The sequence below is a fragment of the Pseudomonas sp. P1_A1 genome (genome assembly GCF_056406935.1).
This window is the reverse complement of the sequence record NZ_JBFTZE010000004.1, coordinates 1-223,663: the sequence shown is the minus strand read 5'-3', so window position 1 is coordinate 223,663 and position 223,663 is coordinate 1. Positions and strand designations below refer to the sequence as shown.

The 223,663-nt window shown below is 58.6% G+C and carries 208 protein-coding genes, 2 tRNA genes, 2 pseudogenes and 1 riboswitch (1 of these 213 cut by a window edge); of the genes and pseudogenes, 117 read left to right on the top strand and 95 right to left on the bottom strand.

Translation table 11 applies throughout. The features are described from left to right. A protein-coding gene (locus tag AC1D2Q_RS07935; protein ID WP_477812844.1) for a branched-chain amino acid ABC transporter substrate-binding protein crosses the window boundary here: on the bottom strand, nt 1–24 show its beginning. 1,104 nt of this gene lie to the left of the window's left edge; 24 of the gene's 1,128 nt are visible here — the first part of the coding sequence; its start codon is at nt 22–24; the stop codon falls past the left edge of the window. A 350-nt stretch (nt 25–374) separates the two neighbouring features. Here AC1D2Q_RS07935 and AC1D2Q_RS07930 point away from each other — a divergent pair, with 350 nt between their 5' ends. Beyond that, a complete protein-coding gene (locus tag AC1D2Q_RS07930; protein ID WP_477812960.1) occupies nt 375–680 on the top strand; it encodes a DUF2288 domain-containing protein in 306 nt (101 codons plus the stop codon). A 273-nt stretch (nt 681–953) separates the two neighbouring features. Here the strand turns inward: AC1D2Q_RS07930 and AC1D2Q_RS07925 are convergent, their stop codons facing one another. Beyond that, nucleotides 954–3,152 (bottom strand): hypothetical protein, encoded by a 2,199-nt coding sequence (locus AC1D2Q_RS07925; protein WP_477812843.1) that lies wholly within the window; start codon nt 3,150–3,152, stop codon nt 954–956. A 197-nt stretch (nt 3,153–3,349) separates the two neighbouring features. Here AC1D2Q_RS07925 and AC1D2Q_RS07920 point away from each other — a divergent pair, with 197 nt between their 5' ends. Further along, nucleotides 3,350–4,246: an NAD(P)-dependent oxidoreductase gene (locus tag AC1D2Q_RS07920; protein ID WP_477812842.1), complete on the top strand. Its 897-nt coding sequence runs from the start codon at nt 3,350–3,352 to the stop codon at nt 4,244–4,246. On the opposite strand, the gene AC1D2Q_RS07915 is transcribed toward AC1D2Q_RS07920, so the two are convergent. Together AC1D2Q_RS07915 and AC1D2Q_RS07910 are read right to left on the bottom strand one after the other, a co-directional pair. Next, a complete protein-coding gene (locus AC1D2Q_RS07915; protein ID WP_477812841.1) occupies nt 4,137–6,413 on the bottom strand; it encodes a putative bifunctional diguanylate cyclase/phosphodiesterase in 2,277 nt (758 codons plus the stop codon). The two genes, AC1D2Q_RS07920 and AC1D2Q_RS07915, sit on opposite strands and share 110 nt — an antisense overlap. Before the next feature lie 148 nt (nt 6,414–6,561). Then, nucleotides 6,562–6,927 (bottom strand): YkgJ family cysteine cluster protein, encoded by a 366-nt coding sequence (locus AC1D2Q_RS07910; RefSeq protein ID WP_018926887.1) that lies wholly within the window; start codon nt 6,925–6,927, stop codon nt 6,562–6,564. Between the two features lie 281 nt (nt 6,928–7,208). Here AC1D2Q_RS07910 and AC1D2Q_RS07905 point away from each other — a divergent pair, with 281 nt between their 5' ends. Beyond that, on the top strand, nt 7,209–8,558 hold the full coding sequence (locus AC1D2Q_RS07905; RefSeq protein ID WP_477812840.1) for a spinster family MFS transporter: 1,350 nt from the start codon (nt 7,209–7,211) through the stop codon (nt 8,556–8,558). Between the two features lie 194 nt (nt 8,559–8,752). On the opposite strand, the gene rapA is transcribed toward AC1D2Q_RS07905, so the two are convergent. Beyond that, nucleotides 8,753–11,599 carry an RNA polymerase-associated protein RapA gene (gene rapA / locus AC1D2Q_RS07900; RefSeq protein WP_477812839.1) on the bottom strand — a complete coding sequence of 949 codons (2,847 nt, stop codon included), beginning with the start codon at nt 11,597–11,599 and terminating at the stop codon, nt 8,753–8,755. Between the two features lie 230 nt (nt 11,600–11,829). On the opposite strand from rapA, the gene AC1D2Q_RS07895 reads away from it, so the two are divergent. The 3 genes from AC1D2Q_RS07895 (at nt 11,830) to ccoM (ending at nt 12,698) form a co-directional block, all read left to right on the top strand. Beyond that, nucleotides 11,830–12,171 (top strand): hypothetical protein, encoded by a 342-nt coding sequence (locus tag AC1D2Q_RS07895; RefSeq protein ID WP_019580919.1) that lies wholly within the window; start codon nt 11,830–11,832, stop codon nt 12,169–12,171. Nucleotides 12,172–12,275: 104 nt separating this feature from the next. Beyond that, nucleotides 12,276–12,437 carry a hypothetical protein gene (locus AC1D2Q_RS07890; protein ID WP_477812838.1) on the top strand — a complete coding sequence of 54 codons (162 nt, stop codon included), beginning with the start codon at nt 12,276–12,278 and terminating at the stop codon, nt 12,435–12,437. A 144-nt stretch (nt 12,438–12,581) separates the two neighbouring features. After that, nucleotides 12,582–12,698, top strand: a complete 117-nt coding sequence (ccoM, locus tag AC1D2Q_RS07885; protein ID WP_018926882.1) for a cytochrome c oxidase subunit CcoM — start codon at nt 12,582–12,584, stop codon at nt 12,696–12,698. A 164-nt stretch (nt 12,699–12,862) separates the two neighbouring features. On the opposite strand, the gene AC1D2Q_RS07880 is transcribed toward ccoM, so the two are convergent. Both AC1D2Q_RS07880 and AC1D2Q_RS07875 read right to left on the bottom strand, forming a co-directional pair. Beyond that, nucleotides 12,863–14,338 carry an inorganic phosphate transporter gene (locus tag AC1D2Q_RS07880; protein WP_018926881.1) on the bottom strand — a complete coding sequence of 492 codons (1,476 nt, stop codon included), beginning with the start codon at nt 14,336–14,338 and terminating at the stop codon, nt 12,863–12,865. A 377-nt stretch (nt 14,339–14,715) separates the two neighbouring features. Beyond that, entirely contained in the window at nt 14,716–14,916 is a 201-nt protein-coding gene (locus AC1D2Q_RS07875) for a hypothetical protein (protein WP_007935837.1), read from the bottom strand. Nucleotides 14,917–15,126: 210 nt separating this feature from the next. Between AC1D2Q_RS07875 and AC1D2Q_RS07870 the strand changes: the two genes are divergently transcribed. The 12 genes from AC1D2Q_RS07870 (at nt 15,127) to pcaC (ending at nt 26,628) form a co-directional block, all read left to right on the top strand. Then, entirely contained in the window at nt 15,127–15,312 is a 186-nt protein-coding gene (locus AC1D2Q_RS07870) for a hypothetical protein (protein ID WP_138866217.1), read from the top strand. Nucleotides 15,313–15,577: 265 nt separating this feature from the next. Then, nucleotides 15,578–16,420: a pca regulon transcriptional regulator PcaR gene (gene pcaR / locus AC1D2Q_RS07865; protein ID WP_007935836.1), complete on the top strand. Its 843-nt coding sequence runs from the start codon at nt 15,578–15,580 to the stop codon at nt 16,418–16,420. Between the two features lie 288 nt (nt 16,421–16,708). Beyond that, a complete protein-coding gene (gene pcaK, locus AC1D2Q_RS07860; RefSeq protein ID WP_477812837.1) occupies nt 16,709–18,055 on the top strand; it encodes a 4-hydroxybenzoate transporter PcaK in 1,347 nt (448 codons plus the stop codon). 286 nt (nt 18,056–18,341) lie between these two features. Further along, nucleotides 18,342–19,199 carry a CoA transferase subunit A gene (locus AC1D2Q_RS07855; protein WP_018926877.1) on the top strand — a complete coding sequence of 286 codons (858 nt, stop codon included), beginning with the start codon at nt 18,342–18,344 and terminating at the stop codon, nt 19,197–19,199. Next, on the top strand, nt 19,199–19,978 hold the full coding sequence (locus tag AC1D2Q_RS07850) for a CoA-transferase subunit beta (RefSeq protein ID WP_111455065.1): 780 nt from the start codon (nt 19,199–19,201) through the stop codon (nt 19,976–19,978). The genes AC1D2Q_RS07855 and AC1D2Q_RS07850 overlap by 1 nt, the downstream gene beginning before the upstream one ends. After that, a complete protein-coding gene (gene pcaF / locus AC1D2Q_RS07845) occupies nt 19,975–21,180 on the top strand; it encodes a 3-oxoadipyl-CoA thiolase (RefSeq protein ID WP_477812959.1) in 1,206 nt (401 codons plus the stop codon). Before AC1D2Q_RS07850 ends, pcaF begins: the two co-directional genes overlap by 4 nt. 53 nt (nt 21,181–21,233) lie before the next feature. Further along, nucleotides 21,234–21,938, top strand: coding sequence for a protocatechuate 3,4-dioxygenase subunit beta (pcaH, locus tag AC1D2Q_RS07840; protein WP_477812836.1), 705 nt, complete (start codon nt 21,234–21,236; stop codon nt 21,936–21,938). A 1-nt stretch (nt 21,939) separates the two neighbouring features. Next, entirely contained in the window at nt 21,940–22,506 is a 567-nt protein-coding gene (gene pcaG / locus AC1D2Q_RS07835) for a protocatechuate 3,4-dioxygenase subunit alpha (RefSeq protein ID WP_477812835.1), read from the top strand. A 195-nt stretch (nt 22,507–22,701) separates the two neighbouring features. After that, nucleotides 22,702–23,997 (top strand): MFS family transporter, encoded by a 1,296-nt coding sequence (locus tag AC1D2Q_RS07830; RefSeq protein WP_477812834.1) that lies wholly within the window; start codon nt 22,702–22,704, stop codon nt 23,995–23,997. Between the two features lie 45 nt (nt 23,998–24,042). Further along, nucleotides 24,043–25,407 (top strand): 3-carboxy-cis,cis-muconate cycloisomerase, encoded by a 1,365-nt coding sequence (locus tag AC1D2Q_RS07825; RefSeq protein WP_477812833.1) that lies wholly within the window; start codon nt 24,043–24,045, stop codon nt 25,405–25,407. An 11-nt stretch (nt 25,408–25,418) separates the two neighbouring features. Next, nucleotides 25,419–26,225, top strand: a complete 807-nt coding sequence (gene pcaD / locus AC1D2Q_RS07820) for a 3-oxoadipate enol-lactonase (RefSeq protein WP_477812832.1) — start codon at nt 25,419–25,421, stop codon at nt 26,223–26,225. Between the two features lie 10 nt (nt 26,226–26,235). After that, entirely contained in the window at nt 26,236–26,628 is a 393-nt protein-coding gene (gene pcaC / locus AC1D2Q_RS07815) for a 4-carboxymuconolactone decarboxylase (protein WP_477812831.1), read from the top strand. A gap of 113 nt (nt 26,629–26,741) precedes the next feature. Here pcaC and AC1D2Q_RS07810 read toward each other — a convergent pair whose 3' ends face one another. Beyond that, on the bottom strand, nt 26,742–28,001 hold the full coding sequence (locus AC1D2Q_RS07810) for an OprD family porin (protein ID WP_477812830.1): 1,260 nt from the start codon (nt 27,999–28,001) through the stop codon (nt 26,742–26,744). Between the two features lie 614 nt (nt 28,002–28,615). Between AC1D2Q_RS07810 and AC1D2Q_RS07805 the strand changes: the two genes are divergently transcribed. The 4 genes from AC1D2Q_RS07805 (at nt 28,616) to AC1D2Q_RS07790 (ending at nt 32,630) form a co-directional block, all read left to right on the top strand. Further along, nucleotides 28,616–28,879: an Os1348 family RiPP precursor gene (locus tag AC1D2Q_RS07805; RefSeq protein ID WP_477812829.1), complete on the top strand. Its 264-nt coding sequence runs from the start codon at nt 28,616–28,618 to the stop codon at nt 28,877–28,879. 112 nt (nt 28,880–28,991) lie between these two features. Continuing rightward, nucleotides 28,992–29,468 carry a GNAT family N-acetyltransferase gene (locus AC1D2Q_RS07800; RefSeq protein WP_111455069.1) on the top strand — a complete coding sequence of 159 codons (477 nt, stop codon included), beginning with the start codon at nt 28,992–28,994 and terminating at the stop codon, nt 29,466–29,468. 14 nt (nt 29,469–29,482) lie between these two features. Then, complete coding sequence (locus AC1D2Q_RS07795; protein ID WP_477812828.1) at nt 29,483–30,643, top strand: aKG-HExxH-type peptide beta-hydroxylase; 1,161 nt, start codon at nt 29,483–29,485, stop codon at nt 30,641–30,643. Nucleotides 30,644–30,659: 16 nt separating this feature from the next. Beyond that, on the top strand, nt 30,660–32,630 hold the full coding sequence (locus AC1D2Q_RS07790) for a multinuclear nonheme iron-dependent oxidase (protein WP_477812827.1): 1,971 nt from the start codon (nt 30,660–30,662) through the stop codon (nt 32,628–32,630). Nucleotides 32,631–32,702: 72 nt separating this feature from the next. Here the strand turns inward: AC1D2Q_RS07790 and emhC are convergent, their stop codons facing one another. Genes emhC through emhA form a run of 3 tightly spaced genes read right to left on the bottom strand, consistent with a single transcriptional unit; the run spans nt 32,703 to nt 38,485 of the window. After that, nucleotides 32,703–34,163, bottom strand: coding sequence for an efflux RND transporter outer membrane subunit EmhC (gene emhC / locus AC1D2Q_RS07785; RefSeq protein WP_477812826.1), 1,461 nt, complete (start codon nt 34,161–34,163; stop codon nt 32,703–32,705). Beyond that, a complete protein-coding gene (emhB, locus tag AC1D2Q_RS07780; protein ID WP_477812825.1) occupies nt 34,163–37,324 on the bottom strand; it encodes an efflux RND transporter permease subunit EmhB in 3,162 nt (1,053 codons plus the stop codon). The genes emhC and emhB overlap by 1 nt, the downstream gene beginning before the upstream one ends. A 3-nt stretch (nt 37,325–37,327) precedes the next feature. Continuing rightward, complete coding sequence (gene emhA, locus AC1D2Q_RS07775) at nt 37,328–38,485, bottom strand: efflux RND transporter periplasmic adaptor subunit EmhA (protein ID WP_019580903.1); 1,158 nt, start codon at nt 38,483–38,485, stop codon at nt 37,328–37,330. Nucleotides 38,486–38,749: 264 nt separating this feature from the next. Here emhA and emhR point away from each other — a divergent pair, with 264 nt between their 5' ends. Continuing rightward, nucleotides 38,750–39,382, top strand: a complete 633-nt coding sequence (gene emhR, locus AC1D2Q_RS07770) for an efflux system transcriptional repressor EmhR (protein WP_477812824.1) — start codon at nt 38,750–38,752, stop codon at nt 39,380–39,382. A 301-nt stretch (nt 39,383–39,683) separates the two neighbouring features. Here emhR and AC1D2Q_RS07765 read toward each other — a convergent pair whose 3' ends face one another. The 3 genes from AC1D2Q_RS07765 to AC1D2Q_RS07755 are packed head-to-tail and all read right to left on the bottom strand — an operon-like array spanning nt 39,684 to nt 42,267. Next, nucleotides 39,684–40,733: an alkene reductase gene (locus tag AC1D2Q_RS07765; protein ID WP_477812823.1), complete on the bottom strand. Its 1,050-nt coding sequence runs from the start codon at nt 40,731–40,733 to the stop codon at nt 39,684–39,686. Between the two features lie 30 nt (nt 40,734–40,763). Further along, nucleotides 40,764–41,930 carry an MFS transporter gene (locus tag AC1D2Q_RS07760; protein WP_477812822.1) on the bottom strand — a complete coding sequence of 389 codons (1,167 nt, stop codon included), beginning with the start codon at nt 41,928–41,930 and terminating at the stop codon, nt 40,764–40,766. Nucleotides 41,931–41,964: 34 nt separating this feature from the next. Further along, complete coding sequence (locus AC1D2Q_RS07755; RefSeq protein ID WP_105348352.1) at nt 41,965–42,267, bottom strand: ArsR/SmtB family transcription factor; 303 nt, start codon at nt 42,265–42,267, stop codon at nt 41,965–41,967. 155 nt (nt 42,268–42,422) lie between these two features. Between AC1D2Q_RS07755 and AC1D2Q_RS07750 the strand changes: the two genes are divergently transcribed. After that, complete coding sequence (locus AC1D2Q_RS07750) at nt 42,423–42,995, top strand: acyl carrier protein phosphodiesterase (RefSeq protein ID WP_477812821.1); 573 nt, start codon at nt 42,423–42,425, stop codon at nt 42,993–42,995. A gap of 81 nt (nt 42,996–43,076) precedes the next feature. Here AC1D2Q_RS07750 and AC1D2Q_RS07745 read toward each other — a convergent pair whose 3' ends face one another. Beyond that, nucleotides 43,077–43,871, bottom strand: a complete 795-nt coding sequence (locus AC1D2Q_RS07745) for a lysophospholipid acyltransferase family protein (RefSeq protein ID WP_477812820.1) — start codon at nt 43,869–43,871, stop codon at nt 43,077–43,079. After that, nucleotides 43,871–44,626 (bottom strand): L-ornithine N(alpha)-acyltransferase, encoded by a 756-nt coding sequence (gene olsB / locus AC1D2Q_RS07740; protein ID WP_305411414.1) that lies wholly within the window; start codon nt 44,624–44,626, stop codon nt 43,871–43,873. Before olsB ends, AC1D2Q_RS07745 begins: the two co-directional genes overlap by 1 nt. A 154-nt stretch (nt 44,627–44,780) precedes the next feature. On the opposite strand from olsB, the gene AC1D2Q_RS07735 reads away from it, so the two are divergent. The 5 genes from AC1D2Q_RS07735 to AC1D2Q_RS07715 all read left to right on the top strand — a co-directional run bounded on the left by AC1D2Q_RS07735 (nt 44,781) and on the right by AC1D2Q_RS07715 (nt 48,945). Further along, nucleotides 44,781–45,632, top strand: coding sequence for an acyl-CoA dehydrogenase (locus AC1D2Q_RS07735; protein WP_477812819.1), 852 nt, complete (start codon nt 44,781–44,783; stop codon nt 45,630–45,632). Nucleotides 45,633–45,697: 65 nt separating this feature from the next. Beyond that, nucleotides 45,698–46,792: a serine hydrolase domain-containing protein gene (locus tag AC1D2Q_RS07730; RefSeq protein ID WP_477812818.1), complete on the top strand. Its 1,095-nt coding sequence runs from the start codon at nt 45,698–45,700 to the stop codon at nt 46,790–46,792. Then, nucleotides 46,789–47,118, top strand: coding sequence for an amidase (locus AC1D2Q_RS07725; RefSeq protein WP_477812817.1), 330 nt, complete (start codon nt 46,789–46,791; stop codon nt 47,116–47,118). The genes AC1D2Q_RS07730 and AC1D2Q_RS07725 overlap by 4 nt, the downstream gene beginning before the upstream one ends. 77 nt (nt 47,119–47,195) lie before the next feature. Then, entirely contained in the window at nt 47,196–47,786 is a 591-nt protein-coding gene (locus AC1D2Q_RS07720) for a YceI family protein (RefSeq protein ID WP_477812816.1), read from the top strand. A gap of 1 nt (nt 47,787) precedes the next feature. Then, entirely contained in the window at nt 47,788–48,945 is a 1,158-nt protein-coding gene (locus AC1D2Q_RS07715) for a phospholipase D-like domain-containing protein (RefSeq protein WP_477812815.1), read from the top strand. A gap of 105 nt (nt 48,946–49,050) precedes the next feature. Here the strand turns inward: AC1D2Q_RS07715 and bglX are convergent, their stop codons facing one another. Then, nucleotides 49,051–51,342: a beta-glucosidase BglX gene (gene bglX, locus AC1D2Q_RS07710; protein WP_477812814.1), complete on the bottom strand. Its 2,292-nt coding sequence runs from the start codon at nt 51,340–51,342 to the stop codon at nt 49,051–49,053. 247 nt (nt 51,343–51,589) lie between these two features. Between bglX and AC1D2Q_RS07705 the strand changes: the two genes are divergently transcribed. The 4 genes from AC1D2Q_RS07705 to AC1D2Q_RS07690 all read left to right on the top strand — a co-directional run bounded on the left by AC1D2Q_RS07705 (nt 51,590) and on the right by AC1D2Q_RS07690 (nt 55,070). Beyond that, complete coding sequence (locus tag AC1D2Q_RS07705) at nt 51,590–52,201, top strand: LemA family protein (protein WP_477812813.1); 612 nt, start codon at nt 51,590–51,592, stop codon at nt 52,199–52,201. A gap of 43 nt (nt 52,202–52,244) precedes the next feature. Then, the gene (locus tag AC1D2Q_RS07700) at nt 52,245–53,003 is read left to right on the top strand and encodes a TPM domain-containing protein (protein WP_477812812.1); all 759 of its coding nucleotides are present in this window, start codon (nt 52,245–52,247) and stop codon (nt 53,001–53,003) included. Between the two features lie 48 nt (nt 53,004–53,051). Continuing rightward, nucleotides 53,052–53,669 (top strand): TPM domain-containing protein, encoded by a 618-nt coding sequence (locus AC1D2Q_RS07695; protein WP_477812811.1) that lies wholly within the window; start codon nt 53,052–53,054, stop codon nt 53,667–53,669. Between the two features lie 174 nt (nt 53,670–53,843). Then, complete coding sequence (locus AC1D2Q_RS07690) at nt 53,844–55,070, top strand: class I SAM-dependent methyltransferase (protein WP_477812810.1); 1,227 nt, start codon at nt 53,844–53,846, stop codon at nt 55,068–55,070. Here AC1D2Q_RS07690 and AC1D2Q_RS07685 read toward each other — a convergent pair. Next, nucleotides 55,060–55,974 carry a DMT family transporter gene (locus AC1D2Q_RS07685; RefSeq protein ID WP_086944807.1) on the bottom strand — a complete coding sequence of 305 codons (915 nt, stop codon included), beginning with the start codon at nt 55,972–55,974 and terminating at the stop codon, nt 55,060–55,062. The genes AC1D2Q_RS07690 and AC1D2Q_RS07685 overlap by 11 nt on opposite strands. A 224-nt stretch (nt 55,975–56,198) precedes the next feature. Between AC1D2Q_RS07685 and AC1D2Q_RS07680 the strand changes: the two genes are divergently transcribed. From AC1D2Q_RS07680 to AC1D2Q_RS07670, 3 genes are all read left to right on the top strand, one after another. Next, nucleotides 56,199–56,780, top strand: a complete 582-nt coding sequence (locus AC1D2Q_RS07680) for a DJ-1/PfpI family protein (protein ID WP_018926842.1) — start codon at nt 56,199–56,201, stop codon at nt 56,778–56,780. A gap of 14 nt (nt 56,781–56,794) precedes the next feature. Beyond that, nucleotides 56,795–57,100 (top strand): ribbon-helix-helix domain-containing protein, encoded by a 306-nt coding sequence (locus AC1D2Q_RS07675; protein WP_018926841.1) that lies wholly within the window; start codon nt 56,795–56,797, stop codon nt 57,098–57,100. Between the two features lie 91 nt (nt 57,101–57,191). Further along, complete coding sequence (locus AC1D2Q_RS07670) at nt 57,192–57,536, top strand: YegP family protein (protein WP_064619834.1); 345 nt, start codon at nt 57,192–57,194, stop codon at nt 57,534–57,536. Between the two features lie 72 nt (nt 57,537–57,608). Here AC1D2Q_RS07670 and AC1D2Q_RS07665 read toward each other — a convergent pair whose 3' ends face one another. Together AC1D2Q_RS07665 and AC1D2Q_RS07660 are read right to left on the bottom strand one after the other, a co-directional pair. Then, on the bottom strand, nt 57,609–58,496 hold the full coding sequence (locus AC1D2Q_RS07665; protein ID WP_477812809.1) for a dihydrodipicolinate synthase family protein: 888 nt from the start codon (nt 58,494–58,496) through the stop codon (nt 57,609–57,611). A 29-nt stretch (nt 58,497–58,525) separates the two neighbouring features. Continuing rightward, nucleotides 58,526–59,308: an aldolase gene (locus tag AC1D2Q_RS07660; RefSeq protein WP_477812808.1), complete on the bottom strand. Its 783-nt coding sequence runs from the start codon at nt 59,306–59,308 to the stop codon at nt 58,526–58,528. A gap of 109 nt (nt 59,309–59,417) precedes the next feature. Between AC1D2Q_RS07660 and AC1D2Q_RS07655 the strand changes: the two genes are divergently transcribed. Further along, the gene (locus tag AC1D2Q_RS07655) at nt 59,418–59,960 is read left to right on the top strand and encodes a helix-turn-helix domain-containing protein (RefSeq protein WP_477812807.1); all 543 of its coding nucleotides are present in this window, start codon (nt 59,418–59,420) and stop codon (nt 59,958–59,960) included. 46 nt (nt 59,961–60,006) lie between these two features. On the opposite strand, the gene AC1D2Q_RS07650 is transcribed toward AC1D2Q_RS07655, so the two are convergent. Next, on the bottom strand, nt 60,007–61,026 hold the full coding sequence (locus AC1D2Q_RS07650) for a DUF4917 family protein (RefSeq protein ID WP_477812806.1): 1,020 nt from the start codon (nt 61,024–61,026) through the stop codon (nt 60,007–60,009). Between the two features lie 156 nt (nt 61,027–61,182). Here AC1D2Q_RS07650 and yiaY point away from each other — a divergent pair, with 156 nt between their 5' ends. Continuing rightward, a complete protein-coding gene (gene yiaY / locus AC1D2Q_RS07645; protein WP_305411427.1) occupies nt 61,183–62,331 on the top strand; it encodes an L-threonine dehydrogenase in 1,149 nt (382 codons plus the stop codon). Here the strand turns inward: yiaY and AC1D2Q_RS07640 are convergent. Continuing rightward, nucleotides 62,328–63,494 carry an MFS transporter gene (locus AC1D2Q_RS07640; protein ID WP_477812805.1) on the bottom strand — a complete coding sequence of 389 codons (1,167 nt, stop codon included), beginning with the start codon at nt 63,492–63,494 and terminating at the stop codon, nt 62,328–62,330. The two genes, yiaY and AC1D2Q_RS07640, sit on opposite strands and share 4 nt — an antisense overlap. 17 nt (nt 63,495–63,511) lie before the next feature. Continuing rightward, nucleotides 63,512–64,747 carry an aminotransferase class I/II-fold pyridoxal phosphate-dependent enzyme gene (locus AC1D2Q_RS07635; protein WP_477812958.1) on the bottom strand — a complete coding sequence of 412 codons (1,236 nt, stop codon included), beginning with the start codon at nt 64,745–64,747 and terminating at the stop codon, nt 63,512–63,514. A 386-nt stretch (nt 64,748–65,133) separates the two neighbouring features. On the opposite strand from AC1D2Q_RS07635, the gene fos reads away from it, so the two are divergent. The 5 genes and pseudogenes from fos (at nt 65,134) to AC1D2Q_RS07610 (ending at nt 68,129) form a co-directional block, all read left to right on the top strand. Next, nucleotides 65,134–65,550, top strand: coding sequence for a fosfomycin resistance glutathione transferase (gene fos, locus AC1D2Q_RS07630; RefSeq protein WP_477812804.1), 417 nt, complete (start codon nt 65,134–65,136; stop codon nt 65,548–65,550). Nucleotides 65,551–65,586: 36 nt separating this feature from the next. Further along, a pseudogene (locus tag AC1D2Q_RS07625) lies at nt 65,587–65,826 on the top strand (LysE family translocator); the annotation flags it as partial. A 103-nt stretch (nt 65,827–65,929) separates the two neighbouring features. Further along, nucleotides 65,930–67,279, top strand: a complete 1,350-nt coding sequence (locus AC1D2Q_RS07620; protein ID WP_477812803.1) for a sensor domain-containing protein — start codon at nt 65,930–65,932, stop codon at nt 67,277–67,279. A gap of 116 nt (nt 67,280–67,395) precedes the next feature. Then, nucleotides 67,396–67,551, top strand: a complete 156-nt coding sequence (locus AC1D2Q_RS07615) for a stress protein (RefSeq protein ID WP_477812802.1) — start codon at nt 67,396–67,398, stop codon at nt 67,549–67,551. A gap of 74 nt (nt 67,552–67,625) precedes the next feature. Further along, on the top strand, nt 67,626–68,129 hold the full coding sequence (locus tag AC1D2Q_RS07610) for a DUF4142 domain-containing protein (protein ID WP_477812801.1): 504 nt from the start codon (nt 67,626–67,628) through the stop codon (nt 68,127–68,129). 42 nt (nt 68,130–68,171) lie between these two features. On the opposite strand, the gene AC1D2Q_RS07605 is transcribed toward AC1D2Q_RS07610, so the two are convergent. Then, a complete protein-coding gene (locus AC1D2Q_RS07605) occupies nt 68,172–68,579 on the bottom strand; it encodes a low affinity iron permease family protein (RefSeq protein ID WP_477812800.1) in 408 nt (135 codons plus the stop codon). Between the two features lie 227 nt (nt 68,580–68,806). Here AC1D2Q_RS07605 and AC1D2Q_RS07600 point away from each other — a divergent pair, with 227 nt between their 5' ends. Beyond that, nucleotides 68,807–69,892 (top strand): type I restriction endonuclease, encoded by a 1,086-nt coding sequence (locus AC1D2Q_RS07600; protein ID WP_477812799.1) that lies wholly within the window; start codon nt 68,807–68,809, stop codon nt 69,890–69,892. 192 nt (nt 69,893–70,084) lie between these two features. On the opposite strand, the gene AC1D2Q_RS07595 is transcribed toward AC1D2Q_RS07600, so the two are convergent. Further along, the gene (locus AC1D2Q_RS07595; protein ID WP_477812798.1) at nt 70,085–70,615 is read right to left on the bottom strand and encodes a DUF2867 domain-containing protein; all 531 of its coding nucleotides are present in this window, start codon (nt 70,613–70,615) and stop codon (nt 70,085–70,087) included. 23 nt (nt 70,616–70,638) lie between these two features. Continuing rightward, a complete protein-coding gene (locus AC1D2Q_RS07590; RefSeq protein ID WP_477812797.1) occupies nt 70,639–71,307 on the bottom strand; it encodes a DJ-1/PfpI family protein in 669 nt (222 codons plus the stop codon). A 126-nt stretch (nt 71,308–71,433) separates the two neighbouring features. On the opposite strand from AC1D2Q_RS07590, the gene AC1D2Q_RS07585 reads away from it, so the two are divergent. Next, nucleotides 71,434–71,988, top strand: coding sequence for a TetR/AcrR family transcriptional regulator (locus AC1D2Q_RS07585; RefSeq protein ID WP_477812796.1), 555 nt, complete (start codon nt 71,434–71,436; stop codon nt 71,986–71,988). A 206-nt stretch (nt 71,989–72,194) separates the two neighbouring features. On the opposite strand, the gene AC1D2Q_RS07580 is transcribed toward AC1D2Q_RS07585, so the two are convergent. After that, nucleotides 72,195–73,583, bottom strand: coding sequence for an amino acid permease (locus AC1D2Q_RS07580; protein WP_477812795.1), 1,389 nt, complete (start codon nt 73,581–73,583; stop codon nt 72,195–72,197). A gap of 268 nt (nt 73,584–73,851) precedes the next feature. On the opposite strand from AC1D2Q_RS07580, the gene AC1D2Q_RS07575 reads away from it, so the two are divergent. Beyond that, nucleotides 73,852–74,310 (top strand): Lrp/AsnC family transcriptional regulator, encoded by a 459-nt coding sequence (locus tag AC1D2Q_RS07575; RefSeq protein WP_477812794.1) that lies wholly within the window; start codon nt 73,852–73,854, stop codon nt 74,308–74,310. A gap of 84 nt (nt 74,311–74,394) precedes the next feature. Here the strand turns inward: AC1D2Q_RS07575 and AC1D2Q_RS07570 are convergent, their stop codons facing one another. Next, nucleotides 74,395–74,934 (bottom strand): AidA/PixA family protein, encoded by a 540-nt coding sequence (locus AC1D2Q_RS07570; RefSeq protein ID WP_477812793.1) that lies wholly within the window; start codon nt 74,932–74,934, stop codon nt 74,395–74,397. Nucleotides 74,935–75,061: 127 nt separating this feature from the next. Further along, on the bottom strand, nt 75,062–75,565 hold the full coding sequence (locus AC1D2Q_RS07565) for an inclusion body family protein (protein WP_086944821.1): 504 nt from the start codon (nt 75,563–75,565) through the stop codon (nt 75,062–75,064). Between the two features lie 441 nt (nt 75,566–76,006). On the opposite strand from AC1D2Q_RS07565, the gene AC1D2Q_RS07560 reads away from it, so the two are divergent. Together AC1D2Q_RS07560 and tam are read left to right on the top strand one after the other, a co-directional pair. Continuing rightward, nucleotides 76,007–76,336, top strand: a complete 330-nt coding sequence (locus AC1D2Q_RS07560) for a YXWGXW repeat-containing protein (protein ID WP_476214931.1) — start codon at nt 76,007–76,009, stop codon at nt 76,334–76,336. A 71-nt stretch (nt 76,337–76,407) separates the two neighbouring features. Further along, entirely contained in the window at nt 76,408–77,178 is a 771-nt protein-coding gene (tam, locus tag AC1D2Q_RS07555) for a trans-aconitate 2-methyltransferase (RefSeq protein ID WP_477812792.1), read from the top strand. A gap of 51 nt (nt 77,179–77,229) precedes the next feature. Here tam and AC1D2Q_RS07550 read toward each other — a convergent pair whose 3' ends face one another. From AC1D2Q_RS07550 to AC1D2Q_RS07540, 3 genes are all read right to left on the bottom strand, one after another. Further along, nucleotides 77,230–77,637, bottom strand: a complete 408-nt coding sequence (locus AC1D2Q_RS07550) for a type II toxin-antitoxin system HicB family antitoxin (RefSeq protein WP_477812791.1) — start codon at nt 77,635–77,637, stop codon at nt 77,230–77,232. 36 nt (nt 77,638–77,673) lie between these two features. Continuing rightward, entirely contained in the window at nt 77,674–77,853 is a 180-nt protein-coding gene (locus AC1D2Q_RS07545; protein ID WP_007984690.1) for a type II toxin-antitoxin system HicA family toxin, read from the bottom strand. A gap of 266 nt (nt 77,854–78,119) precedes the next feature. Then, on the bottom strand, nt 78,120–78,467 hold the full coding sequence (locus tag AC1D2Q_RS07540; protein ID WP_111454828.1) for a hypothetical protein: 348 nt from the start codon (nt 78,465–78,467) through the stop codon (nt 78,120–78,122). A gap of 318 nt (nt 78,468–78,785) precedes the next feature. Here AC1D2Q_RS07540 and AC1D2Q_RS07535 point away from each other — a divergent pair, with 318 nt between their 5' ends. Genes AC1D2Q_RS07535 through AC1D2Q_RS07515 form a run of 5 tightly spaced genes read left to right on the top strand, consistent with a single transcriptional unit; the run spans nt 78,786 to nt 83,822 of the window. Then, a complete protein-coding gene (locus AC1D2Q_RS07535) occupies nt 78,786–80,258 on the top strand; it encodes a c-type cytochrome (protein WP_477812957.1) in 1,473 nt (490 codons plus the stop codon). A gap of 48 nt (nt 80,259–80,306) precedes the next feature. After that, a complete protein-coding gene (gene ctaD / locus AC1D2Q_RS07530) occupies nt 80,307–82,082 on the top strand; it encodes a cytochrome c oxidase subunit I (RefSeq protein WP_477812956.1) in 1,776 nt (591 codons plus the stop codon). Continuing rightward, nucleotides 82,079–82,771: a cytochrome c oxidase subunit 3 gene (locus AC1D2Q_RS07525; protein WP_477812790.1), complete on the top strand. Its 693-nt coding sequence runs from the start codon at nt 82,079–82,081 to the stop codon at nt 82,769–82,771. The genes ctaD and AC1D2Q_RS07525 overlap by 4 nt, the downstream gene beginning before the upstream one ends. A gap of 6 nt (nt 82,772–82,777) precedes the next feature. After that, nucleotides 82,778–83,491, top strand: a complete 714-nt coding sequence (locus tag AC1D2Q_RS07520) for a heme-copper oxidase subunit III family protein (protein ID WP_428632878.1) — start codon at nt 82,778–82,780, stop codon at nt 83,489–83,491. Nucleotides 83,492–83,504: 13 nt separating this feature from the next. Continuing rightward, nucleotides 83,505–83,822, top strand: a complete 318-nt coding sequence (locus AC1D2Q_RS07515) for a cytochrome C oxidase subunit IV family protein (RefSeq protein WP_007935708.1) — start codon at nt 83,505–83,507, stop codon at nt 83,820–83,822. A 51-nt stretch (nt 83,823–83,873) separates the two neighbouring features. Here the strand turns inward: AC1D2Q_RS07515 and AC1D2Q_RS07510 are convergent, their stop codons facing one another. The 13 genes from AC1D2Q_RS07510 to AC1D2Q_RS07450 all read right to left on the bottom strand — a co-directional run bounded on the left by AC1D2Q_RS07510 (nt 83,874) and on the right by AC1D2Q_RS07450 (nt 98,908). Continuing rightward, on the bottom strand, nt 83,874–84,428 hold the full coding sequence (locus tag AC1D2Q_RS07510; protein WP_477812789.1) for a magnesium transporter: 555 nt from the start codon (nt 84,426–84,428) through the stop codon (nt 83,874–83,876). A gap of 265 nt (nt 84,429–84,693) precedes the next feature. Then, the gene (locus AC1D2Q_RS07505) at nt 84,694–86,217 is read right to left on the bottom strand and encodes a Fic family protein (protein ID WP_477812788.1); all 1,524 of its coding nucleotides are present in this window, start codon (nt 86,215–86,217) and stop codon (nt 84,694–84,696) included. Nucleotides 86,218–86,546: 329 nt separating this feature from the next. Next, nucleotides 86,547–86,620: transfer RNA gene (locus AC1D2Q_RS07500), tRNA-Gly, on the bottom strand. 183 nt (nt 86,621–86,803) lie between these two features. Continuing rightward, nucleotides 86,804–87,688 (bottom strand): alpha/beta fold hydrolase, encoded by an 885-nt coding sequence (locus AC1D2Q_RS07495; RefSeq protein ID WP_477812787.1) that lies wholly within the window; start codon nt 87,686–87,688, stop codon nt 86,804–86,806. A 316-nt stretch (nt 87,689–88,004) separates the two neighbouring features. Beyond that, entirely contained in the window at nt 88,005–88,697 is a 693-nt protein-coding gene (locus AC1D2Q_RS07490) for a pseudouridine synthase (RefSeq protein WP_477812786.1), read from the bottom strand. Between the two features lie 33 nt (nt 88,698–88,730). Continuing rightward, nucleotides 88,731–88,949, bottom strand: coding sequence for a cysteine-rich CWC family protein (locus AC1D2Q_RS07485; RefSeq protein WP_019580865.1), 219 nt, complete (start codon nt 88,947–88,949; stop codon nt 88,731–88,733). 123 nt (nt 88,950–89,072) lie between these two features. After that, nucleotides 89,073–90,851, bottom strand: coding sequence for an allophanate hydrolase (gene atzF, locus AC1D2Q_RS07480; RefSeq protein WP_477812785.1), 1,779 nt, complete (start codon nt 90,849–90,851; stop codon nt 89,073–89,075). 25 nt (nt 90,852–90,876) lie between these two features. Continuing rightward, nucleotides 90,877–94,593: an urea carboxylase gene (uca, locus tag AC1D2Q_RS07475; protein WP_477812784.1), complete on the bottom strand. Its 3,717-nt coding sequence runs from the start codon at nt 94,591–94,593 to the stop codon at nt 90,877–90,879. Nucleotides 94,594–94,808: 215 nt separating this feature from the next. Then, nucleotides 94,809–95,450, bottom strand: coding sequence for an urea amidolyase associated protein UAAP2 (locus AC1D2Q_RS07470; protein WP_105348135.1), 642 nt, complete (start codon nt 95,448–95,450; stop codon nt 94,809–94,811). Between the two features lie 11 nt (nt 95,451–95,461). Beyond that, complete coding sequence (locus tag AC1D2Q_RS07465; protein ID WP_477812783.1) at nt 95,462–96,187, bottom strand: urea amidolyase associated protein UAAP1; 726 nt, start codon at nt 96,185–96,187, stop codon at nt 95,462–95,464. A 12-nt stretch (nt 96,188–96,199) separates the two neighbouring features. Beyond that, nucleotides 96,200–96,988 (bottom strand): ABC transporter ATP-binding protein, encoded by a 789-nt coding sequence (locus AC1D2Q_RS07460; RefSeq protein WP_477812782.1) that lies wholly within the window; start codon nt 96,986–96,988, stop codon nt 96,200–96,202. Between the two features lie 19 nt (nt 96,989–97,007). Then, nucleotides 97,008–97,823 carry an ABC transporter permease gene (locus AC1D2Q_RS07455; protein WP_105348143.1) on the bottom strand — a complete coding sequence of 272 codons (816 nt, stop codon included), beginning with the start codon at nt 97,821–97,823 and terminating at the stop codon, nt 97,008–97,010. Nucleotides 97,824–97,840: 17 nt separating this feature from the next. Next, complete coding sequence (locus AC1D2Q_RS07450; RefSeq protein ID WP_477812781.1) at nt 97,841–98,908, bottom strand: putative urea ABC transporter substrate-binding protein; 1,068 nt, start codon at nt 98,906–98,908, stop codon at nt 97,841–97,843. 62 nt (nt 98,909–98,970) lie between these two features. Further along, nucleotides 98,971–99,071, bottom strand: a riboswitch (guanidine-I (ykkC/yxkD leader). 280 nt (nt 99,072–99,351) lie between these two features. Between AC1D2Q_RS07450 and AC1D2Q_RS07445 the strand changes: the two genes are divergently transcribed. Together AC1D2Q_RS07445 and AC1D2Q_RS07440 are read left to right on the top strand one after the other, a co-directional pair. Beyond that, entirely contained in the window at nt 99,352–99,588 is a 237-nt protein-coding gene (locus tag AC1D2Q_RS07445; protein WP_477812780.1) for a hypothetical protein, read from the top strand. A gap of 212 nt (nt 99,589–99,800) precedes the next feature. Next, complete coding sequence (locus AC1D2Q_RS07440; protein ID WP_477812779.1) at nt 99,801–100,244, top strand: hypothetical protein; 444 nt, start codon at nt 99,801–99,803, stop codon at nt 100,242–100,244. Nucleotides 100,245–100,294: 50 nt separating this feature from the next. Here the strand turns inward: AC1D2Q_RS07440 and AC1D2Q_RS07435 are convergent, their stop codons facing one another. Further along, nucleotides 100,295–101,407, bottom strand: coding sequence for an enoyl-CoA hydratase/isomerase family protein (locus tag AC1D2Q_RS07435; RefSeq protein ID WP_477812778.1), 1,113 nt, complete (start codon nt 101,405–101,407; stop codon nt 100,295–100,297). A 132-nt stretch (nt 101,408–101,539) separates the two neighbouring features. On the opposite strand from AC1D2Q_RS07435, the gene ung reads away from it, so the two are divergent. Next, nucleotides 101,540–102,232 (top strand): uracil-DNA glycosylase, encoded by a 693-nt coding sequence (gene ung / locus AC1D2Q_RS07430; protein WP_477812777.1) that lies wholly within the window; start codon nt 101,540–101,542, stop codon nt 102,230–102,232. Between the two features lie 23 nt (nt 102,233–102,255). On the opposite strand, the gene AC1D2Q_RS07425 is transcribed toward ung, so the two are convergent. The 5 genes from AC1D2Q_RS07425 to AC1D2Q_RS07405 are packed head-to-tail and all read right to left on the bottom strand — an operon-like array spanning nt 102,256 to nt 107,631. After that, a complete protein-coding gene (locus tag AC1D2Q_RS07425; RefSeq protein ID WP_477812776.1) occupies nt 102,256–103,296 on the bottom strand; it encodes an AbrB family transcriptional regulator in 1,041 nt (346 codons plus the stop codon). Further along, the gene (locus tag AC1D2Q_RS07420) at nt 103,289–104,803 is read right to left on the bottom strand and encodes a tripartite tricarboxylate transporter permease (protein ID WP_477812775.1); all 1,515 of its coding nucleotides are present in this window, start codon (nt 104,801–104,803) and stop codon (nt 103,289–103,291) included. The genes AC1D2Q_RS07425 and AC1D2Q_RS07420 overlap by 8 nt, the downstream gene beginning before the upstream one ends. Nucleotide 104,804: 1 nt before the next feature. Next, the gene (locus tag AC1D2Q_RS07415) at nt 104,805–105,263 is read right to left on the bottom strand and encodes a tripartite tricarboxylate transporter TctB family protein (RefSeq protein WP_477812774.1); all 459 of its coding nucleotides are present in this window, start codon (nt 105,261–105,263) and stop codon (nt 104,805–104,807) included. A 58-nt stretch (nt 105,264–105,321) separates the two neighbouring features. Next, entirely contained in the window at nt 105,322–106,299 is a 978-nt protein-coding gene (locus AC1D2Q_RS07410; protein WP_477812773.1) for a Bug family tripartite tricarboxylate transporter substrate binding protein, read from the bottom strand. A gap of 39 nt (nt 106,300–106,338) precedes the next feature. Continuing rightward, nucleotides 106,339–107,631 carry an OprD family porin gene (locus AC1D2Q_RS07405; RefSeq protein ID WP_477812772.1) on the bottom strand — a complete coding sequence of 431 codons (1,293 nt, stop codon included), beginning with the start codon at nt 107,629–107,631 and terminating at the stop codon, nt 106,339–106,341. A gap of 235 nt (nt 107,632–107,866) precedes the next feature. Between AC1D2Q_RS07405 and AC1D2Q_RS07400 the strand changes: the two genes are divergently transcribed. Both AC1D2Q_RS07400 and AC1D2Q_RS07395 read left to right on the top strand, forming a co-directional pair. Next, complete coding sequence (locus AC1D2Q_RS07400) at nt 107,867–108,538, top strand: response regulator (protein WP_007941432.1); 672 nt, start codon at nt 107,867–107,869, stop codon at nt 108,536–108,538. After that, nucleotides 108,531–109,919 carry a sensor histidine kinase gene (locus AC1D2Q_RS07395; RefSeq protein ID WP_428633182.1) on the top strand — a complete coding sequence of 463 codons (1,389 nt, stop codon included), beginning with the start codon at nt 108,531–108,533 and terminating at the stop codon, nt 109,917–109,919. Before AC1D2Q_RS07400 ends, AC1D2Q_RS07395 begins: the two co-directional genes overlap by 8 nt. A 44-nt stretch (nt 109,920–109,963) precedes the next feature. Here the strand turns inward: AC1D2Q_RS07395 and AC1D2Q_RS07390 are convergent, their stop codons facing one another. Both AC1D2Q_RS07390 and ygfZ read right to left on the bottom strand, forming a co-directional pair. Further along, nucleotides 109,964–110,785 (bottom strand): HDOD domain-containing protein, encoded by an 822-nt coding sequence (locus AC1D2Q_RS07390; RefSeq protein WP_477812771.1) that lies wholly within the window; start codon nt 110,783–110,785, stop codon nt 109,964–109,966. 34 nt (nt 110,786–110,819) lie between these two features. Further along, nucleotides 110,820–111,761, bottom strand: coding sequence for a CAF17-like 4Fe-4S cluster assembly/insertion protein YgfZ (ygfZ, locus tag AC1D2Q_RS07385; RefSeq protein WP_477812770.1), 942 nt, complete (start codon nt 111,759–111,761; stop codon nt 110,820–110,822). Nucleotides 111,762–111,909: 148 nt separating this feature from the next. Between ygfZ and AC1D2Q_RS07380 the strand changes: the two genes are divergently transcribed. Together AC1D2Q_RS07380 and AC1D2Q_RS07375 are read left to right on the top strand one after the other, a co-directional pair. Beyond that, complete coding sequence (locus AC1D2Q_RS07380) at nt 111,910–112,164, top strand: FAD assembly factor SdhE (protein WP_007898624.1); 255 nt, start codon at nt 111,910–111,912, stop codon at nt 112,162–112,164. Continuing rightward, a complete protein-coding gene (locus tag AC1D2Q_RS07375) occupies nt 112,148–112,600 on the top strand; it encodes a protein YgfX (RefSeq protein ID WP_477812769.1) in 453 nt (150 codons plus the stop codon). The genes AC1D2Q_RS07380 and AC1D2Q_RS07375 overlap by 17 nt, the downstream gene beginning before the upstream one ends. Here the strand turns inward: AC1D2Q_RS07375 and nadB are convergent. After that, entirely contained in the window at nt 112,569–114,185 is a 1,617-nt protein-coding gene (gene nadB / locus AC1D2Q_RS07370) for an L-aspartate oxidase (protein ID WP_019580843.1), read from the bottom strand. The two genes, AC1D2Q_RS07375 and nadB, sit on opposite strands and share 32 nt — an antisense overlap. 557 nt (nt 114,186–114,742) lie before the next feature. On the opposite strand from nadB, the gene rpoE reads away from it, so the two are divergent. The 4 genes from rpoE to AC1D2Q_RS07350 all read left to right on the top strand — a co-directional run bounded on the left by rpoE (nt 114,743) and on the right by AC1D2Q_RS07350 (nt 118,591). Beyond that, on the top strand, nt 114,743–115,324 hold the full coding sequence (rpoE, locus tag AC1D2Q_RS07365; RefSeq protein ID WP_003172477.1) for an RNA polymerase sigma factor RpoE/AlgU: 582 nt from the start codon (nt 114,743–114,745) through the stop codon (nt 115,322–115,324). A 30-nt stretch (nt 115,325–115,354) separates the two neighbouring features. Further along, nucleotides 115,355–115,942, top strand: a complete 588-nt coding sequence (locus tag AC1D2Q_RS07360; RefSeq protein WP_105348177.1) for a sigma-E factor negative regulatory protein — start codon at nt 115,355–115,357, stop codon at nt 115,940–115,942. An 8-nt stretch (nt 115,943–115,950) separates the two neighbouring features. After that, entirely contained in the window at nt 115,951–116,913 is a 963-nt protein-coding gene (locus tag AC1D2Q_RS07355) for a MucB/RseB C-terminal domain-containing protein (protein WP_007941442.1), read from the top strand. Nucleotides 116,914–117,160: 247 nt separating this feature from the next. After that, complete coding sequence (locus tag AC1D2Q_RS07350) at nt 117,161–118,591, top strand: DegQ family serine endoprotease (protein ID WP_477812768.1); 1,431 nt, start codon at nt 117,161–117,163, stop codon at nt 118,589–118,591. A 74-nt stretch (nt 118,592–118,665) separates the two neighbouring features. On the opposite strand, the gene AC1D2Q_RS07345 is transcribed toward AC1D2Q_RS07350, so the two are convergent. Continuing rightward, nucleotides 118,666–120,099 carry a M48 family metalloprotease gene (locus AC1D2Q_RS07345; protein WP_019580839.1) on the bottom strand — a complete coding sequence of 478 codons (1,434 nt, stop codon included), beginning with the start codon at nt 120,097–120,099 and terminating at the stop codon, nt 118,666–118,668. Between the two features lie 98 nt (nt 120,100–120,197). Between AC1D2Q_RS07345 and AC1D2Q_RS07340 the strand changes: the two genes are divergently transcribed. After that, nucleotides 120,198–120,437, top strand: coding sequence for a sulfurtransferase TusA family protein (locus tag AC1D2Q_RS07340; protein WP_007941445.1), 240 nt, complete (start codon nt 120,198–120,200; stop codon nt 120,435–120,437). A gap of 31 nt (nt 120,438–120,468) precedes the next feature. After that, the gene (locus tag AC1D2Q_RS07335) at nt 120,469–121,539 is read left to right on the top strand and encodes an AI-2E family transporter (RefSeq protein ID WP_105348189.1); all 1,071 of its coding nucleotides are present in this window, start codon (nt 120,469–120,471) and stop codon (nt 121,537–121,539) included. 108 nt (nt 121,540–121,647) lie between these two features. Here AC1D2Q_RS07335 and AC1D2Q_RS07330 read toward each other — a convergent pair whose 3' ends face one another. Together AC1D2Q_RS07330 and AC1D2Q_RS07325 are read right to left on the bottom strand one after the other, a co-directional pair. Next, on the bottom strand, nt 121,648–122,121 hold the full coding sequence (locus AC1D2Q_RS07330; protein WP_018926778.1) for a peroxiredoxin: 474 nt from the start codon (nt 122,119–122,121) through the stop codon (nt 121,648–121,650). 10 nt (nt 122,122–122,131) lie between these two features. Then, nucleotides 122,132–122,692: a glycine cleavage system transcriptional repressor gene (locus AC1D2Q_RS07325; RefSeq protein ID WP_007898662.1), complete on the bottom strand. Its 561-nt coding sequence runs from the start codon at nt 122,690–122,692 to the stop codon at nt 122,132–122,134. Nucleotides 122,693–123,020: 328 nt separating this feature from the next. Between AC1D2Q_RS07325 and dapA the strand changes: the two genes are divergently transcribed. The 5 genes from dapA (at nt 123,021) to AC1D2Q_RS07300 (ending at nt 126,711) form a co-directional block, all read left to right on the top strand. Then, on the top strand, nt 123,021–123,899 hold the full coding sequence (dapA, locus tag AC1D2Q_RS07320; RefSeq protein ID WP_007941448.1) for a 4-hydroxy-tetrahydrodipicolinate synthase: 879 nt from the start codon (nt 123,021–123,023) through the stop codon (nt 123,897–123,899). A gap of 17 nt (nt 123,900–123,916) precedes the next feature. Beyond that, nucleotides 123,917–125,032 (top strand): outer membrane protein assembly factor BamC, encoded by a 1,116-nt coding sequence (gene bamC, locus AC1D2Q_RS07315; protein ID WP_477812767.1) that lies wholly within the window; start codon nt 123,917–123,919, stop codon nt 125,030–125,032. Nucleotides 125,033–125,036: 4 nt separating this feature from the next. After that, nucleotides 125,037–125,795: an MBL fold metallo-hydrolase gene (locus AC1D2Q_RS07310; RefSeq protein ID WP_007941451.1), complete on the top strand. Its 759-nt coding sequence runs from the start codon at nt 125,037–125,039 to the stop codon at nt 125,793–125,795. A gap of 28 nt (nt 125,796–125,823) precedes the next feature. Beyond that, nucleotides 125,824–126,537 (top strand): phosphoribosylaminoimidazolesuccinocarboxamide synthase, encoded by a 714-nt coding sequence (purC, locus tag AC1D2Q_RS07305; protein WP_018926775.1) that lies wholly within the window; start codon nt 125,824–125,826, stop codon nt 126,535–126,537. Between the two features lie 84 nt (nt 126,538–126,621). Beyond that, nucleotides 126,622–126,711: transfer RNA gene (locus AC1D2Q_RS07300), tRNA-Ser, on the top strand. A gap of 88 nt (nt 126,712–126,799) precedes the next feature. On the opposite strand, the gene AC1D2Q_RS07295 is transcribed toward AC1D2Q_RS07300, so the two are convergent. After that, nucleotides 126,800–126,991 carry a DUF1508 domain-containing protein gene (locus tag AC1D2Q_RS07295; RefSeq protein ID WP_097139784.1) on the bottom strand — a complete coding sequence of 64 codons (192 nt, stop codon included), beginning with the start codon at nt 126,989–126,991 and terminating at the stop codon, nt 126,800–126,802. Nucleotides 126,992–127,198: 207 nt separating this feature from the next. On the opposite strand from AC1D2Q_RS07295, the gene AC1D2Q_RS07290 reads away from it, so the two are divergent. Continuing rightward, nucleotides 127,199–127,552: an NUDIX hydrolase gene (locus AC1D2Q_RS07290; RefSeq protein WP_442099101.1), complete on the top strand. Its 354-nt coding sequence runs from the start codon at nt 127,199–127,201 to the stop codon at nt 127,550–127,552. A 129-nt stretch (nt 127,553–127,681) separates the two neighbouring features. On the opposite strand, the gene AC1D2Q_RS07285 is transcribed toward AC1D2Q_RS07290, so the two are convergent. The 3 genes from AC1D2Q_RS07285 to AC1D2Q_RS07275 all read right to left on the bottom strand — a co-directional run bounded on the left by AC1D2Q_RS07285 (nt 127,682) and on the right by AC1D2Q_RS07275 (nt 129,472). Next, nucleotides 127,682–127,900, bottom strand: a complete 219-nt coding sequence (locus tag AC1D2Q_RS07285; protein WP_442099103.1) for a hypothetical protein — start codon at nt 127,898–127,900, stop codon at nt 127,682–127,684. 246 nt (nt 127,901–128,146) lie between these two features. Beyond that, entirely contained in the window at nt 128,147–128,854 is a 708-nt protein-coding gene (locus AC1D2Q_RS07280) for a recombinase family protein (RefSeq protein ID WP_442099104.1), read from the bottom strand. A gap of 399 nt (nt 128,855–129,253) precedes the next feature. After that, nucleotides 129,254–129,472 (bottom strand): helix-turn-helix domain-containing protein, encoded by a 219-nt coding sequence (locus AC1D2Q_RS07275; protein WP_442099105.1) that lies wholly within the window; start codon nt 129,470–129,472, stop codon nt 129,254–129,256. Between the two features lie 103 nt (nt 129,473–129,575). Here AC1D2Q_RS07275 and AC1D2Q_RS07270 point away from each other — a divergent pair, with 103 nt between their 5' ends. Together AC1D2Q_RS07270 and AC1D2Q_RS07265 are read left to right on the top strand one after the other, a co-directional pair. After that, nucleotides 129,576–129,779 (top strand): hypothetical protein, encoded by a 204-nt coding sequence (locus AC1D2Q_RS07270; RefSeq protein WP_097139791.1) that lies wholly within the window; start codon nt 129,576–129,578, stop codon nt 129,777–129,779. Nucleotides 129,780–129,801: 22 nt separating this feature from the next. Continuing rightward, nucleotides 129,802–130,761 carry a hypothetical protein gene (locus AC1D2Q_RS07265; protein WP_442099107.1) on the top strand — a complete coding sequence of 320 codons (960 nt, stop codon included), beginning with the start codon at nt 129,802–129,804 and terminating at the stop codon, nt 130,759–130,761. 333 nt (nt 130,762–131,094) lie between these two features. Here AC1D2Q_RS07265 and AC1D2Q_RS07260 read toward each other — a convergent pair whose 3' ends face one another. From AC1D2Q_RS07260 to AC1D2Q_RS07245, 4 genes are all read right to left on the bottom strand, one after another. Then, nucleotides 131,095–131,367, bottom strand: a complete 273-nt coding sequence (locus AC1D2Q_RS07260; protein WP_442099108.1) for a hypothetical protein — start codon at nt 131,365–131,367, stop codon at nt 131,095–131,097. Nucleotides 131,368–131,541: 174 nt separating this feature from the next. Next, nucleotides 131,542–132,042 (bottom strand): hypothetical protein, encoded by a 501-nt coding sequence (locus AC1D2Q_RS07255; protein ID WP_442099109.1) that lies wholly within the window; start codon nt 132,040–132,042, stop codon nt 131,542–131,544. Between the two features lie 314 nt (nt 132,043–132,356). Beyond that, nucleotides 132,357–133,616 (bottom strand): primase-helicase family protein, encoded by a 1,260-nt coding sequence (locus tag AC1D2Q_RS07250; RefSeq protein ID WP_442099110.1) that lies wholly within the window; start codon nt 133,614–133,616, stop codon nt 132,357–132,359. A gap of 1,914 nt (nt 133,617–135,530) precedes the next feature. Continuing rightward, nucleotides 135,531–137,075, bottom strand: coding sequence for a tyrosine-type recombinase/integrase (locus AC1D2Q_RS07245; RefSeq protein WP_477812766.1), 1,545 nt, complete (start codon nt 137,073–137,075; stop codon nt 135,531–135,533). 463 nt (nt 137,076–137,538) lie between these two features. Here AC1D2Q_RS07245 and AC1D2Q_RS07240 point away from each other — a divergent pair, with 463 nt between their 5' ends. The 3 genes from AC1D2Q_RS07240 (at nt 137,539) to AC1D2Q_RS07230 (ending at nt 139,246) form a co-directional block, all read left to right on the top strand. Then, complete coding sequence (locus tag AC1D2Q_RS07240; RefSeq protein ID WP_074874292.1) at nt 137,539–137,730, top strand: YegP family protein; 192 nt, start codon at nt 137,539–137,541, stop codon at nt 137,728–137,730. Nucleotides 137,731–137,899: 169 nt separating this feature from the next. Beyond that, nucleotides 137,900–138,826: a LysR substrate-binding domain-containing protein gene (locus AC1D2Q_RS07235; protein WP_033064228.1), complete on the top strand. Its 927-nt coding sequence runs from the start codon at nt 137,900–137,902 to the stop codon at nt 138,824–138,826. Between the two features lie 57 nt (nt 138,827–138,883). After that, complete coding sequence (locus AC1D2Q_RS07230) at nt 138,884–139,246, top strand: 5-carboxymethyl-2-hydroxymuconate Delta-isomerase (RefSeq protein ID WP_019647992.1); 363 nt, start codon at nt 138,884–138,886, stop codon at nt 139,244–139,246. 3 nt (nt 139,247–139,249) lie between these two features. On the opposite strand, the gene AC1D2Q_RS07225 is transcribed toward AC1D2Q_RS07230, so the two are convergent. Both AC1D2Q_RS07225 and AC1D2Q_RS07220 read right to left on the bottom strand, forming a co-directional pair. Continuing rightward, the gene (locus tag AC1D2Q_RS07225; protein WP_477812765.1) at nt 139,250–140,164 is read right to left on the bottom strand and encodes a LysR family transcriptional regulator; all 915 of its coding nucleotides are present in this window, start codon (nt 140,162–140,164) and stop codon (nt 139,250–139,252) included. A 324-nt stretch (nt 140,165–140,488) separates the two neighbouring features. After that, complete coding sequence (locus AC1D2Q_RS07220; protein ID WP_477812955.1) at nt 140,489–141,424, bottom strand: LysR family transcriptional regulator; 936 nt, start codon at nt 141,422–141,424, stop codon at nt 140,489–140,491. Nucleotides 141,425–141,599: 175 nt separating this feature from the next. Here AC1D2Q_RS07220 and AC1D2Q_RS07215 point away from each other — a divergent pair, with 175 nt between their 5' ends. The 6 genes from AC1D2Q_RS07215 to AC1D2Q_RS07190 are packed head-to-tail and all read left to right on the top strand — an operon-like array spanning nt 141,600 to nt 148,501. After that, nucleotides 141,600–142,217: a thermostable hemolysin gene (locus AC1D2Q_RS07215; RefSeq protein ID WP_477812764.1), complete on the top strand. Its 618-nt coding sequence runs from the start codon at nt 141,600–141,602 to the stop codon at nt 142,215–142,217. Continuing rightward, nucleotides 142,214–143,776: an AMP-binding protein gene (locus tag AC1D2Q_RS07210; protein WP_477812763.1), complete on the top strand. Its 1,563-nt coding sequence runs from the start codon at nt 142,214–142,216 to the stop codon at nt 143,774–143,776. The genes AC1D2Q_RS07215 and AC1D2Q_RS07210 overlap by 4 nt, the downstream gene beginning before the upstream one ends. Then, complete coding sequence (locus tag AC1D2Q_RS07205; protein ID WP_477812762.1) at nt 143,751–144,632, top strand: TauD/TfdA family dioxygenase; 882 nt, start codon at nt 143,751–143,753, stop codon at nt 144,630–144,632. Before AC1D2Q_RS07210 ends, AC1D2Q_RS07205 begins: the two co-directional genes overlap by 26 nt. Nucleotides 144,633–144,640: 8 nt before the next feature. Continuing rightward, nucleotides 144,641–145,768: an aminotransferase class III-fold pyridoxal phosphate-dependent enzyme gene (locus tag AC1D2Q_RS07200; RefSeq protein WP_477812761.1), complete on the top strand. Its 1,128-nt coding sequence runs from the start codon at nt 144,641–144,643 to the stop codon at nt 145,766–145,768. After that, a complete protein-coding gene (locus AC1D2Q_RS07195; protein ID WP_477812760.1) occupies nt 145,746–147,086 on the top strand; it encodes an aspartate aminotransferase family protein in 1,341 nt (446 codons plus the stop codon). The genes AC1D2Q_RS07200 and AC1D2Q_RS07195 overlap by 23 nt, the downstream gene beginning before the upstream one ends. Before the next feature lie 2 nt (nt 147,087–147,088). Further along, nucleotides 147,089–148,501, top strand: a complete 1,413-nt coding sequence (locus AC1D2Q_RS07190; RefSeq protein ID WP_477812759.1) for an amidase — start codon at nt 147,089–147,091, stop codon at nt 148,499–148,501. 6 nt (nt 148,502–148,507) lie between these two features. On the opposite strand, the gene AC1D2Q_RS07185 is transcribed toward AC1D2Q_RS07190, so the two are convergent. Both AC1D2Q_RS07185 and AC1D2Q_RS07180 read right to left on the bottom strand, forming a co-directional pair. Next, a complete protein-coding gene (locus AC1D2Q_RS07185) occupies nt 148,508–149,419 on the bottom strand; it encodes a DMT family transporter (RefSeq protein WP_477812758.1) in 912 nt (303 codons plus the stop codon). A 124-nt stretch (nt 149,420–149,543) separates the two neighbouring features. Next, nucleotides 149,544–150,731 carry a cyanate transporter gene (locus AC1D2Q_RS07180; RefSeq protein WP_477812757.1) on the bottom strand — a complete coding sequence of 396 codons (1,188 nt, stop codon included), beginning with the start codon at nt 150,729–150,731 and terminating at the stop codon, nt 149,544–149,546. Nucleotides 150,732–151,252: 521 nt separating this feature from the next. On the opposite strand from AC1D2Q_RS07180, the gene AC1D2Q_RS07175 reads away from it, so the two are divergent. The 6 genes from AC1D2Q_RS07175 to AC1D2Q_RS07150 all read left to right on the top strand — a co-directional run bounded on the left by AC1D2Q_RS07175 (nt 151,253) and on the right by AC1D2Q_RS07150 (nt 157,779). Beyond that, nucleotides 151,253–152,635 carry a glutamine synthetase family protein gene (locus AC1D2Q_RS07175; RefSeq protein ID WP_477812756.1) on the top strand — a complete coding sequence of 461 codons (1,383 nt, stop codon included), beginning with the start codon at nt 151,253–151,255 and terminating at the stop codon, nt 152,633–152,635. Between the two features lie 166 nt (nt 152,636–152,801). After that, nucleotides 152,802–154,451, top strand: coding sequence for a phosphoethanolamine transferase (locus tag AC1D2Q_RS07170; protein WP_477812755.1), 1,650 nt, complete (start codon nt 152,802–152,804; stop codon nt 154,449–154,451). 72 nt (nt 154,452–154,523) lie between these two features. Continuing rightward, the gene (locus AC1D2Q_RS07165; RefSeq protein WP_428636189.1) at nt 154,524–155,186 is read left to right on the top strand and encodes a class I SAM-dependent methyltransferase; all 663 of its coding nucleotides are present in this window, start codon (nt 154,524–154,526) and stop codon (nt 155,184–155,186) included. Nucleotides 155,187–155,303: 117 nt separating this feature from the next. Next, entirely contained in the window at nt 155,304–156,437 is a 1,134-nt protein-coding gene (rnd, locus tag AC1D2Q_RS07160; protein WP_477812754.1) for a ribonuclease D, read from the top strand. Continuing rightward, nucleotides 156,434–156,727 (top strand): YcgL domain-containing protein, encoded by a 294-nt coding sequence (locus AC1D2Q_RS07155; protein ID WP_477812753.1) that lies wholly within the window; start codon nt 156,434–156,436, stop codon nt 156,725–156,727. Before rnd ends, AC1D2Q_RS07155 begins: the two co-directional genes overlap by 4 nt. Before the next feature lie 119 nt (nt 156,728–156,846). Beyond that, nucleotides 156,847–157,779: a D-2-hydroxyacid dehydrogenase gene (locus tag AC1D2Q_RS07150; protein WP_477812752.1), complete on the top strand. Its 933-nt coding sequence runs from the start codon at nt 156,847–156,849 to the stop codon at nt 157,777–157,779. Nucleotides 157,780–157,869: 90 nt separating this feature from the next. Here the strand turns inward: AC1D2Q_RS07150 and AC1D2Q_RS07145 are convergent, their stop codons facing one another. After that, nucleotides 157,870–158,463: a nitroreductase family protein gene (locus AC1D2Q_RS07145; RefSeq protein WP_007942200.1), complete on the bottom strand. Its 594-nt coding sequence runs from the start codon at nt 158,461–158,463 to the stop codon at nt 157,870–157,872. Between the two features lie 275 nt (nt 158,464–158,738). Here AC1D2Q_RS07145 and AC1D2Q_RS07140 point away from each other — a divergent pair, with 275 nt between their 5' ends. Together AC1D2Q_RS07140 and AC1D2Q_RS07135 are read left to right on the top strand one after the other, a co-directional pair. After that, nucleotides 158,739–159,188, top strand: coding sequence for a YcgN family cysteine cluster protein (locus tag AC1D2Q_RS07140; RefSeq protein WP_007942199.1), 450 nt, complete (start codon nt 158,739–158,741; stop codon nt 159,186–159,188). Nucleotides 159,189–159,224: 36 nt separating this feature from the next. Then, a complete protein-coding gene (locus AC1D2Q_RS07135; protein WP_477812751.1) occupies nt 159,225–160,454 on the top strand; it encodes a hypothetical protein in 1,230 nt (409 codons plus the stop codon). Between the two features lie 96 nt (nt 160,455–160,550). Here AC1D2Q_RS07135 and AC1D2Q_RS07130 read toward each other — a convergent pair whose 3' ends face one another. The 4 genes from AC1D2Q_RS07130 to AC1D2Q_RS07115 all read right to left on the bottom strand — a co-directional run bounded on the left by AC1D2Q_RS07130 (nt 160,551) and on the right by AC1D2Q_RS07115 (nt 162,772). Next, nucleotides 160,551–160,928: a YgaP family membrane protein gene (locus tag AC1D2Q_RS07130; protein WP_477812750.1), complete on the bottom strand. Its 378-nt coding sequence runs from the start codon at nt 160,926–160,928 to the stop codon at nt 160,551–160,553. Nucleotides 160,929–161,008: 80 nt separating this feature from the next. After that, on the bottom strand, nt 161,009–161,479 hold the full coding sequence (locus AC1D2Q_RS07125; protein ID WP_477812749.1) for an RNA methyltransferase: 471 nt from the start codon (nt 161,477–161,479) through the stop codon (nt 161,009–161,011). Between the two features lie 182 nt (nt 161,480–161,661). Then, nucleotides 161,662–162,036 carry a YajD family HNH nuclease gene (locus tag AC1D2Q_RS07120; protein WP_105348241.1) on the bottom strand — a complete coding sequence of 125 codons (375 nt, stop codon included), beginning with the start codon at nt 162,034–162,036 and terminating at the stop codon, nt 161,662–161,664. Between the two features lie 49 nt (nt 162,037–162,085). Beyond that, on the bottom strand, nt 162,086–162,772 hold the full coding sequence (locus AC1D2Q_RS07115; protein ID WP_019648003.1) for a spermidine synthase: 687 nt from the start codon (nt 162,770–162,772) through the stop codon (nt 162,086–162,088). A 95-nt stretch (nt 162,773–162,867) separates the two neighbouring features. Here AC1D2Q_RS07115 and AC1D2Q_RS07110 point away from each other — a divergent pair, with 95 nt between their 5' ends. Next, on the top strand, nt 162,868–163,152 hold the full coding sequence (locus AC1D2Q_RS07110; protein WP_477812748.1) for a hypothetical protein: 285 nt from the start codon (nt 162,868–162,870) through the stop codon (nt 163,150–163,152). Between the two features lie 3 nt (nt 163,153–163,155). On the opposite strand, the gene AC1D2Q_RS07105 is transcribed toward AC1D2Q_RS07110, so the two are convergent. Further along, complete coding sequence (locus tag AC1D2Q_RS07105; protein WP_019648005.1) at nt 163,156–163,629, bottom strand: cyclic nucleotide-binding domain-containing protein; 474 nt, start codon at nt 163,627–163,629, stop codon at nt 163,156–163,158. An 86-nt stretch (nt 163,630–163,715) separates the two neighbouring features. Continuing rightward, a complete protein-coding gene (locus AC1D2Q_RS07100; RefSeq protein WP_477812747.1) occupies nt 163,716–165,770 on the bottom strand; it encodes a S9 family peptidase in 2,055 nt (684 codons plus the stop codon). A 102-nt stretch (nt 165,771–165,872) separates the two neighbouring features. Between AC1D2Q_RS07100 and AC1D2Q_RS07095 the strand changes: the two genes are divergently transcribed. Genes AC1D2Q_RS07095 through AC1D2Q_RS07085 form a run of 3 tightly spaced genes read left to right on the top strand, consistent with a single transcriptional unit; the run spans nt 165,873 to nt 167,736 of the window. Next, nucleotides 165,873–166,370, top strand: coding sequence for an MFS transporter (locus tag AC1D2Q_RS07095; RefSeq protein ID WP_477812746.1), 498 nt, complete (start codon nt 165,873–165,875; stop codon nt 166,368–166,370). 32 nt (nt 166,371–166,402) lie between these two features. Further along, the gene (locus AC1D2Q_RS07090) at nt 166,403–167,179 is read left to right on the top strand and encodes a class II glutamine amidotransferase (RefSeq protein ID WP_477812745.1); all 777 of its coding nucleotides are present in this window, start codon (nt 166,403–166,405) and stop codon (nt 167,177–167,179) included. A gap of 14 nt (nt 167,180–167,193) precedes the next feature. Continuing rightward, a complete protein-coding gene (locus AC1D2Q_RS07085) occupies nt 167,194–167,736 on the top strand; it encodes a DUF2937 family protein (protein ID WP_477812744.1) in 543 nt (180 codons plus the stop codon). Nucleotides 167,737–167,799: 63 nt separating this feature from the next. Here AC1D2Q_RS07085 and AC1D2Q_RS07080 read toward each other — a convergent pair whose 3' ends face one another. The 4 genes from AC1D2Q_RS07080 to AC1D2Q_RS07065 all read right to left on the bottom strand — a co-directional run bounded on the left by AC1D2Q_RS07080 (nt 167,800) and on the right by AC1D2Q_RS07065 (nt 174,087). Then, on the bottom strand, nt 167,800–169,911 hold the full coding sequence (locus tag AC1D2Q_RS07080) for a TonB-dependent receptor (RefSeq protein ID WP_477812743.1): 2,112 nt from the start codon (nt 169,909–169,911) through the stop codon (nt 167,800–167,802). Nucleotides 169,912–169,924: 13 nt separating this feature from the next. Next, complete coding sequence (locus AC1D2Q_RS07075; RefSeq protein ID WP_477812742.1) at nt 169,925–171,136, bottom strand: MFS transporter; 1,212 nt, start codon at nt 171,134–171,136, stop codon at nt 169,925–169,927. After that, nucleotides 171,126–173,048 carry an IucA/IucC family protein gene (locus tag AC1D2Q_RS07070; protein ID WP_477812741.1) on the bottom strand — a complete coding sequence of 641 codons (1,923 nt, stop codon included), beginning with the start codon at nt 173,046–173,048 and terminating at the stop codon, nt 171,126–171,128. Before AC1D2Q_RS07070 ends, AC1D2Q_RS07075 begins: the two co-directional genes overlap by 11 nt. A gap of 109 nt (nt 173,049–173,157) precedes the next feature. Next, the gene (locus tag AC1D2Q_RS07065) at nt 173,158–174,087 is read right to left on the bottom strand and encodes a LysR family transcriptional regulator (protein ID WP_477812740.1); all 930 of its coding nucleotides are present in this window, start codon (nt 174,085–174,087) and stop codon (nt 173,158–173,160) included. 160 nt (nt 174,088–174,247) lie between these two features. Between AC1D2Q_RS07065 and AC1D2Q_RS07060 the strand changes: the two genes are divergently transcribed. From AC1D2Q_RS07060 to AC1D2Q_RS07045, 4 genes are all read left to right on the top strand, one after another. After that, nucleotides 174,248–175,534, top strand: a complete 1,287-nt coding sequence (locus tag AC1D2Q_RS07060; RefSeq protein WP_477812739.1) for an MFS transporter — start codon at nt 174,248–174,250, stop codon at nt 175,532–175,534. Between the two features lie 78 nt (nt 175,535–175,612). Continuing rightward, entirely contained in the window at nt 175,613–176,365 is a 753-nt protein-coding gene (locus AC1D2Q_RS07055; protein WP_477812738.1) for a 5-oxoprolinase subunit PxpA, read from the top strand. After that, a complete protein-coding gene (pxpB, locus tag AC1D2Q_RS07050; protein ID WP_477812737.1) occupies nt 176,362–177,066 on the top strand; it encodes a 5-oxoprolinase subunit PxpB in 705 nt (234 codons plus the stop codon). The genes AC1D2Q_RS07055 and pxpB overlap by 4 nt, the downstream gene beginning before the upstream one ends. After that, the gene (locus AC1D2Q_RS07045) at nt 177,063–177,989 is read left to right on the top strand and encodes a 5-oxoprolinase subunit C family protein (protein ID WP_477812736.1); all 927 of its coding nucleotides are present in this window, start codon (nt 177,063–177,065) and stop codon (nt 177,987–177,989) included. Before pxpB ends, AC1D2Q_RS07045 begins: the two co-directional genes overlap by 4 nt. A 126-nt stretch (nt 177,990–178,115) precedes the next feature. On the opposite strand, the gene AC1D2Q_RS07040 is transcribed toward AC1D2Q_RS07045, so the two are convergent. Both AC1D2Q_RS07040 and AC1D2Q_RS07035 read right to left on the bottom strand, forming a co-directional pair. Further along, complete coding sequence (locus AC1D2Q_RS07040) at nt 178,116–179,294, bottom strand: vWA domain-containing protein (protein WP_477812735.1); 1,179 nt, start codon at nt 179,292–179,294, stop codon at nt 178,116–178,118. A 21-nt stretch (nt 179,295–179,315) separates the two neighbouring features. Continuing rightward, nucleotides 179,316–180,161 carry an AAA family ATPase gene (locus tag AC1D2Q_RS07035; RefSeq protein ID WP_018926745.1) on the bottom strand — a complete coding sequence of 282 codons (846 nt, stop codon included), beginning with the start codon at nt 180,159–180,161 and terminating at the stop codon, nt 179,316–179,318. A 202-nt stretch (nt 180,162–180,363) separates the two neighbouring features. On the opposite strand from AC1D2Q_RS07035, the gene AC1D2Q_RS07030 reads away from it, so the two are divergent. Together AC1D2Q_RS07030 and AC1D2Q_RS07025 are read left to right on the top strand one after the other, a co-directional pair. Continuing rightward, on the top strand, nt 180,364–180,594 hold the full coding sequence (locus AC1D2Q_RS07030) for a DUF4160 domain-containing protein (RefSeq protein WP_258670752.1): 231 nt from the start codon (nt 180,364–180,366) through the stop codon (nt 180,592–180,594). Further along, nucleotides 180,582–181,085 (top strand): DUF2442 domain-containing protein, encoded by a 504-nt coding sequence (locus AC1D2Q_RS07025; protein WP_477812734.1) that lies wholly within the window; start codon nt 180,582–180,584, stop codon nt 181,083–181,085. Before AC1D2Q_RS07030 ends, AC1D2Q_RS07025 begins: the two co-directional genes overlap by 13 nt. Here AC1D2Q_RS07025 and AC1D2Q_RS07020 read toward each other — a convergent pair. Next, a complete protein-coding gene (locus AC1D2Q_RS07020; protein WP_477812733.1) occupies nt 181,082–182,158 on the bottom strand; it encodes a DUF748 domain-containing protein in 1,077 nt (358 codons plus the stop codon). The genes AC1D2Q_RS07025 and AC1D2Q_RS07020 overlap by 4 nt on opposite strands. Before the next feature lie 126 nt (nt 182,159–182,284). On the opposite strand from AC1D2Q_RS07020, the gene cysK reads away from it, so the two are divergent. Both cysK and AC1D2Q_RS07010 read left to right on the top strand, forming a co-directional pair. After that, nucleotides 182,285–183,259, top strand: a complete 975-nt coding sequence (cysK, locus tag AC1D2Q_RS07015; protein ID WP_018926743.1) for a cysteine synthase A — start codon at nt 182,285–182,287, stop codon at nt 183,257–183,259. Between the two features lie 211 nt (nt 183,260–183,470). After that, on the top strand, nt 183,471–184,409 hold the full coding sequence (locus AC1D2Q_RS07010; RefSeq protein WP_477812732.1) for an aspartyl/asparaginyl beta-hydroxylase domain-containing protein: 939 nt from the start codon (nt 183,471–183,473) through the stop codon (nt 184,407–184,409). Between the two features lie 107 nt (nt 184,410–184,516). On the opposite strand, the gene AC1D2Q_RS07005 is transcribed toward AC1D2Q_RS07010, so the two are convergent. Beyond that, nucleotides 184,517–185,425 (bottom strand): DMT family transporter, encoded by a 909-nt coding sequence (locus AC1D2Q_RS07005; RefSeq protein ID WP_477812731.1) that lies wholly within the window; start codon nt 185,423–185,425, stop codon nt 184,517–184,519. Nucleotides 185,426–185,553: 128 nt separating this feature from the next. On the opposite strand from AC1D2Q_RS07005, the gene aceK reads away from it, so the two are divergent. The 5 genes from aceK (at nt 185,554) to AC1D2Q_RS06980 (ending at nt 193,621) form a co-directional block, all read left to right on the top strand. After that, a complete protein-coding gene (aceK, locus tag AC1D2Q_RS07000; protein ID WP_477812730.1) occupies nt 185,554–187,275 on the top strand; it encodes a bifunctional isocitrate dehydrogenase kinase/phosphatase in 1,722 nt (573 codons plus the stop codon). A gap of 87 nt (nt 187,276–187,362) precedes the next feature. Beyond that, nucleotides 187,363–191,274, top strand: coding sequence for an ATP-dependent RNA helicase HrpA (hrpA, locus tag AC1D2Q_RS06995; RefSeq protein ID WP_477812729.1), 3,912 nt, complete (start codon nt 187,363–187,365; stop codon nt 191,272–191,274). 228 nt (nt 191,275–191,502) lie between these two features. Then, entirely contained in the window at nt 191,503–192,624 is a 1,122-nt protein-coding gene (locus AC1D2Q_RS06990; RefSeq protein WP_477812728.1) for a beta-ketoacyl-ACP synthase III, read from the top strand. Between the two features lie 155 nt (nt 192,625–192,779). Beyond that, entirely contained in the window at nt 192,780–193,391 is a 612-nt protein-coding gene (locus tag AC1D2Q_RS06985; protein WP_477812727.1) for an RNA polymerase sigma factor, read from the top strand. Beyond that, nucleotides 193,385–193,621, top strand: coding sequence for an anti-sigma factor family protein (locus tag AC1D2Q_RS06980; protein ID WP_007934080.1), 237 nt, complete (start codon nt 193,385–193,387; stop codon nt 193,619–193,621). Before AC1D2Q_RS06985 ends, AC1D2Q_RS06980 begins: the two co-directional genes overlap by 7 nt. A 131-nt stretch (nt 193,622–193,752) precedes the next feature. Here the strand turns inward: AC1D2Q_RS06980 and AC1D2Q_RS06975 are convergent, their stop codons facing one another. Further along, nucleotides 193,753–195,075: a putative porin gene (locus AC1D2Q_RS06975; RefSeq protein WP_305411492.1), complete on the bottom strand. Its 1,323-nt coding sequence runs from the start codon at nt 195,073–195,075 to the stop codon at nt 193,753–193,755. A 278-nt stretch (nt 195,076–195,353) separates the two neighbouring features. Between AC1D2Q_RS06975 and AC1D2Q_RS06970 the strand changes: the two genes are divergently transcribed. Beyond that, on the top strand, nt 195,354–196,478 hold the full coding sequence (locus tag AC1D2Q_RS06970; protein WP_477812726.1) for a GNAT family N-acetyltransferase: 1,125 nt from the start codon (nt 195,354–195,356) through the stop codon (nt 196,476–196,478). A gap of 34 nt (nt 196,479–196,512) precedes the next feature. Here AC1D2Q_RS06970 and aqpZ read toward each other — a convergent pair whose 3' ends face one another. The 5 genes from aqpZ to AC1D2Q_RS06945 form a co-directional block, all read right to left on the bottom strand. Continuing rightward, a complete protein-coding gene (gene aqpZ / locus AC1D2Q_RS06965; RefSeq protein WP_477812725.1) occupies nt 196,513–197,211 on the bottom strand; it encodes an aquaporin Z in 699 nt (232 codons plus the stop codon). Between the two features lie 198 nt (nt 197,212–197,409). Further along, the gene (locus AC1D2Q_RS06960; protein ID WP_086944852.1) at nt 197,410–199,242 is read right to left on the bottom strand and encodes an ABC transporter ATP-binding protein; all 1,833 of its coding nucleotides are present in this window, start codon (nt 199,240–199,242) and stop codon (nt 197,410–197,412) included. Nucleotides 199,243–199,330: 88 nt separating this feature from the next. Further along, nucleotides 199,331–199,894 (bottom strand): peptidylprolyl isomerase A, encoded by a 564-nt coding sequence (locus tag AC1D2Q_RS06955; protein ID WP_007934039.1) that lies wholly within the window; start codon nt 199,892–199,894, stop codon nt 199,331–199,333. A gap of 3 nt (nt 199,895–199,897) precedes the next feature. Then, a complete protein-coding gene (locus tag AC1D2Q_RS06950; protein ID WP_430954077.1) occupies nt 199,898–200,701 on the bottom strand; it encodes an alpha/beta fold hydrolase in 804 nt (267 codons plus the stop codon). Between the two features lie 14 nt (nt 200,702–200,715). Next, a complete protein-coding gene (locus AC1D2Q_RS06945) occupies nt 200,716–201,639 on the bottom strand; it encodes a PA3225 family LysR-type transcriptional regulator (RefSeq protein ID WP_019648027.1) in 924 nt (307 codons plus the stop codon). 49 nt (nt 201,640–201,688) lie between these two features. Here AC1D2Q_RS06945 and AC1D2Q_RS06940 point away from each other — a divergent pair, with 49 nt between their 5' ends. The 3 genes from AC1D2Q_RS06940 to AC1D2Q_RS06930 all read left to right on the top strand — a co-directional run bounded on the left by AC1D2Q_RS06940 (nt 201,689) and on the right by AC1D2Q_RS06930 (nt 203,895). After that, nucleotides 201,689–202,018 carry a 3-phosphoglycerate kinase gene (locus tag AC1D2Q_RS06940; RefSeq protein WP_430954076.1) on the top strand — a complete coding sequence of 110 codons (330 nt, stop codon included), beginning with the start codon at nt 201,689–201,691 and terminating at the stop codon, nt 202,016–202,018. A 150-nt stretch (nt 202,019–202,168) separates the two neighbouring features. After that, nucleotides 202,169–202,768 carry an FMN-dependent NADH-azoreductase gene (locus AC1D2Q_RS06935; protein WP_019580787.1) on the top strand — a complete coding sequence of 200 codons (600 nt, stop codon included), beginning with the start codon at nt 202,169–202,171 and terminating at the stop codon, nt 202,766–202,768. A 260-nt stretch (nt 202,769–203,028) separates the two neighbouring features. Further along, a complete protein-coding gene (locus tag AC1D2Q_RS06930) occupies nt 203,029–203,895 on the top strand; it encodes a carboxylate/amino acid/amine transporter (protein WP_007934051.1) in 867 nt (288 codons plus the stop codon). 6 nt (nt 203,896–203,901) lie between these two features. Here the strand turns inward: AC1D2Q_RS06930 and AC1D2Q_RS06925 are convergent, their stop codons facing one another. Then, nucleotides 203,902–204,789 (bottom strand): LysR family transcriptional regulator, encoded by an 888-nt coding sequence (locus AC1D2Q_RS06925; RefSeq protein WP_026331831.1) that lies wholly within the window; start codon nt 204,787–204,789, stop codon nt 203,902–203,904. Between the two features lie 157 nt (nt 204,790–204,946). On the opposite strand from AC1D2Q_RS06925, the gene AC1D2Q_RS06920 reads away from it, so the two are divergent. Then, a complete protein-coding gene (locus tag AC1D2Q_RS06920; RefSeq protein ID WP_007934054.1) occupies nt 204,947–205,591 on the top strand; it encodes a hydrolase in 645 nt (214 codons plus the stop codon). A gap of 128 nt (nt 205,592–205,719) precedes the next feature. Here AC1D2Q_RS06920 and AC1D2Q_RS06915 read toward each other — a convergent pair whose 3' ends face one another. Next, the gene (locus AC1D2Q_RS06915) at nt 205,720–207,018 is read right to left on the bottom strand and encodes a mechanosensitive ion channel family protein (protein ID WP_477812724.1); all 1,299 of its coding nucleotides are present in this window, start codon (nt 207,016–207,018) and stop codon (nt 205,720–205,722) included. 193 nt (nt 207,019–207,211) lie between these two features. Between AC1D2Q_RS06915 and AC1D2Q_RS06910 the strand changes: the two genes are divergently transcribed. Beyond that, nucleotides 207,212–208,558, top strand: coding sequence for a DEAD/DEAH box helicase (locus AC1D2Q_RS06910; RefSeq protein ID WP_477812723.1), 1,347 nt, complete (start codon nt 207,212–207,214; stop codon nt 208,556–208,558). A 68-nt stretch (nt 208,559–208,626) separates the two neighbouring features. Here AC1D2Q_RS06910 and AC1D2Q_RS06905 read toward each other — a convergent pair whose 3' ends face one another. Next, complete coding sequence (locus AC1D2Q_RS06905) at nt 208,627–208,902, bottom strand: hypothetical protein (protein WP_019580782.1); 276 nt, start codon at nt 208,900–208,902, stop codon at nt 208,627–208,629. Nucleotides 208,903–209,149: 247 nt separating this feature from the next. Between AC1D2Q_RS06905 and AC1D2Q_RS06900 the strand changes: the two genes are divergently transcribed. From AC1D2Q_RS06900 to AC1D2Q_RS06890, 3 genes are read left to right on the top strand one after another with little or no spacing between them, the layout of a single operon-like run. Continuing rightward, a complete protein-coding gene (locus AC1D2Q_RS06900) occupies nt 209,150–210,856 on the top strand; it encodes a ShlB/FhaC/HecB family hemolysin secretion/activation protein (protein ID WP_477812722.1) in 1,707 nt (568 codons plus the stop codon). Nucleotides 210,857–210,880: 24 nt separating this feature from the next. Then, nucleotides 210,881–222,058 carry a two-partner secretion domain-containing protein gene (locus tag AC1D2Q_RS06895; protein WP_477812721.1) on the top strand — a complete coding sequence of 3,726 codons (11,178 nt, stop codon included), beginning with the start codon at nt 210,881–210,883 and terminating at the stop codon, nt 222,056–222,058. Continuing rightward, complete coding sequence (locus tag AC1D2Q_RS06890) at nt 222,055–222,330, top strand: colicin immunity domain-containing protein (protein ID WP_477812720.1); 276 nt, start codon at nt 222,055–222,057, stop codon at nt 222,328–222,330. The genes AC1D2Q_RS06895 and AC1D2Q_RS06890 overlap by 4 nt, the downstream gene beginning before the upstream one ends. A 78-nt stretch (nt 222,331–222,408) precedes the next feature. Here the strand turns inward: AC1D2Q_RS06890 and AC1D2Q_RS06885 are convergent, their stop codons facing one another. Next, entirely contained in the window at nt 222,409–222,681 is a 273-nt protein-coding gene (locus tag AC1D2Q_RS06885) for a hypothetical protein (protein WP_477812719.1), read from the bottom strand. Between the two features lie 597 nt (nt 222,682–223,278). After that, nucleotides 223,279–223,614: pseudogene (locus AC1D2Q_RS06880) on the bottom strand (IS4 family transposase); the annotation flags it as partial. Between the last annotated feature and the right edge of the window lie 49 nt (nt 223,615–223,663).

Here is a 223,663-nt window from a genome sequence, read left to right as displayed (position 1 = left end):
AATCTGCTTAGTAGCCTTAGTCATAGTGCTCCACTCTTACTGTTGTAGTTTTTATAGTCCTGGCGCCGTAGCAGCAGAACCGGGTCAGATATCGTCGATATCCTCCGGAAAATGCCCCCGGCAACTGTACCGGTACAGTGTAGAGCGCCGATTGTTAGCCTGGGAAGCTGGCGCCAGGGGGCAAAACCTGAGGGTGTCGCTTTGTTGAAAGAAAAAGACAGAATCGCGGCAGGATGTTAGCTGGCTAATACTTGAAGCAACAGCATTCCCTGGCTTTCCCGGGTTTTTCAATCGGTGACGCAATTGCATCCGGGTTTTTCTGGCGCAACACCGACGTTATCATTCACATCGATTTCTTTTGCGGACAGCAACCCATGACTCAAGAACCTAGCACCCTCTATGCCAAGCTGCTTGGTGAAACCGCATCTATTACCTGGAAAGAGCTGGAGCCGTTCTTTGCCAGGGGTGCCCTATTGTGGGTCGATCCTGGTCTGGATTTGATCGCCGCGGCCGAAGCAGTGGCGACCGATGAAGGCGAGAAAGTCGCTGCCTGGCTGGCCGCCGACAAGGTCGCCAAGCTGTCTGAAACGCGGGCGCTGGATCTTTTCGAGCGTGATCCGCAGCTGTGGGCCGTGGTTGTTTCGCCGTGGATTATGATCCAGGAAAGGGCGAAGGCTTGAAGGCTTGCACTGATTTGGTGCTTGGTTTTGTCGGGCAAAAGTGTGTAGCCGAGTAGCGTGATGGCACGTTGCCGTGGAGAAAGGCCACAGAAAGGCCGGTATAACGGTGACGTAAACGTAACGGGAACAGTTTATTGAGCATCCGATGGGCTGCTTAATTGTTTCTGGATCTTGGAAAAAAGATCAAAGAATCAGATCAAAAGATCGCAGCCTGCGGCAGCTCCTACAGAGGCATTGCATACACCCGTAGGAGCTGCCGAAGGTTGCGATCCCTCAATAAGCCGTCTTGCCCGTATGGTTATTCAGCGAAATAACCTTGGTCTTGCCAATCCGGTGACGGTAGATCTCGCGCAGGTACTTGATCGCCTTCTTCACGCAATCGCGTGACAAGCGAATGTCATTGATCGAGACGAACTTGTCCTTGTCGTTGATCAGCTCACGGTACTTCTTCTCGTACATCGGTTTGATCGCGTACCAGTTGGTATCGAGGATCTTCGCCGGGTTTTCGAATTCGTTGAGCAGTTCGTCGATCCGCTCTTCGTCGAAGTCTTCATGGATGATGAAGTCCAGGAGCGAATTGTCCAGGGTCTCGTCAAAGCGGTACGGATTTTTCGCAAAGCAACGCTTGATGAACGCCACGATCAGCGTCAGGAAGTCGTCCGACAGGCACGGGCTCTTGGCGATCAAAGTGGTCAGCGACAGGTTGGCCGAGGCGCCGATCACCAGTGCATAACGCTTGAGCGTGGTGTTGGGGAACAGGCTGTTGAGGTGGGTCTTCAAGCGGTTCAGGTCCATGTAGGACAGCTTGTAGTCTTTCGGCAAGGACACAATCGACACCACCGACGAGCAATTCTTGAAGAAGTGCAGGTCGTGCAGTGCGGCCGCGTCATAGCCCGAATTCTTGTACTGCTCGAGCGAGGCGCGGTAGCGCTTGGACTCGATTGGCAACAGGCTGATGCCTTCAATCGCCTGGGTGACTTTGTTGAAGTGCGGCAGGTCGATGGAACGGAAGAACAGATCGTCGATGTTCAGGCGCTGCGGCTCTTTGTCGAACACTTTGAATTTGTCGCTGCTCGGCGGCGGGGTTTCCGGCACCACGGACTCGGCGTAGGCAATTGCCACCGGGCCGGCCAGGCTCATGAACAGATCGTTGGCGTCCAGGCGAATGGTTTCGCCGATGTCGATGCCAGCGCGACGGAAATAGTTCTGGTCGTAGTCGGTGGTGACCGCCTGCGCCGTCAGAATGTTGAATATCTGCTGTGAGATGTACTGGTTGGCGTGCTTTTCCATCGCGTTGACATCGATGTTCTGGATGTTGCCGTCATCGCTTTCTTCGGCATAACGCATGATGTCGTTGGAGATCAGCATCATCGCGTTCCAGGGGCGGATACGGCCCATGACGCTGGCTTCGCTGCTGTCTTCGTTGGCGAAGTTGTAGGAGAAGTCCCACTCTTCCGACAGGTATTTGCACAGCAGGCGACCGGCGTTGATGTGCAGCGCTTCGGACATTTCGCTGCGGTGATCGGAAATGTTCGGCAGTACGCAGATGCCGCTGGTGAAGATCGGCTCGAAGACGAAGGAATGGCCGCTCTTGCCGTCGTGTTCGTCCATCGGCTTGGTGTCGAACGTCTTGTTCATGTACGAGTGCTGCTGGGCCAGGCCGAATTCCGAGGCCATGCCCGAACCGGTACCGCCGCCAGCACTGAAGATCGAGAAATACAGGCGCGACTGGTTGGCCTTGATCCCGCAGCTGTCGATCAGGTACGAGTGAATCATCTTCCAGTCGGGGCTGGAGAAGCGCTGGGTGTCCTTGTTCAGGATGATCTTGGCCAGGTACTGGCCGAGGATCGGCGCGTTACCGGCGCCACCGGCGTGGACTTCCGACAAGTCCATGATTTTCATTTTGCTGTAGTCGCGCAAAAAGCCGCTTTTTTCGCCCTTGCGCGAGAAACGGATGCGACCGGCGATGTCCTTGTCCAGGTCACCGAGCATCACCAGCGGTTCCACCAGGAATACCGGTTTGGTGGCCTTGTTCGGCCCCAGGCGCAGGTTGTTGCGAATCCACTGCGCCGGGCTGTAGCCCTTTTCGGCGTAGCGTTTATCCGGCGACAGACGGTCTTCGTTGTTGAATTCGTTGAGGTAGAACTTGCGGGCGTTGTACACCAGCTCCGCCACATCCAGCGCTATGTTCGAACCGCAGCGGCCCAGGCCGATCAGGCACACCGAGGGGAATTCCTGGTCGTTGTGCTGTTCGTTGTCGCCTTCCAGATGGGGCGGGCGCGGGAACACCAGGTCGCGCAGGCCGTCGAGGTTGTCGAGGATGCGGTCGGTATTGGTTTCGGTGAAGTACAGGTATTGCTGAGTCGACAGCGGACGCGACGGGGTCAATGGCTTCGACGATGAGGGGCTGTTCGCCGCGGGGCTCAGGGTCAGGTCGGATACCGCGGTGGCCGGATTGTTTTTAGAAGTCATTGTGCGCCATATACCTGGACTGGTCGGCTCGGCGACAAGTGTCATCGAGTCATCACGGAATGGGATCTCGCGTCTTTTTTTAGCGCGAATGTGGCCCAAGCGTCAGGGCCTTGGCCTGAACATCGCTCGGGGGAATCCTTTCCTTAACCATGATGAGTCGGCCAATATTCGATGATCTTTAATCAAAGGGAGGCTAAATGATGGCAACGTTGTCTGCGCTGGGGTTCGCCGGAATCGGCCTGATGGGTTTGCCGATGTGTCGACGCCTGTTGGCGGCCGGTTATCCGCTGACGGTGTGGAACCGCAACCCGGCCAAGTGTGCAGCACTGATCGAGGCCGGCGCGCGGCAAGTGGCGACACCGGCCGAGCTGTGTCAGCACGCCGACGTGGTGATGTTGTGCCTGGCCGATACCGCAGTAGTACGTGAGGTGGTGTTTGGCGCGGCAGGCGTTGCCGAGGGGGCGAAAAGCGGCCAGTTGCTGGTGGATTTTTCCAGCCTGGAGCCCACCGCAACGCGGGAAATGGCCACAGCACTGGCCAATAAAACCGGGATGGGTTGGCTCGATGCGCCAGTGTCCGGCGGGGTGGTCGGCGCCGAGGCCGGCAGCCTGGCGATCATGGTCGGTGGCGAGGCGGTAGATCTTGCGCGCGTGCGGCCGATGTTGCTGACCCTTGGCCAGCGCGTGACCCACATGGGCGCGATCGGCGCGGGGCAGGTGACCAAGGCCTGCAATCAGATGATCGTCGCCTGCAATGCCTTGGTCATTGCTGAAGTGGTGGCCCTGGCCGAGCGCTCCGGGGTCGATGCCAGCCTGATTGCCGAGGCGCTGGCCGGTGGTTTCGCCGATTCAAAACCGTTGCAGATTCTCGTGCCGCAAATGGCCGAAAGCCGTTTCGAGCCCGTGAAATGGCACGTACGCACGTTGCTCAAGGATCTCGACACCGCCGTGAAATTTTCCCGCGAACAGGGTTCGGCCACGCCGATCAGCGGATTGGCCGCACAACTGATGCGCCTCCATGGAGGGCAGGGGTTCCTGGAAAAGGATCCCTCGACGTTGGTGCAGTTGTACCGTGAGCCAGACTCAATGGATTGACGGCATGCGTGTGCTGGTTGATTTCGGCCAGTACCGGCCGCAACTCAGCCAGCGGCACCGGATGGCTAAGCAGGTAGCCCTGGACGAAATCGCAGCCGTGGCGTTGGAGAAAGTCATATTGCTCGAGGGTCTCGACACCTTCGGTGACGACCTGCAAATGCAGGGTATGGGCCATGACGATAATGGCCTGGACGATTTCCATGTCCTGGGTGGCCATGGGAATGTCCTGAATGAACGAGCGGTCGATCTTCAGCGTGTTTAATGGCAGGCGCCTGAGGTAGGCCAGGGAGGAATAGCCGGTGCCGAAGTCGTCGATTGACAACGAAACACCAAGGGCGCGAATCTGCCGCAGCAACACCAGGGTGTTGGAAATATTGCCCATCAGCGCATTTTCGGTCACCTCCAACTCCAATCGCTGGGGCGTCACCCCGTAGATGCGCAGGGCGTGTTCGATTTCATCGGCCAGTTCTTCTCGCGCCAGGTTCAGGGGCGAGCAATTCACTGCGATCTTGAGGTCTTCGCAATCGTGGCGGGACAGTTCGCCCAGGTCTTCGCAGGCTTTGCGCAATACCCAATTGTCCAGTTCGGCGATCAGGCCGTTAGCCTCGGCGATGGCGATGAACCGGTCCGGCGTCAGCAATCCGTGAACCGGGTGTTGCCAGCGGACCAGCGCTTCAAGTTTGCTGACTCGGCCGATTCTCAGGTCATAGATCGGCTGGTAATACAGCATCAACCCGGAGTCTTCGCGCAGGGCGTGACGCAGTTCTTCTTCGAGTTGCAACTCCAGGGTGGCGCGGGCTTTCAGGTTGGAACTGAAAAAGTGCAACCCGTTACGACCGCTGTCCTTGGACTGATACAGCGCCAGGTCGGCGTTCTTCAGCAGTTCTTCGCAGGTCTTGCCGTCTTCCGGAAACAGGCTGATGCCGATGCTGGTGGTCATGACCATGCGCCGTCCGGACAACTCGATGGGGTCCTTCATTTTCAGCATGATGCGCTGGGCCATATGCCGCGCTTCTTCACGGTCGTACAAGTTGATGAGGAGGCAGAATTCGTCGCCTCCGAAACGCGCCACCACGTCTTCGTGGCTGCGCACCGAGGCCTTGATATGGCTGGCGAGGACTTTGAGCAGTTCGTCGCCAGCGTCATGGCCAAGGCTGTCGTTGATTCGCTTGAAGTGGTCGATGTCGAGGAATATCACCGCGAGCATGCCGCCTTCGTTGGTTTTTTCGATGAGTTTCTCGGCGAAGAGCTGGTTGAAGCCCCGGCGGTTGAGCAGGTTGGTCAAGGGGTCGTAGTGCGCCACCTGTTGCAGCGACATGCGTGCCTGATCCAGTTGACCGAGCAGGGCGTTGACCCGCTGCAGGTCGGACTCCTTGTGTTGCAGCTTCTTGTCCGCCAGTGCGGCACTGATGCTGCTGCCGATGATCAACAGCGCCATCACTGCCACTGTCAGCCCCAGTTGCAGGTGATTGTTGTCGCCGGGCAGCGGTTGAAGGCTGTCATCGGGCAGCACCAGGTTGAGCGATGCCATGCCGGTGAAATGCATGCTGACAATGCCGGCCCCGAGCACCAGGCTGGCGGTGTATTTGAGCAGTAGATGATACGCACCGGTGTCATCGCGCAAGTGACTGGAAATCAACAGGGCAGCCAGGCTGGCGCCGATGGCGATCACGATGGAGAGCACGAACAAGGCGGGTTGGTAATAGACCAGCGCATTCGATCGCAGTGCGGCCATGCCCACGTAGTGCATGGTCGCAATGCCCAGGCCGATCCACACCGCGGCCCGCAGGTATTGCCAGAAATTCAGCTGGGGGTGGCTGAGGGTGTACATGGCCAGCCACGAGGCGGTCAGGGCGAACAACAGCGAGATCAGGGTGGTGGGCAGGTGGTAATGGATTTCGATCGGCACCTGGAACGCCAGCATGCTGATGAAGTGCATGGACCAGATACCGCCCGCCAGACACCCGGCGCCGACCCAGCACCAGAGTCGTTGAGAGGCGGATTTTTCCACATGACCCACCCGCTCGGTCATGTCCAGCGTGGCGAAACCGGCCGTGCAGGCGACCAGATAGGCCAGCAACACCAGAAACGGGTTATGGGTGCAATTGAGTATGACCTGCCCGCTTTCCGGCAGCCCGGTCATGAAATGCAAACCAAGCCACTCCATAGCATGTCCCGTCTGTGAGTCATCTTGGCCTGCGTCATGCGCGCTGGCGAATGCTGGCAGTATAGAGGGCTTACACGGAGCGCAAGGAATGATAGCGCAATGATGTCAAATATTTTTCGAATGGCTTGATTGCGGTCGCTGCCAAGCCTTAGGCGATCTGCTCAAAAGGCGTTTCGAATTCAGGTTGCAGGGCGGGCAGCCCGAACGCGGCCCGTGCCGCATCGCAATCCACGTTCGCCTCGCCATTGGCCCAGGAGGCGTCGAACTCCCGACAAGTGCTGGAACGCTGATCGTAAATCGAGCACTGCACGGTGCTGCCCACTTCGCCCACCAGACCGACACAGCGAACGGGTTTGCAGTCTGTGCCCAGCATGGCCACCCGGCTGGGGCTGATGGACGTGACCAGTTCGTCAGGCACCGTGCCCCCGGCCGAGGTGCATTCACCCCAGAAAAAAGACACGCGGAAATGAGAACAGCAGGCACCGCAATTCAGACACGGACTGGCTTCGGACATGGGCAATGATCAAAGGAGGAATGGGAACGGGGTGGGCAGACAAGGCCGCTATTCTAGGCTTCGCCATGCCGTTGGGAAGGGGGGCGCAGAGGTATTTTTCCAGCTTGCGACTGATGGTGAAAAACCTGGCTTCCTGACAGCACTGATCCCACCGGTTATGCGTGGCGCCATGGGCTGATATCAGCCTTGCGAATAATGACAGACAGCCCTGACGGGCCTGACTAGATTGGAGGTTCCGGGGACAGTGACGGCCCCAACAACAATAAAAAGAGACGGACCCCATGCAGAACTCGACCCAAGCGGCGAATGCCTGGCGCATTCTGTTCCTGTTGTTCCTGGCCAACCTGTTCAACTTCTTCGATCGCACCATTCCGGCGATCATCATCGAGCCGATCCGCATGGAATGGCACCTCAACGACTTTCAGCTGGGGATCATCGGGACCGCATTCACCATCGTTTACGCCATTGCCGGCCTGCCTCTGGGGCGATTGGCCGATACCGGCTCGCGCAGCAAACTGATGGGCTGGGGCCTGGCGGTGTGGAGCGGGCTGACAGCGATCAACGGGTTGGTGGGCAGTTTCTGGAGTTTCCTGATCGTGCGCATGGGCATCGGCATCGGTGAAGCCAGTTACGCGCCGGCCGCCAATTCGCTGATCGGCGACTTGTTCCCGGCGCATCGTCGGGCGCGGGCCATGGGTATTTTCATGCTCGGCTTGCCACTGGGCCTGCTGCTGGCGTTCTTCACCATTGGTGCGATGGTCAAGGCATTCGACAGCTGGCGTGCGCCGTTCTTCATCGCGGCGGTGCCGGGGTTGATCCTGGCGGTCTTCATGTTCTTCATCAAAGAGCCGAAACGTGGCGCGGCGGAAAGCGTGCAGGTTTCACAGGAGCGCGTGGACCGGCCGATCCGTCGAGTGCTGGCGGTGCCGACTTTCCTGTGGTTGGTGATGGCGGGGCTGTGCTTCAACTTCGCCACGTATGCCYGCAACTCGTTTCTGGTGCCGATGCTGCAGCGCTATTTTCTGATGTCGTTGCAGGACGCGGCGGTGGCGACCGGGGTGATCGTCGGAGTGACCGGGTTGTTCGGCCTGACACTAGGCGGATGGATTGCCGACAAGATTCACCAGCGGGTGGCCAACGGGCGACTGTTGTTCGCCGCATTCAGCCTGGTCATTTCGACGTTGTGCACGGCTTGGGCGCTGCATGCCGGGCGGATTGAGATCGGGGTATTTGTCGCGGTGTTCAGCCTGGGGTGGTTGTTCGCTTACAACTTCTACACCTGCGTGTACACGGCGATTCAGGACGTGGTCGAACCACGCCTGCGGGCGACGGCGATGGCGTTGTTCTTTGCCGGGTTGTATCTGTTGGGCGGTGGTTTGGGGCCGGTAGTGGTGGGCGGTCTGTCCGATCACTTCGCCCATACCGCGATGCTCTCGGCGGGTGCCGAGCAGATGACCGAGGCCTTCAAGGCTGTCGGCCTGCATGACGCGATGTACCTGATCCCGGTGGCGCTGTTTTTCACCATGGTGTTTCTGTTTTTGGCATCGCGGTGTTTTGTGCGGGATGCGAAGCGGATGAAGGAAGGGCTGGTGGCAGTGGTTGAGCCAAAGGGCGCTGCGGTCACGGCCTGAGGATTGATCGTTCCCACGCTCTGCGTGGGAATGCCTCAAGGGACGCTCCGCGTTCCTGCTCCGGAAAGGGACGCGGAGCGTCCCGGGCTGCATTCCCACGCGGAGCGTGGGAACGATCGGCGGGCGGGACAAGGCAAACAAAAAGGCCCGCATCGCTGCGGGCCTTTTCATTTTTGGCGATGGAGCAGGGCGGTTTAGCCCGCTACCAACACCCGAATCGCTTCCAGTCGCAATGCCGCTTTGTCGAGCATGGCCAGGCCTTGCTCGCGTTGCTTGCGCAGGGCAACCAGTTCGCTGTCGCGCACGGTCGGGTTGACCGCTTGCAAGGCGGTCAGGCGCGCCAGTTCTTCGTCGGTATCGGCCGCCAGGCGACGTTGTGCCTCGGCCACGCGCTCGGCGTGACGCGGGGTGATCTTCTCTTCGCCGGCATTGATCCGTGGCGTCAGCTGGTCGCGCTGGGCCTGGATGAACTTGTTGGCGCTGGCGCGGGGCACGCTTTCCAGTTGATCGTTCAGGGTTTCGAACGACACCCGGGCCGACAGGTCATTGCCATTGGCGTCGAGCAGGCAGCGCAGGGCGGCCGGCGGCAAGTAACGGCCCAGTTGCAACGAACGCGGGGCAACCACTTCGCTGACGTAGAGCAGTTCCAGCAACACGGTGCCCGGCTTCAGCGCCTTGTTCTTGATCAGCGCCACGGCGGTGTTGCCCATCGAGCCGGACAACACCAGGTCCATGCCACCCTGAACCATCGGGTGTTCCCAGGTGATGAACTGCATGTCTTCACGAGACAGCGCCTGGTTGCGGTCGTAGGTGATGGTCACGCCTTCGTCGTCGCCCAGTGGGAAGCTGGCGTCGAGCATTTTTTCGCTGGGCTTGAGGATCAGCGCGTTTTCCGAATGGTCTTCGCTGTCGATGCCGAAGGCGTCGAACAGGGTTTCCATGTAGATCGGCAGGGCGAACTGATCGTCCTGTTCGAGAATCGCTTCGACCAGCGCATCACCTTCACCCGCGCCGCCGGAGTTGAGTTCCAGCAAGCGGTCGCGACCGGTGTGCAGTTCGTCTTCCAGACGCTCACGCTCGGCGCGGGCCTCGTCGATCAGCGCTTTCCACTCGCCATCGTCGGTCTCTTCCAGCAGCGGTAGCAGGCGCGGGCCGAACTGATGCTGCAAGGCGTTGCCGGTCGGGCAGGTGTTGAGGAATGCGTTCAGCGCTTCGTGGTACCACTGGAACAGCCGCTCTTGCGGGCTGGTTTCCAGGTACGGCACGTGCAGTTCGATGACGTGCTTCTGGCCGATCCGGTCGAGACGACCGATACGTTGCTCCAGCAGATCCGGGTGCGACGGCAGGTCGAACAGCACCAGGTGGTGCGAGAACTGGAAGTTACGACCTTCACTGCCGATTTCCGAGCAGATCAGCACCTGGGCGCCGAATTCTTCGTCGGCAAAGTAGGCGGCGGCGCGGTCACGCTCAAGGATGTTCATGCCTTCGTGGAACACCGTGGCCGGAATGCCGGAACGCACGCGCAGGGCGTCTTCCAGGTCCATGGCGGTTTCGGCGTGAGCACAGATCACCAGCACTTTGGTGCGCTTGAGCATTTTCAGGGTGTCGATCAGCCACTCGACGCGCGGGTCGAATTTCCACCAGCGTTCTTCTTCGTTGGCGTCCGGCTGGGACTGGAAGCTGACTTCCGGGTACAGCTCGATGTGATCGCCCAACGGCAGTTCGAGGTATTCGGCCGGGCACGGCAGCGGGTACGGGTGCAGTTTGCGCTCCGGGAAACCCTGCACGGCGGCGCGGGTGTTACGGAACAGCACGCGGCCAGTGCCATGGCGGTCCAGCAGTTCGCGGACCAGACGGGCGCTGGCTTCGGTATCGCCATCGTTGACGGCGGCCAGCAGGGCTTCGCCTTCGTTACCGAGGAAGCCGTGAATGGTCTTGTGCGCTTCAGGCGACAGGCGCCCTTTGTCCAGCAACTCCTGAACGGCTTCGGCCACCGGGCGATAGTTTTCGCTCTCGGCGCGGAAGGCATGCAGGTCATGGAAACGGTTCGGGTCGAGCAGGCGCAGACGGGCGAAGTGGCTGTCCTGGCCCAGTTGTTCCGGGGTTGCGGTCAGCAGCAATACGCCCGGGATCGTTTCAGCAAGCTGCTCCACCAGGGAGTACTCAGGGCTGACCTGGTCTTCGTGCCACACCAGGTGGTGCGCTTCGTCGACCACCAGCAAATCCCAGCCGGCGGCGAACAGCGCGTCCTGGGCTTTCTCGTCTTCCACCAGCCATTCGAGCGCCACCAGGGCGAGCTGGGTGTCTTCGAACGGGTTGGAGGCATCGCTTTCGATGAAGCGTTCTTCATCGAACAGCGCAACTTGCAGATTGAAGCGGCGGCGCATCTCCACCAGCCACTGGTGCTGGAGGTTTTCCGGCACCAGGATCAGCACGCGGTTCGCGCGGCCCGAAAGCAGTTGGCGATGGATCACCAGACCGGCTTCGATGGTCTTGCCCAGGCCCACTTCGTCGGCCAGCAGAACCCGCGGTGCAATACGGTCGGCGACTTCACGGGCGATGTGCAGCTGGTGCGCGATCGGTTGCGCCCGCACGCCGCCCAGGCCCCAGAGCGATGACTGCAACTGGCGGCTGGTGTGTTCCAGGGTGTGATAACGCAGGGAGAACCAGGCCAGCGGGTCGATCTGGCCGGCGAACAGACGGTCGCTCGCCAGTCGGAACTGAATGAAGTTCGACAGCTGGGTTTCCGGCAGGGTGACCACTTCGTTCTGCCCATTGAGGCCGTGGTAGACCAGCAGGCCGTCGATGTCGTCGACTTCCTGTACGGTCAGTTTCCAGCCTTCGAAGTGAGTAATCGAGTCACCCGGCGAAAACCGCACGCGGGTGAGGGGCGCATTCCGTAGCGCGTACTGGCGAGTGTCGCCAGTGGCCGGGTAGAGCACGGTCAACAAGCGGCCGTCCTGTGCCAGAACGGTGCCTAAACCCAGCTCGGCTTCGCTGTCACTGATCCAGCGTTGCCCCGGTTGATACTGCTGCGCCATGCTGCCTGACTCCCACCTTGAAAAAGCGGGCTATCTTAACGGAATCAGCCCCCAGACCAAAGGTTTACGTGCGCAGGAGCTGCCGAAGGCTGCGAACTTTTCAGGACTTGAAGATCAAAGGATCGCAGGCTGCTCCAGCTCCTGCGGTGCCAAGCGGATCACAAGTTTGCGACCAATGGCTCAAGTCGCCACCCCCGCAGCCGACAGCCTTCTGACAGGAGACCAATAATATGCTGCCACCGATGCTCCCCTTGAGCGCCGTGCCAATCACTTCACAGCAGGATCCGATCCGCCAGCGCCCGGATATTCCGCCCGTGGTGCCGGTGCAGGAAAGCTCCAATGAAAGCACCATCGACCTGCAAAAGCGCGACCCGGAAGAAGCGGGTCTGCAGCTGCGCGAGGAACAGCGTCGGCAACAGGAACGGGAGCGGCGCCGTCGCGAGGCCGATGAGGATCCCGAAGAGCATCTGGCGATCCCCGGTAATGAGCTCAATGCCGACAATACCGTGCCGGTGGTGCCGTTGATGGAGAATCAGCCACGTCAGGGGTTGTGGGTCGATATCGAGATCTGAAGTGTCGGAGACTGGTCAGCGCCCGCGCCAGACCGCATTATTGGCGCAATCCTGTCGCCTTTAGCCGGCAGCTGAATTCATTTCCAAGCGATGCACTGAACGCCATGAGCCAAGATGACAAGCTGATCGACCTCAATTCTGAACGCGCCAAACGGATTCATGACCTTAATGAAAAGCGCCTGAACGAAGTGCGCCAGGCATTTGAGCAGGCCATGCCGTTGGGTAAAGCGAAGAAAAAGCCAAAGAACAAACCGAAAAAGCGTTGAAACACCCTGCATCTGTTGATGCAGGTCAGTTATTTCCCTTCCTTTACGCCCAGTCTCGGGCGGCATTGATCCCGGTCAATTTTCTCTCCTGCCCGATTGGTTAACTTAGCCCCATCGCAACAGGGCATGTGCAGGAGGCCAGTCATGTTTTTCGATAACGTGGTGATCGCCGGAGTGCTGACAGTTGGCCTCATGGTTCTGTTTTTTGCAGGGTTTGGTTTTTTTATCTGGAAGGATTCGCATAAGCGGAGAAAACCGTAGTTCTTTCTGGAGCAATGAGCACGCAAGGCATTTTGGGCGACTTCGGTCGCCTTTTTTTTTGTGCGATCGTTCCCGCGCTCTGCGTGGTAACGATCTAATACCGAAATGCGGGCAATAAAAAAGGCGCGAACCTTACGGAACGCGCCTTTTTCAGTAGCGGTGTATCAGCTACCCAGTGCCTTGGAGGCCAGCCAGAACAGGCCGGCCGACAGGGCTACGGTGGCTGGCAGGGTCAGGACCCAGGCCAGCAGGATGGTTCTGACAGTACCGCCTTGCAGGCCGCTTTTGTTCGCGACCATGGTGCCGGCCACGCCTGAGGACAGGACGTGGGTAGTGGAGACGGGCAGGCTGAAGATGTTGGCCAGGCCGATCATGCTCGCGGTGGTGATCTGCGCCGACATGCCTTGGGCATAGGTCATGCCTTGCTTGCCGATTTTCTCGCCGATGGTCAATACCACGCGTTTCCAGCCGACCATGGTACCCAGGCCGAGGGCCAGAGCGACCGCCAGAATCACCCAGAACGGGGCGTATTCAGTGGTGGTGGTCAGGTCCTTGCGCAGTTTGTCCAGGTCAGCCTTTTCACGGGCTGCGAGGCCAGGCAACTTGCTGACTTTCTTCGCCGTGTCGTCCAGGCAAAGCAGGTAACGACGCACTTCGATGCGGCTTTCCGCTGGCAGCGAGTGGTAGTCGGCTACACCCTTGAGGGTGTCGAGCAGGGCGGCGATGGTCGGTTCGGTCTGTTGCGGGTTGCAACGGAATTTCTCCGGCAGATCACCTTCCACGCTTTTGCCCAGGGCCAGGAATTCACCCAGCGTATCGGCATTGCGCTTGTAGAACTGGCTCAGGTGCAGGGTTGCATCGCGCGTCCGTTCGATCTGGTAGGTGGTGCTGCCCAGGTCGAGTACGAACTGCGCCGGGACGATACCGATCAGTACCAGCATGATCAGGCCGATGCCTTTCTGGCCATCGTTCGAGCCGTGCACGAAGCTGACCGCCATCGCCGAAATCACCAGGACCAGACGGTTCCAGAACGGCGGGTGCTTCTTGTCGTCGATCTTGCGGCGCTGTTCCGGTGTCTTGTGCATCTTGGACAGCGGACGCCACCATTTAAGGCCGATCAGCACCAGGGCGGCAACAAGGAAGCCGGCCATCGGCGAGAACACCAGGGACGCACCGATGTCGATCGCTTTCTGCCAGTTCACGCCGTCGGCCAACGGAATGTCGTTGATCAGGGCGTTGGCCAGGCCGACACCGAGGATCGAACCGATAAGCGTATGGGAGCTGGAGGCCGGGATACCGAAGTACCAGGTGCCCAGGTTCCAGGTGATGGCGGCGGCGAGTAACGAGAACACCATGGCCAGCCCGTGACCGGTGTTCACATTGATCAGCAGTTCTACCGGCAGCAGATGGACGATGGCATACGCCACCCCCACACCGCCCAGCAGCACGCCGAGGAAGTTGAACACACCGGAAAAGAACACCGCCAGATGAGGCGGCATGGCTTTGGTGTAGATGACAGTGGCCACCGCGTTTGCGGTGTCATGAAAGCCGTTGATGAACTCGAAGGCGAGGACAAAGGCCAGGGCGAGCAAGAGGCTCACAAGCACCCAAGCATCCAGTCCGCTGAATAAATCGATCATGAAGGTTTTCTGACCCGTTCGTAAGGGGGCGCGATTATGCCAGAAAAGACTGATAATCGATGCACTTGCTGCTCATCGGTTACATTCTTCAATGAATCAGTGGGTGGCAATCCCCTGAATCCCGGGTTTTTTCAGGGGCCTACAAGTCATTGAATTCGCTTGGAAAGGCAGCTGCCACAAGGGTTTCTCTCGTTGGGACGAGAGGCTTGAACGCTTGTGTGAAATATCTGAGAAGAAGGTCAGGCAAGAGCCGTTTGCCTCATCGAATGGATGAGGAAGCCGCTGCCCGCTTGTAGCGGGCGCGAAAAGYACCATCGATACAACCCGCTTTTAACGGGTGCAGACGCAGGCTCTTGAAAGGATTCAAGTCGAGGCGGTCATGGCTCTTCGGCTTTGAGTTCCTTTTCCATCTTCTGCAATTCCTGGGTGAAGGCCTGATCCTGAACGGTGGCGCGTTTACGCCAGGGTTTGCGTTCGGGTTCGGGTTGAGCGGCGTAGGTGGTGACTTCCCCGCCGTAAACTTCCTTGTAACGTTGTTCCTGGCGCTCAAGTTCTGCGCGCAGTTCGTCTTTCGTCACAGTGCTACCTGATTGAGTTGAGATTAATTCTGGTGAAACGCGCTGCATCGATCCATTGACCATGCTCGTCGAAAGGACAATGCCTGATACGACATCGTTCCCACGGCGCAATCAATACTTCAATGTTGCAGGCGGCCACGGCACCAGAGCAAAACAGCTGACGCAGCATCAGTCTCCTGTTTCAGCGAGCGCGTTGGCGGAACATATTAAATGAGCGTCAAGCGCTTGCTGCGGACAGCGGCGATGGATATCGCGCTGCCGGCGGGCGGAATCGGTACAAAAAAACCGGTCGCCTCTGAAATGCATTATAGCGGTCGATTCGAAGAACACTATCTCTTGGCAGTTAAAAGTAGTTCCTCATGTGTGATTGTTTTGTTGCTCGCAACTTGCCGGTAACTACGGTGGACTGATGCCAGTTGCAGTGGTGACTTTCTGGCGCCATTAGGCCGGACAAATTATTACATCGTTCTCCTTTAAACCAGTGACCGAAAATAACAACCGTATTGTGGGGTGAGTGAAAGCAGGATGGCTGAATGTACGCACCACGATTGCGATTATCGGCCTGTGGTTCGATAATCGCCCAATCCTGGCAGTCGCTGGCTTGTGTGTCAGACCGGGGCCGCTTGTAATAGTCGCTGATCCGTGTGGGGAACAACCTGATATGAACGATCAAATGCGCAATTCCTTCGCTTCAGTGGCGCCGCCGATCGTCGCCTCGCCCGCCAAGCGAATCCAGGCCCTGACCGGTGACCCGGATTTCATGACTTCCCTGGCCCGTGGCCTGGCGGTGGTGCAAGCGTTCCAGGAGCGCAAGCGGCACCTGACCATTGCACAGATCAGCCACCGCACGGAAATTCCCCGCGCCGCTGTGCGACGTTGCCTGCATACGCTGATCAAGCTCGGCTACGCCACCACCGACGGGCGCACCTATTCGCTGCTGCCCAAAGTCTTGACCCTGGGCCATGCCTATTTGTCGTCGACCCCGCTGGCGGTGTCTGCCCAGCCGTACCTGGACCGCATGAGCGAGCAACTGCACGAGGCTTGCAACATGGCCACGCTAGAGGGCGATGACATTTTGTACATCGCGCGCTCGGCGACCACCCAACGGCTGATTTCCGTCGACCTCTCGGTGGGTGGGCGCTTGCCGGCCTATTGCACCTCCATGGGCCGGATTCTGCTCGCCGCGCTGGACGACACGTCGCTGCGCGAATACCTCGACCATGCAGACTTGCAAGCCAAGACCAGTCGCACCCTGCATACCCCCGAGGCATTGCTCGAATGCTTGCAAGAAGTACGGCGACAAGGCTGGTGCATCGTTGATCAGGAACTGGAGCAGGGCCTGCGCTCGATTGCCGTTCCTGTGTACGACGCTTCCGGTCAAGTGGTGGCGGCCCTGAATGTCAGCACCCACGCCGGCCGGGTCAGCCGCAGCGAGCTGGAGCAACGTTTCTTGCCTGGTCTGCTAAGCGCCAGTCGAGACCTGAGCGCGCAACTGTTCGCCTAAGCTGTTCGATAAACGCACAGAGTCGCGTTTATCGAATTGACGCTCTTTCCCTCGGATCATTAATGTCGCGGCAGCGTCATCCGGCGCTGCTGGCCCTCAGCCGGTTGCCGGACGACGACCCAATAATAATGAGAAGAGGCATCGTCATGTGCACGTTTCCCCGCTGTCGCTGTTCCCACCGATTTCGCTGCCGAAACCGGATCGCCTGATCCCGACCTCCTTTTCTTGTGACAGCGTCAGCCTTGGCTGGCAGCTGTTCGACTGCGTTCTTTGCGTGGAATAAAAATAATGAACCAGCCTCAGTCTGCTGTAGGAAACTGCCTCGACGTGCAGTCCTTCATCAACGCTCAACCCATTTCGCGCTACCAATGGCGGGTGGTGATCCTGTGTTTCCTGATTGTCTTCCTCGATGGCCTCGACACCGCGGCCATGGGGTTTATCGCGCCGGCATTGTCCCAGGACTGGGGCATCGATCGCGCCAGCCTCGGCCCGGTGATGAGTGCGGCGTTGATCGGCATGGTCTTCGGCGCCTTGGGTTCCGGGCCGTTGGCTGACCGCTTCGGGCGAAAAGTCGTACTGGTGGGCGCGGTGTTATTGTTCGGTGCCTTCAGCCTGGCATCGGCTTACAGCACCAATGTCGATCAACTGCTGGTGCTGCGTTTTCTCACCGGCCTGGGACTGGGCGCCGGCATGCCGAACGCCACCACGCTGCTCTCCGAATACACCCCGGAACGCAAGAAATCCCTCCTGGTGACCAGCATGTTCTGTGGCTTCAACCTCGGCATGGCCGGGGGCGGGTTCATCTCGGCCAAACTGATCCCGGCCTTCGGCTGGCACAGCCTGTTGATGATCGGCGGGATTCTGCCGCTGATGCTCGCCGTCGTATTGCTGTTCTGGTTGCCAGAATCGGCGCGCTATCTGGTGGTGCGCAATCGCGGTACCGACAAAGTGCGCAAGGCCCTGGCACCGATCGACCCAGCGCTGGTGGCCCAGGCTTCGAGCTTCAGCGTGCCGGAACAGAAAACCGTGAAGGCACGCAATGTGTTCGCGGTGATCTTCTCCGGCACGTACAGCACCGGCACGTTGTTGCTGTGGCTGACGTACTTCATGGGGCTGGTGATTGTTTATCTGCTGACCAGTTGGTTGCCGACGCTGATGCGTGACAGCGGCGCGAGTATGGAGCAGGCGGCATTCATTGGTGCGCTGTTCCAGCTTGGTGGGGTGTTGAGCGCAGTGGGCGTGGGTTGGGCGATGGACCGATTCAATCCGCACAAGGTCATCGGTACTTTCTATCTATTGGCCGGGGTGTTTGCCTACGCGGTAGGGCAGAGCCTGGGCAACATCGCCGTGCTGGCGACCCTGGTGCTGGTGGCCGGGATGTGTGTCAACGGTGCGCAATCGGCAATGCCGTCGCTGGCGGCGCGTTTTTACCCGACTCAAGGGCGGGCGACCGGTGTGTCGTGGATGCTCGGGATTGGCCGCTTCGGCGCGATCCTCGGGGCATGGATGGGCGCGACGTTGCTGGGCCTGGGCTGGAACTTCGAGCAGGTGCTGACGGCGCTGGTGATTCCGGCCGCGTTGGCGACCACGGCGGTGGTGATCAAGGGCATGGTCAGCCATGCGGATGCGACCTGATCCGGATTGAGAGTGATCGTTCCCACGCTCGGCGTGGGAATGCCTCAATGGACGCTTTGCGTCCGCTTTTGGGACGCGGAGCGTCCCGGGCTGCATTCCCACGCTGAGCGTGGGAACGATCTGAGAGAGAACGATAGCGAGGTAACAATCTGTTCGATAAACGAACACTCAGTCGATTATCGGATTGTTTGGGTTTTTCCAGGGGCTTAATCTTCAGTCATTCCGGCGCTGAACCTCGCGCCTTTTTCTACCACTGTCGGTTCATAACAAAACGGGAGCCTGCCCCATGGCTGAAATCCTTTCGCTGCATGACGCGGTGAAGCAGTTCGTCAACGACGGCGATACCGTCGCGCTCGAAGGCTTCACTCACCTGATTCCTACGGCGGCTGGTCACGAAATCATTCGCCAGGGCAAGAAAGACCTGACCCTGGTGCGGATGACGCCTGACTTGATCTACGACCAGTTGATCGGTGCCGGTTGTGCTCGCAAACTGATTTTCTCCTGGGGCGGCAACCCCGGCGTCGGCTCGCTGCACCGTTTGCGTGACGCAGTCGAGCGGCAGTGGCCGCATGCGCTGGAAATCGAAGAGCACAGCCACGCCGACCTGGCCAATGCCTACGTCGCGGGCGCTTCGGGCTTACCGTTCGCGGTGCTGCGTGCCTACGCCGGTTCCGACCTGCCGAAGGTCAACCCGCTGATCAAAACCGTCACTTGCCCGTTCACCGGCGAAGTGCTGGCGGCGGTGCCGTCGGTGCGTCCGGACATTACCGTGATTCACGCGCAGAAAGCCGACCGCCAAGGCAACGTGCTGCTCTGGGGCATTCTCGGTGTGCAGAAAGAAGCGGCGCTGGCGGCCAAGCGTTGCATCGTCACCGTCGAAGAAATCGTCGATGACCTCAATGCACCGATGAACGCCTGCGTGCTGCCGACCTGGGCTCTGAGCGCGGTCTGCCACGTACCGGGCGGCGCGCATCCGTCCTACGCCCACGGTTACACCGAGCGTGACAACCGCTTCTACCAGGCCTGGGACCCGATTGCCCGCGACCGTGAAACCTTCACCGCGTGGATCAACGAGTACATCCACGGCTGCGCTGACTTCAGCGAGTTCCAGGCCAAGCTGGCCGCTGCCTCGGAGGCCAAGTAATGACTTACACCACCAATGAAATGATGACCGTCGCTGCCGCCCGCCGTCTGAAAAACGGTTCGGTGTGCTTCGTTGGTATCGGCCTGCCGTCGAAAGCCGCCAACCTGGCGCGACTGACGTCCTCGCCAGATGTCGTCCTGATCTACGAATCGGGTCCGATCGGTGCCAAGCCGAGCGTACTGCCATTGTCGATCGGTGACGGCGAGCTGGCGGAAACCGCCGACACCGTCGTCCCGACCGGCGAGATTTTTCGCTACTGGCTGCAGGGCGGGCGCATCGACGTTGGCTTCCTCGGCGCCGCGCAAGTCGATCGCTTCGGCAACATCAACACCACGGTGGTCGGCGACTACCATCAGCCGAAAGTTCGCCTGCCGGGTGCAGGTGGCGCGCCGGAGATCGCCGGTTCCGCCAAGAGCGTGCTGATCATCCTCAAGCAGTCGGCGCGTTCGTTCGTCGACAAGCTCGACTTCATTACCTCGGTTGGCCATGGCGAGGGCGGTGATTCGCGCAAGCGCCTCGGCCTGCCGGGCGCCGGTCCTGTCGGCATCATTACCGACCTGTGCATCATGGAACCGGAAGCCGGCACCCATGAATTCGTGGTCACCGCGCTGCATCCAGGGGTGACCCGCGAGCAAGTGATCGCGGCCACCGGTTGGGCGATTCGTTTTGCCGACACCGTTGAAAACACTGCCGAGCCAACCGAAGTCGAGTTGACCGCGCTGCGTGATCTGGAAGCCCGCACTGCGGCGGCCCACGGCCAAGCACCCGGAGAAGCCTGATGCGTGACGTTTATATCTGTGACGCGATTCGTACCCCCATCGGCCGTTTTGGCGGTGGCCTGTCGGCGGTTCGCGCCGATGACCTGGCCGCCGTGCCGATCAAGGCGCTGATGACACGCAACCCGTCGGTGGACTGGAACGCGGTGGACGAGGTGTTCCTCGGTTGCGCCAACCAGGCCGGCGAAGACAACCGCAACGTGGCTCGCATGGCGTTGCTGCTGGCGGGGCTGCCGGAAACCATTCCTGGCGTTACCCTCAATCGCCTCTGCGCTTCGGGCATGGACGCTATCGGCACTGCGTTTCGGGCCATTGCCAGCGGTGAGATGGAGCTGGCGATTGCTGGCGGCGTCGAATCGATGTCCCGCGCGCCTTTCGTGATGGGCAAGGCTGACGCGGCGTTTTCGCGCAACATGAAGCTGGAAGACACCACCATCGGCTGGCGTTTCATCAACCCGTTGATGAAAGCCCAGTACGGCGTCGATGCCATGCCGCAAACCGCCGATAACGTGGCCGACGATTACGAAGTTTCCCGCGAGGATCAGGACGCTTTCGCACTGCGCAGTCAGCAACGGACAGCCGCCGCGCAAGCCGCAGGATTTTTCGCCGAAGAAATCGTTGAAGTGCGCATTGCCCACAAGAAGGGTGAAACAGTGGTCAGCCAGGACGAACATCCTCGCGCCGACACTACACTCGAAACCCTGGCCAAACTCAAACCGGTCAACGGCCCCGACAAAACCGTCACCGCCGGCAATGCCTCCGGTGTGAACGACGGTGCTGCAGCGCTGATTCTGGCTTCGGCCGAAGCCGTGAAGAAACACGGCCTGACCGCCCGCGCCAAAGTGCTCGGCATGGCCAGCGCCGGTGTCGCACCACGGGTGATGGGCATCGGCCCGGTGCCGGCGGTGCGCAAATTGACTGAGCGCCTGGGCCTGGCGGTCAGCGATTTCGACGTGATCGAACTCAACGAAGCCTTCGCCAGCCAGGGTCTGGCAGTGCTGCGTGAACTGGGACTGGCGGATGACGCGGCCCAGGTCAACCCGAACGGTGGCGCCATTGCCTTGGGCCATCCGCTGGGCATGAGCGGTGCGCGTCTGGTGCTGACCGCACTGCATCAACTGGAAAAAACGGGCGGCAAGAAAGGCTTGGCGACCATGTGCGTCGGTGTCGGTCAGGGCCTGGCCCTGGCGATCGAACGGGTTTGACACACTTGGCTGTGAATAAGCAGTGTCGACTAATAAGAATTGAGGAACGCGCAATGACTGACAAACCTGGTTACCGTCGCCCGCAGGCGGGCACTCAGCCGGAATACCTGCACCCTCCTTATCAATCCACCAACCTTCGCTCGCCGTCCAAGCCGTTGGTGTTTTTGCCTCATTCGCTGTCGGAAATCACCGGCCCGACCATCGGCGCCGAGCGCATCCAGGAGCGGGATAACGACCTGACTGCCCAGCACTCGGGCGAGCCATTGGGTGAACGAATCATCATCCACGGCCGTGTGCTGGATGAAGACGGTCTGCCGGTGCCGGGCATTCTGGTGGAGATCTGGCAGGCCAACGCCGCCGGTCGTTACAACCATGCCCGCGACCTGCACGACGCGCCGCTGGACCCGAACTTCACCGGCACCGGGCGCACCGTGACCGACGCCGATGGCTGGTACCAGTTCCAGACCATCAAGCCCGGCGCCTACCCGTGGGGTAACCACCACAACGCCTGGCGCCCGGCGCACATCCATTTCTCCCTGTTCGGGCCGAGCATTCTGACGCGCCTGGTGACCCAGATGTATTTCCCGGGTGACCCGTTGCTGGCTTATGACCCGATCTACAACTGTGTGCCCGATACCAGCGCCAAAGAGCGCCTGATCGCCCGTTTCGATCTGGAAAAAACCATCCCTTCCTATGCCCTCGCTTATCGTTGGGACATCGTTTTGCGCGGCCGCGACGCCACGCCGATGGAGAAATAAGATGACGCTGAACGCGACCACGTCCCACACCGTCGGACCGTACTACCACATCGGCCTGACCTGGCTGAACCGTGAAGACCTGACCGTTGAACAGACCCTCGGCGAGCGTGTGGCGATCACCGGGCAAGTCGTCGATGGCAATGGCGACTTCGTCAACGACGCCATGCTCGAAGTCTGGCAAGCCAACGCCGCCGGCAAGTACGACCACCCTGAAGACGATCAGGACAAACCCCTGGACCCGAACTTCGAAGGGTTTGGCCGGGTGCCGGTGGATGCGCAAGGGCGTTTTCGCTTTACCACGATCAAGCCGGGCACCGTGGAAGGCCTGAGGGGCACAACCCAGGCGCCGCACCTGGTGGTGCTGGTGTTTGCTCGCGGGTTGGTGAAGCACTTGCTGACGCGGATTTACTTTGATGGTGAGCCGGCTAACGTGGCGGACCCGCTACTCGAATGCGTGCCCGCCGAACGTCGTGGCACCTTGTTGGCAAAGCAGGATGCTTCGGGTGTTTATCAGTGGAATGTGATTCTGCAGGGGACGGATGCGGAGACGGTGTTCTTCGATTACTGACTCCAACCTGATCGCCTGATCGTTCCCACGCTCTGCGTGGGAATGCCGCCATGGACGCTGAGTGTCACCGGATGCATTCCCACGGGGACCGTGGGAACGATCGGAACAGGGGATCTGTGTCGCCAATGCATCTGCGGAACGGGATTGTTGCAAAGCATGTCTAGACTCTCACGGTCCCCACAGAGTGAAAAAACAATGACAACCTCCACAGCTGTCTACACCGGTGAAGAACGCAACAAAAGGATCTTCGCGATTGTCGGCGCCTCGTCCGGCAACCTGGTCGAGTGGTTCGATTTTTACGTCTATGCCTTCTGTGCGATCTATTTCGCCCCGGCCTTTTTCCCGTCCGATAACCCCACGGTGCAGTTGGTCAATACCGCGGGCGTGTTTGCCGCCGGGTTTCTGATGCGCCCCATTGGCGGCTGGATCTTCGGTCGGCTGGCGGACAAGCACGGGCGCAAGAATTCGATGCTGATCTCGATTCTGATGATGTGCTTCGGTTCGTTGCTCATCGCTTGCCTGCCGACCTACAACAGTATCGGTGTCTGGGCGCCGATACTGCTGCTGTTCGCGCGCTTGCTGCAGGGCTTGTCGGTGGGCGGCGAATACGGCACCACCGCGACTTACATGAGCGAAGTCGCCCTCAAGGGCCAGCGCGGGTTCTTCGCGTCGTTCCAGTACGTGACGCTGATTGGCGGACAGTTGCTGGCGGTGTCGCTGGTGGTGATCCTGCAGCAGTTCCTCAACGAGGATGAATTGCGTGCCTACGGCTGGCGAATTCCGTTCGTGGTCGGTGCGGCGGCGGCGTTGATTTCGCTGTTCCTGCGTCGTGCGCTCAAGGAAACCAGCAGCAAGGAAATGCGCGAAAGCAAGGATGCCGGCAGCATTGGTGCGCTGTTCCGCGATCACAAGGCAGCCTTCATCACCGTGCTGGGTTACACCGCCGGCGGTTCGCTGATTTTCTACACCTTCACCACGTACATGCAGAAATACCTGGTGAACACCGCTGGCATGCACGCCAAGACCGCCAGCTACATCATGACCGGTGCACTGTTCCTTTATATGTGCATGCAGCCGCTGTTCGGCATGCTCGCCGACAAGATCGGCCGGCGCAATTCGATGCTCTGGTTCGGCGCCCTTGGGACGTTGTTCACCGTACCGATCCTGTTGAGCCTGAAAAGTGTCAGCAGTCCATTCCTGGCGTTTGTGCTGATTACCGTGGCGCTGGCGATCGTCAGTTTCTACACCTCGATCAGCGGTCTGGTGAAAGCCGAAATGTTCCCGCCAGAGGTGCGCGCCTTGGGCGTCGGCCTGGCGTATGCGGTGGCCAATGCGATCTTCGGCGGTTCGGCGGAATATGTAGCGCTGAGCCTTAAAGCCGCAGGCATGGAAAACTCGTTCTACTGGTACGTGACGGTGATGATGGCGGTGGCGTTCCTGTTCAGCCTGCGACTGCCGAAACAGCCGAAGTATTTGGAAAACGACCTTTGATCTTTCCGCGGGGGCCGCCCTGGCCCTCGCCTGCAAGGACTGTTTATGAATCAGCGACCGGGCAATCAATTGTTCGATGCCTACTTCACGGCACGCAACATGCGTGAGGTGTTCTGCGATCAGGGCCGGGTTCAGGCCATGCTTGATTTCGAAGCCGCGCTGGCCCGGGCCGAAGCGCGGGTTGGCCTGATTCCTCAAGCGGCTGTCGTGTCTATCGAAGCGGCCTGCCGGGCTGAGCATTACGACTTCGCCGCTCTCGGCGAGGCGATTGCCACGGCGGGCAATTCGGCGATCCCTTTGGTCAAGGCGCTGGGCAAGCAGATCGCCAACAGCGATGCCGAAGCCGAGCGCTACGTGCATCTGGGCGCGACCAGCCAGGACGTGATGGACACCGGCCTGGTGTTGCAATTGCGCCGTGCGCTGCAACTGATCGAAGCTGATCTGGCGCAGCTGGGGGCAGCCCTCGCGACCCAGGCCAAGCGATACGTCGCCACGCCGCTGGCCGGGCGCACCTGGTTGCAACACGCGACACCGGTCACCCTCGGCATGAAGATCGCCGGTTGGCTGGGCGCGGTGACTCGTAGCCGCCAGCGTTTGCTGGAACTCAAGCCGCGCTTGCTGGTGCTGCAATTCGGCGGCGCCTCCGGCACCCTCGCGGCCCTCGGCGATCAGGCGATGCCGATTGCCGAAGTCTTGGCCGCGGAACTGCAACTGACCTTGCCGGAACAACCCTGGCACACCCAACGTGATCGTCTGGTGGAGTTCGGCGCGGTGCTTGGCTTGATCGCCGGCAGCCTCGGCAAACTCGGCCGCGACATCAGCCTGTTGATGCAGACCGAAGCCGGCGAAGTGTTCGAACCGTCGGCGCCGGGCAAGGGCGGTTCCTCGACCATGCCGCACAAACGCAACCCGGTGGGCGCGGCGGTGCTGATCGGTGCGGCGACCCGGGTGCCGGGTTTGCTTTCGACTTTGTTCAGCGCCATGCCTCAGGAACAAGAGCGCAGCCTGGGCCTGTGGCATGCCGAATGGGAAACCTTGCCGGAGATCTGCTGTTTGGTGTCGGGCAGCCTGCAGCAAGCGCTGTTGGTGGTCGACGGACTGGAAGTGGACGCGACGCGCATGACCCGCAACCTCGACCTGACTCAGGGCCTGGTGCTCGCCGAAGCCGTGAGCATCGTCCTGGCGCAACGGGTCGGTCGCGACACCGCGCATCATCTGCTGGAGCAATGCTGCAAGCGCGCCGTGGCCGAGCAACGCCATCTGCGCGCGGTACTCGGAGACGAGCCGCAAGTGACCGCCGAGTTGTCGGACGCTGAACTCGATCATCTGCTGGACCCCGCCCATTACCTCGGTCAGGCCCATACCTGGGTCGAGCGAGCGGTGGCTGAACATTTTGCGTTGACTGCCTGAAGGAGACTGCTGTGGCATTCGTACAACTCGCCGAGGGCGAACTGCACTACCAAATTCAAGGGCCGCAACTCGATGGACCGGCGGATGCGCCGGTACTGGTGCTGTCCAACTCACTGGGCACCGACCTGCACATGTGGGACGCGCAGATCCCGGCGTTCACCGAGCATTTCCGGGTGCTGCGTTTTGACACCCGTGGTCATGGCAAGTCATTGGTGACGCCAGGGCCGTACAGCATCGAGCAACTGGGCCGCGACGTGCTCGCGCTGCTGGATGCCTTGCACATCGAGCGCGCGCATTTCTGTGGTCTGTCCATGGGCGGGTTGATCGGTCAATGGCTGGGGATCAATGCCGGTCAGCGTTTGAACAAACTGATCGTGTGCAACACCGCGGCGAAAATCGGCGATCCGTCGATGTGGAACCCACGAATCGAAACCGTGTTGCGCGACGGCGCGGCGGCGATGGTCGCCCTGCGCGATGCGTCGATTGCGCGTTGGTTTACCCCGGATTTTTCCGCTGCCAATCCGGCAGTGGCGAAGCAGATCACCGACATGCTCGCGGCTACCTCGCCTGAAGGTTACGCGGCCAATTGCGCGGCGGTGCGTGATGCCGATTTTCGCGATCAGTTGTCCTCGATCAAGGCGCCGCTGCTGGTGATCGCCGGCACCGAAGATGCGGTCACACCGCCGTCTGGCGGGCATTTCATTCAGGAACATGTGCAGGGCGCCGAGTACGCCGAGTTCTACGCCGCGCACCTGTCCAACGTCCAGGCCGGCGCTGCGTTCAGCGAGCGGGTGCTGGCGTTTCTTTCAGGTCATTGAGGATTTTTTTGTGGACGAGAAACAACGTTACGACGAGGGCATGAAAGTCCGCCGCGCAGTGCTCGGTGACGCCCACGTCGACTGCAGCCTGAACGCGCTGACCGAGTTCAACTCGGAGTTCCAGGAGATGATCACCCGCCACGCCTGGGGCGACATCTGGACCCGCCCGGGCCTGCCGCGCCATACCCGCAGCCTGATCACCATCGCGATGCTGATCGGCATGAACCGCAACGAAGAACTCAAACTGCACCTGCGCGCCGCCGCCAACAACGGCGTCACCCGCGGCGAGATCAAGGAAGTGATCATGCAGAGCGCGATCTATTGCGGTATTCCGGCGGCCAATGCGACGTTCCACCTGGCCGAGTCGGTGTGGGATGAGTTAGGGGTCGAGTCGCGGGAATAGGGTTACGGCTAAAAAAAGATCGCAGCCTACGGCAGCTCCTACAGAGGAATGGTGAACCCCTGTAGGAGCTGCCGAAGGCTCGGGCCGCGTTCGGACGATCTTTTGATTTATGTTTACAACAAACTGATCGGATAGCTGACGATCAAGCGGTTCTCGTCGAACTCGTTGTTGCTGAAGTCGCGGCGGATGGTGGAGTTGCGCCATTTGAGGTTGAGGTTTTTGAGTGCGCCGCTTTGCACGGTGTAACCCAGTTCGCTTTCGCGGCCCCATTCCTTGCCGTCGCTGGTGGTGGCGGTGTGGACGTTGTCGCCGCTGATGTAGCGGTTCATCAGGGTCAGGCCCGGCACGCCCAGAGCGGCGAAGTTGTAGTCGTGGCGCACTTGCCAGGATTTTTCCCTGGCGTTGTCATAGCTGGAGTTGTAGCTGTCGTTGGCCAGGGTGCCGCCGCTGGTGCCGTTGACCCGCATCCAGGCGTTGTCGCCGGTGAGTTTTTGCAGGCCGACGTAAAAGGTGTTGCCACCGTATTTGGCCGAGAACAGACCCGACCAGGTCTTGTTGTCCAGCTCGCCCGCCCGGGCGCTGCCGTCATCCTTGCCGTAGAAGAACCCGAGATTGGCGCCCAGCGTCCAGTCGCCCAGCGGTTGGGTGTGGATCAGGTTGACGTATTGCTGGCTGTAGATGTCTTTGAGTTCAGCATTCCACAGGCCGATCTGAGTACGCTTGTCGTTGAAGACGTATTCACCGCCCTGGAAGTTGAAGCGGTCTGAGGTGAACGCCGCTTTGCCGGTCATCGACATGTCATTCATGCTGCTGTCGTCGCGCGGGCTGTTGGCGCGGAACTGGCCGCCGTAGAGCGTCAGGCCGTCGATTTCCTTCGAGGTGATCTGGCCGCCACGGAAGGTTTGCGGCAGCGAGCGACCGTCGTCCGAACGCAAGATCGGCAGCACCGGCATCCATTCGCCGACCTTCACTTCGGTCTGGGACAACTTCGCCTTGAACGCTACGTTGGTGCGACCGAAGTTGTCCGCCGGGCGGCCATCGTGATCCAGCGGCAGCAACTGCGTCCCACCGGTGCCTTTACCGCCGTCGAGCTTGACCGAATACAACCCCAGCACGTCCATGCCGAACCCGACGGTGCCCTGGGTGAACCCGGATTTGGCGTCGAGGATAAAGCTTTGCGTCCACTCTTCAGCCTTGCCCTGAGCCTTGGTCGGGTTGGTGAAGTTACGGTTGATGTAGAAGTTTCGCAGGTTCAGGTTGACCTTGGCGCCTTCAACAAAGCCCGCTTCCTCGGCCAAGGCGGGCAGGGCCGCGCCGGCCAGTGCGATGGCGATCAGACTGGGGAACAAATACTGCGGGGTGGAGGAAGTCATGGGCTCGGGTCTCTCTAATTGTCAGGGATGAAGCAGTACACAGCCGCAACCAAGAGGTCGCAGACACAGAATCGAATTCGTATAAGGGATCGGGGTCAGCCGGAGCGGGGAGGGCGCGTAGTCATGGTGTCGGACCTTGTTGTTATTGATTTTGCAGGTGCGGGCAATGGTGCGAGGGATGGGCGGGGGGATTCAATTGGGTGGATGGGGTTTTGGGCGATTATCGAACGCTAATCGATGCCAGCCGGGACGCGGACGGTAGGAGGCATTCTTAATCAAATCCCATAGTTATTCAGGTTGATAAGGAGCATCCAGAGGTGTGTTCTATTAATGACGCCTTGTTGTTTTGTTGATATTAGATGGAAGTGTTTATTGCTTTAGTTGTAAGACGTTTCCTACAGTGCTGGCTGTCATTAAAGGTAGATCAATAATCGCCGGTTAAACTTAAGAATTGGTGTTGTCGGTTATCGTAAAAAGATTTAAAGGGGGCCATGGGCTTGGCTGGAAAAGAAAAGAGGCCTTGCTATATTCAAATTCCTCAAGCGGGCAAAAGACACTCTCATGCTTCGTCAGGGGATATTTTTCGTCATGCCGAAATAACAAGGAGAAGTACCATGGGTAATAAAGTCAATCAGGAACGTTTGGCCTCGGTTCTGGGACGGGCCGTGCTGGACGAAAAATTTGCCAGCGCCTTACACAGTGATCCGGCAGGGGCGGCTAGAAATATTGGCGTGCACTTAAGTACTGACGAGATCGCAGCGGTTAAAGGTATAGATGCTGCAAAACTGACGGCAGCTTCCTCCAGCATTCGGAACAACCTGGGAATACGCGCGGTATTTGATACACAGAACCAGCAGCAACAAGCGCGCATGGATTAACGGTGGGTGATGCCATTTGGCGTGCCACGAAAAGGTGGGCTTTTACGGTGGTACGCCGAATGGCCTTATCAGACTCATGACCGGAAGCGCTCGGGCACGGAGTGAATGACGCATGTCTGTCACCTTGGCTCCAATGAATGACGCGGACTTTGTTACGTTCGCCGACAGAGCCCTTGCTGAATATGGCGACGGGATGGTCGCTGCCGGCGAGTGGGGCCAGGAGGAGGCGTCGCAAAGGGCACGCAGCGTCTTCGAGCAATTGTTGCCGCAAGGGCGATTGACTGAAAAGAATCAACTCTGGGTAATCCAGGATCAAGCGCGGCGCATCGGTGAATTATGGGTTGCCGAACGACACGCTGGCGCCGGTCGGATCGCCTTCATTCTGGATATTTACATTGACCCCGGCGAGCGCCGCCAGGGTTATGCAAAACAATCGCTGCTGGCCCTGGAGTCATGGGCGAGCCAGGCGGGATGCAAGGAAGTGCGGTTGCATGTCTTTGGTCGCAACGATGCGGCGCGTCGTCTTTATGAACAACTGGGTTATGGCATTGCCAGTCTGACAATGGCGAAGCCGTTGCCGCCAACCTAAGGGAAGGTTGAGAAATGGACATCGGTAACAGTGGTCAACGTGAGCTCTCGGTCGAGGATTTATTTCAGGACACGACCTTCCTTGCGGATTCGGAGCCTTCGCGATTTGAAGTCTTGCTGGAGCGTGTCAGTCGAAATCGATACACCAGCTTTGTTGCGCTGTACACCGAACTTTTTCAGTTGTTTCCCAACGCTCCACATTTGGCAGAGTTTTTTGAGCAGGCGTTTAATCTTATCGTTCCTCCGACCCGCGAACAGCGCTTGATTATTAATGATCCGGTGTTTCAAGTGTGGAATGTGCTGACGGCTCACTATGCCAATCTGGTCATCACGAAAAAGACCGAGGACAGGAGTGAACTGGAAAAAATGCTGTTTGAATTTCCAGAGATGTTAGTGCGTGTCAAAGCATCCGACAGTTCCCGCGTGAATCATTATTGCCCCCCTGTGCATCGGTTTGATGTCGATCCGCTGGTAGCGATAGTGATGCCGCCCAGTTATGAATTTCCGGAGGATGAAGCCGTCCGCAAACAGTTGGAGCGTAGCGGTTACTCCGTACGGTTTTTTTGCGACGTGGTGAATATTGCCCTGTTGCGCATAGAGCACACTTGGCCCGCCTGCCGCGAGCAAATCAAAAAACTGGTCAAGTCGATTTTTTATTTACCCGATGGTTCATTTCGAAGCTGTTCGGCGTCCCGTTTCACCGGAATCATCCTGCTGTCGAGCCGGGATGATTCGATACTCGATCTGGAAGAGTCCCTGGTGCATGAGGCCACTCATCAGTTGCTCTATCACATAGTCGAGGCGTGCCCGGTCGTTAAGGAAGAGACTTCGCGCGAGCCGTTGTACACCTTGCCGTGGTCGGGACAGAAGCGTGACTTTTATGGCTACTTCCACGCGTTTTACGTGTACATCGCGTTGGTCAAATACCTGGGGCGGGTTCGTTCGCGTTCGACCGATGAACTGCAACGGGCGCAAAACCGTCTGTTGTACATTCTGCGAGGCTTGATCAAGGCATTGCCGGACTTTGAGGCCAGCACTGAATTCACCCCACAAGGACGTCAACTTCTGGAAAACCTCGCCAAAGAGGTCAGAGCACAGGAAAACCAATATGCCGGGCTGTTGGCGATATCGGGGACTGATACTGAGCAACAGCGCTTGCTGGGTCTGACTGCCTGAAGCCGGGGAGGCTCACATGGGGATGTTTGATGCCTCGTCCTATCCCGAGGCCGGAGTAGGGCTGGAATACCATTTGCCACGGCACGGTCTTGAGGATAAATGGTCGGAGAATGGACTCGACCCGACCGTCGAGCGAATTCTCGCTGAGGGCTTGCCGCATTTCGATTACGTCGAGTTTCAGCCGACCCACTGCATCCTGCAGCCTCGTTTACTTGACGTCAGCGCTCAAGTACCGAGCCTGCTGCACTCGTCCAGTTTGTCCCTGGGCAGCGTGGGCATCGCGATGGATCGCGAGTTTCTGCACATGACGCGGCGACTGTGCGACAAAACCCGCTCGCCGTGGCTGGCCGAGCATATTTCCTGGTCGCGTTTCCACGGTGGCGACACGCAGCACTTCATTTTGCCGACCCTGGCCCAAGAGGTGGCGGACACGGTGGTGGCCAATGCCATCGAATTGCGCGAGCTCACGGCAACGCAGCTGGTGCTGGAAAACGCACCGCGGTTGTTTTCATTGCCGGGAGAACAAGAGCAGTCTGAAGGCGAGTTCATTTCCAGTGTGGTGGAGCGCAGCGGCTCGGGATTTTTGCTGGATCTCGACAGCGCGATGGCAACCGCCAGAACCCAGGGGTATGACCTGAACGACTATTTACGTTCGTTGCCACTGGACCGGTTGATTGAAATTCACACCAGCCATCCACGGCGGGATTGGGACATTTTGCGTGAACTGTTTAGATCATCCCCGGTGAAAGCGATCACCCTGGAGTGGGATATTTCGCGCAAAACCGATGACGCGGAACTGTTGACCTTGATCAAGGCCATCAAGTCCTTGAGGCCCAAGGCCCTGTTTTGGCAGGGGCTGGATCAACAGGGCGATCAACATACACCGTCGGAGGGCGCGCAGACCCTGCTGAAACTCAGGGAAAGCACCTGGCTCAGCGTTGGCTCGGCGTCGTTTTTTATCCGGGATCGGCAGCAGGACCTGAGCCTGGAGTTTGACGTGACGTTGCTGCCGTTACTGCGCCACTTCCTGAGCCCGCAGACACTGGAGAGTGCCTTGTTGCTGCCGGGGATTTTGCAGAGTCCGGCGCAGGACGACAACCTGGCATTCCTGAGGACGCTGGTCAGCCACGGTGTTTTGCTGCCCGTCGCCAATCAATCGGACAGCGCCCCATCTGATGAGGATAAACATCCGCTCAACCTTTGGACCCGCTGGGATGCGGCGCTGGAGTTTTACCTGAGTACCCGGACCGGCTCGCACACGCCCTACATCAGCGTTGCCGAGCTGGAAACGGAGCTGGAGCAAAAGGCCTCGGCGCAACCTCAGCCGTCGGCGTTCAAGGACTACTGGTCCCATCCGTTCATTGCCCTGGAAAACCCGCTGCTGCCTGCCTGTGCGATCGCTCAGCCGACGCTGCTGGACTCGCTGTGCAATCGCCGCACGTCGCGAACCTTCAGTGATCAGCCGTTGAGTTCGGAACAACTGTCTTTGTTGCTCTACTACACCTGGGGCGCGACCGTCGTGCAGCACAACCGCATGGGCGACTACTTCCTGAAGAAAACCTCTCCGGCGGGCGGTTCGTTGCAGGGCACCGAGGTGTATGCGGTGCTGATGAATGTGCAAGGTTTCGAGCGGGGTCTTTACCATTATTCGGTGCGTCGTCACGGGCTGGAGCTGCTTTCCCTGGAAGACCCACGGGCCTGGATCAGTGAGGCCTGTGGTGGTCAGACATGGATCGAGGATGCGGCTGCGGTGTTCGTTTCCACGGCTCGAGTCGAGCGGATGGCCTGGAAATACGAATTCAGCCGCGCATTGCGGGTGGCGCTGATGGATGCCGGGCATCTGAGTCAGACCTTTTCCCTGCTGGCCACCGCGCTGGGCCTGGGCAGTTTCACGACCGCAGCGTTACGCGACGAAATGTTCGAAAACCGCTTGGGGCTCGATTATCTGGAAGAGCCGGTGTTTCTGGTCAATGGAGTCGGAGGGTGAAGCGAGCAGGCTGGTTTTTTTCACGACCAACAAAAAGCCCACCAAACGGTGGGCTTCGTGTTTACGGCGCTATCAGAACAACTTCATCTTCGGCGCTTCTTCTTTCAACGGCTCGTTCTTCGCCGTCTGTTCATTCCAGCCACCGCCCAACGCCTTGTACAGGTTGACCGCGCTGGTCAGCTGCGCCAGGCGGTCGGTGATCAGCGCCTGTTGGGCACTGAACAGCTGGCGCTGGGCGTCGAGGAAGGTCAGGTTGCTGTCGACCCCGATGCGATAACGACGCTCGGCCAGGCGGTAGTAGTCCTGGTTGGCGCTGACGAAATCACGCTGAGCCTGCAACTGCTCGGTGTAGGTCTGGCGTGCGGCCAGGCCATCGGCGACTTCCTGGAAGGCCGTTTGAATGGACTTCTCGTAGTTCGCCACGCTGATGTCTTTCTGGATCTTGGAGTAATCCAGGCTGGCGCGCAGGCTGCCGGCGTTGAAGATCGGCAGGTTGATTTGCGGCTGGAACAACCAGGTGCCCGAACCACCCTTGAACAGACCGGACAGGTCCGGGCTCAGGGAGCCGGCATTGGCGGTCAGGCTGATGCTCGGGAAGAACGCCGCCCGCGCCGCGCCGATGTTGGCGTTGGCGGCCTTGAGGTTGTATTCGGCCTGGAGGATGTCCGGGCGACGTTGCAGCAAGTCCGACGGCAGGCCGGCCGGCACGTCGCTCAGCAGGTCATCCGACAGTGGCTTGGCCACTTGCAGATTGGCCGGGATACCGGTGCCGAGCAGCAGCACCAAGCTGTTTTCATCCTGGGCGACCTGACGGGTGTACTTGGCCTGTTGCGCACGGGCGTTTTCCACCGTGGTACGCGACTGGGCCAGATCCAGCGCCGAGGCTACACCCACTTCGTTGCTGCGCGAGGTGAGCTTGTAACTCTCCTCGTAGGCCCCGAGGGTTTCCTGGGTGAGTTTCAGCAGCTCCTTGTCGGCCTGCCAGGTCAGGTAGGCATTGGCCACGCTGGCCACCAGACTGATCTGTGTGCTGCGCCGTGCTTCTTCAGTGGCGAAGTATTTCTGCAGGGCCTCTTCGCTCAGGCTGCGCACCCGACCGAACAGGTCGAGTTCATAGGCGCTGATGCCGACGGTGGCCGAGTAGGAACTGCTGATGTTTGCTTCGCCGGTTTGCGAGGCCCGTGCCGGAACCCGCTGGCGGCTGCCGCTGCCGGTGGCCGAAACCGCCGGGAACAGATCGGCGCGCTGGATGCGGTATTGAGCCGCATAAGCGTCGATGTTCAGCGCCGCGACACGCAGGTCACGGTTGTTCTCCAGCGCGGTCTGAATCACCTGTTGCAGCGCCGGGTCGTGGAAAAACTGCTTCCAGCCCTGTTCGGCGGCGGCCTGGTTGGGCGCCTGGGCCGACGAGTACGCCGGGCCTTGCGGGTATTGGCCCGCCACCGGAGCTTCAGGCCGCTGATAATCGGGTATCAGCGAGCAGCCACTCAGCACGAAAGCGGTGACTGCCAGGGAGAGTAGCGACTTGCTCATTAGCCAGCCTCTTGAGGAGTTTCAGTGGCGTCATCCTGGTCGGCGACTTTGCGCTGGCCCATGGACGACACGGTGACGAAGAACAACGGAACCCAGAAGATCGCCAGGATCGTGGCCGTGAGCATACCGCCAATCACCCCGGTACCGATCGCATGTTGGCTACCCGAACCTGCGCCCGTGGAAATGGCCAGCGGTACCACGCCGAGCACGAATGCGAGCGAGGTCATGATGATCGGTCGCAGACGCATCCGGCAGGCTTCGATCGCGGCATCGCGCAGGCTACGCCCTTGCTCATGCAGTTCCTTGGCGAACTCGACGATCAGAATGGCGTTTTTCGCCGCCAGACCGATAGTGGTCAACAGCCCCACCTGGAAATACACGTCGTTGGACAGGCCGCGCAGGCTGGTCGCCATCAGCGCACCGATGATCCCCAGCGGCACGACCAGCATGACCGCGATCGGGATCGACCAGCTTTCATACAACGCCGCCAGACACAGGAACACCATCAGCAGCGACAAGGCGTACAGCGCTGGCGCTTGCGAGCCGGACAGACGCTCTTCGTACGACAGACCGGTCCAGGAAATACCGACACCTGCCGGCAGTTTCTTGGCCAGGGCTTCGACTTCGGCCATGGCTTCACCGGTGGAATAGCCGGGCGCCGGGGCACCGAGGATTTCCATCGCTTCCACGCCGTTGTAACGGGCCAGTTTCGGCGAACCGTAGATCCATTCACCCCTGGCGAACGCCGAGAACGGAACCATGGTGCCGGCGCTGTTACGCACGTACCACTTCTTCAGGTCTTCAGGGCTCATGCGAGCGCCAGGCAGGCCTTGCACGTAAACCTTCTTCACACGACCGCGGTCGATGAAGTCGTTCACATAGCTACTGCCCAGGGCAATCGACAGGGTGTTGTTGATGTCGGTGAGGGTCACGCCCAGGGCGCTGGCTTTCTCATCGTCGATTTCCAGCTGGTACTGCGGCTCGTCGTTCAGGCCGTTCGGACGGACTTGCGACAGGACCTTGCTTTGCGCCGCCATGCCGAGGAACTGGTTACGGGCTTCCATCAGCTTGTTGTGACCGATACCGGCGCGGTCCTGAAGGAATACGTCGAAACCGGTGGCGTTACCCAGTTCCAGTACCGCTGGTGGCGCAAAGGCAAACACCATGGCATCGCGGAAGGTAAAGAAGTGCTGTTGGGCACGGGCTGCCAGGTTAAACACGCTGTTGTCGGCGTTACGTTCGTCCCACGGTTTGAGCATGATGAACGCCATGCCCGAACTCTGGCCACGGCCGGCGAAGTTGAAGCCGGTCACGGTAAACACCGAGGCCACCGCATCGCCTTCGCCGCCATCCTTGCTCGGCCGCAGCAGGAACTCGCGCATTTCATCCACGACCACTTGTGTGCGCTGGGAGCTGGAACCGGCCGGGGTTTGCACCTGGGCAAACAGTACACCCTGATCTTCTTCCGGCAGGAACGCCGTTGGAATGCGGGTGAACAGCCAGATCATGCCGACCACGATAATCAGGTACGCCAGCAGGTACGGAGCCTTGTACGCGAGCATGTTGCCGACGCCGCGCTCGTAGCTTTTGACGCCACGGTCGAAGTTGCGGTTGAACCAGCCGAAGAAGCCGCGTTTCGGCGTGCCGTGCTCGCCTTTCGGAATCGCCTTGAGCATGGTGGCGCAAAGCGCCGGGGTGAAGATCAATGCAACCATCACCGACAAGGCCATGGCCGAAACGATGGTGATCGAGAACTGCTTGTAGATCACACCGGTGGAACCACTGAAGAACGCCATCGGCAGCAGTACCGCCGACAACACCAGGGCAATACCGACCAGCGCACCCTGGATCTGCCCCATGGATTTCTTGGTGGCCTCCTTGGGTGAAAGGCCTTCTTCGCTCATGACCCGTTCGACGTTTTCCACCACGACGATGGCATCGTCCACCAACAAGCCGATGGCCAGCACCATGCCGAACATGGTCAGGGTGTTGATGCTGAAGCCGAATGCCGCGAGGATCCCGAACGTACCCAGCAATACCACTGGCACGGTCATCGTGGTGATGACGGTGGCGCGGAAGTTTTGCAGGAACAGGAACATCACCAGGAACACCAGCACGATCGCTTCGACCAGGGTTTCAACCACACCCTTGATCGACTCGGTCACCACCGGGGTGGTGTCGTACGGGAACACCACTTCCATCCCTTCCGGGAAGAACGGTTTCAGGTCATCGATGGTTTTGCGCAGGGCCTTGGCGGTGTCGAGGGCGTTGGCACCGTTGGCCAGTTTCACCGCCAGACCGGAAGCCGGGCTGCCGTTGAACTGGGCGCTGACGCTGTAGTTCTCGCCACCCAGGCCTACTTCGGCGACGTCTTTGAGACGAACCTGCGAGCCGTCCTTGTTGACCTTGAGCAGGATTTCCTTGAACTGCTCGGCGGTCTGCAGGCGGGTCTTGCCGATGATCGTAGCGTTCAGTTGTTGGCCGGGCAGGGCAGGCAGGCCGCCGAGTTGACCGGACGAGATCTGGACGTTCTGCGCCGCGATGGCGGTTTTCACATCCACCGGGGTCAGGTTGAAGTTGTTCAACTTGGCCGGGTCGAGCCAGATCCGCATCGCGTACTGGGCGCCGAAGACCTGGAAGTCACCGACGCCGGCGGTCCGCGAGATCGGGTCCTGCATGTTCGACACGATGTAGTTGGACAGGTCGTCCTTGGTCATGCTGCCGTCACGCGACACCACACCAATGACCATCAGGAAGTTTTTCACCGACTTGGTCACGCGGATACCCTGCTGCTGCACTTCTTGCGGCAGCAGTGGGGTGGCCAGGTTCAGTTTGTTCTGGACCTGAACCTGCGCGGTATCGGAGCTGGTGCCCTGCTCGAAGGTCGCGGTAATGGTCATGCTGCCGTCGGAGTTACTTTCCGACGAGACATAACGCAGGTTGTCGATACCGTTGAGCTGTTGCTCGATCACCTGCACCACAGTGTCCTGCACGGTTTGTGCAGACGCGCCCGGGTAGGTCACGGAGATCGCAATGGCCGGAGGCGCAATGCTCGGGTATTGGTTGATCGGCAGTTTGAGGATCGATAAAGCTCCGACCAGCATGATCACCAGGGCAATTACCCAGGCGAAAATCGGACGGTCGATAAAAAATTTCGACATGGTTTACTCCCCTTTGCCGCCGACAGCGACTTTGGCTGCCTGTGCGGGGACCGGGCTCTTGGCGTTGACGTTGGTGGCTTCAGTGGCCTTGACTTCAACACCAGGTCTGACAAATTGCAGCCCTTCGGTGATCAGGCGATCGCCTGCCTTCAAGCCGTCTTCAATCAACCATTGGTTGCCGACAGTACGGCTGGCCTTGAGCTGACGCAGTTCGACCTTGTTGTCGGGACCCACGACCAGTGCGGTCGGGGTGCCTTTGAGGTCGCGGGTCACGCCTTGTTGCGGCGCCAGAATCGCCGCGCTGTTCACGCCGGATTGCAACTGAGCGTGAACGAACATGCCTGGCAGCAGGGTGTGATCAGGGTTCGGGAACACCGCGCGCAGGGTCACGGAACCAGTGGTCTGGTCTACCGAGACTTCAGAGAACTCGAGCTTGCCGTCCACGGCGTACTGGCTGCCGTCTTCCAGGGTCAGCTTGACCGCGGCGGCGTTGTCGCCCGCCTTTTGCAGACGACCGCTTTCCAGTTCACGGCGCAGCTCAAGCAGCTCCACCGAGGACTGGGTCACGTCGACGTAGATCGGGTCCAGTTGCTGGATGACGGCCATGGCGTCGCTCTGGCCGCTACTGACCAGCGCGCCTTCAGTCACCGACGAACGGCCGATGCGACCGGAGATCGGTGCGTAGACCTTGGTGTAGCGCACGTTGATCTGGGCGGTCTGCAGGGAGGCTTCCGATTGCAGGCGGTTGGCCAGTGCCGTGTCGTATTCCTGGCGGCTGACGGCCTGTTCGTCGACCAGTTGCTTGTAGCGATCGGAGATCGACTTGGTCGAACGCAGGTTGGCTTCGGCGCTTTTCAGGGTCGCGTCATAGACCGACGGGTCGATCTGATACAGCTGCTGACCGGCCTTGACGTCGCCGCCTTCCTTGAAGAGTCGTTTGAGAATGATGCCGTTGACCTGCGGGCGAACTTCGGCAATGCGGAACGCACTGGTGCGCCCCGGAAGTTCGGACGTCAGGGTGAAGGCTTGTGGTTGCAGGGTTACGACGCCGACCTGAGGGGTGGGTGCGGCAGGTGCCGCCTCTTCCTTTTTACATCCGCTGAGCAGCGATGCCAGGGCGACGGCAGTAACCAGAGCGGTAACAGCTGGCTTGAATTGCATGAAGATCCTCGGGTCAGGCGCGCAAGTCGCGCACAAGAAAGGTGGAAGGTTAAAAAATTTTACCGGGTGGATAAGTAGCTTGCTAATGAATATACTTACGTTCATGGTTGTTTGTAAAGGCCTTGGCGGCGTATCCACTTGGTTACAAAAGCCGTTCAAAGGTTTGAATTGTAGGCCTGAGGCGAAGCCCGAGAGCGCTCGTCCCACTTTTATTCAGCGGATATTCAGACATCGCTGAGGCACCCTGATTGAGGTTGTACTGCCATGGTTCGCCGTACCAAAGAGGAAGCTCAAGAAACCCGAAGCCAGATACTCGAAGCGGCAGAGAAGGCCTTTTTCGAGCGGGGCGTGGCGCGCACCACGCTGGCGGATATCGCAACCCTGGCCGGGGTGACCCGCGGGGCTATTTACTGGCATTTCAGTAACAAGGCGGATCTGCTGCAGGCGATGCTCGATACCCTGCATGAACCACTGGACGAAATGGCCAAGGCCAGTGAAAGCGAAGATGAACTCGATCCGCTGGGCTGCATGCGCAAGCTGCTGATTCATTTGTTTCAGCAAGTTGCAATGGACCCGAAAACCCGACGCATCAACGAGATTCTGTTTCATAAGTGCGAATTCACCGATGAAATGTGCGACCTGCGCCAGCAGCGCCGAACGGTCAATCTCGATTGCAATGTGCGAATCGCGCTGGCCCTGAGTAATGCAGTGAATCGGGGGCAGTTGCCGGAAAACCTCGACGCTGCCCGCGCGGCCATCAGTCTGCATGCCTACATCGATGGCATCCTGTATCAGTGGCTGTTGGCGCCCGAGAGTTTTCAACTGCACGCCGAAGCCGAGCGTTGGGTCGATACAGGGTTGGATATGCTGCGCTTGAGTCCTAGCCTGCGCAAATGAAACAAAATGCGTAATCGGGTTCTTTTGTGTCGAGACATGAAGCGGGGGAATATCCCTGCTTCGCTCAACGTTGTGTAATGGGGTGCTTTTATATACGTACGTTCATCAGGTTGATAGATAGCGAGCTACGTATTTTGTAGGGATTTTGTGTCGAGTATGTGAATGAGTGTGAGCGCCCTGGGTACAAGGGCGCCGAATAGCCGACCAAAGGCATCGCATTTGCCTCAGTGGCCTTTGAGCTTCCATATGCAAAAGCCCCGGCTCTTTCGAGTCGGGGCTTTTGCATTTCAACGGTTGATACTTACAACGCCGGGTAGTCGATATAACCGACCGGGCCCTTGCCGTAGAACAGTTCCGGACGTGCCTCGTTCAACGGCGCATCGGCTTTCAAGCGCGCCGGCAGATCAGGGTTGGCGATAAACGGTACGCCGAACGCCACCGCGTCAGCCTTGCCGCTGGCCAGCCACTCGTTGGCGCTGTCCTTGGTGAAACGCTCGTTGGCGATGTATGGGCCGCCGAAGGCTTCTTTCAATTGTGGGCCAAGGCTGTCGGCGCCTTCTTTTTCGCGCGAGCAGATGAACGCGATGCCGCGTTTGCCCAGTTCGCGAGCGACGTAGGTGAAGGTCTCGGACAGGTTGTCGTCGCCCATGTCATGGGAATCGGCGCGCGGTGACAGGTGCACGCCGACGCGGCCAGCACCCCAGACTTCGATCGCAGCGTCAGTCACTTCCAGCAACAGGCGCGCACGGTTTTCCAGGGAGCCGCCATAGTTGTCAGTGCGCTGGTTGGTGCTGCTTTGCAGGAACTGGTCGAGCAGGTAACCGTTGGCGCCGTGGATTTCCACGCCGTCGAAACCGGCGGCCTTGGCATTCTCGGCCCCCACGCGGTAAGCGTCGACGATGTCGGCGATTTCAGCGGTTTCCAGAGCGCGCGGGGTCGGGTATTCGGCCAATGGACGAACCAGGCTGACATGGCCTTTAGGCTGGATGGCACTCGGTGCGACCGGTGCTTCGCCGTTCAGGTACGAAGGGTGGGAAACCCGACCCACGTGCCACAGTTGCAGGAAGATTTTGCCACCCGCGCCGTGGATCGCTTTGGTCACGTTGCTCCAGCCGCGCACCTGGTCGTTGGACCAGATGCCAGGAGTGTCCGGGTAACCGACGCCCATCGGCGTGACCGACGTGGCTTCGCTGAGGATCAGGCCGGCAGAGGCGCGCTGCACGTAATACTCGGCCATCAGCGCGTTCGGCACACGGCCTTCGTCGGCGCGGCAGCGGGTCAGCGGTGCCATGATGATGCGGTTGGCCAACTCGAGGTCGCCCAGTTTGATCGGATCGAAAATAGTCGTCATGAAATACAACCCTCGTGAGTGATTAGTTAATCAGTTAGTAGCGGGGGCCAGCTCGGCATCGCCGCTCTGACGGAAAGTAATCAGGGTCACCAGCAGGGCGAGCACCGCCAGTGCGGCTGCCGCGAGCGGCACGCGGGTCAGGCCGAAGCCATGGGCGATGACGCTGCCGCCGACCCAGGCACCGAGTGCGTTGCCGACGTTGAAGGCGCCGATGTTCAGGGTCGACACCAGGTTCGGTGCAGCCTTGCCGAAGGTCACCACGTTGACTTGCAGTGCCGGCACGGCGGCGAAGCACGCAGTGGCCCAGAGGAACAGGGTGATTTCGGTCGGGATCAGGGCCACGCTGGTCCAGGTCAGCACGGTGGAGACCACCGCCATGGTGATGAACACGCCGATCAGCGTCGCTGCCATGCCTTTGTCAGCCAGCTTGCCGCCGATGATGTTGCCGACTGTCAGGCCCAGGCCGATGAGCACCAGGGTCCAGGTCACGCCGCGTGGCGAGACACCGGTGACCTCGCCCAACAGCGGCGCGACATAGGTGAACAAGGTGAAGACCGACGCGGCGAACAAGGCGGTCATGCTCAACGACAGCCAGATACCGGCCCCCTTGAGGGCGCGCAGTTCGGCGCGCATGTCGAGTTTCTCTTCATCGCGCTTGGCTGGCAGAAAGCGGATCAGGCCGATCAGCGCAATCACACCAATCACGGTCACCGCCCAGAAGGTCGAACGCCAGCCGGCTTCCTGACCGAGCGCAGTGCCCAGCGGCACGCCGAGGACGTTGGCCAGGGTCAGGCCGGTGAACATCAGGGCCACGGCCGACGCGCGTTTGTTGGCCGGCACCAGACCTGCCGCCACCACCGAACCGATGCCGAAGAAAGCGCCGTGGCACAGGGCCGTGACCACTCGGGCAAACATCAGGACGTTGTAGTCACTGGCCAGGGCGCAGAGCAGATTGCCGACGATGAAAATCCCCATCAACGCTATCAGCGCGGCCTTGCGCGGCAGCCTGGCGGTGGCCAGTGCCATGAACGGCGCACCGATGGCCACGCCCAGGGCGTAACCGGTCACCAGCCAGCCGGCGCCGGGGATCGACACGCCGAGGTCCGCCGCCACATCGGGCAGCAAGCCCATGATGACGAACTCGGTGGTGCCGATGGCGAAGGCGCTCAAGGCCAGAATGAGTAGCGAGAGGGGCATGGTTGATTCCTTATCGGCGTACTGACGTAAAGGGTCAGAGCTCTTTGCTGAAGGTGCGGAGGAATTCCTGGATGGTTTCCTCGTTGCGTTTGAAAAAATGCCACTGGCCGACTTTGCGGCTGCTGATCAGGCCGGCGCGTTGCAGGGTCGCCAGGTGTGCGGACACCGTGGACTGCGACAAACCGCAACGTTGATCGATCTGCCCGGCGCAGACGCCGTGCTCGTTGCTGTGGGTCTGATCGGGGAATTCGACGGTCGGGTCTTTGAGCCAGTGCAGGATTTCTCGCCGTACCGGGTGTGCCAGGGCTTTTATTATTTCGTCGAGGTCGAGGTTCATGATTTGGGGCTCGTGATGAGTAAAACGCTATATCGCGATGGGGCGAACTTTAAATCGGTATTTCGCGATATACCAATATGGTTTTGATCTGATAACTGCATAAATCGGTATATCGAGTTATAACGATATGGATGGCGCAGTGCTAAGCTGCGCCCATGAACTATCTCGCACATCTGCACCTTGGTGGTCAGCGCCCCGGTCAAATGCTCGGCAGTCTGTATGGCGATTTCGTCAAAGGGCAGCTGCAAGGGCAGTTCGATCCGGAGATCGAGGCGGCCATCCAGCTGCACCGCAGCATCGATGTCTTCACCGACCGTCATCCGTTGGTGGATGTCTCGTTGTCACGGTTTTCCATCACGCGCCGGCGTTACGCGGGGATCGTGCTCGACGTGTTTTTCGACCACTGCCTGGCGCGGGACTGGGCGCTGTACGCGGACCAGCCGCTTACGCAATTCACCTCGGATGTTTACCGGGTGCTGCTGGCCGAGCCGCAGTTGCCGGAGCGCCTGGCGAAGATTGCGCCGCACATGGTGGCCAATGACTGGTTGGGGGCTTATCAGGAATTCGAAGTGCTTGAGCAGGTACTGCGGGGGATTTCGCGCAGGTTGACCCGGCCCGAGGAACTGGCTGCGGCGATGCAGGAGTTGCGGCGGTTGTATGAACCGTTGAGCGAGGATTTTCGGTTGTTCTATCCGCAGCTTCAGGATTTTGTGGCGCGTCGAGTGTAGAAAAGATCGCAGCCTTCGGCAGCTCCTACAGAGGTACGCCATTCCAATGTAGGAGCTGCCGAAGGCTGCGATCTTTTTCTATCAGGCAGCGATCAGCTCGCCGGCACGCCGTGGCTCGGCAGGTTTCGCGACTTCACCAAACAACGCCTTCTGCACCGCCTGCTGCGCCTCGAACGCCAGCGCCGCGCGTTCCCGGTCCTGGCACTCGATCGGCTTGAGCAGATGAATCTCCACCTCACCCCGATCATTGGCGAACAAGCGCATCAGGTGCGACAGCAAATCATCATCGCCAATGAACGGTGCCAGGGTATCCAGCTCGCCGTTGCGCAGATAACGAATCGCCACCGGTTGCAGCGCCACTTCGGAGTCGATCGCCGCTGACAGCAAACGACCATGAAACGTGCGCAGCGAACGCCCATCGGTGGTGGTGCCTTCCGGGAACATCAGCAGCGGGTGTTCCTGTTCCAGATGGCGAGTCATCTGTTTGCGGATCAACTGGCTGTCGCCTGAACCGCGGCGAATGAACAGGCTGCCAGCCTTGGCCGCCAACCAGCCCGCCACCGGCCAGGTGCGCACTTCAGCCTTGGACAGGAACGACAGCGGCGTGAGCATGCCCAGCAGCGGAATGTCGGTCCAGGACACATGGTTGCTGACCCAGAGCATCGGCGCCTTCGGCAATTGACCATGGACGGTGACGTGAAAGGGCAGGGCGTTGCTCAGCCGCGCCATGAAAAAGCGCGACCAGCGCTGGCGACGGACCATTGAATGGGCAATCCCCAGTCGTTCGAACACACCGAACACACTGGCCATGCTCAAGCCCAGCGCCACCACCATCAGCACTCGCGCAATTCGCGCGTACACCCGCAAGCGGCTCATTACACAGCCGCCTTGAAGTGCTTGGCGTAACGCGGGCAGAGCTCGTCGCGCTTGAGCAGGATGAACACGTCGGCCACCTGGAAGTCTTCATCCCAGCACGGCTCGCCGCAGATTTTTGCGCCCAGGCGCATGTAGGCCTTGAGCAGCGGCGGCATTTCGGCGATGACGTTCGATGGAATAGCCAGCGTCGGCAACGGCTTCTTCGGTTCGGCCCGCAGGTGCTCGGTGCACAGGTAACGTTCGCGCAGGCGTTGCATGATCGCGTGGGCCTGGATGCCGCCGTCCTGCATTGGAATGCTCGCGCACCCCATCAAATAGCTGTAGCCGCCCTGGTTCAGCACTTCGGCCAGTTCACCCCAGAGCACGGCGATGGTGCCGCCGTTGCGGTAGGCCGGGTCGACGCAGGTGCGACCGATTTCCAGGATCGGGCCTTTCAGATGGACCAGGCCATGCAGGCTGAATTCTTCTTCGCTGTAGAACTTGCCCAGGCTGCTGGCGGCCGTATGGTCGAGCAAACGAGTGGTCGCTACCAGGCGCCCGGTGTTCAAGTCACGCACGCCGATGTGGGCGCAGTGAACATCATAGTCATCCATGTCCAGACCCAATTCCGCGCCTTTCAGCCTGGCGTTGAATTCGCCGCTGAACACGTTGAAGCGCAAGGCCTGGGCTTCCTGCAGCGCCTCGGCGCCCACCAGGCGTTCGGCTTGCAGGCGGCGTTCATTGCCGGTGTCGCTGATGCGGGCGATCTGAGTCATTGCGAATCTCCGTACGGGCTGGCCACCCGTCTTGGGTTGCAGCCGATCGACTTTCTTTATGCAGCCGTGTTGTGCAAAGTCAGGCTATGTAGCCCCGGTGTCATCGCCATGAAGCTTTGGTGATGTTTATATGACAGCCCACAAGGAGCCTCTTATGCCCTGGCAAACCCTGTTGAACCGCAGCGATCGCCTGCCCGCCGACCCCGACCTTGGCGAAGGCTTTGCGACCTTGTTGCACCGCTTGGGCACGGTCACGCCGTTCGAACTGGCGGTGGCCGGCGGACGGCTGATGGCGACACCGGGGTTGGCGTTTCTGGTGGGGTATCAAGCGGCGCTGCGGATGCTCTGGCCGAGCGCGCCGCTGAGCCTCGGTGCGTTGTGCGCGACCGAGCAGCGCAGCTTGCGGGTGGCAGACATGCAGACCCGGCTGCGGGATCTGCGTCTGAGCGGACGCAAGGATTTCGTCACCGCCGGCGATGCCGCCGACTGGCTGCTGGTCGCCGCTCGCAGCGAAGAGCCAGGCAGCGACCCGCGCCTGAGTCTGGAGAAACTCGCGCCGTTGCCGTTGATGCCCGAGATCAGCCACGGTCGGTTGTTTCTCGACAACGCACTGTGCGAATTGCTGGCGGGGGACGGCTGGGACGCTTACGTCAAACCGTTCCGTACCCTGGAAGACATTTATGTGCTGAGCGCGATGACTGCGTGGCTGTTCGGCATTGGTCAGGACAACGACTGGCCGCACACCTTGCAACTGCGTTTACTGGCGCTGCTGGCCGGGTGCGCGGAAGTCAGCCGCCAGGCGCCGAACAATCCGGCCGGGCATGTGTTGCTGGGCGGATTGTTTGCACAGTTCGATGGGCTCAAGGCTGAAGTGAATCAGGCCATGACCGATGGCCCGCCGCAATGGGCGGCGATGTGGCAGCGCGATCAGGCCGTGATGGATCTGGCGGCAGGGGCGCGGGGCAAGCGGTTGGCCAAGGCGTTGGCGGGATCTTCGTTAGTGTGACGGGCCTCCCAAAACTGTCATCAAGCTCGACTAGGCTCAGCAGGTTCATCCTCCGAGCGCCCTCCATGTTCAAAGGCTTGTCGCTGATTTCCATCCTGCTGTTCAGCTTCACGGCCCAGGCCGAAAACTGGCCGGACGAGCAGTGGCCAACCGGCCCGACAGTCGCCGGCCCGGCCCTTCAAGCCCTGGAGAACTACGCTTTCCCACCCCGCAACGACAACACCCGCGAGGGCATCCGCACCGATGCCTTGCTGGTGATTCATAACGGCCAACTCGTCTACGAGCGTTACGCCGCCCCGACCCGCGCCGACACCCCGCACCTGACCTGGTCGATCAGCAAAAGCCTGATGGCCACGGTGCTCGGCGTGGCCTATGGCGAAGGTCTGTTCAAATTGCAGGACCCGGTGGCGCAGTTCTATCCAGCGCTGGAAAAACACCCCGCCATGACCATGGCCGACTTGCTGCATTGGGCCTCGGGCCTGGATTGGCAAGAAGACTATGAGTACGCACCGTTGAAGTCCTCGGTGGTGGCGATGCTCTACACCCGAGGTCATCGCGACATGGCTGCGTTTACTGCCGACCACGACGCGTATGCCAGGCCCGGTCAGGCCTTCCGCTACTCCAGCGGCGACAGCAATCTGCTTTCCGCCGCGTTGAAGGCCATTGTTGGCCCGGCCCGATATCCGGATTATCCGTGGACCGCGTTGTTCGAACCCTTGGGCATTCGCGGCGCGGTTTGGGAAGCGGATGCCACGGGGACATTTGTCGCTTCGTCCTATGCCTACCTCACCGCCCGGGACCTGGCACGGGTCGGTCTGTTGATGGCGCGCGACGGTCGCTGGCGCGAGCGGCAGCTGCTGCCCAAGGAGTGGGTCGACTTCAGCCGTGAGCCTTTCGACCACTACCGAGCCAACCAGGATGAAGCGGTGCCCGGCGGGCATTGGTGGCTCAATCGCGCGGTGGCCGGTGCAGCACAACCCTGGCCCGATGCGCCCGTCGACACCTTCGCCGCGCTGGGCCATTGGGGCCAGGCGATGTACGTGATTCCCAGCGAAAAGCTGGTGATCGTGCGCTACGGCGATGATCGCGATGGAAGTTACCGGCACAACGAACTGCTCAAACTCGCGCTCAAGGCGTTTGCCATGAAGGTGCAACCATGAGTCGTCGCAGTTTTGTTCGCCGTCGGCCGTTCAGCACATTGTTGCTGGTGCTGCTGATCGCTTTGCTCGGCTGGGGCTGGCAGGAACGCGTGGCGCTGTGGGCTTTTCCCGACATCATCAGCGCTTACACCGCCAAGGAATACTGCTCGTGCCGGTATGTGATGAACAATCCGGCGGCGTATTGCCAGGGTTATGTGAAGCAGTATTTACCCACCAGCAGTTTCGTCGATGATGCCGCGAGCAAGCGGGTGACGGTCGGCGGATTGGGGCGCAGCAACAGCGCACAGTGGATCGGCGAGCGCCAGGGCTGCCGCCTGCAACCCTGAACTTTCCTGTGCAGCAGGTTTGCAACTGACTCGCGGACAGTTAAGGTTCGCTCAGGTTTATCTGCCCATGAGTCTCTATGTTCAACCGCTTTGTCTGCAAAACCCTCGCTTCCCTGCTGCTGGCCGGTGTCACCGTGTCGGCCCAGGCCAATTGGTATCTGGACGGCGAGTCCTCGCGACTGTCGTTCATCAGCACCAAAAACGCCAACATCTCCGAAGTGCAGCGCTTTCTGGTGCTGCATGGCAAGGTCGACCCCAAGGGGCTGGCCGAGGTGGAAGTCGAGCTGGAGTCGGTTAATAGCGGCATTCCGCTGCGTGACGAACGCATGCGCAAGGAACTGTTCCAGATCCAGACGTTTCCCGAAGCGCTGATCACCACGCAGATCGATTTGCGGCCAATCAACGACCTGGCGCCCGGTGCGCAACTGGAATTGCGCTTGCCGGTGACCGTCAACCTGCATGGCAAGCAACACCAATACAACGCCGAACTGCTGGCGACCCGTCTCGATGACCGGCGCTTTCAAGTGGTGACCCTCGAGCCTTTGGTGATCAGCGCCGAAGATTTCGACCTGGCCCCAGGCCTGGAAAGCTTGCGCAAGCTCGCCGGTTTGTCGGCCATCAGTCTGTCGGTACCGGTGGGTGCGGTGCTGATTTTCACGGCGCGCTGACATGCGTGGTGCAATTTTTCCGTGGCGCGAAGGCAATCGCTTCGAACTGCTGATCGACGGCCCGCAGTTTTTCCCGCGCATGCTGGTGGCGATTGCCCGCGCCGAAGAACAAGTCGAACTGGAGCTGTACCTGGTGGAGGCGGGGGCCTGCGCCGAGGCGATGGTTCAGGCGCTGGTTCAGGCGGCCGAGCGCGGCGTGCGGGTGCGCTGCCTGTTCGATGACTATGGCAGCCTGGCCTTCACCCTGACCTTGCGTCAGCGCCTGATGGCCGCCGGTGTCGAGTTGCGCTTCTACAATCGCCTGAGCTGGCGACGCTGGGTGGGCAACTTCTATCGCGATCACCGCAAGTTGCTGCTGGTGGATCAATCCCTGGCGGTCGTCGGTGGCACCGGGGTCACCGATGAGTTCTGGTCACCGGGCGAAGACACCTGCGAATGGCACGAAGTGATGGTGGAAATCACCGGTCCCCTGGTCATCGACTGGCAATTGTTGTTCGACCGCCAATGGATCGCCAACCGCTATCGGCGCGCCTGGAAACCCGTTTCGCACTTCGGTTTACCGCGCCTGCCGCGAGTGCCGGTGATGGGCGAAGGCATGGGCCGGGTCGCTTATGCCGACGCCCGCCAACATCGGGACATTCTGCAATCGCTGATTCGCGCGCTGAACAGCGGCAAGCAGCGAATCTGGCTGGCCACGCCCTATTTCCTGCCAACCTGGAAAGTCCGCCGCTCGCTGCGCCGGGCGGCGAATCGTGGCGTCGATGTGCGTCTGCTGCTAACCGGGCCGCGTACCGATCACCCGTCGGTGCGCTACGCCGGGCATCGCTACTACCCGCGACTGCTCAGGGCCGGGGTGAAGATCTTCGAATACCAGCCGTGTTTCCTGCACCTGAAAATGGTGTTGATCGACGATTGGGTGAGCATCGGCTCATGTAATTTCGATCACTGGAATCTGCGTTTCAATCTGGAGGCCAACCTCGAAGCCCTGGACCCAGGGCTGACCCGAGCGGTGGCGGCGAGTTTCGAGAATGACTTTGCCTTGAGCCAGGAAGTCAGTCTCGAGGCGTGGAAGCGCCGACCGTTGTGGCGGCGGGTCAAGCAAAGGGTTTGGGGATGGGTGGATCGGCTGGTGGTGAATCTGCTGGATCGGCGGGGGTAGGTTCTTCAGGATCAAAAGATCGCAGCCTTCGGCAGCTCCTACACAGGTTTTGTGTACACCCTGTAGGAGCTGCCGAAGGCTGCGATCTTTTGCTTTCAGGCGGGGTTACAGCAACTCAAAGCTCTGCTGCGTCACGTCCTGTGAGTCCAGGCCGATCTCCACGTTGAACTTGCCCGGCTCCGCGGCGTACTTGAGCTGGGCGTTGTAGAACTTCAGGTCATCCTCGGTGATGGTGAAGTGCACGACTTTCTGTTCGCCGGCCTTGAGCAGCACTTTCTGGAAGTTCTTCAGTTCCTTGACCGGGCGGATCATCGAGCCGGTCACGTCCTGGATGTACAACTGCACCACGGTTTCGCCGTCACGCTTGCCGGTGTTCTTCACCACGACGCTGGCGTCGAGCTTGCCGGTCTTGTTCAGCGTGGTCGACGACAGCGCCATGTCGGTCAGGCTGAACTGGGTGTAGCTCAGGCCGAAGCCGAACGGGAACAGTGGCCCGGTGGTGTCTTCAAAATACTGCGAGGTGTAGTTGCCCGGTTTGCCGGGAGTGAACGGCCGGCCAATGCTCAGGTGGTTGTAGTAGGTCGGAATCTGACCCACCGAACGCGGAACGGTGATCGGCAGCTTGCCCGACGGGTTGTAGTCGCCGAACAGCACGTCAGCGATAGCGTTACCGCCTTCGGTGCCGCTGAACCAGGTTTCCAGAATCGCGTCAGCCTGCTCTTTCTCTTCGAGAATCGACAGCGGACGACCGTTCATCAACACCAGCACCAGCGGTTTGCCGGTGGCTTTCAACGCCCTGATCAGCTCGCGCTGGTTGCCCGGGATGTTCAGGTCGGTGCGGCTCGACGATTCGTGGGACATGCCACGGGATTCGCCCACTGCAGCCACTACCACATCAGCATCCCTGGCGGCTTTTACCGCTTCGTCGATCAACACGTTGGCCGGGCGCGGATCGTCCACCACTTCTGGCGCATCGAAGTTGAGGAAGTTGAGGTAATCGAGGATTTTCTTGTCGCTGGTGATGTTCGCGCCACGGGCGTAGATCAGCGTCGACTGCGCGCCGAGGGCATTTGTCATGCCGTCGAACAGGGTCACCGATTGCGCCGGACGGCCAGCGGCGGCCCAACTGCCCATCATGTCGATCGGCGCCTTGGCCAGTGGGCCGACCAGGGCGATTTTCGCGGTTTTCTTCAGGGGCAGGGTATCGCCCTGGTTCTTCAGCAACACCAGGCTGCGGCGCGCGACATCACGGGCCTCGGCGCGGTGCAGGCGGCTTTCGGCGTAGGTGTCGGCCGGGTCATCCTCGGCCTTGCCGATGCGCAGGTACGGGTCCTTGAACAGGCCCATGTCGTACTTGGCGGCGAGCACTTCGCGCACGGCGTTGTCGATGTCTTTCTGTTCGATTTCACCAGCCTTGAGCAGCCCCGGCAGCTCTTTGCCGTAGAGCGTGTCGTTCATGCTCATGTCGATGCCGGCCTTGATCGCCAGCTTCGCCGCTTCACGACCGTCGCGGGCGACGCCGTGTTTGATCAGCTCGAAAATCGCCCCGTGGTCGCTGACTGCCAGGCCCTTGAAGCCCCATTCCTTGCGCAGCAGGTCGTTCATCAGCCAGGTGTTGGCGGTGGCCGGTACGCCGTTGATCGAGTTCAGCGCAACCATCACCCCGCCGGCACCGGCGTCGATGGCGGCGCGGTACGGCGGCAGGTAATCCTGGTACATCTTGACCGGGCTCATGTCGACGACGTTGTAGTCGCGACCGCCCTCGACCGCGCCGTACAAGGCAAAATGCTTGACGCTGGCCATGATGCTGTCGGCTGCGTTCGCACCGCTGCCCTGCAAGGCCTTGACCATCACGCCGGCGATTCGCGAAACCAGGTAGGTGTCTTCGCCGAAGCCTTCGGAGGTGCGGCCCCAGCGTGGGTCGCGGGAGATGTCGACCATCGGCGCGAAAGTGATGTCGAGGCTGTCAGCCGCGGCTTCCTGGGCGGCGATGCGCCCGGACCGGCCAATGGCGTCCATGTCCCAGCTCGAGGCCAGGGCCAGGGGAATCGGGAAAATGGTGCGGTGGCCGTGGATCACGTCATAGGCGAAGAACATCGGGATCTTCAACCGGCTGCGCATGGCCGCGTCCTGCATCGGACGGTTTTCGGCGCGGGTGATCGAGTTGAATGTGCCACCGATATTACCGGCCGCGATTTCCTTGCGGATCAGCTCCCGAGGCATTTCCGGGCCGATGCTGATCAGGCGTAACTGACCGATTTTTTCGTCGAGGGTCATTTGTTTCATCAGGTGGCTGATGAAGACGTCCTTGTTCTCTATCGGTGCGGGCGTCGTGGCGGCCAATACGGTATGACTGGCCAGGCTGACGAACAGGCCCAGCAAACACAGCTTCTTCATGAATGTTCTTCTCAAAAGGCCCAAGCGGCAGTGAATACGCGCCGGTCAGCCAAAATTTTGGGAGCGACTATTGTTGTTTGGGTGTTGCTCAGAAAAATGCAGCACACTTCTTACTGTTTTTTTGCTGGGCATCTTTTAGCCCATTGGCTCGATGCAATCCAGTAGCGGCGCAGATTATGCCCCAAGAGCCGGGGTCAAAGTTCGCCGGTTGTTTTATCAACGCAATGTGCAAGGGAGCATCAACCAGATGAATGTACGACACCCCTATCGGTCGAGCCTGCAGGTTGCAGCCTTGATGTTGCTGACCACTCTGCTGGCCGGTTGCGGCATCAACACTATCCCGACCCTCGACGAACAGGCCAAGGCTGCCTGGGGCCAGGTGCAGAACCAGTACCAGCGCCGCGCCGACCTGATCCCCAACCTGGTGGAAACCGTCAAGGGCTACGCCAAACACGAGGAAGAAACCCTGACCGCAGTGGTTGAAGCCCGGGCCAAGGCGACGTCGATTCAGGTGGATGCCAGCACGCTGGACAATCCGGAAAAACTCAAACAGTTCCAGCAGGCGCAGGATCAGCTGACCGGCGCGTTGAGTCGGTTGATGGTGGTGTCCGAGCGTTATCCGGACCTCAAGGCCAACCAGAACTTCCTGGCGCTGCAATCGCAACTTGAAGGCACCGAGAACCGCATCGCCGTGGCGCGTCGCGACTTCATCCTCGCGGTGCAGAAGTACAATACCGAGCTTCGCACCTTCCCCGGTCGCTTGTGGCACACCGTGATGTACAGCGACTTGCCGATCCGCGAAACTTTCGAGGCCACCAGCCCCGGTGCCGAAAAAGCGCCTGAAGTGAAGTTCCAGTAGGCGCTGGACCGGGTTTGAAGTGCCACCAAGGATGAGGTTGCCAATGCGCGTGATGAAAGTGGGCCTGGTGCTGTTGCTCTGGGTGTTTGCCCTGACGGCCCAGGCCGGGTTGAAGTTCCCGGAATTGACCGGACGGGTGGTGGACAACGCCCAAATGATCGAGCCAGCGGTGCGCGAGCAGCTTGTTCAGCAGCTTAATGCCCACGAAAAGACCACCGGCGAGCAGTTGGTGGTGGTCACGTTGCCGGACTTGCAGGGCACCGACATTGCGGATTTTGGTTACCAGTTGGGACGCTATTGGGGCATCGGCCAGAAGGACAAGAACAACGGCGCGTTGCTGATTGTCGCGCGTGCCGAGCGAAAATTGCGGATCGAAGTCGGTTATGGCCTGGAAGATCGCCTGACCGATGCGCAGAGTTCGGTGATCATCAATCAGGTGATCACACCGGCGTTCAAGGCCGGCAATTTCAGCAAGGGCATCAGCGATGGCGTTTCGGCGATGCTGGTGGTGCTGGGGGGCAATCCGCTGAACGAGCCGTCGACGGTGTATGAGTCGCAGGGCAATCAGGAGAGCGATTTCGTTGCGCGGCATCCGGGGATATTCGTGTTCCTGGTGCTGCTGTTTATCCTGACGATCTTCGTCGGCCAGATGTTCGGTATTGTGCCAAGTGGAGGGGGGAGAGGCCGGGGCGGCTCGGGAGGCGGTTTCGGTGGCGGAGGTTTTGGTGGCGGTGGCGGTGGCGGTGGCTTCAGTGGCGGCGGGGGCAGTTTCGGCGGCGGTGGTTCGTCGGGCGGCTGGTGATCACACTGCAGGAAACACAACAACAATAGCGAGCAGGCATTCATAAACATGGCATTACTGACTGAACACGAACAACGCAAAGTCGCCGAGGCGATTGCCCGGGTCGAGCGCGACACCGACGCCGAACTGGTGACAGTGCTCGCGGCCCGCGCCGACGACTATGCGTATATCCCGCTGCTCTGGGCCAGCCTGCTGGCGCTGGTGGTGCCGGGTATCGTGCATTACCTGACCGGTTGGCTGACCATGCACAGCCTGTTGCTGGTGCAATGGGTCAGCTTCATCGTGTTGTGCCTGGTATTCCGCATTCCGAAAGTCACCACGCGCCTGATCCCGCGCTCGGTCCGTCACTGGCGTGCGTCGAACCTGGCGCGTCGGCAGTTCCTGGAGCAGAACCTGCACCACACCGTGGGCGGCACCGGCATGCTGATTTTTGTCTCCGAGGCCGAGCGCTATGTGGAAATTCTGGTGGATGAAGGGATTTCCAAGCGGCTGGACAACAAGAATTGGGACGCGATTGTCGCGGTGTTTACGCAGCAGGTGAAGCAGGGGCAGACGTTGCAGGGGTTTGTGACGTGCATCGAGGCGTGCGGCGAGTTGCTCAAGGTGCACGTGCCGGTGACCCAAGTGCGCAATGAATTGCCGAATCGGTTGGTGGTGTTGAGCTAAAAAGATTGCAGCCTTCGGCAGCTCCTGCAGGGAACCGCGATCGGCGTAGGAGCTGCCGAAGGCTGCGATCTTTTGATTCTGCACCGTTCGGGAAATTACCCGTGCCCTTGCACCCCCATCCCCCCTAAAATACCCGCCATTCCCCGATTCGCACCGCCCGAGGCCGTTTTTTCCATGTCTGTCACCGCCACCCCCGCCAGCCTCGCGCCGGATCACCACGCCCAGTTCATCGACCTGCTGCAAACCAGCCTCGATCAGAATGCCTTCATCAAACTGGTGCTGGCCAAGTACGTCGGTGGCGAAGCGGACTTGCAGCGGTTGATCATCAAGCAGCTGACGGTCAAGGATCAGCCGTGCCTGTCCTTCGTCTACCGCTACAAGACCCGCGACATCACCAAGAACCTGCCGATTGCCGAAGGTGTGGCGACCATTGCCGAGCTGTTACCGGCATCGTTCAAAAATGCGCATTTACTGTCATTGACCGATGAAGCCCAGCTTGAATACAGCAAAAAGGGCAAATCTTCGCTGTTCAAGAGCAAGCCTCAGCAATTGCGCGAAGTGCCGTCCGCCGAACACAACCGCGAGAAGAACCGCTTCCTCGACCTGAGCCGGCCGTTCCTCAAAGACCTCGGTGTGACCAACGCCCAGCATGAGCTGATCCCGGCGATGTCGCGCAAGTGGAAGCAGATCAACAAGTTCATCGAAGTCTTCAGCCATGCGCTGACCTCCTCGCCGCTGGCGCTGGACAAACCGGTGCGGGTGGCGGATTTCGGCTCGGGCAAGGGTTACCTGACGTTCGCGATCCATGACTACCTGCGCAACACCCTGAAAGCCGAGGGCGAGGTGACCGGCGTCGAGCTGCGCGAAGACATGGTCAAGCTGTGCAACAGCGCGGCGGCGAAGCTGGAACATCCGGGGCTGGTGTTCAAGTGCGGTGACGTGCGCAGCGTGGCGCCGAGCGAGCTGGACGTGATGATCGCGTTGCATGCCTGCGACATCGCCACCGACTATGCGATTCACACCGGCATTCGTTCCGGCGCTGCGATCATCATGTGCTCGCCGTGCTGCCACAAGCAGATCCGCCTGCAGATCCAGAGCCCGGCGCTGCTCAAGCCGATGCTGCAATACGGCCTGCACCTGGGCCAGCAGGCGGAAATGGTCACCGACAGTTTGCGTGCGTTGTTCCTGGAAGCCTGCGGCTACGAGACCAAGGTGTTCGAGTTCATCTCACTGGACCACACCAACAAGAACAAGATGATTCTGGCGGTCAAACGCGCCGAGCCGGTGGACCCGGCTCAGCTGTTGGTGAAGATTCAGGAGCTGAAGGATTTCTACCACATCAGCGAACATTGCCTGGAAACCCTGCTGCGGGATGACGGGTTCCTGGTCGCTAAGGCTTGAGCTGAACCCCCGCCGGTAACGTGCCCGGTTGCGCCGGGCGCACTGCTGTCTTGCGCCCGAGCATCACCGTCACGATCACCCCGGCCGCAAACAGCCAGGTAATCGGCTCGACGTGCTCACCGAAGAACAACGCTGAAAACGCGATGGTGAAAAAGATCTGCAGCAACTGGATCTGACTGACCCGGGCAATGCCGCCCATGGCCAGCCCGGCGTACCAGGCAAAGAAGCCGATGAACTGCGAAAACAGCGAGACATAACCGAAGGCCCACCAGGTCCTGGCCGAAATCTCGCCCTGATGTTGCAGCGCCAGGTACAACACCGGCCCGATCAGCAATGGCGTCGACAGCACCAGCGCCCAGCAGATCACCTGCCAGCCGCCCATCTCCCTGGCCAACCGGCCGCCTTCGGCATAACCCAACCCGCCCACGGCAATCGCCCCGAGCATCAGCAAGTCCCCGGCTTGAATACTGCCGGCTCCGCTGATCAGCGCGTAACCGAGCACCAGCGCACTGCCCAGCGCGGCGCAGGCCCAGAAGGCTTTCGACGGACGCTCATGGGACAGCCACGCGGCATACAGCGCCACGCACAGCGGTTGCAAGCCGTTGACCAGTGCGCCGTGGGAGGCGGGCAGCGTCTGCATGGCCCAGGCCGACAGCACCGGGAAGCCGAGGATGACCCCGGCGATCACCAGTGTCAGGCCTTTGACCTGTTTCCAGGTGGGCCATTTTTCCCGGCGCCACAGCAATAACAGAGCTGCCGGAATCGCCGCGAACAGCGCCCGGCCGAGGCCGTTGAGCAGCGGATGGAGTTCCTGCACGACGATCCGTGTGAAGGGCAGGGTCAGGCTGAAGATAACGACGCCGAGCAGGCCGAGGGCCATGCCGGTGTTTTCGCGCGAGGACATGATGGCAACCAGAATCGAGGGTGGCGGGAAGAGCCTTCATCTAGCCATAAACCGGGGGCGTTGCTCTGTTACAGCTAGGCGCAGAGTTATCCGTACAGTTGGGGGGAATGCCCTCGCCACAAAAACCATTGCGTCCGTAGTAACTGGTTATTACCCGACCCGCCGGATAAGGACTACCTTGAATACTCCTGCAGGCCCACGCATTTTCCAGAGGAGTCCTCCCCATGGCTGCTAAAAAAATCCTGATGCTGGTTGGCGATTACGTCGAAGACTACGAAGTGATGGTGCCCTTCCAGGCGCTGCTGATGGTCGGTCACACGGTGCATGCCGTTTGCCCGGACAAAACCGCCGGCCAGACCGTGCGCACGGCGATCCATGACTTCGAAGGCGACCAGACCTACAGCGAAAAACCCGGTCATCTGTTTGCCCTGAACTTCGATTTCACCAAGGTCGATGCGGCGGACTACGACGCGCTGCTGATCCCGGGCGGTCGTGCGCCGGAGTACCTGCGCCTGAACGAAAAAGTCCTGGCGCTGGTGCAAGCGTTCGACAAGGCTGGCAAACCGATCGCCGCCGTGTGTCACGGCGCGCAATTGCTGGCCGCCGCCGGGATTCTTGAAGGTCGCGAGTGCAGCGCCTACCCGGCCTGTGCCCCGGAAGTGCGCCTGGCTGGCGGCACGTACATCGATATCCCGGTGACGGAAGGCCACGTTCAAGGCAATCTGGCCACAGCCCCGGCCTGGCCGGCGCACCCGAGCTGGCTGGCCGGTTTCCTCGGGTTGCTGGGCACCAAAATCACGCTGTAACGAGGGACCTGTCCATGTGCGAGCTCTACGTCAAGGCCGATCCGATTCTCTACGAATCGCGCTCCCGCTCGCTGCGCATCTGCGGGGTGGTGACCACCCTGCGGCTGGAGAATCAGTTCTGGGACATTCTCAGTGAAATCGCCGAGGTCGACGGCATGACCACCAATCAGTTGATCGCCAAATTGTATGAAGAGGTGATGGACTACCGCGGCGAGGTGGTGAATTTCGCCTCGTTCTTGCGGGTCAGTTGCATGCGTTATTTGAGCCAGCGCCGGGTGCAGGCACCTGAGTTGTCGGTGGTGCGGACGGGGGTGAAGTAGGGCTGTTTTGTTTGGACCTTACCGGCGACAGAAAGCCGGGCTTGGTCTTTACTCTGAAGCGCGAACCCCCTCAATCGCCAGGAGAACAAGCATGTCTGGATGGTACGAAGTGAGCAAAACCAGCAATGGTCAGTTCAAGTTTGTGTTGAAAGCGGCCAACGCCGAAACCATTCTGGTCAGTGAGCTGTACACCACGCGCGGTGCGGTCGATAGCGGAATCGCCTCGGTTCAGGCCAATAGCCCGCTGGACGAACGCTACGAGAAAAAAAACACCAAGGACGGCCATCCTTACTTCAATCTGAAGGCCGGTAACCACGAGATCATTGGCAGCAGCGAGTCTTATTCATCCGATGCCGCGAGGGAAAAAGGCATCGCCAGCGTCAAGGCCAACGGTCCGACCACGGTGATCAAGGACAAGACCTTGCCGGTGTTCTAAATACACCGCATACCCACTGCGGGAGCGAGCCTGCAGGCTCGCTCTCACAGTGGTTTTGTGTGTTCCCGACGATCAGCGCAACGCGTTCAACAAACCCTGCAACTGACTGCGGCCAGTCTCGCCGAGTGCAAACACCGGCAACCGCGGGTCGCCCGCTTCCAGCCCGACCAGGCGCAAACCGGCCTTGATGGTCGCCGGCAGACCGCCCTTGAGGATGAAGTCCAATAACGGCAACTGGCGATAGAACAGGTCGCGAGCCTTGCTCAGATCATTGGCCAATACCGCTTCGTACAAGTCGAGATTGAGCTGCGGGATCAGGTTCGGCGCCGCTGTGCACCAGCCTTTGGCACCGGCCGCAAACGCTTCCAGCGCCAACGGATTGCAGCCGTTATAGAACGGCACCCGGCCTTCGCCCAGCAGTTGCAGTTTGTGCATGCGCTGAATGTCGCCGGTGCTTTCCTTGACCATGGTGACGTTGTCGACCGCGTTGAAAATCCGCAGGATCAACTCCACCGACATGTCGGTGCCGCTGGTGGCCGGGTTGTTGTAGAGCATGATCGGCACGCCGATGCTCTCGCCGATGGCGCGATAGTGGGCGAGGATTTCCGCCTCGCTGAGTTTCCAGTACGACGCCGGCAGCACCATCACCACGTCGGCGCCGTGGGCCTCGGCAAAACGCGCACGGCGCACGGCTTTGGCGGTGGTCAGGTCGGACACGCTGACGATGGTCGGGACGCGTTTGGCGACGTGGCGGAGGCTGAATTCGCTGACTTGATCCCATTCCACGTCGCTCAGGTAAGCGCCTTCGCCGGTGCTGCCCAATGGGGCGATGGCGTGGACACCGCTGTCGATCAGGCGGTCGATGGAACGCCCGAGCGCGTCGAGATCAACGCCTTCGCCCTGGGCGGTGAACGGGGTGATGGTGTAGCCGATGATGCCGTGAATGTTTACGGTCGACATGGCGTCTCTCCTTTCAAGAATGAGTGGGGTCAGTGCAGGCAATCGGCGTGTTGGCGCAGGTTCTGCCGGGCGTAGTAGTTGAATGCGGCAGCGTGGCGCTTGGGCTTGGATATCCAGTCATGGGCTTCACGGCCCAGCTCGGGAAGAATCGGTTTGATCGAACCCGCGGCCATGGCTAGCAATTGCAACTTCGCTGCGCGTTCGATCAATTGCGCAATGACACAGGCCTCTTCGATGGTCGCGCCGGTGGACAACTGGCCATGGTGGGAAAGCAGGATCGCCCGCTTGTCGCCCAGGGCCCCGGCAATCAGTTCGCCTTCTTCATTGCCCACCGGTACTCCCGGCCAGGCTTCGAGAAACGCGCAATCGTCGTAGAGCGGGCAGAAGTCCATGTGGGAAATCTGCAGCGGTACTTCCAGCATCGAAAGCGCCGCGACGTGAGTCGGGTGCGTGTGAATGATGCAGTTCACGTCCGGCCGGGCGCGGTACACCCAGCTATGGAAGCGGTTGGCCGGGTTGGGCATGCCATGGCCCTCAAGCACTTCCAGGTCTTCGTTGACCAACAGCAGATTGCCTGCCGTGATCTCGTCGAAACCCAGGCCCAGTTGCTGGGTGTAATAGGTGCCCGGTTGCGGGCCGCGAGCGGTGATTTGCCCGGCAAGGCCGGAGTCGTGGCCGTTTTCGAACAGAATGCGGCAGGTCAGGGCCAGCTTTTGCCGGTCGGTCCACGTATTATCCGCCAGGGTGTTTTGCATCTGTGTCAGCGCTTGCTTGACCAGTTGCTCTTTGGGTAGTGCTAATGTCTTGGCCATATCGGTGTCCTTTGGGTGGGGCATGCAAATGACATAAAAGAGGCTATATGACACTTTGTGTCATTGGCAAGGACAAATCGTTGCCTCCTTGATGGATTAATCGCTCCGCATGTCTATCCGTTTGAAATTATTGAGAAAAAAACTTGGCGTGACGCTGGAGGCCCTGGCCGAAAAATCCGGCATGACCAAGAGCTATCTGTCGAAAGTCGAGCGCGGGTTGAATACCCCCTCGATCGCCGCTGCGCTGAAACTGGCCCGGGCGCTGAACGTGAAGGTCGAGGAATTGTTTTCCGAAGACAACGTCAGCCTCGACAGCTATAGCCTGGTGCGCAGCGACGAACGCCAGTCCCTGGCCGCCAACGACCAGGGCCCGGGTTATGCGGTGTTGGCCCATCAGGTCAGTGAGCGCAGCCTGCTGCCGTTCATCATTTACCCGCCGAGCGAGTTCACTGACAAAACCTTCAAGGAACATCTGGGGGAAGAGTTTCTGTTCGTCCATGAAGGGCAGGTGGAAGTGGACTTCATGAACGAGCGCGTGCTGCTCAACCGTGGGGATGCGCTGCACTTCAACGCGCAGAAACCCCATCGCATCAGGTCAGTGGGCGAGGTGCAGGCGCAGTTGTTGGTGGTGGTGCATAGCAACGAGGAATGAGGTTATCGGGTCTTTGTGGCGAGGGGGCTTGCCCCCTCGCCACAGGTCAGACCTCGACCGGCACGGTCAGCTTAGGGTGACCGAGCGCATGCGTCTTCGAATCAAAAAACCGCAACGCCACACCCGTCCCCTCGAACACCTTCGCGTAATGCCGCTTCTGATGCTGGATGAACGCCTTGCTGCGCGGGTAAATCGAGATCGCTACGACTTTCGGCTTGGCCTGGCGCAACGCATGAGCGATGTGACTGTCCTGCTCGCCAAGGGCATGCCCGAAGATGCACAACCCGTCACCATGGCCGAGTAACTGGTCGTAGCAGAACGACAGGTAATCCGAACTGCGAATTGTCTTGAGCTTGTCCTGCGCCGGGCCTTCGTTGACGAACAGCGGCACGTCGTCGAGGGTCTTGATCGTATTGTTGATCGCGAAATTGCCGAGCAACGTCCCTTCGGTCGACATCAGTTTGCGTGCCGTGCCGTCCTGATTGCGCACCAGATGCAGGCCGCCGTGCAGGTACAGCAAACGCGGTTTGTCGGTGGCGCTGGCGCTCAGATCGAAGCCGGGCTCGGCACCCTGGAACAGGTCGGTCACGACGTCCGGCCGATGCTGGATCGCCCAATAGCTGAGCAAGTCGTAGTTGGTGGTGAACACCGTCCGATAGCTGCCCAGTTCCTGATTGATCGTCGCCAGCGTCGAAGGCTTCACCAGCCGCCACGGGATGTGTACCGCGTGCACGGTGTTGATCAGCGCTTCCTTGATTGCGTAGTAGCGATTGCGCGGTGCTGCGGAACTGACGGCCAGGGCCTTGTTGACCCGGCTGGTGGTTTTCAACGCCCCAAGCACTTGTTCAAAACTGCGCGTCTGCATCGCGTCGAACACGCTCAGCTCGGACTGGCTCAGCGGTTTTTCTTCGACGGTGCGGGCATTTTCGAACAGCGAGTCGTAGCCGAAGTCGTCCCACACGGCGCGGCTGGCGCCGTTACCCACCAGCAAGCCGCCGAACGAGGCGGTGGTGCGCAAGGCGTTCCAGTCTTCAAGTTGGGCATCGACATCCTGGAAATCGGTCATTGCGTTTGTCGTCTCGAAGCAAAAGGTCTGATGGACGGCGACTTTATCACGCCCGGGCGTTGAGCCAGATCAACATACCGCGTGACTGATCGGTCGACCCTGTGCGCACCCGCCGAATCGGCATTGCCGATTCGGTTTCAGCCAGGAGACTCGCGCATGAGCAGTACGTTTTTCATCCCCGCCGTGAACATCATGGGTAGCGGTTGCCTCGACGAAGCCATGGACGCCATCGGCAAGTATGGTTTTCGCAAGGCACTGATCGTCACCGACGCCGGGCTGGCCAAGGCTGGCGTGGCGACGATAATTGCCGAGAAACTGGCGATCCAGGACATCGACTCGGTGATTTTCGACGGCGCCAAGCCGAATCCGAGCATCGCCAACGTCGAGCGCGGCCTGGGCCTGCTCAAGGAAAGTCGCTGTGATTTCGTGGTGTCTCTGGGCGGCGGTTCGCCTCACGACTGCGCCAAGGGCATCGCCTTGTGCGCCACCAACGGTGGGACGATCCGTGACTACGAAGGTGTCGATCGGTCGGCCAAACCCCAGCTACCGTTGATCGCGATCAACACCACTGCCGGCACTGCCAGCGAGATGACCCGTTTTTGCATCATCACGGACGAGTCGCGCCACGTAAAAATGGCCATCGTCGACCGCAACGTTACGCCGCTGCTGTCAGTCAACGACCCGGAGCTGATGGTCGCCATGCCCAAGGGCCTGACCGCCGCCACCGGCATGGACGCATTGACCCATGCCGTCGAAGCCTACGTCTCCACGGCAGCCAATCCGATCACCGATGCCTGTGCGCTGAAAGCCATCACGTTGATCAGCGACAATCTGCGCCAGGCCGTGCAGGACGGCAGTGACATGATCGCGCGGGAAAACATGGCCTACGCGCAATTTATGGCGGGCATGGCGTTCAACAATGCGTCCCTTGGTTATGTTCATGCGATGGCCCATCAGTTAGGCGGGTTCTACGACCTGCCCCATGGCGTGTGCAATGCTGTGCTGCTGCCTCATGTGCAAAGCTTCAACGCGCTGGTGTGCGCCCCTCGGCTGACCGATATTGCCCACGCGATGGGGGCCGACATCCGCGGGTTCAGCCCGGAAGAGGGCGCGCAGGCGGCGATCGAGGCAATCCGCAGCCTGGCCAGGGATGTGGACATTCCCGCCGGTTTGCGTGAGCTGGGTGCCAGGCTCAATGACATCCCGCTCCTTGCCAGCAATGCCCTGAAAGACGCCTGCGGACTGACCAACCCACGGGCAGCGGATCAGCGGCAGATCGAGGAGATTTTCCGCAGCGCGTTCTAAGCGTTTCGACGGCCGGGCGCGAGCACTACGCAAAGTAGCGCGCCCAAGGCCAGCAAGGTGCATAACAGCGACAAAGGCCATGCCTGCTGGCTGGCTATCAGGCTGGCGATTGCGCCGATAACGGCGGCCATCAGTTGATGAATGAAACCGCTCAACGCCATCGCATAAGCACCGCCGACCGGCGAACCGTGGTTGGCCAGGGACAGGCTGATCGGGTAAATCAGCGATTGGCCGAATACTGCAAAACAATAGGGCAACCAGAACAGCAGCGCGATAGACGTGCCTGCGAGGCTACCCAGCAACATGACTGCGCTGCCGGCCAGTATCAGCCCGACGCCCGCCGTCATCAGCCATCGCTGACCGGTATGCAGTACGAAGCGATTGACCGCCACGGCCCCGAGAAAGTACGCCGCGCTGATCGGCCAGCCCAACAAGCCGTATTCCACTGCCGACCACTTGAAGGCGCCTTGCAGAATCAGCGGCGCAGCGGTGTTGAACGCGACAATCACCCCATACCCCAAGCCACCGGCAAGGGCCGGTAACAGAAAGGCCCGATGACGCAGAATGTGCACGTAGCTCGTCCAGGCGGATGATGGTGTGTTCTCTTCTGCCAGCATCGGGAACGTGACCCGCGCCACCACCAGCGCCATCAACAGGCTTGCACCACCCAATAAGTAGAATATCGCTGACCAGCCCAGTGTCACCTGGATGATCGACCCCAGGTATTGGCCGATGCCCAGCGCCACCACAAAGGAAATCGATATCCACGACAACGCCTTGGCCAGCAGATCGCCGCGAAAACTGTCGCGGATCAGCACCCGGGCCATGACTGAAATCCCGCTGGCGCCAATCCCCTGAATCAGGCGAAAAACCAGGAACGATTCAAGCGTCTGGCCCAGGGGCAGGGCCAGGTTGCCCAGCCCATAGAGGCCGAGCGCCGCGAGCAACACCGGCTTGCGGCCAATGCGCTGGCCCAGGCTGCCCCAGAACAGCATCGGCAGCGCCATGCCGATCAGATACACCGCCAACCCCCATGAAACCTGTGAGGCATCTGCGGACAGATCCCGGGCAATATCCGGCAGCGCCGACAGATAAATGCTCATGCCCAATTGGGCGAGAAAAACCGTACAGCAGGTGATCAGGAGGGTGGTGCTGCTCTTCATTTAATCTTCCCTGTTTTTCAGCCGCCGATGTCCCGGCCGTGAGCACGTAAAAGCTCGGTGATGAGTCCACAGAAATGGCGGATCAGCGTCGTCCCCATGTCGGCGCGCAGGGTGATTCTGATGGCTGCCTTGCCTTGTGCAACCACCGGGAAAAAGACTGCCGAGGTGAAGAATCCGTGATTGGCCAGTTCAATGGCGATGTGGTTGGCCAGCGATGCCTCACCGCAATTGACCAGTCGAATCGCCATGTTGCTGTTGTGTTGTGCGGTTCGGATGAGGCTGTCAAAGAGGCGGATATTAACCTGAAGCTTTTCCTGCAGCGCGGCGAATTCCAGGGTGTGGTGTAGCTGGATGGATGCCCGGCCCGCGCCAATGGCTGCACTGTTCAGGCTTTGCGACCAGTTGCTGGGGCCGCCGTAACGCGCAATGAGCTTCTTCTGCCGCTCACTGCCCAGCATCACCAGGCCGCCGCTGGCGCCGAACGACTTGGCCAGCGAGGCGACGATGAGGCAGTCATCATCCAGGGTATGCAGCCTGGGACGCACAAGACCGGCACCGAATGTTCCTACAGAGGAAAGCGCGTGGGAATCGTCCAGATAGAGAAACAGCCCATAGCGGTCCTTCAGATACAAAAGGCTGTCCATGTCCGCAACCCCGCCCATGCTGTAGGCGCCGTCGGCGACATACGCGACCCTGCTGTGCTGTTGACACAGCGTCTCGAGGAAGTCCATGTCGTTATGCGGGCACGTCACGACCTTCGTTTCATCGGCACAGGCGGCTTTGAGGTGATTCATCGAGTAATGCGCCAACCGGTCGAAAGCCATTACCGGAGGGCGATTTTCCGTGAATACGCCGCTGGCCAGCAGTGGCAGGATCCCGGCACTTGCCGCGCTGCACGATAGAGTGCTCAGGCAACTGGCGCCGAACAACTCGGACAGTTCGGTTTCGTATTGGTCCAGAATCGCCAGCTTGCAGCGGTTCTTGGAAGTGGCGATGCGAAGTGTGCCGGTTTCCCACAGCGTGGTCATGGCCCCGTCGAGAATATCGGGATGGTGATCCAGACCCAGGTATGACGTCGTACAGAAATGATGAAACGCTCTCCCGTACTGATCGAGCATGCGGTTGGCACTTTTTATCTCAACGTTGAGCCCCGCGACTTTTCCGGTTTCGGCGGCTTCCCAATCATGGTCAGCCAATGAAACGAGTTTGCGGTAGTTGGTGAAGGTGTGCGCCGTGTACGGTATCTGGCTCATGTGTGAGTGACATTCCTTGAGTGAATCTATCCGTGGGTTTGTTGCAGTTTGTGTGTGTTGCCAGACTTTACAGAGAGTCCCGATGGGCTTTGAATCGGCTGTTTCCGGTAGTACTGAGAGTTGTAAGAGTATTAGTTGTAGGGCGATGCCCTGGGGTGCTGTGGGTAATTGGATGGCGGGCACGAATCGAATCCGGGCTATCCTGCCGACTCAGTCGAACCGAAATCATTGAGCCCTGCCATGCTGCAAAAAAAAGTTACTGTGGGAGCGGACTTGCCCGCGAAGACTGACAGCCAACAAAGCCCTGGTGGCTCTACGCTCAAAGGGCGTTTCAGTTGTACTCTCCGTTCGCACCCCACCCAGAGCAACTCAAGGTTACTGGATCGATGCTGACCGGCCTCAACCACCTGACCCTCGCCGTCACTGACCTGAACCGCAGCGTGACGTTCTATCGCGATCTGCTGCAACTTCAGCTTTCAGCCACTTGGGACACCGGCGCCTATCTCTCGCTACCCRGTCTGTGGCTTTGCCTTTCTCTCGATCCACTGCGCGACTGCGCGCCGGTCGCCGACTACACCCATTACGCCTTCAGCCTCGAAGCTGAGGACTTCCTGCCGTTCGTCGAGCGCCTGCGATCCGCCAACGTGCGGGAATGGCGGGATAACCGCAGCGAAGGTGCGTCGTTCTATTTTCTCGACCCGGACGGGCACAAGCTCGAGGCGCATGTCGGGTCTCTGGCGTCGCGGCTGGCGGCTTGTCGGCAGCGACCCTATGCGGGGATGAAGTTCTTCGACGATCAGTAAGTCGATGTTCGGGGTCCTGAGATAGAATTGCGCCCCTTGTCCAGCCGTGCAGAGTTGCTGCATTGGTCCATGTTGCCCTGGTTGATCATCTTGAGCTTCATTGGTGGCCTTTTGGCCTACGCTATTCTCATTGGCATCGTCGGTGCGCGTCAGGTGCGCACGTTGTATCAGCGTCATGAACTGGCGATCACCCGCTTATGCGGGGTCATGTTCATCGGTTTCGCCATCAATGCCCTGATGCATGCGCTGCCGGGGCTGGTGACGAACAAGGCTTGAGGCTGAACGCAGGGAAGCGTCGGCTGCACAGTCATCGCTTGGGCGTATGACCGGTCAGGGAGGGTTGTTCAATGTTGCATTGTCCGGACACGCTCTCGGCATCATGGAAACCAGAAATTCCGCGCCACTGGCGAGCTACATCGACCTCTTGCTGGACGCCGTCTGTGCGGTGGACAAACAAGGTCGCTTCGTATTCGTCAGCGCGGCCTGCGAGCGCATTTTCGGTTACACCCCCAACGAGCTGATCGGCCAGTCGATGATCGACCTTGTTCATCCCGCCGACCGACAGCGTACCCTCGACGCCGCGCGAGAGATCATGGGCGGCGAACCCAAGCTCAACTTTGAAAATCGTTACCTGCGCAAGGACGGCCGGGTGGTGCACATTCTCTGGTCGGCACGTTGGTCTGAGGTCGATCAGTTGCGTATCGCCGTGGCGCGCGACATCACCGAGCGCAAACAGGCCGAGTCCCGACAAGCGGCGCTGTATGCGATCTCCGAAGCGGCCCACGCGGCGGAAGATTTGCTGGCGCTGTTCAAACGCATCCATTTGATCATCGGCGAATGGCTGCCGGCGTTGAATTTCTCCGTGGCGCTGTATGACGAGCACTGCGCGCAGCTGAATTTCCCCTATCACGTCGACGACCATGAGCTGCAACCCGAGGATCCCGGGACTGTTACCGGGCGTTTGTGCGCCGAAGTGATTCGCAGTGGCTTGCCGATCCTGCTGACCCCGGATCAGGACAATCTGCCGGAAGGGTTTGCGGCATTGGTCAAGGGCCAGGAGTCACCCTGCTGGCTGGGCGTGCCATTGAGTTCGCAAAACGGCACCATTGGCGCTCTGATCGTCAAAAGCGTACCGGGCGGCGAACGCTACACCGAGCAAGACAAGGAGTTGCTGCAGTATGTTTGCGCCCAGGTCGCGACCGCGATCGAACGCAAGCAATTGCACGCCCGGCTCCAGCGCATGGCCCAGTACGATCAACTGACTCAGCTGCCCAATCGCGAATTGCTGCGCGAACGCCTGAAAGCCTCGCTGGCACTGGCCCGGGCAGACTCCGGACGAATGGCGTTGCTCTACGTCGACCTTGACCGCTTCAAGCAAGTCAACGACACCCTCGGTCATGCGGTCGGCGACATGCTGCTGCAAGCGGTCGCCAATCGGCTCAAGGGCTGCGTGCGTGAAACCGACACGGTGGCGCGCATTGGCGGTGATGAATTTGTCGTACTGCTGCACAGCATCCACGCCGCGGAAGACGCCGAGAATGTGGCGGGAAAAATCCGCCAGGTGTTGGTTCAACCCCTGCGCCTGGACGGGCACAACCTGACGATCCAGCCGAGCATCGGTATCGCGCGATACCCCGAACATGGCACTGAAGAAAAGCAGCTGTTCAGGCATGCCGATGAGGCGATGTACGCCGCCAAGCGCCAACACCATTCGCGTCTCGAGGTCTGAAAAACCGTCACCGTTCGTCGCGGCGCTCCCAGGTTTTCTAAACCTTTTTGGGTATGGAAATTCATATCCTATGCGGGCGACTGCTCGCTGTGATCATCACCAAGAGGATGAGAACCATGCCTACTTCAAAAAATCCGACCCCGGGCAGCGCCATCGATCGAACGAAGGCGTCTGAAGCCGGTCGCAAAGGTGGGAAAACTACCACGACGACTGTTGATAAAGACCCTGCCAAAGGCGGCATGGGCCGCAAAGGCGGTCAGAAAACTCCGTAATAGGTGAAGGTAGTTTTGTTTAATGGACGGGGGCGCAAGCTCCCGTTTGAATTTTCAGGAAGGAGGGCGCGACCATGAGCCGGATGGCCACCCGTTTACGCAATGCCGGTTTGGCGACGTTGCTGGGCCTGTGCGCCAGCAGTGCCTTTGCCCAGTCTCCCGCTGAATTCGTCAATGAGGCGTCGGCCCAAGGCATGGCCGACATCGAAGCCAGCCGCCTGGCGCACCAGAAAACCGCATCCAAAGAGGTCAAGGATTACACCATCGTGGTGATCAACGATCGCACCACCGCCAACCAGCATTTGGCGAAAATTGCCAAGCAACTCGATTTACCGGTCGCGCCACGCGAAGAGGTGGTCGACAAGGCCAAAGCCTTGATACCGGAGATTAAGGACGATACCTCTTTCGATCAGGCGTACGTCGACAGTCAGGTAAAAACCACCCAGGAAGCCATCGAGCAACTTCAACAACAAGCACAGACCACGAACGTGCCGCAAATCAAAGCGTTCGCCGAAGAAACTCTGCCCAAGCTGCAAAACCATCTGCAAATGGCCAGGGCGCTGCAAGCCAGTCGCTAGTCAGCATGTTGCGCGGGTGACGTCGGTCAYCCGCTGCCGGGGTCAATCCTGATTCGAATCCTTCTTGGTTTCCTCGACGACCGTGCCGTCCAGGGAAATCGTTTCCCCCTCGCCGAGGGTGCGATATTTCTTTCTCAACGCTTCCAGCTGTTTGAGGTCCAGGGACTCGAGCCCCAGCATCGCGTTCTGCGCTTCCTTGGTCACCCGCAATAACTCGTCAACCTTCAAGTGCAAAATGTCCGTGTCACGGTTCTGGGTGTTCTGGATCAGGAACACCATCAGGAAGGTGATGATCGTGGTCGAGGTGTTGATGATCAGTTGCCAGGTATCGTTGAAATCAAAAATCGGCCCACTCAGGCCCCAAAGGCCAATCAGGATGATCGCCCCCATAAACGTCCGGGGGGTGCCGGCCCACAGGGCGAGTTTCTGTGCGACTGTCGCGAATTTCATTGCCGTGCTCCTTATAGGGATGCGCCTGATTTTCAGACCGCACGGGCATGATGAAAATTCTGCTGGAAAATCTCATGTTCGATGAAAAACCGATGCTCTGAAGGGCGTTTGCTGCGTTTGGAATCTTTGATTGGAATCTTTCTTTGTGCCGGTTTGTGTCTAGTATCAATGCAAGTCAATTTGCCAGCACGCAAACACACGGATCGACACCAAGTAAGAGGTCACTCATGGAATTCTTTGAGAAGTTAGCAAGTCTAGCCGCCAAGGTTCGTTTGCAAAGCGCTGCAATTCAGACGGAGGAGGCCACCAAGAATGCTTTCGTCATGCCCTTTATTAGTACGGTGCTGGGCTACGACGTCTTTGATCCAAGTGAGGTGACTCCGGAATTCGTTTGCGATATCGGAACGAAAAAAGGAGAAAAAATTGACTATGCGATCATGAAAGAAGGAGAGGTGCAGATCCTCATCGAGTGCAAAAAAATAGGCGAGCCGCTGCACATCAATCATGCTTCCCAGCTGTTTCGCTATTTCCATGTCACCAGCGCTCGAATCTCCATCCTCACCAATGGCCAGGTCTACAAATTCTTCACCGATCTGGATGCGCCCAACAAGATGGATGAGAAGCCGTTTCTTGAACTCGACCTTCTGGATATCGACGAATACTCCGTCCCCGAATTGATTAAGCTCACCAAGTCTGCATTCGACGTGGATTCGATCATCAACGCCGCGGGTGAGTTGAAATACGTCAGTCAGATCAAGAAGGTCATTGCTTCGCAGGTCCTCAAACCTGATGACGACTTTGTAAAAGTCTTTGCCTCTCGGGTGTACGACGGGGTCATCACCCAGAAAGTCCGTGAGCAGTTTCAAGAGCTGACGAGAAAAGCGGTCGTGCAGTTTCTCAATGATCAGATTAATGATCGACTCAAATCAGCTATGAGTGGTGCCATTCAGCCTGCGCTGGCATCGATACCGGCACCTGCTGGCGGCGGTGATCAGACAGGTCCGCGTGATGAATCAGAGGATAAAGTGCTGACGACTCTGGAGGAGTTGGAGGGGTATCACATTGTCCGGGCAGTGGTTCGTTCGGTTGTGGATGCTAAACGGATAGTGCAGCGCGATACGCAAAGCTATTTTGGCATTTTGCTGGATGACAACAATCGCAAACCGATTTGTCGCCTTCACTTCAACCGTTCACAAAAGTACATTGGGATTTTTGACGAAGAAAAAAATGAGACGCGGCATCCGATTGGATCGGTTGATGAGATTTACGATTATTCGGATCACTTGAAGAAGACTGTTGGATATTACGACTAGCACTGTTGAATACGTACCATAAAAAGAACCGGCCCTTGAGGCGCCCTTGAGGCCGGTTTTTTGTGGTGCGCCGTAGAGGTATTGAACGAATCTTAGAGGCCTGACGTTTGACATGAGAGACTTGGCCAGGCTTGCCAGAACAGCCTTTCGATGGATGGGTTAGACCTCAGGGGGCATACAGCGCTCTCAGCCTTAGGGACAGGTAGCCAGAGGCCAACCGATGCGCGCAGCACGGAGGAGGCTGGCCTTGACAACCAATCGGTGAAATGGRGCAATAACGAAGATGTAGGCCCGGCCTAGACGGTTGTGGCACTGGACCACGGTTGAAAAAACGAGTTGGCGAGTGCCTTCTGGCTCTGCCTCTCCAGAACATAGGATCGATATCCGGAAGTCGAGGTGCTTGTCGTCCTCTCCCAACACTATTTCAGTCTGGTTCGTGCTGTAGACCTTGAAGATTCCAATCCGATTAGCAAGTGATGCCAGATGTTTGGTGGTCTTGAGACCAAAACAGGCAACGATAGTGTCTCGGACTTTCATGAGCCATCCGATCCAGGATGGCTGGTGGGAAAGGATGAATCGAGCTAGCAAATCTGGATTGCTGGATGTGCCCGCAGGGAGCCGAATCGCAAAAGCGTCCGCCAGGTTCATTGACTTGTAAAGGTGGGTGATGCCGGACCTCGAGGGGACTGGCACGGACATAATGAGCTCAAATTCTCGGGGCATCGGGGATCTCTCCTGAGTTCTAACTACCAATTAGACGACATGCCATGTCGCGTTTCTTGTTGCGATGGTTTGTCGTATAACGCTCCTTGTCGCCCTGTAAATGCTTGTCGGATACTGAACCCGATCAAGGCATCATAGAGCTCTTGCTGCCCGGCTGGCAGAACAGGGAGCAACGTCGCGCGGCGCTTGTCGACATCGAACCAGGATTCAACCAACCATCCCACCAGATAGAGCGCCGAAAGGCATCCGCCAGCGGTTGCAACGTTCCCCTGGCATACAAGAGGCTGGTCCATGGGCTCAAGTCCCAGAGCTTGCAAGCTCGATCGTGCATCCGGGTGTGTAGTTGCTTGGCCGCTGAGCAGCCCAAGCCGTTCGAGAATGAAAGCTCCGGCGCATATGGAGCCGATTCGCTGGCGTCTGGAGTCAAGTTCAAACGACGGCAGGAAATCTGGGGCGGCAAGTGCAGCGGGTATCCCTTCCTTGCCGCTGACGAACAATACCGCGTCGGCACTATTGGCCTCGGAAAGCGGACCGTGCACCGAAACAGGCAGGCCGTGCGCCGATCGCACGATAGAGCTGGAACCCAATATTCGGACGTGCCAGTCCTCGGTGTTGCGGCCTAAGATGTCCCACATCAGGAATAGGTCGATATCCGTGAATTGGTCGAAAGCAACCAGAACGATTTTCTTCAAGGCGAGCTCCATGAAAAGTGCTGGCGTGCAAAACGCAACGGCCATCTTTGCTGGTGTTCGCAGCGTATCAATCGGTTGCGCACCATACACAGTCTGTATGGCGCTAAACATGGAGCGAAATAACGGGTGAGAAAACTAACTCGTAACCATTGGATTGCGGCTGGTTTTGAGGCTCTCGACCAAATAGGGCACATTGGCGTTTCGGCCGAGAGTCTATCGCGCCGATTGAATGTGACCCGCGGATCGTTCTATCACCATTTCCGCAATCGCGAAGACTTTGTCCGCACCTTACTGGCCGCTTGGGAAGAAGACTACACGGAGCGCATGCTCACTTATGCGGCGCAGGGCCGTAGCGCGGGCGAAACCTTGAAACGCTACTTGAGTATTGCCGCTGAGAAACAACCTGGGCGGGAAGTTTCCATCCGAGCCTGGTCGCTGCACGATCCGTTGGTAGGCGAGTTCCAGCAGCGTGTTGACAAAAGGCGACTGGACTTCGCGATACGGACGTGCCGCCGCTTGGTCCCTATGCCAGGCCAAGCAGAAGTGATTGGTCAGGTGGCCCATCTGTGCCTGATTGGTGGTCAGCAGGCAGGGTTGCGACGTGATGCCGCTCGCTTCAACAGTTTCCTGCATCGAGCTTTTTCACTTTTCGAAGGGGCTCTTCCACCGTGGCGGGCCTAAGTCATGAGCTAAATGGGGTAACTGAATAAATAGAGTTCGCGTGCCACTGCAAATGCGCGCCACTGGTCTCGTAGGGCTAAAAACAGGACAAATGAGGTGAGGATTGACAGGCGAATGCAATCAGGTGCGCAACTGGAATGCAGTTTCGCACCTGAAAACTATTGGAGGTTGATTGACACTCCAAAGAGACCTGACGAAATGCTGGATTAATGCAATAACGAGCGGCGCCTCGCATAGGCGAAGTAGATCACCAGGCCAATGGCCAACCACGCCCCAAATGCAAACCAGGTCGTCTGCTTGAGGAAGGTCATCAAGGTTACGCAGAACGCGATGGCGAGCAATGGAACGATGGGCACGCCCGGGCATCTGAATGCGCGAGGGAGATCGGGTCGGGTCTTGCGCAAGACGATCACTGCCACCGAGATCAGACTGAATGCGGCCAACGTACCGATGTTGATCAGCTCGGCGAGGACGTTCAGTGGAATCAGTGCCGAGATCAGCCCGAAGACTATTCCGACCATCCAGGTGGCGAAAAATGGGGTGCCGAATCGTGTATGAACCCTGGAAAGGCGCTGGGGAAGCAGTCCGTCGCGCGACATCGCGTAGATGATCCTGGTTTGACCGTAAGCCATCACCAGAATGACAGTCGTCATGCCAACGATTGCGCCTAAATCAACGAACCCGGCAACCCAGCTTTCACCGGCATGTTGCAACGCCAATGAGACCGGATGATCAACGCCAAGGAATTGGGCATAGGGCACGATGCCGGTCATGATCATTGAAACGGCAACGTATAACACCGCACAAACGGCCAAGGAACCGATAATACCGATGGGGAGGTCACGCGCCGGCTTTTTCACTTCTTCGGCGGCAGAGGAAACCGCATCGAAACCAATAAAAGCAAAAAAAACCAAGGCCGAAGCACTCAAAATTCCATGGCCACCGAAGGGCGCGAAAGGTTGCCAGTTAGCCGGCTGAACATGTCGCACACCAACGGCGATGAAGAGCAGCACCACGGCGATTTTGATGATCACCATCACGTTGTTTACGCGCGCGGATTCCTTGATGCCGATGGAAAGCATCCAGGTAATTGCCAGCATAATCACCAGCGCGGGTAGGTTGAACCAGGTTTCCACACCGGGCAAAGAGCCTGGCGCCGCCGTAAGCACGACCGGAAGATTCAGCCCAAATCCGCTCAGCAGGGACTGGAAGTAACCCGACCACCCAACAGACACAGCCGAACTGGCCAGTCCGTATTCGAGCATCAGATCCCAGCCGATCATCCAGGCCACCAACTCTCCCAGCGTCGCGTAGCTGTAAGTGTAAATCGAGCCTGCTACCGGTACAGATGAGGCGAACTCGGCATAACAGAGCGCTGCAAATGCACAGGCCAACGCCGCTATCAGGAATGAAACCATGAGGGCCGGTCCCGCAGTCAATGCGCCGGTTCCGGTCAATACAAAGATGCCCGTCCCCACGATTGCACCGATACCAATCAGGACCAAATCCATCGGCCCCAGCACTTTTTTCAACCCTGCAGGAGCTCGGGCAGCAGCAATCATTGCGTCCAGGTCTTTTGTTCTGAAAATGCTCAATATTGCCTCCGTTGTTACTTATTTTTATTGTCAGAGCCAGTGGCTTGGGTGTCGGAAACGACAAGAAATTGTATTTCAGTGCCTCGAAAATTAGTTTTCGAAACGGGTCCGTATTTAGTTATTTTTCAGTCGTTAATTATCCAAAATGTGTTCTTTATGTAATTTTCTTTCTAGTATTTGTAGTTTCTAGAAATGGATGCTTGATCAAGGACCTGCGGGATGGGGCCAATCGCCCTACCGCGTACGCATTGTTAAAGGGAGAGAACACATGGCGGAAATGGATAAGGTTGATCGTTCAATTCTGGAAATTCTGCAAATGAATGGTCGCCTGACGAACGCCGAGATCGCCGCTCGTGTTTGCCTGTCAGCGCCAGCCTGCTGGAAGCGCCTGAAGCGCCTGGAAGAGGAGGTGATTGTCGGGTATCACGCGCACTTGAACCCAAAGTCCATGGGGCTGGGACTTTTTGCTTTCATCAGCGTCACCCTCGATAGTCACTCCGAGCAAGCCATGGAACATTTCGAAGCGGGCGTCCTGGCGCTGCCCAACATTATTGCCTGTCACAAAGTGTCGGGGAAATACGACTACCTCCTGCAGGTAGTCGTCAAGGACATGGAGGCATTCCATGAACTCGCCATGCATCGCATACGTACGCTCGGCAATATCAAGGAAATGTACACCGGTTTTTCGCTCAAGGAGATCAAGCACTGCAATACCTTGCCACTGTAAGTGCCTGGACGTGCTCGTTTCCGTACGTACGGTGGTGTGAGAGGACGGCGGCTGAAAAGCCGCCTCCTACTCGATAATCTCTATTCACGCCGACAGCGTCACCTCAGTCTTCCAGCTGAAATACCCGAGCGCTTCGCAGCGCTGGTTGATCAGCATGAAGCTCAGTTCGCAGGTGGTCACGCCCGTGCTCAGTTGCGAGCACTCCCAATAATGATCATCGGCCTTGTGGCTGCCCGGCTGGTTCGGGTTGGCGGGGTCGGGCGCGGGGACGGTCTGGTCGCCGTGGACGATCAGTTTGGGCGGCGAAAGGATCCCGGCATCGTCCACTGTGATGTTGTGGAATACCACGGTGTGTTCGGCCAGCAAACTGACGGTCCTGCCGCGAATATGAAAGACTTTTCCGTTGTTGGTGGTTAGCGTGATTTTATTGTCATTTTTAACACTTTCTGTTGCCGTCGTAGCACTAATGGCGAAGATGAAGCCATCTTCAATCACCGTCGGCTTTTGCGGTTCAAGGCTGGGTTGCGGATAGCGCGAAAGCAGCGATTCGGCATCGACGATCAGCAGTACACTATTGGCTGACATGGTGCTCGCCGAAGGGGAAGTAATCGGTTCGGAAGTCATCATGGATTCCTTTCATGATGTTGACGCAAAACGGTAGCCGCTTCGGTTTCAAGCAAGACATCCTGTTCCAGCCGAGGCGGCAACGGACTGGAGGTGACCCCTCGTTGCCAAGGGGTCGATTCCATCATCAGTTATGGATGGAAATGAACGGGTCCCACGAGCAGCAGCCGACAATCTGACAGTTGCGGTCGACGATCAGGAAGTTGAAATGGTAGGTCACGCGACCACACGCCAGGGTCTCCGAGGACCAGTAGTGGTTGGCAACTTTCTGACAGCTAGGCACCGAGGGATTGCTGGGGTTGGGTACCGCAACGCTAGCGGTAGCCGTGCGTGGCGAAGGCGGGGAGATCAGATCGTTGCCTTGGTTGCCGATGAATTTGTAGAAGATCACGGCCTGTTCGAAGCTCTGGGACAGGCTGGTTTCACGCCAGCGAATCAGATCGCCAACCTGGGCCTTGAGGTCCAGCTCGCCACCGGCCTGGCCACTGATCACGTTATCCTGGTTGGTGACCATGTAGACGTGCTTCCAGTCGATCAGCGTCGGTGAAGCAGGGTTTTTGCTGATGTTCGGGTAGTTTTTCAGAATGGTTTCAGTGTCGATGGAAACAAGTACATCCGTGACTCGAGACATAGTGAAGCTCCTTTTAACATAGTGATTGTCTGGCTACTGACCAGACACGACAACGCTTGTTTGCCTTGTGGCCGTTGCGAACACACTACTGGGGAACCCACTCGATCACGGGTACGAGCTGGCCTTGCTCCTTGCCTTGAAATGACGGGTTGGGTTCCTTCCAACAGGCCGCGATAGGACTATAGATGCCATTTTTATACTGTCAAAACTGCTTTGCTGGTCGGTCGACGAACGGTCATTTTGGTTATGGCTTCCTACGATTTGGCGATAAAAAAGGCTCATCCAGATCCCCTGTGTTTTCCGATCGTCAAGTGATCCGGGTTCAGGCAATAGACAGACAAGACCTGTTAAAAAAGCAGTGAGCCAGGCAGGAGCATGGTGGAAAAGGGGGCGTTTTTTTGCTGGTTTACTCAACTTGGCTTTCAAGCCAGAGGAGGCGGCATGTTGTTACGTTACATGGTGTTGCTGGCAGTGGTGGTTACCGCAGCGGGTTGTGTGCAGGAACGGGTCGTTCATGACCGGCGTCCGGTGCAGCGTGAATATGTTGAGGTCATCGCACCGCAGCCGCCGCCGGAACGCGTTATCGAGGTAGAGCCCGCCGGGCGACCGGGTTACCTCTGGTCCAGGGGGTACTGGCGTTGGGAAGGCGGGCGTTATGTCGCGGTTCATGGCCATTGGGTCCCGGAGCGACCGGGGTATCGTTATGTGCATCCGCACTGGGAGCAACGTAACGATGGCTGGCATTGGCGGGTGGGGGCGTGGGTTAACTGACGCGGACGATGTATCGTAGCCAACCGGTTGTCTGCCCCTGGCTACAACAATGCACCCGACAGGAGAGCGATATGAGTTGGTCCGCCAAACAATACGTAGCTTTCGAAGATGAGCGCACGCGCCCGGCGCGTGACTTGCTGACCGCCATCCCTGCGGCGAACGTCCGTTCGGCCATCGACATCGGTTGCGGCCCCGGCAATTCGACCGAATTGCTGGTGCAGCGCTTTCCCGATGCCGCGGTGCGTGGGTTGGACAGTTCGAGCGATATGATCGAGGCCGCCCGCAAGCGCCTGCCTCAGGTACGTTTTGACACCGCTGACATTGATAGCTGGAACGAGACCGGCCCGTTCGATGTGATTTTCGCCAATGCGGTGCTGCAGTGGGTGCCGGATCACGCCAGGCTGCTGCCGTCGCTGGTAAACAGGCTCACGCCCGGCGGCAGCCTGGCGATCCAGATGCCCGATAACCTCAACGAACCGTCGCACCGGTTGATGCGCGAGGTCGCAGCGAACGGCCCGTGGGCTGACAAGCTGGCAAGGGCTGCTGGCCAGCGAACGGAAATGGAGGGTGCAAGCGGCTACTACTCAATGCTGCGTGGCCACTGCACTCGCGTCGATGTATGGCGCACCACTTACTATCATCCGCTCGCGGACGGCGCATCGGGCGTGGTCGAGTGGTTCAAGGGCTCCGGTTTGCGGCCTTTTCTCGAACCATTGGATGACGTGGAACGTGCGCATTATCTCAAGCAGTATCAGGTGGCAATCGAGCAGGCCTATCCGGCGCTGAGTGATGGTTCGGTGCTGCTGCCGTTTCCACGGTTGTTCATGGTGGCAACGCGCTGACGAATCAAAGGGGACACATTAGTCCCCTTGATTGGCCCGATTTTCAGGCTATCAACTTTGCTGCAAGACCTTGAGCGCCGCCGAGGCTAGAAACCCTGAGCGACTTTTCTCTTCCGGATGGTGCAATACGTACTCATCGATGCGGTTGAGCAGATAGCCAGGCAGGGTGATGTTGAGTTTCTGCGCCTTGCCCAGGTATTTGGTGACGTCGATATCCACCACGGCCCATGTGCACCCTGCGTACCGTGGATTGGCCGCATGCAGGGTCACTTTGTTGGCGGGCGGAATCGGTGATCCGTCTTCGGCCAGAATCTCGAAATGACCTTCGATGGCTTCGCGAGCCATGGCCATGGCGTCATCCAGATCTTCACCGGCGGAGAAGCAACCCGGAATATCCGGAACTTCTACGCCCCAGGCGTGTTCGTCATCACCCATGGAAATCGCGATGGGGTAAAGCATGTTCGTTATCCTCCGAGGGCGCAGTCCATCGGTTCGTCAGAGCAGCGCCTGTTGCAAAATACTAATGGCCGTTTTCTTGAGCAGGTCCTTTTTCGGGTGAGGAACCGTCACCAGTCCAGGCTTGGTCGGATGCTTGAAGTGGTGATGACTCCCCCTGATTCGTACCAGATACCAGCCGTCCGCGACGATTTGGCTTATCAAAAACCGGCTATTCACATCACCTCCCTGTGGTGTGCCTGTGGTTACTATACCTACTGAAAATCACTAATCAACACTATAACCACCAACGTACCCTGGATACGGATGGAAGAGCGGCCTGAAACGAGTCCAGGAGGGCATGTCGCGATGGTTTGGGTAGAACCCGTTTTCTGTATTGCAGGGTTTTGCCGCAGCGCTGAAGCGCCAGGAATACTCAAATTTCAGGCATAAAAAACCGGCCGCTGCGGACCGGTTTTTGCGTTCCCGCGCATCATGCGGCGTTTCTAAAGCAACTGATCAATCATAACCGCGTTGGTATAGATCACGCTGCCATCGCTCGCTCGATGCCCGACCAAATGGAACTGACCTCGCTCGTAATCGTGCTCTTTATGTATATAGACGCGCATTTGGCAATCGGACAAGGGGCCGCATCCCTCTGGCAAGACCAAATCCATTGTGCTCATGTCGACGTCGACCATGGCTTCACGCTCATGGGTCTTCTGCAGGCGTTCTTCAGCTTCCTCCAGACGCAGATGGAGGGGGCCGTCGACGTAAAAATGGATCTCACCGACCGGGATGGACTTCTGGTCGGGACTGGGCTTGCACCAGCCTTCGAGCGTCAGGGCACTCATGACAAAACCTCCATCGTGGACTGCTGGACTCGGCGGCGCTTGTCTCTTTTTAACTCAACGCCATCACTGATCTGACTGCTACGCATAGGCAGGGTTCGTTTTTTTGGGCCGCTGCTGGCCGATCTCTGCCGTCCGTAATCTGAAATTGAGTATAGCTGGCAACCGGACCTCGCTTGCCCACCTCACGGTCCAGCCCGATGGCTCTATACTTCTTACTGACTTTGCCACCGGGATGGGTGGCAGTTGTCTGCCCTGCTTGGACGTCAGCGGCGATGCTTTGGCATAACCAATGAGCAACAGGAACAGGATGAAGAGAACATGGCAATAGCAATTGTCTTGATACTAATCGTTATTGCATCAGTACTCTTCAATATACTCGCGCCTTGGCATGCAACACCGGCAGCTTCCAACTGGGGATCCATAGACACCACCCTGTTCATCACCCTGATCATTAGCGGAATATTTTTCATCGCCATCACGGTATTCATGGCGGTAGCCGTGATGCGTTATCGTCACAAGGAGGGGGCCAGGGCGCACTACCAGCCAGAAAGTAAAAAGTTGGAGTTGTGGTTAATCATCATTACCTCGGTAGGTATTATCGCCATGCTGGCGCCAGGCCTGGTTGTTTACAATGATTTTATCCGGGTGCCGAAAAATGCCTATGAACTTGAAGTGATCGCCCAGCAGTGGCAGTGGGCCTTTCGCTTCCCTGGTACAGACGGGAAGTTGGGTAAGTCGGATATCAAGTTTGTTGATTCCACTAACCCCCTCGGCCTTGATCCCAATGACCCTGCCGGACAGGACGATGTACTGATAAAAAGCAATGAAGTTCGTCTTCCGCTGGATAAGCCGGTGAAAGTTTTACTGCGATCCAAAGATGTACTGCACGATTTCTATGTACCGCAAATGCGCAGCAAGATGGACATGGTGCCGGGGATGGTGTCGTATTTTTGGTTTACGCCGACCAAATCCGGGAACTATGAAATCCTGTGCGCTGAATATTGTGGCGTAGGTCATTACAACATGCGCGGCCATATGATCGTGGAAGAACAGGACGTCTTCGATCAATGGCTGAACAGCCAACCGACGTTTGCGCAGACATTAGCGACAGCTGCCAAGCCCAGCCAGGACAGCGTGCTGGAAAAAGGCCGCCTGTTGGTCGAAAAATACGGTTGCGGGGCCTGCCATAGCCAGGATGGCAGTGCCAGTCTCGGGCCGGGATGGAAGGGCTTGTACGGCCGCACTGAACAGCTTGCCGATGGCACCAGTGTGCAGGTTGATGAGGCTTACCTGAAAGAGTCGATCCTCGATCCGAAGGCCCGTCTGGTACAAGGCTACCCGCCGGTCATGGTGACCTATACTCTCAATGACGATGAACTGGGTGCACTCATTGCCCTGATCAAATCACTGGGTGCTGCGCGACAAGGCGACGAATCTGCTGCCGGCCAAGCGCCGGGCCCAGGTGAAGACTTGGCGGCGCAGGGACAGCAGTTGGCCGAATCGCTCGGTTGCCTGGCCTGTCACAGTGTCGATGGCAGCAAGGGCATCGGTCCCAGCTGGCAGGGCCTGTACGGCAAGACAGAAACCCTTGCCGACGGTACGAGCATCAAGGTCGATGAGGGCTATATAAAAGACTCGGTTCTTAATCCCGCTGCCAAAATCGTCAAGGGTTATGCACCCGTCATGCCGGTCTTTGCTCCCAGCGATAAGGAGTTGAATGCACTGATCGCTTTTATCAAATCCAAAGCGAATGCCGACGCTGATACGAGCAAGGCGCAGCCAGGGAAATAGCCGTAAGCAGCCAGCAGTACACCGAAACTTCGACAGGAGGATGACGTGATGGCCTATGCGGAGCAAGCCGAGACAGAAGCACTTCACGAGCCCAAAAGTTTCCTGACCAAATACATCTGGAGTCAGGACCACAAGGTCATCGCCATTCAATATTCGTTGACGGCTTTGTTCGTGGGCATTATTGCCGTGGTGTTGTCCGGCTTGATGCGCATACAGATAGGCTTCCCCGGCAGTTTGGCGTTCATGGATGCCAATACTTACTATCAGGCGATGACCATGCACGGCATGATCATGGTCATTTATTTGCTGACGGCCCTGTTTCTGGGTGGCTTCGGTAACTATCTGATCCCACTGATGGTGGGCGCCCGCGACATGGTCTTCCCCTACGTCAACATGCTGAGCTACTGGTTCTACCTGGTGGCGGTACTGGTATTGCTCGCCGGTTTCTTTGTTCCAGGCGGTCCCACCGGTTCGGGCTGGACGCTTTATCCGCCGCAGTCCATCACCAAGGGGACACCCGGGGTCGAATGGGGCATTGTCCTGATGCTCGTCTCTCTGGCGATTTTTATTGTCGCCGCCACCATGGGCGGGCTGAACTACGTCACCACGGTGTTGCAGGCGCGCACGCACGGCATGACATTGTTTCGCATGCCGCTCTCCGTATGGGGAATCTTCATGGCCTCGATCATGGCCTTGCTGGCCTTCCCGGCGTTGTTCGTCAGTGCGGTCATGATGCTGTTCGACAAGCTGTTGGGCACCAGCTTCTTTATGCCGGCGATGATCTCGCTGGGGCAGCAGCTCGATCATCAGGGCGGTAGCCCGATCTTGTTCCAGCACTTGTTCTGGTTCTTCGGCCACCCGGAGGTCTACATCGTTGCTCTCCCAGCGTTTGGCCTGGTCTCCGACTTGATCAGCACCCATGCGCGTAAAAATATCTTTGGTTACCGGATGATGGTGTGGGCGATTATTGCGATTGGCGTGCTCAGCTTTGTGGTCTGGGCGCACCATATGTATGTCAGCGGGATGAACCCGTACTTTGGCTTTTTCTTCGCCGTCACCACCTTGGTCATCGCGGTGCCGACTGCACTGAAAGTCTATAATTGGGTGTTGACCCTGTGGCGGGGCGACATTCATCTGACTGTGCCGATGCTGTTTGCCCTGGCCTTTATCGTTACCTTCCTGGTGGGTGGTCTGACCGGGTTGTTTCTCGGCAATGTGATCGTGGACATTCCGCTCTCGGACACCTATTTCGTCGTCGCCCATTTCCATATGGTCATGGGGGTCGCACCGGTACTGGTGGTGTTCGGCGGCATCTATCACTGGTTCCCGAAAGTCACCGGGCGCATGTTTAACGACACCCTGGGCAAGCTGCATTTCTGGATTACCTTTCTGGGTACCTACGCCATTTTCTTCCCCATGCACTACTTGGGTTTCCAGGGTATGCCGCGCCGTTACTACGCCTATGAAAACTACGCGTTCATCCCGCAGTCGGCGCAAGAGTTGAATGCCTTCATTACGGTGGTCGCATTGACCGTCGGCGTTTCCCAGTTGCTGTTCGTGTTCAACCTGGCCTGGAGTGTATTTAAAGGCAAACCCGCGGGCAGTAACCCTTGGGGGGCGGCCAGCCTGGAATGGCAAACGCCTAACACCCCACCGATACACGGTAACTGGGGAGCGAAACTGCCGGTGGTGCATCGCTGGGCCTATGACTACAGCGTGCCGGGGATAGAGCAGGATTTCGTGCCGCAAACGGTCTCCGCCGAGGAGCTGGAGCAAATGCGGCAACTCAGTGCCGGCACCAAGATAGCGGACGTTAAAACATGAACAGACTGCTATTGAGAAACGCCGACGACGCTGACCCCGGTGGCAGTTGGGGGCGCGATCCTGAGGGAGCTCACGCCACCGAGGGTGCCGATAGAAGCCAAATCGCAAGAACAGGCCTGCGCTTGTTTCTCGCTGTGGTGAGCTCGTTATTCTTTCTCTTCCTGCTTGCCTTCATCGCCCGCTCACAAATGGCTGACTGGCTACCCCTGACAGACCCTTTGGCGCCGTTAGCCAATCCATGGCCGTTGTGGGTGAATTCGGCTTTTCTGGTGCTGAGTTGCATCGCACTGCAGTGGTCGCGCATGGCCGCCCGACAGGCTCGACTGGACGCAACGGTCATGGGTTTTGTAGTGGGCGGTGTATTTGCAATTGCCTTTCTGACGGGACAAGTCTGGGTCTGGCAGCAGTTTGTCGCCTGGGGCTACTTTGTCGCCAGCAATCCGGCCAACAGTTTCTTCTACCTGTTGACCGGTGTGCATGGCCTTCACCTGTTGGGCGGGTTGATTGCCTGGGGCATAACCGTCGCCAAATTCCTGCGTCACGTGCCGTTGCGGCAACTCAGCACCAGCGTAGAGCTCTGTACCATCTATTGGCACTACTTATTGGGTCTTTGGTTCGTGCTATTCGCGCTGCTGACCAGCACGCCGCAAACCTATGAAGCCATCGCCAGATTTTGCGGCCTGAGGTGAAAATCCATGGCATCGCATCCACAAGCCCCAAGCGAGTCAAGTTCATCCAATCCACCAGGTTCGCCACCTGCACCCGGATGGCAGGGCATCGCCAGCGACTGGGCCTCGGATAGGGAGGCTTTCAGGCAGGTCCCCTGGGGCAAGGCGATGATGTGGATATTCCTGCTCAGCGATACGTTTATATTCACCTGTTTTTTAACCGGCTACATGTCGGTCCGCATGACCATCACCGCCCCTTGGCCGAACCCCAGTGAAGTGTTCGCATTGACGATCGGCGGTAGAGAAATCCCGCTTATTCTGATCGCCATCATGACCTTTGTGCTGATCAGCAGCAGCGGCACCATGGCCATGGCCGTTAACTTCGCCTATCGCCGTGATCGTGCGAAAACCACGGCCCTGATGCTGGCGACCGCGGCCTTGGGCGTGACCTTTGTCAGCATGCAGGCATTTGAATGGAGTAAGCTCATCGCGGAAGGCGTGCGTCCTTGGGGGAACCCCATGGGCGCGGCACAATTTGGGGCCAGCTTCTTCATGATTACCGGTTTCCACGGGCTGCATGTGTCAATCGGCGCCATCTACCTCAGCATTGTGGCGATGAAAGTCATGCGAGGAGATTATGAGCGCTCCGGAAACTATCAGAACGTCGAAATAGCCGGGCTTTACTGGCACTTCGTGGATTTGGTGTGGGTGTTTATTTTTGCTTTCTTCTATTTATGGTAGAGGAGCACGGGTGATGGCGCATGCTCAGGGTCAACAACATCCGATTAGTTTGTACCTCAAAATCTGGGGGCTGTTATTCGTCCTCAGTACGATGTCGTATCTGGTCGACTATTTTCACTTCCATGGCTACCTTCGGTGGGCCCTGATTATCACTTTCATGTTGTTGAAGGCAGGCTTAATTGTCTCCATCTTCATGCACATGGCCTGGGAACGGTTGGCCATGGTCTACGCCATATTGGTGCCACCGTTGTGTTTGCTGGTGCTCGTCGGGCTGATGGCCACCGAGGCGGATTATGTTTTCCTCAGCCGGGTCATTTTCTTCGGTCAATAAGCAGCTAACGGAGGGCCTCGAGCCTCCGGGGTCAACCCGCAGTAAATGGCGTTATATCGTTCGCTTGAACTGATGCCATTTGTGCAGCCAGGCGACTGTCCAGTGAGGGGATGCCGTACCGGTGCCGGCGATCTTCAGTTTTGGATGATGTTCAATGACCCGATCCAATACCGGCTCCTGATTCGGTTCAACATCCACGAAGAAGATATGTTTGCCGTCTTCCACCATCTGTTTAAAGTTGCGGAAGTGCGCGTTAGGTACCTGAATACCAAAAAAGCCGCCTTCCCAGATGCAGAAGCCAAATATAACAATGGCAAGGAAGATAAAAGGCACCCAGCCTGCAGCGGTTTCGGTCCAGCCCATCCAATAGGCACCGCCAAGCACCAGCGCCGCGAGTGGCACACCAACCACCGCACCTATCTCGCCAGAGTGAACAACATCCTGCTTCATCAACGAGTTGACCTCGTGGAGATGATGTTCTTCAACATCAGCCACTTGTTCGCTGAGCACATGAATTTGTTCGGTATTGATGCCGTTGGCTTCCAGTTCATTTTCAACGGATTCGAGATCGTCGAGATTGTCACTGATGTAATAGTGTCGGTTCATGCCACACCTCCCATCTCGTGTTGGCCGTAGGCCTCCTCTGTCCCGCAGCCGTAAACTGAGATTTGCAGTCGGTATCTGCGCCCGTGGGGAACGTTGCACACTTCATGCAATCCGTAGGAAGTATAGCATTCGCTAGTATGCGGGGCCGGAGGCGTCAGGGTCTGGAAGGAAGCATTGGGGCTTGGTGCGCGCCGATGAATTCTCCATAGCAACGTAACCGGTTCGCCCCAACGAGGGCGGAAACAGGAGCAGATGCTCATCCCATCTATCGATCCTCAAACGCAGAACGCACGGCCTCCACAACGCGTTCCGCCATGCGCTCATCTTCAAGCTGCGGGTACCCTTTCTTTAGCTTGCCGGACACTACCCAGCCGTTCTCCTTGATGGAGCGGATGATGCGGTTCGCATCCAGGTCTGGCATCTCCAGTACCTCTTTCAGCTGCTCCTGAGCTCGCTGAAAGATCACCAGTACTCTGGCTTCATCCGGCATTTCCTTTCGAATCGTGTGCTCGACGACGCGTGCGGTGTACAGAACGTGTTCGGTCAGATCGGGATAGCGCCAGGCGAAACACGCGTCCTCGTATTCATCGAAGATGAAGTTGCTGCGAGTCCCGTCCTCGTAGGTCACGAGTTCGCCGAACCGATAGGCCGCTGCGTAACGTCGCATGAACGGGCGTGAGAACACTTCGAGCGTACGGTCGTAGCCGGCCCTGAAGTCGATCGAGCTGGTGATTGTGGCTGACACTGGCAGTATTACGCCGTCGGGCACTGCCTTATCCCGAATCAGGGTGTCGTTGATCAGGAAGCGATGAATCCGGCCATTACCATCGCGCATGGGATGGATGTACACGAAGCCAAAGGCCAACACAGCGGCACGTGCCAATGATTCCGCACCACGCGTTGCAACTTCAAACTCCTTGAGTCCTGCCAATAGCTGAGCGAGATCCGCGAAATGCGGGGCAATGTAATGCACGATGTCCTCGCGCATCGTGGCTTGTCCCACAAACACCGGAGAGCCTCGCAGGCCCAGTCCAATGGCATCACGCCCCAGAATGCCGGCTTGCAGGGAGTGCAGGCTGTCGTTGCTCAACGGGTCTTTGATATGCCCGCAGTACTGGGCGATGACATGGGCAAACCGCTGGATGCGATCGGCCTGGTCGGCTTCCTTTTCGATGAGAAAGCTCGCGCGCGATTCCTTGAACGTCAGCCAACTGGCGGTACGCATCAGAATATCGGAGCCAAAGGCCTGATCCAATTCAGCCAATGCCTGGCGTAGATCGAATTGCAGGGCCTCCTGCACTGGCACCGTACGACGAACCAAGGGGCAGAACTCAGCCGTCCCCGGCAAGTTGTTATTGACTCGCCAGCGCCGCGTTCGCAGTGCCTCGCGACGAGTCAGGTAATCTTTTGGCGAGAGTACATCAACATAGCCGCCATTGGTCACGTCTGGCACATCCAGACGTAGCCCTGTCAGCCATTCGTAGAGGAATCCCGTGCGACGGGCATACTGGCCGAATGGTTCCCGTCGACACCAGTCTTCGACGGGCTGCGGACCTATGGCCGCAAACAGGCGGGCGAAGAACTCGAGATGGATCTCTTCGTACTTGAGGCCAAATTCGAAATGTCCTGCGAAATCGTCTGCGGGCCGATAGCTTGCCGGATACCGGTTCTCCACATTGCCGTCACTTTCGCGACTGACACGTACAGTGCCGATCATCGAGTCGACTCGTAGGGGCTGTGCCAGTGCGATGTCGTAACGGTTCGCGAGGGTCTTGAAACCGACTTGCATTGACGAAATCCTTTACTGGGGCAAGAAAAACGCTAACAGAACATCGATCATATGCGAAAACGCTAATTTCCGTAGATATCAAAATATTAACGCTTGATGAAATTTGATAATAAATCCGTGTTTTTCGAAAAAAACGCTAACAGAGTTCAGGGTAGTCGCTAACGCCCCGAGAGCACTTACTCATCGATCAGCGGGCAACGGACGAACATGGGGAGATGCCTCAGAGCCCGATTCCACCAAACCCCAGACACAAAAAAACCGGCCATCAAGGCCGGTTTTTTCTTTACCTGCATCCCCCGTCAAAAAACGACGTGAGACTGAAATCTGATTGGAGCGGGTGAAGGGAATCGAACCCTCGTTATCAGCTTGGGAAGCTGGAGTAATGCCATTATACGACACCCGCTCAGAGCGGCTGACTTTGTACCAGATGTGAGCGCGGATTTGAAGTTTTTCTTTGTGCGCGATGGCTTTAGCGCCGGGTGAAACACGAACAGGGACCGCTTGGCGGTCATTCGCGGGCAAGCCTCGCGCCTACAGGCGTGCGTTCAACACAGTAGGGGCGGGGCTTGCTCGCGATGACTCTGTTTCAGATTGCAAATGCATGGTGGTCCTGGACGTACTGGTAACGCGGTCGGCTTTCGAGTTGCGTCGGCTTCAGGAAGCCCAGCAGTGCGTTACGGCTGTCTTGGCAAGCGGTTTTGTGTTCCATGTCGAGAAAGTGGCCGGTGGCCTGAAGGGTGCTGAAGGTGCTGTGCTCCACGTGGCCGGCGAACAGCCTGGCATCGGCGGGTGCGGTGTACTCGTCCCATTCGCCGTTCATGAACAGCACTGGCACATTGATTTTCTTCGCCGCGTTCAGGTAGCAGTTGCGGTCGCTGTTGAGCACGTCGTTGATGTGAAAATGCATTTGCCCGTATTCATGTTCGGCCAAGGTGCTGACGTGACGGTGGTTGAAGCGCTTGAACAGCGAGGGCAGGTGTTTGCCGATGGTGCTGTTCACCAGGTGGCCGACCCGGTTACCGTCGCGGCTGCCGAGGTAATCGACACCGCGCTGAAGGTAGTCGAGCATGTGCTCGTTGACCACTGGCGAGAACGAGCTGATCACAGCCTTTTCGATGCGCCGTGGCCGGTGGGCGAGGGCGACGAGCGTGGCGGCGCCACCAAAGGAAAACGACAGCACGTGTTCGGCGGCGAAGTGGTCGATCAGCTCCAGGAGGATCTGCCCTTCGATTTCCTTGGTCAGCATTTTCTCATGCAGGTTGTGAGCCTTGGACTTGCCCGCGTAGGGCTGGTCGTAGCACACCACATTGAACTGCGGATAAAGGTTTTTCACGGTTTGGGCAAACGACGCAGTCGTGGACATCGAGCCGTTGACCAGAATGATGGTCTTTTCTGCGGCGTCTGCGCGATAGAACTCCGTGTAAACCCGATACTGACCCTGTATATCCAGCACAGCGATTTCTGGCCTCATGACATAAGACTCCTGGCAAGCGGGTATGCGCGCAAATCAGATTGCACGAGCTTTGTGACAGGTAGGCATACGCCTGGAATTTTTGAAGGCCCATGTCGATCCATTGCAGGCCGGTCGACGGGTATTGTTATAAGCGGGCAGTTTGCCGGGGGAAGGCGGAACCTGAGGGTTCTCTGCCGGCAAAAAGTTTCTTAGAGTAGTTTTGGTGACTCGTCGGTCACATTTCGCGCCGACGTCCTGATTCAAGCAGGGGTCACGTCATCGCGCAAGTATCTTTCGAAAAATGTTCGACAACTTCTGCTGAGCGGTCGTCGGCTTAGATCAATCGGATCTCTTCGCTGCTCAACGGCCGGTATTCGCCGGGCTTCAGCGCGTCGTCGAGCAGCAGCGGCCCCATGCGTTCGCGGTGCAGGCGCAACACCTTGTTGTCGAAGTGGCCGAACATCCGTTTTACTTGATGATAACGGCCCTCGACGATGCTCAGGCGCGCCGATTTTGCCCCGAGCAAGACCAGTTCGGCAGGTTGGGTTGTGAGGTCTTCGAAGGCGAAGTACAGGCCTTTGGCGAACGTGATCGCGTAGTCAGCAGTGATTTCCTGCTCCGTCTCGACGTAGTACACCTTGGGCAGTTTGGTCTGCGGCTGGGTCAGGCGTCGCGACCAGGTGCCGTCGTTGGTGATCAGCATCAGGCCGGTGGTGTTGAAGTCCAGGCGACCGGCGATGTGCAGGTCATCCTTGTCCGCTTCATGGATCAGGTCGAGCACCGTCGGGTGTTGCGGGTCGCGGGTGGCGCTGACGCAGCCGGGCGGTTTGTGCAGCATGAAGTAGCGGGCCGGCTTGCCGGCTTGCAGCACTTCGTCGTCGACCTCCACGCGGCTGAACTCAAGCACCTCGGTGTGAGGGTCGCTGACAACATTTCCGTCGACCCTCACGCGTTTTTCCACCAGCAACAGGCGTACCTGCTTACGGTTGAAGCGGGGCAGGTTGCTGAGGAAACGGTCAACGCGCATGGCCAGGGATCGGTGGGGAAAGGGCTGCGTATGTTACGTGATCGGCCAGGCGGCTGCCTGCAACTGCGCCTCGACCCGGGCGCAGGCCGGGCACAGGCAGGACTTGTCGCGCAGCTCGGCCGGCAGCGTTTCGAACACCGCCGGGTCAATGCTGACGCCGTAGCACCAGCAGGCACGATCGACGGTTCGTGGGTCGGCCAGGCTGCAGTCGTTGGAAGCGCCGCAGGCCGGGCAGAGGTCTGGCTTATTCATGAAAGGGGCATTCGGTAATGGCCGGTTTGCTTGGCCCGAGCTGCGCATGATCGTCCCGCAGGCCGCCATGTGCAAGCTAACGCCCGCACATTCCTGAGAGGTGTCTTGCCGGCGATCAGGCGATCAACCCAGGCTTTTCAGATACGCCCGCCAGCCACCCAAATGACTGATATCCAGCGCGCCTTCCAACCCATACGGTTCGCAGATAAACCCGCTCTCCCAACGCCCATCCGCCAGTTGCACCTTGCCCAACCCCAGCGGCGCAGGAATCCCGGTCAGGAATGAACCCAATTCACTGCTCGGCAACTCCCATACTTCCAGCGCGATGGCCACGCCGCCCTCTTTAACGCGAACCATGCCGGGGCGATACGGCGGGCCGCCGTCCAGGGCATACAGCTGATAGTCGGGCGAACTCCGAGTGGTTTCGACCAGCCGCGCTCCACGCTGTTTGAGTTGCCAGTTCAGCGCCAGCCCCTCCAGGTGCGCGCCGCAGACCACCAGCCGTGCCCGGTCATTGCGCGCGATGGCCGCCGGTACAGGGGAAGCCAGGCCCTGCTGACGTTGCAGGGCATCCGCCACACTCAACAGATACTGATCGGTAAACGCACGACCAAACAAGGTCACGCCCCATGGCAAACCGTTGCCCATGACTCCGCTGGGCACGGCGACGGCGGCGTAGTCGAGCAGGTTCATGAAGTTGGTGTAGTAGCCCAGTTCCGAGTTGCGCAGTACCGGTTCGGCCGCCAGTTCCGCCAGCGTCACCGGACGGCCGATGGTGGGCGTGACCACGCAATCAAGGTCCTCCAATGCTCTGTCGCACAGCGCCTTCAAGGCTTGCAGCCGGTAGTGGGCGCGGAAAGTTTGCACGCCAGTCACCGCCGGGGCCTTGGCCAACACGGTACGAATCACCGGCAGCACCGCTTGAGGATGTTGCTCCATCAACTCGCCGGCCACGCTGTAACGCTCGGCCACCCACGGCCCTTCGTAGAGCAACCGCGCCGCTTCAAGGAAGGGCGACAAATCCAGTTCGACCGCTTCACCGCCCAGGGCTTTAAGCTGGTCGATGGCGTCGCCAAACAACAACGGGCCTTCAGGGCAGCCGAAGAACGCCAGGTCCTGTGCACGGGGCACACCGAAACGAAACACGCGCGGCGTGCCGAAGGCCGAGCCGTCATTCCACAGCGGATTGCGGCGGCTGTATTCATCCCGTGGGTCGAGATGAGCGGTCAGTGCCAACAACTGACTGGCTTCCCGAGCCGTGGCCGTAAAGGTCGTGACGCAATCGAGCGTGCGACAGGCCGGAACCACCCCGGCCGTGGAGATCAGCCCTTTGGTGGCTTTCAAACCGACCAGATTGTTCAGCGCCGCCGGTACGCGCCCGGAGCCTGCGGTGTCCGTGCCCAGGGCAAAACTCGCCACGCCGAGCGCCACCGCCAGTGAAGACCCGGCACTGGAACCGCCTGACGGATACTCCGGCAACACGCTGTTCGGACAAGCGCCATACGGCGAGCGGCTGCCGTTGAGGCCGGTGGCGAACTGGTCGAGATTGGTCTTGCCCAGCGGGATCGCGCCCAGCGCCAGCAGTTGCTCGACGATGGTCGCCGAACGCTCCGGCACGTAGGTAAACGCCGGGCACGCCGCGGTGGTCGGAATGCCCGCCAGATCGATATTGTCCTTGATCGCAAACGGCACGCCGTACAGCGGCAGGCTGCCTGGGTCACGACCATCGAGGGCGGCGAGGTACGGTTCCAGTTCCTCGGTGCTGAGTAAATGGATGAACAAGTGATAGTCCGGGTTCAGCGCCGCGGCTTTTTCCCGCAGGCTCGGCAGCAGTTGCCGAGGCGTGATGTGGCCATCACGGTAAGCGTTGCGCAGGGCGTCGAGTTGCAGATTGATGTTCATGGTTCAGATCCTTGTTGAAATGGCTTCAGTCGAGTTCCAGCACCACGACGCGCTGTCCGGCGCGCACTGCCGAGCCCGGTTGCACGCGAATCTCCCGCACCACACCGGCCATGGGCGCGAGCAGCGGGATTTCCATCTTCATCGACTCCAGAATCACCAGCACATCACCCGCGACCACTTGGCTGCCGACCTCCACCTGAACCTGCCAGAGGTTGCCGGCGATGTGGCTGTCGATGCTCTGCTGACCGTCGGCCAACAGCGCCTCTTCGGCCACTTGCGGCGCCGGTTCTTCACTGTCGAAATGCGCCTGGCCGCTGGCGATCCAGCGTTCACGTTCGGCGTTGAACGCGCCTTTTTGCTGATCGCGGAACGCCGCAATGCTGTTGGCTTCTTTCGCCAGAAACGCCTGGTAATCCGCCAGGTTCAACTGACTGTGCTCGATGTTCAGGGCGAAGCGCCCGAGCGGAAAATCCCGTCGAATGCGCAGCAGTTCATCGGCGCTTACCGGGTAGAACCGGATCTGGTCGAAGAACCGCAGCAGCCACGGCTTGCCGTCGAACGCAGCGACCTCGCGATGGCGGTTCCACATCTGCAAAGTCCGGCCGACGAATTGATAACCACCGGGGCCTTCCATGCCGTACACGCACATGTAAGCGCCACCGATGCCCACCGAGTTTTCCGCGGTCCAGGTGCGGGCCGGGTTATATTTGGTGGTGACCAGGCGATGCCGAGGGTCGAGCGGGGTGGCGACCGGAGCGCCGAGGTAGACATCACCCAGCCCCATCACCAGATAGCTGGCGTCGAACACCGTGCGCTGCACTTCGTCGAGGTTCGGCAGGTCGTTGATGCGCCGGATGAACTCCAGATTGCTCGGGCACCATGGGGCGTCCTTGCGCACGGTGGTCATGTATTTCTCGATGGCCAACTGGCAGGCCGGGTCATCCCAGGACAGCGGCAGGTGGACGATACGCGAGGGGACCTGCAAGTCTTGGGCGGCGCACACGGCGTCCCACTCACCGGCGACAATGCCCAGCAGATCGGCGAGCGGCAGTTGCTCCGGTTGGTAATGCACTTGCAGCGAACGGATGCCCGGCGTCAGGTCGATCACACCCTGCAGGTGTTTGCTTTCCAATGCCTGCATCAGCGCGTGGGCGCGGAAGCGCAGGACCAGGTCCAGTTCCGGTGCGCCGATTTCCAGCAGCAAATGTGTGTCGCCCGAAAGGCGTGCAACCAGCCGCGTATCGTCCTGCCCGATATCCAGCACCACAGGCGACACAACCCCCTGTGGGAACACATTACCTGTGGCGAGGGGGCTTGCCCCCGTTGGGTCGCGAAGCGCCCCCAATACCTGCAATCGCGCGGCATCAGATGTATCGAGTTGACTGATTGGCGACTGCTTCGCAGTCGAACGGGGCGATGCGGCGTTCCGACAAGCCCCCTCGCCACAATGGTTCTGCATTGCCAGAGAGCGAGCGGTTTTCAGATCGACCGGCAAAAACTGCACCTTGTCGCCAGCCTTCAGTTGCCCGAGCTGCCAAAGATCCGCTTCGATCACCGTCACCGGGCAGACAAACCCACCGAGGCTCGGGCCATCGGGGCCGAGGATCACCGGCATATCGCCGGTGAAATCCACCGCGCCAATGGCGTACGGATTGTCGTGAATATTCGACGGATGCAACCCGGCTTCACCCCCATCGGCCCGCACCCATTCCGGCTTCGGCCCGATCAGCCGCACACCGGTGCGGCTGGAGTTGAAATGCACTTCCCACTGGGTCGCGAAGAACGTGCCGATGTAGTGTTCGGTGAAGTATTCCGGTGCGCCGTGGGGGCCGTAGATCACCCGGATTTGCCGCACGGCCGGTAATTCGGTGACCCGTTCTTCAGGCAATTGAACGCCCGCGCTACGGTTGATCAAGGCTGGCACATGCAACACGTCACCGGCACGCAATGCACGGCCGCCGTGCCCACCGAACTGCCCCAGTGTGAAGGTACTTTTGCTGCCCAGATAATCCGGCACTTGCAGGCCGCCGCGCAGGCACAGATAGCTGCGAGCGCCTGCACCGGCGATCGTGCCGAGATGCAATGTGGCACCGGCCGGAACCAACAACGCGGTGTTCATCGGCGCCGCTTCACCGTTCAGCGTCAATGGAATCTGCGCACCGGTCACCGCCACCACCGCATCACAATTGAAGCGCAACATCGGCCCGGTCATGGTGATTTCCAGCGCCGCTGCACCTTCGTCGTTACCCAGTAAAAGATTACCCAAGCGCAATGTGCGACTGTCCATCGGCCCCGACGGCGGCACGCCGACCGCCCAGTACCCGAGACGCCCCGGATAATCCTGAACGCTGGTCTGGGTACCGGCGCTGAGCACTTCAAAGGTGTTGGCTTGATAGACCAGGCCTTCCAGGCAACGGGTCCACGGCTGGCCGCTGGCAAAGGGCGTATCGAGCAGAATCTGTCGCAGGTAATCGCGGTTGGTTTCCACCCCGTACAGCAGGCTGTCGCCTAGAGCCTGATGCAGATCGACGCGGGCTTCTTCGCGAGTCGGCGCCCAGCGAATGAGCTTGGCGATCATCGGGTCGAAGTACGGAGGGATCTCGCAACCGGCCTCGACCCAAGTGTCGATACGCAGGTGTTTGCCATCGGCGACGGGGAAATTTACCGCCGTCAGCAGACCGGGACTCGGTTGAAAATCCCGCCCCGGATCTTCGGCATAGAGCCTTGCCTGAATTGCATGGCCGTCGGCTTTCAAGCCTTGGCTCAATGCGTTCAATGGCGGTAAATCTCCGGCCGCCAGTTCCACCATCCAGCGCACCAGGTCCACGCCCCACACTTGCTCGGTGACGCCGTGTTCTACCTGCAAGCGGGTGTTCACTTCCAGAAAATAGAAACGCTGGGCGTCACTGTCGAAGACGAATTCCACGGTACCGGCACTGCGGTAATTCACTGCCTTGGCGAGTTTGATCGCAGCAAGGCAGAGCGCTTCGGCCATGCCGTCGGGCAGGTTGGGGGCCGGGGTTTCTTCGAGGACTTTCTGGTTGCGCCGCTGCACCGAGCAGTCGCGCACGCCAAGGGCAATCACCTCGCCCTGGCCGTCGCCGAACACCTGCACTTCCAGATGTCGCGCGCGCTGGATGTACTTTTCGATGAACACACCGGCGTCGCTGAAGTTGTTCTGCCCGAGGCGTTTGACCGCTTCGAAGGATTCGCCCAATTCGGCGGCGCTGCGGCATACGCGCATGCCGATGCCTCCACCGCCGGCGGTGCTTTTGAGCATCACCGGGTAGCCGACCTGTTCGCCGGCGATCAATGCTGCGTCGAGGCTGTCGAGCAGCTCGGTGCCTTCGAGCATAGGCACGCCGTGTTGTTTGGCCAGGGCGCGGGCGGTGTGTTTGAGGCCAAACACGCGCAGTTGCTCGGGTGTCGGGCCGATGAAGGCGATGTCGGCCGCTTCGCAGGCCTCGGCGAACGCGGCGTTTTCCGAGAGGAATCCGTAGCCGGGATGGATCGCCGTGGCACCGGTGGCTTTGGCGATGGCGAGGATTTTGTCCACGGCCAGGTAAGTACCGGCTGCTGCGCCTTCGCCCAGGCTGTGGGCTTCATCGGCGTGCAGGATATGCAGGCTGGCGGCGTCGGCTTCGGAGTAAACCGCGACGCCCTTGACCTGCAACTCTCGCAGGGTACGCAGGATGCGGCAGGCAATGGCGCCACGGTTGGCGATGAGGACTTTTTCGAACATGGCATAACCCCTGGAGGCGATAGCGCATCAGCCTCGACCTGGGATGCGGGCCGTCCCGCAGTTTTTCGATGAGCGCCGGGGTCGTCCCCGACGGCAGAATCACTAAATTTGAAACCGCCGCTCCCACAGGGTTTATTGGTGTTTTAACTTTTTGAGGCACTGACCGGAGCGGGCCTGACACAAGGCAAACAACCACCGACGCAAACGCGCGAGTTTCAGTTCCATACCAATAGCTCCGCAGGCGTTGGGTTGTAGGCGTTGCACGGGTTGTTCAGTTGCGGGCAGTTGGAGATCAGCACGATCACGTCCATCTCGGCGCGCAGGTCGACGTATTTGCCCGGTGCTGAAATCCCGTCTTCGAACGTCAGCCCGCCGTCGGCCGTCACCGGCACATTCATGAAGAAATTGATGTTCGGCCCGATGTCACCCTTGCCCAGTCGACCGTCGTGGGCACAAGCGCGCAGGTAGTTGTCGCGACAGCTGTGCATGTAGCGTTTCTCCAGCGCGTAACGCACGGTGTTGCTCTCTTGCGCGCAGGCACCGCCGAGGGTGTCGTGACGCCCGCAGGTGTCTTCGACGATGGTCAGCATTGGCTTGCCAAGGTTGGAATAGAGCACGCTGCCGGTGCTCAGGTAGACGCTGTTCTGCCGACGCAACGTGCGCTGCACGTCATAGCGCTCCTTGGGATTGGCCAGGCTGTAGAACAGCGTGTCGACCGCCTGATTGCCTTCCAGGTCGAGGATGCGCAAGGTCTGGCCGGCCTTGACCTCCATCAGCCAGGGTTCACCGGCGGGGATGGTGGCGCGGTAGACCGCGGCTTCTGGTTGCTTGTGAACAGTAGCGATAGCGAGTGACATGGCAGCGATCCTCAGGCGAACAGACGGTCGGTGTTGATGAAGCCGCGCTCGTTTTCCGGGCGCGAGGTGCGGCAGTGTTTGGTGACACCGGCGTTGGCGTTCATCCAGCTGAGCTTCAGCGGTTTCGGTGCGTATTCCGGCGATGGATCCATCGGGTGTTGCAGCGCGGTGAGCACCACCAGAGTGTTCATTGGTGCGTACAACTCGATGTAGTCACCGGCCTTGGAGTTGCCTTCGACGAAGTGGAAACGACCAGCCTCATCGACGTTCACACGGCTGAACAGATTGAGCGTCATCAGCAGATCGGACAGGCCCAGCCCCCACTTGCCCAGTTCCACCAGCAAGTTGTCGGTGCCGTTGCGGAAGAAGCCGTTGCGCAGTTCCTGATAGCGGCCCTGGCCATATTTTTGTGCGACTTCTTCAGCGCACAGCACGCCACCGAGGCTGTCGCTCCAACCGCAGGTATCGGCAGTAATCGCCGCCAGCACCCGGCCCATGTCCGAGTACAGGCAATGGCCGCTGGTGAGCTTGGCGGTGTGTTGGCATTTGAGGCTGTCGGGCAGGTTCAGGCGCTCGGTTTTTTCATCGGCGTTGAGCAGCGTCAGGCTGACGTTGGCCCCGCCGCGCAGGTCGGTCAGGCGCAGCAGTTGGCTGCGTTTCAGGACGAATGAACGATGGCCGCCGCCGGGGAGCAGTTCTTCGGCGAAGGGCGGAAACAGTTGGGTCGAATCAGTCATGTGTAAATGCCTCTAAGCGATACGTAGCGACCCTGCCAACTGAGCCGGCAGGGTGTCGACGGCGGCACGGTTGGCGCGGCGGTCGCTGTTCAAAGGGATGTCGTAGGTGATGCGTGCGCCATAGGCGCTGGGGGCGTGCGGATCGACGCGGACCTTGTCGAACACCAGCAATCGGGTGCCGAGGCTGAAACCTTCGGACAAATCATGGGTGACCATGAACACTGTCAGTTGCGTCTCGCGCCACAGCTCCAGCAGCAGGCCGTGCATGTCCTTGCGGATGCCCGGATCGAGGGCGCCGAAGGGTTCGTCGAGCAGCAACACCCGGGGTTTCATGATCAGCGCCTGGGCAATTGCCAATCGTTGCTGCATGCCACCTGAGAGCTGCGCCGGGTACTTGTCCAGCGAATGGCCGAGACCGACTTTGTGCAGCAACACCGACGCCTGTTCCCGAGCGTCTTTTTTTGCATGGCCAAACAACCGCCCGAGCAGGGGCGAACGCGGCAGTTCGAGGCCGAGGGCGACGTTGTCCAGCACGCTCAGGTGCGGGAACACCGAGTAGCGCTGGAACACCACACCACGGCTCGAATCCGGTTCGCCAGCCAGTGCCTGACCGTCCAACAGAATCTCGCCGCGACTGGCGCGCTCCTGGCCGAGCAATAGCCGCAGGAAGGTCGATTTGCCGCAACCCGAGGCGCCGACCAGAGTGCAGAATTCGCCCTCGTTGACGTTCAGGTTCAGCCCTTCGAGCACCACTTGGTCGGCGTATTGCTGCCAGACGTTTTTCACTGTGATGAAGCTCATGCCCGCGCCCCTTCATAACTCATTTGGAGGCACCTTGGTGCCAGGGAAAGGCCCGTTGGGTCAGGCGCTTGAGGCCCCAGTCCATCAGCCAGGCGAGCAGGGTGATCCACACCACGTAGGGCAGAATCACGTCCATCGCCAGGTAGCGGCGCACGAGGAAGATCCGGTAACCCAAACCGTCGGTGGAGGCGATGGCTTCGGCGGCGATCAAAAACAACCATGCCGAGCCGAGCATCAACCGTAACGAGATCAGCAGGCGTGGCAGCAATTGCGGCAGCACCACACGCAGCATCAAGGTCCAGGTCGAGGCGCCAAGCGTCTGCGCCTTGATCAGCAGTTCGACCGGAATTTCCCGGGCGCGCTGTTCCAGATCACGGGCCAGGCACGGGGTGATGCCGATCACGATCAGCATCACTTTCGACAACTCCCCCAACCCGAACACGATGAACAGAATCGGCAGGATCGCCAGCGGCGGCACCATCGACAGCACCGTGAGCACCGGCGACAACGGTGTGCCGAACAGCGGCAGGATCCCGGCGGCGATGCCCAGGCACAACCCGGCCAAGGCACTGATGCCGAGGCCGATGGCCAACCGTCGCAGGCTGGCGGCACTGTCTTGCCAGAGCAGGTAATCACCGGTGCGGGTGTCGGCGGTGAATGCCAGGCGTTTCACCGCGTCGGTCATCTGCACGGCACTGGGCAGCAGTTTGTCGTTGGGGTTATCCATCAGCCGTTCGGCCGAGCCCATGAAGTAGGCGAACAGCACCAGGGCGAATGGCAGGATCACCAACAGCAGGCGACTGGGGCGATCCGGGTGGCGATTGATCAGGCGCATGGCCTAGTCCTCCGTTGTTACAACGTGGAGTCGGCTGCCATCTGTACGAAGCTCGGATCGAAGCGCAGCTTGAGGTTGGCCTTGTCGCCGCTGGTCACACCATTGGCGAACGCCATGCCGACCGCGCTGGTGTCTTTGGCGACTTCACCCAGCAAGCCGTGCTGGAAGGAAAACTCGGCCACCTTGCGCATCGTTTCCGGCAGCTGCTTGCTGGTGGAGAACGCCAGGGCTTCTTTGGGCGTGGCGAACAGTTTGGTGGTGTCCAGTTGCGCCTGGAAACCGGCCAGGTTGGTGCCCGAGGCTTTGGCCATGTGTTCGAGCGCGACTTGGCTGGCGGCGTTTTTCGCATTCATCAACTCGACCACTTCGAACCAGGCGCCGGTCAGGGCTTTACCCAGGGCCGGGTTGTCTTTGAGGGTGGCGCTGTTGACCACCATCATGTCCATGATTTCGCCGGGGATCTGGCTGGAGTTGAACACTTCGGTCACGCCGGGCCTGGCCTTGATGTCCGACAGCATCGGGTTCCAGGTGGTGACGGCATTGACTTGTTCGGTGTTGAACGCGGCCGAGATGTCGGCGTCGGAGGTGTTGACCACTTTCAGGTCTTTCTCGGTGAGATCCACCGAATCCAGAGCACGGGCCAACAGGTAGTGGGACACCGAGAGTTCCACCAGATTGACGTCCATGCCCTTGAGGTCAGCGACTTGCTTGTCTTCGCCTTTGAGCACGATGCCGTCGTTGCCGTTGGAGAAATCGCTGACGATCAGCGCCGTGCTGTCGACGCCACCGGCCGCCGGAATGGTCAGCGCATCCATGTTGGTCATGGTGCAGCCGTCGAACTGGCCGGCGGTGTATTGGTTGATCGATTCGACGTAGTCGTTGAGCTGCACCACATCGATTTTGATGCCGTACTTTTTCGCCCATTTGTCGACGATGCCCTGGCTGCCGGCATATTCCCAGGGCATCCAGCCGGCATAGATCGTCCAGCAAACGCTGAAATGGTCTTTCTGTGCGGCCTGGGACGAGACGCTCACGAGGGCTGCAAAAGCAGCGGCGAACAGGACGGGTAAACGAAGTCGGGACATGGGATGGTTCTCCAGTTGATCAAGGGCGGACAGGAAGGCAGCAGCACCGCGAACGGTGGCTTGTCTCCCGGGCTTTTGTCCCGCCGTGTAACCTCAACTGGAGGTCGCCAACTCTCGGACCAGTCACTCGCCTAAGCGAGCCGGAACCCTAGTCAGCCATTGCAAATTTTGGTGCCGCGAACCTGTGATGACTCCTGCACGCTTTTGCTTAAGCGAGAGCCGTGCCAAGTTGGCTGGAGCGCTCTGGCTGGGGTATGGAAGGGAAGGAGAGATCAACGGGACAGGGTGCTTTGCCTTGTCATGGTGCGCTGCGTATGGATATGCACCGTAGAAGGACGGCTAGCCGCTGATCTGACGGTCGCCGCGCACTGGCACTCGGTGCCGGTTTTAAAGTCAAAACAGGTGTGGCTCGACTGCCGTTGCAGGTCTTTCAGGAGGCCTCCATGTTCTGTCAGAAAAAGCTCCGCCAAATACTGCTCAGTGTGTTTTTTGGTTTGGGTCTGTCCGGGTGTTACTACTATGTAGGGGGCGCCGATGTTTATCCGGCACCTTATTACTACCCCGGCTATTACTACTCACCTTACTACTACGGCGGCCCACGCTTTTACGGGGGTTATCGTTACTACTATTTCAGTGGGCCTCGCCATTACCACGGGGATTACGGTCGCGGGCATCGTTAACCGGCTCATGAGTACAACGGCGCGTCCGGCTGATGGAGGCGCCGTTTTATGTTGGCCGGGATGAAAAACCTTTCATCGGCTACTTGTTTCGGCGTGTTACAGAAACGCACCAGATCCCGATTTCACGGTCTTATCTTTCGACAGTCGCCGAACAATTGACTGTCGCCTGCCAGCGTCGCTGGTGTGGCTCACTCGCGGTCCAGGAGGCCGCCATGCTCTGTCGAAAACAGCTCCGCCATATTCTGCTGATTGTTCTATCGGGATTGTTTCTTGGTGCGTGCGTGCCCTATTCCGATGGCGACAGCTACTACCGTTCCGAGGTCTACACGTCCCCGGCACCGTATTACTCCGACGGGGGTTACTACCCAGCTCCGCGCAGGTATTACTCGCCGCCTGCACGGTATTACCAGCCATCGCCGCGTTATTACTACCAGCCGCGGGTTTATCAACCGGCACCGCGCTATTACGACTACCGCGGCAACCAGAATCGTGGATGGGACCGTCATGACCGCGGTGGTTGGGATGGTCGTCGCGACGGTTGGGATGGTCGTAGTCGCGGCAATTGGAGCGACGATTCTCGGGGCCACAGTGGACGGGATCACCATGGCGGAAGAGGCGATCATGGCGATAACGATGGCCGAGGCGGCCGTCGCTAACTCCTCAATAAAAAGCGGCGCATGAAGCGCCGCTTTTTTGTGCCTGGATTTCAGTATTCCGACAGATCCGCCAACGGATGCCGACCTTCCCAGACCTTGTGAAAATGCGCTTCCACCGCAGCTTCCGGCACCGTATTGATATCCGGCCAGTGCCAGTGAGGTTTCTGGTCCTTGTCGATCAACCGCGCACGCACGCCCTCGCTGAATTCCGGATGACGGCAGCAATTGAGGCTCATGGTGTATTCCATCTGAAAGACTTGAGCCAGCGACAGGTGCCGGGCGCGGGCGATCTGTTCCCACACCAGATGAGCGGTCAGGGGCGAGCCTTCGATCATGGTGCAGGCCGCACGACTGAGCAGCGGGTCTTTATGAACGCGCAGTGCACTGATGGCCTTCCAGGCACAACGAACGTCGCTGACATCCAGCAACTCGTCGATCTGCTGGCGTCGTGGCAGCCACTGCGCTTCGGGCATTTTTACGAGCGCTTCTTGTTGCAAGGCCTTGAGCAGGCTGTTGAGCTGCATGGCGGTCTGTTCCTGCCAGTTCAATTGCAGCAAGCCTTCGATCAGATCCTGCTGTTGCTCATCGAGCAAGAAGCGATCGGCCAGGTCCAGATCGATTGCATCACGACCGTTCATCCGGGCGCCGGTCAGGCCGAGAAACAACCCGAGCTTGCCGGGCAGTCGCGACAGAAACCAACTGGCGCCGACGTCCGGGTACAAACCGATACTGATCTCCGGCATCGCCAATCGGCTGCTCGGCGTGACAACCCGAATGCCCGCCCCTTGCAGCAGCCCCATGCCGCCACCCAACACGTAACCATGACCCCAGCAGATCAACGGTTTCGGGTAGGTGTGCAACTTGAAGTCGAGGCGATATTCTGCCGCGAAGAAGTGCGCAGCCAAGGGCGGTACTTCCCCGGGATGGACGCGACACGCTTCCACCAGGCTGCGCACTTCACCGCCGGCGCAAAAGGCCTTGTCGCCATTGCCGCGTAGCAGCACACAAACAATCTGTGGTTCCTTGGCCCAGGCGTCCAGTTGATCGCGCAAGGCGTTGATCATCGGCAAGGAGAGGGCGTTGAGGGACTTCTCGGCATCCAGGCTGGCGATGCCGATGCGTGCGCCGTCGGTGCCGGTGAGTTCTTCGAAGTGCAGATTCATCGTGACCTCGATCGGGAATTTGAGCGTTCAGTATGATCGCTCTATAGGAAAGTGCCGGATCTGCGTCAGATCAATTGACAAGCATGGTCAGCTTTCCTAGGGTTCGCCCCATTGTTTTTGCCGGATGTAACCATGACTGCTGACGACCGTATCAAACTCGAACCGAGCTGGAAGGAGGCCCTCCGTGCCGAATTCGACCAGCCTTACATGGCAGAGTTGCGCACATTCCTGCAGCAGGAGCGCGCGGCGGGCAAGGAGATCTATCCGCCGGGACCGTTGATCTTCAACGCGCTCAATTCCACGCCGCTGGACAAGGTCAAGGTGGTCATCCTCGGTCAGGACCCTTACCACGGTCCGGGCCAGGCCCATGGGCTGTGCTTTTCGGTGCAACCGGGCGTACCGGCGCCGCCGTCGCTGGTGAACATCTATAAGGAGTTGAAGCGCGACCTGAACATCGACATCCCCAACCATGGCTACCTGCAGAGTTGGGCGGAACAGGGCGTGTTGATGCTCAATACCACCATGACCGTGGAGCGGGCGAACGCCAACGCCCATGCGGGCAAGGGCTGGCAGTATTTTACCGACCGGATTATCGAAGTGGTCAGCGAACACCAGCCACATCTGGTGTTCCTGCTGTGGGGCGCGCACGCCCAGAGCAAGCAGAAACTCATCGATGCCACCAAACACCTGGTGCTGACCTCGGTCCACCCGTCGCCGCTGTCCGCCTATCGCGGTTTCCTCGGCTGCGGGCATTTCAGTCGTACGAACAAGTTTCTGGAACAGAATGGCGAGACGCCGATCGAGTGGCGGTTGCCGCCGGTCTGAAGATTGTGGCGAGGGGGCTCATATCAGGGAGAATCCGGCTCCCGGTTCCAATACCTGAACAACGGCTCCGCCAAAAACAACACAAACAACAGCCGCATCACCTGCATCGCCGTCACCAGCGGCACCGACAGTTGCAGGGTCTCAGCCGTCAGACTCATCTCGGCAATCCCGCCAGGCATCATGCCCAGCGTCAGCGAACGCAGATCCAGATGGGTCAGGGCACTCAAGCCCAGCGCCGCCAATGTGGCGATCAACATGGTCAACACCGTGCCGATCAAGGTCCGGCCCATGAAGGACGGCGCCCGCCGGAAGAACTGTCGATTGAAGTGGCAGCCCAACCCGCTGCCGATCAGCCACTGGCCGATCTGACTGCCACCGTTGGGCAGGCCAATGTGCAGGTCCCAACCAATGCTCACCGCCGCACTCACCAGCAACGGCCCGAACAGCCACGGGTTGGGTTGACGCAAACGCTGCCACACCCAGGCGGCCAGGGCACCGGCCGGGAACAGAAGGGCCAGCCACCACCAACTGACGGTCGCTGCATGCAAGACCGGCGCACCGTCGCCCAACAGATATTTGAACGCCGCCGGCACACACAGCACCACCACCAGCACCCGCAAGCTTTGCCCCGCGGCAACACGGCTGAGCACCGCGCCGTTGCGGGCGCCGAGGTTGACCATCTCCCCGGAGCCACCGGGCATGCTGGAAAAGAACGCCGTGGCGCGATCTTCGCCGGTACGCCGCATCAACCAGACCCCGACCACCGCGGACAGGCTGGTGACCAATGCGCCGAAGAAGATCAGACCGAAGTGGCTCAGCACCTGCTCCATCACCATCGGGGTGAAGTGCAGGCCGATGCCGATACCGACGACCCACTGGCCGCACTTGCGACCGCCAGGGATTTCCGCCAATTGCCAAGGGGTCAGGCAGCGCACCAGGATGATCGCCAGCAACGAGCCGACCATCCACGGTAGCGGCCAGCCGATCTGGCTGGCGAGGTAACCGCCCAGCAGACCGACCAGCGGTGTACCCCACCAGGCTTTGAAGGGTGTTCGATCAGACATCGGCGATAGCGCGCCGGGCGACCGAACGTTTGCGCCAGATGCGCAGTAGCGGCATCAGCAACATGATTGCAGTCAGCACCCAGCAACCGAAGGTGATCGGGCTCGACCAGAGGATTTCCAGTGCACCGTTGGAAATAGACAGCGCGCGACGCAGGTTCTGTTCCATCAGACCACCGAGGATGAAGCCCAGCAGTACCGGCGACAACGGGAAGTCCAGCTTGCGCAGGATGTAGCCGAAGATGCCGATGCCGATCATCAGGAACAGGTCGAAGGTGGTGGCGTGTACGGCATAGACGCCGATCCCGGTGATGATCGCGATCACTGGCACCAGTGCCCAGTTCGGCACGGCGAGGATGCGGGTGAAGATGCGGATCATCGGGATGTTGAGGATCACCAGCATCACGTTGGCGACGAACAACGACGCAATCAGGCCCCAGACGATGTCCGGTTGTTGCTGGAACAACAGCGGACCCGGGGTGATGTTGTACAGCGACAATGCGCCGATCATCACCGCCGTGGTCCCCGAACCCGGAACACCAAGGGTCAGCATCGGCACCAAGGCACCACAGGCTGCGCCTCCGATGGCGGTTTCCGGAGCCGCGAGGCCACGCATGTCGCCTTGTCCGAAAGTGCCCTTGGCACCGGCGATACGTTTCTCGGTCATGTAGGCCACCGCGCTGGCCAGCGTCGCGCCGGCACCCGGCAACACGCCCATGATGAAACCCAGCAAACCGCAACGCAGGTTCACCACGAACACCGCCGAAGCTTCCTTGAAGTTGAACATCATGCGCCCGGTGGCTTTCACCGCTTCCTGGCCACGGTGGGTTTTTTCCAGCAGCAGGAGGATTTCGCTGATGGAGAACAGGCCCAATACCAGCACGACGAACTGAATGCCGTCTGTCAGATGGATGTTATCCCCGGTGAAACGGTATACGCCGCTGTTGGCATCGATGCCGACGCTCGACAGAAACAGACCGATCAGCGCTGCAATGAAGGTCTTGAGCGGTCGATCACCGGCCATGCCGCCGAGACAGACAATCGCAAACACCATCAGCACGAAATATTCCGCTGGTCCGAAGGCAATCGCCCATTTCGCCAGCAGCGGGGCGAACAGCACCATGCCGCAAGTCGCGATGAATGCACCGATGAACGAACTCCACGCCGACAGCGACAGCGCTACACCCGCCAGACCCTTGCGGGCCATCGGGTAACCGTCGAGGGTGGTCATGACGGTGGAGGCTTCGCCCGGAATGTTCAGCAGGATGGAGCTGATCCGGCCGCCGTATTCGCAACCCAGGTACACCGCCGCCAGCAGGATCAACGCCGACTCCGGTGGCAGGCCGAGGGCGAATGCGATGGGAATCAGCAACGCCACGCCGTTGATTGGCCCCAGCCCCGGCAACAGCCCGACGACGGTCCCGATCAAGGTGCCGCACAGTGCGGTCACCAGGTTGTACGGGCTCAGCGCGACGCCGAAGCCCTGACTCAAATAGCCAAGAGTATCCATATCAGTTCTCCAGAACGCCGAGCACGCCCAACGGCAGTGGCACGTCCATCAACTTGTCGAACAGCAGATAAAGACCGATGGCCATCAGGCTGATGATCACCGCGCTGGGCAGCCAGCGGCCGCCATACAGGCGTGCCATCGGGACCCCGATCAGAATGCTGGCGACGATGAAACCAAGGGGTTCGAAGGCCCCGGCGAACACCAGCAACAGCGCCACGCAGATGCCGATCTTGATCAGGGTTTCGCGGTCCAGTTTCGGGTCGTCTTCGCTGTGCACGATCGGCGCCGGCCGAAACACCATGTACAGCAAAGCCAGGCCCATCAGGCCGAGCATCAGCAGGGGGAAGGCGCGAGGCCCGACTGGTTCGTAGGAAAAAGCCGCTTGATACGGCCACGCCATCAGCGCCAGACCGACACAGGCTAGCAACAGCGCCGAAGCAAAAATGCGTTGTATGAGCATGGGGAACTCCTGGGCCACGACCCCGAGAACCGGGGCCGCAGCCGCTAGACAGAGGCGATCACTGGATCAGGCCGAACTCTTTGGCCAGCACTTTGTAGTCCGCGACCTGCTTCTTCACGTAGGTGTCGAGCTCCGGGCCGGTCATGGCGAACGGGAACAGTTCACGCTGATCGCGCAGCTTGGCGAAATCCTCGGAGGCCAGCAGTTTGTCGAAGGCGTTTTTCCACCAGGCGTAGTCTTCGTCGCTGACTTTTGGCCCGAGGTAGAAGCCGCGAACCACCGGCCAGACGATGTCGTAGCCTTGCTCTTTAGCGGTCGGAATGTCTTTCATTTCCGGCTCGTCCAGGCGCTTTTCGGAGAACACCGCCAGCAGACGCATGTCGCCGCTCTGGATGTGTGGCATGGAGTCGGAGATGTCGGTGCTGCCGACCTGGATATGGCCGCCGAGCAGGGCGGTGGCGATTTCACCGCCGCCTTCGAGGGCGACGTAACGCAGGTCGCGCGGGTTGATCCCGGCCGCCTTGGCGATCAGGGCGGTCTGCATCCAGTCCTGGCTGCCGACGGTGCCGCCGGAACCGATCACCACGGAGCTTGGGTCTTTCTTCAGGGCTTTGACCAGATCGTCCAGGGTCTTGTAAGGCGAATCGCTTTTCACCGCGATGGCGCCATAACTGGTGCCAACGGCGGCCAGCCAGCGCACCGCGCTTTCATCGAAACGCCCGAATTTGCCTTGGGCCAGGTTCAGCAGCGAGCCGCTGGACCAGGCCACCAGCGTACCGGCATCGGCCGGGCGCTGTGCGACCACCGCGTTGTACGCCACCGCGCCGACACCGCCGGGCATGTAGGTCACGCGCATCGGTTTGGTCAGCAGTTTTTCGTTGACCAGCGCGCTTTGCGCCAGTTTGCAGGTGAGGTCGAAACCGCCGCCCGGCGAGGCCGGGGCGATGCATTCCGGGCGTTTGGGTTCGGCCAGTAATTGGCCGGCGAACAGCATGATGCCGGTGGCCAGAGCAACTTTACGCAGTGATAGGTTCATTCAAGTCTCCTTAAGAGTTTTTGTTATGGACGTACTGAATTACCAAAGGGCAACGCTATAGCTCACCAGCAGACGCACTTCATCGGCATCGCGAGCGGAGTAGTTGGAACGGTAGGTGGCATTGCGCAGGCGTACGGCAACGTCCTTCAGGGCGCCACTTTGTACGACGTATTTGATCTCGGTGTTGCGTTCCCACTCTTTGCCTTCGTCACCGTTCTTGAGCTTGATGTTGTCACCGCTCACGTAACGGCTCATGAAGCTCAGGCCGGGAATGCCAAGTTTGGCGAAGTCGTAGTCGTAACGTGCCTGCCAGGAGTGTTCTTCGGCGCCGGCAAAGTCGTTGATTTGCACGAAGTTGACCAGGTACGGATCGCTGCCATCGACGTAGGGGAAGGCACTGTCGCCGGACATGTGCTGATAGCCGGCGCTGAGTTTATGCCCGTTCAAGGCGTAGCTCACCAGCCCGTTCAGGGATTTGTTGTCGATCTTGCCGCCACGGGCCGCGCCTTCGTCGTCACTGATGGCAAGTCGCAGGTCGGTACCGAAAGTGCCGGGGCCGACCGGTTGCGAAGCGACAACACCGAGGAAGTGCTGGTTGTAGACTTCATCGAGTTGAGCGAAGTGGTAGCTGCCGGTGATCTTGTCGGTGAACTTGTAGTCCACGCCGCCAAAGTCAAAATGCTTGCTGGCGACGGTGCCGGCGAAGCGGCTGTTCTTGTTGTTAAGGGCGATGTCTTCGAAGTCGGTGCTGTCGCGGTCCTTGGCTTTCTCCAGACGCCCGCCGGTGAAGGTCAGGTTCTTGATCTCTTTGGAGGTCAGCATCCCGCCTTCAAAGGTCTGCGGCAGAATGCGGCCGTCGTTGGGCTTGAGGATCGGCAGTTCTGGAATCAGGCTGCCGATTTTCAGTTCCGTGGCGGAGATTTTCACTTTGCCGGTCAGGCCGAGCTTGGAATACTCATTCGCCGCGCGCCCGTCGTCATGGGTCGGCAGCAGGCCGGTGCCGGTGCGATCCGGACTCGAATCGAGTTTTACCCCCAGCATGCCCAGTGCATCGACACCGAACCCCACGGTGCCGTCGGTGTAACCCGATTGCAGATTGAGCATGAACCCTTGGGCCCATTCGTCCCGCTTGGATTGCTGGGCGCTGGTGCCGTCACGAAAGTCGCGGTTGAAATACATGTTGCGGGTTTCGAAGGTTGCCTTACTGTCTTCGAAGAAGGCAGCCTGGCTCAACGGCGAAAAGCCGGCGAGGGCGGCGGCACTGACAAGGGCGGTGTGGCTGAGACGGGAAAAGCGAGCAGGCAGGGAAACCTGAGGCTGCGTGGACAGCATGGTGACGTACTCCGTTTATTGTTCTTATTGGCGAAAACGCTTCGGGGCGTTTTTCGTATCGCTATGTGGCAGTAACCACGGCAGTCGAAACTGTCCGTGGTTGGACTCTAACCGGCTTACCTTTCGCTAACCTTTCAGCTGACTTTCACGGTTTTCGGGCTTCACAGCGGCGGATGCGGCTGTAAACTCCGCGCCAAAGAATGGCGTCGACCATCCCTGAATGAGGTAAAGATCCATGCGTGTTCTGCTCGTCGAAGACCATCTGCAGCTTGCCGAAAGTGTCGCCCAGGCGCTCAAGAGCACCGGGCTGACCGTGGATGTGCTGCACGACGGTGTGGCGGCCGACCTGGCCTTGAGCAGCGAGGAATACGCCATGGCGATCCTCGATGTTGGCCTGCCGCGCATGGATGGTTTCGAAGTGCTGGCGCGCTTGCGGGCCCGGGGCAAGAACCTGCCGGTGCTGATGTTGACCGCCCGCAGTGACGTCAAGGACCGGGTCCATGGCCTGAACCTCGGCGCCGACGATTACCTGGCCAAACCTTTCGAACTGACCGAGCTCGAAGCCCGGGTCAAAGCCTTGCTGCGCCGCAGTGTGCTCGGCGGTGAACGCCAGCAGCGCTGTGGCGTGCTGGCCTATGATCTGGACACCCGGCGCTTCACCCTCGGCGAAGAATTGCTGACCCTGACCTCCCGCGAGCAGGCAGTGCTCGAAGCCCTGATCGCCCGTCCCGGCCGGGTGATGAGCAAGGAGCAATTGGCGGCTCAGGTCTTCGGCCTGGACGAGGAGGCCAGTCCCGATGCGATCGAGATCTACGTCCACCGCTTGCGCAAAAAACTCGACGGCCAACCGGTCGCCATCGTGACCTTCCGTGGCCTTGGCTATTTGCTGGAAAGCCGCGATGCATAAGCTCAGCAGCCTGCGTTGGCGGTTGCTGTGGAACCTCGCGCTGCTGCTGGTGGTGTTGATGCTCGCCAGTGGTTTGAGCGCGTACTGGAATGGTCGTGAAGCCGCCGACACCGCGTATGACCGGACCTTGCTGGCCTCGGCCCGGACCATCGCCGCCGGCCTGTCCCAGCGCGACGGCAGCCTCAGCGCCAACGTGCCTTACGTGGCCCTCGACACGTTCGCCTACGACAGCGCCGGGCGGATTTTTTATCTGGTCAACGACATCAATCAGAAGCTGATTTCGGGCTACGAAAACCTGCCGGCACCGCCACCGGGAACGCCGCGCACCGATGACTATCCGGCGCTGGCGCGTTTCTACAATGCCACTTATCAAGGGCAGAACGTGCGGGTGGTCAGCCTGCTCAAAGCGGTCAGCGAACCGAACATGAACGGCATGGCGGAAATCCGCGTGGCGGAAACCGATGAGGCGCGGGTCCGCATGGCGCGCAGCCTGATGGCCGACACCTTGTTGCGGCTGGGCATGCTGGCGATCGGTGCGTTGTTGCTGGTGTGGTTTGCGGTCAGTGCGGCGCTTCGTCCACTGGAGCGCTTGCGTACCGCGGTGGAAGAGCGTCAACCCGATGACTTGCGCCCCTTGCCACTGGTGGAGGTGCAGCACGAGCTGGGGCCGCTGGTGCGCGCGCTCAATCACTTTACCGAGCGTTTGCGCGGGCAGTTCGAGCGCCAGGCGCAGTTCATCGCCGATGCCGCCCATGAACTGCGTACGCCGCTGGCGGCGCTCAAGGCACGACTCGAACTGGGCTTGCGCTCGAATGAACCCGAAATCTGGCGCAGCACCCTGGAAACTGCCGCCCAGGGCACGGACCGCCTGACCCATCTGGCCAATCAATTGCTCTCGCTGGCACGGGTCGAGAATGGCGCCCGGGCCATAGCCGAGGGCGGTGCGCAGTTGCTCGACCTCAGTCAGTTGGCCCGTGAACTGGGCATGGCCATGGCGCCGCTGGCCCATGCACGTGGCGTGGCACTGGCGCTGGAAGCTGACGAGCCGGTGTGGATGCGTGGTGAGCCGACGCTGTTGAACGAACTGTTGAGCAATCTGGTGGACAACGCACTGGCCCACACGCCACCGGGCGGCAATGTGATTCTGCGGGTCACGGCACCGGCGGTGCTGGAGGTCGAGGACGATGGTCCGGGAATTCCCCTTGAAGAGCGGGAACGGGTATTCGAGCGTTTTTACCGGCGCAACCAGCAGGTGGCTGGATCGGGATTGGGGCTGGCGATTGTCGGCGAGATCTGCCGCGCCCACCTGGCGCAGATCAGCCTGCACGATGGCGAGCTGGCAGGGTTGAAGGTGCGGGTGAGTTTTATTGCGGGGGAGTGAGCAACACACCTGTGGCGAGGGAGCTAGTTCCCTCGCCACAGAAATCAGTAAAACATCGACCGCGACTCTTCCAGATCCTTGCACATCGCCTCGTTCTCCAGATCGATCCCCAGCTTCTTGAAGGCCGGCACACTGAGCGGGTCGATGCGGGCCAGGGGATGATCGGTGTCCTTGTGGCAATACAGGCTGGCCACTTGCACCAGATCGACATAGTCGACCCGCGCCGATTGCCGCTTGAAATCCAGATACAGCCCCGGCAATTGCACCAGCATTTCCGGAAAATCCCAGACCCTGAGCAATTTATCGCCGAGCAGCGGGTGGATGCGTTCGATCACATGGTTGAGGCTGACCGGGTCCGACAACAATTCATAGTGATCTTCGGCGTAGGTCAGGATCGGCAGCACGCCAATCTGATGCACCAGCCCGCCGAGCGCCGCTTGATCAGGCTTGAGTTGTGTGTAGCTGCGGCACAACGCATAGCTGACGCCGGCGATTTCCAGGCTTTTGCGCCAGACCTCGCGCATTTTCTGTTCCACCACTTCGGAACGGGCATTGAAAATCTGTTCCATCACCAGACCGATGGCCAGGTTGCTGCTGTAATTGACGCCCAGCCGGGTGATGGCCGTGTGTAAGTCAGTCACTTCCTGGGTCGCGCGCAGCAACGGGCTATTGACCACTTTGATCAGGCGCGCCGACAGCGCGGTGTCACGGCCGATCACTTTGCTCAGGGTGCTGACACTGATTTCCGGGTCTTCGGCGGCCTTGCGAATCTGCAGGGCCACTTCCGGTAATGTTGGCAGAACCAGGTCATCATTATCGATGGCCTCAACCAAATCCTGTTGGACCTTATCCGCCAGCTCACTCATTTCTTTTCTCTAGGTATTGCGACAAGTGCTGCTGTTAACGCTGGATTTCGCGATCACGATCCAGTTGGTAAGGCAGGTCGAGCAAATACAGGCCCGGACCTTCGAGTGCGCCAAGGTGCAGGTTGCCATCTTCTGCAGCTTCGGCTTGCAGCACGGCCAGGAGTTCAATGTTTTGCTCGGCGCGAGCAGCGATCACCACTTCACCGATCGAACTGCCGTGAGTCGGGGAGAACAGTGGGGTGCCGGGTTCAGGCAGTTCACTACCCTCCAGTTGCAAGCGATACAGACGACGCTTGAGTTTGCCCAGGTATTGCATGCGCGCAACGATTTCCTGGCCAGTGTAGCAACCCTTCTTGAAGCTCACGCCGCCGATGGCTTGCAGATTGAGCATCTGCGGGATGAACAGCTCGCGGGTGCTTGGCATGACCTGGCCGATCCCGGCGCGGATCTGGCCCAGCAGCCACTGATTCAGTTCGCCTTCGGCCAGCAGGGCGGACAGCTTGCCCTTGATGGTGTCGGCCTGCTCGGCGCCCACCCAGAGTTCAGCGCGCTCAGGCGATACGCGAATCGCGATCAAACTGTCATTGCGCACCACGCTGTCGGTGTCGGCCGGCAGGGCCAGGCCCAGGCTGGCCAGCGCCGCATCGCCATGCTCAAGGCCAAAACGAACCCAGCCGGCACTTTCGTCGGTCAGTTTCGATTTGGAGAACACCGCGTACTTTTTCAGGTCCGCCAATTGCGGCTCCAGCAGTTCGCTGGCCATCGCCATGAGCACACCGTCGCCTTCCAGCAGAATGCGGAAACTCGACTGCATCCGGCCTTTCTGCGTGCAACGCGCGCCAAGGCTGGCCTGGGTATCGCTCAGGTAATTGAGGTTGCAAGTCAATTGGCCTTGCAGGAATTTGCTGGCATCCGCGCCGCGTACCGCGAGAACGCCTTCGTGAGACAGGGTGCAGAAAAAAGCAGAATCGGCCATGGGTCATCGCAGGGTAAAGAGTCTGAGGGACATCATAAGGGGGCGCCCTTGAAATGGGTAGTTCACAAAGGATCGTCAGTGCCGACCAAAGCCGACTGTTCGGCTCGGCTCGGGGCTGTATACTTGCGGCCTATTTGAGGAGCGCTCCATGGTCGAAGATGTTGAACTGAATCGCCTCTACTGGCACAGCCGCCGCGGCATGCTTGAGCTTGACGTGTTGCTGGTGCCGTTTGTGAAAGAGGTTTACCCGCACCTCAACGAAGTTGATCGCGCGTGCTACGTCAGGCTGCTCGAATGCGAAGATCAGGACATGTTCGGCTGGTTCATGGAACGGGCCGAATCGGAAGATCCGGAGCTGCAGCGCATGGTTCGCATGATCCTGGATCGTGTCCAGCCCAAGTAACGCGTTCGAATGCCGCTGGCATGCCTCACGGCAGTTGCTGGCGGCCTATCTTCTCGCCCAGCTGTTCGCGTTGGGTTCGCTGTTTCTTCTCTCGATACCGCTCTGGGCCAGCCTGCTCGGCGTAGGGTTGTGCGTGGCTCACAGCATGTGGGTATTGCCGCGACAGATTCTGCTGATACACCCACAAGCCTTTCGCGGCTTGCGTCGCGATGCCGATGGCTGGCAGTTGTGGAATCAGGCGCAAGGCTGGCAACCCGTACAACTACGGCCGGACAGCCTGGCGCTGCCGTTGGTCGTGGTGCTGCGCTTTCGCCTGCGGGGCGAGCGACGTATCAGGGCGATATGCGTGCCGCGGGATTCGCAGGCGGCGGATGTGCACCGACGCCTGCGGGTTCGGCTCAAGTTCAGTCGGCGTAGGTGGGTGGCACCAGAATAGTGTCCAGGGCGACCGGCAGCAGGTTCGGGTAGTCGAGGGTGTAATGCAGACCGCGACTTTCCTTGCGCTCCATGGCCGACCGGATCATCAGGTCTGCTACCTGAGCCAGGTTCCTCAGCTCGATCAGGTCTCGGCTCACTTTATAGTTGCTATAGAACTCGTCGATCTCGTCCAGCAACAACTGCACTCGATGCTGGGCCCGTTGCAGGCGCTTGTTGGTGCGCACGATGCCCACGTAGTCCCACATGAATCGCCGCAGTTCGTCCCAGTTGTGCGCGATGATCACGTCTTCGTCGGAGTCGGTGACCTGGCTGGCATCCCAGACGGGCAGGGCGGTTGGAATCGACACCTCTGGCAACTGCTCAAGAATGTCCGCCGCCGCCGAACGGGCATAAACGAAACATTCCAGCAGCGAGTTGCTGGCCATGCGGTTGGCGCCATGCAGGCCGGTGAAGCTGGTTTCACCAATCGCATACAGGCCCGGCACGTCGGTGCGGCCCCGCTGATCGACCATCACGCCGCCGCAGGTGTAGTGCGCCGCCGGCACCACCGGAATCGGTTGTTTGGTGATGTCGATGGAGAATTCCAGGCAGCGTTCATAGACCGTCGGGAAGTGCGTCTTGATGAAGTCTTCAGGCTTGTGGCTGATGTCCAGGTAAACGCAGTCGATACCCAGGCGCTTCATCTCATGGTCGATGGCGCGGGCGACGATGTCCCGTGGCGCCAGCTCGGCCCGTGGATCGAAGCGCTGCATGAAGCGTTCACCGTTGGGCAGCTTCAGGTGCCCGCCTTCGCCGCGCAGGGCTTCGGTGATCAGGAAACTCTTGGCTTGCGGGTGATAAAGGCAGGTCGGGTGGAACTGGTTGAACTCCAGGTTCGCCACCCGGCAGCCTGAGCGCCAGGCCATGGCGATGCCATCACCGCAGGCGCCATCAGGGTTGCTGGTATAGAGGTAGACCTTAGCCGCGCCGCCCGATGCAAGGATCACGAAGCGCGCGCCGTAAGTGTCGACTTCACCGGTGCTGCGGTTGAGCACGTAGGCGCCGAGGCAGCGGTCGCCTTCAAGGCCCAGGCGCTTTTCGGTGATCAGATCGATCGCGACCCGCTGTTCCAGCAGTTCGATGTTGGGCCGCTGTATGGCCTGGTCGAGCAGGGTTCTGAAGATCGCCGCACCCGTCGCATCGGCGGCGTGGATGATGCGTCGATGGCTGTGACCGCCTTCGCGGGTCAGGTGAAACTCGAAACCGCCGTCTTCGGTGCCGGACTGTTCGTCGCGGGTAAAGGGCACGCCTTGGTCGATCAGCCATTGAATGGCTTCTCTGCTGTGCTCGACGGTAAAGCGCACGGCGTCTTCATGGCACAGGCCACCCCCGGCGTTGAGGGTATCGTCGACGTGGGACTCGACAGTATCGGTGTCATCCAGAACGGCGGCGACACCGCCCTGGGCCCAGAAGGTCGAGCCATTGGCGAGGTCGCCTTTGCTCAATACGGCGATGCGCAAATGACCGGGCAAGGTCAGCGCAAGACTCAAGCCGGCAGCGCCGCTGCCAATTACCAGAACATCGTGTTGAAACTGTTGGCTCATTTCAGGATTCCGCTCAAAGCGACCCGGGTCGGGGGTGGCGCAAGACAGCTGGATCGGCGAGTCAGGACAGCCACACAGCCCACTAGTATATAGAGGGGGGGAGCGGCACAATAGCCGAGCCCACATGGCATTGTGAAACTACTGTGACGGAAAAGACTGGACTCTTCGTCGGAAGTTTTTTTGACTGTATTGGCGACAAGGCGACTGTATCGTGGATTTAACAGTCTTTTTCGCTTCACGGTTGCACAATGTCGGTTGCAGGCGGCTATAAATATGGAACTTTTGCCAAAGGCTCAAGATCAATAGACGGTTGCCTGAAACAAGGGACAGTGTCGGTTTCGGTGCGGGACTTGCGGTTAGGTCCCTGCTGATGAATCCGATGACAAGATTATTCGCGCAGCCGGGTTATCCCGCGCTGCGCTTTTCGTGCGTGCCAAATCAGAGCCCGCAGGAAACTTGCTTGGAGGGGGAGAACTTTTGCGAAAAGCCCGAGTCTATGTTTGCAAGTCTGGTCGTTCAGTAATGCAAGCCTCCTTCGAGCTTATCGAGGAGTGTTCATGCTAACCCAGGAAGAGGATCAGCAGCTGGTCGAGCGCGTTCAACGCGGCGACAAGCGAGCTTTCGATCTGCTAGTGCTGAAATACCAGCACAAAATTCTCGGGTTGATCGTGCGTTTCGTGCACGACACCCATGAAGCCCAGGATGTCGCACAGGAAGCCTTTATCAAGGCATACCGTGCACTTGGTAATTTTCGCGGAGACAGCGCGTTTTATACGTGGCTTTACCGTATCGCCATCAACACGGCGAAAAACTATCTGGTTTCACGCGGCCGTCGGCCGCCGGATAGCGATGTCAGTTCCGAGGATGCAGAGTTCTACGATGGCGATCATGGCCTCAAGGATCTCGAGTCGCCAGAACGTGCATTGCTGCGGGATGAGATCGAAGGCACCGTCCATCGAACCATTCAGCAACTGCCAGAAGATTTGCGTACGGCTTTAACTTTACGTGAATTCGATGGTCTGAGTTACGAGGACATTGCCAGTGTCATGCAGTGTCCGGTGGGTACCGTGCGCTCCCGGATTTTCCGCGCCCGGGAGGCCATCGATAAAGCCCTGCAGCCGTTGTTGCAGGAAAACTGAGACAGCGGCGACAGCCAAGAGAGGAACGCCATGAGTCGTGAAGCCCTGCAGGAATCGCTGTCCGCAGTGATGGATAACGAAGCGGACGAACTGGAATTGCGTCGGGTGTTGAATGCCTTCGACGATGTTGAAACCCGCGAAACCTGGGCTCGTTACCAGATCGCTCGGGCAGTCATGCACAAGGACCTGCTGCTCCCTCGTCTGGACATCGCTGCGGCAGTTTCTGCTGCGCTGGCTGACGAAGCCGTACCGGCAAAAGCCTCTCGTGGTCCATGGCGCAGCCTGGGTCGTCTGGCAGTCGCTGCTTCGGTGACCATTGCCGTGCTGGCAGGTGTACGTCTGTACAACCAGGACGAGATCGCAGGTGTCGAACTGGCTCAGCATTCGAATCAGCCGGGTCTGACCACTCCTCAGATCAAGGGTCCCGCTGTATTGGCAGGCTACAATGAGAGTTCGGACGCCACTGGCCCTATGGCCAACGGCGTATTGCAAGGTCAGCCAGGCTGGCACGATCAGCGTCTGCCAGGTTACTTGCGCCAACATGCTCAGCAGGCTGCACTGAAAGGTACTGAGAGCGCTCTGCCTTACGCTCGTGCGGCAAGCCTGGAAAACCGTTAAGGAGGATCATGCGCGCCATCCCTCTACTTACGCTTCTGCTCAGTGGCTGGTTTATTGTTCCAGCCCACGCCGATGAAGCCCAGGACTGGCTGAAGCGTCTGGGACAGGCGGAGCAAACGCAGAGCTTTCATGGTACTTTCGTCTACGAGCGTAACGGTAGTTTTTCTACCCATAACATCTGGCATCGCGTCCAGGATGGCAAAGTCCAAGAGCGTTTACTTCAGCTCGACGGTTCGGCCCAGGAAGTCGTGCGCATTGATGGGCATACTCAATGCGTCAGCGGCACCCTGATAGCAGGGCTGGGGGACTCACCCAACTCCGCTGCTCGTGCACTCGATCCACAAAAGCTAAAGAATTGGTATGACCTTGCCGTCATCGGCAAGTCGCGCGTGGCCGGGCGTTCGGCGGTGATCGTCTCGTTGACGCCTCGCGATCAGCACCGCTATGGTTTTGAGCTGCATCTGGATAAGGAGACCGGCTTGCCGTTGAAGTCATTGTTGCTCAATGACAAAGGGCAACTGCTGGAACGGTTCCAGTTCACCCGGCTGGATACTGCCGAGGTGCCTTCCGACAGCGATTTGCAGGCAGGTTCCGAGTGCAAGCCCATTAACCTGGACAGTGACAAGGCGTCCGCCGTCAAGACTGCGCAGGTCTGGCATTCGGACTGGTTGCCGCCAGGTTTCGAGCTGACCAGCAGTACCTCTCACAAGGATCCGGATACCAAAGTCCAGGTCAGCAGTCTGATGTTCGACGACGGTCTGGCCCGATTCTCGGTGTTCCTTGAGCCATTGAATGGGGCAACAGTCACCGACACCCGTACCCAACTGGGGCCGACAGTCGCTGTGTCCCGTCGCTTGACCACTCCGCAAGGCGAAATAATGGTGACCGTGGTCGGTGAAATACCGATTGGTACCGCCGAACGGATTGCGCTGTCCATGCGCAACGATGCCGCGGCTACCAGCAAGCAATGAGCTGATCAGCCATGCTCATCAATCGGGGGCTGGATGGTGCGGGAGGTCAGCAATGGCTGCCCCGTCGTTGAGGCCTCGAAATGTTTTGCCGAGCATTTTCATTTGCAAATATCCCGAAAATTTTTTATAGGTCAGAGCCCCTCGGCTCTGGCCTTGTTTGTTGTTCCCGGAACAAAAATACCGGCGTATCGTTTCCGGTGTTCCTTGCTCCATATCGCTTAACCATGCTCGTCGTAACGGGAGCCGTATGTCGATACCACGCTTGAAGTCTTATCTCTCTATTTTTGCCACCGTGCTGGTGCTCGGTCAGGCGGTCACTGCGCAAGCGGCCGACTTGCCTGACTTCACGCAACTGGTCGAGCAGGCCTCGCCCGCGGTGGTGAACATCAGTACTACCCAGAAGTTGCCGGAGCGCAAAGTGTCCAGCGAGCAAATGCCTGACCTTGAAGGCTTGCCGCCGATGCTGCGCGAGTTCTTTGAGCGTGGTCTGCCGCAGCAGCCACGCTCACCTCGTGGCGATCGCCAGCGCGAAGCGCAGTCCCTGGGTTCGGGTTTCATCATTTCGCCTGACGGCTACATCCTGACTAACAACCATGTGATCGCCGATGCCGACGAGATTCTCGTGCGCCTCGCCGATCGCAGTGAGTTGAAAGCCAAGTTGATCGGTACCGATCCGCGTTCCGACGTCGCCTTGCTGAAAATTGAAGGCAAGAACCTGCCGGTTCTGAAGCTCGGCAAATCGCAGGACCTGAAAGCCGGTCAGTGGGTCGTGGCCATCGGCTCGCCGTTCGGCTTTGATCACACCGTAACTCAAGGCATCGTCAGTGCCATCGGTCGCAGCCTGCCGAATGAAAACTATGTGCCGTTCATCCAGACCGACGTGCCGATCAACCCGGGTAACTCCGGTGGTCCGCTGTTCAACCTGGCCGGTGAAGTGGTCGGCATCAACTCGCAGATCTACACTCGCTCCGGCGGCTTCATGGGCGTGTCGTTCGCAATCCCTATCGATGTGGCGATGGACGTTTCCAATCAGCTGAAAAGCGGCGGTAAAGTCAGCCGTGGCTGGTTGGGTGTGGTGATCCAGGAAGTGAGCAAGGATCTGGCCGAGTCGTTCGGTCTTGAGAAACCGGCCGGTGCGTTGGTGGCTCAGATCCAGGATGACGGTCCGGCTGCCAAGGGTGGCCTACAAGTGGGCGACGTGATCCTGAGCATGAACGGTCAACCGATCGTCATGTCCGCCGATCTGCCGCACTTGGTGGGTGCGCTGAAGGCCGGTTCGAAAGCCAATCTTGAGGTGATCCGCGAAGGCAAACGCAAGAATGTCGAGCTGACCGTCGGCGCTATCCCTGAAGAAGGCAAAGAGCTGGACGCCCAGCCTAAATCTGGCGCAGAGCGCAGCAGCAATCGCCTGGGTGTTTCCGTGGCCGAATTGACCGATGAGCAGAAGAAAGCCTACGACCTTAAAGGTGGTGTGGTAATCAAGGACGTGCAGGACGGTCCTGCTGCCCTGATCGGCTTGCAGCCCGGTGATGTGATCACTCACCTGAACAACCAGGCGATCGGCTCCACCAAGGAGTTCACCGAGATTGCCAAGGCGTTGCCGAAGAACCGCTCGGTGTCGATGCGTGTTCTGCGCCAGGGTCGCGCCAGCTTCATCACCTTCAAACTGGCTGAATAAGCCGGTTGTCGGCTGAATAAAAAACCGCCTCGAAAGAGGCGGTTTTTTGTATCTGAATTTTGTCCCTGAAGCAGTCAGCCCATCATGTCCTTGATCATGCGTTCCTGTTCCATCAGCTCGCGTTGTCGTGCGTCAATCCGCGATGACAGCGGGAAGTTGCTGCCCGCCTTGCGCTTGGCGAAGTCCAGTTGCTGGATCGCCTGGCGATAATCGCCGACTAGTGCGAAGTACTCTGCACGAGCCTGATGCAGACCGATGATGTTGCCAGACAGACCACGAGTCTCGGCCACCAGGTACCAGACGTCCGGATCTTCGGGACGGGTCTTGAGCAGGTTCTCCAGCGCCTTTTCCGCATCGGCTGCTCGATTCTGCTTGAGCAACAGGTCAACACGCACCTGATTCAGCGGGTAGTTGCCCGGATACTGAGTCAGCATCCGGTCAACCCGTGACTGAGCATCGGGCAGACGATTATTGGTGATGTCCAGATCGACCTGCGCCAGGTTGTAGATGATCTCGTTCGGCGATTTGGCCAGCAGCTGCTTGAGGTTCTCGCGAGCTTCATTCAACTGACCGCCTTTGATCTGGGCGATTGCCAGGCCATAGCGCGCGACGTCGTTTTTCGGGTTTTCATCGAGTTGGGCGCGGAAGCGCTTGGCACCCAAGCCTGGGGTTTCTTCATAGATCAGCTGCACACGTGCACGAATCAGCTGATAACGCATACTGTCTTCGATACCGCCCGGTTTGGCCTGTTCGGCACGGTTGCGGGTGTCGGCGATACGCGATTCGGTCACCGGGTGAGTGAGCAGGAATTCCGGCGGCTTGGCATCGTAGCGGTACTGGCGCATCAGCCGTTCGAACATGGTCGGCATCGAGCGCGGATCGTAACCGGCCTTTTCCAGATTCATGATGCCGATACGGTCGGCTTCCTGTTCATTCTGGCGCGAGAAGCGTCGTTGTTCCTGCATCGCCGCCGCCTGAGTGCCGGCAATGGTCGCGATCCCGGCATCGCCTGCACCGGCGGCGGCAATCACGATCCCGGCCAGCAACGCAGCCATCATCGGCACTTGCATGCGTTGCGACGCTTCGACACCACGGGCGAAGTGACGCTGCGACAAGTGGGCCAGTTCGTGGGCCAGGACCGAGGCATATTCGCCTTCGGTCTGGGCGTTGAGGAACAAGCCACCGTTGACGCCGACGATCCCGCCCGGCGCGGCAAAAGCGTTGAGCTGCGGGCTGTTGATCAGGATGAACTCCAGGCGCCGGTCATTGACTTGGCTGGTTTCCACCAGTCGATAGACGCTGGACTCGACATAATCCTTGAGTTGCGGGTCGTTGAGTTGCGACACCTGGCTGCGCAGCATCGCCAGCCACGCACGGCCCAGTTGGTATTCCTGTTGCGGCGAGACGATGGCAGAGCTGGCGTCACCGAGTGACGGCAAGTCGTCGGCGAAGCCTGGTGAGGCGAGCAGGCAAGCGAGCGTCAGCAGGGTAGGGCGCAAAAAAGTCATGCACAAAGCCTTAGTCGACAAAGACGTTACTGTAGCCGGACACTACGCTTGGGACCAGATATTCTAAGCGGCTCAACCCCCAGCCCCGGAGTGATTCGATGACTGACGCTGTAACCCACGACGCCGAGCTGGACGCCAGCGGACTGAATTGTCCGCTGCCGTTGCTCAAGGCCAAGATGGAACTCAACCGACTGGCCAGCGGTGCGGTGCTCAAGGTGATTGCCACCGATGCAGGCTCTCAGCGCGACTTTCGCACCTTTGCCCGATTGGCCGGTCATACGCTGCTTCGTGAAGAAGATGAGGCGGGCGTTTACCGCTATTGGTTGAAAAAAGCCTGAAACCTGCTGCGTTCGTTCCTAAGGATTATTGATGTTCAAAGTGTTACGCGACTGGATTCAGCGTTACTTCTCGGATGAAGAGGCCGTGGTGCTGGCGGTGCTGCTGTTTCTGGCATTTACCGCCGTACTTACCTTGGGCGGAATGCTTGCGCCGGTGCTGGCCGGGATGGTGCTGGCGTATCTGATGCAGGGCTTGGTGGTTATCCTCGAGCGTCTGCGCCTGCCGGGCGCCGTGGCGGTGGGGCTGGTCTTCGCGTTGTTCATGGGCGGGCTGCTGGTATTCATCCTCGTCGTGGTGCCCCTGCTCTGGCATCAACTGATTACGCTGTTCAACGAATTGCCCGGCATGCTCGCCAAATGGCAGTCGCTGCTGTTGCTGCTGCCCGAGCGTTACCCGCATCTGGTGTCGGACGAGCAAGTGCTGCAGGCGATCGAAGTGGCGCGGGGCGAGATCGGCAAGTTCGGCCAGTGGGCCCTGACATTCTCATTGTCGAGCCTGCCGCTGCTGGTGAACATCATGATCTACCTGGTGCTGGTGCCGATCCTGGTGTTCTTCTTCCTCAAGGACCGGGAGATGATCGGCCAGTGGGTGCGCGGTTACCTGCCGCGGGAGCGAGCGCTGATCACTCGGGTCGCCCAGGAAATGAACCGGCAGATTGCCAATTACATTCGTGGCAAGGTCATCGAAATCTTCATTTGCGGGGGCGTGACGTACATCGCTTTCGTGGCGCTGGGGCTCAACTACGCGGCGCTGCTGGCGTTGCTGGTGGGTGTATCGGTGGTGGTGCCCTATGTCGGGGCGGTGGTGGTGACCGTGCCGGTGCTGCTGATTGCGCTGTTCCAATGGGGCTGGAGCGATCAGTTCATCTATTTGATGGCGGTCTACGGGATCATCCAGACGCTGGACGGTAACGTGCTGGTGCCGCTGCTGTTCTCGGAAGCGGTCAACCTGCACCCGGTGGCGATCATCTGCGCGGTGCTGCTGTTTGGCGGGTTGTGGGGCTTCTGGGGCGTGTTCTTTGCGATTCCCCTGGCGACGCTGTTCAAAGCCGTGCTGGATGCCTGGCCGCGCAAGGAGCCCGAGGTGTCGCCGCTGCTTTGATCGTCGATTTGAGGGCCTCTTTGTGGGCAAGCCCCGCTCCCACAGGGTTCATACCATCCCCAAGGAGCGGGCTTGCCCGCAAAGGCGTCCGAATAGACGCCAAAAAAATCAGGCCTTGTTCAGCGCCTGAGCAGCCGCCAAAACCGCATCCACATGCCCCGGCACCTTCACGCCGCGCCATTCCTGACGCAGCACGCCATCCTTGTCGATCAGGAACGTGCTGCGATCAACACCCATATATTCCTTGCCGTAGAGCTTTTTCAGCTTGATCACGTCGAACAACTGACAGATGGCTTCGTCCTTGTCGCTGATCAGCTCGAAGGGGAATTCCTGCTTACACTTGAAGTTCTCATGAGACTTCAGGCTGTCGCGAGATAGACCGAACACCTCGGTGTTGGCCGCCTTGAACGCCGCGTACTGGTCGCGAAAGCCCTGGCCTTCGGTGGTGCAGCCCGGCGTGCTGTCCTTCGGGTAGAAGTAAATCACCACTTGCTTGCCTTTGAGGGCCGCGAGGCTGACGGTCTGCCCGCTGGTGGCGGGTGCTTCGAAGTCGGCAACCGGTTGGTCGATGGCTACGGCCATGAAAGCTTCCTTACATTGGGTTTTGTGGGCGCCACGGTTCAATCAGTGCGTCCAGGTTCATGGCGTCGGCGAAATCCAGGAACTGGTCACGCAGCCAGCTGATCTGGGTGCCGGCCGGCAAGGTCACGGTAAACGTGGCGTTGAGCATGGTGCCGCCGGTCTGCGGAGCCTGATAGGTGTCGCAGGTCAGATTCTCCAGCTCGACGTTGTGGTCCATGAAGAACTGGCACAGCTCGTTGATGATGTCCGGGCGGTAGGCCGAGCTGACGTAGGCGACGTACGGCAGGGCCTGGGGACGGTTCTCCAGGGCTGCGCTGCGCACCACGTTGACGGTGAAAGCATGCCGCTTGGCCAGCACCGGCAGACTGCCTTCGAGGCGCGCCAGGGCGTCCCAGCTGCCGGAGATCTCGAGGATCAGCGCGCTGCATTCGCCATGACGCGTCAGGCGAGAGGTGACCACGGCGCAGCGGTTTTCATGGCTGGCGCGGCACAGGACGTTAGTCAGCTCCATGGGGTTGGCGCCGAGGGCACTGATGACAAGGAATTGTTCGCGAACTGTGGGGGTGGACATGCAGCATTCCTAAAGCGATGAGCGGTCGATACTGTTTATGGGCTTTTTTACCGGGGACGAGCCTGCGGATGCGAATTCACAAACCCCCAGCCGAAGGTTGCAACGTGCTCCAGTATGGCAAGAGCGAGGGGTGGCAACGCTGGATCGGGGCTTGTGATGCCGAAAATGGAGGCTGGAAACCGGCGTACGAGCTTATCAGTACCGATCAAAGTCTGAAGGGTAGCGAAAAGCAGCGCCAAGGGGAATGGCAGCAGCGCAGTACTTCGCTTGTACAAGCATCTTGGCGCCAGTACCATTACCGCTCTCTTTTTCCGGCAGGAGCGGTTGCATGATTGCGGGCAGTATGGTGGCACTGGTCACACCCATGGATGCACAGGGTCGTCTCGACTGGGACAGCCTGAGCAAACTGGTGGACTTCCACCTGCAAGAGGGCACCAACGCCATCGTGGCGGTCGGCACTACGGGTGAGTCGGCCACGCTTGACGTGAACGAGCACATCGAAGTGATTCGTCGCGTGGTTGCCCAGGTTGCAGGGCGTATTCCGGTGATCGCCGGTACGGGCGCCAATTCGACGCGTGAAGCGATCGAACTGACGACCAACGCGAAGAACGCTGGCGCCGACGCGTGCCTGCTGGTAACCCCTTATTACAACAAGCCGACGCAAGAAGGCCTGTACCTGCACTTCCGCGCCATCGCCGAAGCGGTCGATATCCCGCAGATTCTTTACAATGTGCCGGGCCGTACCGCGTGCGACATGCAGGCCGAGACGGTAATCCGCCTGTCGACCGTGAAGAACATCATCGGCATCAAGGAAGCCACGGGCGACCTGCAGCGCGCCAAGGACATCCTGGCCGGCGTGAGCAGCGACTTCCTGGTCTATTCCGGTGACGATGCGACCGCGGTCGAGCTGATGCTGCTCGGTGGCAAGGGCAACATTTCGGTGACCGCCAACGTTGCACCGCGCGCCATGAGCGAGCTGTGCGCCGCTGCGATGGCCGGTGATGCCGTCAAAGCCCGGGCGATCCACGAAAAGCTGATGCCGCTCAATAAAACCCTGTTTATCGAATCCAACCCTATCCCCGTGAAATGGGCGCTGCATGAAATGGGCCTGATGCCGGACGGTATCCGTCTGCCGCTCACCTGGCTCAGTGCTGCCTGTCACGAACCGCTGCGGCAGGCCATGCGCCAGTCCGGCGTCCTGGTTTAATTGAGGAAGTACTACGCATGAAGCGAATGGCCGGACTTTCCGCACTTGCCTTGATTATCTCCAGCACCAGTGGCTGCGGATGGATCTGGGGCCCGGAAGGTTACTTCCGTGACCGTGGTAGCGATTACCTGGAAGCGCAACAGACTGCACCGATGCAACTGCCACCGAATGTCAGCACCTCAAAGCGTCTGGATCCACTGTTGCCGATCCCGCGCAATGTGGCCGACGATACGGCCAAGGGCGAATATGTCGTGCCTCGTCCGCAGCCGCTGTCGGCAGCGGCTGATATCAGTGCCTACTCCTTGCAGAAGAGCGGCGATTCGCGTTGGATCATGGCGCAGAACCCACCGGCCGAAGTCTGGGCAGTGGCCGTGCAGTTCTTCCAGGACAACGGTTTCCGTCTGGACGAACAGCGCCCGCAAACCGGTGAGTTCACTACCACCTGGCAGCATTCCGACGAACTGTCCGCAGCCATGGCCAAGCGCCTGAGCGCGGCTGGTGTCGGCGCCGATAGCGAAACCCGCGTACGGGTGCGTATCGAGCCAGGCGTGCAGCGCAACACCAGTGAAGTCTATGTGGTCAGCGCCGAGCGTCCTGCCGGCAGCACCGCCAACGTCGACTTCACCAATCGTTCGGTCAACACCGGCCTGGACGCAGCATTGGTCGACGACATGCTCGCGAGCATGAGCCGCACTTCGGAGAAGGGCGGTTCGGTCTCCATGCTGGCCTCGCGTGATTTCGATACGCCAAGCCGTGTCAGCCTGACCGAGGATGGCAGCGGCAACCCGGTGCTCAACGTCGGTACCGACCTGGATCGTGCCTGGTCGAGCGTCGGTCGTGCGCTGGAACAGGGCGAATGGCGTGTTGAAGACATCAACCGCAGCCTGGGCCTGTACTACATCAACCTCGCCGAAAAGGCCGAGAAGAAGGATGAGCAGCCAGGTTTCTTCGGCAGCCTGTTCGGCAGCAAGCCGAACAAGGAAGAAGTTGAAGCCCGTGCCGAGCGTTATCAGGTTCGCCTGAGCAAGGTCGGCGAGAACGTACAAGTCACCGTCGAGAAAAACATCAACACCGTGGCGCCAGCAGACGTGGCGCGCAAAGTGTTGACCGTGATTCAGGACAATTTGGGCTGATCACATGCGTTTTGCCGTTCTCGGCAGCGGTAGCCAAGGGAACGGCACGCTGGTAGCCAGCGATGACACGTATGTGCTGGTGGATTGTGGTTTCTCCTTGCGGGAAACCGAAAAACGCCTGCTGCGCCTTGGGGTAAACCCTGCGCAGTTGAGCGCGATACTTGTGACCCACGAACATGCCGATCACGTGCATGGCGTGGGTTTGCTGTCTCGGCGTTACAATCTGCCTGTCTACCTCAGTCGCGGGACCCTGCGCGGGATGCGCAAACCGATTGAACCCGCAGGCCTTCTGGCTGGCGGCGAGCAACTGCAAATCGGCCCTCTGAGCATCGGCGTCATTGCCGTGGCCCATGATGCGCAGGAGCCGACGCAGTATGTCTTCAGCGACGGTCAGCGGCGTTTTGGCCTGTTGACCGACCTGGGGTCGTACTGCAACAAGGTGCTGGACGGTTATCGGGACCTCGATGCGTTGATGATCGAGGCCAACCATTGCCGTGACATGCTGGCTCGCGGTCACTACCCGTACTTTCTCAAGCAACGGGTGGGCGGTGAATTGGGACATTTGAACAACCATCAGGCGGCATTCCTGGTGGCCGAGTTGGGCTGGCAAGGCCTGCAACACCTGGTCCTGGCCCATCTGAGCAGCAAGAACAACCTGCCGCAGCTGGCCCGGCAATGTTTTGTCGACACCCTCGGGTGCGACCCGGACTGGCTGCAACTGGCCGATCAAGATTCAGGGCTCGACTGGCGACACATCGCCTAGCCCACCTACTTAGCAAGCGGAGCCCATCATGGAAAAACGTGAAGAACTCTACCGCGGCAAAGCCAAATCGGTTTACAAGACCGACGACGCCGACCGCTTGATCCTGCTGTTTCGCAACGACACCTCGGCGTTCGACGGCAAGCGTATCGAGCAGCTCGACCGCAAAGGCATGGTGAACAACAAGTTCAACGCCTTCATCATGCAGAAACTCGAAGCAGCCGGCGTGCCGACTCAATTCGACAAACTGCTGGGCGACAACGAATGCCTGGTGAAAAAACTCGACATGATCCCGGTCGAGTGCGTCGTGCGTAACTACGCCGCCGGCAGTCTGGTCAAGCGCCTGGGCGTTGAAGAGGGTATGAAGCTCAACCCTTACACCTTCGAACTGTTCCTGAAGGACGACGCCAAGGGCGACCCGTTCATCAATGAATCCCACGTCGTGGCATTCGGCTGGGGCACCGCCGAGCAACTGGTTCGCATGAAAGAACTGTCGCTCAAGGTCAACGAAGTGCTGAGCAAACTGTTCGACGACGCTGGCCTGCTGCTGGTCGACTTCAAACTCGAATTCGGCGTGTTCTCCGACGGCTCCATCGTTCTGGGTGACGAGTTCAGCCCGGACGGCTGCCGTCTGTGGGACAAGGCCACCAAGAAGAAAATGGACAAGGACCGCTTCCGTCAGGGCCTCGGTGACGTCATCGAAGCCTACGAAGAAGTCGCCAACCGTCTGGGCGTACCGCTTTAATCGACGCAAGCATCTGATAGCACGGAAAAAAATCGCTAAAGGGGGTTCGCTTCCGGCGATTGTGCTGTTATGATGCGCGCCGTTGGAGAGATGCCAGAGTGGCCGAATGGGACGGATTCGAAATCCGTTGTACCTTCACCGGTACCTAGGGTTCGAATCCCTATCTCTCCGCCATACATAGAAAAGCCCCGTAATTCAATGAGTTACGGGGTTTTTTCGTTTCTGGTTCTACTACTCATTTCTACTACTCAACACCTCAGATTTACTCTGTGTAGAAGATCTTTGATGCAGATGAATTTTGCATCAGATTAATTGAGTGAGTGCAGTCTGATCGATTCACGTAGCTCTCGCTGCTTCGAGCGATTGCTTCTCCATTTTTGGCGTAATAGATCCAGTACCACTGTTTAGAGTTGTCTTTTTTCTGCCAGTAGCACGGATACGTAACCTCACCCATTTCCTACTCCTTCTATTCAGGCGGACACCATGTCCAGCGTGAAGCGTAGGCGAGTCTTGGTTTCGGGCAAGCCCCACCGCCATTGGCACATCTAATGCTTAATTTTGAATGTGAAGAAATTGTGACGGGGCGAGATGCCTGGTCTTCATAATCTAAAATGCAGTGTGAAAGCCGACCGTGACTAGACGGTGAGTGTTGGGGTAAACCATGAAAGTGAGAGCAACAGTGATTTGCAAGCGAGATGATAGTGTTCTCTACGTTCGCAAACAAAATTCGAGATGGGCTCTCCCCGGTGGAAAGGTCGAGGAAGGCGAAACACCTGAGCAAGCGGCTATTCGCGAGTTATGCGAGGAAACCGGGCTTGTAGCTCAAGATATGGTTTTTTTAGCTGAATTTGAAAAAGACAAAATCCTGCATCATGTGTTCATGACCGTCGTCGGGGCCTCGGACGAAGCATCTCCACAGAACGAGATTGCGGCTTGTAAATGGAAGCCCGCCAAAAATGTTAACGACCTTAAATCCAGTCCAGCAACCAAGTCGATAGTAAAGTCGTACGCCTAGAACCTCGCCAAGCAATAGCTCCCAGAGCGTAACCGTCCGGACAACACACCTTCCTGATGCCTACATCTCCTCAGCGTGAGGGCTGTCAAAAGAGCCCTGCACGCAGGGCTCACATACGAAGAGGAAACATTACATCCTCTTTGGCATGCCGTGCTCTGCCATAAAGTCAGAGAACTGAGTCCAGGTGAGATTGTATTTATTTACATGATTGCCTGATGGCAGCCATTCGATGTTGCCCTGGCTTATGAGAATAGTGCCGAGCTTGCCACCATCTTTTTTCACTTCAATTTCTACGTCCTGACGCTGCACCAGCATAGATTGAAGATTGATCTTTACTTCGTGAGCCATGGCGCCTTCCCTTGCATGCTTGTGACGTTTCGATGGTAGCTAGCTTAGAAGAGGGCTGGGTATTCGCAAATCTTGGCGCTAGGGCACCATCGTTAAGGCCAAATACAAATGCGAAGTAATATCATCAATGCGATGTAGAAATATCGTGGCTTTGAGGGCGTTTGAGGCTACCCCTGACTCAGAGAGGGGCGAGACGCTAGAGCGCCTCAGAAGGGTGTAAAGGCCCTTGTAATAGCCCGTTTCGACTTAGGGGAAGGTGATGCCGAGACGTTGAACCAATCGGCTCACTGTCATGGGGGTGAACTCAGCACCACGGCTAGTCTTGATCGACTGATTGTTGAGATAGGCTGCTACCCCTGCAAGAGTTTTGATTCCGTCGAAGCTTGCCGCCTTGATGTGGTTTTTAACAGTCTGAGCGTAAACGTCTGCCTTCTCTACCTTGGCTGCTGTTGCTGCCTTAGGTCCAACCTTATGAGCCTCCTTACGACCAGCATCACGCCGTTCAATCTTGGCCTGAGCCGATACATCTCCATTTTCAGCACGTTGCTTCAGCGAGCCTAGAGCGTCTTTGGTGCGTTGGCTGATGAACTCTCGTTCCTGCTGTGCGAGTGCGGCGTAAATGTGGAGTTGGAAAGCGTCGGCGTCGGGCATCGTCGCAACCTTGAAGGAAGCCCGTTTCATCAGGCCCGCAATGTGTTCAACATCACGAGAGATACGGTCAAGTTTTGCCACTACGAGGATTGCACCTGTCTCTTTAGCAGCATTCATTGCCTTGATGCATTCAGGGCGATCCGTTGGCGCTATCGTGCCCGATGCTGTATCGACGAATTCCGCGATGATCTCCCAGCCTTTCGCCTTAGCTGCAAGGGCGATGTAGTCACGCTGAGCTTCCAGACCCAAGCCCGACTCGCCTTGCTTGACTGTGCTGACTCGAAGATAGCTGACTACTTTCATGGTGGTAATTCCCGTCAATTCCTGTTGATGGGTCCATCATATCATAACGCTGACGAACGTCAATGGAATGATATGGCTAGGGGCGGGAGAACCCGATCAACCATTCAAGCCGCTCTTTGCAGTATGCCGATTCCTCTTCATAGGTTTGTAGTCCCAACAGTTCCGCCTCCTGTTGGTCAGTACATGCGTAGACATTCCACTCGGGGTCTATGCCTTTGAGCGGGACAATTAGAGAAAGGCCTGCCATAGCTTCAGCAATTTGACGGGGGTGGCCTGATTCGACCTTTACACAGTAGTCATCTAATACCGCGAATTTACTCATTGGAGGCCGCTTGTCTTCTTAGGATGGAAGGTGCAAGCGTAGACCAGCGGTGCAGTATCGGAGTGGGCAGGCAGGGGTTAGATGTTTTTGAACAACTCAGACAACTCGGTTTCCAGCGCGTCAGCGAGAACCTTGATAGCGTCTAAGCTTGGATTGGCTCCACCGGTTTCAATGCGGCTCATGTACGTCCTAGCGAACCCGCACTTGTCCGCGAAGGCTTCTTGAGTCATGCCGGTAGCAAGACGAAGCTCACGAATTCGATGGCCGAAGCGATGGCGGAGGGAGGGAGAAGGCATTCCCGTATCGTGGGCTGATGTGCTCTAATCGTGAACACACTAATCGTGACATTGACTGAATAGATCACCTGCTACTCAGTCAGCAGATGAAGGAGAAACAGGGATGAAGGACGGCATCATTAGACTCAACGACTACCTTTGTTACTTTGCCATTGTTGCCGTTGCGTTCGCGGGTTACGCAATCTATGGCGAATGGGGGGCAATCGGTGGATTCATAGCTGGAGCGGTGATGGCTGGGTTCTGGCTTGTCCTTAGCGGGATTTATGACGAGCTGAAGAAAATTACTGCATCGAAGGGATTGCGTTAATCAAGACACAAGGAATTGATTGATGGACAGCCAAGAAATTGAGCTTCGGCAAGACTCTGCAATGCTGCTTCGCACAGATATGCGTTCGAAGAAAATCAACCTCAAGGAAGCCAATGCAAAACATCGTGAAATCACTAGCACTGTAGCGGCGGTAGGTGAAGAGCTGAAGTATGCGGCCAGTCGCTTAGATGAGCTCAAATCCGGTAGAGGAAAAAAGCTTGCTTCAGCGCCTGACATAGAGGTTTTTGAATTTTGGCTGAGTATTCCCGGTTATAAAGGGAGTATTCAGAAGGCAAAAGCCGAAATGATAATGCATGGCAGTCTGCAACATGTCAGCAACGTCAGCAGTACCAGCAAGAGTGGGTTAGGTGGCGGCATTGTCGGCGGCCTGATTTTTGGGCCATTGGGGGCTGCCGCTGGTGTGTTGGCGACACGGAAAAGTAAAGTTAGTACCCATGTCCAACAGGTAGACACGCGACAAGTGGAATTGCAAATCACGGGGCCTGGCTATGCTTGGTCCGTCTTGGCTCACTCGGGTTATGCTGACAGATTCAGGGAGCTGAGAGATTTGATAAATGCTTACGGATCATCTCCCAAAAACATTCAAGACTCCCTTCGCGAACAAACCGCAACTGTAAATCTTCTACAAGAAAAGTCGGCCAAACAAAAAGCATATCTTCAACTCGCTGCCAAGGAAGCTGAAGAGCGAAGCGTTGCTTATGAAATAACGAAAAAAGAGTTCACAACTACCCGATTACCGCTCCTTACGGATTTGAAATTCAGATGGCAATGTCTATCCGATTTCTGGCAATGGTTGGCAGTGATAGGTGGTCCCGTCTTATTGACTATACTCGCCGGGGCAACTACGTATGCTCGCATGGCGGCTCAACCATGGCTTAGTCAAGCAATTGCTCTAGCTGTGGCGGATGTCGTGCTTTGGTGCGCTTTGTTCATATTCTATTTGATTCGCTACCGTATTTAATTACTCACAATGGGTTGAGAAGGGATTGAGCATAAGTGAGTGCATATCCCGCCACAAATGCAGGGAATGCCTCTGAGTCCCAAGGCCCACCAACGGCTATGCCATTAACGAACACGGCACCGTTGATCCAGCTACGTGACATTGCCGTAAGGTCGTAATATAAACCTACGGCTTGGCTAGGAGGGACTTCAGACTCGATCTGCACTGACCAACGCCCGGTGTGCTCCAGGTACTGCCATTGCTCTCTAACCGGTGAGAACGAGTCGATAGAAGGCTTTGTGTTGCTGTTTGGGCTGTCTGCTGAAGCCTTCAATATAAACCAATAGAAATAGGTCACTGGATACGACCTTGCAGAAGTTTTACTCGATTTTCGAGAATCCCCATTCGGCTTTCTAGATCGTTCTTTAACTGATCATGACTGGCAGAAAGGTTGTTGTGTCTTTGCTCTGAATAAATATTCAGATTTGTAATTCTGTCTTGAATCGCAGCTGGATCTGTTTGCAAGGGACGAAGTTCATGGAGAAGAAAACAAATGACCAGGAGAGCGATTGCATTAAAAGTCAAAAGGGTTGTGTTCAGACGACACTTTTTTGTATCGGCTAGCATAAAAATCCTTGTTAAAAATGTTTGAGGTTGGTTTGTTGTATTTTAGTTGTATATACAAGGGCGAGGCGACCCCGTGCTAAGCATTGACTCGGTATCAGCGGCATACAATCAGGTGTTGTGATGCTCGGGTGGAGAAAATGCTTGCACAGATGACAGTCTTATATACCTGCTTAATTATTTATCTTTAAAGAAATCTTGAGCCTCTTGAAGGTATTTGGTTTTCAGAGATGAGAGTTCTTTCTCTTTTTTCTCTGCCTCTTTTCGCAGGTGTGTTTGCAGGTGTTGCTCTGCGAGTGCCTCGATTTGTTTCTGTTTCTCTTCGGCAAGCTCGTTCAGATAGTTTTCTTCCACTTCCTTAAGGATTGTTTGAAGATCTTCATCTTGCTCTTCCTTTGTCTTATACACGTGGGCAGAGTGATAGCCTACGCCACTGACGATGTTGCTGTATTGGTGGCGAGCTTGCCCGTTGAGTGCTAGCTGCATCAACCCATCTACGAACAATTCCAAAGTCTGGGCATGAAACGTAAAGCAGCTTTCCAATACAAAGGAAGAGCCGTATTCTGATCGGCGAACATACCCGTTGACGTAATTGTATTTGGCTTTTTCTTTCCGAAGATCCAACTCTTCTTGTGAGAAGGAAGCGGGGATGGTTACTTTGGTCTTAGTGGCTGTCATAATTTTTATTACCTTTTAGTTTTATTTGGACAATAGCGTCCGTTGATTTGCTCTTGTTAGGAGCGAATACTGTTTATTTAAATTGTCTTTGGAAAGGCGGGAGAAACATCTTGCGGGACTTCTATCGAAGATCCCTTGCGTCAAATTCGCTGCGCTCTTTTGACTTACTGTAATCTATTATATAGATAACGCTTAGCGACCCTACATAACCTACATAAAGCTACAGCCCCCTTTAGATATGTGGCGTACAGCCATGTAGGATGTTCATAAACCATACATTCAATCCTACATAACATACATAGAAGCTGCATAGATTAGAACGCCTGAGACCTAATCTTAGCTTTCTTCAATTCTTCTTCTAACTGCTTTGGCGCTGTTTCTTTGGAAAAGCCTTGGCTCACCCCAAAAGGAGTAATGTGAAGAACTCCAGCGGTAATGCGTCTGCTCATGCATCCAAGTTGCTCAAGAATAGCAGCAATCTTGCGGTCTGATATTGGCTGGCGGCTTTCAACATCTGTTAGCTGCTGTTTAACCAATGCTACATTAACCACCGTCTCAGATTCTATTAGCTGCTCAATTTGCTCAGAAATTTTATCTTCCAAAGACCAGCCTAATCGAGCTTGTTTAGACTCGGTCATGATCGCTGGGTCATAAGGGCTGAAAGCCTTCAGGTCTATTGTTTCTAGATAGTCACGCACCTTCTGATAGCCGCCGTATTTTAACCAGTCCGCGAACATACCAATGAATTGCTTTGATTCAGCTTGGCTAACCTTGTATTCAATAAACTGAGGAAAGAAAAAGCGGCGATCCGATGATTCAAAATAAATTGGATCATAATCATTACTTGCCACAATCAAATTGAGCTTGTTATCGATGGTAATGGTGGGCAGATGTTTACGATTTACCATGATTGTTTCGTTACTCTGATAGACCTTCAGGACATTGGTGGTGCGGCGCTTATCTACGTAGCATTCGTCCAGGAGAAGGACAGTCTTGCCGATCAAAGCGTCTTGGAAGGTGCCTACGATATCGCTCAGGCCACAAACGTCAGCACTCGGCCCCATGATCCCTCTGAGCAACGTACCCACTAGGAACGTCTTACCAATGCCCTGCTTTGAGCGAAGCACGGGAGTGGATACTATCTTTTGCTCTGGTTTGATAACGGCATGCGTGATCCACCACAACATATATTCACGCTCAGCCAGAACCGGAAACATCCTTTCCATATACTCAAGGAAGGGGGCAACCTCTTCAGCTTTTACACATTGGCCTGAAAACTGATGCTTGTGAGGTATCCAAGTGTTTACGAGAGAGCCCGGTAGAAAGCGCGGGCCATTGGGTTGAAAGCCTTCACCATATGCAAAATCCAAACAGCCAAGTAGATACGCCGGGTCAACATCACTGTTCCCCCCATTCTTCTTATAGAAGTCACGAAGGATTCCGGCATACCCTTGATCAGTGTTTGTAATTAAGTCCCGAAACTGAGCGGATTGACTTTTAGATGGTACAAGAATAAAGCGTTTCTTTAGCGCTTCGATTGCTTTTTTATCGATTGCTGGTGCTGCGTTTGTCATTGGTGTTCACCTCATCTGATGGGTTTTTATGGGATGGATTAAATAGTGATTCGTATAATGTAGAAATAATTATGTTTAGTGTGTGATTGGTTGATGTGTAGCCATAGTGCTGCATGATTTCAAGCAACTCAGAGCTGGAGCGTTGGTTAAGGTTTGTCCTCATTGCAACACTCCTTCCAGTACGTCTTGTAGTGAGTTGTCGAAGTCCTTGATGTCATCAGGAGTCTTCAGAAGCTTCAACGCTGCATTGATTTGAAGTCGCACCTTCTTACGTAAGGAGTAAACTTTGACGACGCATAGGTTGCTACAGTATTTGTGGCGTTTGTCGGTAGGATCAAAGCTTTTGTTACAGACTAAACATTCGTTCATTTCTATTTTCCTTTTTGTTTGCCGTATTGGCTTCACAGCGTTTAATTATTGTTTGTGCAGCTACAGCTTTGGTTGTTAATCGTCAGGCGTAATTTTTAGTTCCTCCCTTACGTTGATAGGATGATTTGGGTTTGGATGTGTTCCTTCACGCAACCAGTTATCAATAGATTTGAATGCTACGGCTGGTCCTTCTCCGGGATGGTTTTTATGTCGCCAATAATGCATCTGGTTATGGCATTTCTGAGAGCAGAGAATCTTAGTGTTTCGTGTGGTTAGCATTTCACTTCCACACCATTTACATTGTTTTATCAATTTCATAGATATTACGGTGCCGTCCATTATTGTTTTGGAATATTCAAGAGTAAGAAATTTAATGCACAAAAAACCCACAACAAGGCGAAATGAAAACCTTAAATTGTGGGTTGGTATTTAATAGAAAAGGTTGAACAGTAAATAGCTATTCAACCTTTAATGCCGAGGAGGTAGACTCGGACTTGCGAACGACCAATGCGGCCACCAATGGTGGAAGATGCCGGTTATGGTAGTTCTGTTTGGAAAGAGAGGTATGCGAGAGGGTGAAGCTGATTAACTATCAAATAGAAGTGCGTTTCTTTTTCTTTCAGGCCCGCTTTCTCTTATTTGTTATCTAATACTATCAAATAAAACTGACAATTGTATAGGTACAGTTGCAGAAAGTTGCATTTATATTAGCAGTACAGTTGTGTGTTAGTGTGATTTGTGTGTAGTTTGAATGTTGGTGGAGCTGGCATAGCTACCAATGAAGATAGGATATCAAACTTAATTCTTAATTGCTTATCTAAGTGCGACAACTAATTGCTAATGCACGACAATTAATAGGCTTGTTTGAATTATAAGTGTATTTGGATGTTGTGAAGAGTAGAGATTGTAAATCTGTTATAGATACTCTGCACTGAGTTCAGAAAATTGGTAGAACTTCCCCAGGGGGATAGGAATACTCAAAAGAGCAGAGCCTTATCTCCAAGGTCTACACAACCTTCTGATCCAGTGCCATAGGCTAGGGCCTGCTCTGCACTTGAGACGAGAATGATCACAGCTTATAGGCTGTACCTAACACAAGGTTAGATGGTAGTCCGGCTCCCTGACTGACTTGACAAGCTCAATCACCCGCAGCCTCACCGGAACCGACTTGCGTCGGCAACTTCATGCATGCACCGTCATGCTTTGTAACGGCGACTGTGTAACCACTTCTTGAGGACAAGTATCTAGCCAAACCACAAAAAGGCCCGCCAATACGAAAGAAAAACTAGCGAGGGCGTCTATTCTACAGTATTAAACAAGTTGCGGGAATGAATTAGTCAAAATAAAGTTTCGGCGGAAGAACTGGCCTTCAAAACGACGTTAACCTCAAAACCAACCACGGACACGGGTTTAAGCTGGAAACGTCTCCAACCCTTAAAAACTCCCCCGAAATACCGTGATTGCATACGTTTAAAAGCACGGCCCCTTGTTCAATTTCGTAACGATCTGCCCTGAATCAATTTGCAGGGTGCTATGAGGGAGGTATCACGCCAAATCAAATTTGTACGAAAGTAGCTCAATCACTTTGGCCTTTTGTTCAAGGCTTGGCCCTGCCGAATATAGGTCGAAGGTGATCATTCCGGTTTCATGACCAAACAATGCAGGCATCACTGAAACATCTGCTCCAGCCCGATGCACCTCAGTGATCGCGGTTTTGCGAATTGAGTGCAGCACAAATGATTTATCAAATTTTGCAGCAGTCTTTAGACGTCCAAAGCGTTTTCCTACAGCATCTAGTCGGTTGCCATATTTGTTGGTTTCCCCAAGCGCTCGACCTTTTAGCAGGTATCCGTCTTCTGATGCATCTAGTAGCGACTGGACAAGCGGGGCAATGGCGGTATGGATTGGAACCTGACGGACGCCGGCGTCTGTTTTGCTCTCTAAAATTGAGAACGCAATCGGTACGCCATCTTTGAGGGTGATGGTGTCGCGGTGGACTCGGCCTATCTCCTCAAGCCTTGCCCCTGTGTAGGCTGCTAGAACAATCAGGTCAGCCAGTGGCTTGTCTTCCTTCTCCAAGGCTGCGACATGCAATCGCTCTACGTCCGTACGAGTGAATACAGCCCAACTGACTGACTCACCTTTGACCACGGGTAGGTCGTGCTTTTCAAATGGAGAGGGCTGGCCTTTGTACTGCTGACGCCAGTCTTCATCATATTTGATGGCCCATTTCCAGAACGTGTTACCTGCCCATATATGCTGCTTCTTGGTCTTAGAGGTAAGTGGCACGCCCTTAGCGTCAGTTAGCTGGTCCAGGTAAGCAGACACGAGGTCAAAGCTAATCGGTAGCCCTTTCTCACGTACGTAGGCACTGAATAGCTCTACGCGCTTCACCAAAGTATCAATTGTCTTTGGGTCTTTGCCGACCTTCTCTAGAAAGGCTCTGAGCTTCTGGATACGGGCAGGCGTAATAGGGCACTTGGGCTTATAGCTTTGCGGATCGGAGGCAAGCTCCTGCATATCCGCACGCTCATCTGGCGATAGGTCGTAATACTCAGCTGTAATTTCCATGTGCAGCTTCGTGAATGCGTCAGAAATCTTTGCTCCAAGGTCAGCGCCTTGTCCGGGCGTGAGCTTTTGGCTCAAACCCTCTAGGTATTCGTGGTAGGTCGCTATAAATGCTTTGACCGGACCTTCCATGCCACCGTCATAGAGTTCCTGAAGGATGGGAGCTATCGATTCTGTGTAAGCCAGGATATCAGGGGATGGAGTGGTGGCATCCTTAGAGCGGGGCATGAATAGGGTAGGCAGCCACTTTTCCTTATTGCTCTGGTTCCGCCGCGTTAGATCCTGAACTTTCTCTTTCCATTCATCCCGCTCCGACAGCTTCTTGTCTCTGGCAGCCGTGATGTCTGCTTTCCATTTGGCAAGCCAGATATGGCGGCGCTCCATGGCTTCTGAGCGTAGGCCTGTCTTCAGCGATTGGATTAGCACCCTGCGATTGTCAAAGGCCAACTGCACGTCTTTAGGAATGTCGAGACGTACATACCAAGTGGATTCGCCTTTCTTTTGGAAAATATGGTTTGCCATGAGTCGCCCTCGGATGAGGGTATGATTCTACTACTAATTTCTACTACTATACGAGCTTGAAGCCCTATAATGCCGTGGTTGCTGGGGTTGAAGGGTGGTTTTCGAGAGTCCCTATCTCTCCGCCATACATAGAAAGCCCCGTAGATGAGAATCTACGGGGTTTTTTCGTTTGCGCAGCTTTTTCCATCGGGCCGCTTTCGCGTCCGTCCCGCTTTTTCCCCAAGTTTTTGGTGTCGGAAAAGTCAGCACGACAGAGTAAGAAAGATGTGTCCGTCCACAGGAAAAGTTACTCCACCAAGTCGTTCTAATTACCGCCCCCCGTATTCATTGAGCGTTTCGTCAATCAAGGTTTTTCCTTCGAAATATCCCCTGACATTGAAAGACGTTGCCGCAAAAATTCCTCATCTACTCTGGTTTCGCAGGTCACTGACCTGTCGTAATCAGCCATCGCAAGGAGCGATCAATGTACTTTGAGATTTACAGGCAAACCCGTGGCACCGCACAGACCGGCAAGGGTCAATGGCGCTGGCGTTTGCGGGCGGGGAATCATGAAACGATTGCCAGTGGGGAGGCTTACGTCAATAAGTCTGATTGCGTGCATGCCATCAGTTTGATCAAGGGGACTCATGATCAGACTCCGGTCAAGGAAATATAGGTTCCAGGCGGTGAAGCTGCTCAATGGGAGCAGCTTCGTTTTGACCGGGTGGTCTTGAGTAGTGAGTGCCTCTGGTTTTTATGGGGCGGGTCGTTTGCCAACCTGCATAGACGCCGATCGCGACACCTCCCTAAACTGTCATCCAGTCTTGGGGGCCGGGGTGCAACGGATGAATCGCAACGAACTACGCAAGGCCGACATCAACCTTATGGTGGTGTTCGAGACATTGATGCTCGAACGCAACGTCACGCGGGTGGCGGAGAAGCTGTTCCTCGGTCAGCCGACCATTAGTGCGGCGCTGAACCGCTTGCGGACGATGTTCAACGATCCGCTGTTCATTCGGGTCGGCCATCGCATGGAGCCGACAGCGCGGGCCGAGGAGATCATTCAGCATCTGTCGCCGGCGCTGGATTCGCTGTCGGTGGCCTTGAGCCTGACCCACGATTTCGATCCGCTCAGCAGCACCATGACGTTTCGCATCGGGCTGTCGGACGATGTCGAGTTCGGGCTGTTGCCGCCGCTGCTGCGGGCTTTGCGCCAGGAGGCGCCGAAGGTGGTGTTCGTGGTTCAGCATGTCGACTACTGGCGCATTCCCGACTTGCTGGCGTCCGGCGATATCACGGTGGGGATCAGCCAGACCCGCGGACTGCCGGCCAACGCCAAGCGCAAATTGTTGCGACATATCCAGCCCAGTATTTTGCGTGCAGACGCATCGGACACTCCGTTGACCCTCGATGAATATTGCGCGAGGCCGCACGTGCTGGTGTCCCACACCGCCAACGTCAGTGGCTACGCCGATGAATGGCTGGCGGAGATCGGCCGTACGCGCCACGTCGTGCTGTCCGTTCCGCAATACAGCTCATTGCCGGCGTTGCTCGCCGGCACCGATCTGATCGCCAGCCTGCCGGATTACACGGCGGAGGCGATGGCCGCGTCAGGCCAACTGTTCAAGGAGCCGTTTCCGTTCAAGACGCCGACCCTGGACCTGTCCATGGTCTGGCTCAGCCATGTCGACAGCGATCCGGCGGAACGCTGGCTGCGCTCGCGCCTGGAGGCGTTCATGAGTGAACGTCCGATCCTTCCGCTGACAGAGTGAGCTGGGCGGCTCTGTGTTATATCTACGACCTTTCTGCCAATCCTCAGGAACCCCGTCATGCCCCATCTGCACATGGAATACACCGCCAACCTATCCGAACTGAATGCCGATGTGGCATTGATGCGACTCAACAACGCGCTGGTCGCTTCGGGGCAGTTTGAAGAGTTCGACATCAAGGCCCGTGCGGTGAAGGTCGAGACTTTCAGGGTGGGTACCGCACCGGGCGAGCGGGCGTTCATGCATGTAAAACTGTCGTTGTTGAGCGGTCGCTCGCCGCAGATCAAGAAGCAGTTATCTGACAGCCTGCTGGCGGTGGTGCAGGATGTGTGCGAGTGGCCGGTCGGTGTTGAGGTCCAGCTATGTGTGGAAATCATCGACATCGATCGAGAGTCCTACACCAAGACTGCCATCGGCCTCTGAGTTTCAGGCCATTTCCTGCTCGGCGCAGGCCTTGATCACTTGCTCGCGCAGCCAGGTGTTGGCGCTGTCCTGGTCGCTGGCTTCGCTCCATTGCATGTCGAGGGTAAATCCTGGCAAGCCGCTTGGTGCTTCGCAATGATTGAACACCGCATCATTGGCCAGCAGCGTGTGAATGCGCCGCGGTAGTGTCAGGATGAAGTTGGTGCCGGTGATCATCTTGAGTGCCGTCCTGTAGCTATTGGACCGCGCGATAAGCTGTCGTTTGTGATCGACCCCGTGGGTGTCGAAGGTTTTGTGTGAAGGGACTACATGACGATGCTCAGCAAGCGATCGCAGACCAGGGCGTGATTCCAGCGGCGTCGCACGTTTATCAAAGACATAAACCAGGTCGTCTTTAATTAATCTCCGGGATCTGAAATCGGCTTGGCTGCATTGAAAATCCGGACCGAAGCAGATCACCAGATCGAGGCAGCCATTGCGTAGTTCATCGACGGGCACGACAGTATCGAGTTTTTGCACATTGACGATCACCGGCAGGTTGGCGAAGTCGAAGGCTTTCAGCAACCTCGGCAACACCAGCAGTTCGAAATATTCCGGCGCGCAAATGTTGAAGGTGACGGCTTTTCGGGTGGGATCAAAGGCTTGAACTCCGGAATGGCAGAAGTTGATGCCTTCCAGGATTTTCAATACATGCTCGTGCATGGTGGTGGCTTTGTGGGTAGGACGCATGCCGGATCGGGTGTTGATGAATAACTCGTCCTTGAAGCCGGTGCGCAGTTTTTTCAGGGAATAACTAACGGTGGACTGGCTGACGCCGAGGGTTTCCGAGACGGCGGTGACGCTGCTTTGTTCATACACGGCGATGAACACCATGAGGTCTTGCATGTCGAGCTTTCTAAGTAAATTACTGTTAAGCATCTGCCCCATCTTGATGAACTCCCTGTTCTGTTTGAATGCAACCTGATCCGCGAAAGGATAGCGGAACGATAGTGCCAAGAGAATGCCTTGTAGGAAGCTTCATTGTCAGATGTGGGACACAACGTGTAGGTAACACGACCTGCGCATCAATCGCCAGTCTTGGCCCCGGCGCATTCGGCCTTGGAGGAGGCTCTTCGAGGAGCTGGATCAAAGTGATTTGGTACCAGACTGCCGGGCGCCGTTGCCCGGCAGTCAAGTGTTGAAGTACGACCAAACACCTGGCTTAGGTCGGTCAGTAGATTTGAAGTTAATTAATAAGCTTTATTACAGTAAGCCGTCTTGCGCACACACGCTGACAATTTGTTCGCGAAACCAATTATTGGCGCTGTTTTGGCCTGGTTTTTCGTTCCAAAACATGTCCAGTGTGAAGTTCGGTAAACCGGTCGGCGGTTTGCAGTGACTGAATTTATCTTCATTACTGATCAACATCTGAATGCGCCGAGGCAGGGTGAGAACGAAATCGGTCCCGGGAATCATGTTGAGTGCCGCCACATAACTATTGGCCCGTGCGACGATTTGGCGGGTGTAGTTCCATGTGCCGAGCCAGCCATCCACCATGTTGGTGTCCGAAGTCCACGGGGTCGGAAAGATGTGCTGGCGCGCGACAAAGGTGTCCAGGGTGAATTCGCCCTCTGGAGGAGCAAAGTTTTTATCAACGACGCAGACCAGGTCATCTTCCAGCAGTACTTGTGATTTCAAGTTTTTAGAGCTGCGATGAAAGTTTGGGCCGAAGCAAATGACCAGATCAAAGCGGCCATCTATAAGTTCATCGTTAGGAATGTCTCTGTGAAATTTCTGTATGTTTACAATTACCGGAAAGCTACTGCCAATAAAGCGCTTCAATAAGTTTGGGAGAATCAGGAGTTCAAAGTATTCGGGTGCACAAATGTTAAAGGTTATTTCTTTCTGGGCGGGGTCGAACGAATGGAGTCCGGAATGGCAAATATTTATAGTTTTCAGGATTTTGAGAACATGGCTGTACATTGTGGCCGCCTTATGGGTTGGCCACATGCCGTTGCGGGTATTGATGAATAGTTCGTCCTCGAAGCTCGTGCGCAGCTTTTTCAGGCAGTAACTCACGGTGGACTGGCTGACGCAAAGGGTTTCAGAAACCTCGGTGACGCTTCTTTGTTCATACACGGCCACGAAAACCATAAGGTCCTGCATATCCACTTTTCTTAGCAGATTGCTATTAAGCATAAAATCCATCTCGGTGAAAATCCATGCGTGTCACAGTGCATCGTGCTGTGTGACAAGGTTGTTTATTTATATATTAATGGAAGCAATTTGTTTTTTAAATAGTCCGTCGGAAATTTCCTCAATATATTCTCGTTCCACTTTAGAGAGAACCCTGAGCAGGGATAGGAGGGGATAAGTGTTGGTACGAGTCACGGAAAGCCAAACGCCGTTATGGATGCAGGCTACTGAAGTTGTGAAAGAAAAGTTTCGCAGATCTTATAAGGCATCCGTAGAACCCAGTCCGCAGTATTTTGCGGTCACCCAAGACAGTGAGGAACGGATTCTTTCTTGCGCCGGTATAACTTTTGCGGATGATCGCACACTTTTCTCGGAGCAATACCTGTCGCAGCCGATAGAAACGATACTGTCCCAGCGTTTTGAAAAGATGATTGATCGGTCAGTTATTGCCGAAATAGGCAGTTTGATTTCTCATCATCTGACGGCCGGAATGATCATGGTCAATATGGTTCCACTGCTGGCCTGGTGCATGGGCGCTCAATATTTGCTTTGCACCGTCACGCCCCGGGTCCGGGCAATGATGGAAAGCTGCCAGATCGATTTCGAACCACTGCTCACCGCGGACCCTCAGCGTCTGGCCGACGCGGGTGGCAAGAGCTGGGGTACCTACTACGCGAAATTACCCGTCACCGGTTTTATCCGCGTGGACCCGAAACGTTCGCGATTCGCCGCTATGACCCTCGGTACTTTGTTCACCCAGTTGCCGAACAACTTGCCGGCGAGGGCGCAGCCATGAGCGGCCGTTTCATTGCGGACCTGCGGCTGGCATTACAGGTCAATCGTCAGAAAGTCTGCGCGATCGATTGTGCGCCGACCGGCCTGGAGCACGCCGCTGTCATGACCTATGGCGAACTGGAATCCCGGGCGCTGGACCTGGCGGCAGAACTGCAGCGGCGTTTCGACACGGCGTCCCATGGCGACCACGTGGTGCTGGGGATTGCGACGCGCAACAGCAGTGACTGGCTGGTTGCCGATCTGGCGTGCCTGTTTGCCGGAATCACCGCATTACCGTTGCCGCTGGCATTCAGTCAGTCTCAAGCCGAGCACCTTGCCGAGCGCTGTGACGGATTTCTGGTGGATAGCGCAGGGGAACGGACATTGGCCGAGCGCTGGATGCTCGACTTTCCCCACAGCCGCCTCAGGCGTATCGACGAGCCAGCCCTGAAGCAGCCATTGCTGCGAGAGCCGGATGGCGACTGGATCTGCAAAATCATTCACACCTCTGGTACGACCAGCCGGCCCAAGGGCGTGCGCCTGAGCACAGCGGCGGTGGGGGCGGTGTTGACTTCCCTGCGCCACTGGATGCCAGCCGATGCCCATCGCAGGTACCTGTCGCTGGTGCCATTGAGCCTGCTGCTGGAGCAAGTAACCGCCGCGTATTTGCCGCTGCTGGCCGGTGGGATCGTGCATTTCCTGCCTGAAGGCGAGGCTTTGTTGGGGGAGCCGGGGATGTCGCCCCAACGCTTGATCGAATGGATGCTGCGGGTCGAACCGACGGCCTTGACGGTGCCTCCGGTGATGCTCAATCGCTTTTACGAGCAATTGACCGAAGGCGGCGCGCAGGGCAAGCGCCTGTCTCGTTACCTGCATTCGGGGGTGCATATCACTTGCGGCGGCGCGGCCGTCAGCATCGATATCCTGCATGCCCTCGCCGAGGAGGGTATTGCGGTGTTCCAGGGATACGGGCTTTCCGAGAACGCCTCGGTTGTCAGCATGAATACCTTGCAGCATCAACGGCTGGGCAGTGTGGGCAAGCCGTTGCCGCACGTCCAGGTGCGCATCGGCGCCGACCAGACCATTGAGGTCAGGAGCAGCTCACTGTTCAGCGGTTATTCGGGCAAGGACCCTAGCGCCTGTTCGATGTCCGACGACGGCTGGATGGATACCGGGGATCTGGGGGAGCTGGATGCCGATGGTTATCTCTATGTTCTCGGTCGCAAGAAAAATGTGATCTGCCTGCCCAACGGCCGCAACGTCAGCCCGGAACAGGTCGAACTTGAATACCGCGAATACCCAGGCGTGCGCGATGCAGCTGTGTTTTTCGACGAGGCCCATGGCCTGGTGGCATTGCTGTGTGTTGAATCAATACCGGATCGCGATGAACTGGCCGCCTGGTCCACCCAACGCTTTTCCGACATCGAGCGACCAAGCCGCCTGTGGCTGCTGACCAAGGACGATCCATTGCTCGAGCAACTGTACACCGTCACCGGCCGTCCCAAACGTGCCGATATCGCGACTGTTTTCGCCAACCTGCAAGGGAATGCAACTGATGAACACACCTGCCTATCACTCTGAAAGCCCAGACGTCTCGATTATCGAGGCTCATCATTTCGCCAGTCTTGGCAAGGCCGAATTGTACGAGTTACTGGGGCACTACGGTGTCGTCCTGCTGCGCAACTGCATCCACAATGCCGAGGATTTCAGTGCCTATGTGAAGCGCAACAGCTCGCGCCTGAGCCTGGACCCGGCACGGACCATGGTCGGCGGCGCCGCGCAGTTGGTGGATGCGGGCCGCCAGGCGATCGGTCTGCATTGCGAGAACGGCAACTCCCCATTCTGGCCGGACATTACCTGGTTCTATTGTCAGGAAGCGCCGCGCACGGGCTCGCAAACCACCTTGTGCGACGGTGAGAAAGTGCTGGCGAAACTCTCACCGGCCTGCCGCACATTTTTCGAGAACCACCCGATTCGCTACAGTCGCACGGTTGCCGGCGAAAAATGGCGTCGGCTGGTCTGCCATTACTCGCCGGCGCTCCTGGACCCGGCGGCGGTGCATATCGACGATCTGATGCAGATCATCGGCGACGATCCGCAGACGCAAATCTCTTTCAATCAGGCCGATGATTCAATCCACTATGCCTTCAGTACCCCGGCGATTCAGGTCTCTGACTTCAGCCAGCGTCCGGCGTTTGCCAACAGCATCCTCGGGCCGTCCTTCAACTATGAAGTACCCGTGATCGATACGTCGTCCGGGCTGCCCATTCCCGGCGAGTTCCTGCTTGAAATCGCCGGGGTTTGCGCGCAGTACACCTACCCGGTCGGCTGGCGTGACCATGACATGGTGATGATCGATAACCGTCGAGTGATGCACGGTCGTGAGGCCATCGTTGATGAGCGTCGCCGTATCTTCAATGCCCTGAGCTATCGCTGAGACTATCTATGAAGACCAATAACAAACAGATCATTTCTGGTCACTATGAGACGTATGTCGACGGCGATGGTCGCCAGATAATCGATCTGGCCGGCGGGTTTGGCTTTCAGGTACCGGCGGTGATCGAGGCAGTCAATCTTCAGGCGCAGCACATGGGCCTGTCCAATCGGGTGCTGATGTCCGAGCCACTGATCGCGCTATGTCGTCGTTTGGCCGAGCTGCTGCCGCAACCGCTGGTCAGTTCTTATGTGTGCAGCTCCGGCGATGAAGCCTTCGAAGGCGCCCTGAAACTGTGCAAGGGACTCAAGCCCAAGGGCAACACCATTGTGGTTGTCGAGGGCGGCGACTATGGCTCACTGAGTTATGGACGTTGCCTCAGCACACCGCAAAGCTATCTGCAGATGCAGCGTTTCCTGGGTTTCGAGCTCGTGGTGCTCCGCCATGTCCGTGATCTGGATAAGGTGGATTGGGACGATTGCTTCGCGGTCTGCCATACCAGCACGCGGATCGATGAAGACGGACGCCTGTGCCTGATGGAGCAGGTGCTGCTCGATCACTTGTATGCCGCGGCGGCCAAGGCGTCGGCGCCGGTCATCGCGGTCGATGTGCAAAGTTGTCTGGGCAGCCTGGGCACGCTGTTTGGTTTCCAGCGTTATCGCAATACCCCGGACATCGTGGTGTTGGGCGGACCGCTGGGTGGCAGCGCGATTCCCATCGGCACCTACACCTGCAGCGAACAGATGGCGTATCAGGTCTACGGTCGCAGCAGCCCGGCGAAACATGGCAGCACCACGGCCGGCAACCCGATGGCCTGTGTGGCCGCGATGGCTGCACTGGATTATGTGCAGGCACACGACTTGCCCGCACAGTGCCTCGATAACGGCAAGATCCTGGCGCAGGCGCTCGCTCCGTTCGGTGCCGTCGCCTGCGGTGCCTGGGTCAGCCTGCCGCTGCCAGCCGACCTCAATCCCGCCGAGTTGTGCGAGGAGCTTTATCAGCGTGGCATCTATGTCAGTGCACCCCGTGGCCGCGAGTTGATACTGCGTTGCCCGATCACCGCTCGAGCCGAACACATCCAGCGCGCATCCCGGATTCTCAAGGAGACTTTAAGCCATGTCCTTAACCCTATCGCATGAACAACTGCTGGATGACTGTCAGCGGCATTGGAGTGCCTCGGCGGCCAAGCTCTATCGCCTGGGAAAAACCAGCGTCGAACAGGAAACCGATGGCATCTATGTCACGGACCATACCGGCAAGCGCTTTATCGACTGCGCCTGCAGTTATGGGGTGTTTGTCGTCGGTCATCGTAATCCGATGGTGCGTGAGCAGGTGCAGGCTCAACTGAACCAGATGGCCTGGGTTCCGGAAGGGCGGGTGCATCCGCTGCAAGATGCACTGTCCGAGCGCCTTCGGGATCTGGTGCCGGGTGATTGGGGGGATGTGCAACTCATGGTGTCGGGCGCCGAAGCCATCGAACAGAGCCTGCGTTATGTGCTCAAGGTGCAACACCATCGGCGCGGAATCGTAGTCATGAACCATTCCTACCATGGCAAGACGCTGGCGGCGATGAGCATTCTGGGGCAGAAACAGCACCATCGCAGCTACGGCACCCAGGCCTCGGAAGTGACCTATGTGCCCTACGGTGATTTCGCCGCCTTGCAGAAAGCGGTTGGCGAGGGCGTGCGTGCGGTGTATGTCGAGCCGATTCTGGGGGGCGCTCACTTGCAGGTTCCGCCCGTGGGTTACATGGCCAATATCCGAGCCCTGTGCGATGCCACCGAAACCTTGCTGGTGGCCGATGAAATCCAGACCGGATTCGGCCGTTGTGGCAAATGGTTCGCCGTGCAATATGACGACATCGTGCCGGATATCATGATCCTCTCCAAAGGCCTGACGGGCGGCTACACCTCGTTTGCCTGCGCGATGTACAGCCAGCGACTGGCCACGCAATACCCGTTGAGCGAGATCGAGCCTGACCAACGAACCAATGGCGGGCATCCGGTGGCGTGCGCCTCGGCACTGGCCGCAATCGATTACATCGAGCAGAACAACCTGGTCGAGCAATCGCGGATCAATGGCGGCTTGCTGCGCCATGGCCTGCAACGGCTGGCACAGCGTTACCCGCAGATTATCGAGGATGTGCCCGGAGTCGGCCTGATGACTGGCGTGCGTTTGCGCGGCTCGGTCTACGAAGCGCTGCTGAGCATGGAGTTGGGCAAGCGTGGCGTGCATGCCGGGCATTCCATGAATGAAAAGGCCGGGCACCCGGTCTTGCGCTTTTACCCGCCGCTGAACATCACGCCTGAGGCGCTACGGCATGTGCTGACGATGACCGAAGAAGCCTTGGAAGCCATCGCCCGCCGTCCGAAGCTAGCGGTCAAGGCGTTTTCCCTGGTGGTCAAAAACATGTACCACATCCCCAACAAGCTACTGCGCAGCAAAGGGAAGCCCTGAGTATGTTCAATCCCGATACATTGACCCTGCGCGAAATGGCCGACCTGCTGCGTCGCGGTGTACTGACCAGCGTCAATTTACTGGAGTTCTATCTGCAGCGCATTGCCGAACGCAATCCGCAGATCAATGCCCTGATCCAGATGGAGTCTGTCGACGAATTGCGTCGGCAAGCCAGGGAGGCCGATGAGATGGCCCGTGTCGGGAAAATTCTTGGGCCGTTGCACGGAGTTCCCATGACTATCAAGGACGTCTGTCATGTGCGCGGCTTCCGTATGTCGCGGGGGGTGAAGGAGTTGCTGGGCGACGCCAGTCAGCAGGATGCCACGGTCGTCGCTCGGCTTCGGCAAGCGGGGGCGATCATCCTTGGGATCACGAATGTTCCCGAGTTTTGCATGGCCTTCGAAACCGAGAACCTGCTGTATGGCCGCACGCTCAACCCCCATGACGGACAGCGCTCTGCCGGTGGCAGCAGTGGTGGGGAAGCGGCAGCCATCGCGGCCGGTTGCTCTCCGGCCGGGCTGGCCTCGGATGCTTGCGGAAGCGTGCGGATTCCGGCGCATTTCAACGGCATCTGCGGGATGAAGCTGACCCAGGGGCGTGTGCCGTTGACGGGCCAATTTCCCAATGATCGCTCCGGGCTGTTCCACCTGACCTCGGCGTTCGGCGTGATGGGGCGTTATGTCGACGATCTGGCATTACTCGGGCAATTGATCAGTGGCGCTGATGGTCACGATCCAGACACCGTCGATGTGCCGTTCGCCGACAGCAAGCCACTGGCTCAATTGCGTGTCGCGCTGTCGTGGGAATCCACCAGAACCCGGGTGAGCCCGGCGGTGAGGCAGGTGCTGCAACGGGTCGAGAATTGCCTGGGTAGCGTGGTGGCGCAGGTTGCACCGACGGAGCCGCAGATGCTCGACGAGGCCTGCGATGTGCTTTGGCGGATCTTCATCACGGGCGCGGACGCCGGGCGCGGTTGGAAACGCCTGTTCCAGTCCATGGGTAAGCAGGCCTATACGCCCGCCACCACGGAGCTGCTTCGCTTGAGCGAAGCGGTCGAATTGAGCGTGGATGAAATGAAGCGCGACTGGATCCTGATCGATACGTTTCGCTACCACCTGGCGAAGTTCTTCAATGAGCACGATCTGTTTATTTGCCCGGTGTTCCCGGATGTGGCGTTCGCCCATGGCGAGTCTTTGCAGGATCGTGATCGCTATGCCTTTGTGTTTCCGTTCAGCCTCTGCGGTTCACCGGCAGTGGTCATTCGCGCCGGGCATGACCCGGCCAGCGGGATGCCGATCGGCATCCAGATAGTCGGCCCGCACTGGCAAGAAGCACGGTTGCTGGCCGTGGCCAGTTTCCTTGAACGTGAGCTGGAGCGCTGGAGCCCCGTCACACCTGAGGCACGGCCACTCTGAACGACCTCAAGCTGTAACGGTTTTGGCGTGACGGCTGGTGATCACCAGAGCCAGCATGCCGAGACCCACCAGCATCGCGCCGGCGATTTCCATCAACGCTGGTTGCTGCCTGAGCCAGAACCAGTGGAACAATGTGACAAACAAGGTGTTCATGTAGACGTAGGAAACGACCGTTGACGGCGAAATCACCCCAATTGCCCGATGCAACAGCCAGAATGTCGCGAGGGTGCCGAACAGCGCCAGGTACACCAGCCAGAACATGTCACTGGCCGACAACTGCGTGCCGCTGCGCCAGCCACCGTTGAACAGACAGAACACAAATAGAAACAGTGAGCCGAAAAGCATGTTCCAGAAGGTCATCGCCACCGGGTCACGTCCCTTCAAGCTCCTGGCCTTGAACCGCTGGCTCAGTGGCGAATAGAGCGCCATCGCCAGGCAGCCGACGCCGAACACCAGTACCGGGTACAACGCGGGCAGTTCGCCTGGAGCCGTCCCTTTGAGCGTCAGCAGCAGGGCGCCGATTGCCGCAGTCAACATCGGCAACAAGCGGGTTTTCAGGCTGGGGCTCGGCAGCAGGAAGGCCTCGAAGAGCAACGTCATCAGCGGCACTAATGTGTACAGCGTCGCAGTATTGACCGCGCTGGTGTAGCGCAGTGCTTCGAACAGCGAACCGAAATACGTCGCCAGCAACAGTCCAAGCACCCCATGGGCCAGCAAGCCTTTGAGCGAAATCGGTGAGGTGTTTTTCAATAGCAGCAACGGCAAGAACATCAAGGCTGAAAACAACAGGCGCAGCCCGGTCAACAGGAGCGGATCTATTGATTGGCTGACTTGTGCCGCGGCAAAGAACGATGAGGCGATCAGCATCGCCCAGATCAACATGCCCCAGTGAGCTTCTGCAAAACCGACTTGCTTCATGAGTTCCTTCACCTGTGTTTGAAAGTAGAAATCAGACCTGTAGAGCCAGGCTTGCCGGCGAAGGCGCTATTAAGGACGCGTTCGCCGGCAAGCCTGGCCCCTACAAGGAAAGGACCTTCAAAAACTATTGAATATGCTGTGCGTAATGTCGTGGGTTGAAACGCAGTACCATCACGATCATCAGCGCCATCACCGCCGTGAGTGACCACCAGGCCCATTCGAAGCTACCCGATTGGTCGCGAATCATCCCGGCAATCAACGGCGAGAGCCCCGCAATCAGGTAACCGATGCCTTGCACAAAGGCCGTCAGGCCACCTGCGCGACGAGGGTTATCCAAGTGATCAAGACACACGATCAGGCTCATCGGGAACAGACCGCCGATACCCAGGCCCAGCAGGCACGGCCATAGCAGGCTAAAGCGTTCGGGGCTGAGGATCAGGCCGCAGAAGCCGGCCATGATCAATGCCAGCAGAATGACCAGCACCAGGCGTTTGTCCTGGCTGCGGTTAGCAATCGCAGGTGTGATCAACCCGGACACCACTTCCATGGCTGTCAGAAACCCCAGCAACAAGCCCGCATTCTGTTCGCTCCAGCCTTTTTCCACGTAATACGGGGCTAGCCAGGCGAGCACACAGGTGTAGGAGGCGGTGCCCAAACCGAAGAAAATCGCCAGCAACCAGGTCCGAGAGTTACCGACGAAAGACTCCTGGCGCCCCGTCGGCGCGGCCGGGAGTGGCGCGATTGCCGAGCGCTGGCCAAGCCAGAACACCAGTGCCACCAGCGTCAGCAAGGCCCAGATTGCCAGGCCTGCGCGCCAACTGCCGGTCTGGGTCATGACGAAAGGCGAGAACGATGCCGCAATCGCCGCGCCGCCCATGATCGAGGTGACATACAAACCCATGAACAGCGATACGTTGTTGCTGAAGCGCGACTTGATCAGTGCCGGCATCACCGCCTGAATGAGGGCGATACCGATCCCGGCCAGTACCGCGCTGAGAATCAGCTCAAGGGCGCTGTCCAGATACAGCCGCGAGACCGTGGCCACACCGATGATCAGCAACGACAGGATGATGGTGCGGTGATCGCCGACCCGTTGCGCTATGCGCATGCCCAAAAACATCGCCATGCCCATCGCCATGACGGGCAACATGGTCAGCAGCGCGGCGGTACTGAAACTCAATGGGACATCCACGCGAATGGCCGACAACAAAGGCCCGACAGCGGCCATCGACGGCCTCAGGTTCAGTGCGACCAATACCACGCTGACCATCAGCCATCCGGCATAGGCACTTGAAGTACGAACGTTTTCCATAAGGGAGCCCCAAATATACAAGCCAATGATTAGGCCGTTGCGAGCCTGCTGGGGCAAACTGAAAAGTCGCTGGCACTATCGAGAAATTAGGCAGCCGCTCGGGGTAACGCCGTAACTCAAGCCACGCTCCCACAGGGGCTGCTCGGGGAGAATGTTTAATCAGCCTGCAACCAAGGTTCATCAAGTCTGGATTTAACGGCTGATCTGCCCGTGTGACGCTGCTCCGCATCTGTTTATTGCGGTCTTTCCCATGGACGCCTGGTTGATCGGCATCAAACACGCGGTTGCGACCGGCGCTACTTCAAACCTTCTGCCACATCGTTCATACAGGCCTGCCAGTGCACCGAGCCTGTCTGCACTCCCCTCCGAACTGGCCTTCTGGGCGCTGTGGCACTGCCGTCACGCGCGCCCGCCGGATTCCTGCATCTCCCGCTGATTGTTCTGACAGGTCCCGCGCTGTGCGCCGGGATCAAACCGGCGGCGCCTGTGCGTTTGCCTGACGCGCAAAGACGAGGAATCCCATGAGCTGTGCCACGACATCCTTCGCTACGAAAGAACAAGCCTTGACGTTTCTTGAACAGAACCCGGATATCGAAATGTTCGAGCTGTTCATCCTCGACAACAACGGTGTGCCACGCGGCAAATTGCTGCATCGCGATGAGTTGCTGGCGGTGTATGAAAGCGGTCGGCCACTGCCAAGTACCATCCTGGGACTGACCATCAATGGCGATGACGTGGAAAACTCCGGGCTGGTCTGGGACGTCGGTGATATCGATTGCCGCGCTTATCCCGTCAGCGGCAGTTTGCAGCGCATGCCGTGGCGATTGATTCCCACGGCGGCGGTGCAGGTCAGCATGCATCCGCAAGAGGGCATGCCCGCGACCATCGCCGACCCACGGCACCTGTTGGCCAGGGTCATCGAAGGCTTGCAGGCCGACGGTTATTACCCGGTGATGGCGGCGGAGCTGGAGTTCTATCTGCTGGATCAGCAGCGCGACGGCAACGGTCGGCCGCAGCCGGCGCGGGATGTCGATGGCGGGCGGCCACGCGGGACTCAGGTCTACGGCTTGCGTGAACTGGAACAGATCGAGCCATTTCTGGCCGACCTCTACAGCGCCTGCAAGCTCCAGGGCATTCCGGCGCGCACGGCGATTTCCGAATACGCGCCGGGGCAGGTGGAAATCACCCTCGAACACCGCACCGACGCTTTGCAGGCGATGGACGAAGCCGTGCGCTACAAGCGGCTGGTCAAGGGCGTGGCGCACAAACACGGGATGACGGCTTGTTTCATGGCCAAGCCGTTCGATGACCTGGCCGGCACCGGCATGCACATGCATGTCAGCCTGGCGGACAAGGACGGCAATAACCTGTTCGCCAACGAGGCCCCGGACGGCACGCCGCTGCTCAAGCACGCGGTTGGCGGGATGCTCGCGACATTGCTCGATGCGTTGCTGCTGTTCTGTCCGAACGCCAACTCGTACCGTCGTTTCCAGACCAACAGCTACGCACCCCTGGCGGCCACTTGGGGCGTGGACAACCGCACCGTGAGTTTGCGAGTACCCGGCGGGCCGGCATTCTCCCGGCATATCGAGCACCGTATTTGTGGTGCCGACTCCAATCCGTATCTGGCTGCGGCGGCGATCCTGGCCGGTATTCATCGCGGCATCCGCGAGCAACTTGACCCTGGGGCGCCGGTGGAGGGCAACGGTTATGCTCAGGCCGCGCAATTGTTGCCGACCGACTGGTTGACCACGTTGCGAGCGCTGGAAGGCTCGAATTGGGCCCGGGAAGCATTCGGTAGTGAGTTTCTTGGCGTCTATCTGGCAGTGAAACGAGCCGAATACCGGCAATTCATGGGCGAAGTCGGTGAGCAGGACTGGCGCTGGTATCTGCATCAGGCTTGAAACGGGTCGCCAGTGTTGAAAGTTTTGGCCTAATGCCATAAGCCAACTATTCGTTGGCTTCTTTTTCACGAAATATTGATGGTTGACTGCTTAAGATTTGTGGCGTCTCGGTCAATGAAATTTTCACATTTGCCGCGGGCACTTCTTTTCAGGAACAGCCGATCACATGTTGAAGTTCAAAGCCGTGCGCCCTGAATGGGTGACGTTGGTTTCCAGTGCCTTTCTATTGGCAGGGTTCAATTTAGTTCTCTGGCAACACCTCTTCGATATCACCGCAGCAGACGGTCAAGGTATCGTCATGCGTGTCGCGTTCGGGCTGATGATCCTGGCGGCCTTCAACATTGTGCTGACCTTGCTGGCATTCCGACCCGTGATGAAACCCGTGTTGATGCTGATCTTTCTGATCAGTGCCGGTGTGGCGTACTTCATGAGCCAATATGGCGTGCTGATCGACGCCGGTATGTTGCGTAACTTCGCCGAAACCAATGCCACGGAAGTACGCGACTTACTCTCGCTAAAACTGTTTGTTTATATCGTGCTGCTCGGCGTCTTGCCGTCGTGGTTGTTGTGGAAAATCCCGGTTAATTACCGTCGCTGGCACCGTGAGTTATTAAGTAAAGTGCTGGTGAGTGTCGCGTCGGTTGCGGTGATCGGCGGTGTCGCATTGGTCAACTATCAAGGCCTGTCGTCGTTGTTTCGCAATCACCATGAATTGCGCCTGATGGTGGTGCCGAGCAACTACATCGGTGCCTCGTTCGGTTATCTGCGTGAGCAAGTGGTGTCTGCACGGCAACCTTTCGCCAAACTGGGTGAAGATGCCCAGAAAAGCCCGGCCTGGCAGGCCCACGACCGTAAATCCCTGACGGTACTGGTGGTGGGCGAAAGTGCCCGGGCCGAGAACTTCGGCATCCTGGGTTATGACCGCGACACCACGCCGAAACTGAATAAGGAATCCGGCCTGATTGCCTTCACCGATGTGCATTCGTGCGGCACGGAAACGGCGGTGTCGGTGCCCTGCATGTTCTCCAACATGGGCCGCAAGGATTACGACGCCAGCAAGGCGAAGAACCAGGAAGGCCTGCTGGACGTGCTCAAGCGTGCCGGTCTCGAGGTGATCTGGCGCGATAATCAATCGGGCTGCAAAGGCACCTGCGATCGGGTCACTGTCGACGACGTGAGTGACCTGAAAGACCCGGTGCTGTGCGCCAATAGCGAGTGCCGCGATGAAATTCTCCTGCAAGGCATGCAGCACTTCATCGACACGCTGAATAAAGACACCGTGCTGGTCCTGCACCAAATGGGCAGTCACGGTCCGGAATACTTCAAGCGCTATCCGAAAGAATACGAACACTTCACACCTGTGTGTGAAAGCAATGCGCTGAACAATTGCAGCCGCGAAAGCATCGTCAATGGCTACGACAATACGCTGGTGTATACCGACCACGTGCTGTCGACCCTGATCGATCTGTTGCGCAGCAACCAGGGCAAAGTCGATACCGCGATGCTATATCTGTCGGACCACGGCGAGTCGCTGGGCGAATACAACCTGTTCCTGCATGGCACGCCTTACATGCTCGCACCGGAACAACAGAAACATGTAGCGATGCTGGCGTGGTTCTCCGACAGCTATCAAAAGTCGTTCTCGGTGGACACCCGTTGCCTGCAACTGAGTCGTGAAAAACCCTTGAGCCAGGACAACCTGTTCCATTCGATGCTCGGTCTGCTGGAGGTCAACAGCGCGGTCTACAACCCGGGTCTGGATATGTTCGCCGGATGCCGCGGCGCAATGGGCGACGGTGTGCTGGCCAAAAAATGAGCGACTCGACCTTTTTTCACGTAACGACCGCTAATCTGCGGCGCCTGGAACATCCAACAAGAGCCATTACACATGTCCGCGCAGCCCCCATCCGCCTTCGAGCTTGAGTTCGCCCGGCGCTACGATCAGGAACACGCCCGCGTCTGTAAACAGCCGCGACCGCGCGGCCTGGCGGGGCGTTTGACGTTCTGGCGCGAAGAGCAATTGGTGCGTAACGCGCTGCAGGTCGCTGGCGAACCGGGATTGATTCTTGATGTGGCCTGCGGTGCCGGGCGTTTCTGGCCCGTTCTGGCCGAGCATGCGAACCGGGTGATCCTCGCAGCCGACGCGTCCCAGGACATGCTCGATCACGCCCGTACCCACCATCCGCAAAACCTGCTGAAACGGATCAAGACCTTTCAGAGTTCAGCCTTTACCATCGGCTTGTCGGCGAATGCGGTTGACTGCATTTTTTGCCTGCAACTGTTTCAACGTGTCGCCTGTCCCGAGCATCGATTGGCCATGCTGGGCGAGTTCCATCGGGTCAGTCGCGATACAGTGATTGTGGCGGTGCGGGTTGATGGGCATTTCAAGCTCGAGTGTTTGGACGTGGAGGGCGCACAGGTCCAGCCGCAGGCCAGCAAGGCCGAGCTTGAGGCCGAGTTCAGGCAGGCGGGTTTCTGCTTGCTCAGTCATCAGGACTTGGTACCGGGTTGCACGCGGATGCGGGTCTACGTGTTGCGTAAGGACAGCTAGCCTGTCAGACAATTCTTGCTGTCCGGCAGGTATTTTCGCTAAAGCTCTTGTTCAGTGAATGCGCGGAAATCGCCGGGGGCGATATATACTGCGCGCCATTCTTCAAGGGAGAGCCGTGTGGCCATCGATATTCACTGGATTCGCGACAACGATAGCCTCGGTCAGTTTTGCACCGAGTGGCAGCAGCTGCCATTCGTTGCCCTCGACACCGAATTCATGCGGGTCGACACTTTTTACCCGATCGCAGGCCTGCTGCAGATCGGCGATGGCGTACGCGCTTACCTGATTGACCCACTGACCATCGACAACTGGCAGCCGCTGGCCGCATTGCTGGAAAACCCGGCAGTGGTCAAGGTCGTGCATGCGTGCAGCGAAGATCTTGAAGTCCTGCTGCGCCTGACCGGCAGTCTGCCGGCGCCGCTGTTCGACACCCAACTGGCCGCTGCTTACCTGAACCTGGGTTTCTCCATGGGCTATTCGCGGCTGGTGCAGGAGGTGCTCGGCATCGACCTGCCGAAGGGCGAGACCCGTTCCGACTGGCTGCAACGTCCACTGTCCGAGACTCAGATCAGCTACGCCGCCGAAGATGCCGTGCATCTGGCGGAGGTTTTCGTACAGCTGCGTCCGAAGCTTTCTGACGAAAAATACGCGTGGGTCCTGGAAGACGGAGCCGAGCTGGTCGCCAATCTGCGGCGCGAGGTCGACCCGTACGAGGTCTATCGCGACGCCAAACTGGCCTGGAAGCTGTCCCGCGCCCAACTCGCCGTGTTGCGTGAACTCTGCGCCTGGCGCGAGCGTGAAGCCCGCGCCCGTGATCTGCCGCGCAACCGCATTATCCGTGAACATTCACTGTGGCCGTTGGCACGCACCCAACCGGACAACCTCGGCGCACTGGCGAAAATCGAAGACATGCACCCGCGCACCGTGCGTCAGGACGGCGAATTTCTGCTTGATCTGATCAAGCGCTCTGGCAGTGTGTCGCCTGATCAGTGGCCGCCAGCGGTGCCGGAGCCATTGCCAGTGGAAGCCGCCGCGCTGGTCAAACAGCTGCGCGCCATCGGCCAGGCCGAAGCCGAGCGCCTGAACATCGCGCCGGAGCTGATGCTGCGCAAGAAAACCCTGGAAGCGCTGCTCAAGAGCGGCTTCCCCAATGGTCCTTACCAATTRCCTGATTCGCTGCGTGGCTGGCGCCGCGAATTGATGGGCCAGGCGCTGCTCGACAGCCTGGCCACCGCCGGAGAACAGCCTTGAAACGTATTTGCTCGATTTATCGAAGCTCGAAGAAAAGCGGGATGTACCTCTATGTGCTCAAAAGCGATGCACTGGAGCGCGTGCCTGACCCCCTGATGGCGGCTTTCGGCAAAGCCATCCACGCTTTCGACCTGGTGTTGACCCCCGAGCGCAAGCTGTCGCGCGAAGACATTGCTGTAGTACTGGAGAACCTCGACAAGCAGGGCTACCACCTGCAAATGCCACCGGCCGAGGATGAATACATCGAACACTTGCCGGAAGAATTGCTGCGCCGCAACGACCCGATGTAATCGGCAGACAGGCTCTGTTCAGAGCCTTATGAAACACTGGAATGATTTTGGCGATGGCCGTGACGATGGAGTGATCCTCCGTCGGCGGTCGTCTGCACTGTTTTTGAAAGGTTTGAAACATGCGCGTTCTGATTGCTGAACACGACCACCCTGTGTACGCCCAACTGTTGCGTCAGGCAGCGCCTGATCTGGAAGTATTGACCAGCGGCGACTCCGCCGAACTGGCCCGTCAGGCCGCCGACTGCCAGGTCTGGCTCGGTCAGCCGGACCTGCTGGCGACGCTGTTGCGTCAGGGCCACACGCCTGCATGGTTGCAGTCGACCTGGGCCGGTATCACGCCGCTGCTGGCCGATGGCTTGCCACGGCACTATCGGCTGACTCGCGCGGTAGGGATTTTCGGTCAGATCATGGCTGAATACGTGCTGACTTACATGCTCGGCCACGAGCGCGAAGTGTTGGCGCGGCTGGTCAGCCAGGTCGAGCGCAAATGGGACAATCGCCAGGGTCAAAGCCTGGCTGGACGAAAGGTGCTGATTGTCGGCACCGGTGATATCGGTCAGACAGTGGCGCAGTTTCTGCTGCCGTTTGGCGTCGAGTTATACGGCATCGCCAGCACCGCCCGGGAGCAGGCGCCCTTTGTCGAAGTCGGCGCGCTGAGCGATTTGCCGCGCCTGGTCGGTGAGGTGGATTACGTGATCAATCTGCTGCCGAATACCCCCAATACGCACGACCTGTATGACGCTGCCCTGTTCAAGCAGTTCAAGGCGACCGGGCTGTTCATCAACGTCGGGCGCGGCGTTGCGGTGGTCGATGCGGATCTGGTGGAAGCCTTGAAGGAAGGGCACCTGGCCGGGGCTGTGATCGACGTCTGCCGTCAGGAACCACTGCCGCAACGTCATCCGTTCTGGACCGCGTGGGGCCTGCTGCTGACCGGCCACAGCTCGGCACCGACTTCGCCACCGGCGATGGTGAAGCTGTTTGTCGAGAACCTGCGGGCTTATCAGGCGGGTGAAGCGTTGCGTGGGGAAGTGGATTTCGCGCGCGGGTATTGAGGCGCAGCTGAAAAGATCGCAGCCTGCGGCAGCTCCTACAGGGCTTTGTGACCACCTGTAGGAGCTGCCGCAGGCTGCGATCTTTTGTTTTTACAGGGTGAAATTACCTTCAGCCGCCAACTCGCTCAGCGGACGACGCGGGCTTGGCTCTTCACGTGCTTGCAGGTACTCGGCCAGCGTCGCCTTGTCGCCCAGCTTGCCGATCGCCACGGCGGCGTGCAGTGCATAGCCTTCAGGAATGTTCAGCTCCTTGCGGGTCAGCTCCTGATCGAAACCGGCCATGCCATGGGTGTGCCAGCCGCTGATGCTCGCTTGCAACGCCAGGTGGCCCCAGGCGGAACCGGTGTCGAAGGTGTGCCACAGCGCCGGGGTTTCTTCGCTGGCGCCGGGTGCCACGAAGGTGGTTTTCGAGATCACGATCACCAGCGCCGAGGCGTGCTGTGCCCAGCTGCGGTTGAACTCGTTCAGCAGGCCCAGGTAACGCTCCCAGTTCGGCGTGTCGCGACGCGCATAGAGAAACCGCCAAGGCTGCGAGTTGTACGCCGATGGCGCCCAGCGGGCGGCTTCGAAGAAGCTCAGCAGGGTCTCTTCGGGAATGGTTTCGCCGGTGAAGGCGCGGGGCGACCAGCGATCGGTGAACTGAGGGTGAATGGCGTAATCGGCAACGCGTGGATTAGCACTCATCAAGAGATACCTTTACGTTTGAAAGTGTGGGTCGTCGAAAAACCGGGGGGTACAGTTGAGCTGAGCGCCAGGTTTTTTTGAGCCGGCAGTTCACCTGAATGCAACGCGGTTGAGCGTTAATGGCACTTGGGTAGGGCTCCTTGCGACTGGCAAAGCTACTGGGTGGCGCAAAAACTGACAAGTGCCGTCGTACCGGCAGTCGCCAATGCTTGGCCCGCCGGTGCCTTGGCACTAGACTGGCGGCCTTTTCACCACCTGATGTTGATGCTTGAGCCATGGCCGCCAAAGTCGAACCGTTCTGGATACGCAAAACCCTCGATCAACTCGATCAAGAGGAATGGGAATCGCTGTGCGACGGCTGTGGCCTGTGCTGCCTGCAAAAGCTCGAGGACGAAGACGACAACGCCGTCTACTACACGCGCATCGCCTGCAAACTGCTGGACCTCAAAACCTGTCAGTGCACCGATTACCCCAACCGTCGCGACTTTGTCCCCGATTGCATTCAGCTCACGCCGGGCAAGGCCGATGAGTTCAAATGGCTGCCGCCGACCTGCGGTTATCGACTGGTCAGCGAAGGCAAGGACCTGCCGCTCTGGCATCACCTGGTGTGCGGTGATCGCGATGCGGTGCATCACGAACGTATTTCCCAGTCCGGGCGCATGCTCGCCGAAGGCAGCGTGGCCGAAGACGATTGGGAAGATCATCTGATTTTTCGCGCGGGTTAAGCGTCCGCCGTTTTAGCGTTTCACCAAGGAGTGTGTATGGCGGTGGGAGTGCTGCGGGCGTTGGCTGTGGGGCTGCTGGCCCTGAGTTCGCCCGTGTGGGCGGCGAAGAAAGTCGATCTGGATTATCACGTGCGCCTGTTGCCGCAAAGCGATCAGGCCGAAGTGCGCCTGACCCTGGCCCAAGGCTCGGCGGTGCGCAGTCTGGATTTCGACTTGGGCGACGGCAGTCACTACAGCGATTTCAAGGCCGACGGCCAATGGCAGCTCACGCCGGGCACGCGGGCCCGTGGTGTCTGGCGCCCGGCCGCCGACAAGGCCAGCCTGACCTACCGCGTGCGCATCAGCCACGGGCGCAAGAGCGGTAGCTTCGATACACGCATGACGCCAACGTGGGCGCTGATGCGTGGCGATGACCTGGTGCCCGCGGCCAAACTCGATCAGCAGGACGGTATCGAGCTGGTGTCACGCCTGGAATTCGAATTGCCCACGGGTTGGAAAAGCGTCGAAACCGCCTGGCCGCGGATCGGCAAAAACAAGTTCCGCATCGATAACGTCTCGCGTCTGTTCGACCGTCCCACCGGTTGGATGCTCGCCGGTAACCTCGGCAGCCGTCGCACGCGGTTGGGGGAAACCGAAGTCACCGTGGCCTCGCCCCAAGGCCAGGGCATGCGCCGCATGGATGTGCTGACGCTGCTGACGTTCGTGTGGCCGCAAGTGCAGGAAGTTTTTCCGCGTCACCCCAGCAAACTGCTGATTGTCGGCGCCAATGACCCGATGTGGCGTGGCAGCCTGGCCGCGCGGGAATCGATCTACCTCAATAGCCGCCTGCCGCTGGTCAGCGAAAGCGGCACCAGTGCCTTGGTGCGCGAATTGGCTCAGGTGTTCGGGCGGATCAACGATAGCCAGCGCAGCGACTGGATCAGCGAAGGGTTTGCCGAGTATTACGCCATCGAACTGGTACGCCGCGCGGGCGGCATGAGTGATGAGCGGTATGAGAGTCTGCAGAGCAAGTTGGCCAAGGACAGCCAGAAGGTCACCACCTTGCGCGGGGAGCAGATCAACCCGGCGCAGATGGCCAAAGCGGTGGTGTTGCTGCAGGAACTGGATCGCGAGATTCGCCTGAAGACCCGCAACAAGCGTTCGCTGGATGATGTATTGCGTGGGGCGATGCGTTTGGAGAGTGTCGATACCAAGGAATTCGTTCAGCTCAGTGAGAGCGTAATTGGCGAGTCTTCCAAGGTGCTTGATACCGGGTTGTTGCAATAGAAAATCAAAAGATCGCAGCCTTCGGCGGCGCCCACAGGCGCGTAGGAGCTGCCGAAGGTTCGGGCCGCGTTCGGACGATCTTTTAACCTTAAAAGGTTAAACCCCGGTGTTAGGCGACTTCAAAGAATCATTGCCGGTCACGGTCGCAGTTTTGGTCGCCGCCTCGGCACTCTCCTTCAACCGACTCAACTCTTCCCCGGCACGCTCAATCCTGGCCCGAGCGTTAACCATGTCCTGACGGCTCTTTTCCAGAAAGCTTTTCGCCGAACTGTGCCCGGTAATACCCCGCGCCAGCGCTACGCCGCCAATGGCCACTTGAATCAACCCGAACACACCTCCGCGCCGAAGGCCCTTGCCGACCATCACCACGCCGCCGGCCAGGGAACCGATGCGCTCCCAACCCTGGACGTTCTGCGTGGGCTGAGTCTGGAACGGGGTGGATTCGATACGCTCTACGGGTTTGAGGTCGTTCATGATCGGTCTCCAGGCTTCAAGAATGGATAATTAAGCTGACTGCCGAGGCGGGCGGCTCGTTCCATCGGATGTGCGGTGATTCAGCGGAMTTTCGGGCCCGAGCGGGTGTTGTTGCCCTTGGCCATGCGGTCGTACAGCACCACGTTGACCGTGGCCGCCAGGTTCATGCAGCCGGTGGTCGGGATGTAGACCACGTCTTCGCACCAGTCGCGGATCTCTTTATCGAGCGAACCGTCTTCGGGGCCGAAGATGTAGAGGGCGCGATCCGGGTGCGTGTATTCCGGCAGCGAGCGGGCGCCGTCGACCAGTTCCACGGCGACCGGTACACAGCCCAGCGGCAGGATTTTCTTCAGGTCATCGATGCCGATCAGCGGAATGTCGTAGTGGACTTTCTTGGTGTCGGTGACGAAGTCGGCGGCGCGCTCATAGCGCTTGCCGGTGTAAAACACTGACGCCACGCCATAGCAACCGGCGGCGCGCATCACCGAACCGACGTTCTCCGGTGATTTGGGGTTATACAAACCAATGCAGCTATACCGTTTGTCTGCCACGAGCGGGGTGCCTTCGGGAAAAAAGCGCGATTATACGGGGATTGGGGGAGGGTGGTCAGTGATCGTTCCCACGCTCTGCGTGGGAATGCCGCCTGGGACGCTCCGCGTTCCGCTTTCGAATGTGACGCAGAGCGTCACGGGATGCATTCCCACGCAGAGCGTGGGAACGATCATCAGGGGGGTTACTCGTCCTTCTTCATCAGTCCGGCCAACGCCGCGAACGGGTTATGCGTCGCCTTGGCAATCTTTGGCGTACTCAGCGAGCCTTCGTCGAAATACTGCTGATCGGTATAACGCGAATGCTCGTTGTCATGGCAATACAGGCACAACAGCTCCCAGTTCGAGCCGTCCTGCGGGTTGTTGTCGTGGTTGTGGTCGCGATGGTGCACGGTCAGTTCGCTCAGGCGTTTGCCGGAGAACTCGCGGGCGCAGCGGCCGCACACGTGCGGGTACATCTTCAGGGCCTTGTCGCGGTAACCCATTTCCTTGTCGCGCTGGTTGTCGGCGAGGATGCGGTCCAACTTTGAGGTGTTGGTTGGAGGCGTTGACGAACTCATGGGTTCACCTTTGTAAAAGACTAATGACGGTTATGTGTTGAAGTTTAGCCTAGCCCTTGAGCTTCTCGGCAATCCAGATGGTGTGGCGGGTGCCTTTGTTGCCGTGGGCGAAGACCTGCACTTCTTCGGCCTTGAAGCCGGCCTTTTTCAGCTTGTCGGAAAACTGCCGGTCAGCGCTGGCCGACCACACCGCCAGCACGCCTTTTGGTCGCAGGGCCTTGGCGCAGGCGCTCAGGCCACCGGCGGAGTAGAGCCAGCTATTGGCCTTCTGGGTCAGGCCTTCGGGGCCGTTGTCGACGTCGAGCATGATTGCGTCGAAACCCTGCGGCTCGGCTTGCAGCACCTTGGCCACGTCTTCCATGCGGATCACCGTACGCGAGTCGAGCAGCGGGTTGCCGGCTTTTTCCCCCAACGGCCCACGGTTCCACTCCACCACGCCGGGCACCAGTTCGGCGACCACCACTTCAGCCGTCTTGCCCAAATGCTTGAGCGCCGAGGCGAGGGTGAAGCCCATGCCCAGCCCGCCGATCAATACCCGCGAATTCGGCCGACCGGCGACCTTGCGGCAGGGGATCTCGGCCAGGGCATCTTCGGAGCCGTGCATGCGGGTGTTCATCAATTGCCCGCCATCGCCGCCCTGAATCTTGATGACGAAGTCCTCGCCGTATTCGAACAGGCACAGGGCACCGCCGTTTTCAGGAATGGGGGTGGTGTCGAGCAGAACGAAACGTTTCATGAGGCTCTCTTGGGGAGAAATGGACAGACGGAAGAAGGCAAACGAGCGCAGTTGGGAGTAGCCTGCAAAAGACCACAAGGCAAACGGAGCCATTGATGAAGCGCAGCATTCTAACGGCCATTGCCCTGGCCGCGCTCTCGATAACTGCAGTGCAGGCCCAGGAGCAGCAAACCATCCCCACCAGCCCCACACCGATACCCGGTTCGCCCGGCACCGCCACGCCGACGCCGTACCCGCAGATCACCCCTACCAGCGTGCCCAAGACCGGCAACGGTGGGCCACCGTTGTTGCCGCCGATCGAAATGCCCAACCCGCCCAAGGACCAGACCTTGCCGGGCCTTGAGCCGAGCACGACGAAAATCAAAACGCCGGGCGGATAGTGTCTAAATCTGCTGCGAGAGCAGTTGCCCATCGGCCATGCGCAAGCGTTTGGAGAGGGAGACGGCGAGGGCGCGGATGATCTTGGCGGCGATTTTCGGCGCCTCGTTGAGCATCTTTTCCAGGGAGTCCTTGCCCAGGTTGAGCAACTGGCAGTTGCTCGCGGCCACACAACTGGCTGAGCGCCGTTCGCCGTCGAGCACGGCCATTTCGCCGAACGCCCGACCGCTGCGCAAGGTGGCCATGGTCACCCGTTGCCCTTCGCTGTTGGTCTTCTGCACCGCGACCTGGCCAGTGTGGATGATGCACATGAAACTGCCGGCATCGCCCTCATGGAAGATCTCTTCGCCTTCGGCGATGGTGCTGATGCTGAAGTAACCCGAAGCCGCCACGAAGTCGGCCGGCAGCAGTTGATCGAACAGGCCGCAGTCCATCAGCCAGTCGCGAATTTCTTTGTTCAGTAAGGTCGGTTCTGACATGTCGTCACGGTCTTTTTCTTGTGTCTGTTGCTGTTCCAGGCGCGCCCGGCGTCCGGTGTTAAGACCGGGACGCCGGGCCAAGTTCCTCAGGCAATGCCCAAAACCTTCAAAACAAATGCGTATTCGAGGGCTACGTCACGTAATCCCTGGTAGCGACCGCTCATCCCGCCATGCCCGGCGCCCAATTCAGTCTTGAGCAACAGCGGGGTGGTGTCGGTTTTGGTCGCGCGCAATTTCGCCACCCACTTGGCCGCTTCCCAGTACTGCACGCGACTGTCGTTGTAGCCGGCGATCACCAGCGTTGCCGGATAGGCTTGCGCGGTGACGTTTTCATACGGGGCGTAGGCCTTGATCCGATCATAGACGTCTGGCTCTTGCGGGTTGCCCCATTCGTCGTATTCGGTGACGGTCAGTGGCAACTCCGGGTCGAGCATGGTGTTGAGCACGTCGACGAACGGCACTTCGGCTATTGCCGCGCCGAACAGCTCCGGCCGCTGATTGAGCACCGCGCCGATCAGCAGGCCACCGGCGCTGCCGCCACTGATTGCCAGCTGCGATGAGGTGGTGAAGCCGTTGGCGATCAGGTGTTCGGCGCAGGCGATGAAGTCGCTGAAGGTGTTGTGCTTGTGTTCCTGCTTGCCGGCGCGATACCAGGCTTCGCCCAATTCACCGCCGCCGCGAACATGCGCAATGGCAAACGCCATGCCGCGATCCAGCAGGCTCAGGCGGGCGTGGGAGAACCACGGGTCGAGGCTTTCGCCGTAAGCGCCGTAGCCGTACAGATAAAGCGGCGTCGGCTTGCCGAGGAACTCGCGTTTGACCACCAGGCTGATCGGCACTTGCGTACCGTCCGGGGCCGTGGCCCAAAGCCGCTGGCTGACGTACGCGTCGGCGTCGAACGGGCCGAGCACCGGGGTTTCCTTGAGCACTTTCTGCTCGCCGGTGGCCAGGATCAGTTGGCGGATTTGCGCCGGACGGTTCAAGGCCTCGTAGCGCAGACGGATTCTGTCGCTGACAAATTCCAGGCTGTTCTGCACATGCAGGCTGTAGGCCGCGTCCGGTAATTGCACGCGATACGGCGCCAGGCCTTGTGGGCGGACCTCAATGATCGGCAGGCCCCCTTCACGCAAGCTCAAGGTCATGGCCTCGGCGTTCAGGCTCATGCCATCGATCATCACCGTGTCGCTGTGGGGAATCAGGTTCTGCCAGTCGGCTTCGGTCGGCGCGACGCCGGTGTCGGCGGCCTGGTACAGGGCGAAGTTGATGCCGTCGCGGTTGGTGCGGATCAACCACGTCCACTCGCCATCGAGTTTGCCGTGGTCGACATCGTACTCATGGTCTTCGACCCGTGGTGCGAGGCAGGTAAAGGCCTGATGGGGCAGCGAGGCGTCAAGCACCCAGACTTCGCTGGTGGTCTTGCTGCCCAGCGACAACAGCAATTGCCGTTCGGAACTGGAGCGGTAGCAATGCAGGAAGAATCGGCCGTCCGGCTCATGGAACACTTCTTCGGCGGCGGTGCCGTCCAGCCGATAGCGGAACAGTTTGTGCGGGCGATGGGTGTCGTCGAGTTCACCGAAGAACAGCGTCAGGCTGTCATTGGCCCAGGTCATGCTGCCGTCGCAGTCCTGGAATTCCAGTTCGCTGACGCGGCCGCTGGACAATTCCTTCACGAACAGCGTGTAAATCTCCTCGCCCGAGGAATCGATGCTGTAGGCCAGGCGCTGGTGGTCGGGGCTGATGCTGAACGCGCCCAGGGAAAAGAAACCGCCCTTGGCCAGCACGTTCGGATCGAGCAACAGGAGTTCCTGGCTTTCGTCGATGCGCAGGCTGCCATCGGTCGGACGCGGGCAGCGGTAGTGTCGGGCATATTCGTCGCCGGCCGTGGTGCGGGTGTAATACAGGTACGGGCCCCAGGGCGAGGGCAGCGACAGATCGGTTTCGAGAATCCGCCCCTTGATCTCTTCGAACAGGGTTTCGCGCAGCCCGGCCTGATCGGCGGTTTGCGCCTCCTGATAGCGGTTTTCAGCTTTCAAGTAATCGAGCACTGCGTCGGTGTCGCGCTCCTGCAGCCAGGCATACGGGTCATCGCCGTCGGCCTTGTGGGCAATGGGCGCGTCGGAAACGTTGGCGGATAGGGGCATGAAGGACTCTCGAACGTTGTACGAAATTGGGGGATCGCAGACGGCGGGGCAGCCTGAAGTGCGAAAAGTCGTTACTATAAGCGCCTCTTTGCCTGCCTTGCCATGGACACCATGACCGAGAACGACTATCTGATCGCTTGGGGCCTCTACGCCTTTGCCGCTTTGGGCTGCCTGTTGGTGTGGATGCGCATCACCCGCTGGATGTGGCGCTGGCTGCGTGAGCCGCTGCGGCTGCTGATGGCGGTGTTGCTGTTCAGCCCGACCATCATCGACCCGGTGAAGGAAAAGGTCGCCCCGGCCATTGCCATTACTGCGCTGGATCTACTGTTCAAGGTCGGCAACAACGCCTGGCGGGCGATTTCCGACCTGTTCATGTACGGCATGATTGCCTTCGGCCTTTACCTGGTGCTCGTGGCGATCCGTTTCCCCATCGAGCGCGCGTCCAAGGCTCGCAAGGAGCGGGCGGAGGCCGCCAAGGCTGCGGCGCGGGCCGACGAGCCTGAAAACGATCAACCGTTTGGCGGTGCCGGCGATGATCGTTACGGCCGGCCACCGGTGCCGAGCAACCCGCAGCGACTGCGGGTCGAGCCGCGTCTGTAACTGTGCCCCTGCATTGAATCGAGAGTCCGAGCATGTGTGAGTTATTGGGCATGAGCGCCAATGTCCCGACCGATATCGTGTTCAGCTTCACCGGGCTGATGCAGCGCGGCGGCCGCACCGGACCGCACCGCGACGGTTGGGGCATCGCTTTCTATGAAGGTCGTGGCCTGCGGTTGTTTCAAGACCCGGCGGCGAGCAGCGAGTCGGAAGTGGCGAATCTGGTGCAGCGCTATCCGATCAAGAGCGAAGTGGTGATCGGGCACATCCGCCAGGCCAATGTCGGCAAGGTCTGCCTGTCCAACACCCACCCGTTCGTGCGCGAGTTGTGGGGCCGCAACTGGTGTTTCGCCCACAACGGCCAGTTGGCCGACTTCAACCCGACCGCCAGTTTCTACCGTCCCGTTGGCGATACCGACAGCGAAGCGGCGTTCTGTGATCTGCTTAACAGGGTGCGTGCTGCGTTCCCCGAGCCGGTAGAAATTGAAGAATTGCTGCCGGACCTGGTGGCCGCTTGCGCCGAGTACCGCAGCAAAGGCGTGTTCAACTGTTTGCTCAGCGACGGCGACTGGTTGTTCTGTTACTGCTCGACCAAACTGGCGCAGATCACGCGCCGTGCCCCGTTCGGCCCGGCACGCTTGAAGGACGTCGATGTGATCGTCGACTTCCAGGCCGAAACCACGSCCAACGACGTGGTCACGGTGATCGCCACCGAACCCTTGACCGAAAACGAAACCTGGACCCGCTACGAACCGGGCCAATGGAGCCTCTGGCGACGCGGTGAATGCGTCAGCCAGGGCAAGACCGAATAAGGATCTCTCCCCCCATGTTGCTCAGTTATCTACGGCTGGTGTTGTTTGCGGCAGGCCTGTTGATCGGTGTCCAGGTGCCTGGGTTTATCAGTGACTATGCCAAGCGGGTCGAGGCGCATCTGATCGAGGCGCAAAGCGGTTTGAGTGGTTTTCAGGGCACTGCCAATCAGTTTTTCAAGGGCGACATGCAGGCGCTGATGGCCCATTACCGTGCCAGCGAAGACCCGATCTTTCGCAGCGATGCCGACAGCCTGAGCGCATTGCTCACCCGTCAACTGGCCCTCGACAAGCAATTCCAGGCCATGCAGGGCCCGTGGTACATCCGCTTCCTGCAAGTGGTGCTGGCGGCCGACCCGGATATTCGCAAGGAAACCTGGAACGGCTACAGCTACCAGATCCTGCTGACGCCGGAAGCGATGATCTGGGGCATGAGTGGCGCGTTGCTGCTGTCCTTCGGCATTGAGTGCCTGTTCCGACTGATCGACTGGGTGGTGCTGGGCGGCAAGCGCCTGCGCCAGAGCCGGCCGATCGAAGAGCGGGATTTGCGCGGGTTGTAACACTGGAGCCGACTTGCCGGCGATTGCCGCGAGATCGCATCGCTGGCAAGCCGGCTCCGGTTTTTACCAATCGACCGAGTAGCTCATGCTCAGCGTGCGGCCTTCAGCGTTGGCGTACGGCGCTCTGGCGTTGGCCTGGGTGAACAGGTTCTGGTACGTGCGGTTGGTCAGGTTGTACACGCCGCCTTCAAGACGACCGACCGGCAGTTGCACGGAGCCGAGCAGGTCCACCAGCGTATAGCCTTCGATCTCGCGTCCATTGTTGTCCTTGGCGGCGGCATCGTAATTGGCCAAACGCATGCCTTGCAGGCGAAGCGTGTAGTCGTCTTCGGTGTAGCCGACGAACAGTGTGGTCTTGGCGGGTGAGATGCGCGTGGCCGGCAGATCGATCCATTTGCCGTTCTGCTCGGTCTCGCCTTTGGCCCAGGCATAAGTGCCACCCACCGACCAGTGATCGGTCGCGCGGTAGGTCAGGCTGTTTTCGATGCCGCGAACTCGCTCTTTCTGGTTGATCAGGCGCAATACGCGATCATTGGCATCGTAGAACTGGGTCACGTCGGAGGTGTTTTCGTATACGGTGACGTCGGCCTGCCACTGGTCCCAGTTGCCACGCCAGCCCAACTCGTAACTGTCGACCTTGATGGCCTGGGCGTTAAGACTCTGGATGTCGAAGGTGCTGCTGACGTCACGCATGAAGCGCTGGATATCCGGCAGCGAAAACCCCTGGCTGTAATTGGCGAAGACGTCCTGGTTTTCACTCAGGTGGTAGACCGCCCCCAGGTTGTACAGTGTGGCGTCGTATTTGAGGGTGTCACCGGGCAGCGTTGCGCGTACGCCGGTCTGGACGATCTGACCGTAGGCGATGCTGTCGGAGACGTCGCTTTCGATCCATTCACGGCGCACACCGCCACGCAAGGTCCAGTCTCCGATGTCCCAGGACATCTGCCCGAACAGCGATTTGGTGGTGGTTTCGATGTCCGGGCCCAGCTCGTAGGTGGTGCCGGTCTTGGTGTAGTTCAGGCCATTGAGCGTGTATTGATCACCTCGTTGGCGCGAGCGCTCATTGTCATAGTCGGCGCCCCAGACCAGATTGCCCGTGGCGCTCCCGATCGCCGGCAGCGGCGTGTCGATGGCCGCGCGCAGGCCGTAGACATCCTGCACACTGTTGTTGTCGGAGATCCCGGCCCGGCCTCGCGACAGGTCCGGAAAGAACAGTGCATCGGCGCGGCGCCAGTAGCTTTCCAGTTGCAGGCCCTGACCGTAGAAGTCCTTGTCGGTGTAGTTGAGGTTGACCGCCTGGTTATGGGTATAGGGTTGGTCGTCGAGTTTCAGCCCTTTGACGGCCACCGCTTGCTGCGAGTTTTTCGGGTCTTTGGTGTAGCCGGTGTCCTGTTGGTCCTTGTAGTCCTGCAGCGACAGGCTGAGTTTTTTGTCGGCATCCAGTTCGTAACCGAAACGACCTTGCAGGTCATAGGTTTCGGTGTCCATGTTGCTGCCCTGGGAAGTGTCCTGGGGGATGCGGTTGCCGTTGCCGTCGAACTGATCGTTGCGCTGGGTCAGGTCGGCAGACACATACCAGTCCAACGCATCCTTGCGCCCGGTGGCACTCTGGAAAGCTTCGTAGGCGAAGCCTTTTCTGTTGAGGTTGTTGCCGCTGGTCAGGCCCAGTTTGCTGCTGTAGGCAATGTCCTGGCCCTGATTGCGCTTGGTGATGATGTTGATGATGCCGCCTGAAGCACCGGCACCGTAAATGCTGCTGGCGCCGGAGATCACTTCGATGCGTTCGATGCTGGCCGGGGCGATGCTGTTGAGCTGGCGGAAGTTGTCGCGCGTGGCGTTCTGCGATACGCCGTCGATCAACACCAGCATGTTGCGCCCACGCAGGGTCTGACCGAAGTTACTCATCCCGCCGCTGGATGGCGCAATACCCGGGACCAATTGCCCGAGGATGTCGGAGACCCGGCGACCCGCGCCGCTCTGCTCACGGACTTGCTGCTCGTCGATCACCTGGACCGAGCCCGGAATCGAAGCGATGCTCGCCTCGCTGCGAGTCGCGGAGACGACGGTGGCTTGCATGTTCAAGGTGCCGGGCTGCTGCTCGGTGTCCTCGGCCCAGGCCTGGGTGCTGAAGGTGCCGAGTAGCGGGATCAGCAGGGAGAGTTTGGTTCGGGTCATGACGTGGTCTTTTTTAGTTGTGATAAGTGTGGGGCGATAAGGTCGAGCGGTCAGGCGTGGCGTTGAACGACCGCACCCAGCGGATGCCGATGGCGGCTATGGCGTAGGTCAGCGCCACCAGCCAGAAACTGTGGGCCAGGCCCACCAGGCCCATGCCGATGCCGCCAAGGACGACACCGAGCAGGGCACCAGCCTTTGCCGCACTGTTGCCCAGGCCGAGCGCGAAGCCCTGCTGGGTGATGGAAATGGTGTTGGCGATCAGGGCATAGGCGACGGGCAGCAGGGCGCCTTGCCAGATGCCCCAGACGAGTCGGCTGACGAGAAACCCCAGCCATTCATTGGCCAATGCCGTGGCCGCCAGCGTCAGGGCACATAACCAGGCCACGCCTTCGATGACGCGCAAGGTGTAGGCCGGCTGCCAGCGGTCGAACAGGCGTCCCCACAGCGGGGCGGAAACGGCCAGGGTCGCGGCGCTCGCCGCGTAGGTGGCACCGATCAGCCAGCTTGGGGCATGCAGGATGTTCGCGACGTACAGGGCGTAGAACGACTGCGGCATCATCTTCGCCGCCTGAATCAACACGATCACCAACAGGATTCCACCGAGCCAGCCTTTGGGCAGGGCAACCGGTTCGACAGGTTTTTTCTTCGAGGTTCGCGCCTTGTCCGCCGGCAGGAAAAAACTCCCCAGTGCGCACAGCAGGCAAATCGCTGTCGCGCCATAACACAGCAAGGCAAACCCCGAGACGTCCATCAGCCAGCCACCCAGCACCGGGCCGATCAACGAGCCGACGGCGGTCGCCGATTGCAGGCGGGCCAGGGTGTGACCCCGTCTGGCACTGTCGCAGCAGGCCAAGGCATAGGCTTGCGCGGCCGCGAGAAAACCGGCCAATGCGCCTTGCATCACGCGAATACCCACCAGCAGCCACGGGTCGAGGGTGATGGCCGCCAACCCTTGGCACAGCGCGAGGGCCAGCAACGCCCGAACAATCATCGGTTTGTGTCCGGTGCGATCCCCCAACCGGCCCCACAGGGGGGTCAGCAGCATGGCCGCCAGCATCGGGCCGGCATAGACCATCGCCGATAACAGCGCGGTATAGCCGGCGCCTTCGGGCCCGAGCAGATGCTGGATCTGCAAGGGCCAGAACGGGCCGCTCATCTCCATGGCGCCCATGGAGACAAACTGGATGACGATCAGTAGTCGCAGGGCGCGACCGTCAGCGAGCATGGGTGTTGGGTCGCAGCGGGTTACTCAGGCGTCCGACGATGTCGGCATGACTGTCGAGCAAGCGCATGCGCATGAACGATTTGGCGGGCCAATCCTGTTCCAGCAAGGCCTGGCGTTCGCTTTCCCAGCGTGCCGGTTCAACGCGCTCGCGCAAGGTCTCGAAGCACTGTGCAACGTGCGCCGCCAATCGCTCCCAAAGAATATTTTCCGGCACATTCCAGTGGCGGGCACAGAGCAACGTCAGCTCACCGAGGTGGCACATGAAGGTGGTGTGCAGGAGTTTGTCGCGGACAAAACCTGAGTCGTCATACAGGGTCATTTTCGGATCGTGCAACTGGAGATCCAGACCCTTGGCGTGCAGGGTTTTGCGATCGATACGAACGTCGCCGAAATCACGCAACAGCAGCCGATTCAACTGCCCGTCAGCGCCCATCACCATGAAGCTGTTTTGCTGGTGCGCTTCGAACGCCACGCCGTACATCAGATAGATGCCCAGCAGACTCGGTACGGCAATCGACAGGTAATCATCGAAGAAGGCCAACATGGCCGCGCTGTCGTCACCGCCCTGAGCCAGCTTTACCCAATCACGCAGCAACGGTTGTTCGAATTCGTTGACGGCGAACAGGCTGCCGACCGGCACCGCCAACTCGCCTGCTTGCAGCAGGGTCAGCGGGTTGTCGCGATACAGCACGCCAGCATGCCGGGAGCGCTCGTCGTCGGCCGGCAGTGGTGCGTAATGCACGCCGATGCGCTCTGGAACGATGTTCAGCAGGCGCTGAATCTGCGGCTCCTGATCGAGGATATCCAATATCAGTTGGCTGATGCGCGGCCCCATCCGGGCCGAGCGCGGAGACACGGTGCGCTGCACGCTGGTCAGGCGCAAAGCCACCGGCAGTTTGACCATCGGGGCCGTGCGACTGGCCTGCGGGAGGACCGTGCGGAAGGACATGGTCGGGTGGCCGGTAAAAGCCACGATGTCAGTGACGATCAGCAGGTTGTCGGCGATCTCGTTGGCGAACGAATGTGGCAGCTCTTCATGGGCTTGCCATGGGTGCGACGGAAGTGGGAGGTAGTCCTTTGCCTCCAGGCCCAGTTGCTGCAAATGGCGTTGCAATTGCTCGGCGGCCTGTGGGAAGTGACCTTGCCACCAGTCCCAGTAATCGGTGGTGCCCGCCAACGCTTCAACATGTGCGTACTGGCGGTGCAGGGCGCACAGGACAATCGGAAAACTCGCTTCGAATTCTGGCGAGAAAGCGATGACCTGAGCGGCGCTCAAGCCCAGTTTGGTCTTGTAGTTCGGGTGCCACGGATGGCCGAGAGTGCCCCACTGTTCGAGCAGTGACGTCGGGTTCTGGTGGTTGGGACTGGCTTTGAGCCAAGCGAGCAGATTGTCGTCGTAGGTGGTGTCGATCTGCTCTCTCAGGCGCTCGGTCCATCCATGGTGAAACGCCAGGCACAGGGTGTCGTTGCTGAAACTGTCATCCAGCTCCCGGGCCAGACGTTCCAGTACTTGCGGGGAGGCTGGCGGATTGAGCTGAGTGCTGAGGTGAGCGAGCAGTTCGCTGGGCAACTGGATTTTGTGCGGCAGTTTGTCGGGGGTGTGCAGGACGATGCTGCCGCGTACGTCCCAACTGTTCATTCTGCTGCTGGACAAATGCTCGAAGCAAAGATGCGCGCCATCGCCAAGCGGCAGCCAGCAGCGGCTGGTGTCGTCGTATTCGCAGGTGTCGGGATCAATCAGCTCTTCACGGAACAGCGCCTGGATCAGGCGTTGGAAACAGCGCTGGGCGGCGGGCTCCAGGGCATTGCTCAAATGATCGAGCGTGATGCGGTGGGACTGGAAAGCCTGAGTACCGAGAGCTTCGCTCCAGTGAGCGAGCAATTGCTGCTGTTGTTGCGTGTAATCGCGCATCAGGTCCGACTCCTTCTGGACAATTGATTCTGAAAGCGCGCAAAGAATACCGTTTTGAAAAATTAATGCAAATGATAGTGGTTCATATTTACACTTGGAAAAGTGACTTTCAGGCTCTGGCCGTTGGTTGGCTCAAGACGATGTAGTGCTCGCCCATTTTCTGCGCATAGCACTCCACGACTTGCTGGCACAACGTCACGATTTCTTCGACCCACTCCACGCCCATCCGCCACGACACCACCACCTGCAAGTTCGGCGGCCGTTGATCGATGGCCAACAAGGTCAACTCTCCCCGGGCCAGTTCCTCGGCCACCAGCACCGGCGACAGTGCGCCTATACCGAAGCCATCCCGCAGCAAACGGGTAATCGCCGACACTGAGTTCACGCAGTTCAGTCGTGGCGCCATGACCCCGTTGGCTTGCATCAGGCTAACGATGTCCTGGTGCGGGCGGGAGTTTTTCGAATAGGTAATGATCCGCTCCCGCGCCAGGTCGGCGACACCTGAATACTCACGGTTATAGATGGAATTGCTGGCCACGATCCAGCCCATCGGATGGCTGGCCAACGCCAGGCTGCGCACGCTTTCCTGGCGCAGCAGGTCGGTTTGCAGGATCAGATCGAGAAAGCCTTTTTGCAGCTGATCGCAGAGGTTGAGCGCGGTATCGGCCACCAGTTCGATTTCCACCAGCGGATAGTGATCCATCATCTGTGCCACCAACGGGCTGAGCCAGGTGTGGATCACCGTGTCCATGACGCCGATCCGCACCCGTCCCGCCTTGCTCGAACGCGTCTCGATCGACTGCTTGAGCGCCTGCATCGTCTCCATCATCTGCTCGGCATACTCGAGCACTTTCAAGCCTTCCGGGGTCAGGCTCACACCACGAGAGTCGCGCAGAAACAGCTTCACCCCGAGCTCGCTTTCGAGCACGGCGATGCGGCTGGAAATCGACGCCTGGGTGGTGAAGAGCTTGTCTGCCGTCAGGCGAAAACTCTTGAGTCGGGCGACCCAGACAAACGTCTCGAGAAACTTCAGGTTCATGGGGTCAGCTCGTGGATAAAGTTTTTCTTATGTCTAGGGCGGGTTTTTATTAGTTGGACGCAGCGGGGCCAACCGCCCAAAAATCAGGCCATCCGGTTCCCACGATAGGCGTCGTCGGGGCTCAGAACAATACCAATAAAATATGCACGGAGACTTTGCCATGAGTGCGCCCGACACCCTCGACATCCCCAAGGCCACGGCTCGCCCGGGACCTTTCGACTGGTACCGCAACATCAACAAGCAGGAGCGTCGTACGTTCTGGAGCTGCAAGATCGGCTACGGCCTGGATGGCATGGACACCCAGATGCTCAGCTTCGTGGTGCCGACCCTGATTGCCATGTGGGGCATCACCACCGGCCAGGCCGGGCTGATCCACACCAGCACCCTGATCGCCTCGGCCATCGGTGGTTGGGTGGCGGGGATTCTCTCCGACCGCATCGGTCGGGTGCGCACCCTGCAACTGACGGTGCTGTGGTTTGCGTTCTTCACTTTCCTCTGCGGCTTCGCCCAGAACTACGAGCAACTGTTGATCAGCCGCACGTTGATGGGCTTCGGTTTCGGTGGTGAATGGACCGCCGGCGCGGTGCTGATGGGCGAAGTGATTCGCGCCAAGGACCGTGGCAAAGCCGTCGGCATGGTGCAATCGGGTTGGGCATTGGGTTGGGGGCTGACAGCCATTCTGTATGCGCTGCTGTTCTCGGTGTTGCCGCCGGAAGACGCCTGGCGGGCGCTGTTCATTCTTGGCATCGTGCCGGCGATTTTCGTGATCTTCGTCCGTCGCCTGGTCAAGGATCCGGAAATCTACCGCGAAGCCAAAGCCAGGCAAGAGCCCAGCAACCCGGCGAAGTTTTACGAGATTTTCGCCCCCGGCATCCTCTTCACCACGATTCGCGCGTCGATACTGACCACCGGCGCACTCGGCGGTTACTACGCGATCACCTCCTGGCTGCCGACGTTTCTGAAGAACGAGCGCGGTTTGAGCGTACTCGGCACGGGCGGTTATCTGGCGATGGTGATCATCGGGTCTTACGTCGGTTATGTAATCAGCGCGTATCTGACTGACATCCTTGGTCGTAAAAAGAACTTCATTCTGTTTGCCGTCGGCTCGTTCACCATTGTTCTGCTGTACACCCAATTGCCGGTCAGCAACGGCGTGATGCTCTGGCTGGGCTTCCCCTTGGGCTTCTTCGCTTCGGGGATTTTCAGTGGCATGGGGTCGTTTCTGACCGAGTTGTTTCCAACGCGGATTCGCGGCTCGGGCCAGGGTTTTTGTTACAACATCGGTCGGGCGTTGGCGGCGTTGTTTCCGCTGCTGATCGGCTTGCTCAGCCAGAAGGTGCCATTGAGCGTGGGAATCGGGGCTTTCGCGGCGGTGTCCTACGGGGTCGTGATCCTGGCGGCACTCAGCTTGCCGGAAACCCGTGGCAAACAACTCGACGCCGAATAACCGAATGTCCGGTAACTGATAATCTGAGGGGCAGATGCCCTTCAGCTAAAAAGACAAAAGCCTACAGGAGTGTTCACCGTGAGCCGCCTGCTATTGAATTGCGACATCGGCGAGAGTTTCGGCAACTGGACCATGGGTCTGGACGCCGAGGTCATGCCCTTCATCGACTGCGCCAACATCGCCTGCGGCTTCCATGCCGGCGACCCGAGCATCATGCGCAAGACCGTCAGCCTGGCCCTGAGCAACGGCGTGCAGATCGGCGCGCATCCGGCCTATCAGGATCTGGTCGGTTTCGGCCGCCGCTCCATGGCGTATACCGCCCAGGAACTGCAAGACCTGTTGCACTACCAGATCGGTGCCCTCGACGGCATTTGCCGGGCTCAGGGCGGGCGGGTGAGTTACGTCAAACCCCACGGCGCGATGTACAACGACATGATGGCCAACCCGGCGCAATTGCGTGCGGTGATCCAGGCCGTGGCGGCCTATGACCGGACACTGCCGCTGATGCTGATGGCCACCCGTGACAACAGCGCTGCCCAACAATTGGGCGACGAATACGGCGTGACCCTTTGGTTTGAAGCCTTCGCCGATCGCGCCTACGACAGCGCCGGCAGGCTGGTGTCGCGGCAACTGCCGGGGGCCGTGCATCACGACCCCGAGAAAATCATCGAGCAGGCGCTGATCATTGCCCGCGGTGACAACCTCACGGCCAGCGATGGCAGCGCCTTGCACTTGCAGGCCAATACCTTGTGCGTACACGGCGACAACGCCAGTTCGGTGGCCGCCGTGCAACGCATTCGCGAGGCCTTGAATCAGCAGAGCGCATCATGAAACCACGGGTGGAAGTGGTGGCGCTCGATTGCCTGATGGTGCGCCTGTTCGATGAAATTGCCGAGGCCAACATGCCGTGGATGCTGGCTGCCAGTGAGCGTTTGCGAGAAGCATTCGCCAGCCATTTGATCGATCTGGTGCCGTCCTACACGACGCTGATGGTGCATTACGATCTAATGGCGTTGAACCCGGCCCAGGCCCGGGAGTTGATCGCTGAAGCCCTGATCGATCTGACGCCCAACGCTCGGGCCAAGGGGAAATGCCATGTGCTGCCGGTCTGGTATGACTTGAGCGTCGGGCCGGAGTTGAACCTGTTGTCCCAGCGTAGCGGCTTGGCGCTGAATGAAGTGATCCGCCGTCACAGCGAACACGAGTATCAGGTGTTCGCGCTGGGCTTCGCACCGGGGTTCGCGTTCATGGGGTTGGTGGAAGACGTGTTGGCCGCACCGCGTCTGAGTACTCCGCGCAAAAAAGTCGCCGCCGGCAGTGTCGGCATCGCCGAACGCCAGACGGCGGCTTATCCGGTAGTGTCCCCCGGCGGCTGGAACCTGATCGGTCGCACCCCGGCCAAATTGTTCGACCGTGAACGCGACGGCTACAGCTTGATGCAACCGGGCGACACGGTGCGCTTCGAGGCGGTCAGTCATGCCGAGTTCATCAACCTGGGCGGTGACGACACGCCGTTGGAGACCGTGGCATGAGCCGACTGACGATTGAAGCAAGTACACCGCTGTGCCTGTTGCAGGACGCCGGGCGATTTGGTGTGCGGCATCTGGGCGTGACCCAGGGCGGCGGGCTGGATTGGCGATCGATGTCGTGGGCCAACTGGCTGCTGGGCAATGGACTGGATGCATCGGTGATCGAAATCACCCTCGGCGGGTTCAGCGTGGTGGCCGAGGACGATTGCTTATTGGCATTGGCTGGCGCCGATCTTGGGGCGCAGATTGACGGCCAGGCCCTGGCGCCGTGGCGCAGTTTCAAACTGGGCAAAGGTCAGCGATTGCAATTCACGCAACCGCTGCTCGGCGCTCGGGCGTACCTCGCGGCACCGGGCGGGTTTGATGCGCCGAAGGTGCTGGGCAGCACTGCGACAGTGGTGCGTGAGGAACTCGGCGGCCTCGACGGCATGGGCCGGGCGTTGGCCAAAGGTGCGTCGTTGAAGTACTCCGCTGAAGCACCGCTGCTGGTACGGGAGCCGTCTCGCGAGCACGTTCCGGATTTCAACCTCGATGCACCGCTGGACCTGGTGCTTGGTGCGCAAATCGGTGAATTCAGCGGGCAGAGTCTGTTTGACGCGTTCAACAGCGCCTGGACCCTCGACAGCCGCGCCGATCGCATGGGCATTCGTCTATTGGGAACGGCGTTGCAGTATCAGGGCAAACCGATGATTTCCGAAGGCATCCCGCTGGGCGCGGTCCAGGTGCCGCCGGATGGGCAGCCGATTGTGCTGCTCAATGACCGGCAGACCATTGGCGGTTATCCGCGGTTGGGGGCGTTGACGCCGTTGGCATTAGCGCGATTGGCGCAGTGTTTGCCGGGGGCGAAGGTGCGGTTGAAACCGGTGGTGCAGGACGTCGCGCATCGCGAACAAGTCGAGTATTTGCGCCGGTTTGCTTCGCACTGATCGTTCCCACGCGCAGCAAAGGAATGCCTCACCGGACGCTCCGCGTCCGCTTTGGGGACGCGGAGCGTCCTTGGCTGCATTCCTTTGCTGCGCGTGGGAACGATCGATTACAGACAACAACAAACTTTATTTGGACAAAAACCGCATCCCTTCCTCCAACCCCCGCAACGTCAGCGGATACATTTGATCATCGATCAAATCCCGCACGATGTTGGTCGACGAGGTGTAGCCCCAGGTGTCTTTCGGGTACGGGTTGATCCAGATGAGCTTCTTGTACTTTTCCTTGAAGCGCTGCATCCACACGTAACCGGCTTCTTCGTTCCAGTGCTCGACGCTGCCGCCGGCCTGGGTGATTTCATAGGGCGCCATGGCGGCGTCGCCGATGAAGATCACTTTGTAGTCGGCGCCGTATTTGTGCAGCAAGTCCTGGGTGGCGGTGCGCTCGGAGGTGCGGCGCATGTTGTTCTTCCACACCGATTCATAAATGAAGTTGTGGAAGTAGAAGTACTCCAGGTGCTTGAACTCGGTCTTGCAGGCCGAGAACAACTCTTCGCAGATCTTCACGTGGGCGTCCATCGAGCCGCCGATGTCGAACAACAGCAACAGCTTGACGGTGTTGCGCCGCTCCGGACGCATCTGGATGTTCAGCAACCCGGCGTCGCGCGCGGTGTGGTCGATGGTGCCGTCGATGTCCAGTTCTTCGGCCGCGCCCTGACGGGCGAATTTACGCAAGCGACGCAGGGCGACCTTGATGTTGCGCGTGCCCAGTTCCACCGAATCGTCGAGGTTCTTGTACTCGCGCTGATCCCAGACTTTCACCGCTTTGCCCTGGCGCCTACCGGCATCGCCGACCCGAATGCCTTCCGGGTTGAAGCCGCCGGAACCGAACGGGCTGGTGCCGCCGGTGCCGATCCATTTGTTGCCGCCGGCATGGCGTTCCTTTTGTTCTTCCAGGCGTTTCTTGAACTCTTCGATCAGCTTGTCCAGGCCGCCGAGGGACTGGATCGCGGCCCGCTCTTCGTCAGTCAGGGAACGTTCGAATTCCTTGCGCAGCCAGTCTTCGGGGATCAACGCCTGGAGGTGATCGTCGAGCTTTTCCAGGCCATTGAAGTAGGCACCGAACGCCCGGTCGAACTTGTCGAAATGCCGTTCGTCCTTCACCAGGATCGCCCGCGACAAGTAATAGAACTCGTCCATGTCGGCGAAGGTCACGCGCTGTTTCAGCGCGTTGATCAAGTCCAGCAGCTCACGCACCGAGACCGGCACCTTGGCTGCGCGCATTTCGTTGAACAGATTGAGCAGCATGGCGATCGCCCTTATTGGTACTTAGCGAGTGCCGCGACGGCTCATGAACGCCAGACGCTCAAGCAATTGCACGTCCTGTTCGTTCTTCACCAGGGCGCCAGCCAGCGGCGGAATAGCCTTGGTCGGATCGCGTTCGCGCAGCACCGCTTCGCCGATGTTGTCGGCCATCAGCAGTTTCAGCCAGTCCACCAGTTCGGAAGTCGAGGGCTTCTTCTTCAGGCCCGGCACCTTGCGCACGTCGAAGAACACGTCCAGCGCTTCGCTGACCAGGTCTTTCTTGATGTCCGGGTAGTGCACGTCGACGATCTTCTGCAGCGTCACGCGATCGGGGAACGCGATGTAATGGAAGAAGCAGCGGCGCAGGAAGGCGTCCGGCAGCTCTTTCTCGTTGTTTGAGGTAATGATGATGATCGGGCGCTTCTTGGCTTTGATGGTCTCGTCGATCTCGTAAACGTAGAACTCCATCCTGTCGAGTTCTTGCAGCAAGTCGTTGGGGAACTCGATGTCGGCCTTGTCGATTTCGTCGATCAGCAGAATCACCCGCTCTTCGGACTCGAAAGCCTCCCAGAGCTTGCCCTTTTTCAGGTAGTTGCGAACGTCGTGGACCTTGTCCACGCCCAGTTGCGAATCCCGCAGGCGACTGACCGCGTCGTACTCGTACAGGCCTTGATGCGCCTTGGTGGTGGACTTGATGTGCCAGGTAATCAACTTGGCGCCGAAGGACTCGGCCAGTTGCTCTGCGAGCATGGTCTTGCCGGTGCCTGGCTCACCCTTGACCAGCAGTGGCCGCTCCAGGGTGATAGCGGCGTTGACCGCCAGCTTCAGGTCATCGGTGGCGACGTAGGCCTGGGTGCCTTCGAACTTCATCTGCTAATCCTCGAACGGTAACGCCGACCTGAACGGAACAGGGCGGGGCGCAATAGTTGTAGTGCCCGACTATAACGCGCAGCCCGGTCGACTGTGAACGCAGATGGCTTATTCAGTCTCTGAATGGGGCGTCACATCTTGACTCAGTCTCGGCTGCTGGCCAGTATTGAGCTATCGCCATTTTGGCGATAGCTTGTGAGGCATGTCCACTAAATACCGATTTCGCGATACGTATCGCATTCAGTTGCGCGAGAAGGATCATCCGCCGCCCCACGTGCACCTGACCGGTGGCGGGCTGGACGTGATGCTCAGCCTGGAAACCGTCGAAGTGATGAGGGGCAAGGCGCCGCCGCTGATTATCAAGGAAGCGCTGGAGTGGGTCAGGACTCATCAGGTGCAATTGCTGGAGGATTGGAAACGATGTTACCCATGAAACGACCACGGTTGTCGGCCGTGCTGGTGTTGCCGGATTACCGTCTGGCGCTGACGTTTATCGATGGGCAGCAGTTAAGCCTCGATTTAAGTCGCGACCTGCGTTCATATTCGGGTCTGCAGCCATTGCTGGAGGGCTGTGCTTTTGAAGGAGCAGCCTTGGGTGACGATGGCTGGAGCGTGGAGTGGCCTGAACTGGATATCCAGATTGGCGCAGACACGCTGTATCTGGATGCACTTGCGCAAAATGCGGTAGATGAAAACACCCGTATTTTCATCGATTGGCGCGCTCGCACCGGGTTGCCGCTGAATCAGGCGGCCGAGGCGTTGGGCGTGAGTGCTCGTAGCATCAGCCGCTATAGCAGCGGTCGTGAAGCCGTGCCGCGGTCGTTGGCGCTGGCGTGTCTGGGCTGGGACTTTTTGCAGCAGCAATCGAACCCGGCGCGGGCGGCGGAAGAAACCGGTCGTTACACCGTCATACGCAAATCTTAACCGGAGTCCGGCTTGGAGCTTTCGTACTGAGCATTGAACGCCTGAATGAAACCATTACGTAAAATCTGCAAAAACGCCTCGAACGCGTTGATATTTCGCTGATGCACGTTGCCCCTGAGTTCGACGCGAGTGGCGAACTGGTTTTTCGCCTGGTTCTTCAACGCATTCTGGGTGCCGCCGACGAGTGCTTCCCAGATGGAACGAAAAATCCCTTTGTCTTTGTTCTCCACGTCCTGTTGCCAGTTGAACACTTCGACGTCCCGCAACAGTGGCTTGATGTAGCCGGTGAGTTGACCTTTGTGGGCTTTGGCCTCGATGACCACGTCGCCATGGCCGGCACTGAAGTCGAATTTGCCGTAGGCCGAAGCGAAGTCGTTCAGGCGCTTGAGTTCAAGATCCCTGGCGCGCAGGCGAAACTCGAAGTCTTCGAAATTGCTCAGCGGATCGAAGGTTGCAGTTGTTTCCAGCGGTGCATTCCCTGGTAACAGCGCCTTGCCATCAAAACGGGCATCGCGTTTGCCTTTGGTGTCGACCACATTGGTCAGGTTGTAAATGCTGGCATTCACCTGAGTAGCGTTCAGGTTCACGGGCGGTTTTGAATTGAAGTTGTGAAAGGTGACCCGGCTATCGTTGATCCGCACTTCGTTCAGGGTAATCGGCAGCAATTTTTCCAACTGTGCCCGCCAGTCGGTGCCCTGGCCGGTCTGGGAGTTTTTCTTGTTGGCGCCACCATCGACGAAGTTCACCTCGAGTTTGTCGAACTGCGCCTTGGCCACCACCGCATGGTCGTACCAGAGCGAGTGCCAGCTGACGGAGAGGTCGATCAATGGCGCGTTGACGAAAGGCACTGGGACCTTGCCTTCGACCTTGACGATTTTCAGGCCATTGATTTTGTAGGCACCGCGCCACAGGGCCAGGTCCACGTCGGTGATCTGCCCGCGATAGTCGCCCATGTTGGCCAATCGCTCGTTCAGGTAGTCACGCACGATGTAGGGCAGGGCGATGTGCAGGGCAACCAGTAATATTAAGAGGCCGGCGAGGGTCCACAGAGGCCAACTGTATCGACGCTTCATGGCGGAAAATCTCTGGCGATGTAAAGCGGTTGACTACTGTGGCAGCCGGACGTTCGACTGACTGGACGACCACGAGTAACAGGCATACCTTGGTGGGCTAATTCAACGCGGTATAAGGACCCAGCCATGAGCCGTATCTATGCTGACAACGCCCACTCCATCGGCAATACGCCGCTGGTGCAGATCAACCGTATCGCCCCGCGCGGTGTCACCATTCTGGCCAAGATCGAGGGGCGCAACCCTGGTTATTCGGTCAAGTGCCGGATCGGCGCGAATATGATCTGGGACGCTGAAAGCAGCGGTAAACTCAAGCCCGGCATGACCATCATCGAACCGACCTCGGGCAATACCGGTATCGGCCTGGCATTCGTTGCCGCCGCCCGTGGGTATCGGTTGATGTTGACCATGCCGGCGTCCATGAGCATCGAACGACGCAAGGTGCTCAAGGCCCTTGGCGCCGAACTGGTGTTGACGGAGCCGGCCAAGGGCATGAAAGGCGCGATCGAGAAAGCCGCCGAAATCCTCGCCAGTGATCCGTCCACCTACTTCATGCCGGGGCAGTTCGAAAACCCGGCCAACCCGGCCATCCACGAAAAAACCACCGGCCCGGAAATCTGGAACGACACCGACGGTGCGGTCGACGTGCTGGTGGCGGGCGTCGGAACGGGTGGAACCATTACCGGGGTTTCGCGGTATATCAAGAATACCCAGGGCAAACCGATTCTCTCGGTGGCGGTGGAGCCAATGGTGTCCCCGGTAATCACCCAGGCGATCGCCGGGGAAGAGATCAAACCGAGCCCTCACAAGATCCAGGGTATTGGCGCTGGTTTTGTGCCCAAGAACCTGGACCTGTCGATGGTCGACCGGGTGGAATTGGTCAGCGACGACGAATCCAAGGCGATGGCCCTGCGCTTGATGCAAGAAGAAGGGATTTTGAGCGGCATCTCTTGCGGCGCCGCCATGGCAGTGGCCGTACGCCTGGCCGAAACCCCGGAAATGCAGGGCAAGACCATCGTGGTGATCCTGCCCGACTCTGGCGAACGCTACCTGTCGAGCATGCTGTTCAGTGACTTGTTTACCGAACAGGAAAATCAGCAATAAGATTTTATGGCTGTTTTGAAGCCGATCAGGGGTTGATTCAGGTCAGCCCCCGTTCAGGAACCCTATGTTAAGAAGTGCTTTATTGCACAATCCTTAACACTGAATGTTGAGTAATACGGGTTTTTCCCGAGGCCGGTAGTGTTTATCATGGCCGACTGCCACGTCGGGTAAAAGGCGTTGTGCGGAGTTTCCTATTCTCAAGGAGTCGTAGATGAGCTTTTCCTTTGTCGCGAAGGCGTCGGTGTTGCTGCTGTTCCTCGGCAGCACGCTCTATGTGCATTTGCGTGGCAAGGCGCGTTTGCCGGTCCTGCGTCAGTTCGTCAATCACTCGGCCCTGTTCGCGCCCTATAACGCCTTGATGTACCTGTTCTCCGGTGTGCCGTCCAAGCCCTATCTGGACCGCAGCAAGTTCCCGGAGCTCGACGTGCTCAGGGACAACTGGGAGGTTATCCGCGACGAAGCCATGCACCTGTTCGACGAGGGCTACATTCGCGCCGCCGAGAAGAATAACGATGCCGGTTTCGGTTCGTTCTTCAAGAAGGGCTGGAAGCGTTTTTACCTCAAGTGGTACGACAAACCGCTGCCGTCGGCCGAAACCTTGTGCCCGAAAACCGTGGCCTTGGTCAGCGGCATCCCAAATGTCAAAGGCGCCATGTTTGCGCTGCTGCCCGGTGGCAGTCACCTCAACCCGCATCGTGACCCGTTCGCCGGCTCCCTGCGCTATCACCTGGGGTTGTCGACGCCGAACTCCGATGATTGCCGCATCTTCGTCGACGGTCAGGTCTACGCCTGGCGTGATGGCGAAGACGTGATGTTCGATGAAACCTACGTGCACTGGGTCAAGAACGAAACCGAGCAAACCCGCGTCATCCTGTTCTGCGACATCGAACGCCCCTTGAGCAACCGCCTGATGACCCGCATCAATCGCTGGATCAGCGGCTGGCTGGGGCGCGCTACTGCGCCGCAGAACCTTGACGATGAGCGCGTTGGCGGGATCAACCAGGCCTATGCCTGGAGCAAGACTTTCAGTGATAAATTCAGCGGTGTGGTCAAGCAGTGGAAGCGCCGCAACCCCAAGGCCTATCGCGTGCTGCGCCCGGTGCTGGCGGTGGTGGTGTTGACGTTGTTGGGGTATTGGTTGTTCGGTTGAGGCCGACCATGGAATGAAAAAACCGCTCCTTGGGAGCGGTTTTTTTATGCGCGCTTGCTCATGAGCTCCGGGCCTTTTAGGTGATCCGACTTGCCTGCGAAGGCGTTTTATCGGGCAACCACCTCAACCGGCTTCACCACCGCCGGCTTCAACACCAACCACAACGCCACCGCAATCAACACCCCGCCATAAAGGTGGGCCATCGACAGCGGCTCATCCAGCAACAGCGCCCCCCACAATACCCCGAACGGCGGGATCATGAAGGTCACGGTCATCGACTTCACCGGGCCGATCGAGCTGAGCAAGCGGAAGTAAATGATGTAGGCAAACGCGGTGCAGCCCAAACCCAACCCCAGCAACGACAGCCAGACACTCCAGCCGCCCCAGCTCGCCGGTGGCTGGCTGATCACGCTGTAGCCAAACAGTGGCAGCAACAACAACGTCGCGCCGAGCATGCTGCCCAAAGCCGAAAGGCGACTGTCGAGGCCGCCGGCGTGGTCGAGCCAGCGTCGGGCGAGGAACCCGGCAAAGCCATAACAGGTGGTGGCCATCAGGCACGCCAATGCGCCCATCAGCAGTTCCATATCGAACGCCACCGGGCCTGCACGGGTCAGGATGCCAACGCCGAACAGCCCGAGGAACACCCCGCCAAGCTTGGCGGCGGTCAGTTTTTCATGGAAGAACAACCCGCCGATCAACACGCCCATCAACGGCGTGGTGGCGTTGAAAATCGCCGAATAGCCGGCCGGCAGCACTTGCGCGGCCACGGAATAGAGGGTCGCCGGAACCCCGGAGTTGATTACTCCGAGCAGCATCACCGTCTTGAGTTTGCCTTTGAAATCCCAACTGATGCGCATCAGCCCGAGGATCACCAGCAGCCCGACGGCGGCAATCGATACACGGAAAAAGGCAGTGGGGATTGTGCCAATCACTGGGGCAATAATGCGCATGAACAGAAAGCTCGCCCCCCAAATGGCGGCAAGTGACAACAAACGCAGGATATCGACGGGGTTCACAGCACTTTCCTTCCTTGATCGGCGCGCAAGTGTCGCGCCAGTCGGGGTACAAGGCAATGGTTGCGTTGCGTCACACGGGGCCACTAAGCTCAGGCTCCAACGATAAGAACAGCCGCAGAGGTTTCACCATGCCGCAGCAATGGCCAGCCGCCGACATCGCCCGAATGATCCTCGATGGCTTTGACGATTACCGCGAGCATTTTCGTCAGATCACCGACGGCGCTCGAGCCCGCTTCGAGCAAGCCCAGTGGCAGGCGACACAAGTCGCGTCGGCGGCGCGGATCAACCTCTACGAAGAGAAAGTCGGCGAAACGGTCGGGCGGCTGCATAAGTCGTTCGCCGCCGATGTGCTGATGGACGTCAGCAGCTGGCCGCTGGTCAAAAGCGCCTATATCAGCCTGATCGACCTGCGCTTCGACGATGAACTGTCCGAGACCTGGTACAACTCGATTTTCTGCGGGTTGTTCAGCCACGACCTGATCAGCGACGGCTGCATGTTCATCCACACCACGCGGCCAAGCCTGCGCCGCGCCCGGGCGGCGCAAACCCGCACCTACAAGCCCCATGGCCAGTTGTCCGGCATGCTCGCGAGTATCTTTACCGACTACCGCTTCAGCGAGGATTACGCCGACTTGCCCGGCGACCTGCGCCGTCTCGAAGCGCAACTGCGCGAGAGCCTGCCGGATTGGGTCTGCAAGGATCCGGAGCTGAGTGTTGAGCTGTTTTCCTCGGTGCTTTACCGCAACAAGGGCGCCTATCTGGTGGGGCGCATCTTCACCCAGGACGATCAATGGCCATTGGTGATTCCGCTGCTGCACCGCGAAGGCCGGGGCATCCAGATCGATGCGTTGATCACCGACGAGGCGGAGGTGTCGATCATTTTCTCCTTCACCCGTTCGTATTTCATGGTCGATGTGCCGGTACCGGCGGAGTTCATCGGCTTTCTCAAACGCATCCTGCCGGGCAAACACATCGCCGAGCTGTACACCTCGATCGGCTTCTACAAGCATGGCAAGTCCGAGTTCTACCGGGCGCTGATCAATCATCTGGCCAACACCGACGACCAGTTCATCATGGCCCCCGGCGTGCGCGGGATGGTCATGAGCGTGTTTACACTGCCGGGCTTCAACACCGTATTCAAAATCATCAAGGACCGCTTCTCACCGTCGAAAAACGTCGACCGTGCCACCGTGATCGAAAAGTATCGCCTGGTGAAAAGCGTCGACCGGGTCGGGCGCATGGCCGACACACAGGAGTTCGCCGACTTCCGTTTCCCCCTGAGCAAATTTGAGCCGGCATGCTTGGAGGAGTTGCTTGAAGTGGCGCCGTCCACGGTGTCGGTGGAGGGCGATACGGTGCTGATCCGTCACTGCTGGACCGAACGCCGGATGACGCCGTTGAACCTTTATCTGGAACACGCCAACGAAGCGCAGGTGCGCGAGGCGCTGGAAGATTATGGCCTGGCGATCAAGCAACTGGCGGCGGCGAACATTTTCCCCGGCGACATGCTGCTGAAAAACTTTGGCGTCACCCGTCACGGTCGTGTGGTGTTTTATGACTACGACGAAATTTGTTTCCTGACCGAAGCCAACTTCCGCCACATCCCGCAACCGCGCACACCGGAAGACGAAATGGCTTCCGAACCGTGGTACTCGATCGGGCCACTGGACGTGTTCCCCGAGGAGTTTCCACCGTTTCTGTTTGCCGATTCCGGGCAGCGAAAGTTGTTCGATCAGTTGCACGGCGAGCTGTACAACGCCGATTACTGGAAGGGGCTGCAGGAAGCGATTCGGGCGGGGAAGGTGATTGATGTGTTTCCGTATCGGCGCAAGGGCCTTGATAACGAATAACATAACGCCCTTGTAGGACCACCCGCAATCCCTGCCAAATCTGCGACAATCCGCCTCCTGCGCCACTAGACGACTTTTGCGTACCTGATGACTGACGAATCGCCTTCCATCGACAAACTGCTGAAAAACCTCGATCACGCCATGCTCGCCGACCGCCACCGGCTGCGGCGGCAGTTGCTTGAGCTGCGCAAGAAACCTGACGAGGCCAAGCTGGCCCAGTGGGTGACGCGCACACAGGCGTCCTGTGATCAGGTGTTGGCCCGGCGCGCCAGCCTGCCGGTGATTCGTTACGATGACAGCCTGCCGATCGCCGCCAAGCGCGACGAAATCAAAGCGGCGCTGCTCAAACATCAGGTGCTGATCATTGCCGGCGAAACCGGTTCGGGTAAAACCACCCAGTTGCCGAAGATCTGCCTGGAAATCGGCCGCGGCCAGCACGGTCTGATCGGCCATACCCAGCCGCGTCGAATCGCCGCCCGCAGCGTGGCGAGCCGGGTCGCCGAAGAGCTGGCGACACCGTTGGGTGCGCTGGTGGGCTATCAGGTGCGGTTCGAGGACCAGAGCGATGCCAACACCCTGATCAAACTGATGACCGACGGCATCCTGCTGGCGGAAACCCAGAACGACCGCTACCTCGAACGCTACGACACGATCATCGTCGACGAAGCCCACGAACGCAGCCTGAACATCGACTTTTTGCTCGGTTACCTGAAAACCCTGCTACCCCGTCGCCCGGACCTTAAGGTCATCATCACCTCGGCCACCATCGACCTGGAGCGTTTCTCCAAACACTTCGATGACGCGCCGATTGTCGAAGTCTCCGGCCGCACCTTCCCGGTGGAAACCTGGTATCGCCCGCTGACCCTGGAGCAGGACGAGGAGGGCAACCGCGTCGAGGATGACCTGACCGTGGATCAAGCGATCCTGGCGACCCTCGACGAAATCGCCGCGTTCGAACGCAGTGAGCGCAAGAGCCCCGGCGACGTGCTGGTGTTCCTGCCCGGCGAGCGCGAGATTCGTGACGCGGCGGACATGCTGCGCAAGGCTCAGCTCAAGCACACCGAGATTCTGCCGTTGTATGCGCGGTTGTCGCCGGCCGAACAGCAGCGGATTTTCCAGTCGCATCCGGGGCGTCGAGTGGTTCTGGCGACCAACGTTGCGGAAACCTCGCTGACGGTGCCGGGCATTCGTTACGTGATCGACAGCGGCACCGCGCGCATCAGTCGTTACAGCTACCGCGCCAAGGTCCAGCGTTTGCCGATCGAAGCGATTTCCCAGGCCAGTGCCAACCAGCGTAAAGGTCGCTGTGGGCGGGTCGAGCCAGGGATTTGCGTGCGCTTGTACAGCGAAGAAGATTTCATCGGTCGCCCGGAATTCACCGACCCGGAAATCCTGCGGACCAACCTCGCGGCGGTGATTCTGCAGATGCTCCATCTGCGCCTCGGCGAGATCACTGATTTCCCGTTTATCGAACCGCCGGATGGCAAGGCCATCAGCGACGGTTTCAACCTGCTGCAAGAACTCTCGGCGGTGGATCGCAACAGCCAGCTGACCCCGCTCGGCCGGCAACTGGCGCGGCTGCCGGTGGACCCGCGCATGGGCCGCATGCTGCTGGAAGCGGCCAAGCTCGGCAGCTTGCAGGAAGTGCTGATTGTCGCCAGCGCCATGTCGATCCAGGACCCGCGCGAGCGTCCGCCGGAGCGTCAGCAAGCCGCCGATCAGGCCCACGCCCAGTGGAAAGACGTGGACTCGGACTTCGCCGGGCTGGTCAATCTGTGGCGAGGTTTTGAAGAACAGCGCCAAGCGTTGACGGCCAGTCCGCTGCGCAACTGGTGCCGCAAGAACTTCCTCAATTACTTGCGCCTGCGCGAGTGGCGCGATTCCCATCGCCAGTTGAGCCTGATCTGCCGCGACATGCAGCTGAGTCTCAACAAAGAGCCGGCGGATTACCCTAAGCTGCACAAAGCCGTGCTCTCGGGTTTGCTCAGCCAGATCGGCCAGAAAACCGAAGACGGCGATTACCTCGGTGCCCGTCAGCGACGCTTCTGGATTCACCCGTCGTCGGGCCTGGGCAAGAAACGCCCGCAATGGCTGATGACCGCCGAACTGGTAGAAACCACCAAGCTGTACGCGCGGATGGTCGCCAAGATCGACGCCGACTGGATCGAGCCGCTGGCCGGGCATCTGATCAAGAAAAATCACTTCGAACCCCATTGGGAGAAGAGGCGTGGGCAGGTCGTGGCGTTCGAGCAAATCACCCTGTTCGGGCTGATCGTAGTCGGACGCCGGCCAGTGCATTACGGCCCGGTCGACCCGGTGGTGTCCCGCGAGTTGTTTATCCGCGAAGCCTTGGTGCGTGGTGAGATTCAATCCAAAGCCAAGTGCCTGACGGCCAACAAGCAACTGCTGGAACAGCTCGACGAACTGGAAGCCAAGGCGCGTCGCCGGGACATTCTGGCCGACGAAGAAACCCTGTTCGCCTTCTACGATGCGCGCTTGCCGGCGGAGATCCACCAGACCGCGACCTTCGACAGTTGGTACCGGATCAACAGCCAGAAAGACCCGCAGCTGCTGATCATGCGCGAAGAAGACGTGCTGGCCCGCGAAGCCAGTGAAGTCACCGCCGCGCATTACCCCGACACCCTGCACATCGGCGATCTGGAGCTGGCGCTCAGTTATCATTTCGAACCCAATCACCCACGTGACGGCGTGACCTTGCGCGTGCCAGCACCGCTGTTGCCGATGCTGCCGCCGGAACGTCTGGAATGGCTGGTGCCGGGCGTGATCGAGGCCAAGTGCATTGCGCTGGTGCGCAACCTGCCCAAGGCCCTGCGCAAGAATTTCGTGCCGGTGCCGGATTTCGTCAAAGCCGCGATGCAGCGCATGACTTTTGGCGAGGGCTCATTGCCTCTGGCGCTGGGCCGCGAGTTATTGCGCATGACCGGCGCACGGGTCAGCGATGAGGCCTGGGCCGAAGCGTCGCAGCAGGTCGAAAGCCATTTGCGGATGAACTTGGAAATCGTCGACGGCCAGGGCAAGTTCCTTGGCGAAGGGCGTGATCTGGCGGAGTTGACCGCACGCTTTGCCGAGGCCAGCCAGTCCGCCTTGGCCGTGCCACAAACCGCGAAAAGCCAACAACCGGTGGAGGCGAAAGTCTTTGCCGCCGTCGCCGAGAAAACCCAGCAGAAGATCGCCGGACTGTCGATGACGGTGTATCCGGCGCTGGTGGAAGAGGCCGGGGCGGTCAAGGAAGGACGTTTCTCGACCCCGGCCGAAGCCGAGTTCCAGCATCGCCGGGCCTTGCAGCGCTTGCTGATGCAGCAATTGGCGGAATCAGCGAAGTTCCTGCGCGGCAAGTTGCCGGGGCTGACCGAGTTGGGCCTGATGTACCGCGAGCTGGGGCGCATCGACAGCCTGGTGGAAGACATTCTGCTGGCCAGTCTGGACAGTTGCATCCTCGACGGCGAAGACCCGTTGCCACGCGATGGCGCCGCACTGGCGTCCCTGGCCGAACGCAAGCGCGGTGCCTGGACCGAGCACGCCGAGCGTCTGGCCAGGCTGACCCTGGAGATTCTCAAGCACTGGCACGGCCTGCAAAAACGCTTCAAGGGCAAGATCGACCTGGCGCAAGCCGTGGCCTTGAACGACATCAAACAGCAGCTCAGCCACCTGGTGTACCCGGGGTTCGTGCGGGAAACGCCGATGCCGTGGCTCAAGGAACTGCCGCGTTACCTCAAGGCCGTCGAACAGCGTTTCGAGAAACTCGGTGCCCAGGTGCAGAAGGACCGGGTCTGGAGCGGAGAATTGTCTGGCCTCTGGACCCAATACCAGACCCGCGCCAACAAACACGCCCAGGAAGGCAAGCGCGATCCGCAGCTGGAGCTTTATCGCTGGTGGCTGGAGGAATACCGGGTTTCGCTGTTCGCACAGCAATTGGGAACCAAGGTGCCGATCTCCGACAAGCGCTTGAGCAAGCAATGGAGCCAGGTCGAGCCCTGAACCCTGTGGGAGCGGATATGAGTTCGACTCAGCAAAAGGCGCCAAAAGCCAGCGTTTATGGCAAACTTCGCGCCTATAAACGCCGGCCCCGCGGTTTTCAGCCTCCACGGGCCCAGGCGGATCGGAATAAAGCGATGCCAGGTTTGCGTCCGGAACCTGGGATAGACCCTTTGTGTGTTGGTACGTCGGTGCCAGCGCTTTCTGCCTGAACAGATTAGAGAAACGACCATGCATAACGTCGTCATCAGCGGCACCGGGCTGTACACCCCGGCCAACAGCATCTCCAACGAAGAGCTGGTGCAGTCTTTCAACGCTTACGTCGCGCAGTTCAACGCCGACAATGCCGAAGCCATTGAGCGCGGCGAAATCCAGGCATTGACCGAATCCAGCGCAGCGTTTATCGAAAAAGCCTCCGGCATCAAAAGCCGCTTTGTCATGGACAAAGAGGGCATCCTCGATCCGCAACGCATGACGCCACGCTTGCCCGAGCGCTCCAACGATGAGTGGTCGGTGCTGTGCCAGATGGCCATTGGCGCGGCCGAGCAAGCCTTGCAGCGTGCCGGCAAGACCGCCGCTGACATCGACGGTGTGATCGTCGCCTGCTCCAACCTGCAACGCGCCTACCCGGCCATCGCCATCGAAGTTCAGGAAGCGCTGGGTATCCAGGGTTTCGGTTACGACATGAACGTGGCGTGCTCCTCGGCGACCTTCGGCATCCAGGCCGCGGCCAACAGCGTGCAACTGGGCCAGGCCCGGGCGATCCTGATGGTTAACCCGGAAGTCTGCACCGGTCACCTGAATTTCCGCGACCGCGACAGCCACTTCATCTTCGGCGACGCCGCCACTGCAGTGATCATCGAGCGCGCCGATCTGGCGACCTCCGAGTACCAGTTCGACGTGGTCAGCACCAAACTGCTGACCAAGTTCTCCAACAACATCCGCAACAACTTCGGCTTCCTCAACCGCGCAGCGGAAGAGGGCATCGGTGCCCCCGACAAGCTGTTCGTCCAGGAAGGCCGCAAGGTGTTCCGCGATGTCTGCCCGATGGTCGCCGAGCTGATCGCCACGCACCTGGAAGAAAACCAGCTCAACGTCAGTGACGTGAAGCGTTTCTGGCTGCACCAGGCCAACCTCAGCATGAACCACCTGATCGTCAAGAAGCTGCTGGGCCGCGAAGCCACCGAAGCAGAAGCCCCGGTGATTCTCGACACCTACGCCAACACCAGCTCTGCCGGTTCGGTGATTTCGTTCCACAAGAATCAGGACGATCTGGTCAGCGGTTCGCTGGCCGTACTCAGCTCGTTCGGCGCTGGTTACTCGATTGGCAGCGTGATATTGCGCAAACGTTGATCGAAGGGGTTGTTGTTCTTTCCTCTGGCTTGTGATGACTTTTCCTACATTCGAAATAGTCGGAAGGCTGTAATTTTCGGAAATTCCAGCAGGACGATGCCTACAGGCGAAGTCCTGCTGTTTTCATTTTCGAGGTCAGAACAAGGGGGTTGTTAATGGCGGCTAACGACGCGCAACTGCTTGAGCGCTTGCTGGCAGGTGAACAAAAGGCTTTCAAAGAGTTGGTCAGCACCTATCAGAGCGCCATGCGTGCGGTGGCCTACGCTATTGTGGGTAACCGGCATGCCGACGAAATCGTTCAGGATGCCTGGCTATCGGTTGTGCGCAACCTGAGCGGATTCGAGGGGCGTTCGAGCCTCAAGACCTGGCTGCTGACCATCACCGCCAACTCGGCCAAGAGTCGCTACAAGCAAAACCGCCGGGAAGTGTTGCTCGATGACCTGCCGTCGCCTCACGGCACGATCGATGATGATCGTTTTTCATCGAGCGATGGTCATTGGCTGGTGGCGCCGTTTGCCTGGCATCAGGACACGCCAGAGGCGTTGTTGACTGAAAACGAACTGCGCGAATGCCTGGAGCACACGCTGCTCAGCCTGTCGGAACTACAAAGCAGTGTTTTGCTGTTGCGCGAGCGACAGGGGCTGGAGTTGGAGGAGATCTGTAATCTTCTGGAAATCTCGCTCTCCAATGTTCGTGTGCTGCTGCATCGGGCACGGTTGAAGGTCTTTGCGACCGTAGAACATTTTGAGGAAACCGGCGAATGCTGACCTGTAAGGAACAAGTGGCGCGCTCCAGTGATTATCTCGATGGCCAGTTGAGTTTTCGCGAGCGTTTGATGATGCGGCATCACTTGATGTTTTGCCCCAATTGTCGGCGTTTCATTCGGCAGATGCGGTTGATGCAGGCGACCTTGCGGGTGATGCCGCAGAAGCCGGTCGAGGATGTGGAGGCGCTGGCCGAGCGGCTGGCGGCGCAGCGGCGTAAAGATCGTTCCTGAAGGAAAGCACAGGCCGGCGCGGGTGAAACGAACGGATGATGGGGATCGTTGCCCCGCGCCAGACTGTTGAACCTCTTCAAACGACACGACCGGATGTAAACCGCATCGTTTGAAGTGTGTTGCTTCGCAGCTTAGAACTTCGCTTCCGCGTCCAGTTGCAGCGTGTTGGTATTGGCATCACGCTGGGTACGGCTGGAGAAGTCGGCTTTGGTCAGGAAGTAAGTCGCACCGAGGGCGAAGTTCTTGTCGATGTCGTAACCGACTTTGAACTTGTGACCGCGAGAACCGGTGGTGCCGTTGGCGAAGTCCGAGTCGGTGAAGGCGCCGACCACGGCGTTACGCTGCACGTCGCGGTAGTTGTAGTCGAGGTTGAGGCCGAAGACTTTCGACTTGGCACCGACCAGCCAGGCAGTGTCCTGATCGGTCACGGCATCGTTGTTCTTCACATATTGGCCGTAGAACGACAGCGGCATCGGCAAGCCGCCGATATCGACCTGGCTGAAACCTTCGTACAGGCGGAACTCGTTGTTGGCCGAGTTGCCGTTGACGGCCAGGGCGCATGGCGTGGAGGTGCCGGTGCAACGGCTGTCTTCGTCGTTCTGGTAGGCATAGACGCTGCCGCCGACGGTCAGTTTCAGGTTGTCGGTGATGGCGAAACGGCTGCCCAACTGGCCGGCGGTCAGACGCAGGTCGTGACGAAATTGCACGCCTTCGCCGTCGACGTTGTCCTTGAGGTTGTAGTTGCCCAGGCTACCGAACAGTTCGGCACTGCTGCCCAGCGGGTATTTGTAGGTCACTGCCAGACCTTCCGGGTTGATGTCACTGTCCCAGATCACATCACCCATGCTGACCCACGGTTGCAGCATCTTGCCGCCGATCACATGCAGGTTTTTGATGGCGTCCGGGTGGTAGTCGATGTAGCCCAGATCCAGCCAGATCTGCTTCTTGTCGAAGTAGTTGTCCATGTCCTGGTTGGTCGAGCGAGCATCGTCACCACCGCCGGTGGCAATGCGGATGCCGGTGTCCACTTGCGGGTTGATTTCGCTGTAGGCACCCAGACGGGCGCGGATGCGTTGACGATCCTTGTCACGACCACCGTTGTTGGGTTCGCCGTCGATCTTGACCGTTTCCTGGCGTACGCGAACGTCGCCCTTGAACTGGGTCTTGGCGGCCCAGGCCAGCTTCTGGTCGAAGGCACTCAGCTCGTTGGCTTTCTTCGCGGCGACCGCTATTTGTTCGTTGGTCTCTTGCTGCGCCTGCTGCGCGATTTGCTGAGCCTTCTGATCCTTGGCCAGTTCGGCTTGCAGTTCAACGTACTGCGCCTGGGAAATAGAACCGTTAGCCTTGAGCATGTCGAGCAGTTTGGCGTCGACTGCAGCACTGGCCGGAACACTCATGGCCAGCAACAGGCCACCGCACAAGGCCGCCGCAGTTTTCGTGGAAGCAAGACGCATAGCAATCTCCGAAGATGAGAGGGATGGCTGAACCATCCTGGACACAACCGACGGTTGAAGGTCGGAAAACAGTGGCCGGGTAGAACCCGACGCTCTAAAAACAGGCGCCAGTATCGCGATGGTTTATGACAGGTCAGTGGCGAAGTGATGGCAGGTCGATGACGATACAAAAGTTTCCGAAATGCCCGATTCAGAGCCTTGTATCGGATTGACGCGTGTGGATCGCCCTGCGATCGGCGATACTCGCGGAGCTGTCACGCCAAGATGTGGAGAGGAAAATGCCGCTGCAACGTCTGCATACACTGTCGCAAATCGCAGCCCGTACCTGGGATGCCCTGGTGCCGGAGAATCAGCCGTTTCTGCGCCATGCGTTCCTCGGCTCACTGGAAGACAGCGGCAGCCTGGGCCCGCATTCCGGCTGGCAGCCCGAGCATCTGCTGCATGTCGAAGGCGAGCGCCTGATCGCCGCGCTGCCCAGTTACCGCAAATGGCACTCCTATGGCGAATACGTGTTCGACCATGCCTGGGCCGATGCCTGTGAGCGTGCGGGCATCGACTACTACCCCAAACTGTTGACGGCGGTGCCGTTCAGTCCGGTCAGCGGGCCGCGCTTACTGGCGGCGACGATCGAGGACGGTTTCGAACTCTTGCAGAGCCTGCCGGGTTATCTGGAGATAGAAAAACTTTCCAGCGCCCACATCAACTTCACTGACCCATTCACCGACGCCGCGTTGGCCGAACAGGCTGGCTGGTTACAGCGCATTGGCTGTCAATACCACTGGCAGAACCGCGGTTACCGGGATTTTCAGGATTTCCTCGACGCCCTCAGTTCGCGTAAGCGCAAGCAAATGCGCAAGGAGCGTGAGCAAGTGGCGGGGCAGGGCATCGACTTCGAATGGCTGGAAGGTCGGCAGCTGACCCAGGCACAGTGGGACTTCGTGTACGCCTGCTACGCCAATACCTACGCGGTGCGTCGGCAGACGCCTTACCTGACGCGGGAATTTTTCAGTCTGCTGGCCGAGCGCATGCCAGAGTCGATTCGCGTGGTGCAGGCCAAACAAGGTTCACGGCCGGTGGCCATGGCCTTCAGCCTGGTCGGCGGCGACAGCTTTTATGGCCGTTACTGGGGGTGCCTGGCGGAGTTCGATCGCCTGCACTTCGAGACCTGTTTCTATCAGGGTATGGATTACGCCATTGCCAACGGCTTTCAGCGTTTCGACGCCGGCGCTCAGGGCGAACACAAACTGATTCGTGGCTTTGAACCGGTGATCACCCATTCCTGGCATTACCTGCGCCATCCGGGATTGAAGTCGGCGGTGAAAGACTTCCTCGAGCGCGAACGTGTCGGAGTGCTGGGGTATGCAGAAGAGGCGAAGACTGCCTTGCCTTATCGACAAGGTTGATCTTCGCCGTTGATTGCAGGCTCAGTCGCGCAGATTAACTGTCTTCTTTGCCCAGCCAGCGGTACATCACACCACCGATGACCGCCCCCAGAATCGGCGCCAGCCAGAACAGCCACAGTTGTTGAATCGCCCAACCACCGACAATCAGCGCCGGACCCGTACTGCGGGCCGGGTTGACCGAGGTGTTGGTGACCGGAATCGAGATCAGATGGATCAGGGTCAGCGCCAGGCCGATGGCGATGGGCGCCAGCCCGGCCGGGGCGCGTTTATCGGTGGCGCCGAGAATGATCAGGATGAACATGGCGGTCATCACCAGTTCACTGACAAACCCCGCCGCCATCGAGTAGCCACCTGGCGAGTGTTCGCCGTAGCCATTGGATGCCAGGCCGCTGGTCAGTTCGAAGCCGGGTTTGCCACTGGCGATGAAGTACAGCAAGGCCGCTGCGATGATCCCGCCAATCACCTGGGCGATGATGTAGGCGGGCAGTTCTTTGGCAGGGAAGCGTCCGCCGACGACCAGTCCGACCGAAACCGCAGGGTTTAGATGACAACCCGAGATGTGGCCGATGGCGAAGGCCATCGTCAGTACCGTCAAACCGAATGCCAGGGACACCCCGAGTAAACCGATCCCCACGTTTGGAAACGCTGCCGCCAGAACCGCACTGCCGCAACCCCCCAATACCAGCCAGAACGTACCTACCAATTCTGTAGCCGAACGTTTGAACAAAGACATAGCGAGTTTCCCTATCGAGATAACACTGTCGTTGTGCATCCGGTAGATGGACTACAGAACCATCTCCAGTACTCTGGCTGAGTACAGCAGGGTTTTTACGGAATTCCAGTGACCATAAAAACCGCCAGAGCCCGTGGTTTGCGGGTTCTGGCGGTTTCTGGTGTTCTTCTGTGTGGCTGATGGCGCCAAGATCGCGGTTCAATCGATCCCGACAAACCCGCCGGTCTGGTGCTGCCACAGCCGTGCATACAAACCGCCATGGGCCAGCAGTTCGGCGTGGCTGCCGGTTTCGGCGATCTTGCCGTTTTCCAGCACCACCAACCGATCCATCCGGGCAATGGTCGAGAGACGGTGAGCGATAGCGATCACGGTTTTGCCCTGCATCAGGGTTTCGAGGCTTTCCTGGATTGCTGCTTCAACTTCCGAGTCCAGTGCCGAAGTGGCTTCGTCCATGATCAGGATCGGCGCGTCCTTGAGCAGCACCCGGGCGATGGCGATCCGCTGACGCTGGCCACCGGAGAGTTTCACCCCGCGCTCACCGACATGGGCATCGAAACCGGTGCGGCCTTCGGAGTCCGACAGTAGCGGGATGAACTCGTCGGCACGGGCCTTGTGCACCGCTTCCCAGAGTTCGGCGTCGGTGGCGTCGGGTTTGCCATACAGCAAATTGTCGCGGATCGAGCGGTGCAGCAGCGAAGTGTCCTGGGTGATCATGCCGATGCGTTCGCGCAGGCTTTCCTGGCCGACTTCAGCGATGTTCTGGCCGTCGATGAGGATCCGCCCGCCCTGCACGTCATACAGGCGCAGCAGCAGGTTGACCAACGTCGATTTGCCGGCGCCGGAGGGGCCGATCAGGCCGATTTTTTCGCCGGGCTTGATGGTCAGGTTGAGGCCGCCGATGATCCCGCTCTTCTTGCCGTAGTGGAAATCGACGTGTTCGAAACGCACCTCGCCACGGGCCACCGCCAAGGGTTTTGCCTGTTCGCGGTCGGTGACACTGACCGGTTGGGCGATGGTCTGCAAACCGTCCTGGACCATGCCGATGTTTTCGAAAATGCCGTTGACTACCCACATGATCCAGCCGGACATGTTGACGATGCGGATCACCAGCCCGGTGGCCAAGGCAATCGCACCCACGCTGATCAGCGACTGCGTCCACAGCCACAGGGCCAGCCCGGTGGTGCCGACGATCAAGAGGCCGTTCATGCTGGTGATGACCACGTCCATGCTGGTGACCACACGGCCGGCCAGTTGGGCTTTTTCGGTTTGTTCCGCGATGGCTTCGCGGGCGTACTGCTGTTCGAAGTTGGTGTGGGCGAACAGCTTGAGGGTAGTGATGTTGGTGTAGCCGTCGACGATCCGGCCCATGAGTTTGGAGCGCGCATCGGAGGACACCACCGAACGCTCCTTCACCCGCGGCACGAAGTAGTAGAGCGCGCCGATGTAGGCGGCGATCCAGATCAGCAGCGGGATCATCAGGCGCCAGTCGGCTTCGGCGAACAGCACCAGCGAGCTGATCGCGTAGATCAGCACGTGCCACAGCGCATCCACCGCTTGCACGGCAGAGTCGCGCAGGGAGTTGCCGGTTTGCATGATGCGTTGGGCGATGCGCCCGGCGAAGTCGTTCTGGAAGAAATTCAGGCTCTGTTTGAGCACGTAACTGTGGTTCTGCCAGCGGATCAGGCTGGTCATGCCGGGACTCAAGGTCTGGTGCACCAGCATGTCATGCAGGGCGAGGAACAAGGGGCGCAGGATCAGCGCCACCGCCGCCATCCAGGCCAATTCCACGCCGTGGACCTTGAAGAAGTCGACGTTGGATGTGCTCTGGGTCAGGTCGATGATGCGACTCAGGTAGCTGAACAGCGCCACTTCGATCAGCGCGCCGAACAGGCCGACGACCAACAAAACGGCGAAGATTGGCCAGACCTGCTTGAGGTAGTAGGTATAGAAAGAGAGAACCCGGCTCGGTGGAGCCGCCGTCGGGGCGTCGCGGAAAATGTCGATCAGTTTTTCGAAACGGCGATAAAGCATCGGTTCTCCGCCCGCGAACGGGCTCTCCTTTAAACGATATGAGCGGCGCCGGATATCGACCGGCCACCGCTCAAGACTGCCGGTGTACTCAGTCGATGCGCTTGGCCGACTTGATCAGCACCGGGTCGACAGGCACGTTCTGCATGCCTTGTTTGGTAGTGGTCTGAGAGTTGACGATGATGTCCACCACGTCCATGCCCTTGACCACTTTGGCGAAGACGGCGTAACCGGCGTCGCGACCCGGATCGAGGAAGGCGTTGTCGGCCACGTTGATGAAGAACTGGCTGGTGGCCGAATCCGGGTTCGAAGTACGCGCCATCGACAGTGTGCCACGTACGTTGTGCAGACCGTTGCTGGCTTCGTTCTTGATCGGTGCCTTGGTTTCTTTCTGTTGCATCTGCGCCGTAAAACCGCCGCCCTGAGCCATGAAGCCCGGAATCACGCGGTGAAAAATCGTGTTGTTGTAGAAGCCACTGTCGACGTACTCAAGGAAGTTCTTGGTACTGATCGGCGCCTTGACCGGGTCCAGTTCGATTTCGATCTGGCCGTTGGTGGTCTCCAGCAGCACGTGGGGTGCCTTGGCGGGCGTGGCGGCCATCAGGTTGGCGGCAAACAGAACGGAGCCGGCGACGAGGGCGATTTTTTTCAGCATGGGTCAGTGATCCTGAGTGGTGGTGTCGACTGCGGTGAGAAACTCGAGCAGCGTTTGGTTGAAGCGTTCGGGTTGATCCAGCGGGGTGGCGTGGCGCGAATCGGCGATCACCACCAGCCGCGCATCGGGCAGCAGTTTTACATAGGTTTCTTTCAGCGCGACCGGGGTGTAGTCGCGGTCGGCGCTGATAACGAGGGTTGGACAGGAAACCCTGGAAAGTCGTTCCTGAACCCCCCAGCCAACGATGGCATCGAAGCTGGCGAGATAAGCATGTTTGTCGTTTTTTGCCCAGCGCGCCGCAATTTTTTGTCGTAACGAAGCTTGTTCCGGCTTGGGAAACAGTTTGGCGCCCAGGGCCTTGCCGATGGTGCCCATGCTCAGCACGCGCATCAGGCTCCAGCGTTTGAACCATTGCCAATAATCGTTGCGGCTGCGCCGTTTGACCTCGGGCGCGCTGTTGACGATGCACAGGCTCTTGAGCAGTTGCGGCTGGTCCACCGCCAGTTGAAACGCGATCATGCCACCCATTGAAAGCCCCACAAGATGTAGAGGGCCAAGGTTCAAGTGTTCGATCAGCGCGATCAGGTCGGCGCTGAACCCGGCGATGCTGTAGCGCTCGCGGGGTTTGTCGGAGCGCCCGTGGCCGCGTACATCCGGCACGATCACCCGATGGTGGGCGGCGAGCGCCGGGATCTGCATTTCCCAGTCCAGGGTGCTGGAGCCCAACCCGTGAACCAGCAGCAACGGGGTGCCGTGGCCATATTCCTCATAGTGCAGGTTGCAACCTTCATGTTCGAAATAGGCCATGGGTACACTCCGTGTCAGGCTTGTTCGGGCGCGGCGAACGGCGCATCCAGCGGCGCGGTATCAAAGGTGCGCAGCAGTTCAATGAGAATCTGCGTGGCCGGGCCCAAGGGTTTGTCCTTGTTCGAATACAAATAGAAACTCGGGTTGCGGCTGCCGCCTTGGTCCAACGGTAGCAGCTTGAGCGTACCTTCCTTCAATTCGCGCTCGATCATGTGCCGGGGCAGCCAGGCGAAACCCAGACCGCTGCTGACGAAGGTCGCTGCGGTGGCCAGGCTGCCGACGGTCCAACGCTGTTCCGCGCCGAGCCAGCCGACATCTCGCGGTTGCTGGCGGCCAGAGTCGCGGATCACCACCTGCATCTGTGTCTCCAGGTCCTGGAAGTTCAGTTCGCGGTTCAGGCGATGCAGCGGGTGTTCAGGGTGGGCGACCGCGACGAATTCGACGTCGCTCAATTCCGCGCCAAGGTAACCGGGAATACTGAGACCGGTGATGGCCAGGTCGGCGACGCCTTCAAGCAGGACCTCTTCGACACCCGACAACACTTCTTCGCGCAGCCGCACCCGGCAACCGCGACTTTGCGGCATGAACGCGGTCAAGGCGCGGACGAGGCGGGCGCTCGGGTACGCGGCGTCGACCACCAGCCTTACCTCCGCTTCCCAGCCTTGTTCCATGTGGTGGGCCAGGTCTTCCAGTTGGCTGGCCTGTTTCACCAGTTGCCGGGAGCGGCGCAGCAGCACGCCGCCGGCCTCGGTGAGCACCGCTTTGCGGCCATCGATGCGCAACAGCGGCACGCCGAGTTGGTCCTGCATGCGCGCTACGGTGTAACTGACCGACGATTGCGAACGGTGCAGCACTTCGGCGGCCTGGGCGAAACCGCCGTGATCGACCACGGCCTGCAACGTTCGCCATTGATCAAGGGTCACGCGGGGCGCTTTCATGTTGAGCTCCTCTTGTCCTAAGCTGGCAGTTCTTACTGGAGACTGCCGAATGAAAAAACTTTGTTGTGTGATAGCGGGTTGTGCGGCGTTGGCGATCTTGCCGCTGACTGCGTTTGCCTATCCGATCGATGTCACTAAACAGCTCAACGGTTTGAAAATCGACTACAACGCCTACGACACGGACGCGGACATCGGCTCCATTCAGGTCAACAACTACGGCGACACCGACGTCACTTGCAAAGTGGTTTTCAATAACGGCCCGGAAGCGCCACGCACCCGCAAGATCGACGTACCCGCCGGCAAACACAAAAACGCCACAGCCAAGTTCACCCGCACCATCATCAAGCTGCGTATCGACCTGACTTGCACCCCGAAATGACCTCAAGCGGAGCACGTCGGCTGGGCATGCTTCGCTTATAAACGAATTTATCGATGCTTTATAGCAGTTATTTGCGCTTTTTCATCGATATGACTCTGTTTAACCTTCACTCCATCGACCTACAGCATTCTCAGATGGAGGCTACATCCCATGTCCCGCGTTCTGATCATCGAAAGCAGCGCCCGTCAGCAAGACTCGGTTTCCCGCCAGCTGACCCAGACCTTCATCAGCCAATGGAAAGCCGCACACCCGGCCGACCAGATCACCGTCCGTGACCTGGCCGTCAACCCGGTGCCGCACCTGGACATCAACCTGCTGGGCGGCTGGATGAAACCTGTCGAACAACGCAACGAGATCGAACAGGCCTCGCTGGAACGCTCCAACCAATTGACCGACGAACTGCTGGCCGCCGACGTGCTGGTGATGGCAGCGCCCATGTACAACTTCGCGATTCCGAGCACCCTGAAAGCCTGGCTCGACCACGTGTTGCGTGCCGGTGTGACGTTCAAGTACACCGAAACCGGTCCGCAAGGTTTGCTCAGCGGCAAGCGCGCCTACGTGCTGACCGCTCGCGGCGGGATCTACGCCGGCAGCACCGCGGATCATCAGGAACCTTACCTGCGTCAGGTCATGGGCTTTATCGGCATCCACGACGTCACGTTCATTCACGCCGAAGGCATGAACCTGGGCGGCGACTTCCAGGAGAAAGGCCTGAACCAGGCCAACGCCAAACTGGCCCAGGTCGCCTGAGTCGTTAATCGCCAGATAATCGCTGGATGGTCTAGTGACCTGGCGCGACCCTTCAAGCCTGCACGCGCATCGAACCTCCCTTTGCACTTATTGCTCCTGAGTGCTCTAGCCCGATTGAACGCTTTAGCGAGATCGGGCTTTTTTTTGCCTGGGATTTAGTGGGCGCTGATGATTCTGTGGGACCGGGCTTGTTGTTGGCTGAGCGTTCGCGATAACGGGCAAAAACCGCTATCGTCGCCGCCATTCGAAACGAGGCGAGCATGGGCTATCTACTTTTTGTCACGCTGATCCAGGCGTTTTCCTTCAGTTTGATCGGCGAATACCTGGCCGGTCATGTCGACAGCTACTTCGCGGTGCTTGTGCGAGTGCTGCTGGCGGGGCTGGTGTTTATTCCACTGACTCGCTGGCGTCAGGTCGAGCCGGCGTTCATGCGCGGGATGTTGCTGATCGGCGCGCTGCAGTTCGGTGTGACCTATGTCTGTTTGTATTTGAGCTTCCGCGTGCTGACGGTGCCGGAGGTGTTGCTGTTCACCATCCTCACGCCGCTGCACGTGACCCTGATCGAAGACGCGCTGAACCGGCGCTTCAATCCGTGGGCCTTGATCGCGGCATTGGTGGCCGTGGCGGGTGCGGCAGTGATTCGCTACGACCGGATCAATCCGGACTTCTTCATGGGCTTTTTGTTGCTGCAACTGGCCAACTTCACCTACGCCGCCGGGCAGGTGCTCTATAAACATCTGGTGGCCCGCCATCCGAGCGATCTGCCGCATTATCGGCGATTCGGCTACTTCTATCTGGGCGCATTGGCGGTGGCGTTGCCGGCGTTTCTGCTGTTCGGCAAACAGAACTTCCTGCCCGAAGCGCCGCTGCAATGGGGCGTGCTGCTGTTCCTCGGTCTGGTCTCGACCGCGCTGGGCTTGTACTGGTGGAACAAGGGCGCGTGCCTGGTGAATGGCGGGACGCTGGCGGTGATGAATAATCTGCATGTGCCGGTGGGGTTGCTGATCAATTTGCTGATCTGGAATCAGCATGAAGAGTTGGGGCGGTTGTTGTTGGGTGGATCGGTCATTCTGGCGGCGGTGTGGATCAGCCGGTTGGGTGTACGCCAACCCGTCATTGCACACTAAACCGGGTTAATTCGGCGCCAACTGCGCCACCAGAAACTCAATAAACGCCCGGGTCTTTTGCGGTACGCGACGCGAGGAAGGGTAAACCGCGTTGATGGTAATCGCTGGTGCCTGCCACTCGCACAGCACCGGCACCAGCCGGCCTGCCGCCAACGCGTCTTCCACAATGAAATCAGGCAGCAGGGCGATGCCCATCCCGGCTTCGGCGGCCTGAGCGAGCAAGTCGCCGTTGTTGGCGTGCAATGGGCCGGAAACGTTGACCCGTTGCGTCTCCTTGCCATTGCACAACTGCAGGCTCACGCCGCTTTGCAGATACCCGTAATTCAGGCATTGATGCGCGCGCAAGTCTTGCGGGGTCCGCGGTATGCCTGCACGCGCCAGATAGGCGGGGGAGGCCACCATGATCCGCGGTGCCGGTGCCAGTTGCCGGGCGATCATGGTCGAGTCTGGCATGCTGGCGATGCGAATCGTCACATCGAAGCCGCCACGCACTGGATCGACCTGTTGATCGCTGAGCACCAGTTGAAGCTCGATGTTCGGATGCTGCTCATGGAACAGCGGAATCAACCGTCCAAGGCGATGCAGGCCGAACGACATCGGCGCATTCACCCGCAACACCCCACGTAGCTCGCCGATGCCGTCTCGAGCGCGCTGCTCCGCCTCGTCCAGCGCGGACAACACCTCCCGCGCCGCCTCGAAATACTCGGCGCCAGCCTCGGTCAAGTGCAGGCTGCGCGTGGTGCGCTGCAGCAATTGCACGCCGATTGCTTCCTCCAACGCCTGAATCTGTTTACTCACCTTTGATCGCGGCACGTCCATCGCGCGAGCGGCAGCTGCGAAGCCGTTCTCGCCAACCGTCACGACAAAGGCGCGCATGCATTCGATCCGATCCACGATTGTCCCTTTTTTAGAATCAATTATTCTCAATTTTAGGGAATTGTCCCTTTTTTATCTAGCCCGTAAAGTTACTTCCAAGCCAGCAAGCAAACAGCTTGAGGCAAGTGACTCACCCAATACTCATTAAACAAATCGACATCAAAAGGAACGCGCCATGTCTAACCGTGAATTGCTCAACCCAACCAACTCCGCCCTGATCCTGATCGACCACCAGCCGCAAATGGCGTTCGGCGTGCAGTCGATCGACCGTCAGACCCTGAAGAACAACACCGTGGGGCTGGCGAAGGCCGCGAAGATTTTCAACGTGCCGACGATCTACACCTCAGTTGAAACCGAAAGCTTCAGCGGCTTCATCTGGCCGGAGTTGCTGGCTGTTCACCCAGAGCAGAAGCCGATCGAGCGCACTTCGATGAACTCCTGGGAAGACAAGGCGCTGGTTGACGCGGTGAAAGCCACCGGCCGCAAGAAGCTGATCATTGCCGCGCTCTGGACTGAAGTCTGCCTGACCTTCCCGGCGCTGGAAGCCCTGGCTGAAGGCTACGAGGTGTACATTGTGACCGACGCGTCTGGCGGCACCACCAAAGAAGCTCACGACATGTCGGTGCAGCGGATGATTCAGGCAGGCGCGGTGCCGGTCACCTGGCAACAAGTGCTGCTGGAATACCAGCGTGACTGGGCACACAAAGACACTTACGAGGCGGTGATGGAACTGGTGCTGGAGCACAGCGGCGCGTATGGCATGGGCGTGGATTACGCCTACACCATGGTGCACAAGGCGCCGCAGCGTCAGGTCAAATAACACCGTTACCCTTGTAGGAGCATGGCTTGCCCGCGAAGGCGGAGTATCAGTCGATAACTATGTTGACTGACACTCCGCCTTCGCGGGCAAGTCGGATCGCCGCACCGCTCGCTCCACAGGGGCGGTGTTTACATGATGTGTTTTTCCGGCTCCGGAATGTGGCTCGCGCCTAACATGGCCGGAAGCAATCCGGCCCTTAAATCCCCGCCACTCGGCTGCTGATAAAGACTCAATCCGAACTCCGGCAGTACCGCCAGCAGATAATCGAAAATATCCCCCTGAATCCGCTCGTAATCCGCCCACGCGGTGGTGCGGGTAAAGCAGTAGATTTCCAGCGGAATCCCCTGCGCCGTCGTCTGCATCTGCCGCACCATGCAGGTCATGTTCTGCTGAACCTCCGGGTGACTTTTCAGATACGCCAGCGCATAGGCGCGGAAGGTGCCGATGTTGGTCATCCGCCGACGGTTGGCCGCCATCGCCGCGACGTTGCCCTGGGCTTCGTTCCAGGCCTTGAGCTCGGCTGTCTTGCGGCTCATGTAGTCGGTCAGCAAATGCACTTGGGACAGTTTCTGCTCTTCATCATCACGAATAAACCGCACGCCGCTGGCGTCGATGAACAGGCTGCGCTTGATCCGCCGTCCGCCGGATTGCTGCATGCCGCGCCAGTTCTTGAACGACTCGGACATCAGGCGCCAGGTCGGGATCGACACAATCGTCTTGTCGAAATTCTGCACCTTGACCGTGTGCAAAGTGATGTCCACCACGTCACCGTCGGCACCGACTTGCGGCATCTCGATCCAGTCGCCGACCCGCAGCATGTCGTTGCTGGTCAGTTGCACGCTGGCGACGAATGACAACAGGGTGTCCTTGTAGACCAACAGAATCACCGCCGACATGGCGCCCAGACCCGACAGCAGCAACAGCGGCGAACGGTCGATCAATGTGGCGACGATGATGATCGCGCCGAACACGAACAACACCATTTTCGTCAGTTGCACGTAGCCCTTGATCGAGCGGGTGCGGGCGTGTTCGGTGCGGGCATAGATGTCCAGCAGGGCATTGAGCAACGCGCTGATCGCCAGCACCAGGAACAGGATGGTGAACGCCAGCGCCACATTGCCGAGGAAGTTCAGGCTGGTCTTGCCCAACTCCGGCACCAGGTGCAGGCCGAACTGGATCACCAACGATGGCGTCATTTGCGCCAGGCGATGAAACACCTTGTTGTGGCGGAAATCGTTGATCCAGTGCAACGCCGGCTGACGGCCGAGCATTTTGGTCGCATGAAGAATGAGGTAACGCGCCACTCGTCCGAGCACCAGCGCCACCACCAGCAGCAACATCAGCGCGAGTGTGGAATGCAGGAGCGGGTGCTGATCGAGGGCACCCCAGAGGTCTTGGGCGTTGAGCCAGAGCTGTTTGATATCCATGGGTGAAAACGCTTCTTCTGTAGGGCGCGACGGGGCGATTAGAGCATTTAAGAGGTTGCGGATGACGTTTTGAGACAAATCAGGCAACAAAAAAGCCACTGTTTGCAGCCGTTTGTATAAAGAAACTCGGCCTTCGCGCTCGAAACCGTTACCCTATGCAGCTGTTTTTTTGTATTTCTTCGAGGTAGCACCCGTGTTTTCCCAATTCGCCCTGCACGAACGCCTGCTCAAAGCCGTGGCCGAGCTTAAATTTGTCGAGCCAACGCCTGTGCAAGCAGCGGCTATTCCGCTGGCGCTCCAAGGGCGTGACCTGCGGGTGACAGCGCAAACCGGCAGCGGCAAAACCGCAGCCTTCGTTTTGCCGATCCTCAACCGCTTGATCGGCCCGGCCAAAGTCCGCGTCAGCATCAAGACCCTGATCCTGCTGCCGACCCGCGAGCTGGCCCAGCAAACCATCAAGGAAGTCGAGCGCTTCGCGCAGTTCACTTTCATCAAGTCCGGCCTGATCACCGGTGGTGAAGACTTCAAGGTCCAGGCCGCCATGCTGCGCAAGGTGCCGGACATCCTTATCGGTACGCCGGGCCGGATGATCGAGCAACTGAACGCCGGCAACCTCGACCTCAAGGAAGTCGAAGTGCTGGTGCTCGACGAAGCCGACCGCATGCTCGACATGGGGTTTGCCGAAGACGTGCAGCGTCTGGTGGACGAGTGCACCAACCGCCAGCAGACCATGCTGTTTTCCGCCACCACCGGCGGTTCGGGCTTGCGCGAGATGATCGCCAAGGTCCTGAACAACCCTGAGCACTTGCAGCTCAACGCGGTCAGCCAGCTGAACGACACCACCCGTCAGCAAATCATCACCGCTGACCACAACCAGCACAAAGAACAGATCGTGAACTGGCTGCTGGCCAACGAGACCTACCAGAAGGCCATCGTCTTCACCAACACCCGGGCCATGGCCGACCGTATCTACGGCCGCCTGGTGGCACAGGAATACAAAGCGTTCGTCCTGCACGGCGAGAAAGACCAGAAAGACCGCAAGCTGGCCATCGACCGCCTGAAGCAGGGCGGGGTGAAAATCCTCGTGGCCACCGACGTCGCCGCCCGTGGCCTGGACGTGGACGGCCTGGACTTGGTAATCAACTTCGACATGCCGCGCAGTGGCGACGAATACGTTCACCGCATCGGTCGCACCGGCCGCGCCGGCAACGATGGCCTGGCCATCTCGCTGATCTGTCATGGCGACTGGAACCTGATGTCGAGCATCGAGCGCTACCTCAAGCAGAGCTTCGAGCGCCGCACCATCAAGGAAGTCAAAGGCACCTACGGGGGACCCAAAAAGGTCAAGGCCTCGGGCAAAGCCGTTGGCGTGAAGAAGAAAAAGGTCGACGCCAAGGGCGACAAGAAGAAAACCGGCGCCAAGGCCCCAACCAAGCGCAAGATCGCCAACCGCCCGAAGACCGACGCCCTGTCGCTGGTCAGCAAGGACGGCATGGCGCCTTTGAAACGCCGCAAGCCGCAAGCGCCGGCGGCTGAATAAAGCGCCGTAGCGATCCAATAAAAACCCGGACAGTGTCCGGGTTTTTTTTCGTCAAAAGATCTTGCCGTCTAACCCCCGGCTTTGTTCTTCGCCGATTCCAACTCCTTCAAACGCTGATCGATCAACTGGCACTTGTCCGGCAAATCCTTGCTGGCCGTCTCCAGGTCCATCTTCTGCAACTCGTCATTGATCTCCTTGGCCTTGGCCGGGTTCTGCTCAGTGATCTTGGCGACTTCCTTGGCCAGTTGTTCGCGCTTGGCAGTGGCTTCCTCGGGAGGGCAGGCCCAAACGGGGAGGGCGCAGGTGAGGATGGCGGCGAGGGTGATTTTTAGCAGGGTTTTCATAGGTTGAGTCTCAGATTCCGGTTAAGGCGGGTTATCCGGTGGAGGGGCGAGGGGTGTGAAAAGTTCAGCTTCCGAGAACCGCAGGGTATGTTTTCGAGGTTGGCAGAGGAGATTTACTAATTCTTATCGCCAATCCTACCGTTCGTCGACCTCCCCACCAGAATGGATCCATTTGTTGACGCCAAAATAGTGGCCATCTAATATCGCGCCACTATTTTGCTATCAGTCTCCATTCGAGGGATCGAACATGTACCCACCCGCCCTCGTGGCGAGGTTGTGCCTGGCTTTGCTGTGCCTTTCTCCGCTGAATCTTGCTCACGCCGCCCCCACCCCCGGTGAAACCGATTTGATCCGCGAACGTCAGGATCGCTTGCTCGACGAGCAGCGTCGGCGTCTCGAGGAGCTCAAGGAACTGCCCGGCAAGGCAGCCAAACCCGCGCCTCCGACGGCCCCGGCCGACGCCCGTTGTTTCCCCATCCAGGACATCGAACTCAAAGGCGCCGACAGTCTTTCGGACGGCGAGAAAAATCGCCTGCTCAAGCCTTACATCGGCCAGTGCCTGGGCGTTACGCAGCTCAACGAGTTGCTGAAAGTCATCACCGATCTGTACATCGAGAAGGGCCTGGTCACCAGCCGTGCCTACTTGCCGCAGCAGGATTTGTCCGCTGGGCATCTGAAGGTGCTGGTGGTCGAGGGCCGGCTCGAAGGGTTGAAGGGCGCGGAGGGCAGCCAGCTGTCGGACCGTGAACTGAGGATGGCTTTCCCCGGCCAGAGCGGGGAGCTGGTCAATCTGCGGGAAATCGAGCAGATGGTGGATCAGCTCAACCGCTTGCCGTCGAATCAGGCGCAGATGGAGTTGTCGCCGGGCAAGAACGTCGGTGGCAGTGAAGTGCTGGTCAAGAACACCCCGCAGAAGCCGTGGCGCGCCGGGTTGTCGCGCAGTAACGACGGCCAGCGCAGCACCGGCGAGCAACAGTGGGGCACGACGTTCGATTGGGACAGCCCGCTGGGCCTGGCCGACCAGTTGATGCTGCGCGGCGGTCACGATGCGATGACCGATCACCAGCACACCTCCAGCAACGCCATGCTCAATTACAGCCTGCCGTGGGGCTGGTGGAACTTCAGTTACACCTATAGCCAGAGCGAGTACCGCTCGCAAGCCCAGGCCAACGGCTTCAATTTCAAGCAGACCGGCGACAGCGAAAACCACCAGTTGCGCGCCGAGCGGGTGATCCATCGCGACGCCCTGAGCAAGACCTCCCTCAGCACCGGCCTCTCGTACCTGCGCACCAACAATTTCATCGAAGACAGCAAACTCAGGCTGAGCAGCAACCGCCTCAGCGAAGCGCAGTTCGGCATCAACCACGGTCGGCGGATCGGCAGTGCCTTCGTCAACCTCGACCTGGGCATGCAGGAAGGCATCGGCATCCTGGACGCGCAGGGCAACGGTGATCCAGGCCCCGGCGAGCCGGACGCCCGTTACCGCAAATACACCGCCACCGCGAGTTATTTGCAGCCGTTCAAGCTGTGGGGCGAGTCCTTCACTTTCAGCAGCCTGATGACCGGGCAGCGCAGCGAAGACGTGCTGTTCAGCCCGCAGCGCACCAGCCTCGGCGGGCAGTCGTCGATCCGCGGTTACAAGGACCAGTCGTTGTCCGGCGACAGCGGTGGTTACTGGCGTAGCGACCTGCGCTGGAGCCGTCCGATCACTTTGGAATGGCTGCGCCCGGTGTTCGCCGAGTACGGCACCAGCCTCGGTTACGACCAGGGTGTGATCCGTGGCGACCGCTATAACGGCGATCAGCACGGGCGCATGTCCAGCGACTCGGTGGAGCTGTTCGCCCGGGGTCAGCATCTGGCCGCCAGCGTGACCTTTGCCCATTCCCTGGAACGCCCTGACGTGCTGACCGAGCGCGAAGCGCCGATCTATTTCCGCGTGGATTTCTTCCTCTAATTACGCTTCTTCGAGAACACTGATATGGACGTTCGCCACTTCGCTTTCCTCGCTGGCCAGCCCTCGGCTGCGGTCAAAAACCGTGAGCACTTCTGGGGCATGCCCAAGCGCGGGTTGGCGTTCCTGCTGGCCAACGTCATGTTCTGGCAGCCGATGTGGGCCCAGGCCGACGGGATCGTGGTGGCCACGCCCGGCACCAGCCTCGGCCAGGCGGGCAATGGCGTGCCGATCATCCAAATCGCCACGCCCAACGGCACGGGCCTGTCGCATAACCAGTTCCACGATTACAACGTCGGCAGCCAGGGGGTGATCCTCAACAACGTCGCCAATCAGACCGGCGCGACGCAACTGGGCGGGATCATCGTCGGCAACCCGAACCTGACCAACGGAGTCGCCGCACAAACCATCCTCAACGAAGTGGTCGGCGGCAGCCCCAGCCAGTTGCGCGGCTACACCGAAGTGGCGGGGCAGTCGGCGCGGGTCATCGTCGCCAACCCCTACGGCATCAGCTGCAACGGCTGCGGCTTCATCAACACCCCGCGCGTGACCCTGACCACCGGCAAACCGATGCTGGACAACGGACGTCTCGATCGCTTCCAGGTCGATCAGGGCAGCGTCACCATCGACGGCGCCGGGCTGAACGCCAACAACGTCGACCGCTTCGAAATCATCACCCGCAGCGCGAAGATCAACGCCGAGATTCAGGCGAAAAACCTGACCATCATTGCCGGTCGTAACGACGTCAACGCCGACAGCCTCAACGCCACTGCGCGTGCCGATGACGGCAGCGCCAAACCACAACTGGCGATCGACTCTTCGGCGTTGGGTGGCATGTACGCCGGGGCGATCAAACTGGTGGGCACCGAAGCCGGGGTCGGGGTGAAACTCGACGGCAAACTGATCGCCAGCGGTGGCGACATCCAGCTCGATGCCAACGGGCACTTGAGCCTGGTCGACACCTCCGCCACGAACGGCGCCGTCAACGTCAAAGCCGCCAGCCTCGATGCACGCGGCCCGGTCTACGCCGGCACCGCCGTCAACGTGCAAACCCAAGGCAACCTGACCAACCAGCAAACCCTCGCCGCCCGGGACAGCATCGCGCTGACGGCCGGTGGTGTATTGACCAACAACGGCGTCATCGAGGCAGGGGTCAACGCCGACACCAGCCGTAATGCCACAGGTGATGTGAGCCTGAGCGCGCAGAACTTCAACAACACCGGCAAGAGCGTGGTGGCCAGCCGCAACCTGACGGTCAATACCAGCCAGACATTGAGCAACCAGGGCGGCACGTTGAGCGCCGGGCAAACCACCAACATCACTGTCGGGACTTTGGACAACCAGAACAACGGCCGGGTATTGAGCAGCGGTACGCTGAATGTGACGGCCAATCAGGTCTTCAACACTAACGGGGTGATCAACAGCACGGGTAATTTGACGAGCACGATCGGTCAGTTGAACAACAGCAATGGTGAGTTGACCAGCTTGGCTAATGCAACCCTGAACATGGCCTCGCTGGATAACGTCGCCGGTCTGGTAATGGCCGGACGTTTACTGGATATCACCGCCAGCGGCACGATCAACAATATCGGCGGCACTCTCGCAGGAAAAAACGCTCTGACCGTCCGGGCACAAAACCTCGATAACAGCCAACAAGGTGAGCTGAGCAGTGAAGGTCAACTGACCACCCGGGTCAGTGGCCTGCTGAACAATCAGAATAAAGGGCTGATCCAGGCCAACGGCGTAATGGATGTACAAGCCACACGCCTGGACAACCGTGAAGGCAAGATCTCCAGCCTCAACACGCTGACGGTCAGCAGCAGCAATGCAGACAACCGCGCGGGCGTGATTCGCGCGGATCAGGCGGTGAAGTTGTTGGTTACCGAGATGGATAACCGCGATAAGGGCCGCCTCGAAAGCAAGGCTGCACTGACCTTTGACGGCAACAAACTGGACAACCGCAACGGTGGTTGGCTGACGGCCAGCGGCCTGATGAGCCTCAAGGCCAAGGAGGTCGCCAACGATGCAGGCCGGATCTCAAGCCAGGGCGACGTCGAAGCGAATATCGACTCCCTCAGTCAGCAGGGCGGTGAACTGGTTGCCGAAGGTCATCTGAAGCTTTCCGGCAAAACCCTGGACAACCAGAAAAACGGCCTTGTCGCGTCCCTCAAGTCGCTGACGGTCAACGTCGAACAGGTCGACAACCGCGGCGGTTCGTTGTCCAGCCAGGCCGACATGCAGGTCAATGGCAAGAGCCTGAACAACAGCGACGGCGGCAAGGTGCTGTCTGACACGACCCTGGCACTGAAGGTCGATCAGATCATCAACCAGACCGCAGGCCTGATCTTCAGCAAGGGCGCGAGCACGCTCAACGGCATCGGGCTCAACAACGTCGCCGGCAAAATTGTCAGCCAGAACAACCTAGTGTTGACCTTCGACAACGCCATGGACAACCAGCAAGGCCTGATCAGCAGCGAAGGAACGCTGACACTCACCGCCGGCACTCTGGACAACCGACTGGGCAAACTGTCCAGCCTCGAGGCCATGGCGCTCACCACGACGTCTGCGCTGCAAAACCAGGGCGGGTTGATCGCCTCGCAAAAAGGTCTGACGCTGGTCAGCGGCAGCCTCGACAACAGCGACAAAGGCATTGTCAGCGCCAAGGCCGCATCGAACGTCACCACCGGCGAATTCAACAACAGTAAGGGCGGCAGCCTGGCGACTGACGGTACCCTTGATCTGACAACCAAGCACCTGGACAACTCGGCCGGCCAGATTGGCAGTCAGCAAAAGTTGAACGTCTCGGTCACGAGTCTGGATCAAGACGACGGCGAGCTGTTCAGCAATAGTGACCTGACCCTCGACCTGAACAATGGCCTGCTGAACAACCAGCGCGGCAACCTCCATACACCGGGTCTGTTGCTGTTAAAAAACCTCAATGAGGTGAACAACAGCAGCGGTGAAATCTCCGGTGCCAAGGCCTACAGCCTCACTGCGCAAAGCCTGAACAACGATGGCGGCAAGCTGCTGAGCAACGAAAAACTTACCCTCGTCATCGACCGAGCCCTGAGCAACGTCAAAGGTCTGATCGCTTCCGCTGGCCTCGACAGTCGCAGTGCCAGCCTGAACAACGCCGGTGGTGAAATCCGTGGTCGCGGTGAAGTGGACCTGACGGTCACCGACGCTTTCGATAACCAGGCCGGTGTAGTCATTGCCGATGATGGGCTGACCGTAAAAGCTGCCAGCCTCGATAACCGCCAAGAGGGTTTGGTAGGGGCCACAAAAGCGCTGAAACTGATTGTCGATGACATCGATAACCGCAACGGCGAACTTTCGAGCAAGGCGGATGTGACACTGATCGGCCAACAACTCGACAACAGCGACGCCGGTTACATCCTGGCCGGTGGCAACCTTGCACTGACCGTAGACAAGGTCATTAACCGCAACAAAGGGCTGCTGTCCGGCGATGCCGGATTGACGCTGACCGGGCAGACCCTGGAAAACAGCGGTCGCCTGACCACGCTGAACAACCTCACGGCGAACCTCACTTCGGATCTGGATAACAATCAGGGCAGCCTCGTCAGCGAGGGCGAATTGGCGATCCATGCCCGGAGCCTCAGCAACAACGGCGGTACGATTTCCAGCGCCAAGGCGCTCACAGTCGATAGCAAGGGCGCGGTCAGTAACCAGGGCGGCAAACTGCTGACCGACAGCACACTGACCCTCACGAGCACCGGCCTGGATAACCAGCAACAAGGCGCGATCAGCAGCAAAGGTGGAATGAACATTACCACTGGCGCGCTCAATAACAGCCAGGCCAGTATTTACGCGGGCGATCGTCTGGATCTGAGCGCCGGCCAGGTCACCAACACCGGCGGTAGCATCGGCGCGGCCACCGCGCTGGTTGCCGACGTCAGTGCCCTCGATCAGCAAGGCGGCAAATTGTTCAGCAAGGGCACCTTGAGCCTGGATGTGAACGGCGGCGCGCTGAACAATCAGGACGGCTTCATCAACTCGCCGGGCCAGTTGCTGCTGAAAAATCTCGCTGGCGTGAACAACCGCAATGGCGAAATCTCCAGCGAAGAGGCTTTCGACCTGGTCGCCAAACAACTGGATAACAACGACGGTCGACTGCTCAGCAATCAGAAACTCACACTGCGTATCGACAGCGCGCTGACCTCGATCAAAGGCAAAATCGCCGCAGCGGCGTTGCAGGTCCGCGCCGCCAGTCTGGACAACAGCGGCGGCATCCTGCTCAGCGATGCCGGCCTCGAAGTGACGGTCGACGGCCAACTGATCAATCAGAACAAGGGCCTGATCAAAGCGGCCCAACAACTCACTCTCAACAGCAACGGGCTGGATAACCAGGGCGGTACGCTGCTGGGTGGCACTGGCCTGAGCATCGATCTGGGTGCCGCACCTGCCGACCTGAGTAACCAGAATGGCCTGATCAACACCAAGGGTGTGTTGAGCATCGCTCACCTGCGCGACCTGAATAATCAGAAAGGCGAAATCTCCAGCGTCAACAGCTTCAGCCTCACCGGCAACTCGCTGGACAACCGCGGCGGCAACTTGATCAGCAATGATCAATTGACCCTCAACGCCACCAGCCTGAATAACCAGGGCGGCCTGATTTCCGGTTGGAACAAACTCGCCGTCGCCGGCGGTAGCCTCGACAACAGCCTGGAGGGCACGCTCTCCAGCCTGCTCGGCAATCTGAACATCGACCTCAGCGGAGCTCTGATCAACAACGCCAAGGGCGGCCTGGCGGGCAAAGGCGACGTGACCATCACGGCCGCCAGCCTCGACAACAGCAACGGCATCGTCACCAGTGGCGGCAAGCAGACGCTGACGATGACTCAAGGTGCGATCAACAACGCGTCGAGTGGCCTGATCGAAAGCAGCGGCACACTGGATATCAGCGCGGCCTCCCTGAACAACGCGTCGGGGAACGTCACCGCGAACAAAGCTTTGACCTTCACCGGTACGAGCCTGGATAACAGCAATGGCAGCCTCGTCGGCGCAGATAGCGTCACCCTCGATCTACTTGGTGCGCTGACCAACATCAAAGGCGAGCTGGGTAGTACGGGTCTGCTGGTGATCAAGCGTTCCAGCAGCATCGATAACCAGGGCGGCCAGCTGATCAGTCAAGGTTTGTTGAGCCTGTTGACTGGAAACCTGAATAACAGCCAGGAGGGCACCGTGGCTGCCAATGGGCAGCTCGACCTCACCGCCACCGGCAGTGTTCGCAACGACGCTGGCGGTCTGATCTCCAGTCGCGACGCAGGCCTCAACGTCAAAGCCGCTTCCCTCAACAATGCCGGGGGTGCGCTGCAAAGCCAAGGCGCATTGACCCTGGACGTGAAGGGGGGCGCCATCGACAACCAGGGTGGCAAGGTCATCGCCCAGAACGGTGAGCTGAACATCACCGCGGCTAGCCTCGACAGCCGCGTCGGTGTGCTATCGAGCCTCAAAGGTTTGCTGCAGACTCGCCTGACGGGCGTATTGCGTAACGGCTTGGGCGGCAAGATCGAAGGCAATCGTCTGGACCTCCAGGCATTGGGCGGGATCTACAGTGACGGCGGACGTATCGCCGCCAACACCGGCAACATTCTGCTTAACGCTGGCAACGCCGCTATCGATAACAGCAACGGCGGAATCTACGCCAAAGGTCTGGTCAAGGTCATTGGCGGTGCGCTGAACAACAATGCGGGCAAGATCAGCGGTGAAGGCATCGACCTCGGCCTCGATGGCAATCTCACCAACCGTGGCGGCTTGATCGAAAGCGCCGCCACTCTTGCGGTGCGCGCTTCCAGCCTGGACAACCAGGGCGGCAAGCTTCGTGCGCTTGGGGGCGTGGGGAAAACCAACTTCCAGATCGGTAGCCTGTTTGATAACCGCAATGGCCTGGTGGAAACGGCCAACACCGACCTGACCCTCGCGGCGCCGAGCTTTCTGAACGCGGGCGGTACCGTGACCCATGTCGGTGCGGGTGAGTTCGATATCTCAACGGCCAACGTCATGAACGCTGGCGGTTCGCTGGTGACGCGTGGTGGGCTGACGTTGAATGCCGATAGCTGGACTAACAGCAGTGTGATTCAGGCGGGGCGGTTGCGAGTCAACGTCAATAACCTGGTACAAACCGCAGGCGGGCAGTTGCTGGGCTCCGACAGCTTTGTTGGTAGCGGGGTCAATTGGTCCAACGAAGGCCTGCTGGCCAGTAACGGTACCTTCAGTCTCGACTTGAGCGGAGCCTATGGCGGAAACGGCCGGGTCAGCAGTGTCGGGAATCTGGGGCTTACGGCCTCGCAGATCGACTTGACCGCTGCGGCGAGTATCACCGGCGCTTCGGCTTCTACGGTTACCAGTCGTGGCAGCCTGAACAACTTTGGTCGAATCACTTCGGCTGACAGTCTGACCGTCAATGCCGCCTCGCTGACTAACAGCGGCACCCTCGGTGCTGCCGGCAACTTGCGCATCAGCAGCAACTCATTGCTCAACCAGAACGGGCTGATTTTCAGCGGTCGCGACATGGCCTTGCGCGTGGGGACGCTCACCAACCGCTACGCGGACATCTATGGCCTGGGCAACATCAGCATCGCCCGGGATGACAGCAATGGCTGGAGTTCATCGATCAATAACATCTCGGGGACGATTGAAAGTGTCGGCGACCTCACCATGGCAGCCGGTTACATCGAGAACCGCAAGGATGTGTTCGAAGTGGCCGGTGGCGGGCTGATTTCTGGAGCCATTGGTGTCCAGTGCAAATCCTGTTCTTCATTTGACGATTACATGCAGCAATACCCAAGCTACTTGGTTTGGGTGGAAAATTATCAATCTGAAATCGTCAAGGACTCTGCTTCTGCGACGTTCACCGCTGGACGAAATCTGCTGGTAAACGGCGGGACCTTCCTGAACAAGGTTTCCACCGTCACTGCCGGCAACGACATGACACTCAACCTTCAGAATTTCACCAGTGAAGGCGCGTCGGTCGGTACTTATAGCGTCAGGAAGTCGTTTGAGATTCCATCCGAAAGTTTGAGTTTCTGGAACTCGATACTGAACTACAACGCAGCCAATGATCCCCTTTATGATTCTGGCGAACTCGGCTACGTCGCAGGGCAAGGGGACTTTGTCCGACCGAACATTCGCTTGTGGAACAGTAACGGTGATGAGTCGTATACGAGGGTAATGACCAAGCAAGGAGGAGAGTCGACTCCTTACGTAAAATTTGGCCCTGTGTGGATCGAGTTCGGGGGAGGAGAATTCAACGTACCCGCACCTCACTATAACGACGGTGTACGCACCGAGGCGCCAGCCCTCGTCAAAAATGCTGGTTTTTTTGAGAACACCATTACCGAAAGCAGCCCGTCGTCAACCGCCAATGCTGTCGTTCAGGCCGGCGGCAAGGTCTACATCAACGCTACAAAAAACCTGACCAATACCGTGCTTCGTGACGGCTACGCTCCAGGCACCCGGGGACCACGCGTAGGATCTACACAACTCGCCGGTCAAGTGACCCCGACCGTTATCAGCATCAATTCCCAGCTGCCACCGGACCTGGCCCAACAACAGGTCAACCCGCTGACGCTGCCAGGCTTCACCCTGCCAACCGGCAATAACGGCCTGTTCCGCCTTAGCGGTCAAGGTGGCACCGAGCAAACGATCGTCCCCGGACAGAGCTGGACCATTGGTTCCGTTACAGCCGCTACCACGCAACGCTCGGACGGCATGCCCGTCAGGCAAGCCACCGAACTCCAGTTCGACAAAAACGACCCGGTCTCGGTCAAAAAACGCGATCTGGCCCTGGCCAGTCGCCCGTCGGTGAGTCTCAACGATAAGACCGTTCAGGTCAGCGTCAACCCAGCCACCGGTGGCGGTCCGGTCGGTGTGCTGTTGCCCAACAGTGGGAACGTTTCCTTCAACGTGCCGCGTGTGCAGGGGCTGCCCGACACCAGCGTGCGCTCCAACCCGCATAAATACCTGATCGAAACTAACCCGGTACTGACCAACCTGAAGCAGTTCATGAGTTCGGACTACCTGTTGGCGAACCTCGGCTACAACCCGGACACCAGCGCCAAACGCCTGGGCGATGGCTTGTTCGAGCAACGTCTGGTCCAGCAATCGATCGTCGCACGCACCGGCCAACGATTCCTCGACGGCCAGACCTCCGACGAAGCGATGTTCAAGTACCTGATGAACAACGCCATCGCCAGCAAGGACCAGTTGAACCTGTCCATGGGTGTGACGCTGACCTCCCAGCAAGTGGCGGCGCTGACCCACGACATCGTCTGGCTCGAAGAGCATGTAGTGAACGGTGAAAAAGTTCTGGTGCCGGTGCTCTATCTGGCCCAGGCCAACAACCGTCTGGCGCCAAATGGCGCATTGATTCAGGGGCATGATGTTGACCTGATCGCCGGCCAAGAGTTAAACAATGCGGGCACTCTTCGGGCAACCAACAATCTGGCCGCTGTCGCGGGCACCAATATAGTTAATATGGGCTTGGTTGAAGCCGGCGATCGATTGAAGTTGCTGGCAAGTGATAGCATTGTCAATAAGGCCGGTGGAGTTATCGCGGGACGTGATGTTAGTTTAACTTCGCTGACGGGTGATATTGTCAATGAACGTACCGTAACTACTGATAGTCACAGCATTAAAGGCTATAACCGGCAACGTGATTTCCTCGATAATGGTGCTCGAATAGAGGCTGGAAATGATTTGAATATCAAGGCTGGTCGCGACTTTGTCAATGCCGGTAGCTATCTGCAAAGTGGGCAGGACACTGTTGTCGGTGCCGGGCGTGATGTTTATTTTGTCTCTGTCGAAGAACACAACAAAGACAGTCGCGGCAATAACTACAAAGAGAACATTACTCAATTTGGCTCCACGGTTAATGTTGGGCGAGATCTTTACGCAAGTGCCGGTCGTGATTTGACGGCTATCGCGAGCGTGATTGACGCTAAGCGAAACATTGCGATGGATGCCGAAGAAAACCTGTTACTTTCTTCGGCAGCTGATGAAGATCACTTCTACTCAAAGAGCAAGAAACTCACTCGCCAGGAAGACCATGTCAGCCAAGTGGCTACCGTCCTTAAGGCAGGTGGAGATGTTGCGCTGAAAGCCGGCAAAGACATGACTTTGATCGCCAGTCGCATCAGCGCTGGTAATGAGGCCTACTTGGTAGCAGACGAAAATCTTCAGTTGCTGGCCGCTCAAGATAGCGATTACTCGCTGTACGACAAAAAGAAGAACGGTAGTTTTGGGAGCAAAAAGACCAAGCGTGATGAAGTTACCCAGATAACTAACATTGGTAGTGAGATCCAAGCGGGCGGAAACATCAGTTTGGTTAGTGGTGGAGACCAGCGCTATCAGGGCGCCAAGCTCAACAGCGGCGAAAATATTACCCTCGATAGTGGAGGATCCATTACCTTTGAAGCGGTAAAGGATTTACATAAGGAAAGCCATGAAAAAAGCGATTCGAATATGGCTTGGTATTCGATGAGTGGCAAAGGATCTACAGATGAAACCGTTCGACAGACTGTCATGGCTGCTCAGGGGCGAATAGCGATAAGAGCTGCTGAAAAGATTACTATCGATCTCAAGCAGATTGATCAGAAAACGGTAAGCGAAACCATCGATGCCATGGTTCAGGCTGAACCCGAGTTGGCCTGGATCAAGGAAGCAGAGGCTAACGGTCAAGTGGACTGGAGACTGGTCAAGGAAATTCATGAAAGTTGGAAATACGACAGCGCAGGCTTGGGCGCCGCATCGGCACTAGTGATTGCCATTCTCGCCAGCATGTTTGTTGGTCCTTTGCTGGGGGCGGTTGCCACTAACTTTACAGTGGGAACTGTAAATAATGGAGGTGACGTAGGAGCTGGTTTTAAGGCTACGATCAGCAAAGAGGCAATCAAAGGCTATGCCACGCAATGGGCTACCGCCTACGCCCTGAATGGAATCGATAGCGCAGTAAGTGGCTGGAAGACGGATGGAGCATTAATCGTTCAACCTGATGGCATTTTCAATCCGGGCTATTCAGCAACCATGCTGGATTGGAACACCATCAGCCAAAACCTGTTGCGTAGCACAACTCACGCTTTGGTCGGGGGTAGTATCAATACCGCGATCAATGGTGGAAGTCTGACGGAAAACTTGGGGAGTGCATTTGTCTCGGAAGGATTAGATCTTGCTGCTGCATTTGGCAATAAACAGCTTGGTGATTTTGCCAAGTACATGAATGTTGATCCTGGATCGGCCCAGAAGATCTTGATGCATGCCCTGTTGGGGGGCGCGCTTTCAGCGGCACGGGGAGGGGACTTCAAAGCCGGTGCTCTGGCCGGTGCCGCGGTGGAGGGGTTGAATGCTTTTGCGACCGAGAGCTTGGGTAAGTATCTGGACTCTAGGTTCGCTACCGACGATCAGTTTAAAGTGGGTGCTGCTCAGATTATTGGATTATTGGCTGGTGCGATGGCGGGGGGAGACCCCGAAGTCGGGAGTTGGATCGGCGGGAACGCTGAGCGTTACAACCAACAACTGCACCGTGAGGCCGCCGAGCGCTTAAAGAATGGTTTTGATGCGTTGCATAAGGAAGGTAAGTACCTAAATCTGCAGCCTGAGGATGTTTTGAATGACCTTCAGAAAATCGTTGATGGCGAGAAAGACGCTTCTAAGCTAAATCCTGAAGTGGTTGCTTTCTTGAATCAGTTTCCGCCCGCGATGCTCAGAGATCTGTTTTTGGAGCCCACAGAGACAGAGCGCCTGATTCAGCTAGGTATTGAGATAGGCTTCCCCTCGGTCGCAGGTAAAGGTGAAGCATCTCTCTCTATCAGCAGGATTGCTATAAATGCGGCGCTAGATGCGCTTACAAAAACGGGACTGAAAACGGCAGCCAATGCATCATTGAAATTGACACAGAGTCAGCTTGAGAAGAAATTCAAGCATGCAGTTGACTTTGGTATGGATACAACCAAGAAAAATCCCAGTACCCTCCTTCAATTTGGTATTGCGATCAATTCGCATATGCTGGATGCTGCTACCATCCAGAAAGGGACTTATGGATTTGTTAAGGATTCGAACGTATTTTTTAATTCGCTGACAAATAATGTGGTAGTGCTGGATGCAGCTGGTAATTTTGTGACAGGCTTTAAGTTGTATCCCGGTACTGATCAGTTTATAAAGTTCATGAAGGATGGGATGTTGCGATGAGTATCACACTTTTTGAATTTGCTAAATCTTTCGTTAATGAGAGATTGAATGCTTGTGTGTTTTCAAATGCTTATATTGAGCTTTGGAGGATAGAGGGGCAGCAGGGTATTTGTAAGTTGGATGACTCTAGGTTGAGTGGTTGTTTGTCGAGCATTTTTTGTGTGGCGGATTTATATAACCCTGATTCTGACAGGGAGGAGTATGAGTTTGATGAGGTGCAACTTCGTAGCAAGGTTTCAGAAATCATTCAGAGTGCCGAGCGCGGGGTTTAGATAGTCCTTGGGCTGGGACTATTAGTTTTTTGTATACCCGCATATGAAACAGGCGACCCACAGGTCGCCCATTTCCATTCACTCCGCAGCCAACGCCCGCAACCGTCTACCAATCACATCCATCAAATCACAACCATCACGCAACGGTATGGCCAGCAGTTTTGAAAAGTCGGAAAGCACAACCGTATCGCAACCAATCTCGGCGCGAAACGCAATGTTTTCCAGCACCTGAGTAACGGTGCGGATGCGGTAGTCAGCCATGGCGTGCAGAACATCGAGTGGAGCTTGGGTGTCGATCAGCAAAGATGCCGGGATCAAGTCGATTCCGGTGAGGGGCATGTATCTATCCATAGGTGGAGCCTCGTTTAGTTTATTGAGACTGCCAACAAATCGTCGCCAAACGAAGAGGGTGGCAGCTGTACGCAGGTTGGCGAACCGGAAACGAGTAACCGGCAGACCCGAAGGTCTCCCGCGCACAACTGCCATAAAAAAGCAGTTTTGCGGATGCGGAGGCGCCTGCAAATAAGCAGACAGCTCTCGCACTCGTTAGTCAGGTCGCCAAACCCGGTCGCCATGTGGACGACGGGCGGACTATAAGCTTCATCGTTCCGACGGTGCAAGGCGTCTGATTCCGAGGTTTGCGTAGGACTTTGTCCGCACAGGCAATCGCCTGCACGACATTCAATCAAATCCCACTTAATTAACCCCTACCGTCCATCGACCCCCACCCCAAAATGGATCCATTCATTGACGCCAGAATAATGGCCATCTAACATCGCGCCACTATTATGCTATCACTCTCCATTCGAGGGAACGAACATGTACCCACCCGCCCTCGTGGCGAGGTTGTGCCTGGCTTTGCTGTGCCTTTCTCCGCTGAATCTTGCTCACGCTGCCCCCACCCCCGGTACGGTAAACGGGGACAGACCCTGAGGGATCCCCACAAATCTACCCCAGCGCCTGCGCCTGTTGATGTACCTCGGCTCGCAATGCGTGCTCAAGTCTCTCCAAGGTTTTTCGAGAGTTCGAGCCGCGTCCGCTGCGCCAGTATTCCAAACCCAGCCGCCACAGCGACAACACCCGTCGGCGTTTAAGACTATTGCTTTGAAAGCGATGTTCATGACCCGCTTCACGGGCCTGCAACCCCGTTAAACAAATGATGTAGTTAGCCAAAGCTGAGATCAGTAAAAGCACTTCGATTCGGTGCGGGCAGTGACTCCGATGGCGAGCCACGCCAACTCCAAAGTGCTCGTTTTTTACATCCCTGAAGCCTTCTTCTATCTGCAAAGTGCTCGTTTTTTACATCCCTGAAGCCTTCTTCTATCTGCATACG

Excerpts from the sequence above, each read along its gene's own strand:
- AC1D2Q_RS07930 (WP_477812960.1), top strand. The coding sequence starts at position 375 with ATGACTCAAGAACCTAGCACCCTCTATGCCAAGCTGCTTGGTGAAACC.
- AC1D2Q_RS07925 (WP_477812843.1), bottom strand. The coding sequence starts at position 3,152 with ATGACTTCTAAAAACAATCCGGCCACCGCGGTATCCGACCTGACCCTG.
- AC1D2Q_RS07920 (WP_477812842.1), top strand. The coding sequence starts at position 3,350 with ATGATGGCAACGTTGTCTGCGCTGGGGTTCGCCGGAATCGGCCTGATG.
- AC1D2Q_RS07915 (WP_477812841.1), bottom strand. The coding sequence starts at position 6,413 with ATGGAGTGGCTTGGTTTGCATTTCATGACCGGGCTGCCGGAAAGCGGG.
- AC1D2Q_RS07910 (WP_018926887.1), bottom strand. The coding sequence starts at position 6,927 with ATGTCCGAAGCCAGTCCGTGTCTGAATTGCGGTGCCTGCTGTTCTCAT.
- rapA (WP_477812839.1), bottom strand. The coding sequence starts at position 11,599 with ATGGCGCAGCAGTATCAACCGGGGCAACGCTGGATCAGTGACAGCGAA.
- AC1D2Q_RS07895 (WP_019580919.1), top strand. The coding sequence starts at position 11,830 with ATGCTGCCACCGATGCTCCCCTTGAGCGCCGTGCCAATCACTTCACAG.
- AC1D2Q_RS07890 (WP_477812838.1), top strand. The coding sequence starts at position 12,276 with ATGAGCCAAGATGACAAGCTGATCGACCTCAATTCTGAACGCGCCAAA.
- ccoM (WP_018926882.1), top strand. The coding sequence starts at position 12,582 with ATGTTTTTCGATAACGTGGTGATCGCCGGAGTGCTGACAGTTGGCCTC.
- AC1D2Q_RS07880 (WP_018926881.1), bottom strand. The coding sequence starts at position 14,338 with ATGATCGATTTATTCAGCGGACTGGATGCTTGGGTGCTTGTGAGCCTC.
- AC1D2Q_RS07870 (WP_138866217.1), top strand. The coding sequence starts at position 15,127 with ATGAGCGTCAAGCGCTTGCTGCGGACAGCGGCGATGGATATCGCGCTG.
- pcaR (WP_007935836.1), top strand. The coding sequence starts at position 15,578 with ATGAACGATCAAATGCGCAATTCCTTCGCTTCAGTGGCGCCGCCGATC.
- pcaK (WP_477812837.1), top strand. The coding sequence starts at position 16,709 with ATGAACCAGCCTCAGTCTGCTGTAGGAAACTGCCTCGACGTGCAGTCC.
- AC1D2Q_RS07855 (WP_018926877.1), top strand. The coding sequence starts at position 18,342 with ATGGCTGAAATCCTTTCGCTGCATGACGCGGTGAAGCAGTTCGTCAAC.
- AC1D2Q_RS07850 (WP_111455065.1), top strand. The coding sequence starts at position 19,199 with ATGACTTACACCACCAATGAAATGATGACCGTCGCTGCCGCCCGCCGT.
- pcaH (WP_477812836.1), top strand. The coding sequence starts at position 21,234 with ATGACTGACAAACCTGGTTACCGTCGCCCGCAGGCGGGCACTCAGCCG.
- pcaG (WP_477812835.1), top strand. The coding sequence starts at position 21,940 with ATGACGCTGAACGCGACCACGTCCCACACCGTCGGACCGTACTACCAC.
- AC1D2Q_RS07830 (WP_477812834.1), top strand. The coding sequence starts at position 22,702 with ATGACAACCTCCACAGCTGTCTACACCGGTGAAGAACGCAACAAAAGG.
- AC1D2Q_RS07825 (WP_477812833.1), top strand. The coding sequence starts at position 24,043 with ATGAATCAGCGACCGGGCAATCAATTGTTCGATGCCTACTTCACGGCA.
- AC1D2Q_RS07810 (WP_477812830.1), bottom strand. The coding sequence starts at position 28,001 with ATGACTTCCTCCACCCCGCAGTATTTGTTCCCCAGTCTGATCGCCATC.
- AC1D2Q_RS07805 (WP_477812829.1), top strand. The coding sequence starts at position 28,616 with ATGGGTAATAAAGTCAATCAGGAACGTTTGGCCTCGGTTCTGGGACGG.
- AC1D2Q_RS07800 (WP_111455069.1), top strand. The coding sequence starts at position 28,992 with ATGTCTGTCACCTTGGCTCCAATGAATGACGCGGACTTTGTTACGTTC.
- AC1D2Q_RS07795 (WP_477812828.1), top strand. The coding sequence starts at position 29,483 with ATGGACATCGGTAACAGTGGTCAACGTGAGCTCTCGGTCGAGGATTTA.
- AC1D2Q_RS07790 (WP_477812827.1), top strand. The coding sequence starts at position 30,660 with ATGGGGATGTTTGATGCCTCGTCCTATCCCGAGGCCGGAGTAGGGCTG.
- emhC (WP_477812826.1), bottom strand. The coding sequence starts at position 34,163 with ATGAGCAAGTCGCTACTCTCCCTGGCAGTCACCGCTTTCGTGCTGAGT.
- emhB (WP_477812825.1), bottom strand. The coding sequence starts at position 37,324 with ATGTCGAAATTTTTTATCGACCGTCCGATTTTCGCCTGGGTAATTGCC.
- emhA (WP_019580903.1), bottom strand. The coding sequence starts at position 38,485 with ATGCAATTCAAGCCAGCTGTTACCGCTCTGGTTACTGCCGTCGCCCTG.
- emhR (WP_477812824.1), top strand. The coding sequence starts at position 38,750 with ATGGTTCGCCGTACCAAAGAGGAAGCTCAAGAAACCCGAAGCCAGATA.
- AC1D2Q_RS07765 (WP_477812823.1), bottom strand. The coding sequence starts at position 40,733 with ATGACGACTATTTTCGATCCGATCAAACTGGGCGACCTCGAGTTGGCC.
- AC1D2Q_RS07760 (WP_477812822.1), bottom strand. The coding sequence starts at position 41,930 with ATGCCCCTCTCGCTACTCATTCTGGCCTTGAGCGCCTTCGCCATCGGC.
- AC1D2Q_RS07755 (WP_105348352.1), bottom strand. The coding sequence starts at position 42,267 with ATGAACCTCGACCTCGACGAAATAATAAAAGCCCTGGCACACCCGGTA.
- AC1D2Q_RS07750 (WP_477812821.1), top strand. The coding sequence starts at position 42,423 with ATGAACTATCTCGCACATCTGCACCTTGGTGGTCAGCGCCCCGGTCAA.
- AC1D2Q_RS07745 (WP_477812820.1), bottom strand. The coding sequence starts at position 43,871 with ATGAGCCGCTTGCGGGTGTACGCGCGAATTGCGCGAGTGCTGATGGTG.
- olsB (WP_305411414.1), bottom strand. The coding sequence starts at position 44,626 with ATGACTCAGATCGCCCGCATCAGCGACACCGGCAATGAACGCCGCCTG.
- AC1D2Q_RS07735 (WP_477812819.1), top strand. The coding sequence starts at position 44,781 with ATGCCCTGGCAAACCCTGTTGAACCGCAGCGATCGCCTGCCCGCCGAC.
- AC1D2Q_RS07730 (WP_477812818.1), top strand. The coding sequence starts at position 45,698 with ATGTTCAAAGGCTTGTCGCTGATTTCCATCCTGCTGTTCAGCTTCACG.
- AC1D2Q_RS07725 (WP_477812817.1), top strand. The coding sequence starts at position 46,789 with ATGAGTCGTCGCAGTTTTGTTCGCCGTCGGCCGTTCAGCACATTGTTG.
- AC1D2Q_RS07720 (WP_477812816.1), top strand. The coding sequence starts at position 47,196 with ATGTTCAACCGCTTTGTCTGCAAAACCCTCGCTTCCCTGCTGCTGGCC.
- AC1D2Q_RS07715 (WP_477812815.1), top strand. The coding sequence starts at position 47,788 with ATGCGTGGTGCAATTTTTCCGTGGCGCGAAGGCAATCGCTTCGAACTG.
- bglX (WP_477812814.1), bottom strand. The coding sequence starts at position 51,342 with ATGAAGAAGCTGTGTTTGCTGGGCCTGTTCGTCAGCCTGGCCAGTCAT.
- AC1D2Q_RS07705 (WP_477812813.1), top strand. The coding sequence starts at position 51,590 with ATGAATGTACGACACCCCTATCGGTCGAGCCTGCAGGTTGCAGCCTTG.
- AC1D2Q_RS07700 (WP_477812812.1), top strand. The coding sequence starts at position 52,245 with ATGCGCGTGATGAAAGTGGGCCTGGTGCTGTTGCTCTGGGTGTTTGCC.
- AC1D2Q_RS07695 (WP_477812811.1), top strand. The coding sequence starts at position 53,052 with ATGGCATTACTGACTGAACACGAACAACGCAAAGTCGCCGAGGCGATT.
- AC1D2Q_RS07690 (WP_477812810.1), top strand. The coding sequence starts at position 53,844 with ATGTCTGTCACCGCCACCCCCGCCAGCCTCGCGCCGGATCACCACGCC.
- AC1D2Q_RS07685 (WP_086944807.1), bottom strand. The coding sequence starts at position 55,974 with ATGTCCTCGCGCGAAAACACCGGCATGGCCCTCGGCCTGCTCGGCGTC.
- AC1D2Q_RS07680 (WP_018926842.1), top strand. The coding sequence starts at position 56,199 with ATGGCTGCTAAAAAAATCCTGATGCTGGTTGGCGATTACGTCGAAGAC.
- AC1D2Q_RS07675 (WP_018926841.1), top strand. The coding sequence starts at position 56,795 with ATGTGCGAGCTCTACGTCAAGGCCGATCCGATTCTCTACGAATCGCGC.
- AC1D2Q_RS07670 (WP_064619834.1), top strand. The coding sequence starts at position 57,192 with ATGTCTGGATGGTACGAAGTGAGCAAAACCAGCAATGGTCAGTTCAAG.
- AC1D2Q_RS07665 (WP_477812809.1), bottom strand. The coding sequence starts at position 58,496 with ATGTCGACCGTAAACATTCACGGCATCATCGGCTACACCATCACCCCG.
- AC1D2Q_RS07660 (WP_477812808.1), bottom strand. The coding sequence starts at position 59,308 with ATGGCCAAGACATTAGCACTACCCAAAGAGCAACTGGTCAAGCAAGCG.
- AC1D2Q_RS07655 (WP_477812807.1), top strand. The coding sequence starts at position 59,418 with ATGTCTATCCGTTTGAAATTATTGAGAAAAAAACTTGGCGTGACGCTG.
- AC1D2Q_RS07650 (WP_477812806.1), bottom strand. The coding sequence starts at position 61,026 with ATGACCGATTTCCAGGATGTCGATGCCCAACTTGAAGACTGGAACGCC.
- yiaY (WP_305411427.1), top strand. The coding sequence starts at position 61,183 with ATGAGCAGTACGTTTTTCATCCCCGCCGTGAACATCATGGGTAGCGGT.
- AC1D2Q_RS07640 (WP_477812805.1), bottom strand. The coding sequence starts at position 63,494 with ATGAAGAGCAGCACCACCCTCCTGATCACCTGCTGTACGGTTTTTCTC.
- AC1D2Q_RS07635 (WP_477812958.1), bottom strand. The coding sequence starts at position 64,747 with ATGAGCCAGATACCGTACACGGCGCACACCTTCACCAACTACCGCAAA.
- AC1D2Q_RS07620 (WP_477812803.1), top strand. The coding sequence starts at position 65,930 with ATGGAAACCAGAAATTCCGCGCCACTGGCGAGCTACATCGACCTCTTG.
- AC1D2Q_RS07615 (WP_477812802.1), top strand. The coding sequence starts at position 67,396 with ATGCCTACTTCAAAAAATCCGACCCCGGGCAGCGCCATCGATCGAACG.
- AC1D2Q_RS07610 (WP_477812801.1), top strand. The coding sequence starts at position 67,626 with ATGAGCCGGATGGCCACCCGTTTACGCAATGCCGGTTTGGCGACGTTG.
- AC1D2Q_RS07605 (WP_477812800.1), bottom strand. The coding sequence starts at position 68,579 with ATGAAATTCGCGACAGTCGCACAGAAACTCGCCCTGTGGGCCGGCACC.
- AC1D2Q_RS07600 (WP_477812799.1), top strand. The coding sequence starts at position 68,807 with ATGGAATTCTTTGAGAAGTTAGCAAGTCTAGCCGCCAAGGTTCGTTTG.
- AC1D2Q_RS07575 (WP_477812794.1), top strand. The coding sequence starts at position 73,852 with ATGGCGGAAATGGATAAGGTTGATCGTTCAATTCTGGAAATTCTGCAA.
- AC1D2Q_RS07570 (WP_477812793.1), bottom strand. The coding sequence starts at position 74,934 with ATGACTTCCGAACCGATTACTTCCCCTTCGGCGAGCACCATGTCAGCC.
- AC1D2Q_RS07565 (WP_086944821.1), bottom strand. The coding sequence starts at position 75,565 with ATGTCTCGAGTCACGGATGTACTTGTTTCCATCGACACTGAAACCATT.
- AC1D2Q_RS07560 (WP_476214931.1), top strand. The coding sequence starts at position 76,007 with ATGTTGTTACGTTACATGGTGTTGCTGGCAGTGGTGGTTACCGCAGCG.
- tam (WP_477812792.1), top strand. The coding sequence starts at position 76,408 with ATGAGTTGGTCCGCCAAACAATACGTAGCTTTCGAAGATGAGCGCACG.
- AC1D2Q_RS07550 (WP_477812791.1), bottom strand. The coding sequence starts at position 77,637 with ATGCTTTACCCCATCGCGATTTCCATGGGTGATGACGAACACGCCTGG.
- AC1D2Q_RS07540 (WP_111454828.1), bottom strand. The coding sequence starts at position 78,467 with ATGAGTGCCCTGACGCTCGAAGGCTGGTGCAAGCCCAGTCCCGACCAG.
- AC1D2Q_RS07535 (WP_477812957.1), top strand. The coding sequence starts at position 78,786 with ATGGCAATAGCAATTGTCTTGATACTAATCGTTATTGCATCAGTACTC.
- ctaD (WP_477812956.1), top strand. The coding sequence starts at position 80,307 with ATGGCCTATGCGGAGCAAGCCGAGACAGAAGCACTTCACGAGCCCAAA.
- AC1D2Q_RS07525 (WP_477812790.1), top strand. The coding sequence starts at position 82,079 with ATGAACAGACTGCTATTGAGAAACGCCGACGACGCTGACCCCGGTGGC.
- AC1D2Q_RS07520 (WP_428632878.1), top strand. The coding sequence starts at position 82,778 with ATGGCATCGCATCCACAAGCCCCAAGCGAGTCAAGTTCATCCAATCCA.
- AC1D2Q_RS07515 (WP_007935708.1), top strand. The coding sequence starts at position 83,505 with ATGGCGCATGCTCAGGGTCAACAACATCCGATTAGTTTGTACCTCAAA.
- AC1D2Q_RS07510 (WP_477812789.1), bottom strand. The coding sequence starts at position 84,428 with ATGAACCGACACTATTACATCAGTGACAATCTCGACGATCTCGAATCC.
- AC1D2Q_RS07505 (WP_477812788.1), bottom strand. The coding sequence starts at position 86,217 with ATGCAAGTCGGTTTCAAGACCCTCGCGAACCGTTACGACATCGCACTG.
- AC1D2Q_RS07495 (WP_477812787.1), bottom strand. The coding sequence starts at position 87,688 with ATGAGGCCAGAAATCGCTGTGCTGGATATACAGGGTCAGTATCGGGTT.
- AC1D2Q_RS07490 (WP_477812786.1), bottom strand. The coding sequence starts at position 88,697 with ATGCGCGTTGACCGTTTCCTCAGCAACCTGCCCCGCTTCAACCGTAAG.
- AC1D2Q_RS07485 (WP_019580865.1), bottom strand. The coding sequence starts at position 88,949 with ATGAATAAGCCAGACCTCTGCCCGGCCTGCGGCGCTTCCAACGACTGC.
- atzF (WP_477812785.1), bottom strand. The coding sequence starts at position 90,851 with ATGAACATCAATCTGCAACTCGACGCCCTGCGCAACGCTTACCGTGAT.
- uca (WP_477812784.1), bottom strand. The coding sequence starts at position 94,593 with ATGTTCGAAAAAGTCCTCATCGCCAACCGTGGCGCCATTGCCTGCCGC.
- AC1D2Q_RS07470 (WP_105348135.1), bottom strand. The coding sequence starts at position 95,450 with ATGTCACTCGCTATCGCTACTGTTCACAAGCAACCAGAAGCCGCGGTC.
- AC1D2Q_RS07465 (WP_477812783.1), bottom strand. The coding sequence starts at position 96,187 with ATGACTGATTCGACCCAACTGTTTCCGCCCTTCGCCGAAGAACTGCTC.
- AC1D2Q_RS07460 (WP_477812782.1), bottom strand. The coding sequence starts at position 96,988 with ATGAGCTTCATCACAGTGAAAAACGTCTGGCAGCAATACGCCGACCAA.
- AC1D2Q_RS07455 (WP_105348143.1), bottom strand. The coding sequence starts at position 97,823 with ATGCGCCTGATCAATCGCCACCCGGATCGCCCCAGTCGCCTGCTGTTG.
- AC1D2Q_RS07450 (WP_477812781.1), bottom strand. The coding sequence starts at position 98,908 with ATGTCCCGACTTCGTTTACCCGTCCTGTTCGCCGCTGCTTTTGCAGCC.
- AC1D2Q_RS07445 (WP_477812780.1), top strand. The coding sequence starts at position 99,352 with ATGTTCTGTCAGAAAAAGCTCCGCCAAATACTGCTCAGTGTGTTTTTT.
- AC1D2Q_RS07440 (WP_477812779.1), top strand. The coding sequence starts at position 99,801 with ATGCTCTGTCGAAAACAGCTCCGCCATATTCTGCTGATTGTTCTATCG.
- AC1D2Q_RS07435 (WP_477812778.1), bottom strand. The coding sequence starts at position 101,407 with ATGAATCTGCACTTCGAAGAACTCACCGGCACCGACGGCGCACGCATC.
- ung (WP_477812777.1), top strand. The coding sequence starts at position 101,540 with ATGACTGCTGACGACCGTATCAAACTCGAACCGAGCTGGAAGGAGGCC.
- AC1D2Q_RS07425 (WP_477812776.1), bottom strand. The coding sequence starts at position 103,296 with ATGTCTGATCGAACACCCTTCAAAGCCTGGTGGGGTACACCGCTGGTC.
- AC1D2Q_RS07420 (WP_477812775.1), bottom strand. The coding sequence starts at position 104,803 with ATGGATACTCTTGGCTATTTGAGTCAGGGCTTCGGCGTCGCGCTGAGC.
- AC1D2Q_RS07415 (WP_477812774.1), bottom strand. The coding sequence starts at position 105,263 with ATGCTCATACAACGCATTTTTGCTTCGGCGCTGTTGCTAGCCTGTGTC.
- AC1D2Q_RS07410 (WP_477812773.1), bottom strand. The coding sequence starts at position 106,299 with ATGAACCTATCACTGCGTAAAGTTGCTCTGGCCACCGGCATCATGCTG.
- AC1D2Q_RS07405 (WP_477812772.1), bottom strand. The coding sequence starts at position 107,631 with ATGCTGTCCACGCAGCCTCAGGTTTCCCTGCCTGCTCGCTTTTCCCGT.
- AC1D2Q_RS07400 (WP_007941432.1), top strand. The coding sequence starts at position 107,867 with ATGCGTGTTCTGCTCGTCGAAGACCATCTGCAGCTTGCCGAAAGTGTC.
- AC1D2Q_RS07395 (WP_428633182.1), top strand. The coding sequence starts at position 108,531 with ATGCATAAGCTCAGCAGCCTGCGTTGGCGGTTGCTGTGGAACCTCGCG.
- AC1D2Q_RS07390 (WP_477812771.1), bottom strand. The coding sequence starts at position 110,785 with ATGAGTGAGCTGGCGGATAAGGTCCAACAGGATTTGGTTGAGGCCATC.
- ygfZ (WP_477812770.1), bottom strand. The coding sequence starts at position 111,761 with ATGGCCGATTCTGCTTTTTTCTGCACCCTGTCTCACGAAGGCGTTCTC.
- AC1D2Q_RS07380 (WP_007898624.1), top strand. The coding sequence starts at position 111,910 with ATGGTCGAAGATGTTGAACTGAATCGCCTCTACTGGCACAGCCGCCGC.
- nadB (WP_019580843.1), bottom strand. The coding sequence starts at position 114,185 with ATGAGCCAACAGTTTCAACACGATGTTCTGGTAATTGGCAGCGGCGCT.
- rpoE (WP_003172477.1), top strand. The coding sequence starts at position 114,743 with ATGCTAACCCAGGAAGAGGATCAGCAGCTGGTCGAGCGCGTTCAACGC.
- AC1D2Q_RS07360 (WP_105348177.1), top strand. The coding sequence starts at position 115,355 with ATGAGTCGTGAAGCCCTGCAGGAATCGCTGTCCGCAGTGATGGATAAC.
- AC1D2Q_RS07355 (WP_007941442.1), top strand. The coding sequence starts at position 115,951 with ATGCGCGCCATCCCTCTACTTACGCTTCTGCTCAGTGGCTGGTTTATT.
- AC1D2Q_RS07350 (WP_477812768.1), top strand. The coding sequence starts at position 117,161 with ATGTCGATACCACGCTTGAAGTCTTATCTCTCTATTTTTGCCACCGTG.
- AC1D2Q_RS07345 (WP_019580839.1), bottom strand. The coding sequence starts at position 120,099 with ATGACTTTTTTGCGCCCTACCCTGCTGACGCTCGCTTGCCTGCTCGCC.
- AC1D2Q_RS07340 (WP_007941445.1), top strand. The coding sequence starts at position 120,198 with ATGACTGACGCTGTAACCCACGACGCCGAGCTGGACGCCAGCGGACTG.
- AC1D2Q_RS07335 (WP_105348189.1), top strand. The coding sequence starts at position 120,469 with ATGTTCAAAGTGTTACGCGACTGGATTCAGCGTTACTTCTCGGATGAA.
- AC1D2Q_RS07330 (WP_018926778.1), bottom strand. The coding sequence starts at position 122,121 with ATGGCCGTAGCCATCGACCAACCGGTTGCCGACTTCGAAGCACCCGCC.
- AC1D2Q_RS07325 (WP_007898662.1), bottom strand. The coding sequence starts at position 122,692 with ATGTCCACCCCCACAGTTCGCGAACAATTCCTTGTCATCAGTGCCCTC.
- dapA (WP_007941448.1), top strand. The coding sequence starts at position 123,021 with ATGATTGCGGGCAGTATGGTGGCACTGGTCACACCCATGGATGCACAG.
- bamC (WP_477812767.1), top strand. The coding sequence starts at position 123,917 with ATGAAGCGAATGGCCGGACTTTCCGCACTTGCCTTGATTATCTCCAGC.
- AC1D2Q_RS07310 (WP_007941451.1), top strand. The coding sequence starts at position 125,037 with ATGCGTTTTGCCGTTCTCGGCAGCGGTAGCCAAGGGAACGGCACGCTG.
- purC (WP_018926775.1), top strand. The coding sequence starts at position 125,824 with ATGGAAAAACGTGAAGAACTCTACCGCGGCAAAGCCAAATCGGTTTAC.
- AC1D2Q_RS07295 (WP_097139784.1), bottom strand. The coding sequence starts at position 126,991 with ATGGGTGAGGTTACGTATCCGTGCTACTGGCAGAAAAAAGACAACTCT.
- AC1D2Q_RS07290 (WP_442099101.1), top strand. The coding sequence starts at position 127,199 with ATGAAAGTGAGAGCAACAGTGATTTGCAAGCGAGATGATAGTGTTCTC.
- AC1D2Q_RS07285 (WP_442099103.1), bottom strand. The coding sequence starts at position 127,900 with ATGGCTCACGAAGTAAAGATCAATCTTCAATCTATGCTGGTGCAGCGT.
- AC1D2Q_RS07280 (WP_442099104.1), bottom strand. The coding sequence starts at position 128,854 with ATGAAAGTAGTCAGCTATCTTCGAGTCAGCACAGTCAAGCAAGGCGAG.
- AC1D2Q_RS07275 (WP_442099105.1), bottom strand. The coding sequence starts at position 129,472 with ATGCCTTCTCCCTCCCTCCGCCATCGCTTCGGCCATCGAATTCGTGAG.
- AC1D2Q_RS07270 (WP_097139791.1), top strand. The coding sequence starts at position 129,576 with ATGAAGGACGGCATCATTAGACTCAACGACTACCTTTGTTACTTTGCC.
- AC1D2Q_RS07265 (WP_442099107.1), top strand. The coding sequence starts at position 129,802 with ATGGACAGCCAAGAAATTGAGCTTCGGCAAGACTCTGCAATGCTGCTT.
- AC1D2Q_RS07260 (WP_442099108.1), bottom strand. The coding sequence starts at position 131,367 with ATGCTAGCCGATACAAAAAAGTGTCGTCTGAACACAACCCTTTTGACT.
- AC1D2Q_RS07255 (WP_442099109.1), bottom strand. The coding sequence starts at position 132,042 with ATGACAGCCACTAAGACCAAAGTAACCATCCCCGCTTCCTTCTCACAA.
- AC1D2Q_RS07250 (WP_442099110.1), bottom strand. The coding sequence starts at position 133,616 with ATGACAAACGCAGCACCAGCAATCGATAAAAAAGCAATCGAAGCGCTA.
- AC1D2Q_RS07245 (WP_477812766.1), bottom strand. The coding sequence starts at position 137,075 with ATGGCAAACCATATTTTCCAAAAGAAAGGCGAATCCACTTGGTATGTA.
- AC1D2Q_RS07240 (WP_074874292.1), top strand. The coding sequence starts at position 137,539 with ATGTACTTTGAGATTTACAGGCAAACCCGTGGCACCGCACAGACCGGC.
- AC1D2Q_RS07235 (WP_033064228.1), top strand. The coding sequence starts at position 137,900 with ATGAATCGCAACGAACTACGCAAGGCCGACATCAACCTTATGGTGGTG.
- AC1D2Q_RS07230 (WP_019647992.1), top strand. The coding sequence starts at position 138,884 with ATGCCCCATCTGCACATGGAATACACCGCCAACCTATCCGAACTGAAT.
- AC1D2Q_RS07225 (WP_477812765.1), bottom strand. The coding sequence starts at position 140,164 with ATGCTTAACAGTAATTTACTTAGAAAGCTCGACATGCAAGACCTCATG.
- AC1D2Q_RS07220 (WP_477812955.1), bottom strand. The coding sequence starts at position 141,424 with ATGCTTAATAGCAATCTGCTAAGAAAAGTGGATATGCAGGACCTTATG.
- AC1D2Q_RS07210 (WP_477812763.1), top strand. The coding sequence starts at position 142,214 with ATGAGCGGCCGTTTCATTGCGGACCTGCGGCTGGCATTACAGGTCAAT.
- AC1D2Q_RS07205 (WP_477812762.1), top strand. The coding sequence starts at position 143,751 with ATGAACACACCTGCCTATCACTCTGAAAGCCCAGACGTCTCGATTATC.
- AC1D2Q_RS07200 (WP_477812761.1), top strand. The coding sequence starts at position 144,641 with ATGAAGACCAATAACAAACAGATCATTTCTGGTCACTATGAGACGTAT.
- AC1D2Q_RS07195 (WP_477812760.1), top strand. The coding sequence starts at position 145,746 with ATGTCCTTAACCCTATCGCATGAACAACTGCTGGATGACTGTCAGCGG.
- AC1D2Q_RS07190 (WP_477812759.1), top strand. The coding sequence starts at position 147,089 with ATGTTCAATCCCGATACATTGACCCTGCGCGAAATGGCCGACCTGCTG.
- AC1D2Q_RS07185 (WP_477812758.1), bottom strand. The coding sequence starts at position 149,419 with ATGAAGCAAGTCGGTTTTGCAGAAGCTCACTGGGGCATGTTGATCTGG.
- AC1D2Q_RS07180 (WP_477812757.1), bottom strand. The coding sequence starts at position 150,731 with ATGGAAAACGTTCGTACTTCAAGTGCCTATGCCGGATGGCTGATGGTC.
- AC1D2Q_RS07175 (WP_477812756.1), top strand. The coding sequence starts at position 151,253 with ATGAGCTGTGCCACGACATCCTTCGCTACGAAAGAACAAGCCTTGACG.
- AC1D2Q_RS07170 (WP_477812755.1), top strand. The coding sequence starts at position 152,802 with ATGTTGAAGTTCAAAGCCGTGCGCCCTGAATGGGTGACGTTGGTTTCC.
- AC1D2Q_RS07165 (WP_428636189.1), top strand. The coding sequence starts at position 154,524 with ATGTCCGCGCAGCCCCCATCCGCCTTCGAGCTTGAGTTCGCCCGGCGC.
- AC1D2Q_RS07150 (WP_477812752.1), top strand. The coding sequence starts at position 156,847 with ATGCGCGTTCTGATTGCTGAACACGACCACCCTGTGTACGCCCAACTG.
- AC1D2Q_RS07145 (WP_007942200.1), bottom strand. The coding sequence starts at position 158,463 with ATGAGTGCTAATCCACGCGTTGCCGATTACGCCATTCACCCTCAGTTC.
- AC1D2Q_RS07140 (WP_007942199.1), top strand. The coding sequence starts at position 158,739 with ATGGCCGCCAAAGTCGAACCGTTCTGGATACGCAAAACCCTCGATCAA.
- AC1D2Q_RS07135 (WP_477812751.1), top strand. The coding sequence starts at position 159,225 with ATGGCGGTGGGAGTGCTGCGGGCGTTGGCTGTGGGGCTGCTGGCCCTG.
- AC1D2Q_RS07130 (WP_477812750.1), bottom strand. The coding sequence starts at position 160,928 with ATGAACGACCTCAAACCCGTAGAGCGTATCGAATCCACCCCGTTCCAG.
- AC1D2Q_RS07120 (WP_105348241.1), bottom strand. The coding sequence starts at position 162,036 with ATGAGTTCGTCAACGCCTCCAACCAACACCTCAAAGTTGGACCGCATC.
- AC1D2Q_RS07115 (WP_019648003.1), bottom strand. The coding sequence starts at position 162,772 with ATGAAACGTTTCGTTCTGCTCGACACCACCCCCATTCCTGAAAACGGC.
- AC1D2Q_RS07110 (WP_477812748.1), top strand. The coding sequence starts at position 162,868 with ATGAAGCGCAGCATTCTAACGGCCATTGCCCTGGCCGCGCTCTCGATA.
- AC1D2Q_RS07105 (WP_019648005.1), bottom strand. The coding sequence starts at position 163,629 with ATGTCAGAACCGACCTTACTGAACAAAGAAATTCGCGACTGGCTGATG.
- AC1D2Q_RS07100 (WP_477812747.1), bottom strand. The coding sequence starts at position 165,770 with ATGCCCCTATCCGCCAACGTTTCCGACGCGCCCATTGCCCACAAGGCC.
- AC1D2Q_RS07095 (WP_477812746.1), top strand. The coding sequence starts at position 165,873 with ATGGACACCATGACCGAGAACGACTATCTGATCGCTTGGGGCCTCTAC.
- AC1D2Q_RS07085 (WP_477812744.1), top strand. The coding sequence starts at position 167,194 with ATGTTGCTCAGTTATCTACGGCTGGTGTTGTTTGCGGCAGGCCTGTTG.
- AC1D2Q_RS07080 (WP_477812743.1), bottom strand. The coding sequence starts at position 169,911 with ATGACCCGAACCAAACTCTCCCTGCTGATCCCGCTACTCGGCACCTTC.
- AC1D2Q_RS07075 (WP_477812742.1), bottom strand. The coding sequence starts at position 171,136 with ATGCTCGCTGACGGTCGCGCCCTGCGACTACTGATCGTCATCCAGTTT.
- AC1D2Q_RS07070 (WP_477812741.1), bottom strand. The coding sequence starts at position 173,048 with ATGCGCGATTACACGCAACAACAGCAGCAATTGCTCGCTCACTGGAGC.
- AC1D2Q_RS07065 (WP_477812740.1), bottom strand. The coding sequence starts at position 174,087 with ATGAACCTGAAGTTTCTCGAGACGTTTGTCTGGGTCGCCCGACTCAAG.
- AC1D2Q_RS07060 (WP_477812739.1), top strand. The coding sequence starts at position 174,248 with ATGAGTGCGCCCGACACCCTCGACATCCCCAAGGCCACGGCTCGCCCG.
- pxpB (WP_477812737.1), top strand. The coding sequence starts at position 176,362 with ATGAAACCACGGGTGGAAGTGGTGGCGCTCGATTGCCTGATGGTGCGC.
- AC1D2Q_RS07045 (WP_477812736.1), top strand. The coding sequence starts at position 177,063 with ATGAGCCGACTGACGATTGAAGCAAGTACACCGCTGTGCCTGTTGCAG.
- AC1D2Q_RS07040 (WP_477812735.1), bottom strand. The coding sequence starts at position 179,294 with ATGCTGCTCAATCTGTTCAACGAAATGCGCGCAGCCAAGGTGCCGGTC.
- AC1D2Q_RS07035 (WP_018926745.1), bottom strand. The coding sequence starts at position 180,161 with ATGAAGTTCGAAGGCACCCAGGCCTACGTCGCCACCGATGACCTGAAG.
- AC1D2Q_RS07030 (WP_258670752.1), top strand. The coding sequence starts at position 180,364 with ATGTCCACTAAATACCGATTTCGCGATACGTATCGCATTCAGTTGCGC.
- AC1D2Q_RS07025 (WP_477812734.1), top strand. The coding sequence starts at position 180,582 with ATGTTACCCATGAAACGACCACGGTTGTCGGCCGTGCTGGTGTTGCCG.
- AC1D2Q_RS07020 (WP_477812733.1), bottom strand. The coding sequence starts at position 182,158 with ATGAAGCGTCGATACAGTTGGCCTCTGTGGACCCTCGCCGGCCTCTTA.
- cysK (WP_018926743.1), top strand. The coding sequence starts at position 182,285 with ATGAGCCGTATCTATGCTGACAACGCCCACTCCATCGGCAATACGCCG.
- AC1D2Q_RS07010 (WP_477812732.1), top strand. The coding sequence starts at position 183,471 with ATGAGCTTTTCCTTTGTCGCGAAGGCGTCGGTGTTGCTGCTGTTCCTC.
- aceK (WP_477812730.1), top strand. The coding sequence starts at position 185,554 with ATGCCGCAGCAATGGCCAGCCGCCGACATCGCCCGAATGATCCTCGAT.
- hrpA (WP_477812729.1), top strand. The coding sequence starts at position 187,363 with ATGACTGACGAATCGCCTTCCATCGACAAACTGCTGAAAAACCTCGAT.
- AC1D2Q_RS06990 (WP_477812728.1), top strand. The coding sequence starts at position 191,503 with ATGCATAACGTCGTCATCAGCGGCACCGGGCTGTACACCCCGGCCAAC.
- AC1D2Q_RS06985 (WP_477812727.1), top strand. The coding sequence starts at position 192,780 with ATGGCGGCTAACGACGCGCAACTGCTTGAGCGCTTGCTGGCAGGTGAA.
- AC1D2Q_RS06980 (WP_007934080.1), top strand. The coding sequence starts at position 193,385 with ATGCTGACCTGTAAGGAACAAGTGGCGCGCTCCAGTGATTATCTCGAT.
- AC1D2Q_RS06975 (WP_305411492.1), bottom strand. The coding sequence starts at position 195,075 with ATGCGTCTTGCTTCCACGAAAACTGCGGCGGCCTTGTGCGGTGGCCTG.
- AC1D2Q_RS06970 (WP_477812726.1), top strand. The coding sequence starts at position 195,354 with ATGCCGCTGCAACGTCTGCATACACTGTCGCAAATCGCAGCCCGTACC.
- aqpZ (WP_477812725.1), bottom strand. The coding sequence starts at position 197,211 with ATGTCTTTGTTCAAACGTTCGGCTACAGAATTGGTAGGTACGTTCTGG.
- AC1D2Q_RS06960 (WP_086944852.1), bottom strand. The coding sequence starts at position 199,242 with ATGCTTTATCGCCGTTTCGAAAAACTGATCGACATTTTCCGCGACGCC.
- AC1D2Q_RS06955 (WP_007934039.1), bottom strand. The coding sequence starts at position 199,894 with ATGCTGAAAAAAATCGCCCTCGTCGCCGGCTCCGTTCTGTTTGCCGCC.
- AC1D2Q_RS06950 (WP_430954077.1), bottom strand. The coding sequence starts at position 200,701 with ATGGCCTATTTCGAACATGAAGGTTGCAACCTGCACTATGAGGAATAT.
- AC1D2Q_RS06945 (WP_019648027.1), bottom strand. The coding sequence starts at position 201,639 with ATGAAAGCGCCCCGCGTGACCCTTGATCAATGGCGAACGTTGCAGGCC.
- AC1D2Q_RS06940 (WP_430954076.1), top strand. The coding sequence starts at position 201,689 with ATGAAAAAACTTTGTTGTGTGATAGCGGGTTGTGCGGCGTTGGCGATC.
- AC1D2Q_RS06935 (WP_019580787.1), top strand. The coding sequence starts at position 202,169 with ATGTCCCGCGTTCTGATCATCGAAAGCAGCGCCCGTCAGCAAGACTCG.
- AC1D2Q_RS06930 (WP_007934051.1), top strand. The coding sequence starts at position 203,029 with ATGGGCTATCTACTTTTTGTCACGCTGATCCAGGCGTTTTCCTTCAGT.
- AC1D2Q_RS06920 (WP_007934054.1), top strand. The coding sequence starts at position 204,947 with ATGTCTAACCGTGAATTGCTCAACCCAACCAACTCCGCCCTGATCCTG.
- AC1D2Q_RS06915 (WP_477812724.1), bottom strand. The coding sequence starts at position 207,018 with ATGGATATCAAACAGCTCTGGCTCAACGCCCAAGACCTCTGGGGTGCC.
- AC1D2Q_RS06905 (WP_019580782.1), bottom strand. The coding sequence starts at position 208,902 with ATGAAAACCCTGCTAAAAATCACCCTCGCCGCCATCCTCACCTGCGCC.
- AC1D2Q_RS06900 (WP_477812722.1), top strand. The coding sequence starts at position 209,150 with ATGTACCCACCCGCCCTCGTGGCGAGGTTGTGCCTGGCTTTGCTGTGC.
- AC1D2Q_RS06895 (WP_477812721.1), top strand. The coding sequence starts at position 210,881 with ATGGACGTTCGCCACTTCGCTTTCCTCGCTGGCCAGCCCTCGGCTGCG.
- AC1D2Q_RS06890 (WP_477812720.1), top strand. The coding sequence starts at position 222,055 with ATGAGTATCACACTTTTTGAATTTGCTAAATCTTTCGTTAATGAGAGA.
- AC1D2Q_RS06885 (WP_477812719.1), bottom strand. The coding sequence starts at position 222,681 with ATGGATAGATACATGCCCCTCACCGGAATCGACTTGATCCCGGCATCT.